Origin of the sequence: Streptomyces sp. NPDC048604, from assembly GCF_043199435.1 — a bacterium.
GTDB lineage: Bacteria > Actinomycetota > Actinomycetes > Streptomycetales > Streptomycetaceae > Streptomyces.
Genome location: NZ_JBICVX010000001.1, coordinates 1 through 230,686 on the forward strand (window position 1 = coordinate 1; position 230,686 = coordinate 230,686).

The following is a 230,686-nucleotide window of genomic DNA, read 5'->3' on the forward strand; positions in this document are numbered from 1 at the left end:
CTCGCCTCGGTCCAGGTCGTCCTCGGCATCGCCCACATACCCGAGTTCCACGTCCCGCTCGGCATCCTGATGTTCGGCCTCAGCACCCTGGCCCTCGGGCAGGTGCTCACCACCCGCCCCTGGGCGCGCACCGCCTGAGCGGTGCGCCGGTGCTCAGCCCACGGCGCCGGCCGGGAGCGGCGGGGGCGCCGCGGATCCGTCGTCCGGGGCGGGGGAGTCCTCGGACTGCGGCAGAGGGTCCGGCGGGGCCGCCGTGAGCAGGACGACGCCCCGCGCCGCGACGGCCCCCGCGGCCACGGCGGCCGGCCAGCCCCACGCGCCGCCCCGGAACGTCTCGCCCAGCAGGGCGACCCCGATGACCGCGGCGGCCGCCGGGTTCGACAGGTTCACCACGGCCAGCGGCGCGGCGAGCCCCGCCCGGTACGCCGTCTGCGAGAGCAGCAGGCCGCCCACCGCGAAGCCGGAGATCAGCACCGCGAGCAGCGCCGACTGCCACCACGGCACCGGCCCGCCGGGGAGTTCCAGCGCCAGCGCCGCCGTCAGCGTCTGCGTCAGGGCCGACGCCACGCCGGACGCGACCCCCGACGCCGTCGCGTGCCCGAGCCCCCGCCCCGACCGCCGGCCCGCGGTGACCAGCGCCACGAACGACGCCGTGGCCGCGGCGACCACCAGCGACTCGTGCAGGCTGAGCGCGTCGCCCGGCGTCGCCGGGCCCGTCACCGCGACCAGCCCGACCAGGCCCGCCAGCGTCCACAGCGCCCCGCGCCACTCGCCGCGCGTCACCCGTCGCCGCGCACCGTACGCGCCGAGCGGCAGCGCCGCCACCAGCGTCAGCGCGCCGAGCGGCTGCACCAGCGTCAGCGGCCCGTAGTGCAGCGCCGCCACATGCGCGAGCGCGCCCGCCGCGTTCAGGCCGACCGCCGCCCACCAGCCGCCGCCCCGCAGCAGCGCCCGCAGCGCACCGCGCCCGGGCTCCGTGCGGGCCGCGAGGCGCGCCTGCGCCACGGCGGCGAGCGCGTATCCGACGGCGGAGACCAGCGACAGCAGGACGGCCGTCACGGTGCCGCCGACCCCGGTCATCGGACGGCCTCCGCAGCGGCGGCCACGGCCTCGTCGTGCAGGAGCAGCTGGGCGGGGCGCGCGGCGCGGACATAGGACACGCCGGGCGTCCCGGGGGCGCCGACGGTCCCGGGTGCGCCGCGTGTTCCGGGTATGCCGGAGTCCCCGGTTCCTCCCGTGTCTCTTCCGGCACCCATGACGCGGCCCCTCGTGCGCTTGCTCGTTTGTCCGCCGAATCGGCACAAACGGAGGAAGCGTAGATCCGGATTCATCGAGACGCAAACGTCTCGATACGTTTGCGTCTCGATTGCGCGCCGCCTACCCTCGGAGGGGCAACCCCCGTCGCCCCAGGGAGGAGGCAGCGATGACCCCGCAGGCCGTGACCACGACGCGCGCCGCGTCCACCAGTGCCGCGACCGCCGCGGCGCGGCGCAGCAAGATCACCCCGGAGCGGGAGAGCGAGCTGTTCGACGCGGTGCTCGACCTCCTCCGCGAGGGCGGGTACGACGCCGTGACCATGGAGGGCGTCGCCGCCCGCACCAAGTGCGGCAAGGCCACCCTGTACCGGCAGTGGAAGAGCAAGCCGCAACTCGTCACCGCCGCCCTGGACAAGAACCGCTGCCCGTACTTCTCCGGCGTCGACACCGGCACCCTCGTCGGCGACCTGCGCGAGGTCGCCCGCCTGGCCGACGACCGGCACGGCCACGACGCCGAGCTGATGGAGGCGGTGAGCCAGGCGTACGTCCGCCATCCCGACCTCCGCGAGGCGCTCTACGAGACCGTCATCCAGCCCGAGGTCGCCGCCGTGGACGCGATGCTGGCGCGCGGTGTGGAGCGCGGCGAGCTCGCCGCCGACAACCCGGCGACCGCCTTCGTCGCGCCCTGTCTGCTGGGCATGCTGCGGGTCGAACGGCTGCTGGAGGAGCGGTTCGCGGACACGCCCGGGACCATGGCCGCGTTCCTGGAGTCCGTGATCCTCCCGGCGCTCCGGCTCGACGCACCGTAGGGCATGCCAAGGTCCGCGCTGGGCGCGTCCGCGTGCGCCCGCCCGGTACCCGCTGCACCCTGGTGCAATGCCGCGCACCCCCGCCCGTGAGCCCGCCCCCGCCCCCGACGTCCGCGTCCGCCGGATCTACGACCCTCCGGAGCCGGACGACGGCACCCGCGTCCTCGTCGACCGGCTCTGGCCGCGCGGCCTGAAGAAGACCGACGCGCGCATCGACGAATGGCCCAAGGCGCTCACCCCGTCGACGGAGCTGCGCCGCTGGTACCACGGCACGGAGGGGGAGTACGAGGAGTTCTGCCGGCGGTACGAGGAGGAACTCGCCGCCCCGGAGGCCGCCGCCGCGCTCGACCGGCTCCGCGAACTCGCCGCCGGCGGCCCGGTCACCCTCCTCACGGCCGCCAAGGACCCGTCCCGCAGCCACACCTCGGTGCTGGAACGTGCCCTGGCATGACGAGCAAGGGCCGCGCCCGGCGAGAGCGCGGTCACCGCACCGTTTCGAGCTCCCGGCCGAGCTTCTCCAGGACGCGATCACGCAGGAGTTCGTACTCCTCGCGGAGTCTGCGCCACTCGGCGACGGGAGGGCGGGGAATGACGATGCCTCCGGTGACGATCTCCTCCGGCCGGAACTGCTCTCGGGTGAGGTCGATCTCGATGTCCATGCCCAGCCGGTTCCACCAGTGGTAGTCCACGCGTTCACCGTTCACGTGGACCTCCCCGCGGATCAGCTCACCTCCCAGGAGGTCGTTCAGCACCATGGCCGTGACACCGCACTGGTCCCGGGCCGGGTTGTCCGCGGTCCAGCGGGGCCGGAACTCGGGCGTGCACGTTTCGGCACTCCAACTGCTGCGAACAGCACGTTCGATGTCGCCGAGGAGAAGTGTTGTCATGCCTCCGATGCTCTCAACCGGCTCTGACAACGCCGGCGCGGTCGACCCGGCTGTCAGGCCGTCAGGTCTGGCCGACCGCCGCGAGGATCGCGCCGCCGTGGAAGCGCCGGTAGACGGGAGTGCCCCCGGGCCACCCCGGATGGCGGCCGAACGGAACCGCGGTCGGCCCGGTCGCCCCGCGCAGGTCGGCCAGGAGCGCGCCCTCGGGCAGCCGGGAGCCGGCATCCGCGAGCACCGGATCACCCGAGGCGCGCGCTTCCCGGACGGTGACGGGTCCGGCGGTCGCGGGTTCGGCCGCGCGCGCCAGGGCCTCCGGCGCATCCTCGGGGAACTCGTCGCCGGCGTCGGCGAAGTCTCCGGAGAACCAGTTGAGGAAGGCGGTGGAGAAGTCGCCGAAGTGCTCCTCGTCCCTCGCGGCACACCGCACCAGCCCGGCCACGGACACCAGCCAGTGCGGGAGCGACGGCGCGACCAGCTCGGCGCCGTGGTTCTCCCAGAACCTGAACACCGGACCCCACGCGCCCGTCGCGGGGTCGACGTCCACGTAGTAGGTCTCCGCGCTCGCGTTGGTGTGGACGATGCGGAACGAACCCGGATCCCCGCACCGCCACGCGGCCCCCTCACCGACGCCTGGGGCGCGGTAGGAGGGGCCGAACTCGCCGTGGCCGCCGACCTGGAGCGCTCCGGCCCTGCGGCAGATCTCCCGGATCGGCTCGGGCACCGGAACGCCCCAGCCGTCCATCTCCTCGTCGCTCACTTCTTCGCCCAGGCGTACGCTCTGCTCGGCTTCCGAGGCATCCCGCAGGACCTGCACCACGTCCTGCCACGAAGGGGTTTCGCTGTTCCACATCATGCGGAGAGCCTCACATACGGACGGGCTTCAGGGAGCCGTGCGCTGGGTGGTCGCCAGGCGCGCTGCGACGCTGTCGAGGATCAGGTCGAGGCCGTACGCGAACTCGTCGGCGTAGGAGTAGTCCTGATGCATGACCTGCTCGGTGATCAGCTCGGCCAGGTGCGGGTAGGCGTCGGGGGACAGCCGGTCCTGGATCTCGCCGACGAATTCCTCGACGCCGCCGTCGGCATCGGTGCCGAAGGGCAGATTGAGTTCCGTGAGCACGAAGCCGTAGACGTAGGAGTCGATCGCGGAGAAGGTGTGCGACGCCAGCGTCATCGGGAAGCCGTTGTGGCGCAGGCAGCCGAGCACGGTGTCGTGATGGCGCAGCAGGGCCGGGCCGGGGGAGCGGCGCGACTCGACGAGGCCGAGGGCCCAGGGGTGCTGTGACAGGGCGGCGCGGGCCGACGCCGCGCGGTCGATCATCGCCTGTCGCCACGGCTGCCCGGGTTCGGGCAGCTCGATCCGGGTGAAGATCCAGTTCGCCAGGGCGTCCAGCAGTGCGTCCTTGCCGGTGAGGTGATGGTAGAGCGACATCGCCTCCACGCCGAGCTCCTTGCCGACGTTGCGCATGCTCACCTGGGCCAGGCCGCCGCGGTCGGCGACCTCCACCGCGGCTTCGATGATGCGGTCGCGGCTGAGCGCTGGACGCCGGGGCATGACAGAACCTTTCGCATCGGACTTGCTGCCTTACGGGCGTAAGGCTACCGTGGAACCCAGACTTACACCTGTAAGGAGACGGTGATGCAGGCAGCAGTCGTCGACCGTTACGGCGCGCCCGACGTCGTACAGATCCGCGAGGTTCCACGGCCGGCGCCACGTGGGGACGAGGTGCTGGTGCGCGTCGGGGCGGCGGCGGTCACCTCGGCCGACTCGCGTATCCGCGGGGCCCGTTTCCCCTCGGGGTTCGGGCCGTTCGCCCGGCTGGCCTTCGGCGTCCTCCGCCCTCGGCGGAAGATCCTGGGCAGTTCGTTCTCCGGGGAGGTCGTGGCCGTGGGCGGGCACGTCCGCGACCTGGCGCCGGGTGACGAGGTGTGCGGCATGACCGGAATGAAACTGGGCGCACATGCCGAGTACGTCGTGGTGGCGGCGAAGAAGCTCGCGCGCAAGCCGTCCACGGTGAGCCACGAGGACGCGGCAGCACTGCTCTTCGGCGGCTCGACAGCGCTGTACTTCCTGCGGGACAGGGCGTCGGTGGGCCCCGGCATGTCGGTGTGCGTCAACGGCGCGTCGGGGGCGCTCGGCACCAGTGCCGTCCAGCTGGCGAAGCACTTCGGCGCGACCGTCACCGGTGTGACCAGCACGGCGAACGCGGGCCTGGTGGCCGACCTGGGAGCCGACCGGGTCATCGACTACACGAGCGACGACCTGGACGGCGTCGCCGACCGGTTCGACGTGGTGCTGGACGTCGTCGGCAACCTCTCGATCGCGTCGGGCCGGCGCCTCCTGAACCCCGACGGGGTGCTGCTGCTGGCCGTCGCGGGGCTGGGCGACACCGTCCGCGCCCGTGGCAACGTCGTCGCGGGCCCCGCACCCGAACGCGTCGAGGACTTCGAGTACCTGCTGGGGCTGGCCGCCGATGGCGCGATCAGCGTCGTGATCGACCAGGTCTACGAGCTGCGCGGCATCGCCGAGGCCCATCGTCGGGTCGACAGCGGGCGCAAGATCGGCAACATCGTCGTTCGCCCGTAGGCTCACCGCCCGGTGCGGAATCTTCCTCCTTCGTCCCGTAGCCAGGGCCGCCTCCCCCCGGTCACGATGTCCGAGCCCGCACTGCAAGGCACCGCACCGCAAGGCACCGCACCGCACCGCAAGGCACCGCACCCTTCCCGTCCGGAGGCGAGCGTGGACGCGACAGCGCAGGAACGGTCCGACCTGACCGAACGGCAACAGCGGCTCGACGACTTGTACCGCGACCCCTATCCCCTCTACGCCCGCGCCCGCAGGGCCGAGGGCCTGACCTTCGTACCCGAACTCGACGCCTGGCTCGTCGCCCGCGACGCCGACGTGCGCGAGGTCCTGCTCCGGTCGGAGGACTTCTCCTCCGCACAGGCCCTGCGGCCCGACGTCATGCCCGCGCCCGCCGCCTTCGGCGTCCTCGCCCGCGGCTTCGCCAAGCGCCCCACCGTCGTCTCCACCGACGGCCCCGCGCACCGCCGCCACCGCGCCCCGCTCAACAGCGGCCTCTCCGCCTCCCGCGTCACGGCCCTCCTGCCGTACGCCGCCGAGCAGGCCGCCGCGCTCCTCGACGGCTTCGCCGCCGACGGCCGTACCGAGCTGATGTCCTCGTACGCCCGCCGGCTCCCCGGCGCGGTGATCGGCCGGCTCATCGGCTTCGACCCGGCGGACGTGCCGGCCGCCGTGCACGGCGGTCACCAGGCAGAACAGCTCCTCTTCCGCCCGCTCGACGAAGCCGGCCAGCTCGCCGCCGCCGAGGACGTCGTCGCCCTGCAGCACCTGCTCGACCGCTACGCCCGCGCCCGCCGCGCCGAGCCCCGCGACGACCTCTGCTCCGCGATGGTCGCCGCTCTCGCCCCCGGCGGCGGCGAGCTCACCGACGACCAGCGCGCCGAACTCGTCTCGAACCTCCAGAACCTCCTCATCGCCGGCCACCTCACCACCACCGCCCTGATCGGCAACACCCTCCACCACCTGCTCCGCGACGGCCGGGCGCAGTGGGAGCTGCTCTGCGCCCGGCCCGAGCTGATACCCGGGGCGGTGGAGGAGGCCGCGCGCTTCGACACCGCCGTCCAGGGGTTCCGCCGCACCACCACCCGTCCGGTCACCCTCGCCGGCACGAAACTGCCCGCCGGGGCCACGGTGTTCGTGGCGTACGGCTCCGCCAACCGCGACGAGGAACGCCACGACGATCCCGATGTCTTCGACATCACCCGCCCGCCGACCCGGCACGTCGCCTTCGGGCACGGCGCGCACGGCTGCCCCGGCTCCCAGCTGGCCCGCGGCCAACTCCGCCTGACCCTGGAGCTGTTCACCCGCGAACTGCCCGGGCTGCGGCTCGACGAGGACCACGTGGTCGTGATGCGGCCGACGATGATCCACCGCTCGCCCCTGGAGCTCCGTCTCACCTGGTGAAACACGCGGCTGGGGGACTCCCCGGGCGTATCCTGCGCCCATGCGTGTCGCACTCTTCGTCACCTGCGTCAACGACGCCCTGTATCCCGCCACGGGGGTGGCCACCGTCCGCATTCTGGAACGGCTGGGAGTCGAGGTCGACTTCCCGGCCGGCCAGACCTGCTGCGGCCAGCCGCAGTTCAACACGGGGTACCGGAAGGAGGCGGCGCCGCTCGCCCGGCGCCTCGCCGAGGCGTTCCACGGGTACGAGCACGTCGTCACGCCCTCCGCGTCCTGCGCCGCCATGGTCCGGACCCACTACGCCGGCCTCGGCCCCGAGGCGGCCGCACTCGCGCCCCGCGTCCTCGAGCTGACCGAGTTCCTGGTGGACGTCCTCGGGGTCACCGACGTCGGCGCGTACTTCCCGCACACCGTCACCTACCACCCCTCCTGCCACGGCCTGCGCCTGCTCGGCCTCGGCGACCGGCCGCACCGGCTGCTCCGTGCGGTCAAGGGCCTGGAGCTCGTGGAACTGCCCGGCGCGGAGGAGTGCTGCGGCTTCGGCGGCACGTTCGCCGTGAAGAACCCGGACGTGTCGGCGGCCATGGGCCGCGACAAGATCGCCCACGCCGCAGGTACCGGAGCGGACGTGCTCTGCGGGGCCGACAACTCCTGCCTGATGCACCTCGGCGGCATCCTGCGCCGCGCGGACGCCCCGCTGCGCACCCTGCACCTGGCGGAGATCCTGGCGAGCACGGAGACGGAGCCCACGCCGTGAGCGGAACCTTCCTCGGCATGCCCGCCTTCCCCGTCGCGGCGAAGGCCGCCGTCGCCGACCCGACCCTCCGCGCCAACCTGCGGCACGCCACCCACACCATCAGGGACAAGCGCGCCGCCGCCGTCGCCGAACTCGCCGACTGGGACCGCCTCCGCGAGGCGGGAAGAGAGATCAAGGACCACACCCTGCGCCATCTCGACCGCTACCTCCTGCAGTTGGAGGAAGCGGTGACGGCCGCCGGCGGCACCGTCCACTGGGCGGCGGACGCCGACGAGGCGAACCGGATCGTCACCGACCTCGTCCGGGCGACCGGCGAGACCGAGGTGGTCAAGGTCAAGTCGATGGCCACCCAGGAGATCGGCCTCAACGAGGCCCTGGAGGCCGCCGGCATCGCCGCGTACGAGACCGATCTCGCCGAACTCATCGTCCAGTTGGGCCACGACCGCCCGTCCCACATCCTCGTCCCCGCCATCCACCGCAACCGCGGCGAGATCCGGGACGTCTTCCGGGCCGAGATGGGGAAGTGGGGCCGCCCCGCCCCCGACGGCCTCACCGACACGCCCGCCGACCTCGCCGAGGCGGCCCGGCTGCACCTGCGGGAGAAGTTCCTGCGCGCCAAGGTCGCCGTCTCCGGGGCGAACTTCATGGTCGCCGAGACCGGCACGCTCGTCGTCCTGGAGTCGGAGGGCAACGGCCGGATGTGCCTGACGCTGCCGGAGACCCTGATCTCGGTCGTCGGCATCGAGAAGACGATCCCGACCTGGCGCGACCTGGAGGTGTTCCTCCAGACCCTGCCACGTTCCTCGACGGCCGAGCGGATGAACCCGTACACGACGATGTGGACGGGCATCACCGACGGGGACGGCCCGAAGGACTTCCACCTCGTGCTCCTCGACAACGGCCGCACCGCCACCCTCGCCGACGAGGTCGGGCGGCAGGCCCTGCGCTGCATCCGCTGCTCGGCCTGCCTGAACGTCTGCCCGGTGTACGAGCGCGCCGGCGGCCACGCGTACGGCTCCGTCTACCCGGGCCCGATCGGCGCGATCCTCAGCCCCCAACTGCGCGGTACCGAGAGCGAGATCGACGCCTCGCTCCCGTACGCCTCCTCGCTGTGCGGCGCGTGCTACGAGGTCTGCCCGGTGGCCATCGACATCCCCGAGGTCCTGGTGCACCTGCGCGAACGCGTCGCGGAACAGGGCGGCCACCGACTGGAGCGCGCCGCGATGAAGGCGGCCGGCGCGGTCCTGGGCAGCCCCCGGGCCCTCGCCGCCGCCGAACGCCTCGCGACGAGCACCCGCCGCCTGCACCCGAAGCGGCTGCCGGGGGCGTCGGCCTGGACGGACAGCCGCGAGCTGCCGGAGGTCCCGAAGGAGTCCTTCCGTGACTGGTGGAAAAGGAACCGCACATGAGCGCCGGAAGCACCCGTGACCGCATCCTCGCCCGGATCCGCGAGGCCGTCGCCGAGGCGCCCCACGCCCCTGAACCCGACAGGACGTACCTGGAGTCCCATGCCCCGGACGCCCCGTCGGCCCTCCTCGACCTCCTGCACCGCAACCTGACGGAGTACCGCGCGGCGGTGCACCGCACGGACGGCGCGGGGATCGCCGAGCTGCTCATGCGCCTGCTCGCCGCACGCGGATCCCGTACGGTCCTGGTCCCTCCGGCCCTCCCGCCGGAGTGGCTGGCCGCGGCCGACCCGACCCGGATCCACGACCGATCCGACACCACCCCCGCGCAACTGGACGCCGTCGACAGCGTGGTCACCGGCTGCGCGCTGGCGATCGCCGAGACGGGCACGCTGGTCCTCGACGGCGGCCCCGACCAGGGCCGACGCCGCATCACCCTCATTCCCGACCACCACATCTGCGTCGTCCGGGTCCCGTCCCAGCTGGTCGCGTCCGTCCCGCAGGCCCTGCCCCGCCTGGACCCGACCCGCCCGCTGACCTGGATCTCCGGTCCTTCGGCGACGAGCGACATCGAACTCGACCGCGTCGAGGGCGTCCACGGCCCCCGCACCCTGGAGGTGGTCCTGCTCCAGGAGGACTAGTCGACGTCGCCGTGCATCATCAGCCGCGGAGCTTCGGCGACCGGATCGACCGGATCGACCGGCGGCCCCTCTCCGGCCACCCTGTCGGCCAACTCCCGTGCCCACGCCACGAGTCCGGGCAGGTCGATGCCGTACGGATGAGACTCGGGCCACGCGGAGACACGCGCCGCGCCGCGACGGAGCAGCCGGGCGCCGCCCGTCGTGTTCCCCCGGGCGGCATGGGTCAGCCCCACGGCGAGCTGCGCCAGCCCCTGCCACAGATCGCGCTCGCCGGCGGGTCCGGTCTTCCAGGCGTCCTCGAAGACCTCGTGCGCATGGAACGGCATACCGGCGTCCAGCAGCCGCTGCGCCTCCCGTACCGTCTGCTCGGGTGTCCGCGTCACCCCTTCGGGCTGCCGCGCGACGCCCGCGGCCCCGTACGGCAACGGCCGCCCCAGCCCGTCCCGGGGCCGCGCACTGCGCGCCCGGCCCTGCTCGTCACGGTCCCGCGCCCCGCCCGTCGGCTCTTCATTCACGCCCCCATTGTCCCCCGCACCCCTGCGACGTGCCGGAACGTGAATGCGGTAGTGTTCTCCGTGCACGCCGTCACCGGGAAACCCCGGCGACCACGGGCAACGGGACGTGGCGCAGCTTGGTAGCGCACTTGACTGGGGGTCAAGGGGTCGCAGGTTCAAATCCTGTCGTCCCGACTCGTAAGAGTCGCAGTTCAGAGGCCGTTTCAGAGTGATCTGAGACGGCCTCTTGATCGTTTTCGGGCCGCGGGTTGCTGAGGGCGCGAACGCCGGTCGGTTCACACGGGGTTCACTCGTCGCGCATTGTGCCGGCTTCCGTTGACCAGGTCGTTCCAGCGGCCGACCGTCCAGATCATGCCGGGCATCTTCTTGCGGTACAGCACTAGGAGAGGTCGCTGTCCGTGGAGGGAAGGACCTGTTCGGCCCAGATGACCTTGCCCTCCGGCGTGTACCGCGTGCCCCAGTGCTCGCTGAGCTGCGCGACCAGGAACAGTCCGCGGCCTCCCTCGTCCGTGGTGGCCGCGTACCGCAGGTGCGGGGCGGTGCTGCTGCCGTCCCACACCTCGCAGGTCAGGGTGCGGTCGTGCAGCAGACGGACGCGGACGGGCTCGGCGCCGTACCGGATGGCGTTGGTGATGAGCTCGCTGAGGATCAGCTCCGTGGCGAAGGCGAGTTCCTCCAGGCCCCACTCCTCGAGCTGCTCGGCCGCGAGCCTGCGTACGGCGCCGACCTCGCTCGGGTCCGACGGCACGTCCCATTGGGCGACCCGGCCGGGGTCCAGCGTCCGGGTCCGGGCGATGAGCAGCGCGATGTCGTCGGACGGCCGGCTGGGGAGCAGGGCGTCGAGTACGGCGCGGCGGCTGGCGTCCGGGGCCCGGTCGGGGTGGGTCAGCGCCGTGCGCAGCTTTTCCACGCCCTCCGCGATGTCCCGGTGCCGCTCCTCCACCAGCCCGTCGGTGTACAGGACGAGCTGACTGCCCTCCGCCAGGTGGATGTCCGTGGTCTCGAACGGCATGCCGCCCAGCCCCAGCGGGGGGCCGGCCGGCAGTTCCGAGATCGTCGTCGTGCCGTCCGGGGCGACGACGAGCGGCGGCATGTGCCCTGCCCGCGCCATGGTGCAGTTCTGGGATACCGGGTCGTAGACGGCGTACAGGCAGGTCGCGCCCAGGACGCCGCCGTTCGGGGCGGCGCTGTCGCCTTCCTCGTCCATGCGCTGGACGAGGTTGTCGAGACGGGCGAGGAGTTCGTCGGGCGGCAGGTCCAGGGAGGAGAAGTTGTGCACGGCCGTGCGCAGCCGCCCCATGGTGGCCGCGGCGTGCAGGCCGTGCCCGACGACGTCTCCGACGACGAGTCCGACGCGACTGCCCGGCAGCGGGATCACGTCGAACCAGTCCCCGCCCACCCCGGACTGGGCGGGCTGGTAGAAGTGCGCGACGTCCACGGCGTTCTGCTCGGGCAGATCCTGCGGCAGCAGGCTGCGCTGGAGCGTCACGGAGAGGTTGTGCTCGCGGGTGTAGCGGCGGGCGTTGTCCATGGTGACCGCGGCGCGGCCGACGAGTTCCTCGGCCAGGGACAGATCGTCCTCGTCGAACGGTTCCGGCTTCTGCGACCGCCAGAAGTTGACCACCCCGAGCACGACGCCCCTGGCCTTCAGGGGAGCCGCGATGAGCGAGTGGATGCCGTAGTCGACGATCTGCGACGTCCGCAGCGGGTCCTGGGCGTGCCAGCCCGGGGCGTCATGGAGATCGGGCACGAGTTCGGCCGTGCCCGTGCCGTACCCACGGGCCTGCGGGGTGGACGGCAGGAAGTCGATCAGTGCGCCGAGCGGGTACAGCGGGTGATCGGAGCGGATGCCGCTGACCGCCGTGCGCCGCATGTCGGCGCCCGGGCCCGGTTCGTCGCCCGTCAGTACGGGATCGGCCAGGTCGACCGTGACGAAGTCCGCGAACTGGGGAACGGCGACGTCGGCGAGTTCCTCCGCGGTGCGCACCACATCGAGGGTGGTGCCGATGTCACCGCCGGCGTCGTAGAGCAGCTTGAGCCGTCTGCGGGCGGTCTCCGCGCGGCTGCTCAGCAACTGCATCTCGGTGGAGTCGCGGATGGTGACCGCCGAGCCCTGCGGGCGGCCCTGGGGGAGGGTGGGGCGCTGATTGACCACGAGCAGCCGGTCCCCGGCCTCCAGCACCTCGTCGGTGGCCACGCGGCCGGACAGCAGCAGTTCCGCCATGTGGTGGTCCATGCCGACCTCGTCGACGGGGCGTCCCTCGGCGTCGTCCGGCAGGCCGAGCAGCCGTCCGGCCTCGTCGTTCGCCAGGAGCAGCCGTCCGTCGCCGTCGGTGATCAGCACCCCTTCGCGGACGGCGTGGAGCACCGCGTCGTGGTGCTCGTACATGCGGGTCATCTCCTGCGTGCCGAGCCCGTGGGTCTGGCGGCGCAGCCTTCGGCTGATCAGCGCCGTGCCGACGGTGGCCAGAGCCAGGCCGACGGCGATGACCAGGAGGATGACCGGAAGCTGGCGGTCGGCGGCTCCGGTCACGCTCTCCACCGTCAGCCCTGCCGAGACCAGGGCGACGACCTCGCCCTCGGGCGAGGTGACGGGCACGATCGCCTGGATCTCCTTGCCGAGCGGCCCGTCCACACTCTCGGTGTGCACCTCGCCGGCGAGCGAGGGCTCGATCGTGCCGACGAAACGCTCGCCGATACGGTCGGGCTGGGGGTGGCTGTAGCGGATGCCGTTCGTGTCCATCACCACGATGAAGTCCACGCCCGCGTCCTTGCGCGTCTCCTCGGCCAGGGGCTGCAGGATCGCGGACGGGTCCGGCGAGTTCAGCGCTTCCTGCAGGCCCAGGGAGTTCGCGAAGGTCTGCGCCACGGAGACCGACCGGTTGCGCGCCTCACGCTCGATGTCGTACCGCGACTGCAGGACCAGCGCCAGCAGCGCCCCGGCCGCGAGCAGCACCACGATCGCCACCTGAAGGACGAAGACCTGTCCGGCGACGCTTCCGAATCTTCTGCCTAGGTTCGACCGCACCCGGACGCCGGGCACGAGAGACGGGACGGGCTCACATTCCCAGTTGTAGCACCTCCCCGCGACCGGGCTACCGGTGCTCACGCTCTGCGTCGGGGCCATGGCACAAGGTCGCCGTCGACCCGTCGCTGCGCGGCGGTGCTGACGACGCCATACCTATAATTCTGGGGTGAATGCTCGACTCGATCTGCTCGCGAGCACGGAGGCGGGGATCACCGAGAGTGACGTCTTCAGGCTGGCTCTCCAGCACGCGGTGGCCGAGCTGGGCGGGCTGGGCGGGGTCATCCACCTGGGTCGTAGCGGCTCGGCGCTGTTCCTGGTGTCGTCCTCCGGGCTGCCGCCGGGCCTCACCCGCCTCTGGGAGTTGATCGAGCGGACGGACCGGACGTTCCCGAGGGCCGCCCTGCGTCCCGGCCGCAGCGTGTGGGTGCCCACAGCGGCCGCCGACGCCCCCGCACCGCCTCCGGAGCGGTGGCCCGGCACCGGGTTCGCCGCCCTTCCCCTGACCGACGAGGGACGCACGCTGGGCGCCCTGACCGTGGTGACGGGCGACGAGGGCGAGCCGACCGCCGAGCAGTGGGCGTTCCTGCGGGACGTGGCCGACTGGACGGTCGAGCGCATGGGCCAGGCACCGCTCCCCGCACCCCCTCCCCGGGACGAGCTGGTCGGCGGTCGGCTACGGCAGGCGCTCAAGGAGGTCGAGGTCGGCACCTGGAACTGGGACCCGCACACCGGAGAGCTGGTGTGGGACGAAGCAGGAGCGGCCCTGTTCGGCACCGAACTCGTCACCCGCGAAGATGCCTGGATGAAGGCGCTCCACCCCGACGACCTGCCGTCCGCGCTCACCGCGATGGAGCGGGCGATGCGTGAGGGGACCGTGTACGACGCCGAGTACCGGGTACGGCTGCCGGACGGCGGCTACCGCTGGGTGCACGGGCGCGGCGCTGCGGAGTACGACGGCAGCGGGGAACCCGTGCGGATGATGGGCATGGTGTGGGACTGCACCGAGTCCCGCACCGCCCGCGACACGCTCAGCCGCGCGCTGCGCCACATGAGCGACGGCTTCCTCCTGGTGGACGGCGACTGGCGGATCGGCTTCGCCAACCTGGAGGCGGAGCGCACGCTCGGCGCCCCCGAGGCCGAACTCTTCGGCAGGGTCCTGTGGGAACTGCCCGCGGTGCACGGCATCCCGGACCTGGAATCCCGCTGCCGCAAGGCCGCCACGGCGGCCACGGCCCTCGAATTCGACGTGGAGATCGCCACCGGGCGGAGTCACCATCTGCGGCTGGTCCCGAGCTCCGACGGGCTCGCCCTCTACTTCACGGACGTCACCGAGCAGCGGCGGCGCGGGGCCGAGCGCGCCGCGGCCGAGAGCGCCGCGGCCGAGCGCTCGGCGCGCATCGCGGAGCTGACCGCGGCGCTCGCGACGGCGACGACCTCGCGCGATGTCGTGGACGCGGTCGCCGAGAGGGTGCTGCCGCCGTTCGGCGCCACCGGTCTGATCGTGGTCGCCGTCGAGGACGACCGGTCGGAGATCGTCGGCGCCGTGGGATATCCGCCCACGTTCGTCGATGAGATCGACGGCCAGAAGCTGCCGGCGAGCGATCCGATCAGGGACGTGGCGCGGAGCGAGGCGCCGCTGTTCATCGCCTCGGCCGAGGAGTTCATCCGGCGCTACCCGGGCCTCGCGTACCGCCCCCGCGTGGCCGGCAAGGAGGCGTGGGCGTTCCTGCCGCTGACCGTGTCCGGGCGCACCCGCTCGGTCTGTCTGATCTCCTTCGACCGGCCGCGCCGTCTGGCCCACGACGAACAGACGCTGCTCACCGCGATCAGCGCCCTCTTCGCGCATGCCCTGGAACGGGCACGGCTCTACGACGCCGAGCACACCCGCTCCCAGGGGCTGCAGCGCGACCTGCTTCCCCGGCGGCTGCCCGAGATCCCCGCGTGCACGGCCGCCGCACGCTATCTCCCCGCCGGACAGGGCATGGAGGTGGGAGGCGACTGGTACGACGTCATCCCGCTCTCCGCCGGCCGGGTCGCCCTCGTCGTCGGCGACGTGATGGGCCACGGCCTCGCGGAGGCGGCGACCATGGGCCGGCTGCGTACGGCCGTCAACACCCTGGCCGACCTCGAACTGCCCCCCGAAGAGATCCTGAGCCGCCTCAACGACCTCGTCGGCGAGCTCGGCGGGGACTTCTACGCCACCTGCCTGTACGCGCTCTACGACTCCACCACCCGGACCTGCACCATCGCGGGCGCCGGTCATCCGCCGCCCGCCGTGGTCCTGCCCGACGGCACCGTCCACTTCCCCGAGCTGCCCTCGGACCCCCCGCTCGGCGCCGCCGAACCACCCTTCGGAACGGTCGAGTTGGCCGTGCCCGACGGCAGTCTCCTCGTGCTGTACACCGATGGCCTGGTCGAGACCCCGGGCCGCGAGATCGACGAGGGCATGGCAGAACTCGCGCGGCTGCTGCGTGGTGCCGACCACGGGGACCTGGAACGCCTCTGCGACACGCTCACGACCGGTCTGCTGCCCGACGGGCAGCTCCCCACCAGGGACGACGCGGCCCTCCTGGTCTGCCGCGTCCACGCGCTCGCCGCCGACCGGATCGCCTCCTGGGAACTGGATCTCGACCCGCGGGCGGCCGGGCAGGCGCGCCGGCACATCCGGGAGCAGCTCGCGGTCTGGGGACTGGACGACCTCGCGCCGACGACCGAACTGATCGTCAGCGAGCTGATCGGGAACGTCGTGCGGTACGCGAGGGGCCCGGTGCACCTGCGGCTGCTGGAGAGCGCCGGCCTGACCTGCGAGGTCTACGACGGGAGCCTGGCGACTCCCCGCATCCGGCACGCCGCGGAGACGGACGAGGGCGGGCGCGGTCTACAGCTCGTCGCGGCGCTCAGCCAACGGTGGGGCGCGCGCTACACCACGGCCGGGAAGTGCATCTGGACGGAACAGGCCCTCTCCGCCGACCCGGACGATCCGGACGCCCTGGCGGCTGCTCTGCTCGCCGCCCCACCCCTGTGAGGCACACGGTGTGCCTTGTGAGGCACGCGGTGTGCTACCCGGCAGCCACGACCTCCCCGGCCGTGATCTGAGGCCGGTGGGGGAGGAGCGACGCGAGGTTGTCCCGTACGAAGTCCGCCGCCCTCGCGACCGACTCCTCGGCCCCGGCGCGGTCGTCGAAGACGCTGGTGGAGACCATCACTCCCTCCCCGGCGTCGACCCAGTAGTAGGCCACGAAGCCGGGGACCTGGCGGAGGAGGGGAACGAAGCCCTCGTCCACACGGCGTCCCGCCTCGGCGGAGTCGGTCACCCCTTCGTAGCGTCGAATCACTGCGTACACAGTTGTTCTCCTCACGGATCCCGACGTCGTACCTGCGCGAGACGACCTACCCCCCGTGGGTGTCTCTGCCTCGGGGGACGCTCGGAAGCGACCCGTTCAGCGGTCGGCCGCGCGGCCGCGGGTTCTGGGAAACCCTTGTGAACGGTCCTGAGCCTCTGCCGCCTTTCCCTCGTACTTGACGAGAAGCCGGGGCGTTTCGTGAGGCATGGGACAGGGCTCCGTCGATGTTGCGTATACCTCACTCGTGGGTCCTGTTCAGGGAGAGCTCTCGACGGTCAAGCTGAGCGGCGTGCTCCGGATCACGGTGGGCGCACTTCTGATCGAGTTGGGAACAGGCCGTTGTCGGCAAGAGCAGCGAACGGAGAACACTCGTGATTGTCGGAGTCCTCAAGGAAGCGCGGGCAGGTGAGAGTCGCGTTTCGGCCACCCCGGCCACGATCGAACAGATCCGCAAACTGGGGTACGACGTCGTCGTCGACCCGGGCGCGGGCGTCGCGGCCGGCTTCACCGACGCCGCCTACGAGGCTGCCGGTGCGACCATCGGCGACGCGACGGCCGCGGAAGTGGTGCTGGGCGTCAACGCCCCGGATCCGTCCCAGCTTGACCGGGTACGGCCGGAAGCCACGGTGATCGCGCTGTTCGCGCCGGCGTTCGACCCGGCGATGGTCGAGGACCTGGGCCGTCGCCCGTTCACCGCGCTGTCGATGGACGCCGTGCCGCGCATCAGCCGGGCCCAGTCGATGGACGTGCTGTCGTCCATGGCGAACATCGCCGGCTACCGCGCCGTCGTCGAGGCCGCGCACGAGTTCGGGCGCTTCTTCACCGGCCAGGTGACCGCGGCGGGCAAGGTCCCGCCGGCGAAGGTGCTCATCGCGGGCGCCGGCGTCGCCGGTCTGGCGGCGATCGGCGCGTCGGGCTCGCTCGGCGCGATCGTGCGGGCGACCGACCCGCGTCCCGAGGTGGCCGACCAGGTCCGCTCGCTGGGCGGGGAGTACCTGTCGATCGAGTCCGCCGAGGTCGAGGTCTCGAAGACCGGTTACGCCAAGGAGATGGGCGACGACTACAAGGCGCGCGAGGTCGAGCTGTACGCCGCGCAGTGCCGCGAGGTCGACATCGTCATCACCACCGCGCTGATCCCGGGGCGCCCCGCGCCGACGCTGATCACCGCGGAGATGGTCGCGAGCATGAAGCCGGGCTCGGTGATCGTCGACATGGCGGCCGCGAACGGCGGCAACGTCGTGGGCACCGTGAAGGGCGAGAAGGTCGTCACCGAGAACGGTGTGACGATCATCGGTTACACCGACCTCGCGGGCCGGCTGCCGGCGCAGGCCTCGCAGCTCTACGGCACCAACCTGGTGAACCTGCTGAAGCTGATGACGCCCGACAAGGACGCCCAGCTGGTCCTCGACTGGGACGACCAGGTGCAGCGCTCGATCACCGTCGTGCGCAAGGGTGAGCTGGCCTGGCCGCCCCCGCCGGTGCAGGTCTCGGCGGCCCCGGCTCCCGCGCCCGCGGCGGCCGTGGCGGCTCCGGCGCCCAAGAAGGCGCCGATGACCGCGAAGCAGAAGTTCGGCGGCGTGGCCCTGGCCGCGCTGGCGCTGTTCCTCACCGCCGGGTTCGCGCCCGCGGCGCTGCTGCCGCACGTCACGGTCTTCGTGCTCGCGATCGTGATCGGGTACTACGTCATCGGCCACGTGCACCACGCGCTGCACACGCCGCTGATGTCGGTGACCAACGCGATCTCCGGGATCATCGTCGTCGGCGCGCTGCTGCAGATCGGGCAGACGAGCACGACGGTCACGGTGCTCTCGTTCGTGGCGATTCTTCTGGCCAGTATCAACGTCTTCGGCGGCTTCGCGGTGACGCGTCGCATGCTCGCCATGTTCAACCGGAGCTGACATGACTGCGACCATCGCCGCACAGGCGGCCTACCTTGTTGCTGCGCTGCTGTTCATCCTGGCGCTGGCAGGACTTTCCAAGCACGAGTCGGCACGGCTCGGCAACGCGTTCGGCATGCTCGGCATGGGCGTCGCGCTCGTCGCGACGATCGTGCTCGCGGTGGACGGCGACGTCAGCACCGCAGGCCTCGGCCTGATGGTCGTCGCCATGCTGATCGGCGCGCTGATCGGCCTGCAGCGGGCCCGTGGCGTCGAGATGACCGGTATGCCCGAACTCATCGCGCTGCTGCACTCCTTCGTCGGTCTGGCGGCCGTGCTGGTCAGCTGGAACGGCTACCTGGAGGTCGAGAACCACCCGGGCGGCCACGAGGCCAAGGCCCTGGACGCGCTCGGCACGCTGGGCATCCACCACGCCGAGGTGTTCATCGGCCTGTTCATCGGCGCGGTGACCTTCACCGGCTCCATCGTGGCGTACCTGAAGCTCGCGGCGAAGATCAACTCCAAGCCGCTGGTGCTGCCGGGCAAGAACTTCCTGAACCTGGGCGCCCTGGGCCTGTTCGTCGCCCTGACCGTGTGGTTCGTCATCACGCCGCAGCTGTGGCTGCTGATCACCGTGACGGTCCTGGCGCTGGCCCTGGGCTGGCACCTGGTGGCCTCGATCGGCGGCGGCGACATGCCGGTCGTGGTCTCGATGCTCAACAGCTACTCCGGCTGGGCCGCGGCCGCCTCGGGCTTCCTGCTCGGCAACGACCTGCTGATCATCACCGGCGCCCTGGTCGGCTCGTCCGGCGCCTACCTGAGCTACATCATGTGCAAGGCGATGAACCGCTCGTTCTTCTCGGTCATCGCCGGCGGCTTCGGCATCGAGGCGCCGTCGAGCTCGGACGTCGACTACGGCGAGCACACCGAGATCACCGCCGAGAGCGCCGCCGAACTCCTCGGTTCGGCCCGGTCGGTGGTCATCACGCCCGGGTACGGCATGGCCGTCGCCCAGGCGCAGTACCCGGTCGCCGAGCTCACCTCGAAGCTGCGCGCCAAGGGCGTCGACGTACGGTTCGGCATCCACCCGGTCGCCGGCCGCCTGCCCGGCCACATGAACGTGCTGCTGGCCGAGGCCAAGGTGCCGTACGACATCGTGCTCGAGATGGACGAGATCAACGAGGACTTCTCCGAGACGGACGTCGTCCTGGTGATCGGCGCCAACGACACGGTCAACCCGGCCGGCGCCGAGGACCCCAGCAGCCCGATCGCCGGCATGCCGGTGCTCACCGTCTGGGAGGCCGGCAAGGTCATCGTCTTCAAGCGCTCGATGGCCTCCGGCTACGCCGGTGTGCAGAACCCGCTGTTCTTCAAGGAGAACACCTCGATGCTCTTCGGTGACGCGAAGGCTCGGGTCGAGGACATCGTCGGCGCGCTCTGAGCGACGCCATACGTCATACGCAAGGGCCTCCTGGACCGGTTCCAGGAGGCCCTTGTGCTGCACGGGGGCGGTCACCCCATGTGACGTCACCGCAAGCCACACCCTGAGTGGGTGACGCTCCGTCATGCCGCCCTGGCAAGTAGCCGCCATGGCACGTTGCCGCCACCGACCGGCAGCTCCTGAACCCGCCGCATGCCCCCCACACTTTGCGGAACGCCCGGCTCCACCCCCGTTACCGGGCGTCAAAGGAGAGGCATTCATGACCAGAGCACCCGCGAGGAGGCGGGTCCGGCTGCTGGCGGCAGGGCTGTCGCTCGTACTGCTCCCGGCCGGACAGGCCCTCGCCACGGAGACCCCGGGCGGCCCGAACGAAGCGGCTCCGAACCCAACCGCCGCGCCCGCGCGGTCGGCGCCCCGGCACACCGTCACGCTCATCACCGGCGACAAGGTCACCGTCACCGACCTCGGCGGCGGTCGGCAGGCCGTCACCGTCGAGCGGCCGAAGGGCGCCACCGGCGCCGTACGCAGCGAGACGTCCAACGGCCGGATCACCGTCATACCCGACGAAGCCCGCCCCTACCTGGCCTCCGGCGTCCTCGACCGGCGGCTGTTCGACGTCACCGGGCTCATCCAGCAGGGTCTCGGCGCGGGCGAGGCGCTGCCGCTCATCGTCACGTACTCCCAGGGCAGCCGGGCCGCCGCACCGCGCGGCGCCGACGCCGTACGGGCCCTGCCGAGCATCGGCGGCGTGGCGATGAAGGCCGATCCGGGCCTCCTCTGGGACGCGGTGGCCACCTCGCGCCGCACCTTCTCCGGCGGCATCGAGAAGATCTGGCTGGACGGGCGCGTCCAGGCCGACATGGCCCAGTCCAACGCCCAGATCGGCACCCCCGCCGCCTGGGAGGCCGGGCTCACCGGCAAGGGCGTCAAGGTCGCCGTCCTCGACACCGGCGCCGACACCGGCCACACCGACCTCGCCGGACGCATCAGCACCACCAAGAGCTTCATCGAGGGCCAGGAGGTCGCCGACCGCAACGGCCACGGCACCCACGTCGCCTCCACCGTCGGCGGCAGCGGCGCCGGCTCCGACGGCAAGGAGAAGGGCGTCGCGCCCGGCGCCGAACTCGCCGTCGGCAAGGTCCTCTCCGACGACGGCTTCGGCAGCGAGTCGCAGATCATCGCCGGTATGGAGTGGGCCGCGAAGGACGTCGACGCCAAGATCGTGTCGATGAGCCTCGGCTCGCGCGAGGGCAGCGACGGCACCGACCCGATGGCCGAGGCAGTCAACACCCTGTCCGCGCAGACCGGCGCCCTGTTCGTCATCGCCGCCGGCAACTCCGGCGCCCCCGGCACCATCGGCTCGCCCGGCGCCGCCGACTCCGCGCTGACCGTCGGCGCCGTCGACGCCGCCGACCACGCCGCGTACTTCACCAGCCAGGGCCCCCGCACCGGCGACTTCGCCCTCAAGCCGGACCTGTCCGCGCCCGGGGTCGGCATCCTCGCCGCACGCTCCCAGCTCGTCCCCGGCAGCGGCCTGTACACCTCGATGAGCGGCACCTCGATGGCCACCCCGCACATCGCGGGCGTCGCCGCGCTGCTCGCCGAGAAGCACCCCGACTGGACGGGCGCGCAGCTCAAGGACGGGCTGATGTCGTCGTCGAAGCCGCTCGATGCGTCGCCGTACGCGCTCGGCGCCGGCCGCGTCGACGTGCCGGCGGCGACGGGCGCCACGGTCACCGCCACCGGCTCCGCCGACCTCGGCTTCTACAGCTGGCCCTACCCGGCCAACCAGCCGGTCGCCAAGCCGGTGACGTACACCAACCACACCGACGCGCCCGTCACCCTGACGCTCGCCGTCGAAGGCATGCCCGCCGGCGCCGCCACCCTCGCCGACGCCACGCTCACCGTGCCCGCGCACGGCACCGCGCGGACCACCGTCACCGGCGACGGCGGCAAGGCGCCCGTCGGCAACAGCGGCGGCCGGATCACCGCCACCGCGGCCGACGGAAAGGTCGTCGCCCGCACCGCGCTCGGCCTCGTCAAGGAGGAGGAGCGCTACACCCTCACGGTCCACGTCAAGGACCGTGACGGCGCCCCGACGCCCGCCTACCTGGGCGTGCAGCGGCTCGCCGCGGGCGTGGACCCGTTCCCGGCCGCGGTCGGCGAGTCCGGAACGCTCGAACTGCGCCTGAAGCCGGGTACGTACACCGTCGACACCTTCCTCGACGTGCGCGGCTCCCACGGCAAGGACTCCCTCGGCGTCGGCCTGATCACCGCGCCGGAGATCGTCCTCGACCGCGACCGCGCAGTCACCCTCGACGCACGGAAGCTGCGCGAGATCCGGGCGGAGGTCGACAAGCGCACCGAGACCCGGCAGCTCATCATGGAGTTCGACCGCAAGGCGAACGGCGCTCACTACGGCGGCGCCGTCATGGTCCCGCCGAAGTACGACTCGGTCTTCGCCGCGCCCACCGAGAAGCCCGCCACCGGCACCTTCGACTACCGGACCGTGTGGCGGCTCGGACAGCCGATGGTCGAGGCGAAGGTCGACGGGGTCCGGCTCTCCGGCGCCACCCCGCAGGGCGGTACCACGGTGCTCGACGGCCGGTTCCGGCTCGGGCTCGTCGACGCGGGCACCGGCACGGCCGCCGAGTACGAGGGCAAGGACGTCGCCGGAAAGGCCGTCCTCGTCCGCCGCGCCGGCGACGCCGACACCGCCCAACTCGCGCAGAACGCCCAGGACGCCGGTGCCAAGGCCCTGTTCGTCACCGACGACCGGCCGGGCCGGCTGATGTCCTGGTTCGGCACGGCGCAGTACGAGGACCGGCCGCTGGCCGTCGCCACCGTCAACGCCGCCGACGGGGCTCTGCTCGCCGCCGGCGCCGCGCGCGGCGAGCGGCTCGACCTGACCGGCACGCGCTACACGCCGTTCACGTACGACCTCTCCGAGTCCCACCCGGGGCGGGTCGGCGAGGACCTGGTCTTCCACCCGTCCGACGAGGAACTGGCCACGGTGGACTCCACGTTCCACATGCCGACGGCCCGCAAGGAGACCGGCGGCGAGTTCCGCTACGCGATCACCGACGCCTTCCCGAGGGGCTGGGGCTTCAAGGAGCGGATCGCGTTCCCGACCCAGCGCACCGAGTACGTCTCCACCGGCAAGGGCCAGTACTGGCACGAGTCCGTCGACCTCGACCAGTCCCTTGAGCAGCGCGGCGGTCTCAGCACCTACCGCGGCGGCAGCAAGGCCCGCCTGACGTGGTTCGAGCCGGTCTGGCACCCGTGGCTGGGCACCGGTCTCGGCTGGGGCCAGACCCGCCGGGGCAACACCCTGCGGTTCAACACGCCCGGCTGGGGCGACTCCGGCTACGACCACACCGGCTTCGGCAACGTGTGGAACGACGACTCGATGAAGCAGTTCACCGAGGTGTACGTCAACGGGGCCCGGGTCGACCGCAAGACGGGCTCCGGCGCCTACGCCTGGACCGCGCCCGCGGAGCAGGCCGAGTACCGGGTCGTCACGGACACCGCGCTCGACCCGGAGCGGTGGCGGCTGTCGACGAAGGGCCACGCCGAGTGGACCTTCCGCTCCGCGGAGACCGCCACGGACCGGGAGACCTTCGTCCCGATGATCAACCTCGGCTTCGACGTGGACACCGACACCCTCGGCGACGTCCGCGCGGGAAGCCGGCTGCCCGTCGGGATCTCCGCGGAGTACGTCAAGGGCGCGACCGGCACCGGCACGATCGGCGCCGGCACCCTGGAGGTCTCGTTCGACGACGGCACGACCTGGACGAAGCTCGGCCTCGACCGGGTGGAGGGCAAGGACGCGGCGTGGAAGTCCGCCGTGACCGTGCCGGACGGTGCGCGGTTCGTCTCGCTGCGGGCCTCGGCGACCGACGACCGGGGCGGCGCGGTGAAGCAGGAGATCATCCGGGCGGTCGGCGTGAAGTGACCTGCTGACCCCCGGGAGACCGCAGCCCGGTACGGCGCAAAGGCGTCGTACCGGGCTGCACGACGGAGCCCCGCTCGGATCAGTCCGTCGTCAGCTCGCGCTTGAGGATCTTGCCGGTGGCGGTCATGGGCAGGGTCGGGCGGAACTCGACGATGCGCGGGTACTTGTGGCCCGCCATGTTCTTCCTGCCCCAGGCCACCAGCTCCTCCTCGGTGACGGTGGAACCCGGCGTGCGGATGACGAAGGCCTTGACCTCCTCGCCGTGGCTCGGGTGCGGCACTCCGACCACCGCGGCGAGGCTGACGTCCGGGTGGGTGTGCAGGACCTCCTCGATCTCGCGCGGGTAGACGTTGAAGCCGCCGCGGATGATCAGGTCCTTGGTGCGGTCGATGATGAAGAGGTAGCCGTCGGCGTCGCGCTTGCCGATGTCGCCCGTTCGGAACCAGCCCTGCTCGTCGATGGCTTCGGCGGTCGCCTCCGGCCGGTCGAGGTAGCCCTTCATCACGTTGTGGCCGCGGACCTGGATCTCGCCGGGCTCGTCCACGTCCGCCTCCGAGCCGTCGCGGCGGGTGACCCGGACCTCGACGCCCCAGATCGGCAGCCCGATCGAGCCGATCTTTCGCGGACGGCCCGGCCAAGAGCGCGCGAGATTCAAACTCGAATCGATTCGAGTTTAGCCATCGGAAGAGTGCCGTCAAGGTCTTGTCATCGGTGAGGTCGATTCGAGTTCGGGAGTCGAGGAGACCACGTTTCACCTGCGCATTGATCGTTGCCGTTCGGGGTCTTGACGTGGGTGCGAGACGGGTCTAGGGCGTTCGGCGCCCCTGCTCAACGCGTCCCCCGCTGGTACGATCCGGAATCATGATCGACAAGGCAGCCGGGCGGCCGGCCGTGGTGCAGCGGCGCAGGATCGAGCGGGTGAAGGCCATCCTGGACGCCGCCGAGGCCCTGCTCGGCGAGCAGGGGTACGAGGCCGCCACGCTCAAGGCGATCGGCGAGCGGGCCGGCATCCCGACCGCGTCCGTCTACCACTACTACCGCGACCGCGGCGAGGTCGAGACCGAGCTGCTGCAGCGCCACGTGACCTGGTTGCGCGAGCGGATCGCCGCCCGGCTCGGCGAGAGCGCGCCGCGGTCCGTACGCGACACCGTCGACGCCGTGATCGACCCGCTGTTCGACTACGGCCGCCGCAACCCCGCCTTCGTCCAGCTCTGGCGGGAGCGCGGCGCGACGCTCGCCGAACTGGGCCGCGCGTTCGACGAGTCGGTCGCCGAGCAGACCTGGCGCGTGCTGGTCAAGCACCGGCTGATCGACGCCGACACCCCGCTGTACGTCATGCAGTGCGCCTTCGAGGCCGGCGACCGGCTCTTCGACCTCGCGTTCGAGCGCTCCCCGGGCGGCGACGAGACCACGATGAACGAGGCCCGCAGGCTCGTCACGGCGTACCTGGAGACCTACGCGCCGCAGGAGGACTGACCCCCTACTGACCCGCTCAGGCCCGTCCGGCGGCCTTCTGGCTGCGGCGGGACAGGGAGTCCACGACCACGGCGGCCAGCAGCACCGAACCGGTGATCATGAACTGGACGGCGTTGCTCACGCCCATGATGTTCATGCCGGACTGGATCGAGCCGATCACCAGCGCGCCGAGCAGCGCCGACCACACCGAACCGCGCCCGCCGAACAGGCTCGTGCCGCCGATGACCGCGGCCGCGATCACGTTCATCAGCAGATTGCCGCCGCCGGAGGTCTGGCTCGCCGACTGGATCTGCCCGGCGAGGAAGATGCCGCCGACCGCCGCCATCGTGCCGGCGATCGTGAAGACGCTCATCCGCACGAACGGCACGCTGATGCCGGCCCGCCGCGCGCCCTCGATGTTGCCGCCCACCGCGAAGACCTGCCGCCCGTAGCGGGTGCGGCGCAGCACGAAGTCCAGTACCACCAGCAGGATCAGGAACAGCAGCAGCGCCAGCGGCAGCCCCTGGTACTGGTTCAGGATGTACGCCGTGGCGAACGCGATCGCCCCGATCACCACCGTGCGCAGCACGATCTCGGCGAGCGGCCGGTACGGCACCCGCGCCACCCGCCGCCGCCGGGAGTCGAGGAGCTGGGCGAACAGGAACAGGCCGACCCCGACGCCGGCGGCCACGTACGCCGCGGCCGGGCTCTCAAAGATCTTCGAGTACAGCTCGGCGACCACCGACTCGCTCGGGATGTTGACCGTGCCGGTGCTGCCCAGCACCTGCAGCATCAGCCCGTTCCAGGCGAGGTTTCCGGCGAGCGTCACCACGAAGGCGGGCACGCCGACCTTGGCGAAGAAGAAGCCCTGGATGAGCCCGACCGCCGCACCGCCCGCTATCGCGACCAGCAGCGCCAGCCACTGGTTCATCCCGTTCAGCACGTTGAGCACGGCGAAGATCGCCGCGCACAGGCCGCTGACCGAGCCGACCGACAGGTCGATCTCGCCGAGCAGCAGCACGAACACGATCCCGACGGCGATCATTCCGGTGCCGACGATCTGCTGGCTCAGGTCGGACAGGTTCTGCGCGGAGAGGAACGCGCTGTCCAGACTGCCGAACACCGTCCAGATGATGATCACGGCGATCACGACGGGCAGCGAGCCCAGTTCGCCGCTGCGCAGCTTGCGCCGGAATTCGGTCACGTATCCGCGGACGCCCTCCTCGCGCACGATCAGCCGGCTGTCGACGGCCGGCATCGCCTCCGGGGCGGGCTGCTGGGCGGCCGAGTCGTCGGGGATGCGGTTCGGGCCGTCGGAGTCGCCGCGCCGTCTCATCGTCCCTCCTCCCCACGGGCCTCCCCGCGGGCCTCCCGTTCCTCGCGGATCCGGGCCTGGCGGCGGGTGACCGCGCTCTCCGTGGCCCCGGTGATCGCGGAGATGATCTCCTCGGTGGTGGTGGCGCGTTTGTCGAAGACGCCGTTGTTGCGGCCGAGGCGCAGCACCGCGATCCGGTCCGCGACCGCCATCACGTCCACCATGTTGTGGCTGATGAGAATGGTCCCCAGGCCGTGGCCGCGGAGCCGCTCGACGAGGTCGAGGACCTCGGCGGTCTGCTCCACGCCCAGCGCGGCGGTCGGCTCGTCCAGGATCACGACCTTCGGGTCGCCGACCAGGGAGCGGGCGATCGCCACCGTCTGGCGCTGGCCGCCGGAGAGCGAGGCGACCGGGATGCGTACGGAGGGGATCCGGATCGACAGGGTGTCGAGCAGTTCGCGGGAGCGCTGCTCCATGCGGACCTCGTCGAGCACCCCGAAACGGCGCAGTTCCCGGCCGAGGAAGAGGTTGCCGACCACGTCCAGGTTGTCGCAGAGCGCGAGGTCCTGGTAGACGGTCGCGATGCCGAGGTTCTGGGCGTCGTGCGGCCGGTGGATGGAGACCGGCCGGCCCTGCCACTCGATGACGCCCTCGTCGGGCGGGTTCACCCCGGCGATCGCCTTGACGGCGGTGGACTTGCCGGCGCCGTTGTCGCCGACCAGCGCGACCACCTCACCGGCGTGGACGTCCAGATCGAAGTCGGACAGGGCCTGGACCGCGCCGAACCTCTTGGAGACCCCCCGCAGTGTCAGCACAGGTGCATCCGGCAACTCAACCGCCTCCTCGGCGGGAACCGCCTCGTGGGGGTCGCTCCTACTCGAGCCCGGCCTCCTTGCAGGCCGCCTCGTAGGCAGGCGTGCAGATCTCGTCGACCGTGTACAGACCGTCCTTGACGACCGTGTCCTGGATGTTGTCCTTGTGGACCACGACCGGGGTCAGCAGATTCGCCGGGACCTTGTCGCCGCTGCCGCTGGTGACGGTGATGGGGGTCAGGTCCTCCGGAATCGGCTTGCCCTCGGCGAGGTTGACGGCCATCGTGGCCGCGATGTCGGCCTCGGGCTTGTACGGCTTCTCGACGGTGATGGTCTGAGTGCCCAGCAGAATCCGTTGGATGGCGTCGAGTTGGGCGTCCTGACCGGTCAGCGGCACGTTCATGCCGGCCGACTTCAGCGCCGTGGCGATGCCGGCGGCCAGACCGTCGTTGGCGGAGTAGACGCCGACGATGTTGTCCTTGCCGAGTGCGCTGATCGCGCCGGACATCTGCTGGTTGGCGTTGTTCGGGTCCCAGTTGGGAGTGTCGTACTCCTTGCCGATCTTCACCTTGCCGTCGAGGACGGAGTGCGCGCCGGCCTTGAACTCGGCCGCGTTGGGGTCGGTCGGGGAGCCGTTGTGCATCACGATCTGCCCGTCCTCCGCCTTGTCGCCGAGCGCCTCGAGCAGCGCCCTGCCCTGCAGTTCACCGACCTTGCGGTTGTCGTACGAGACATAGGCGTCCACGGGGCCCTGGGCGAGACGGTCGTAGGCGACGATCTTCACGCCGGCCTGGTTGGCCTTCTCCACCGACGACTGGATCGACTTGGCGTCCACCGCGTCCAGGATCAGCACCTGGTCGCCCTTGGCGAGCGCCGTGTTGACCTGCTGCTGCTGGGTCGTCGCGCTCTCGGCCGCGTTGTAGTAGTCGATCTGGGCGTCCGGCGCCAGTTCCTTGATCTTCTGCTCGATGTACGGCCGGTCGAACTTCTCGTAGCGGGTCGTCTTGCTCTCCGGCAGCAGCAGTCCGATCTTGACGTCCTGCTTCGCCGCGGCGTCGTCCGACGCCAGCGCCGTTCCCGTCGTGGCCGCCAGCCCCAGGGTCAGGGCCGCGGCTCCGGCCACCGCGATCGCGCCTCGCACTGTACGGGTCATGGGAGGCTGCTCCTTTCGCGCGCCGACCGTTCCTCCCCACACCGCGGAGGGGCCGCGGGAGCGCGGGCGCGCCTCTGACCAGACACCTGGTCCATACATCGACATTAGTCCCAACGGTTCGGGGCGACCATTCGGGTGATCATCGACTACGGTCGACGCGCGGCGCATGATCATGGACTTCGCGGCTGTGATCCGGGTCACGTGTGTCACAACCTCAGGGCCTGCGGTGTCTCAAGGCCGAACCCCCTGGAACCGGAGGAGACACCATGACCGAGCACACCGCCCCCCGCACCCGGATCGTCGTCATCGGCGGCGGCTACGCCGGCGTCATGGCCGCCAACCGCATCACCGGCCGCACCGATGTCGCCGTCACCCTGATCAACCCGCGCCCGGCCTTCGTCGAGCGGATCCGGCTCCACCAGTTGGTCGGCGACACGCACGCCGCCGTCGTCGACTACCGGGACGTCCTGGCCGACGGCGTCCGCCTCCTCGTCGACACCGTGGACCGGATCGACGCCCCGCAGCGCAGCCTGACCCTGGCGAGCGGCGGCACGATCCCGTACGACTACCTGCTGTACGCGGTGGGCAGCGGCAGCGCCGACCCGAGCGTGCCCGGCGCGGCCGAGTTCGCCTACCCCATCGCGTCCCTGGAGGAGGCCGAGCGGCTTCGCCCGGTCGTCGAGCAGGCCGCCGCCGAGGCCCCCGTGACCGTCGTCGGCGCCGGCCCGTCGGGCATCGAGACGGCCGCCGAGCTGGCGGAGCAGGGCCGCCGGGTGACCCTCGTCTGCGGCGGGGTGCTCGGCCCGTACCTGCACCCGCGCGGCCGCCGCTCCGTCGCCGGCCGGCTCGCCGACCTCGGGGTGACCGTCGTCGAGGGCCACGACGCCAAGGTCACCGCGGTGACCCGCGACAGCGTGGAACTCGCCGACGGCCGCACCCTGCCGAGCGCGGTGACCATCTGGACCGTCGGGTTCGGCGTCCCGGACCTGGCCGCACACAGCGGGCTGACCACCGACGCCCTGGGCCGTCTGATCACCGACGAGACCCTGACCAGCGTCGACGACGACCGCATCCTCGCGGCCGGCGACTCGGCGGCGCCGTCCAACCTGCCGTACCGCATGAGCTGCCAGGCCGCCGGCCCGCTGGGCGCGCACGCCGCCGACACCCTGCTCAGCCGCCTCGACGGCGCCCGGCCCGCGACCCTCGCCATCGGGTTCGCCGGACTGTGCGTCAGCCTGGGCCGCCGCCACGGCATCTTCCAGTTCGCGCGCAAGGACGACAGCGCGAAGTCGGGCCACCTCGGGGGCGTGCCCGGAGCGAAGCTCAAGGAGTTCATCTGCAAGCACACGGTGAAGCAGCTGGCGGACGAGGCCCGCAGGCCCGGTACGTTCCGTCTGCACAAGAAGTCCAAGTCGGAGGGGAAGCGGCGTCAGGAGATGCTCGCGCTGCGCGCCGGGCAGTCCGGCGCGGCGCTCCCCGAGGCCGCGCCCGCGGCCCGGAGCTGAGGGAAACGACGTGAAGAGAAGGGAAGTCGCCGTGGACGAGCCCGAGGTGCCCGAGAGCCCCGACGAACTCGGCGTGAGCGACGGGGACTCGCGCGAGCGCGCCGTACGTGACCGGGACGCCGCCGACCCGGCGACCGAGGCGTTCGTCGCCCACCGGAACCTCCTCTTCACGGTCGCGTACGAGATGCTCGGCTCCGCCGCCGACGCCGAGGACGTCCTCCAGGAGACCTGGCTGCGCTGGGTCGACGTCGACCTGGACCAGGTCCGCGACCGGCGCGCGTACCTGGTCCGGATCACCACCCGCCAGTCGCTCAACCGGCTGCGCAGCCTGTCCCGCCGCAAGGAGTCCTACGTCGGCCAGTGGCTGCCCGAACCGCTGCTCACCACACCGGACGTGGCCCTGGACGTCGAGCTCGCCGAGAGCCTGTCGATGGCGCTCATGCTCGTCCTGGAGACGCTGTCCCCGACCGAACGCGCGGTCTTCGTGCTGCGCGAGGTCTTCGACGTCGGCTACGACGAGATCGCCGCCGCGGTCGACAAGAACCCCGCGACCGTACGGCAGATCGCCCACCGCGCCCGCAAGCACGTCGACGCCCGGCGGCCGCGCGAGGCCGTCTCCCCGGACGCGACCCGCGCGGCCCTGGACTCCTTCCAGCGCGCCGCGACGACCGGAGACATCCAGGGCCTCCTCGACGTCCTCGCCCCCGACGTCGTCCTGATGGCCGACGGCGGCGGCTTCAAGCAGGCCGCGCTCCGCCCCGTCATGGGCGCGGACAAGGTGGCCCGCTTCCTCCTCGGCGGCAAGGCCAAGCTCGACGCCACGCTCACCATCGAGCCCACCGTCGTCAACGGCAACCCCGGCCTGCTGTTCCGTCTGGACGACGAGCTCGACGGGGTCATGGGCATCAGCTTCGAGGGCGACCGGATCACCGGCCTGTACTACGTCCGCAACCCCGAGAAGCTCACCCGCATCGAGGAGGAGACCCCGCTCACGGCGCGCTGAACTGCCGCCGCCACTCGCACGACTCTCCGCCGGGCCGGCCCTTTCGAGGGCCGGCCCGATTTTTTTCGCGTGTCCCGGGAACCGAATGCCGGCCTCCGCGTTCATGATCCATGGAGCCCGCGGCCGACCACCGCACCGCTCCGCCGAACGAACGAGAAGAGCCGAGGAGACAACGTGCCCTTGTCACTGCACCGCCGTCTGGCCGTGAGTGTCACCGTGATCGCCGCGCTTGCCGGGGGGCTCGCGCCGGCGGCCGCCGTCGCAGCGCCCGCCCCCGCCGCGCCCACGCCCGCCAAGCCCGTACCCGCCCCGGACATGAACAGGGTCGTCGCCGCGCTGAACGACGCCCTGGCCAAGGGCGCGCCGGGCGCCATGGCGCGCTACTCCGGCCCCGACGGCGTCCGGAGCCGCACCGTCGGCGTCCGCGACAAGGCGTCCGGCGCGGCCATGGACATCCGTGCCCGCTTCCGCATCGGCAGCGTCAGCAAGACGTTCTCGTCCGTGGTGCTGCTCCAGCTGGTGCAGGAGGGCCGGGTGGAACTGGACCGGCCGGTGAACGGGTACCTGCCCGGCCTGCTGCCCGACGACCGGATCACGGTCCGTCACCTGCTCACCCACCGCAGCGGGCTGGCCGACTACACCGACAAGATGTTCGCGCAGACCGTGCCGGGCTTCGAGGCGGTACGGAACCGGGTCTTCACCTACCAGGAGCTGGTGAACCTGTCGCTCGCCGAGCCGCGCACCACCGAGCCGGGCGTCGCGTACAAGTACTCCAACACCAACTTCGTCGTCGTCGGCATGCTCATCGAGAAGCTGACGGGCCGCCCGGTCGCCGACGCGTACAAGCAGCGCATCATCAAGCCGCTGGGGCTGCGCAACACCTCGTACGTGCACCCCGACACCGCCATCAAGGGCCTGCACGTGCGCGGTCACCTGCACCCCGACGAGGCCGGGGCACCGCTCGTCGACTCGACCGAGCAGACCGTGTCCTGGGCGCAGTCCGCCGGGGCGTTCATCTCCACCCCGGCCGACCTCAACACCTTCACCAGCGCGCTGATGCGCGGCCGGCTGCTCTCCCCGGCGATGCTGGACGCGATGACGACGGTGACGCCTACGGACACCACGAACACCCGCTTCTACGGGCTCGGCCTGCGCCGCTACGACCTGTCGTGCGGGACGCAGATCTTCGGCCACACCGGCACCGTGCAGGGCTACTACACGTACGCCTTCTCGACCCGTGACGGCCGCCGCAGCCTGTCGGCCGTGGCGAACACCTCGAACCACGGCGTGGCCAACACCGCTTTGGGCGGCACCCTCGAGGCCGCGTTCTGCGGCACCCCCGCCAAGACCGGCAGGTCCGCCCTGAAGGCGGAGCCCCGTCCGGTCGCGCCCGCGGACCGTGACCTGCCTGAGCGTCACTGACGCCGCGGCTCGGACAGTGCCGGGCCGCGGTCCCGTACCGCGGCCCGGTCACACCGGTCCGGGGCGGCCGTCCAGGGCGTCGTCCAGCGTCGTCGCCGCCATGATCAGGGACAGATGGGTGAACGCCTGCGGGAAGTTGCCCAGTTGCTCGCCGCTCGGGCCGATCTCCTCGGCGAACAGGCCCACATGGTTGGCGTACGTCAGCATCTTCTCGAAGGAGAACCGGGCCTGACGCACCCGCCCCGCCCGCGCCAGCGCGTCCACGTACAGGAAGGTGCACAGGCTGAACGTGCCCTCCGAGCCCCGCAGTCCGTCGGGCGAGGCGGCCGGGTCGTACCGGTACACCAGGCTGTCCTTCACAAGGTCCCGCTCGATCGCGTCGAGCGTCGACAGCCACATCGGGTCCGTCGGGCTGAGCAGTCCGACCCGGGGGATCAGGAGCAGTGAGGCGTCGACGACGTCCGCGTCCCCGTACGACTGCACCAGCGCCGCACGGCGCTCGCTCCAGCCCCGGCTCATCAGCTGCTCGAAGATCTCGTCCCGGCTCCGCCGCCAGGTCTCCAGGTCCGCCGGGCGGCCGAACTCCTCGGCGAGCCGCAGCCCGCGGTCGAACGCCACCCACGACATCACCCGGCTGTACGTGAAGTCCTGCTGCCCGCCCCGCGTCTCCCAGATGCCCTCGTCAGGCCGGTCCCAGGACCGCGCCAGCCAGTCGAGCAGGCTCGAAACCGCCTGCCAGCTCCGGTAGTCGGGGCGCGCGTCCAGGCCGCCGCGGCGCTGTGCGAGCGCGTACAGCGCCTCGCCGTAGATGTCGAGCTGCAGCTGGTCCGCCGCGCCGTTGCCGACGCGCACCGGGTACGAGCCGCGGTAGCCCTCGAAGTGCTCCAGGATCTCCTCGGACAGCAAGGGGTCCCCGTCCACCCGGTACATGATCTGCAGCGGGCGGTCCCCGTCCGCCGACGACGCGGCCCGCTCGGTGACGCGCGCGGCGAGCCAGCCGGAGAAGGCCGCCGCCTCCTCCACGAAGCCGAGGTCGAGCAGCGCGCGGACGGCCAGCGAGCCGTCGCGGATCCAGGTGTAGCGATAGTCCCAGTTGCGCTCGCCGCCGACCTGCTCCGGCAGCCCGAGCGTCGCCGCGGCGATCGGCGCGCCGGTCGGTAGATAGGTGAGCAGCTTCAGCGTGATGGCGGAGCGGTGCACCATGTCGGGCCAGCGGCCGCGGTACCGGGTGGTCCGCACCCACGACTGCCAGTAGTCGACGGCGTCCCACAGCATCCCCTCCGCCTCCTGCGGACGGGGCAGCGGCGGTACGGGCGCGTCGGGGCCGGTCACCGTGAACGCGGCGCCCGCCAGCCCGCCCTCGGCGAGCTCCAGGCTGCCGCGCACGTCGTGCGGCCCGTCGTGCTCCAGCGGCACGCTCGTCTGCAGGAACCCGCAGATGCCCGAGGCCCGGAAAGCGGCGGTGCGTCCTTCCAGCGTCGTCTCGTGAGGATCGGCGCCGAAACCGAAGCGGGGCCGGCACTCCAGGGTGAAGCGGACCTTGCCCCGGGTGCAGCGCATCACCCGCAGTATGGCGTGCCGGTCGGAGGGGACCGCGGAGCGGATCGGCGGCATCCAGTCGATCAACTCACCCACGCCGTCGGGGGACATGAAGCGGGTCACGAGCAACGCCGTGTCCGGGTAGTACAGCTGCTTCACCGACACGTCCGGCCCGTCGACGGAGAGCCGGAAGTACCCGCCCCGATCGTGGTCGAGCAGGGCAGAGAAGATGCCGGGCGAGTCGAAGCGTGGGGCCGCGAACCAGTCGACCACGCCCTCGTCGGAGATCAGCGCGGACGTCTGGAGGTCGCCCACCAGGCCGTGGTCCGCGATCAGCGGATAGCGCTTCATGGCTCCACTATCACGGCCCCGGCGCTGCCGCGCGCTTCGGACCCGAGATGCCGGTGGGGCGCCCAGGACCAACAATGACCCTATGGACCGAGTGCACTCCTGCGGTCCACTCCTTTCGCTCGGGGACGTACGCACGCAACGGACACGCCAACCGGAACGTCAACGGATACGGCCACGACATGAACGCAGGTAGCTCTCCGCAGGGCAGCCGCGCACCGGGCAAGAGCGGGCTGTACCGCCTCGGACACTGGTGCGCACGGCATTTCGTCGTCGTCATCGTTCTCTGGCTGGCCGCCGTCGGCGGCCTGCAGGCGCTCGACCGGGCGTTCGGGGGCGAGTACTCGGACAACTTCTCGCTCCCCGGCGTGCAGTCGACGGAGGGTCTGGACGTCCTCCAGGCGCACGACCCCTCGGCCGGCGGCTACGGCTCCCAGATCGTGCTGAACCGGCCCGCCGGGCCGCTCACCGACCAGGCCGCCACGGTCGACGCGACCGTCGACGCGCTGGAGAAACTGCCCGACGTGATCAGCGTCCAGAACCCGCTGCCGCCGCCGGGCTCCACGCCGCAGCCGCCGCCTCCGGGGACGCCGAACGTCGGCCCGCTGTCCACCGACGGCAAGACCGCGTACATCTCCATCCGCTTCAGCGTGACTCCCTCCGTCCTCGGCGACGACTACCTGAACGGCGTAGACGCCGCCGTCCAGCCGCTGCGGGACGCCGGCGTCACCGTCGAGTACGGCGGCTCGCTCGGCGAACTCGCCCGGCCGGAGGCCGACGACCGCACCAGCGAGGCGATCGGCTTCGCCGTGGCGATCGTGGTGCTGCTGATCGGCTTCGGCAGCGTCATCGCGGCCGTTCTGCCGCTGATCACCGCCCTGATCGGGGCGATCTGCGGACTGGCCCTTCTCGGTCTGATTGCGGCCGCGTTCACCTTCGGCACCGTCTCGCCGACCCTGGCCACCATGATCGGTATCGGTGTCGGCATCGACTACGCGCTGTTCCTCATCACCCGGCACCGCCAGAACATCATGGACGGCCACGATCCCGCCGACTCGGCGGGCCTGGCGACCACCACGAGCGGCCGGGCCGTCCTCGTCTCCGGATGTACGGTGATCATCGCGCTGTCCGGGCTGTGGGTCTCGGGCGTCACGTTCATCGGCAAACTGGGGCTCGCGGCCGCGTTCACCGTGATCACCGCGGTCCTCGCGGCGCTCACCCTGGTCCCGGCCATGCTGGGCCTCGTGGGCAAGCGCATCGACAAGTACCACGTGCGCACCCCCGTCGCGGAGACCGAGCCCGAGGCCGGCGCGGTGGCGGGCGAGGAGTCCGGCGCCGCCGCGCACGGCACCTGGCACCGGTACGCACAGCGGGTCGAACGGCGCCCCTGGACGTTCCTGGTGTGCGGGGTGGTCGCCCTGGTGATCCTCGCCTTCCCGGTGTTCTTCATCCAGCTCGGGCACATCGGCGACGGCGCCGACCCGGAGTCCTTCACGGACCGGCGGGCCTACGACCTGATCTCCGAGTCGTTCGGACCGGGCGCGAACGGGCCGCTCACGCTCGTCGTGGACCAGACGTCCGTGCCCTCGGCGGACCGCGCCGACCTGGCCACCAAGCTCCAGCAGTCCCTGACGAACGTGCCCGACGCCCACTACATCACCCCGCTGCGCCCCACGCCCGACGGCGACGTGCTCATCGGCACCGCGTACTCGGTGGCCTCCCCGCAGGACGAGGAGACCACGCAGCTCACCGAGCACCTCGTCGACGACGTCCTGCCGCAGGCCGTCGCCGGCACCGACGCCCAGACGTACGTCACCGGCACCACGGCGGCCCAGGTCGACTTCCTGGAGATCGTCTCCAGCCGGCTGCCGCTGATCATCGCGGTCGTCGTCGGGCTCGCCTTCCTCGTCATCCTCATCGTCTTCCGCGGACTGCTGGTCGCGCTGAAGGCGGCCGTGCTCAACGTGCTGTCCATAGCGGCCTCGTACGGCGTGGTCGTCGCCGTCTTCCAGTGGGGCTGGGGCGGGCCGGCGCTGGGCGTCAACGGCGAGGTGCCGATCGAGAGTTACGTGCCGATGATGATGTTCGCGATCGTCTTCGGCCTGAGCATGGACTACGAGATCTTCCTGCTCTCCCGCGTCCACGAGGCATGGCTGCGCACCGGGGACGCCAAGGCGAGCGTCGCCCACGCCCTGGAGATCACCGCCCGGGTCATCACCTGCGCCGCGCTGATCATGGTGAGCGTGTTCGCGGCGTTCATCGTCTCGGACAACATCGTCATCAAGATGCTCGGCCTCGGGCTCGCGGTGAGCGTGCTCATCGACGCCACGATCGTCCGTCTGCTGCTCGTGCCCGCGGTCATGACCCTGCTCGGCAAGCACGCCTGGTGGACCCCACGCTGGCTGGACCGGATCCTGCCGCACCTGGACGCGGAGGGCGAGGCGGCGCTGGAGCGCGATACCGGGGTGAAGTCCTAGGGACACGTGGGGCACGATGCCCCGGTGAATCGAGTATGGGAGGGGCTCGCGGAGAATCCGTCGCTGCCCGCGGAACTGGTGGACCGGCTGATCGGCGCCGCGGTGCGGGAATCGGACGAATGGCTGGCGCGGTGGCTCGGCGACCGGGACGACCTGGACCGCGAACAGGTGCGGACGCTGGCCGAGTTCGACGACCTCACCGCGGCGGGACTCGCGCGCCGGGGGCTGCTGACCGCCGCCGACGTCGACCCGGTGACGCGGCCTCGGACGGCGCTCGCCCTGCTGGAGGAGGGCCGCGCGGGGGAGTCGACCGCGCCGTGGGCGCGGCTGCTCGTACGGGACCCCGACGTGATGCGCCGCGAGAAGCTGACGGAATGCCCGGGGCTGCCGCAGGACGTGGTGGAGACGCTGCTCGCCGACCCGGAGATCCGGGTGGTGGCGGAGGTGGCGATCTGGACCACGTCACCGGAGCGGGCGGCGGCGCTGGCACGGCATCCGCACGCCAAGGTGCGGCGCGGGGCGGCCACCAACCCGGTCACGCCGCCGGAGGCGCTGGCGGCGCTCCTCACCGGGGAGGGCCTGACGCCGGCGGACCGCTGCGAGGTCTGCGACCGGGAGCCGCCGCCGTTCGTGCACGCCGCGGACTGCCCGCGCACGGACTGCGACCTGCCGCCGGACGCGCGGTGCGACGGCACGCACGAATACACCGTGCACTACACGCGGCTGGCCGCGCTGGAGAACCCGGCGACCCCCGCGGACGCGGCGGCGGGCTACGCCGACGCCGAGTCGATGCTGCACCGAGCGGCCGTCGCCGCCCGCACCGACCTGCCGCCATGGGCGGCCGTCCGGCTGGCCGCCGACGAAACGCCGTACGTACGGGAGGAGTTGGCGGCCAACGCGGCGATCGGCGAGGAGACGATGCGCCTGCTGGCCCGTGACCCCTACGACGACGTGCGCCGCGGTCTGGCGCGCAATCCACGGATCCCCCTCGACCTCCTGTCGGAGGTGGCGGCCCGGACGAAGCCGGCCGCGGGGGTGCTCCCGCGCGTGGCGGCGGCGACGCGGGACGAGCTGGAACTCCTGGCGGCCTCGCCCCTGCCGTCCACCCGCCTGCTGGCGGCCCGCCGCCGGGATCTTCCCGCCGAGCTGCGCGACGCGCTGGCGGCGGACGCCGACGCGAAGGTGGCCGGGGCGGTGGCCCCGCACACGGGACTGACGGAAGGTCAACTCCGGGAGATCCTCCGACGATTCGGCCCACAGGCGGCCGCGGCCGTCGCGTCCAACCCGGACGCGTCCCCGGCGCTCCTGACCGACCTCGCCGCCCTGCCCGCCCCGCCGCGCAAGGCGCTCCAGGCGATCGCCGCCCACCCGCACGCCACCCCGGCCGCCCTCCGCGCCTGCCTCGGCCACCCCCGCACCCGCTCCCTCGCCGCCGCCCATCCCGCCCTGCCGCCGGACGTCCTGGTGTCCCTGCTCGTCGACCCGGACGAGTCCGTGGCGGAGGCGGCGGCCACGAACCCGTCACTGCCGGTCGGGGCCATGGCGAACCTCGTCCCCTGACCGGCGCGGTCAGCGGCGGGCGACGGAGCCGAGGAGCCGCAGGTCGTCCTCGGTCAGCCGGAGTCCGCCCGCCGCCACGTTGTCCTCGACGTGAGCCGGGTTGCCCGTACCGGGGATGGCGAGGACGTGGTCGCCCTGCGCCAGGATCCATGCGAGCCGGACCTGCGCCGCCGAGACCCCGTGCGCGCGGGCCACGCCGAGAACCTCGTCGTGCTCGGCCCGGACCGCCCCGGACTCGCGTCCCTCGCCCGCGAGGGAGAAGTACGGCACGAAGGCGATCCCCCGGTCCCCGCAGGCGCGCAGCATCGCCGCCCCGTCGGCCGCGTCGATCCCGTACCTGTTCTGCACGCACACCACCGGCGCGATCGCCTGCGCCTGGTCCAGGTGCTCCGGGCGGGCGTTGGAGATGCCGAGGTGGCGGACGAGTCCGGCGGTGCGCAGTTCGGCGAGGGCCCCGAAGTGCTCGCCGATGTCCTCCTGGCCCATGATGCGCAGGTTCACCACGTCGAGGTGGTCGCGGCCGAGCTGGCGCAGGTTCTCCTCGACCTGGCCGCGCAGTTCGCCGGGCCGGGCCGAGACGGCCCATGCGCCGGAGGCGTCGCGGGCCGGGCCGACCTTGGTGGCGATGACGAGGTCGTCGGCGTACGGCGCCAGCGCCGAGTTGATCAGCTCGTTGGCGGAGCGCAGCCGGGAGAAGTAGAACGCCGCGGTGTCGATGTGGTCGACGCCGAGTTCGACGGCGCGGCGCAGGACGGCGATCGCCCGGCCGCGGTCGCTGGGGACGCCCTCCTGGAAGGCGGCGCTGCCGGTCAGGCGCATGGCGCCGAAGCCGATCCGGCGGACCGTGAGGTCACCGAGCGGCCAGGTGCCCGAGGCTTGTGCGGTGACCGTGCGCGACATCATCAGTTCCCTCAACTCCATCCGTTCGTCGGCCCTGGAGTATGCGCAGGTCACGGCCGGGCGGGGAAGGCACGCCGGGGCGGCGGAATGTCACAGCGCGGGCGGGAACACCGGGCTCCGCGCCAGGCGTTACCCCTACTGGCGAGGTCACCGCTCGGGGGTGGGGTACGGGCCGGGGTCCGTCGTGTGGGGGGTCAGGATGCGCAGGGCCTCGGCCTGTTCCGGGTCCTGGACGGCGATGCGGGAGTACTCCGCGGCGGGGCGGAAGTTCAGGCACAGCACCGGCCGGCCGGGCCGGAAGGCGGTGAAGTCCTGGGTGTGGTCCGGGAGTTCGCGGGTGCCGACGGCCACGCGGTCCGGGATCCACAGGCCGCGGCCGCGTGCCCCGCGCAGGGCGCGCCACCAGTCCGGTTCGATGTAGGCCTGGCGGAGGGCCGAGAGCGGGACGCGGATGTCGCCGCGCCGGGCGGCGAGCCGCTCCCGCCACGTCAGCCGGACCACGATGTCGGTGTCCCGCACCGTCACGCGGGCCATCACAGGCCGTCCAGCAGGGCCGGGAGGTCGGCGAACGAGTCCACGACGTGGTGGGGCGTCCCGTCCGCCGCGCGCACCGCCTCCGGGCGGTACTTGCCGGTGCGGACCAGGACTCCGGTGATGCCGGCGCGCTGCGCCGCCAGGACGTCCGACTCCACGTCGTCCCCGATCATCACCGCCTGCGCCGGCTCGACGCCGAGGTGTTCCAGGGCCGCGCCGAAGAACGCCGCCGAGGGCTTGCCGGTGACGACCGCCTCGACCCCGGCCGCCCGCTCCAGGCCGAGCAGGAACGCCCCGGTGTCGAGGTCGAGTCCGCCGGCGGTGCGCCAGTACAGGTTCCGGTGCATGGCGACCAGCCGCGCGCCCCGGTCCAGATACCGGAAGACGCGGTTCAGCGCCGCGTACGTGAACGCCTCGCCCGCCCCGCCGAGCACGATGACGTCCGGGGCCTCGCCGCCCGGGTCGTCCTCCACCAGCCTGACGCCGTCCAGGTCGCCCCGGACGTCCCCGGTGGTCAGCAGCAGGCATCGGGCGTCCGGGTGGTGGGTCCGCAGATACGCGGCCGTGGCCGCCGGCGCGGTGAGGATGTCGTCCGTGCCGACGGGGAAGCCCAGCCCGGCCAGGCGCGCTGCGATCGAGGCACGGGTGCGGGAGGTGTTGTTGGTGACCAGCGCGAGCGGGCGCCCCGCCTCGCGCAGCGCGGTCATCGCCTCGACGGCCCCGGGCAGCGGCTCCCAGGACACCGTGAGCACGCCGTCGATGTCGATCAGGATGCCCGGGCCCCTATGACCTTCCATACGACCGACCGTTGCCCAGCGGCTGAGGACGCGCAAGCCGAACGGCGTGCGCCACGCGCTCCTGCCGGGGCCACGTCCGGGCCGCGACGCCCACCGCGGCCAGCGCCAGCACGGCGAGCACCGCTGCGGCGGCCGGCAGGCCCGCCGTCGCCCCGAGCCCGCCGGCCAGCGGGTACGTCAGCAGCCAGCAGGCGTGCGAGAGGGAGAACTGCGCGGCGAACGCGGCCGGCAGCTCCGGTTCGGCGGCCGACCGCCGGATCACCCGCCCGGCGGGCGTGAGCACGGCGGAACAGGCCGCTCCCAGCCCCGCCCAGGCGGCGAGCACCGCCGCCCATGTCCCCGCGCCGGGCGCGCTTGCCGCCAGCGCCGCGGCCCCGGCGAGCAGTGCCGGCAGCGCGGCCGCGGCCCCCAGCATCACCGTCCGGTCGCCGCGCCGCCCGAGCAGCCGGGGCAGCAGCAGGGCGGCGGCCACGGAGCCCGCGCCGTACGCGCCGAGGGCGAGCGACAGCGCCTCCGCGGGGCGCTGGAAGTGGTCCCGTACGAGCACCACCGTGTCGGCGAACACGAGCGCCCCGGCCGCCGCGACGGCGAGGTGGAGCGCGAGCAGGGCGCGCAGCGGAGGCGCGGCCAGGAACAGCCGCGCGCCGCCGGCCGCCCGCGCGTACGGGCCCGGCGGCGCCGACGCGGGCGTCCCCGGGCTGCCGGCGTCAGCGGCCTGCCCCGGGCGCGGCAGCGCGGTCGTCACCACCAGCGCGGCCGAGCCCAGGAATCCCGCCGTCGTGCCGGCGAACAGCCACGGGTACGGGACGACGGTCAGCAGCGCCGCCGCGAGGGCCGGACTGAGCAGGCTCTCCAGGTCGTACGCGAGCCGGGACAGCGACAGGGCCCGGGTGTAGTCCCGTTCGTCGGGCAGCACCCGCGGGACCGTCGCCTGGAAGGTGGGGGTGAACGCCGCCGACGCGGCCTGGAGCAGCAGGATCAGGGCGTAGACCTGCCAGAGCTCGGTGACGAACGGCAGCGCGAGCGCGGTCCCGGCCCGGATCGCGTCCGCGCCTGCCATCAGCGCCCGGGGCGGGATCCGGCCGGCCAGCGCGCCGACGGCGGGGGCGACGGTCACGTACGCGACCATCTTGATCGCCAGCGCGGTCCCGAGGACGGCGGAGGCACGCGGTCCCGCGAGGTCGTACGCCAGCAGGCTCAGCGCCACGGTGGCCAGGCCGGTGCCGGTGAGGGCCACGACCTGGGCGGCGAACAGGCGGCGGTAGACGCGGTTGCGCGGCAACGCGGACACGTCACCATCGTAATCAATATGTGCGTACCTGTGCACATGTTTGACCGGAGCCGCCCCCCCCGGCCGGGACCGCCCCCGGCCGCCCCGCGCGGGCCCCTCAGTCGTGCGGCGGCAGGGCGCCGATCTGGTGATCGGCCACGTTCAGCGCCTCGTCCACGAGCCGGCGCAGATGGCCGTGGCGCAGCGAATACACCACCCGCCGCCCGTCCTTGCGGGTGCTCACCAGGCCCGCGAGGCGCAGCTTCGCCAGATGCTGGCTGACCGACGGCCGGGCCGCCCCGCACGCCTCGGTCAGCGTGGTCACGTCCGCCTCGCCCCGTCCCAGTTCGGCCAGCAGGGCGAGCCGGGTCCGATCGGCCAGCAGGGCGAGCACGGACACGGCGACGTCCAGCCGCTGCCCGGCCACGCGCTCCTGCACACCGTGCGCACCTGCCGCATTCCCGCTCGCGCTCATCCGCCCATCGTAGGCGCGTCTCGGCCGGAACCGCCGGTCACCGCCCGTTCACCCCCACGCCTCCTGCGATGATGTCCCGAGACCGCACGCCTGAGACCCGGGGGGGCCATGGGAACCGTTGGGACCGCACTGTCCGAGCTGAGATCCGCGCAGAAGACGGCGAAGGGCGTCTCGCTCTACTCCCGCTTCGTCAACCGACCCGTCGGCCGGTACCTCGCCGCCGGCTCGTACGCACTCGGCCTGACACCCAACCAGGTCACCCTGGTCAGCGCCCTGTTCAGCTTCGCCGCGATCGCCGGCCTGGCCCTCGGAGGGCCATCCTGGGCCCTGGGCGTCCTCGTCTGGCTCGGGCTGGCCGTCGGCTTCGCCTTCGACTCCGCGGACGGCCAGCTCGCCCGGCTCCGCGACGGCGGCAGCCCCCTGGGGGAGTGGCTCGACCACGTGGTGGACTGCGCGAAGCTCACCGCGCTGCACAGCGCCGTGCTCATCGCCTTCTACCGCGACCGCGACCACTTCGGCACCACGGACGACACCTGGCTCCTGGTCCCACTGGGCTTCCAACTCGCCGCCGTCGTCACCTTCTTCGGGGGACTGCTCACCGAGAAGCTCAAGCCGAAGCCCGCCCCCGGGACGCCCGCCGCGCAGCCGTCCACGCTGCGCGCCGTCGCCCTGCTGCCCGTCGACCACGGCGTGTTCTGCCTGGTCTTCCTGCTGCTCGGCGGGGGCGGACTGTTCCGCTGGGCCTACACCGCGCTGGGCGCCGCGGCCGTACTGTTCCTGATCGCCTTCCTCACGAAGTGGGCCCGGGAACTGAACGCAGCACGTCGCTGACCCCGCCCACCGGCCCCGGCTCGGCCTCCTGCGTCAGGAGGTCGAGCGCCCGCCGCAGCTGCGTGCTCGACGTGTGCACCGTGTACGGGAAGTAGACGATCTCCACCCCGACCCCCGCGAAGTCCTTCTCCAGCCTGTCGCCCTTGGGCGTGTCCCGCCAGTCGTCGCCCTTGAACAGCACGTCGAACCGGACCTGCTTCCAGGTCTCCAGCTTGTCCGGCACCGTCTCCACGAACGCCGCGTCCACGTACTTCACGCTGCGCACGATCTCCAGCCGCTCCACCAGCGGGATCATCGGCCGGCGCCCCTTCGCCAGCTCCGCCATCTCGTCGGACACCACACCGGCCACGAGGTAGTCGCAGCGACTGCGCGCATGGCGCAGGATGTTGAGATGACCGATGTGGAACAGGTCGTACGCGCCGGGCGCGTATCCCACACGGTACGGACGGTCAGCGGTCATGAAGTACCCCCCAACTGCTCGCGCTCCCCAGCGCGATGGAGATAACGACGATAGCGTGCACATTCCGTTCAGACCGGATGAACGATTAGGGTGAGGTCCGGTTCACGTCTGGGGGAGAGGGAACGGCGCGTGACGCATGCGGCGGGGAACGAAGACACCGGGACCGCGGGGGCGGGGGCGCGCCGGCGCCTGCTGATGGTGTCCACCAACTACGCGCCGGAGCACGCCGGCATCGGCCCGTACGCCACCCAGATCGCCGAGCACTGGGCCGGCCGCGGCCACGAGACCCATGTGCTCGCCGGCATGCCGCACTACCCCTCCTGGTCCCTGGACCCCGCCTACGCGGGCGTCTGGCGGCGCACCGAGGAACGGGCCGGCGTGATCGTCCACCGGCGCCGGCACACCGTGCCGCCACGCCAGACCGCTCTTAAACGCGCCGCGTTCGAGGCCAGCGTGCTCGCCCACGGCCTCGTCGCGCCGCCCGCGATGGCCCGCCCCGACGCGATACTCGCCCAGATGCCCAGCCTCGCCGGCGGCGTCATCGGCGCCCGGCTCGCCGCCCGCTGGCGCGTCCCGTACGTGCCCGTCGTCCAGGACCTCATGGGCGCGGCCGCCGCGCAGAGCGGCATCAGCGGCGGCGACCGGGCCGCGGCCCTGGCCTCGAAGGCGGAGACGTACGCGCTGCGCCGGGCCACCCTCGTCGGCGTCATCCACCAGACGTTCGTCGACAAGGTCGCCGCGATGGGCGTCGACCGCTCCCGCATCCGCCTGGTGCCCAACTGGTCGCATGTCTCACGCCCTTCGGCGCCCCGCGAGAAGACCCGCGCCCGGCTCGGCTGGGGCGAGGAGACCGTCGTCCTGCACTCCGGCAACATGGGGCTCAAGCAGGGCCTGGAGGTCCTCGTCGAGGCCGCCCGCCGCGACCCGGCCGTCCGCGTCGTACTGCTCGGCGACGGCAACCAGCGCGAGTCTCTCGAGGCGCTCGGCGCGGGCATACCGAACCTGGACTTCCTGGAGCCCGTCGGCGACGACGAGTTCCCCGACGTCCTCGCCGCCGCCGACGTCCTCGCCGTCACCCAGCGGGCCTCCGTGCTCGACATGAGCGTCCCGTCCAAGCTCACCTCGTACTTCGCGGCCGGCCGGCCCGTCGTCGCCTCCGTCGCCGCCGGCGGCGGCACCGCGCAGGAAGTGCTCCGCTCCGGGGCCGGCGTCCTCGTCGAACCCGAGGACCCCGACGCGCTGCTCGCCGAGATCCGTACACTCGGCAAGGATCCGGACGCCGCCGACGCACTCGGCGCCCAGGGACCCCGCCACGTCGAGGCCCATCTGACCCGGGCGGCCGGACTGGCCCGGATCGACGCACTGATCGACGAGGCCATGGGGGTGCCGAGCACGTGAGCAACTTGCACGGAGCGGCGGTGGAGGACGACGAACCGGAGCTGCTGCGGGACCAGTTCAAGCAGCTGCTGCGCTATCGCGCGGTCATAGGGACCGGCATCGGCATCGGCCTGCTCGGCGGCGTCTGGTTCGGCCTCAGCAACGCCGACACGTACGTCGCCACCAGCCAGGTGGTGCTGCGCGCCCCGGTCAACGACCCCTTCAACCCGAGCATTTCGCAGGACAAGACGCTCAACGTCGGCTCCGAACGGCAGACCGCGCTCAGCAGCAGTGTCGCCCAGGGCGCGGCGAAGAAGCTCGGCTGGACCGGCACCATCGGCAAGCTGCAGAAGGACCTCCAGGTCACCAACCCGCCGCAGAGCCAGGTCCTCCAGTTCAGCTACACCGCCGACAGCCCGCAGGCCGCCGCGGATCGCGCCAACGCCATGACCGAGGCGTACCTGGAACTGCGCGAGAAGCAGTGGACGGCCATCCGGGCCAAGATGCTCGACGGTCTGCAGATCCAGCTCAACGAGGCCGCGCTCAAGCACGACAAGCAGGTGAAACTCGTCGACCGGATGCCGGCCGGCACGGCCCGGGACGAGGAGTACGGCACCAAGACCAACCTCGCCAACCGGATGATCGAGCTCGAAGGCCGGGTCAGCGCTCTCAAGGCGCTCGACATGGCCGCCGGCACGGTCATCCGCACCGCCACCGCGCCCGGCTACTCCGACGGCCCCAGCCTCACCATGAGCCTCGGCCTCGGCGCGCTCGTCGGCGTCGCCCTCGGCCTGCTCGCCGCCTGGGTCCGGCTGGTCTTCGACCCCGCGCCGCGCTCCGCCGGCGACGTCGCCCGCGCCGTGCGCGCGCCCGTGCTCGGCACCCTGCCGCGCGGCGCGACCGAGACCCTGCTGGCCTGCGAACACAGCGACGCCCGGGTGGCCGAGGAGTTCCGCTCCGTCGCCTTCCGGCTCGCCTACGACCAGCGGTTCGCCGACCGCCGCCGGCTCCTCGTCGTCGCCCCCCGCGGCAGCAGCGAGGCCGCGGCCGCCGTCGCCACCAACCTGGCCGCCTCCTTCGCCGAGACCGGCAAGGACGTGCTGCTCATCGAGGCCGACCTGCGCACCCCGGCGCTCGCCGGCCGGCTCAGCGCCGGAGCCACCGAAGCACCCCGCTGGAGCGCCCCGGCCGAGACCGACGACACCGGCTGGCCCGGCCGCCGCCGGCTCTCCGTCGACGCCGGCGAGTCGGGCTCCTTCGGCCTGGTGCCCGGCGAACGGGTCCGCAACGTGGCAAGGGCGCTCACCTCGCCCCGTACCAGCCGGCTGATCGCCGAGGCCGACTCGCCGAACGCCACCGTCGTCGTGCTCGCCCCGCCCGTCCTCGCCTACGCCGACGCGCTGGCCCTGGTCGACCGCGTCGACGGCGTGCTCATCGTCTGTGATCCGCGCAGCGTCCACCGCACCGACCTCCAGCGCATCCGCGAACTCATCGGCGGCGCGGGCGGCACGGTGCTCGGCGCGGTCATGTTCACCCCTGCCGGCCGGCGCGCCGCGAAGGCCGCCGCCCAACGGGCCAAGAAGACCGGGCAGTCCGCGCAGACCGCAGCCCCCGCCCAGTCGAGCGCCGTGGCCCCCGCCCCGCAGGGCCGGCGCGGCGGCCGCGGCAGGTCCGCCCGGCCGCAGCAGCCCGAGGCGCAGGACGAGTTCGAGCCCGAGAACGGCCCCGACCCGCGGGTCTGGGGCGGCGAGAACTCCGACACCGTGACGCTGCGTTCGCTGCGGGCCGAGGACTTCCACACGGGCGACCGGTGAGACGTTCGGTATCGGTCGCGGCCTCGGTCCTGGACCAGGCCGCGTCCAGCCTCACCAACATCGCCTGCGTGCTCATCGCGGCACGTGTCTCCACCGCCGAGGGCTTCGCCGACTTCTCCCTCGTCCAGATCACCTTCGGCGTGCTGCTCGGCCTGAACATGGCCCACGTGGGCCAGACGCTCGTCCTGGAACGCGGCGACGACACGGCCGTCGGCGCCGCCGCCCGCTCCTCCCTCGCCTTCACCGCCGCCGCCTCCGTCACCGCCGCGCTGCTGCTCGCAGCGCTCGGCGCGCTGCTCGGCGGCGGCACCGGGCGGGCCTTCCTCGCCCTCGCGGCCGTGCTGCCCGTCACGCTGCTCCAGGACGGACTGCGGTACGCGTTCTCCGCCCTGCGCCGCCCGGACAAGGCCCTCGCCGCCGACCTGCTGCGCCTGGGCTGCGTGCTGCCCGCCCTGCTCCTCCAGCCCCCGTCGTCGAGCGCCGCGCGGCTCGTACTGGTCTGGGGTCTCGCCGCGCTGCCCGCCGCGCTCCTCGGCCTGCTGCTGCTCCGCCCGTACGTCGCCGGCCACCGCACCGAACTGCGGCGGCTGCTGCGGCGCGACCACCTCGGGCGGCGGTTCGTCGTCGAGTACGCCGTCGGCAGCGGCTCCAGCCAGCTCGCCGTGCTCGGCCTCGGCCTGTTCGCCGCACCGCTCGCCGTGGGCGCGCTGCGCGGTGCGACGACGCTGTTCGGCCCGCTCAACGTGCTGTTCATCTCGGTCAACACCTTCGGGCCGCCGCTGCTCGGCCGGGCCGGCTCCCGCCGCGGCACGATCAGGTCCGCCGTCGTGCTCGGCGGGGCGCTCTGCCTCGTCGCGTCCGGCTGGGCCGCCGTACTGGCCGCCCTGCCGGACCGGTACGGGCGCGAACTCCTCGGCGCCACCTGGGAGACGGCGTCCGCGCTGCTGCCCGCGAGCGGGGCGCAGTACGCGGTGATGGCGCTCGGCACCTGCGCCCTGGTCACCCTGCGGGTGCTCAGCCCGAAGGCCACCCTGTCCGTGCAGGTCGTCTTCTCGCTGCTGTCCGTCGCCCTGATGCTCGGCGGGTACGCCCTCGGCGGCGTCCTCGGTGCGGCCTGGGGGCTCGCGGCAGGCTCCGCGCTCAAGGCGGTCGCCGCCTGGACGCGGGTGGCCCGCACCCGCCCGGAGGCGCCCGCACCGGAGCCGGCGGAGGATCAGCGCAGCAGCGCGCGCTTGTCCTGACGCCAGGTGGTGATCAGCAGGATGCAGATCAGCGCGATCGCCACCCGGCCGGAGGCCTGCAGCAGCGGCCCGCGGAGCAGGATGAACGAATAGCCCGCGACCAGCGGCACCACGACCGAGATCAGACTGCCCGGCGGTGCGCGCCGGGTGCCGCGCCGGGCGAACCGGCGGTCCACCCGTGCCGCCCCGTACCCGAGGACCGTCAGCCCGCCGGCCATCCCGACCGCGCCGAAGTCGATCCACAGCTCGGCCCAGATCGGCGACGACAGATTGGTGTTCACCGCGCCCATCCACTGGCCGACCATCACGCCCGTGTCGCGGGGCTTGCCCGGCCACACCGAACGGGGCACCACGAACAGCACCGAGCCGGCGAGCTGCCGGCCGTACCGGTGCCGGGCCCCGGACTCGACGAACGTGATCGTGTTGGCGAACATGCCGATCTGGTCGTAGTCCTTCATCGCCAGCGGCTCCAGGACCGACGTCGTCTCGACCGGCTTGTAGTTCTTCTCGTCGTACCGGAAGCGGTCCGAGAACGGGAACACGATCAGCGCCATCACCACGCCGAGGCTCAGCGCCGAGCGGTACATCGCCGCGCTCCTCGGGAACACCGTGAACAGCAGCGCGAACATCACCGTCAGGAACCAGTAACGCGGGTTCGATATCGGGTTGTTGACGACCAGGTTCAGCGCCACCAGGGCGAGGAACACCGCGATCACCGCCGGCCGCCGGCGGGCCCGCCGCGAGGTGACCAGCCAACGGACGTACACCAGCAGCGCGATCAGCGCCGGCACGGTGCCGAAACCGCGCAGGAACGCCTGACCCGCCTGCGAGTCGGCCTGCGAGACGCCGGCCTCCTCGATACCGGCGATGATCTCCTGCCGGCTGGAGAAGAACACCGCCGGGCCGCCCAGCTTCATGACGAACAGCCCGCTGCCCGCGAACGCGAGCAGCACGAGCAGCTGCAGCCGCCTCCGGTGCACCAGCGCCGGACGCTCCTCGGCGCGCGAGGCCCGGTTCGGCCGGCCGCGGGCCAGCAGTGAGCCCACGTCGAAGGCGGCGCAGCCGATGAGGACCAGCGCCACCGCCTCCGTCAGGTCCGAACGCGGCCCGACGACCGGCGTCGGCACCCGGCCGAGGACGGCCTGGGCCAGCGGCGCGACGCCCATCGCCATGTAGACGAACAGCCAGAACGAGCCCTGCAGCAGCTTGCGCCGGCTGGTCAGGATCATCGCCGACAGCCGGGCCCCGGCGTACATGGTGAGCGCGATCTGCAGGTAGTACGCGGCGTCGTGCACGCCCGCGCCCGGCTGCACCGCGACCAGCAGCGGCATGAACACCGTCAGCCCGAGGACCAGCGGGATCGACAGGGCCCGGGAGAGCAGCGTGCGCGGCTTGACCGGCGGCGCGAGGATCATCGGGACGGACGTGGGCCCACCGGGCCCGGCGGGCGCGAGGCGCGCAGGCGGGTCCGGGCTTCCGCCGTCAACGGCCCCGTCGCGCACGTCCGTCGCCATGCAGCCCCCCGAACTCCCGTGCTCCCCGCCCCCGGAGAAGTCACCCGCCCGCAGTCTACCGACGACCCCCCTGTCACCCTGCGTCAACCGATAGTCTGGACGTCTCGGCGTCTGGGGAGGCGCCGATGGGGGTGAACTCATGCGGAATCTCCCGGCCTTCACTCTGGCCGGCTATGACAAGGGCCGCTCCAAGCTGGTCCAGGCACTGTGGTTCGCGGTGATGAACACGCTGTTCATGGCGTGGTTCTGCCCGGCCCGGCTGCGCGTGGCCCTGCTGCGGGCGTTCGGCGCGACGATCGGCGAGGGGGTCCTGATCCGGCACCGCGTCCGCGTCCTGTGGCCGTGGAAACTGACCGTCGGCGACCACACGTGGATCGGAGAAGGGGCCTGGCTGCTCAACCTGGAGCCGGTCACGCTCGGCGCGCACGTCTGCGTCTCGCAGGAGGCGCTGCTCTGCACCGGCAGCCACGACCACCGGGCCGCCGACTTCCGCTACCGCAACGCGCCGATCACCGTCGAGGACGGCGCGTGGATCGCCACCCGCGCCACGGTCCTCGCCGGCGTCACGGTCGGGCGGCACGCCGTCGTCGCCGCCGGCACGACGCTCCACCGCGACCTGCCGGAACTGACCCTGCACACCGCCGACGGGCGACGCTCCCTGCCGGTGCCCGCATGAGCGCCGCCCGCCCGCTCAGGGTCCTTCACACCGTCACCCTGCACAGCCCGACGCACGCCTTCGGCGGTCCGGTCCGGGTGGCCCTCAACCTCTGCCGCGGACTCTCCGCACGCGGACACACCGCCCGGCTCGTCGCCCTCGGCGACGGCTTCGACGGACCGCTGCCGACCGAGGTCGAGGGCGTGCCCGCCCGCCTCTACCAGGCGCGTTCCCTCCTGCCGCTCGGCTTCAGCGGCATCACCTCGCCCGCCCTGCTCGCCGGGGCGCACGGCCTGGTCCGCGACGCGGACGTCGTCCACGTCCACCTCGCCCGCGACCTGGTGACGCTGCCGATCGCGCTTGCCGCGCTCCGCGCCGGCCGGCCCCTGGTCCTGCAGACCCACGGCATGGTCGACCCCAGCGAGAGGCTGCTCGCCAAGGTCCTCGACGCCGTCGCCGTACGCCGGGTGCTGCGCCGCGCCTCCGCGGTGCTGTACCTGACCGGGCACGAACGCAAGGGCCTCGACGCCGTGGTGGGCGGCATCCTGGAGCAGTCCGTGCGACTGGTGAACGGCGTGCCCGCCCAGGAGGCGCGACCGGTGCCGTCAGGTCCGCCGCGGATCCTGTACGCGGCCCGGCTCCAGGCCCGTAAACGGCCGCGGGACTTCGTGGCGGCCGTGCCGGAGATCCTGCGCCGGCACCCGGACGCGCAGTTCGTGCTCGCCGGCCCCGACGAGGGGGAGCGGGCGGGGGTGGACGCGCTGATCGCCGAGCTGGGCCTGGAGGACCGGATCAGCCGGCCGGGGGCGCTGTCGTCCGAGCGGATGCTCCAGGAGCTGCGCCGGGCGCATGTGTACGTGCTGCCGTCGGTGGACGAGCCGTTCCCGATGTCCGTCCTGGAGTCCCTGTCGGTGGGCACGCCCGCCGTGGTGACCACGTCCAACGGCCTGGCCCGGGACATCTCGGGGGCGGGCGCGGGCCGGGTGGTGGAGAACGCCGACGGGCTCGCCCCGGCCGTGCTCGACCTGCTGGACCCGGCCGTGAACGACAGCGCCTCCGCGGCGGCCCGGAAGCTCGCGGCGGAGGCGTTCTCGATGGACTCCGTCCTCGACACGCTGCTCGACGTGTACAGGACGGCTGCGCGGTACGGCCGCTAGACCGGCAGCCAGGCGTAGCAGCTCGTCGACACGAACTCGCGGGCGCCCGACGGGATCGTGGCCTTCACGGGCCCGTCGGCGCCGGTCGACGGGCCCGAGGCGAGCAGCTTGCCGTTGCTGCCGAGGGCCCGCCAGGTGCAGGACGGGTCGGTGGTCAGCGCCCGGTACGTGCCGGGCTTCGGCCGGGTGACGGTGCCGTCCGGGAAGCCGGTGGCGGCGGTGGCGAGCAGCGGCTTCTGCTGCGGGCACAGGTGCTCGATCGCGCCCTTCGCGTCCGGGACGTCGCCGGCGATGATCGCGCCGATCGCGGCGTCCTTGTCGCGCTTGGCGGTGCGGGCGATCCGCTGGCAGGACTCCTCACCGGTCTGCAGCACCGCCGCGGGGTCCATGGCCTTGGGCACCCGGCCGCTCAGGTACTCCTTCTGCCGCTTGGTGAACGAGCCGGTGACCGGCTTGAGTTCGCCGTCGGGCAGCGCCTGGTCCTTGGGCAGCGCGGAGGGTCCCGCGGCGGGCCCGGTGGGCTCGGTCTCGATCTGCCGGTCCGGGACGACGGGGCTGTTCGAGGACCGCGGGCCCTGGGCAGAGCCGGGCTTCCCGCTGTCGGACGAGCAGCCGGACACCGTCAGCAGCGCGGCGGCCAGCAGGGCCGCGACGGCCGCCGGCCGGCGGTGGAGTGGACGATGCATGGGGACTCCCGTGATACGTGGAATGCGGGGCCCGGCAGGCCGGGCCCCGCATCCTGTCAGTGCGTGTCGCGCAGCGCCCGGACTACGGGGCGCCGAAGGTGAGCACCAGCTGCGGGGTGCCCTCCGCGGCCGCGGCCTCGGTCGACCACAGCCACAGCGGATCGGTACCGGTGCTGGTCAGCGCCATGCTGTACGAGCCGCCGAGCGCCGCGGACAGCTTGGCGGTGTCCAGGTCGGCCGAGTAGACCGTCGAACCCTCCGTCGCGCCGGTCAGCGTGCCCAGCGTCCCGGAGCCGAGCGCGGGACGGTTGTTGTACGTGAGCGTGGTGTCCGTCCACGCACCGGTCACCGGGACCACCGTCTGGGTGTCCGCCGAGCCGGCCCCGGCCATCGTGGTGGTCTTCACCGCGAGCCGGGCGCTCTTCAGCACCGTGCCGGCCGGGGCCGACGGGAGCGTGAAGCGCAGGTAGCTCTCGTACGCGGAGGTGCCGCGCACCGCGAGCGAGCTGGAGGTGGCGTAGTTGGTGGACGGCGCACCCGCGTTGGCGTACGTGTCGTCCGTCGCGGTGACCACGGAGACCGTGTCGGCCGTGGCCTTGGCGAGGCTGTGGTGCTGGGCGACCTGGGCGGCGGTCAGCGCGCTCGGGTAGACCGCGGCCTCGTCGATCTGGCCGGCGAAGAAGTTGCTCGTCGGACGGAGCGGCCAGCCGCTCAGATTGTCCGCGCCGACGTGCCAGTAACCGGCGTACTGCTGGTTCCCGGTGACGGTGTTCGAGGCGATCTTCTGCCCGTCGACGTACAGCGTCATGCCGCCGGGGCCCTGGGTGCCGACGACGTGGTGCCAGGCGCCGTCCCGGTACGAGCCCAGGGTGGACAGCGTGCGCGTGGTGCCGTTGTACACGCCGAACACCAGCTGGCCGGTGTTGGTCATGTACAGGTGCTTGTCGTAGTTGCCGCTGTTGCGGGTGGTGTTGTTGCCGAAGCCGATGATCTTGCCGCCACGGGTGGTGGTCGTCTTGATCCAGGCCTCGACGGTGAACGCCCCGGTCACGTTCTGGCGCTTGTCGCTGTAGATCTGCTCGTCCGTGCCGTTGAGCGCGACAGCGGTGGACGGGCCGGTGACGGCCGCGGGGGTCTGGCGCAGCGCCGGGGCGTTGACGTACAGACCGCTGTTGTTCCCGTCGGAGGAGTCCGCCGCGTACGGCGTGGTGGACTCGTCGAAGCGCCAGTACAGGCTCGCGCCGTCGGCGACGACCCGGGAGGCGTACGGCTGCGCCGAGGTCGGGACGGTGACCGTAGCGGTCGCGGAGAGCGCGCTGGTGTTGCCGTCCGCGTCGGCGGCGGTGACCCGGTAGCTGTAGGTCTGACCCGGCGTCACATCGGTGTCCTTGAAGGAGACCTGAGGCCGAGACCAGTACAGCGAGTCGCCGTCCACGGTGTGGATCGGGGTGGCCGAGCCGTTGCGGTAGACCTTGTACGTCAGCTTGCTGTCGTCCAGGTCCAGGCTGGAGCGCCAGCGGACCTGCACCGCGTTCGGGGTGAGCGCGGAGGCGGAGGCTACCGGGACGGTCGGCGCGCCGGTGTCCGGGCCGGAGGAGAAGCGGGTCAGACCCTGCGCCGCGGAGCCGTTGACGGTGGTGAACTCGCCGCCGACCCACAGGTACTTGGTGGTGCCGGTGCCCGTGACGGCCATCACGCGCGGGCCGATGCCCTCGACCTCCGGCGGGGAGCCGCCGTCGTTGGTGTCCGGGAACCAGCCGAGCTTGCCGGTGGACGTGGTCGGCTGGGCCAGCAGGTGGTAGCGGCGCCCGTCCGGGAACTCGCCGACGCTGGAGCAGTCGTGCGCGTGCGAGGCGCTGTACAGCACGCCCTGGTAGGACTCCACGGCCTGGGTGGCGCCGAGGCACGTGTCGCGCCAGCGCTGCTCGAAGTTGCTCAGGTCGAGCGCGATGCGGCCGTCGAAGACGCCGCCGCCGGTGCCCTCGTTGCCGGTGTAGAAGCCGGTCGCGTCCGTGTCGATGTCCTTGACCACGGAGTTGCTCGGGATCCAGCCGTTCGGATACGCCTTCGTGACCGCGCCGGTGGTGGCGTTCACCACGGCCAGGGCGTGCGAGTTGGCCCCGTTCACGGCGAAGAAGTCGCCGCCGAGCAGCACGTGCTGGCCGTCCGGGGTGACCTCGATGGCGCGGCCGGGCTCGTCCGCGTTCGCGGTGAACGGCAGCAGGTCGCCGGCGGTGGACACGGCCGCGAACCGCTGGCGGGTCTGGCCCTCGACGGTGCCGAAGTCGCCGGCCGCGTAGACGGTCGTGCCGGTGACGGCCAGTCCGCGGACGGTGGCCGGGAACGAAGGCGTGAACGAGGCCTTCGGGGTGCAGGTCGCGATGTCGATCGCCGCGAGGCTGCTGACCGGCGTGCCGTTGACCGCGCCGAAGTAGCCGCCCGCGTACAGCGTCTTCTTGTCCGGCGAGACCGTCAGGGCCCGCACGGTCGCGGTGCCGCTGCCGACGGTGAAGGAGAGGGTGCAGTCGGTGGGCGCACCCGTCGCCGCGTTCATCGCGACGAAGTTGACGGCGCTCTTCGGAGTGCCGGAACCGCCCTCGGGCGGCCGCACCTCGGAGAAGGTGCCGCCGATGAAGACGGTGTCGTTCGCCTCGGCCATCGCCCAGACGATGCCATTGGTCTGCCAGGTCGGCAGATCGTCCGCGGTGAAGGCCACCGGCGGCGTCAGCGCCGCGGCCGTCGGGGCCAGGGAGCCCCCGGCTCCGGCCGCGACGGTCAGGACGAGGGCAGCTGACAGCCCCCAGGATCTACGCATGTTCCCCCCAGGCGAGTGAGCCCAGTCAATGTGGCGTGCAGCAGTGCGTGAAGCAATGCACGTGCCATGTGGTGAATGCGCACTGTACGACGAAATGACGGTGAGAAACGGCCACTTGACCAATTCCGTACCGTGCGCGGCTGGTTGTCCCGAAGCGGAACGTCCGGCTCAGCGGTCGATTCGCACGGTCACGCCGGCCAACTGGTCCTCCACCTGGCGCACATCGGCGTCCACCATGATCCGGGCCAGTTCCTCCACGTGCACGTCCGGCTTCCAGCCGAGCAGCTCGCGGGCCTTCGACGCGTCGCCGATCAGCGCGTCGACCTCGCTGGGGCGCTCGTACTTGGGGTCGTAGCGGACGTGCTCGGCCCACTCCAGGCCGGCGTGCGCGAAGGCCGTCTCCACGAACTGCCGTACCGTCGCCGGGACTCCGGTCGCCACCACGTAGTCGGTCGGCTCCTCCTGCTGGAGCATCCGCCACATCGCGTCCACGTACTCGGGGGCGTACCCCCAGTCCCGTACCGCGTCGAGGTTGCCCAGGTACAGCCTGTCCTGGAGGCCGGCCTTGATCCGGGCCACCGCGCGGGTGATCTTGCGGGTCACGAAGGTCTCGCCGCGGCGCGGCGACTCGTGGTTGAACAGGATCCCGTTCACCGCGAACATGCCGTACGCCTCACGGTAGTTGACCGTGGTCCAGTAGCCGAAGACCTTCGCCGCGCCGTACGGGCTGCGCGGGTGGAAGGGGGTCTGCTCGTTCTGCGGCGGGGGAGTGGAACCGAACATCTCCGAGGAGGAGGCCTGGTAGATCCGGGTGTCGATGCCGCTGGCCCGGATCGCCTCCAGGAGCCGCAGCGCGCCCAGGCCCGTCACGTCGCCGGTGTACAGCGGCGCGTCGAACGAGACCCGCACATGGGACTGCGCGCCGAGGTTGTACACCTCGTCGGGTCGGATGTCCCGCAGCAGGTTCACCAGCGCCACCCCGTCCGACAGGTCCGCGTGGTGCAGCACGAAAGAACGGTTCGCCTGCTGCGGGTCCTGGTAGACGTGGTCGATCCGCTCCGTGTTGAAGCTGGACGACCGGCGGACGAGGCCGTGCACCGTGTAGCCCTTGGAAAGCAGCAGTTCGGCCAGGTACGAGCCGTCCTGCCCGGTGACGCCGGTGATGAGTGCGGTCTTGCTCATGCGTGATGCCCCTCCCGTACGGACCGGCCCCCAGCCGGTCCGCATCCTGCGGATATGTGATGGTCGATGCGGAAAATCCTGGTCTGGCGTACTGCGTGCCGTCCCGGCCTGGCATGATCCGGGCCATGACTGATTCGACGAGCGCAACGACGTCGTACCTGCCCGAGCGGGCCCGGATCTTCGTCGCGGGCCACCGCGGCCTGGTCGGCTCCGCGGTCGCCCGGAGGCTCACCGCGGACGGCCACGAGGTGCTCACCCGGACCCGCGCCGAACTCGACCTGAGCGACGCCGCACGCACCGCCGACTACCTGCGTCGGACCCGGCCGGACGCGGTGGTGCTCGCCGCCGCCAAGGTCGGCGGCATCATGGCCAACAGCACGTACCCCGTGCAGTTCCTGGAGGAGAACCTCCGGATCCAGCTGAGCGTGATCGCGGGCGCGCACGCCGCCGGCGTCGGCCGGCTGCTGTTCCTCGGCTCGTCCTGCATCTACCCCAAGCTCGCCCCGCAGCCGATCACCGAGGACGCGCTGCTCACCGGCCCGCTGGAGCCGACCAACGAGGCGTACGCGCTCGCCAAGATCGCCGGCATCGTGCAGATCCAGGCGTACCGCAAGCAGTACGGCGCGGCCTACATCTCCGCGATGCCGACCAATCTTTACGGCCCCGGCGACAACTTCGACCTGGAGACCTCGCACGTCCTGCCGGCGCTGATCCGGCGCTTCCACGAGGCCCGTGAGGCCGGCCTGGACGAGCTCGCGCTCTGGGGCTCCGGCACCCCGCGCCGCGAGTTCCTGCACGTCGACGACCTGGCCGCGGCCTGCGCCGTGCTGCTGCGCGGATACGACGGCGACGAGCCGGTCAACATCGGCTGCGGCGCGGACCTGACGATCCGTGAACTCGCCGAGACCGTCGCGGAGGTGACCGGTTTCGAAGGACGGCTGGCCTGGGACACGAGCAAGCCGGACGGCACCCCGCGCAAGCTGCTCGACGTGAGCCGGCTGAACTCCCTCGGCTGGAAGCCGCAGATCGCGCTGCGGGACGGCGTCGCGGCCACCTACGCCTGGTGGCGGGAACAGAACTGACGTCATGCGGGCGGCCCGTCAGTACGCTCCGCGACCGTCGACGACGGCGCGGAACGTACGGGCCATCACGTCGACGTCGCTGGTGAAGGACCAGTTGTCGACATAGTGCAGGTCCAGCTCGACGGTCTCGTCCCAGGACAGGTCCGAGCGGCCGCTGATCTGCCACAGTCCGGTCATGCCGGGCCGCACCGAGAGCCGGCGCAGCTCCACGTCGTCGTACCGGGCGACCTCCTCCGGCAGCGGCGGACGCGGCCCCACCAGTGACATCGCACCGCACAACACGTTGATCAGCTGCGGGAGTTCGTCCATCGACGTGCGGCGCAGCAGCCGGCCCACCCGGGTCACGCGCGGGTCGCGGCGCATCTTGAACATCAGCCCGTCGTGCTCGTTCGACTGCGTCAGCTCCGCCTTGCGGGCGTCCGCGTCGGTGAACATCGTGCGGAACTTCCACATCATGAACGGCTCGCGGCCCTGACCGATGCGCACCTGCCGGTAGAACACCGGGCCCGGCGAGGTCAGCCGCACCGCCGCGCCGATCCCGAAGAACAGCGGCGACAGAAGCAGCAGCCCGAGCGCCGCGCCCGCCCGGTCGGTCACCGACTTCAGCACCTGCTGCACCCCGTTGCGGACCGGCGGCGCCACGCGCAGCAGCGCCATGCCGGCCGCCGACACGGTCTCGATGCGCTTCACGGCGCACTCCACCAGACCGGGGGCCAGGGCGAGTTCGGTGCCGGAGTCGTGCAGGCCCCAGGCCAGCCGGCGCAGCCGCGGCCCGGTCATCCGGGTGCCGGGCGCGACGAGGACCACGTCCGCGCGCAGCTGCCGGGCGGCGTCGAGGACCTCGCGGGCATCGCCGTCGACCTCCCGCGGGGCGGCCTTCGCCAGCCGGGCGGCCACCGGGGCGCCGGTGCGGACCTGCCCCTCGCCGACGGCGACGACACCGACGACGACGTACGGATGGTCCGTACGGCCGGACAGGTGCTCGGCGACCTCGCCGGCCGCGGCCGGTTCGCCCAGCACCAGGACCCGGGTGACCACCTGCGCCTCCCGGCGGGCCGCTACCAGGTGATGCCATGTCACCTTGCGGCAGAGCAGGGTGAGTACGGGCGCGGGCAGCAGCGCGAGCAGGCAGAGCAGCGGCGGGTGGTGCAGGTCGGCGGCGGCCCGCAGCACGGCGAGCACCCCGATCAGGATCAGCCAGTCGTGCAGCACCGGCAGGCTGCCGCGCGACTCGCCCAGCTCGCGGGCCGCGTACCGCCGCCGCAGGGCCCGTACCGCCAGCCAGGCCCCGGCGGCCACGGCGGCGCAAGTCGCCGCGTACGGCTGCTCGTTGAGGCCGAGGACCAGCGCCGTGGGCAGGGCGACGCCCCCCACGTCCGCGGTCAGCGCGAACGGCAGATACCAGTGCGCCTTGGCGCGCTGCTGCGGACGCACGAGTCCGCTGAGCTCTCCGGATGCTCCCCCAGCTGTGGTCTCAGCTGTACGGGCATGCCACATGTACCCCCCCGGCACGTGTCGACCGACGCGTCCCGTTCATCGACCCCCGGATCGATGAACAAGTGTCGCATCGCGGAACAGTACGACAAACGCGTGTACCTCGTCTGCTGTTCACGCGAAAGTAATGACTGGGGGAGGGTGTGTTCATGTCGTGACGTGCGGGCCCGGGCTACGTCCGACCTTCACATGATAGTTCTGTCGTGTTCACGCTTTTCGCACGTGAGACCGCACGGTGGGAGGGGACCCGAGTGCATCAGGGGGAAGAGGCGGACCGCACGGAGAACACGCCGGATGTGGCGGACGCCACGCCGCGCGCGCGACGGCGGGTGCGACCGGGACGTGTGCTCCTCGGGGCGCTCGCCCTGCTGGGCGCCGGCGTCCTGATGGCCGGCGGCGCCGGCTGGTGGGCCGTCGACCACTACACCGGCAAGGTCGAACGGATCCCCGACGCCTTCCCGACGAAGGTGCCGCCCGCCGAACAGCCCGCACCGAGCAAGGGCGGCACCACGTTCCTGCTCGTCGGCGTGGACAGCCGCTCCGACCTGCCCACCACCGGCCGCGACGCCAAGGCCCCCGCCTGGCGGTACGGAGCCCAGCGCAGCGACACGATGATGCTGATCCACCTGCCGGAGGACCACTCCAACGCCTACGTCGTCTCACTGCCGCGCGACTCCTGGGTCCCCGTCCCCGGACACGGCGACGCCAAGCTCAACGCCGCCTTCTCCTGGGGCGGTTCACCGCTGCTCATCGACACCGTGCAGCGTTTCACCGACGTCCGGATCGACCATCTGGCCGTCATCGACTGGGAGGGCTTCAAGCACCTCACCGACGCGGTCGGCGGCGTCGACCTCACCGTCGGCGGCGAGGTCCGGCACATGAACGGCGAACAGGGCCTGCGGTACGTGCGCGAGCGCAAAAACCTTGCCCGCGGCGACTTCGACCGCACCCACCGCCAGCAGAACTTCCTGCGAGCCGTCCTGAACAAGGTCATGACCCCGCGCAACCTCACCAACCCCGTCAAGGCCTCCGAACTCCTCGACGACCTCACCGCGAGCGTCAGCGTCGACGACCGGCTCAGCGACTCCGACCTGCGCGAACTGCTCTGGAACAACCGCGAGGTGCGGCCCGGCCGCATGGTCTTCATGAACGCCCCCGTGGCCGGCACCGACATGATCAAGGGCCAGTCCGTGGTGCTCGTCGACAAGAAGAAGTCGGCCGAACTGTGGGCCGCGATGCGGAACGACACCATGGCCGACTACGTCGCCGGTCACCGCCTCGACCGGCTCGGAACCGGTACGCGGTAGGGCCGCGGCGGCCGTCCGGCGCGCGCCGGACGGTTGTTGTTCCCACGCCGTCCATCGGTTCTACTACCGGCATGTCGGACTTCCGCGCCACCCCCGCAGGGGAGCGCCGCACCACCCACCGCTCGCCGCGCCGCCGCCGGCTGCTGCCCGCGCTGCTGCTCGGCGTCCTCGCGCTCGGCGCCTGGGCCGGCAGCGGCATGGCCGACGGCCTGGGCAACGACGGACCGGCCGGCCGGCCGACCCGGGAGCGGCCCGCCGAGTACAGCACCGCCCTGCCGTTCGACCTGCCGTCCACGGCCGAACTGCGCCGCTCCGGAAAGCCGGTGTTCGCCCACTACTTCACGCCGTACCCGCTCTCCCTCGACAACGAGCCGCCGGAGCGGGACTACTACGCCCGCAACTACCTCACCCCGGACGGCGAGAAGGGCAAGCACGCGGCCTACGGCGGACTCCTGCGCGACCGGCCGCTGCCCGCCCCGCGCGAGGACGGCGACTGGGAACTCGCCCATCTGCGCCAGGAAGTGCGCACCGCCCGCGACGCCGGACTCGACGGCTTCACCCTCGACCTGCTGTCGCTCTCCGGCCGCAACCGGGACCGCACCGAGAACCTGCTGCGCGCCGCCGACGCCGAGGACCCCGGCTTCCGGATCGTCCTGATGCCCGACATGACCTCCCTGGACACCACGCCCGAGGCGCTCGCCGACGCACTCGCCCAACTGGGCCGGCACCGCTCCGCGCACCGGCTGCCCGACGGACGCCTGGTGGTCTCCCCGTTCAAGGCCGAGGCGCAGAGCCCCGATTGGTGGCGGCGCGCCATGACGGCGCTTGAGCGCGAGCACGGCATCCGCACCGCGCTCGTCCCCGTGTTCCTGGATCTCGACGCGAACGCCGAACGGTTCGCCCCGATCAGCCACGGCCTGTCCGAATGGGGCAGCCGCAGCTACACCACCCAGTCCGGCAGCGCCGCGGCGACCCGGACGGCCCACCGGCTCGGCAAGATCTGGATGCAGCCGGTCTCCGTCCAGGACGCACGCCCCAACCAGGGCGTCTACGACGAGGCCGGCAACACCGAGACGCTGCGGGCCAGTTGGGGCGAGGCCATCGACAACGGCGCCGACTGGGTCCAGCTGACCACCTGGAACGACTACTCCGAGGGCACCCACTTCGCCCCCTCCGTCCACAACGGCCACGCCTACCTCGACCTCACCTCGTACTACCTGACCCGTTTCAAGACCGGCGACTGGCCGCGGATCGAACGGGACACGCTGTACCTCACCTCCCGCGTCCAGTTCGCCGCCGCCCGGCCGCCCGCCGGCGCGCAGAGCAAGGTGATAGAGCCGCGCGACGGCTCCGCCGCACCACGCGACACCGTCGAGGTGCTCGGCTTCCTGACCGCCCCGGCCACCGTCCGGACCTTCACCGGTGGGGAGAAGGCGAGCCACGAGGCTCCGGCCGGCGTGTCCGCGCGACTGCTGCCGCTGCGCAGCGGGACCAGCGGCGCCACCGTCGTACGGGACGGGCGGACCACCACCGCGGTCTCCTCGCGCTACCCCGTCCGGGACCGGGTCACCCGGCAGGACCTGCAGTACTACGCCGTCACCAGCGGGCGCAGCCAGCGGTGATCCGTGATTGTCAGTGCCGGCCCCTAACGTTTTCCGCATGACGACGAAGACCTATCTGGAGCTGTCGCAGGACGACGGCGGCGCGCACAAGTTCTACGAAGTGACGGTCTCCGGCACCACGGTGTCGGTCCGGTACGGACGGATCGGCGCGGCCGGACAGACGCAGACCTCGACCTTCCCCACGGAGGAGAAGGCACGGGCCGCGGCGGCCAAGAAGATAGGCGAGAAGGTCCGCAAGGGGTACGCCCCGGCCGTCCAGGGCGGGCGGGCCGCCCGCTCCGTCACGCGGCGTCAGGTCGCCTCGGCGCCCGCCACGGTCCGCGCCGTCGCGCCGGTGCTGTGGCGGTTCCGGACCGGCTCGGCGGCCTTCGGCATCCACGTCGACGAGGAGCGCTGCTGGGTCGGCAACCAGTCCGGAGACGTGTACACGCTCAGCCACACCGGCGAGGTGCACGCCCGGTTCAACCTGCCCGACGGCGTGAAGTGCCTGGTCGCCGACGACTTCTGGATCTACGCGGGCTGTGACGACGGCCGGGTCTACGACCTGTCCTCCAAGCTGCCGTTCGCCGCGTACGAGATCGCCGCCGACGTCGACATCTTCTGGCTGGACATCCACGAGGGCGTGCTGAACGTGGCCGACCGGGGCGGCAGGCTGACCGTCATCGACCACGAGGACGAGCACCAGTGGGCCCGCAAGAGCCGCGGCGAGCACGCCTGGATGGTCCGCGCCGACGACAAGGCGGTCTACCACGGCCACCACCTCGGCGTGACGGCCTACGCGCCCGACGGAGGCCGCGAGCTGTGGGACACCGCCACCGACGGCGCGGTCCTGTTCGGCTGGCAGGAGGACGCCGCCGTGTACGCGGGGACCGCGCACCGCAAGGTGCAGCGGCTGGCCAAGGCCGACGGGCGCGTCGAAGCCGTCTTCGCCTGCGACGCCTCGGTGTACTCCTGCGCCACCTCGCCCGGCGGCCGGTTCGTCTTCGCCGGCGACTCCGCCTCCTCGGTGTACTGCTTCGACGCGAACGGCACCCGGCTGTGGAAGCTCGGCACCGGCTGCGGCTCGGCGCTCTCCATGCAGTACCTCGACGAGCGGCTGTACATCGTGACCAGCGACGGCTCGCTGGCCTGCATCGACGCGAGCGAGGCGGCGATCGCCGCCGCCCAGGACGGCACCGTCCCCGAGGCGCGGGACGTCAAGCTGGCCGCCGCCCTGCCCACGTACGAGCCCGCGACCAGCACCTCGGCCGTCGTCAGCGTGGCCGCCGCCCCGGCGGGCACGGTCGTCGTCGAGTGCGTGCAGGAGGGCGGACGGGTCCGGGTGCGGGTGGTCTCCGAGGGCTACGAGCCCTCCTGGAACGTCCAGTTCCCGCGCGCCATACGGGAGCCGGGCACCCGGTACGCGGTGGACGCGCTGCACGCGGCGGCCGGCGGCTTCTACCGGGTGCGGGGCGACATCCGGCGGCTTCGGTGAGCACCGGCGGGTTCGAGGCCGCTGCCGGGGACGGCCCTCCGGCCGGCGGCGACGACCCCGAGCAGCGGTCCCGCGAGGTGCGGGCGGCCTTCGAGGGGCTGCTGCAGATCCGCCGCACGCTGAACAGGAACGGAGGGGACGGCAGCGGAGGGGACCGGAGCGGCGAGGACCCGGCGGCGCTGCCCGCCGAATGGGAGCGCAGACAGCCCGTACGGGCCGTCGCGCTCGCCCTGGAGGCGGCCGGGACCACGCCCTGCGCCGTGAACGCCGAGGGCGTGCCGACGGCCACCGGCTACCGGGTGCGGGCCGGCGAACGGCCCGGCACCGTCGTCGTGGAGTGGCTCGGCCCGCCGGGAAGCGGGGCCGTGCGCGAGGAGGAGGACGCGCTCCGGGCGCTCGTGCCGGTGCTCGGCCGGCTCGGCTGGGAGGCCCTGCTGTACCGCGGACCGCGCCGCAGACGCTTCCTGGAGGTCGAGGCGGTGAGCCCCGGCTCGAGGTGAGTCGGGGTGAGGTGCGGCGGGCGTCGCGTCAGAAGCCGGTCGGCAGCTCCTTGGCGCGCTTGCGCACCATGAACGCGGTGGCGATCTCCACGACGCCGACCGCCAGGGCCCAGCAGCCGCCGAGCACGGTCAGCACCGTCAGCGACTCCAGCGGGGAGACGATCAGGACGACGCCCGCGAAGAAGGTGATCACACCGAGGAAGATGTGCCAGCCCCGGGCCGGCATCGTCGGGTCGGAGGCCGCCGCCACGGTCTCCATGATCCCGCGGAACAGCCAGCCGATACCGATCCACAGCGCGAGCAGCAGGGTCGACTGCGTCGCACCGCGGAAGCAGAACAGGCCCAGCACGATCGACAGCGCGCCGCTGATGAAGGCCATCACCCGCAGCGCGGTCCTGGCGTGCGTGCCGAAGGCCCCGATCAGCTGCATCACACCGCTGAACACCAGGTACAGGCCGAACAGCACACCGATCGCGACCAGCGTCTCGTCCGGCCAGGACAGCACCAGGATGCCGATGACCAGCGACGCGATGCCGGCGAACAACAGCACCTGCCAGGCGCTGCGGGCGAGCATGCCCAACGGCCCTTCCAGAGGTGTCTCCGAGCCCGAGGAGTACGGGTCGTGTGTCTGCGTCATGGGTCGCTCACTTCCGTTCCGTGGCCACCAGCCAGGCCACCCCACTAAAGCAAGACCCGGCAAATGCCGCAAAACATGACACGAACGGAGTAGCAGTAGCCGACGCGACTCGCTGCGCACGGTCAGAGTGGGAACCCGAAGTCCGCTATCCCCGCACCTGTCCCCGCACGTATCCCCGCACCAACGGGAGACCCCTCATGGCTTCGTTCAACCGACGCGACCTGGGCCTGCTCGCGCTGCGGGTCGGCACCGGCGCCGTGCTCGCCGCGCACGGCACCCAGAAGCTGTTCGGCTGGTTCGGCGGCGGAGGACTGGAAGGCACCGCCAAGGCGATGGCGGCCATGGGGTTCTCGCCCGCCAAGGAGAGCGCCATCGCGGCCGGCCTCGGCGAGGCGGGCGGCGGCGCACTGCTCGCCCTGGGCCTCGCCACCCCGGCGGCCGGCGCGGCCGCGGCCGGCGCGATGGCCGGCGCCGTCGCCGTGCACGCCCCGGCCGGCTTCTTCGCCGGCGCCGGCGGCTTCGAGTACCCGGCGTTCCTCGGCTTCACCGCCGCCGCGATCGGCGTCGCCGGCGCCGGCCGCTACTCCCTCGACCACGTCACCGACCACGTCCTCGACCGGCCCTGGGTCGTCGCCGTCGCCTTCATCGGCACCGCGTTCGCCGCCGCGGCCGTCGTCGGCCGCCGTGCCGTCGCGCAGGAGGAGGAGCGGGCCGAGGAACAGGCCGAGGAGACCGCGCCCTAGCGTCGCGCGAACTGGCGGTGCGGGTGTGCCGAGAGATGATGGAGGGGTCTCGGCTTCCGCGAGGGTCGGTGACGGTGAGCGCACAGCCGCGTGAGGGAGGTGACGAACGAGTTGAACGGCCACCCCCTCGGCGGTGTGCCCCCGCACGACCACGGCGGACTCCTGCTGACCGATGGCGCGGTCGGGGCGCTGCTCGACGCCAACGGCGTCATCGTCGGCTGGTCGCCGGGCGCGGAACAACTGCTCGCGCTGACCGCCGCGGACGTCTGCGGCCGGCACGCCCCCGAACTCCTCGCCGACGCCGCCGCCTGGCCCACCCTCGTCGCCGGCCGCACCGCGGGCACCTGGTCGGGCGAGGCGGTGCTGCGGACCGGGGACGGCGGCAGCATGAAACTCGACTTCCAGGCCTGCCCCCTCGCCGGCCCCGAGACCAGGGACGAGACCCGGAAGGGCCTGGACGAGGCCCTCTCCCAGGGAGAGCCCGGCGGCCCCGGCCCCGGGGACCGTCCCCCCGGCCCCGGCCGCTACTTCGTGCTCGCCGCCCCCGCGGGCACCGTCGCCCGCTGGATGCAGGACCAGGCGTTCACCCGCGAGCTGTTCCTCCAGGACCGGGTCGGCCTCGCCGTCTTCGACAACGAGCTGCGGCTCGCCCGCACCAACACCCACCTCCTGCCGTACAGCGGCGTCCCACGCGACCTCACCGACGGACGCCTCGGCGACTTCCTGCAGGCCGAGGACGCGGAGGCGATCGAACGGCGGCTGCGCGACGTGCTCCTGACCGGCAATCCGCTGATCCGCGCCGAGGAGACCGCCCGCACCCTCACCACCCCCGGCCGCGGCGCGGTCATGGCCATCACCGCCTTCCGGCTCCAGGACCACTCGGGCCAGGTGCTCGGCGTCACCGCCCTGTTCACCGACACCACCGTCCCGCGCCGGGCCACCGAACGTCTCGCGCTGCTCCAGCGCGCCACCGCCGCCGTCGGCGGCTCCCTCTCCGTCGCCGCCACCGCCGACGAACTCGCCGGCGTGCTCGTACCCGGACTCGCCGATCTCGCCGTCGTCGAGATCGCCGAAGCCGTGTTCGGCGGTGAGGACCCCCTGCCCGGCGCCGACGGGCGGCTCGCCCTGCGCCGGACCGCCGTCGTCGGCAGCGACGGCACGGACCGCCCGCCCACCGGCGTCGAGGTCCTGTGCGACCCCGAGACAGTCGAGGACTCCGACGGTGCGGCCACCACGATGACCGCCGCGCTCCGGGCGCGCGGCAGCCTCCTCGGCCGGGTGACCGTGCACCGCGCACCGGGCGGGTCCCGCTTCGACCCCGCCGATCTGGACCTGCTCCGCGAGATCGCCCTACATGCGGGACTCTCCGTGGACAACGCCCGCCGCTACACCCGCGAGCACCGCTCCGCCGTCGGCCTGCAGCGCAGCCTGCTGCCGCCCTCGCAGTCCGAGACCGCCGCCGTCACCACCGCCGGCGTCTACCTGCCCGCGGACACCGGCACGGGCGTCGGCGGCGACTGGTTCGACGTCATCCCGCTCTCCTCCGCCCGCGTCGCCCTCGTCGTCGGCGACGTCGTCGGCCACGGCCTCGCCGCCACCGCCACCATGGGCCGGCTGCGCACCGCCGTCCGCACGCTCGCCGACCTCGACCTGGAACCGGACGAACTGCTGGTCCATCTCGACGACCTGGTCTCCCAGTTGCGGCTCGAGAGCGCCGACGAGTCCGGCGAGTCCGACGAGCACGATGACGGGGACCGCGTCGGGCCGGGACCGTCCGAGGAGCCCGAGCCCGTACGGCGGCCCATCGACCCGATCGGCGCCACCTGCCTGTACGCGGTGTACGACCCGGTCTCCCGCCGCTGCACCATGGCCTCGGCCGGCCATCCGCCGCCCGCCGTGCGCGCCCCGGACGCCGGCGTCTCGTACGTGCCGGTGGACCCCGGCCCCCCGCTCGGCGTCGGCGGCCTGCCGTTCGAGACGGCCGAGATCGAGGTCGAACCCGGCACCCTGCTCGCGCTCTACACCGACGGCCTGGTCGACAGCCTCGTCCACGTCTGGGGCCCGCAGGACCCGAACGCGAACACCGTCGACCAGGGCATGGCCGAGCTCGCCCGCCGCCTCGTCACCGCCGGCGGCGTGCCCGGCGCGCCGCTGCGCGAGATCGGCCGGGAGATGGTCTCCGGCCGGCCCGCGCACCGCCGCTCCGACGACGTCACCCTGCTCCTCGCCCGTACCCACGCGGTGCCGCCGGAGGACACCGCGGCCTGGCCCGTGGAGGCCGACCCGGCCGCGGTCGCCCAGGTTCGCGCGCTCGCGACCGGGCAGCTGTCCGTCTGGGGCCTGGACGAACTGGCCTTCACCACCGAACTGATCCTCAGCGAGCTGGTCACCAACGCGATCCGCTACGCCGGCGGCCCCGTCGAGGCACGGCTCATCCGCGCCGGCCGGCTGACCTGCGAGGTATCCGACCCCAGCGCCACCCAGCCGCGGATGCGCCGCGCCCGGCTCACCGACGAGGGCGGCCGTGGTCTCTACCTCGTCGCGCAGCTCTCCACCCGCTGGGGCAGCCGCTACACCCGGGGCGGCAAGACCATCTGGGCCGAGCAGGAACTCCCGGGCGGCGCAAGCCCGTTGTAACCGGAAACTACCTGAAGCCGCCATAGGCCGCATCAAGCTGTCCGAAATTCCTTCCCGCTTCGGGCAGTTTCCCTTTCGGCGCGCCAAATCGCGCTCTCGCACCTTTTGTTCACTCACTCGCCCGGTCGTGAAGGCGTGGTGTATAAACCCGCCCGGTCCATCAACTCACGTACTCATGGGAGAGGGAGATGCGCAGGATGAAGAGTCTTTCGATGCGCTCCAGGCTCAGCGCGGCCGTCACCGCGATCGCCGCCGCCGCAGGGCTGCTGGCCACCGCGACCCCCGCGCAGGCGGCCGAGTTCACGACCACCGACAACTGCGACGTTCCGTGGATCGAGTGCAGCTACGGCGACCTCTGGCTGCTGTACAACTCCAAGGAACTGGCCATCAGGGACGGCCATTACGTCACCAGCTGGTCCACCTTCTACGGGAACGTCAGCGACTACTGGGGCACCAGCCAGTACCAGGGTTCGACCCTCACGACGTACCGCTACGTCTTCAACGGAAACGGCAACGGCGCCTGGCAGTACATGAAGAACAACGCCGCTTCCGTGCAGAACTGCGCCCCGGGCGACAACTACCGCGTCTACTACAACTCGGGCTACGGCGGCACCTCGCAGTACTTCGCGCACAACGAGCCGTGGGGCGACTGCAATCTCACCAATCTCATCACGGCGCTGAAGAACGAGAACGCCTCGCAGCACTTCGCCTGAGCCGACGCCTCACGCCCCATGTAGACGGGAGTACTTCACGATGAACTGGAACAAGCGCACGTCCGCCGCCGCTGCCCTGGCCGCGGCCGCCGTCCTGCTGACCGGGTGCGGCGCCGGCACGGCGACCGAGACGGTCGGCGCCGCACCGGTGGCCGACGACAAGCCGGTGGTGGACAAGAAGAACTGGCCCAAGGCGACCCCGGAACGCGGTCTGGCCAAGGGCCTGTCGCTGCCCCTCGAGACCTACATGCAGACCTACCAGGACTCGGTGACGCTGGACCAGGCGTCACGCAGACTCCAGGAGAAGTGCATGGCCGACTTCGGCATCGCCATGGAGCTGCCGCTCGCCGGCGCCACCCCGCCGCCGAACGACAACGACGCCAACATGGAGCGCCGTTACGGTCTCACCGACCGCGAGGACGCCGCCCGGTACGGCTACGGGCTGCCCGAGGCGCTCACCCGCCAGGTGCGGCAGAAGATGCCCGACCTGACCGACGAGCAGGTCCAGGTGCTGACCGGGCACTCCAAGCCCGACCGGCCGAACAGCCCCGGCGCCGCGGCGGCCGCGAAGCGCGCCCCGGAGTCCTACCGGGGCAAGAAGATCCACCAGGGCGGCTGCGTCGGCTGGGCGAAGGGCAAGGTGAAGAAGCCCGCGCAGGACGACCTGAACTTCGTCTCGGAGCTGAACGGCAACAGCTTCCTGCAGTCGATGAAGGCCCCGGCCGTGCAACAGGCCATGTCCGCCTGGTCGCAGTGCATGAAGACCAAGGGCTACACGGCTCCCACCCCGTTCGAGGCGACGGACATCGTGCCGCACGCCGAGGGGGGCCCGGCCTCGAAGGAGGAGATCGCGGTCGCGCTCGCGGAGATCGACTGCAAGTCCGAGACCCGGCTGGTCCCGATCTGGTTCGCCGAGGAGACGAGGATCCAGCAGTCCCAGATCGCCGAGCATCAGGCCGAGCTGAACGGCGTCCGCACGCGGAACGGCTCCGCCGTCGCGGCCGCCACCGCGGAACTCGCCGGCTGAGGCCCGCCCGTACCGCAGCGACCGAGGGGGCTCCGGCAGGGCCCCCTCGGCCGTCCGGGCCGTGGACCCCTCGGCCGTCCCGGCGTTGGCCCCGAACCCCCGTGGTAACGTCGCGTACCACCCTGTCCGGCCCGTCGATTGAGCCCGTTCATGCAGCCCACCGCCCCCGCAGCGTCCGCCGAGCCCCTCGCCGCACCCCGGCAGCGGCTGCTCGACGGTCTGGCGCGGGCGCTCAGGGAGCACGGACTGCAGGGGACCAAGGTCACCGACATCGTGGCCAACGCCCGGACGTCGAAGCGGACCTTCTACCAGCTGTTCGCCGACAAGGAAGCCTGCCTGGTCGAACTCGCCGACTCCTGGGCCGCGGGTCTGCACCGCGCCGTAGAGGCGGGCGTGGACCGCGAGGCCCCCTGGGACTCCCAGGTCGACGCGGCGGTCGGCACCTTCCTCACGGCCGTCGCCCGCGATCCGGAACTGGGTGTCGTCGTCTGGCGCGACATGCCCGCCCTCGGCGGGAGGGCCGCCGAACTCCGGGAACGCGATCTGGAGCGGTACGCCGCGTTCTACCGGGAGCTCTCGCAGGGCCCGGTCATGCGCCGCGCGGGCGTCCGGCCGCTCTCGTGGGAGACGGCGATCATCCTGGCCGGAGGACTGTCGGAACTCATCGACCGCTGTGTCCGGACGGGACGGCCGCTGGAGTTCGCGGGCGAGGCGATGAAGGAAGCGGTGAAGCTGATGTTCGGCATCGGCCCGGGCCCCGGCCCAAGCCCCGGCCGCTGATGGGATCCTGAGGCCATGGAGTACTTCTGCTACCACCGTGACCGGCCCGGCTCCGCGCGCCTGCGCCGCGAACTCATCGAGGCGCACTGGTCGTACATGGACCGGTACGAGAAGGAACTCATCGCCCGCGGCCCGACCTTCGCCGCCGGCAGCGACGTGCCCACCGGCAGCGTCCACATCGTCGACCTGCCCGACCCCGCCGCCGCCCGCGCCTTCGCGTTCGACGAGCCCAACTACCAGGCCGGGGCCTACCGCGACGTTCTGCTGCGGCGGTGGCGCAACACACTGGGCCGCACCATGTGGGAGTTCCCCGGCGGCCGCGAGGGCGGCGACCGCTATCTGGTGATCGGGCTGGGCGCGGGCGAGCCCGTTGACCTGGACCCGCCGGCCGACCGCGACGCCGTGATCGCGTACGGCCCGCTGCTCTCCGACGACGGCTCCGCCTGGCTCGGCACCGCGGCGCTGCTCCGCGCCCCGGACGCGGAGTCGGCCCGGGCCGTGCTCACCGCCGGCCGGTACGCGGACATCGAGGTCCACGAGTGGGAGTTCGGCGGGCGGCGCTGACCGGGCAGGGCCGGGCACACGGCGGCGCGGCGGCCTGGGCGCCGCGCCGGTTCACTTCTCGCAGGTGACCTTGTCCCGCGGCGTGTAGTGGGTGCGGTAGGTCTCCCGCTTCACCTCGGCGCCGTCGTTCTCGAAGACCCGGTCGACCTCGATGTCGAAGCCCTCCAGCGGCTCCTGGACCTCGCAGTTCTTGCTCGTGTCCGTGCGCTCCTTCGGCGGCGTGACGTTCGTCCGCGGACCGGCGACGGCCTTCACCGCGTCGTACTTCTTCGTGCCGAGGAAGCTGACCGTCACCGACGAGTCCGTCGAGCTCGCCTTGATGTAGATCGGCGCGCCGGAGTCGTTGAGGAACCTCAGGTCGAGGCTGCCCCAGGCCACCGTCGCCTCGCGGCCGGCCGGGTAGCGCTCGATGTAGAACGAGTGGGCGCCGTGCTCCAGCGGCATGACGCCGGCGAAGAAGAGCGCGTTGTAGATGGTGGTGGCGACCGCCGAGACGCCGCCGCCCGGGGCCTTGCGGTACTGACCGTCCATGATCATCGTGCCGTCCACGAAGCCGTTGGCCTCGGTCCGCTCACCGACGGTGCGGTTGAAGCTCCACACCTCGCCGGGCTGCACCACGGACCCGTTGATCAGCTCCACCGCGCGGCCGATGTTGGTCGTGCGGTACGGGGCGGTCGGGAAGTTCACCGTGAACGTCGACATCTGCTCGGTGATCCCGAGGTCGGCGAGCGCGTCGGCGGTCAGCTTCGGCCGGGTCTCCTTGGCGGCGACCGGGCCGGTACGCGCCTCGGTGCCGGTCTTCGTCAGCAGCGGTTCGACGGCGCGGCCCAGGGCGTCGGGGGACACCTCGCGGCCGGGGCGGCCGTCCTGCTCGACGACGACCTTCCCGTCGCGGACGCCGAGGCGGGCCTCGACGGGCGCGCCGGTCAGCCGGTCCAGCGGCCGGGACACGGCGGGGTCGTGGATCAGCGTGCGGGCGTCCAGGGCCGGGGTGAGGCGGCCGGCGTCGGACTTCACGGTCAGATGGTCGCCGAGGGTGGCCGCGGAGATGAGGAGCCGGTTGTCGCCGGAGGTGAGGGTGACCGGGCCGGACATGGCGGGCGTCGCGTACTCGTTCACGAACCGGGCTACCTCTGCGGCCGGCACCTTCGGCTGCGTCACGGACACGGGGAGGGCGACAGCTGCGGAGCCCCCCGCGGAGGGGTAGGCGGCGCGCAGCGCGGCGGTGGCCTTGCCGGCGTCCAGCTTCCGGCCCTCCCGGGGCTGCGTCACGACGGCCTTGCCGTTCTTGAACGCGACGGCGGCCTCGGTGACGGTCCGGTCGTGCTGCTTCGCCACCGTGGCGACCGCCGCGCTCAGCTTCGCGTCGTCGTGCGCGACGACCGGCTCGATGTCCCGGGACCCGGACGAGAACAGCCGCCCGATCACGGTGAAGGGGTCGCGGGAGGGGTCGGCAGCCCGGTCCGCGGTGGCCTCGACATCGACGGTCATCCCGGCGGCGCCGGGGTCGACGGTGGCCGTGTCGTCACCGACCGTGACCGGCACCGGCTGCTTCCAGGCGGCAGGCCCCGCGGAGGCCAGCCGCGCGGCGGCCTCGGCGCGGCTCAGCCCGCCGATGTCCACCCCGTCGACGCGGGTCCCCGCGGAGATGTCGTCGCCCGTGGCGAGCAGCCCCGCGACGTACAGCCCGCCTGCGACGGCCGCGACGACGCCCGCCGCGATCGCCGCCGTACGTATGTGACCGCGGCGCCCGTCGGGATCCGCGGCGGCATGATCGGTCGTGGAACGGCGGCGCACGCACCCTCCCGGGGCGAAGAGACGTCAGGGGTACGTCTACGACGGTAGGCCGAACGGGTGTGAAAGATCCAGATCATCCGTTTTATTCATCCAGTGATACTCCTCTCATTGCGTTCAATAGCGGGCAAAAGGCGCAGGTCAGGTGGTATTGGACCAGCAGGGTCGCGGAGTCTTGTGGGGTTGGTCTGGACCATGGCAGGCTTCGTTGCCGTCAACCACAAGGACCGAGCGTCGGCGGTGACAACGATGTCCATACCCCCCTCTCGACGATCACGCCTCTTATTGGCCCTCGGAGCCGGGCTCGCCGCCGTGGCGACGATGGTCACCCCGGCCGGGCAGCCGGCCGCGGCCGCCCCGGCGCCCGCCCCGGCCCCCGCAGCGCCGGCCGGTGACGTCGGTATCCAGGCCACCACGTTCAGCGACGAGTTCGACGCTCCGGCGGGCGCGCCGGTCGACGGCTCCAAGTGGAACCTGGAGACCGGCGACAACGTGAACAACCACGAGCGGCAGTACTACACGAACTCGACCAGGAACGCCGTGCACGACGGCCAGGGCAACCTGGTGATCACCGCGCGACGCGAGAACCCCGGCAACTACACCTGCTGGTACGGCCGTTGCGAGTACACCTCGGCCCGGCTCAACACGTCCGGCAAGTTCACGCAGACCTACGGCGCCTTCGAGACCCGGCTGAAGATGTCGCGCGGCCAGGGCATGTGGCCGGCGTTCTGGCTCCTCGGCAGCAACATCGGCGACGTCGGCTGGCCGCAGAGCGGCGAGATCGACGTCATGGAGAACGTCGGCTTCGAGCCGAACACCGTGCACGGCACCCTCCACGGCCCCGGGTACTCGGGCTCGGGCGGCATCGGCGCCGGCCACTCGATCGGCTCGCCGTTCGCGGACGCGTTTCACACGTTCCGTCTCGAGTGGTCGCCGAACAAGATCGTCTGGAAGGTCGACGGAGTCACGTACCAGACAAGGACGCCCGCCGACCTCGGCGGCCGCCAGTGGGTGTTCGACCGCCCGTTCTTCCTCATCCTGAACCTCGCGGTCGGCGGCTACTGGCCCGGCGACCCGGACGGCAGCACCCCGATGCCGAACACCCTGACCGTCGACTACGTGCGGGTCACTGACGACCAGCCGGCCCCGCCGTCCGGCGGCGGCCGGATCACCGGCCTCGGCGGCAAGTGCGTCGATGTGGCCGGCGCGAACCCGGCGAACGGCACCCCGGTCCAGCTGTACGACTGCAACGGCACCGCCGCCCAGCAGTGGACCGTGCACGGCGACGGCTCGATCCGCGCGCTGGGCAAGTGCCTTGACGTCACAGCCGGTTCGACCGCCGACGGCGCCCAGCTCCAGCTCTACGACTGCAACGGCACCGGCGCCCAGAAATGGCGCGTGGAGGCGGCCCGCGACCTCGTGAACGTCGCCGCCGACAAATGCCTCGACGCCACCGGCAACACCTCGGCGAACGGCACCCGCCTGCAGATCTGGACCTGCACAGGCGCGCCCAACCAGAAATGGACGGTCGGCTGAGCCCGTCACCTACGGTGTTCGAAGGGGACGACCCCGTGGTCCCGCCCCCGGGCCAGGCCCCGAAGGCGGAACCCGGTCTCTTCCCGCTGCACGGGGGCAGCGGTCAGACGGTGATCACCTTGACGCCCGCCTCCACCAGGCGCGTGGACATGGCGGCGGGCAGCTTGGTGTCGGTCACGAGGACGTCGACGCGGTCGAGGCCGCAGATCCGGGCGAAGGCGCGACGCCCGAGCTTGGACGAGTCGGTCACCACGATCACGCGGTGCGCGCGCTCGGTGAACTGCCTGCTGACGCCGGCCTCGTCCTCGTGATGCGCCATGATCCCCAGCTGCGGATCGACTCCGTCGACGCCCAGGACCGCCACGTCGAGCACGACCTCGCTGAGGACGCCCATGGTGAGCGGCCCGACGAGCTCGAACGTCTGCGGGCGGGCCACGCCGCCCGTGGTCACGATCTTGATCTGGGGGCGTACGGCGAGCTCGCCGGCGATGTTCAGCGCGTTGGTCACCACGGTCAGGGCGGGTCCGGGGGCACTGCCGTGGGTGGGGCGCTGACCGCCGCCCGTCCGCAGCGCGAGGGCGCGCGCGACCTCCGTCGTGGTGGTGCCGCCGTTGATCCCCATCACCTCGCCGTCGCCGACGAGGTCGGCGGCCGCGGCGGCGATCCGCTGTTTCTCCGGCGCGTTGCGCGAGGATTTGTAGCGCAGCGGAAGTTCGTACGAGACGCCGTGGGCGATGGCCCCGCCGCGGGTACGCACGAGCATCTGCTGTTCCGCCAGCTCGTCGAGGTCCCTGCGGATGGTCGCGCTGGAGACGTCAAGGGCGGTCGCGGCCTCCTCGACCTCCAGGCGGCCCTCGGCGGCCAGCAGTTCGAGCAGTGCGCTCCAGCGCTCTTGCTTCGACATCGTCTCTCCCGGGTTGTCCGTGCGCACCGTGATCGTACGCGGACCCGATGGGCAGTCGAGGGGGTTCGACCTGCTCTGTCATCAAGCGTTTCGCTCAATTATGCTCGAAGAGTGCGCCAAATGAACAAGTCTTGACAGTCGTGGTGTGCGTGCGAGAGCGTGCGTCGTGACGGCTCGGTCAAGTAGCCCATGCCGCCCCGACGTTCGTCCCGCCACGCCCGTCAAGGAGTTCATCCCATGCCTGACCAGGACGCCTCCCGCACCTCGGCCGAGATCGCCTCCCAGCCCGACACCTGGCGGCGCGCGGCCGCGTCGGCCGCCTCCCTCGCGGACGTCCTGCCCCGCCGGGGGGAGCGCGTCGCTGTCGTCGGCTGCGGCACTTCCTGGTTCATGGCACTGGCCTACGCGCAGCTGCGCGAGCGCGGCGGACACGGCGAGACCGACGCCTACGCCGCCTCCGAGTTCCCCGTCGGCCGCTCCTACGACCGCGTCCTCGCCATCACCCGGTCCGGCACCACCACCGAGGTCCTCGACCTGCTCGCCACGGTGAAGGGCACCGTCCCCACCACCGCCGTCACGGCCGACCCCGCCACTCCCGTCAAGGACCTCGCGGACGCCGTCGCCGTCCTGGACTACGCCGACGAGGAGTCGGTGGTCCAGACCCGCTTCGCCACCACCGCGCTCGCGCTCCTGCGCGCGCACCTGGAGAGCGAGGGCGCGCTGCCCGCCGGGGTGCGTCCGATGGCCGAGGCCGTCGCCGACGCCGAGCGGGCCGTCGCCGAGCCGCCGGCCGCCGACGTCCGCGGCGCCGGGCAGTTCACCTTCCTCGGCACCGGCTGGACCTATGGCCTCGCCCTGGAGGCAGGGCTGAAGATGCGCGAGGCCGCCGGCGCGTGGACCGAGGCGTACCCCGCGATGGAGTACCGGCACGGACCCATCAGCATCACCGGACCGGGGCGCGTGGCCTGGGTGTTCGGCCCGGTGCCGAAGGGTCTGGCCGGTGACGTCGAGCGGGTCGGCGGGACCTTCGTCGCCGGCTCGGGGGACGCCCTCGGGGACCTCGATCCGCTGGCCGACCTCGTACGGGCGCAGCGGCTCGCCGTCCTGGTCGCCGAGGCCCGCGGGTACGACCCCGACCGTCCCCGCAACCTCACCCGTTCGGTGATCCTCGACGACGGCGACGCCTGAGGCGGCCGGATCCCGGCCGTGCGCGACATCGACGACGCGTTCCGCACCACCGCTGCCGTGGAGGAGACCCATGCCCCTGACGACCACTGACCTCATCGCCGGTCCCGCCCGGGAGAACAACACGGGTGTCGGCGCCTTCAACGTCGTGCAGATCGAGCACGCCCAGGCGATCGCCGCCGGAGCCGAGCGGGCCGGCCGGCCGGTGGTGCTGCAGATCAGCGAGAACACCGCCCGCTATCACGGCTCGCTCACCCCGATCGGTCTGGCCACCCTCGCGATCGCGCGGCGGGCGGCCGTTCCCGTCGCGGTCCATCTGGACCACGCGGAGTCGCTCGCGCTGGTCCACGAGGCGGTCGGACTCGGCTTCACCTCGGTGATGTTCGACGCGTCCCGGCTGCCGTACGAGGAGAACGTGGCCGCCACCCGCGACATCGCCGACCACTGCCACCGCGCCGGCGTCCGGGTCGAGGCCGAACTCGGCGAGGTCGGCGGGAAGGACGGCGCCCACGCGCCCGGGGTGCGCACCGACCCGGACGAGGCGCGGGCCTTCGTCGCGGCCACCGGGGTGGACGCCCTGGCGGTGGCGGTCGGCAGTTCCCACGCGATGCTGAGCCGGGACGCCGTCCTCGACTTCGAGCTCATCGCGCGGCTCCGGGCCGCCGTCGACGTCCCTCTGGTCCTTCACGGCTCCTCCGGCGTCTCGGACACCGACCTCGCGAGGGCCGTCGCCTCGGGCATGACGAAGGTCAACATCTCGACCCATCTGAACAAGATCTTCACCAGGACGGTGCGCGAGCGCCTCGACGCGTCGCCCGAGGTCGCCGATCCGCGCAAGTACCTCGGCCCGGCTCGCGCGGCCGTCGAGGCCGAGGTGGCCCGGCTGCTCGGACTGCTCGCCGGGGGCTGAGGCCCCGTCCTTCACCGCTCGCGCCCCGCGCCCCGCCGTGCTCGCAGTTGCAGTGTTCGGCCGGATCGACTGTTCGTTTGTGCAAGCTCCGGGCAATCTGCAATCACCTATTGACATGCAAATGTCATGCCCGTCACAGTCGTCCCGCCAGTGATGCCGACCCTGCCGAGTCTGGAGTCCCGTCATGTCTGAATTCCCCGCAGTGTCACGGCGTTCGGTTCTCGGAGGGGCGGTGGCCACGGGCGCGATCGCCGCGGGCCTCGGCGCTGCCGCGTCCGCCCCCGCGCACGCCGCCGCCGGAGAAGTCACCGCCTCCGCACCGCGCCGCCTCGCGGGCCAGACCTCGATGATCAACGTGCCGTACCAGGAACACCGGACCGTCCGGGTCGCCACCGTCGGCCTCGGCAACCGCGGCAACGGCATGACCAAGGGCTGGTCCGTCGTGCCCGGCTGCCAGGTCACCGCCGTCTGCGACATCCGCCAGGACCGCGCCAAGCGCGTCGCGGACGACCTGGTCAAGGCGGGCAAGCCGCGCCCCGCCGAGTTCGGCGGCTCCGCCGGCTCGTACGCCGAGATGCTCAAGCGGGACGACATCGACCTCGTCTACATCGCCACGCCCTGGGAGTTCCACTACCAGCAGGGCAAGGCCGCGCTGCTGGCCGGCAAGCACGTCATCGTCGAACTGCCCATCGCCACCCGGCTCGACGAGCTGTGGGACCTGGTCGACACCTGCGAGCGCACCCGACGGCACCTGATGCTCGCCGAGAACTGCTCCTACGGCCGCAACGAACTGGCCATGCTCAAGATGGCGCACGAGGGCGTCTTCGGCGACGTCACGAACGGCCACGGCGGCTACCTGCACGACCTGCGCGCGCTGCTGTTCTCCGACACGTACTACACGGACGCCTGGCGCCGTCTGTGGCACACCCGCAGCACCGCCTCCTTCTACCCGATGCACGGTCTCGCCCCCGTCGCCGCGGCGATGGACATCAACCGCGGTGACCGGATGGCCATGCTGACCGCCACCGCGACCGCCCCGAAGGGCCTCGCCGACTACCGCGAGCGCTTCGTCCCCAAGGGCCACCCGTCGTGGAACGAGACGTACATCAACGGCGACCTCGTCACCTGCATGATCGAGACCGCCGACGGCCGGATGATCCGGGCCGAGCACGACGTGAGCTCCCCCCGCCCGTACAGCCGGATCAACAGCCTCGCGGGCAGCCGCGGCATCTTCGAGGACTACGTCGGAACCTCGTCCACCGGCGCCCGGGTGTACTTCGAGCCGGACCACGGCAACCACGCCTGGCGGGACTTCGAGTCGTACCGCAAGGAGTTCGACCACTGGCTCTGGAAGAAGATCGGCGACGACGCCGCGAACAACGGCGGCCACGGCGGCATGGACTACGTCCTGCAGTGGCGCACCGTGCAGCTGATGCGCGCCGGCCTCGTGCCCGACATCGACGTCTACGACTCGGCGGCCTGGTGCGCGCCGGTGCCGCTGAGCGTCTTGTCGCTGGAGCGCAACGGCAAGCCCGTGGAGGTCCCGGACTTCACCCGCGGTGGGTGGGTGAACCTCCGCCTCGGCCTCGACTCGCGCATGACGGAGATGCCGCCCGTGTGACGTCGGCCCACGTCCCGTCACGACCTCGGAGGCCGGCCGAGCACCGCTCAGGGCAGCGCCCGATCGCGCGGCCCGAACCGCGACAGAAGGAGCAACCACTCATGCTCGTACACACGATCGCCAGGAGAGCCGCGGCGGCCTTGACGGTGGCGGTGGCGGCAGCGGCGTTCACGTCCGCTCCCGCGGCCGCCGCGCCGCAGGACGCGGTCGCGTCCGAAGCGCGCACCCAGGTGACGATCGCCCCCGTCGACCTGAACGGCCCCGCCATCTCGGAGGTGAAGGTCACGGTCACCAACGCCGGGCCCGAGCGCCTCAGCCGGCTCGAAGTCGCCTTCCAGGGCCCGGCCGGCTGGGCCGTGCAGCCCGCGGTGCGCAGCGTCGACGGGACGTACCGGCCGGGTGAAGCGGCCACGGCGGAGTTCCGCATTCAGGTGCCCGAACAGCGCGCGGGCTTCACCATGCGCACGTTCACGGCCACCGCCACCTACAAGGGAGGCGACGGCCGGGGCACCGCCACGGGCACACGGGTCGAGCGCTCCGGCCCCGTGCTGGCGCGCCTGGCCGACGCGTACAACAAGGTCGCCATCACCGACGAGAACGACACCACGGCCGGTGAGTTCGACGGCGAGGGCAACAGCTTCTCCGCGCAGAAGCTCGCCGCGGTCGGGCTGACGCCCGGAGCGTCCGTCAGCGCCCTTGGCGCCCAGCTGACCTGGCCGGCCGCGGCCCCCGGCGTCAAGAACAGCGTGTCGAGCACCGGTCAGGCCGTGAAGGTCGACGGAAAGGGCGGCAAGCTGGTCTTCCTCGGCTCCGGCGTCGGCTTCGGCGCCGCCGGCACGGCGACGGTGATCTACGCCGACGGTTCGAGCACCACCGGGTCGATCGGCTTCCCCAACTGGTCGTTCCAGGAGGCGACGGCCCACGGCGCGACGCTCGTGAAGTCTACGGACGGCCGCAACCGTCCCGACGGGTACGGCAACGCCGGCATCGCCTACCGGATCTTCGCCCACTCCGTCGCCCTCGACCCGGCCAAGCAGGTCGAACTCGTCGTCCTCCCCGCCAACGCCGCCGTCCACCTCTTCGACATCGCACTGGCCCCGTAACAACCCCGCCCGCCGACCACGGCGACGGGCCATCGGACGGCTGCGGCTCCGCGCCGAACCAGCCGTCCGGCCGACGCCGACACGCCTGCCGGATGCGGCGGATCACCGGCCCGGTCCACGAGGATCGGAGCCACCATGGCCCCCTCCCCGGACTCACCCCGCCCCCGCCGCTCCAGGACGTCTCTCCTGCCGATCCTGATCCCCCTCGCGATCCTGATCGTCGTGGCGGTGTCCGTGGGGTCGTGGCTTCAGTACCGCGAGCTGCAGGCGATCGACACGGTCCACACGGTCGGATCCGGAGCCGCCGACCGGGTGGACGTCGAGGCCACCGTCCAGCGCGTGGACGCCGCGGCCAGAGAGCTCCTGCTGCGGGTGCGGGTCACCCCGCTCGGGAACCTCGGTGAGGAGGACGGGACGGCCCCGGTGGCCGATCTCAGCCTCCAGACCTCCACGGCGACCCTCGGCGACCTGGCGTTCAAGGCGCACGAGCGGCTCCCGACCAAGGACGTGACGGTCGCGATCACGGGGGGATCGATCAGCGACTACCCGTTCGACGCCTACGAGACCGAGATCGGGTTCTGGGCGGTGCTGGGCGGTGAGGAGGTGCCGGTACGGATGCGGCTCTCCAGCAACGACACGCTCTTCTCGATCTCCCCGGCACCCACGGCACCCACGGCACCCACGGCCTCCGCGGCCTCCGCGGACGAGGCCGTCCTGGGGCTGGATGTGACCCGATCGGGCAGCCTGCTCGTCTTCGCGGTCTTCATGATGGCCGTGATGTGGGCGCTGGCGGCGTCCGTGCTCGTCGGCGCCTGGTACCTGACGACCCGGAAGAAGGGCCTCCTCTGGCCCGCCCTCGCCTGGATGGCCGCCACCCTGTTCGCGCTCTCGGCGTTCCGCAACACCGCCCCCGGCACACCCCCGATCGGCTGTGTGCTGGACTGGTTCGCCTTCCTGTGGGCCGAGACCGTCATCGCCCTCTGCCTGATCGCCGTGGTGATCACCGGCGTACGCACCGCCCTGGACGCGGACGCCGCCCAGCCCTCCCAGCCCGCTTAGTCACCGCGAGAGCCGACTGCTCCGACTGGCGCTCACCGTTGGTGGACGTCCGTCCACCGGCAGAGGCTGGCGTGTGCGGTGGCTGCCGCCCGACGCGTTCGGGGACCGGCGCAGCCGCACCTCATCGTCGTCAGTCTCGGCGCGGCCGAGGCCGTCAGAAAGACGGAAGCACATGGCGGAACAGGGCATCGGTAAAAGCTGCCTGCCGTTCGCTCGCGGGAGCGGCAGGTCCGAACGAAGTACATCGCGGCGTTCCCGGCGGTCGTCCACCGCGGTGGCGCTCGCCGCGGCCGGTCTGGCACTCCTGGGGGCGGTCGCTGCGACACCGAGCAGTGCGGTGTCGCCCCCGCCCACCGGGCCCCATCCGGGAGATCCCGCGCGGTTCACACCCGGCCCCTGCCCGGAAGCGCCCGACCCGATCCCCGGACGGTGCGGGGTCCTGGAGGTGCCCGAGAGCCGGACCCACCGTGGCAAGCGGACCATCAAGCTGACCGTCGCGATCATCCCGGCCACGTCGACGACGCCGGCCCAGGACCCGGTGGTGTTCATGGAGGGGGGTCCCGGCGGCGACGCGATCGGGGCGATCCCCTTCCTGATCGATTCCGGCGTGAACCGGGATCGCGACCTGATCGTCATGACCCAGCGCGGCGGGCCCTACTCACAGCCGTACCTGACCTGCCCGGAGATCGACCGGTTCAACGCGGCCGCCGTGGGGCTGCCCTACGACGCGCCCTCGACCGGGCGGCTCCTGGTGCGCGCCGCGAAGGAGTGCCGAGACCGTCTGACGGCCGACGGAGTCCGGCTGAGCGACTACAACACCACCGAGAACGCCGCGGACTTCGCCGACCTGCGCAAGGCGCTGGGCATCACGCAGTGGAACGTGTACGGCTACTCCTACGGCACCGACCTGGCACTCACCTACCTGCGCCGGCACCCCGAGGGGATCCGTACGGTGGCGATCGACTCGGTCGTGCCTCCGCAGATCGTGAGCCTGCCGTGGGCCTGGGACAGCGCGCAGGAGGGGATCAACGCGATCTTCGCGGCGTGCGAGGCCCAGCCGAGCTGCAAAGCCCGCTACCCGGACCTCCCGCGCACGCTGACGGAACAGGTCCGGCGACTGGAGGCGAACCCGCTGACGCTGACGGTGCCGCCGCCCGGGGGAGGGGACCCGGTGAAGGTCGTCCTCGACGGGGGCACGCTGGTGAACCTGCTGGTCGCCAACGGCAGCGCGCTACCGGCCGTCGACGTGCCCGCGGCGCTCGACGAACTCGCCCGCGGCAATCCGGAACGCCTGGCGCGGGTACAGGCCGGCGGCGCGACGCTGCCCGCCATCCCCCAGGCCCTCGGTCTGACGCATTCGGTGGTGTGCAGCGAGTGGGCGCCGGGCTATTCGGAGTCCGACCTTCTGGACGCGGGGCGCCGGGCGTTCCCCGGATGGCCGGACACGGTCCTGGCCCATGCGCCGCAGCTTCCCTTCCAGTACGACCTGTGCCGTGTCTGGAACGTCCCCGACCGCACCGCGATCCAGCGGGTGGCCACCTTCAGCGACGTGCCCACGCTCATCATCACCGGCACGTTCGACGCGAAGACCGGAGCGAGCTGGGGGCCGTACGCGGGCCGCACGCTGCCCCGCTCGACCGCCGTCCTGATTCCCGGGATCGGCCACTTCGTGGTCCCGCAGTCGCCCTGCGCGCAAAGCGTCCTGGCCTCCTTCCTCGCGCGTCCGACCGCGCCCGACACCGGGTGCGTGGCAGGACTCACGCCGAAACCGTTCACCATCACCCCTGAGCCGGAGAGCACATGATGTCCCTCAGCCCACCCCGCCCCCGGCGCGCCTCGCGCCGGCTCCCGGCCATGCTGGCCGGCGCCACGGCCGGCGCTCTCGTCGTCGGCCTGGCCGCGCTGCCCGCACACGCCGAGTCCGGCGCCGGAGCGCCGCTCGGCACGGTCGCCCGGACGGCGGGCGACGCCCGCTTCGAGCCGGGCCCCTGCCCGCGGACGGCGGACCCGATCCCCGACCTGGAGCGCGCCTACTGCGGAACGCTCACCGTTCCCGAGAAGCGTTCCGGGCACAAAGGCGGGCGAAAGAAGATCACCCTCGCCGTCGCGATCATCCCCGCGGCCAACGGCAGACCGGCGCCCGACCCGATCGTGTGGCTGGCCGGCGGGCCCGGCGACGACGCGGTCTCCGAGATCCCGATGGCACTCGCCGGCGGCCTGAACAGCGACCGCGACGTCATCTTCATGTCCCAGCGCGGGACGTACTCGGCCGACCCGGAACTCACCTGCCGGAACATCGACGAGTTCGCCGCGGACTCCCTCGACCTCGTCTTCGGCGCGCCGTCCACCGGGCGGCTGCACGTCGAGGAGACGCGGAAGTGCCGCGACCAGCTGGTGAGCCGGGGGGCCGACCTCAGCGCCTACAACGGCACCGAGAGCTCCGCCGACTACGACGCCCTGCGCAAGGCGCTGGGCATCGAGCAGTGGAACGTGTTCGGCATCTCCTACGGCACCGACCTGGCCCTCCAGTACATGCGTCTGCACCCGAAGGGCATCCGGTCGGTCGGCATCGACGGCGTCCTGCCGCCGTCCCTGGCCGGCGGGGCCGTGACCTGGCAGGCCGCGCGGGAAGGCTTCGACGGCATCTTCAAGGCGTGCGAGGACCAGCCCGCCTGCAACACCCGCTATCCGAACCTCAAGGCCACCTTCGAGCGCCTCGTGGTGGAGCTCGAAGCCGAACCGATGACCACCACCGTCACGATTCCAGGCCAGCCGGAGCCGGTGAAGGTCGTGCTGGACGGCGGACTGCTGGTGAACTGGCTGACCTTCGCCAGCCATCTCGCGGCCGGAGTACCGCGCTCCATCGACGAGTTGGCCCACGGCAACCCGCAGCGGATCGCCGAGCAGTACGCGGGCGGGAAGTACAGCCCGCAGGCCATCGGGAGGGTCTCGCACGGGCTCGTCTTCGGCGTCTTCTGCAGCGAGTGGACACCGTTCGAGAGTGAGGAGGACGTGATCCGGGCAGGGCGGCGTCTGTTCCCGTCGTTCCCCCGCTCGGTGCTGGCCAACGCTCCGCTTCTCAGCTGGATGCACGCGGACTGCCGTGCCTGGGACATCCCCGCCGCGCCGCCCTCGATCCGTGACGTGACGGTCAGCGACATCCCGACCCTCGTCCTGTCCGGCGGGTTCGACGCCCAGACCGCGCCGAGCAGCGGCCCGTACGCCGCCCGCACGCTGAGCCGGTCCACCCCCGTCACGGTCCCCTACGTCGCCCACGTGGTCTTCGCCGACTCGCCGTGCGCACAGACGATCACCCGCTCGTTCTTCAACACGCCGACCGCGCCCGACCGATCGTGTCTCGCGGGCCTTCAGCCGCCCGCGTTCGAGATCGCGCCGTAGGCAGCCCCGAAGGGCCTTCCGGTCACGCGGCATCGTCGCCCACCGGGCGAGGGGCCCCGAGCGACCGCGCTCGGGGCCTTCGCCCTGTCCGCGTCGGCGGGCGGGCCACAACCTGCGGGGCGCCGGGGTCTGATGTAATCGTCCCGGACGATCCCCCGACCCGGGATCACCAAGGCGGGACCATCGGCTGGGGGGACGTTGGAAGAGCTGGGCGCCGCAGACCCGCGGCAGGTGGGGCGCTACCGGATCCTCGCGCGCCTCGGCGCGGGCGGCATGGGCCGGGTGTATCTGGGCCGTTCCACCAGTGGCCGCATGGTCGCCGTGAAGGTGGTGCGCGCCGAACTCGCCGAGGACCCTGACTTCCGGCGCCGGTTCGCCCGCGAGGTCGAGGCGGCCCGACGGGTGACCGGGTTCTTCACCGCGGCGGTCGTCGACGCCGACCCCGAGGGTTCCCCCGCCTGGCTCGCCACCGCGTACGTCCCCGGCCTGCCGCTCGACGCGGCGATCCGTACCCACGGGGCGTGGCCCCGGAGGTCGTTACTCGTCCTGGGCGCCGGCCTGGTCGAGGCGCTGGAGGCCATTCACGCCACGGGGCTGATCCACCGGGACCTGAAGCCGTCGAACGTGCTGATCGCCGCCGACGGTCCGCGGGTCATCGACTTCGGCATCTCCATCGCCACGGAGGCGAGCGTCCTCACCCAGACCGGCATGGTGATCGGCACGCCGGGCTTCATGTCGCCGGAGCAGGTGACCGGACATCAGGTCAGCTCCGCCAGCGATGTCTTCTCGCTCGGTGCGGTCCTCGCCTTCGCCGCGACGGGCGCGCCGCCGTTCGGCATCGGATTGCCGCACTCGGTGAACTTCCGGGCCGTGTACGAGGCGCCCGACCTCCAAGGGCTGCCCGCCGACACCGACTTCGTCGCCCGGTGTCTCGACAAGGATCCCGGCGCGCGGCCCACGGTGACGGAACTCCTGGCGGAGTTCGCCCGGTTGCTCGGCGAGACCGGTGGACAGACCTACGGGGGCGGACTGCCCGAGGAGACCGCCTGGCTGCCGGAGGCGGTGGCCCGGGCGGTCACCCGCCCGGCCGGTACCGATCCCGCGCCGGCGGACGCGCCGGGCGGTGCGGACGGCGCCGAGGACGCCGGCGCGCAGGGCGGCGGCGTCGGCTCGGCCCCCACGCCGGCCGCCCCCCAGGACGCCCTGACCAAGAAGCCCGCGCCGGTGCCGAGTGCGTCGGCCCCGGCCCCGACCAGAGCCGTCACATCGGCCACGCCCCCGGCCGCGCCTGCCCCGGCCGCGCCTGCCCCGGCCGCGCCCGCCATGACGCCGGCCCCGAGCGCGCCGGCACCGACTACGCCGGCCCCGCCGCTGCCGCTGCCGCCGACGCCCCCGCAGCAGCTCGGTGGGGGGCCGGTCATCGTCTCCCCGTGGGCCACCACCCCCGGCCTTCCCGCCGCCCGTCCGGGCGGCCGGGCCCGGGCTCGCCGCATCGTCGCGATCGCCGTCGCGGTGGCGCTGGTCGGCGGCGGCATCACCCTCGCCGTCAACCTTGCGAAGGACAAAGACGACAACACCGGTACCAAAGGCGGAGGTTCGGGCTCGTCGTCCGCCGCCGGCTTCGACGCCGCCGTCGGCAAGGTGGTCAACTCCTCCTCGAAGAAGGGCGGCACGCTCCGCCTCGCGACCGCCACGGACGCCGACTCCTGGGACCCGGCCCGCGCCTACTACGGCTGGGCCTGGAACATACAGCGGCTCTACAGCCGCACGCTGCTCACCTACGACGCCAAGCCCGGCGCGAAGGGCCTCGGGCTCGTCCCGGACCTGGCCGAGGCGCAGCCCGAGGTGTCGCCCGACGGGAAGACGTACACCGTCAGGATCAAGTCCGGGCTGAAGTTCGAGGACGGCACCGCCATCACCTCCCAGGACGTCAAGTACGCGATCCAGCGGACCTTCGCGGAGGACGTCGTCACCGGCGGACCCACCTACTTCATGGAGCTCCTTGACCAGGGGCAGAACTACCGGGGCCCGTACAAGGACACCGTTGGCCCCGGTCTGAAGTCGATCAAGACGCCGGACAAGCGGACACTCGTCTTCCGTCTCGCCGCGCCCGACTCGCGGTTCCCGTACCTGCTGGCCATGGGCGCGACCGCGCCCGTGCCCAAGTACCAGGACACCGGCGCCCGTTACGGCTCGAAGCCGGTCGCGTCGGGGCCGTACCGGTTCGACTCGTACAGCCCGGGCAAGTCGCTGGTCCTGGTGCGCAACACCCACTGGGACCAGGCGACCGACCCGGTGCGCAAGGCGCTGCCCGACCGCATCGAGCTGACCGTCTCCGCCTCCTCCGAGCAGGTGGCCACGGACCTCATGGCAGGCAACGCCGACCTGGACGCGTCACAGGTCGGCCTGTCCCAGGCCGCGTCCGTCAAGTTCCTGGCCGACCCGAAGCTGAAGGCCCACGCGGACGCCCCGTTCACGGGCGTCGTCCGAGCGGTCGCGATGGTGTCCCGCACGGCGCCCTTCGACAACGCGCACTGCCGCAAGGCCGTCCTGTACGCGGCCGACACCAACGCCCTCCAGACCGCGCACGGCGGTCCGACCGCGGGCGGCCGCCGCGGCAACATGCTGCCCCCGACCATGCCGGGCAGCGATGCCTACGACCCGTTCGACCTCGCCAAGGGCAAGCCCCGGCTCGCGAAGGCCAAGGAGGAACTCGCCGCCTGCGGACGCCCGAACGGTTTCACCACCAAGCTCGTCGTACGCGACAGGCCCAAGGAGGCGGACTCTGCCGCGGCGCTCCAGCATGCCCTCAAGGCCGTGGGCATCCAGGTCGAGATCGAGCAGGTGGAGGCCAGGATGTACTCCGACACCGCCGGCAACCCCAGTCAGGCGAAGAACAAGGGCTACGGCCTCATCATGACCGGCTGGAGCTCCGACTTCCCCCACGGATCCAGCTTCCTGCAGCCGCTGGCCGACGGCCGCCAGATCCTCCCGACCGGAAACGTCAACAAGGCCCAGGTCGACGACCGGGCGATCAACGCCCTGTTCGACCAGGCGACGGCGGAGACCGACCCCGAGAAGGTGGCGAAGCTCTACCGCACCCTCAACCACCGACTCGCCGACGGCGCCCACTACCTCCCGGTCGCCGCCGTGAGATCCCTCAACTACCGCAACCCCCGCCTCACCAATGTGTACGTCAGCCAGGCCTACGGCATGATCGACATCCAGGCCCTCGGCGTCGGCGGTGGCGACACGGACTGAGCCCGGTCGGCGTGACCCGAGGCCGTCCCCACCCTGGAGCCAGAGCGCCCGGTGGGGTCCGAGGCCGCCCCTCGCCCGGCGTTTTTCATCCCGACGACCGCGTGCATGAGCGGGGTCGGCCCGTCACAGGTAGTGTCGATTTGTGTGCTGATGAGCACTCTGGGTGCCTATGGACCGGCCTATGAGCTCGGCGCCGTCCGGCGTGTGAGAGGACCGCCTATCTGCAGCCCCGCGGCTTCGCCGAGCGCCCACGGGACCGTCCCGCGCATGTCACACCCAAACCCAACCAGCCAAGGTCACCCCGGTCGACGGGGTGTCGTTCCTCTGGAGGACCCATGTCGCATCACGGCCATCGACCCGACGGCAACCGGTACGCGAAGGACTCGGGCAAGGCATCGGGCATGCCCGTACCGGGGGCTCCCGCCGCGGGCGCCGGGCCCACGTCGGGGAGGCCCGGCGAGATGCCGAACCCCGGGATGCGGAGCGCATCCGGGAGTCCCGCAGCCGGGCAGATGCCGACACCCGATACGAAGTCGGTGTCGGCGACCGGCGCACCCGGTGGTATGCCGATGCCGGGAATGGACACACCGTCCATGTCCACGCCCACCGGCGGCGGCATGCCGATGCCGCTCGCCGGCATGGCCGGCGGGTCGGACCCGGCAGGACGGTCTCCGCAGGGCGGCAGGGGCCCGTACGGCGGCGACCCCACCCCGTTCCCGAACGGCGCCGACTCCCCGGCGTCTCGTTTCGGCGGGCCCGGCGGCACCCTTCCGAGCGGTCCGTCGTACGAGCCGGGCGTCGTGGAGGTGGAGTTCCGTGAGAGCGTCACCCCGGCTGTCACGGAACCCCCGGACGGCGCGCCCCCTGAGGTACGCAGTCTCAACGAAGGGCCGCTCGACGCGTTCAACCGCATCCTGGCGGACAACAACCTCGTCAAAGCCGAGTCGACCTTCCTGATCACACCGCAGGAAGCGACCTCGCTCCAGGCGAGCGCGGCCACGCGAGGCTACGACACGCCCAACCTGGCGCGGTTCGTCACCCTGCACTTCGCCGACGAAGCGGACACGGTCGCGATCGCGCAGCGGCTGGACGGGCTGCCCGAGGTGGAGCGGGCGATCGCCGTCCCCATGGCCCTGCCGCCGAGCGTCACGGCGGAACGTCCCGCAGGCGTGTCGACGCTCGCCCCGGCGCCTCCCTTGGCGGAACCGCTGGTCGGTACGGGCGGGACCGTGGTCGTGGACACCGCCACCGGCCTGGAGAACCAGTGGTACATCTTCCGCTGTGGCGTGAACCAGGCGTGGGGTAGCGCCACCGGCGGCGGAGTGGTGATCGCCGACGTCGACTGGGGCTACCGGACCTCGCACAACGACCTCGCCGCGCGCATCGCCAAGACGTTCAACTCCTTCGACGGCAGCACCAACGTCACCGGCGGTGACGTGTCCCACGGGACCGCCGTCATGGGGCTGGCCGGTGCGGCGGTCAACCAGGCCGGCATGGCGGGCGTCGCGTACGACTCCACACTCTGGGCGGTGCGGGCGGATTCGGGGCCCGGTCCGGTCCTCGGGGGCAACCCCTGGGCCCGGGGCATCGACTGGGTGCGCACCACCGACAGCGGCGGCCGGCGCAAGGTCGTGATCCTCGAGGTCCAGACCGGGGCGTACGGGAACTACGAGTACGTGCCGTCGGTCAACGCGGCCATCAGGACGGCGATCGCCGAAGGCGTGGTCGTCTGTGTGGCGGCGGGCAACGGCGACCGGGACGCGGGCATCGGCGACGACGGCAAGCCGATCCGCGAGACGGGTTCCATCCTGGTCGGCGCCACGGCCTATGACGCTGCGGTCAACAAGCGTGCGTGGTTCAGCAACTACGGCTCCCGGATCGTCGTGTGCGCACCCGGTGACTCCGACCATGACGTGACCTGCGACAGCAGCGCCGACGCCGCGTACCGCAACGGCTTCGGCGGCACCTCCGGTGCGACTCCGAAGGTCGCCGGCGTCGCCGCGCTGATGCTGTCCGCGAACCCCGGGCTCAGCCACGCCGAGGTGCGGCAGATGCTCAACGCGACCGGGACCGCTGTCACGCCGGACCCCGGCAAGGACGTCGGCACCTTCCTCAACGCCGGTGCCGCGGTGCAGGAGGCCGCCGGGCAGGCGGCCGGACGGCTGGAGATCTTCGCCCGCGGGGCGGACCAGGCGCTGTGGCACATGTGGCAGACCGCCCCGAACAACGGCTGGTCGGGCTGGCAGTCGCTGGGCGGCTGGATCGACATGATCTCGACGGCGCGCAACGCCGACGGCCGGCTGGAGATCTTCGCGCGTGGGGCCGACGGAGCGGTGTGGCACATGTGGCAGACCGCGCCGAACAACGGCTGGTCCGGCTGGCAGTCCCTGGGCGGCTGGATCGACCACCTCAAGGTCGGCCAGAACATCGACGGCCGGCTGGAGATCTTCGCGCGTGGGGCCGACGGAGCGGTGTGGCACATGTGGCAGACCGCACCGAACGGCGGCTGGTCGGGCTGGGAGTCCCTGGGCGGTTGGATCGACGATCTGGAGGTCGGCCGCAATGCCGACGGCCGGCTGGAGGTCTTCGCCCGCGGGGGGGACCAGGCGCTGTGGCACAAGTGGCAGACCTCGCCGGGTGGTGGCTGGTCGGGCTGGGAGTCTCTGGGCGGTTGGATCGACGATCTGGAGGTCGGCCGCAATGCCGACGGTCGGCTGGAGGTCTTCGCCCGCGGGGCGGACCAGGCGCTGTGGCACATGTGGCAGACGGCGCCGAACAACGGCTGGTCGGGCTGGGAGTCCCTGGGCGGTTGGATCGACGATCTGGAGGTGAGCCGGAACGCCGACGGTCGGCTGGAGGTCTTCGCCCGCGGGGCGGATCAAGCGGTGTGGCACATGTGGCAGACGGCGCCGAACAACGGCTGGTCGGGCTGGGATTCGTTCGGAGGCTGGGTGGACCGTCTCGCCGTGGCTCAGAACGCGCCCTGAGCGACACGTCTGAGGTAGGCACCTGAGCGCTGCGCTCGTCGGTGCCCACCGTGTGTGATCGCATCCCTGTGTCCCCCGGGTGACTCGTCCGGGGGACACAGACTTGTGTTAGTGTGACCCGTTTGCGTGGTCGTCGCGGTGGGCGATTCTGTCCGTTCGGTTCAGCTGGTACGTGGACTGTTCGATCCTGCCGGGCCTTCCTCGGTACGTTCCCCCTGCGGAAGGCTGTTCATGAAGCACCCCACGACTCCGGCGCTGCCCCCGGCCGTCTCCTTCGCCGGCCTGGAACTGCCGGTCGAGGTGCTGCGGACACTGAGCGGACTCGGGGTGCGCGAACCCTTTCCGATCCAGGCCGCCACACTGCCCGATGCCCTGAAGGGCCGCGACGTCCTGGGCCGCGGGCGCACCGGGTCGGGCAAGACACTCGCCTTCGGCCTGCCGCTGCTGACACGTACGGCCGGGCGGCGCGCCGAACCGAAGCAGCCCCTCGCCCTGATCCTCGTACCCACCCGGGAGCTGGCCCAGCAGGTCGCCCAGGCGCTGGCGCCGTACGCCGAGGCCTTGCGGCTGCGGATGGCCACGGTCGTCGGCGGCATGTCGATCGGCCGGCAGGTCGCCGCGCTGCGCGAGGGAGCCGAGGTGGTCGTCGCCACCCCCGGACGCCTGCACGACCTGATCGAGCGCAACGCCTGCCGCCTGGGACGGGTCAGGATCACCGTCCTCGACGAGGCCGACCAGATGTGCGACCTGGGATTTCTGCCGCAGGTCGCCGACGCGCTCGACCAGGTGCACCCCGACGGTCAGCGGATGCTCTTCTCGGCCACCCTTGACGGCGACGTCGATCAGCTGGTCCACCGCTACCTCCACGACCCCGTCGTCCACTCGGTCGACCCGTCCGCGGGCACGGTCGCGACGATGGAGCACCACGTTCTCGTCGTCCACGGGCCCGACCGCTACGCCGTCACCACGGAGATCGCCGCCCGCGACGGCCGCGTCCTGCTGTTCCTCGACACCAAGCACGCCGTCGACCAGCTCACCCGGCATCTGCGGGCCAGTGGGGTGCACGCCGGCGCCCTGCACAGCGGCAAGTCCCAGCCCCAGCGCACACGGACCCTGGCGCAGTTCAAGCAGGGCCAGATCACCGTTCTGGTGGCGACCAACGTCGCGGCCCGCGGCCTGCACGTCGACGACCTCGATCTCGTGGTCAACGTCGACCCGCCCACCGACCCCAAGGACTACGTGCACCGGGCCGGCCGTACAGCCCGCGCCGGTGAGTCCGGCCGCGTGGTCACGCTCGTGCTCTCGGGCCAGCGCCGCGAGACGAGCCGGATGATGGCCGAGGCCGGCATCGAGCCGACCGTCACCAAGGTGCGCTCGGGCGAGGCGGAACTGAGCCGGATCACCGGCGCCAAGGCTCCCTCCGGCACCCCGCTCGACGGCGGGCCCGCCGTCCCCCGGCCCAAGAACGTCAACGCTCCTTTCCGCGGCCTCGGCACCAGCAAGGACACCTCCCGCGGCGCCGGCAAGTCGCGGAAGGCCGGCGAGGCCCGCAAGCTCGCCGAGGCCCGCAAGGCGGCCCTCGTGCGCCGCAACGGCTGAGAGCCAGACGGGCGCGGCACCACCTGGACCCTCGACCCAGAACGGCACCGCCGAGTGGGCCGCCGCATGGTGGCTCTCCAAGCCCGGGTCACGGACCAACCGTAGGTTCCGAGTGAAAGCCGGGGCCTTCCCCGAGGACAACTCGGGGAAGGCCCCGGAGCGGGCGTTGCGGCGACCACGGAGATCCGAGCGGGCCGAGCCCTTCCGCCGCTGACCGTTACGATCCTCCGGGAGGGACTGTGATCCGCATTCTGCTGGCCGAGGACATGCACATGATCCGTGGGGCGCTGGCCGCCCTGCTGGGCCTGGAGCCCGACATGGAGGTCGTGGCCGAGGTGGCCCGTGGGGACGCCGTCGTCCCCGCCGCCCTCGCCCACCACCCCACCGTCGCAGTGCTCGACCTGGACATGCCCGGCGCCGACGGACTCTCCGCCGCCCGCGACCTCGGAGCCGCGCTACCCGAATGCCGGACCCTGATCCTCACCGCGTTGGGCCGACCCGAGGCGCTGAGGTCGGCACTCGCCGCCCGGGTGGGCGGGTTCATGCTCAAGGACGCCCAGCCGGATCAGCTTGCCGCCGCGATCCGCAGCGTGGCGGCAGGGGAGCACGTCATCGATCCACGACTGGCCGCTGCGGCCCTCACCGCCAAGGTGAACCCGCTCACCCCACGCGAGACCGATGTGCTGCGGCTGGCGGCCGCCGGCACCGAACTAGACTCGATCGCCCGCGAGTTGCACCTCACGCAGGGCACCGTACGGAACTATCTCGGTGCGGCCGTCACCAAGCTCGATGCCCGCAACCGGCTCGACGCGGTGCGGATCGCCCGCGAGCACGGTTGGTTGGGGTGACACGGAGTCACCCGGTGACGGAGGCGGGAGCCGATTCCAGACGGACGGTCAGGACGTAGCCGCGGCCGTGCGGGGCCGGTCCGGCCTCCAGGACCCCGCCGAGTGCGGACGCGCGCTCACACAGATTCCTCAGTCCGTTGCCGCCCGTACCCGATCGGCCGCCTTTGCCCCGTGACAGCAGGGGAACCACACGGCCGTCGTCCGCCACCCGCAGCAGCCCGGGGCCGAGATCCACTTCGCACCGGCGCGCTCCCGCCGCGTGTCGCAGCACGTTCGTCACCGCCTCGCGCAGCACCGTGGCGAACAGTGCCTCCGCCATCCCCTCCACGTCCGCCTCGCCCCGCAACTGCACGGCGACGCCCGCTGCGGCCAGTACTTCCCGGGCGGAGGCCACTTCCTCGGCCAGAGAGATCTCCAAGCCTTCCCGCGGGATCGCCCGGAGGTCCGCAAGAGCCCGGTCCGCCAGCGCCGCCGCATCGGCGAGATGTCGATCGGCCCGCTCCCGGTCAGGGTCGCGGACCGCCAGCTCACCCTTGAGAGCGATCGCCGACAGCCCGTAGCCCAGCAGGTCGTGGACGTCCCGGGCGATGCGTCGGCGCTCCCGCGCCACGGCCAGCGCCGCCAGCGCTCCGCGGGCCTCCCGCACCTGGTGGACGAGGCCGGTGAGCAGGGCAAGGCCGTAGAAGACCGAAGCGATCACCACGATGTCCAGCAGGAGGAGCACGGTGCCATGAGCCCCGGGCCCGTCCGGCCGCAGCAGCATCACGCCCGCTGCCACCGCGGTCAGCGCCCCGGCCGCCGGCCAGGCGAGGCGCCCGGGAAGGACGATCAGCACCGAGGCGGCCGCGAAACCCACCAGCTGAGGGTACGGCCCGTCCGGAACGGCCAGCATGCCCAGGGCGAGGGTGAGCTGCACACCCAGAGTCCACGCCACGTAGGGCGGACGCACACCCGGCGGACGCGGCAGGGAGTGGAACGCCTGCAGTCCGACCACGGCCCCCAATACGGCCGCGTACCCGAAAACCCGCCCACCCGGCACCCCGGCACCGAGCAGGAACGCCAGGCCCACGATCAGATACTCGACGTGGGTGGCGACCACGATCGGCCACACGAGCCGGGGCGCCAGGGCACCCGAAGGCACGTCCGTTCCGTCGGCCGACTGTGCGGGCGGCGCGGCGCGCACGTTCTCCGATGCCGCCCGCGCGACCGTCACGAGTTCCCGCGCCGCTCGCGTACCTTGCCCGGCCAGCCGGGTGATCTCCGCCAGGGCCGCTCCCAGGGCCGCGTCCAGGTCACGCCCGGCGCGTTCCCGCTCGGCCGCGACCCGGGCCCCGGCCAGTGCGCCACGCGTGGCGCGGAGTTCGGTGTAGAGGTCGGTGAGCCGGGTCAACGCATAAATGATCAATCCGTGGGCGAGGGCGTTACCGATGCCGTTGAGAACGGAATGGACGCTGCCGTCACCAGCTGCGAGCAGCCCCGCCGCCAGCACGACGACGGTGAACAGAGCCCATCGGACCGGCCGTTCGACGACCAGCAGCACGGATGCGCCGAGGAAACCGGGCAGCCCGGACCAGGGCGTGAGCAGGATCTGCGCGGCGAGGGTCCAGGCCCCGCGCAGCCGCCGCGTCGAAGGCAGGGAGGTGGCCAACTGGAGCAGGACCATCGGCACGGCGGCCGGGCGCGGCACGACGACACCGGGCTCGAAGGCGAAGCCGAGGATGACGACGACGAGGATGACCGATACGACCGCCGGCGTCGGACCGGCGTCGGCATCCGTAGCGGTACCGGCAGCGGTCGCGGCATCGGTGAAGGGGCCGGATCCCAAGGCGCGGCCCTCCAGGGCCGGGCCGCCGGTCGCCTCGCCCGGCGGGCTCTCGGCGGCCCCGACTCCCGGCTCGGCGCTCCTGGGTCCGATTCCCCGCCCGCGCCGAAATGCCCAGCCCCACCCGTCCATGACGTCACGTTAGACGGCGGCCCGTGCACCGCACCCGCCCCACCCATGTGAAATACACATCGGGCCGATGCGCCTCGCACTGCCGCCGGCCGGCCCCGAACGAGATCGTCGACGTATGCGTACGACGTCGATACGGACCCTCGCCACGATGGCCGCCACGATCACGATCACCGTCACCTCCGCCGCGCTGCTCTCCGTCGCGGCCCCCGCTCACGCGGCCGCTCCGCCCCGTCTCGACTCGCTCGTCGACGCCGCCGTCGCCGACTACCTGGCGGACGACCGTATCCCCGGCGCGGCCGTCACCGTCGTAGCCGGCGGCCGGACCGTCCTGACCAAGGGCTATGGCGTCGCCGACGTCCGCACCCGGACGCAGGTCGACCCGCACCGCACCTGCTTCTTCCTCGGCTCGCTCGCCAAGCTGTTCACGGCACAGGCCGCCTCCCAGCTCGTCGCCGAGGGAGAGATCGACCCGAAGGCTGACGTCAACGACCACCTCCGTGCGGTCACCGTCCCCGACACGTACCCAGGACGCCCCGTCACCCTGGACCGACTGCTCACCCACACCGCGGGCTTCGACAGTGACCTCGTCGGCCGCAACAAGACCGCTGCGAAGGACGTCGAACCGCTCGCCGAAAGCCTCGTGACGCGCCGTCCGCCCCGGGTCCGCGCCCCGGGGACGGTCGCCGCCTACGACAACTACGGCTACGCGCTCGCGGGCCAACTCGTCGCCGATGTCTCCGGTCAGCCCTTCCCCACCTATGTCGCCGAGCACATTCTGCGGCCCCTGGGCATGACGCGTTCCACCTTCGCCCAGCCGCAGCCGGCCCCGATCGCCGCCGGCCTCGCCCGCGGCTACCGCCCCAGCGGTACGTCCGGCTGGACGGAGGACGAGGGCCAGTACGGCGCGTGGAGCCCGACCGGGCCCGGTGCCGTCAGCACCGCCGCCGACATGGGCCGCTGGATGACCGGGCAGCTCACCGACGACACAGCGGCGAACCGCCTCATGCAGCGGGTGCACTACCGGCAGGACCCCCGCATGCCCGGCCTCGGCTACGGATTCGAGGAGTGGCGACGCGGTGGGCGCACCGGCTGGTTCAAGGACGGCGACCTCCCCGGCTTCCACTCCAACCTACTGCTCATCCCCGGCCACGACGTGGGCGTCTTCGTCGTCTTCAACGGCGACGGCACGGACGGGCGTGCCTCCTGGGACGGCAAGGACCTGATCAACCGGATCGTGGACGCCCTCGTCCCGGACGAACCCGCATCCGCAGCCCCGGGCGCCGCGACCGATCCGTCCCTCGACGCCTACACCGGCACCTACCGCGCGGCCCGGGTCAGCCGCACCGGCCTCATGGCGGTGGAGGGCCTGGTCGCGAGTGTCACCGTCCGGAAGGACGGCGAGAGCGGCCTGCGCACCACCGGGCTCTCGCTCGACCCCGACCGGCCCGAACAGAGCTGGCTCGCACTCGGCGACGGCCTGTTCCAAGAGCGCGGCGGAGACCGCGCGACGCTGGCCTTCGCCGAGGGCGGCGTGCTCGTCTCGTCGGCGGTGCCGTCGACCGCCTACGAGAAGCTGACATGGCATCAATCTTCGGCCCTGCACTTGGGACTGATCGGTACCAGTACGGCCATTCTCGTGCTCGCCGCGATCGCCTGTCCCGCAACCGCCCTGGTACGGCGGCTCCGCGGCCGCACCCCGCACCCTCCCGCACCACGGGCCGCACGCGCTACGGCCTCGGCGACCGGGCTGATCGCCGCCGCGTTCACGGCCGTACTCGCCGCGGTCGTCTCGGACAGCAACGCGATGATGGAAGCGGTGCCGCTGGGATCACCGTTGCTCACCATCGTGACGACGCTGGGAACGGCACTCGTGGCGTTGACACTGGGCGTGACGGCGGGAGCGATCGCGGCCTGGCTCCGCAGCTGGTGGAACGTCACCGGCCGCATCCTGTTCACCCTCACAGCGGCGGCCGCGGTCACCATGGCGAGCATGCTGCTCCAGTACCACCTGGTGGGCGTCCCGTTCGCCTGACCGGCCCGATGAACTCCCGGAACGCCGCAGCACGGCCGGCCCTGAACCTAGCGCCGACCCGTACGAGTCGCATGACCATCCGATGCCCCAGCAAGCAAAGGAGCAGATCATGAGCAAGTGGACCAGGCGCGGTCTTCTGACCGCCGCAACGGCGACGGGAGTCGTCGCGCTCATCGGCGCCGGTTCGCCGCCGCGGCGGCCGAAGCCGCTCGACATCGTCACCGGCGAGGACGGGTTCACCGCGCCGGCGACCGCGGCCGCCGGTGCGGTGACCTTCCGGGTGCGGACGACCAGTACCCGTACCGGCATCGTCGGCATCGCCCGACTCCGCCGTGGCGTCGGCGAGGCCGCCTTCCGCAGGCACCTGCGCGACGTCTTCGAGAAGGAGAGCTCGGAGGAGGTCATTCAGGCGTCCAGGGATCTGATGGCCGACGCCGAGCTGTTCGGCGGTGCCATGGCGGTGCGCGGTTCGCAGTCGTCCTTCACCGTGTGGCTGCCGCCCGGCCGGTATCTCGTCCTGGAGTACAAGGACTTCGAGGGGCCGTACATCGGACGCGACCCCCTCCCCGGCGCAGAGTACGTCAGTCCGCTCCTCGTCCATGCGGCGGACGACGGAGGGGCCGGACGCCCGCGTCCGTCCGCCACCGTCACCGCCGTCGACACGGAGCGAGGCCCGCGCTTCGTCCTGGAGGGACGGATGCACCGGGACCGTCCCCTGCGCTATGTGAACGCGATGCGCGGACAGGTCGACGAGCTCGCGGTGTACCCCCTCACGGACGACTCCGTCACCGAGGCCGACATCCAGGCGTACTTCCAGGACAGGCGGACCAGGCCCGAGCCCTTCGACCTCGCCGCGCAGCTGGGCACGCCACCGCTCTCCCCGGGCCGGAGCGCGGTCGTCGGGATGCCCCTCGCCCGGGGCCGATACGCTCTCACCAGCTGGGTCGCCGCCATGAAGGACGGACAGCACCTGTCCGCCCACGGTCAGGTGCTCATCGTCACCGTTCCCTGACCCGCTCCTGGTCCGTGCTCGAACCCGCTGCGGGGTGTACCGGTTTCCGGCTCACCCCGCAGCGGTCGGAGAGGGCGGTGTTCTCTGCCGGACGGCCGCGCACGAGCCGGAGCGTCTGTCGCGCGACGCGAACCGAGCCGGTGACGCCGGACGGTCAGGCCCTCGCCAGCAACGTCGAATAGGCCCGCTCGATGCCCTGCGCGTAGCCGGTCCCCAGTTCGACGTAGGCGTGCCCACTGGCCGTACACGCTTCGCGCAGGGCCGTGCTCCGCTCCCTGACCCACCCGGCGATCTCCCGGTAGGTGGTGTCATCGGCTCCCTCGAGCCAGTCCGGGGCGGCCCGCAGGTGTTCGGGGGTCAGCTGCGTGTTTCCGAGGAAGACGGAGGTCAGTGGTATCCCGAGACGGGCGGCGGCCGTGGCCGCCGCCGGTGTGACGATGTCGCCCTCGACCACGTAGCCGTCCTGGGGATCGGAGTCGTCGAGAGCCTCTGCAGAGGCACGGATGAACTCGATGAGGAACGGCTGGGCGACCGCTGCCTTGTCGGGATGCGTACCGTGCCGCACGCCGTGCTCGGGAGCAGCCCGCTGCAGCATCGACACCAGAGCGTCGGTCGGGCATCCCGGGAGGCCCTCTCGCTCCAGCAGCATCCACGCAAGGGTGCTCTTGCCCACCCGGGGCGGCCCGCCAATCAGGTAGATCACATGAAGACCGTACCCCGGGCGGCCAGTTGGACGGCGCCGGCGGATCCCGCCCGGGCGGGCCCGGCAGGCTTCCTCGTCGGGCCGCCCGGTTCGCCATCCCTGTGCGGCAAGACGATCTGGACCGAGCAGGCGCTGCCGCCTGCCGGTGAGTCCGGCAGGGTGGTCACCCTCGTGCGTCGCAACGGCTGAGAGCCGTTGCCCCCACTGCGAAGTGATCGCCTTCGGCCGCGAGGGAACCGGGCGAAACAGAGAGCAGGATGTCGCCGGCGCCTTGCACTGCGCCCGGCATGACAAGCTGTGCTGGCCCATCCCGAACCCAGGAGGTCACCATGACTGCAGAGCCCGTAACTTCGGAAGGTTCGGAGCCGGCTGAGCCCGAGACGTCCCCTGTGGCGCCGGACCAGGACGGCAACTACGACCTCAAGCGCAAGTTCCGTGAGGCCCTGGCGCGCAAGCGCGGTGCGCAGGCGGACGCGGCCGACGTCGCCGCCAACCCGGATGCGTCGAAGGTGCGCGCGGCGCACGGCCCGGCGGCGAGCCAGCGGTCGTTCCGGCGCAAGAGCGGCGGCTGAGTCGATCGGTCCCGCGGTCCGGCCGCCGGCGTCACCGCCGGACCCGTCCGGTCACTCTCCCGCCGACGCCCGGTAGCGGTGGATGAGGGCGACCGCCATGGCGCCCTCGCCCGCACCCGACGCCACGCGTTTGATGGAGTCGGCCCGCGCGTCCCCGGCCGCGAAGACGCCGGGGACGCTGGTCTCCAGGAGGAACGGGGGCCGGTCCAGGGGCCAGGAGGCCGGGGGTTCGTCCGCGCGCAGCAGGTCGGGGCCGGTCAGGACGAAGCCGTGGCCGTCGCGCTCCACGACTCCGGCCAGCCAGTCGGTGCGGGGGCGTGCCCCGATGAACGTGAAGACGAACCGGGCCTGCTCCTCGGTGACCGCGCCGGTGCTGTCGTCCACCAGGGTCACCCGCTCCAGACCCTGGCCGCGACGCTCGGCGCCTCCGCCGTCAACGCCGGCATCGCGGCCGGCGCCGCCGTCGGCGGCTGGACCCTGACCGCTCACGGCCTGGACCACGTCCCCCTGACCGCCATGACCGCCGCCCTCCTGGCCCTCCCGGCCACCTGGGCGCCCCGCCTCCTGAAGCCCCCCGGCACCGAGCCCGGGGCGGCGTCACGCGAGGCAACCGCCAAGAGCGGAGTGACTCGCTAGCCGGCGTGCCGGTCGGGCACGGTCTCGTTCCGGGCCGCGGGCACACCGCCGGTTGCCGGCCCGGCATTCGGGGCTTCCACTTCGGTCCCGAGCTTCCGCGCGGCCCGGTCGAAGTAGCGGAGCAGCTCGACCGGGAACGGCATCACGAGTGTGGAGTTCTTCTCCGCAGCGACCTCGACGACCGTCTGCAGCAGCCGCAGTTGCATGGCCTCCGGGGTGTCGGCCATGATCCGCGACGCGTTGGCCAGCTGCTGCGCGGCCTGGAACTCGCCGTCGGCCGTGATCACCCGTGCCCGCCGTTCCCGCTCCGCCTCCGCCTGGCGGGACATCGACCGCTTGAGCGACTCCGGAAGTTGGACGTCCTTGATCTCGACCCGGTCGATGTGGACGCCCCAGCCGGCCGCCGGGCTGTCGATCATCAACGCCAGTCCCTCGTGCAGCCGTTCACGGTCGGACAGCAGGTCGTCCAGATCGCTCTTGCCGATGATCGACCGGAGCGAGGACTGTGCGACCTGGCCGACGGCGAAGACGTAGTCCTGGACCTCGATCGCGGCCCGGACGGGGTCGACGACCCGGAAGTAGACGACGGCGTCGACCTTCACCGACACGTTGTCACGTGTGATGCCCTCCTGCGTCGGGATCGGCAGCGTGACGATCTGGACGTTCACCTTGCGCATCCGGTCGGCGAACGGAATGAGGAAGGTGATCCCCGGTTGCCGGTGACCGGGCAGCGCCCTGCCGAGCCGGAAGACCACACCCCGCTCCACCTGATTGACCACACGCATCCCGCTGCGCAGCACCACGAGTACGCAGACCACGGCAACGACGAATCCTGCTACGGCGCCTTCCACGGCAACCGCCCTTCCCCGAGAGGTGAGCTGAACAACGAAGATGACACCGTCCGGAGCCCCCGCGGATCCCCGTTGAGCATCAGGGAATCGTCAAGAGCGCCGCGCCGCCCTCGCGACCTCACAAAGTGGTTCGGCGTCGCGCTGACCCATTACGAGAAGAACATGGTCAAGCCCCGGCGGGACCTGGAGATGTATGAGGAGGACGTCGTCGAGGGACGCGACGCCGACCATCCGCTTTCGCGTCGAGGCCACCCATGTCGGGGAGTTCCAGGGCGTACCCGCCACGGCCGCCGGATCGCATTCCACGCCATCCGCATCGTGAACGTGAAGGACGGCACAAGTGCAAGATCCAGCCTCGGCTCGGCATGCCTGGCATCACGCGAGCGACGGCCACCGATCAGCAGCCCACTCCAGCCATCCCGACCATCCAGGAGGCGGATCTCCGATCTCGTGCCCCCCGAGTTCGGCGGCGTCGGGCTCCTCGAAGAGCGTCCGCCAGTGCACGAGGTCCGCTTCGCTCATCGGGAAGGTCTGATCCGGGGTGGCCGACTGGCGATGGGCGATTCGAGCACGTTGGGTCTCATGGTCCACCGGAACGTACTGAAGGCGGCAGGCTGCTCCCACAGACTCCACCAGCCAGCGGATTGCGGACCTCTCGTCACGGGACCAGCATCCGAAATCCAGGACCACGTTGGTTCGAAGCTTCAGTGCCTCAAGAGCGAGCCAGAGGAGCCGCCCTTCCAGCACGTCGCGCTTCCCATCCGCCTCCGGCGCGCCGAACAGCGGAAGCATCCACTCGTCCGGCGTCAGCCGCAGGGCGCTGTGCTCCTCGGCGAGTTGCCGAGCCCTCGTGGTCTTTCCGGCCCCGGGCAGGCCGATCGTCAGGAACAACGTCGTCACATCCTGATCGTAATCAGGAGGACCAAGCGCACGGCTACTCCCTTCTGCCGGCATCGCCGGCCCCGTGCCTCCGGGGCGGTTCGGGAAGCGTCAACGTGGCCCCTCGGAGGTCGTTCACCCGGTACGTCGAACCACGGGCGGGCATCCTGAACGTCTTTGGGCGGGTCATGCCCGTACGTCGACCTTCCCTTGTGACCACAGCGCGCACGCAGACTTGATCGATCCTGGCGTCACTGGGCTACCTTGCGATCAACTTCTTGCTCGTCACCCAGCGTGAGGACGTCCATGTCTGTATCGAGCAGGGTCCCCCCATGCGCCGTCGCCATCCGGCTGCTGGACGGATTCGCAGTGCAGCACGGCGACCGCACAGTCGCCGTCCCACCCAGCGGGCAGCGGCTCGTCGCCTATCTCGCGCTACGGATAGGCGCCAGCCGGTCGGTCGCCGCGGCCGCCCTATGGCCCGGGGCTGCTGGCGAGAAGTCGCAGGCCAGCCTTCGGACAGCCGTGTGGCGGGTGAACCGGACGGTGCCCGGTCTGGTGATCGCCCGCGGGACACACGTCGCCCTGGCGCCGGACGCGGTCGTCGACCACCGCGAGCTCACCGCCCGCGTCAGGCGGATACTGCGGCCATCCGCCGAGGCGCAGTCACCCCCCGTGGAGGACGACGGATACGCCTGGTTGCTCATCGGTGGGGAGCTGCTGCCGGGGTGGTGCGACGAGTGGGTGATCCTCGAACAGGAGCACACCCGCCAGCTCCGGCTGCACGGGCTGGAGGCGGGTGCTCATCGGATGGCCGTACAGGGCCGCCACGCGGAGGCCCTGGAACTGGCCTTCGAGGCCGTACGCCTCGAACCGTTGCGGGAGAGCGCCAGCAGGGCCGTCATCGCCGTACACGTGTCCGAAGGCAACAGCGTCGACGCGGTTCGTCACTACGAGTGGTTCCGCAGACTCCTCGGCATGGAGCTGGGGCTGCGCCCCTCCGCCCAACTGACGGCGCTGGCCCGTGGTCAGGCCGCCGGCACCCCGTCACCCCCGGTGATCGGATGGTGACGCCGCGGTGACGCGCTCGGGATAAGCCATGGGCACCAGACGACTTGGCGGAGGGAAAGCAGATGCCGGTGCAATTGTCCTACCCCGGCGTGTACGTGGAAGAGCTGTCGAGCGGCGTGCGCACGATCACCGGTGTCCCTACCTCGATTGCGGCCTTCGTCGGCCGGGCCCTGCGCGGCCCGCTCCACAAACCGGTGACACTGACGTCCTTCGCCGACTTCGAGCGAGCGTTCGGCGGCCTGTGGTTGGAGAGCCATCTGGGCTACTCCGTACGTGACTTCTTCCAGCAGGGCGGCGGGACCGCCCTCGTCGTACGGGTCCACGCCGGTGCCGCCAACGACACCGCGAGCATCACTCTCGGTACGGGCAATCGGCTGCTGAAGCTCAAGGCGGCCTCGCCCGGCAGCTGGGGTGCGCAGCTCAAGGTGAAGCTGGACAAGGATGTCCGACCGAACAGCGATGGCACGACAGACCCGAACCTGTTCAACCTGACCGTCGTCGACCAGGGGACGGGCGTCACGGAGGTCTTTCGCAACGTGTCCATCACGGCGGGCGCCGCCCGCCGGGTGGACATCGTTCTCGCGGCCGAATCCACGCTCGTCAGGGTCGATGGATCACTCCCCAGTAACCCGCAGTCCGACCCCACGGTGGAAGCCGGTGCCACCAATGGAGGCGACGGCGGGGCGATCTCCGCCGCGGACATCACCACCGGCGCCAACTTCAAGGCGGACAAGAAGGGTCTGTACGCCCTGGAGCAGGCCGATCTCTTCAACCTGCTCGTCATCCCGCCCTACGCGGGCGCCGGTGAACTCGGCGATCGCGACGTCGACACCGCGGTCGTCGACGAGGCCGTCAGGTACGCCGGGACGCGCCGTGCCGTCGTGGTGCTCGACCCGCCCTCGGGCTGGAACACGGTGTCTGCGGCCACGAGCGGCGCGATCGCGGCCACGTTCACCAGCAGCCGGAACGCCTCCGTCTACTTCCCCCGGGTCATGCAGCCGGATCCGCTCCGCGACAACCAGACGATGCGTTTCGCACCCTCCGGGGCCGTCGCCGGTCTCATCGCCCGGACCGACGCGGACCGAGGCGTGTGGAAGGCGCCGGCCGGACTCGACGCCACCTTGGCCGGTGTCACCGAACTGGCCGTCTCGATGACCGACCTCGAGATCGGTCTGCTCAATCCCCTCGCCGTGAACTGCCTCCGGGTGGCACCGTCTGTCGGACATGTGGTCTGGGGCGCCCGCACCCGCAACGGCGCCGACCGGATCGCCTCGGAGTGGAAGTACCTGCCGGTGCGCCGGACCGCCCTGTTCATCGAGGAGAGCCTGTTCCGCGGCATCCAGTGGGCGGTGTTCGAGCCGAACGACGAGCCGCTGTGGGCCCAACTCCGCCTGAACATCGGTGCCTTCCTCAACAACCTGTTCCGCCAGGGCGCCTTCCAGGGCAAGACCCCTCGGGACGCGTACTTCGTCAAGTGCGATGCGACGACCACCACGCAGACCGACATCAACCTCGGTGTCGTCAACATCCTCGTCGGCTTCGCCCCGCTCAAGCCCGCCGAATTCGTCGTCCTCCGGCTGCAGCAGATCGCCGGCCAGATCCCCGCCTAGGAGTCGACCCCATGGCACAGTTCCGTGTGAACGCCCAGCGCTTCGACCCGTACAAGAACTTCAAGTTCCGGGTGAAGTGGGACGGCCGCTACGTGGCCGGCGTCAGCAAGGTGAGCCCCCTCAAGCGCACCACCGAGATCGTCGAGCACCGCGACGGCGCGGACCCGTCCACCGCCCGCAAGTCGCCGGGCCGCACGAAGTACGAGGCGATCACCCTCACCCGCGGTGTCACCCACGACCTCGAGTTCGAGCAGTGGGCCAACAAGGTGTGGAACTTCGGCTCCGGACTCGGCGCGGAGGTCTCCCTCAAGGACTTCCGCAAGGACCTGATCATCGAGCTGTACAACGAGGCGGGGCAGCTGGTGCTTGCCTACAAGGTCTTCCGCGCCTGGGTCTCGGAGTTCCAGTCCCTGCCCGAACTCGACGCCAACGCCAATGCCGTGGCGATTCAGACGCTCAAGCTCGAGAACGAAGGCTGGGAACGCGACGTCGACGTGGTCGAGCCGCAAGAGCCGTCCTTCGTGGAGCCGTAGGGGTGGCTGTGCGCGCACTGCTCTCGGGAGAGGTGTTGGGGCTGTGGGACGAGTGCCGGGACGCGTCCCGGGAGGAGCGTGCCCTCGCCCTGGCCGCCGCGGTCGACGACAGTGCCGATTCCCTCCCGCCGGCCGATCGGCCCGTCGGCCGCGTCACCGCACTTCTGTTGCGTCTTCACCAGGCACTGGCAGGCGCGCGGATGGCGGCCACGGTCAGCTGCCCGGGGTGCCGCGGGACGGTGGAGTTCGCGGCGTCGGCCGAAGCGCTGCTCGGCCTGGAGGACAAGATCGTCGACTGCCCCGCACCTCTGCTGCACGGCGGGTACGAAGTGGTCTGGCGCTGTCCCTCGTACCGGGATCTTCAGGCGGTCGCCGAGCAGCCCGGCGCGGACGACCCGGACCTGGGTGCGGCGCTGCTCCTGGAGCGCTGCGTCCTGAGCCTGCGGCACGAGGAGAGCGCCAAGGCCTCGGCCCGCGGTGCCGATCTGCCCGGTGCGGTGCGCGAGGCGTTGACCGATGCCATGGCGGCCGCCGATCCACTGGCGGACCTGCTGGTCGATCTGCGCTGTCCCGACTGCGAGCTGGAGTTCACCGCCGATCTCGACGTGGCCGCGTTCGCGTGGGCCGAGGTCGAGTGCCGGGGGCGGCAGCTGCTGCTCGACGTCGACGCGCTCGCCCGCTCGTACGGCTGGTCCGAGCGCGAGGTCCTCGCGCTGAGCGAGCCGCGAAGGGCGAGCTACGTCCGCATCCTCACGGGGGAACTGCCATGACCGATCTGCTGCACAGGCTCGCCGCCCGGGCCGCCGGACACCGCCAACTTCCCACCACCGTTCCGCTTCTGCCGCCCCGCCTCGCTGCCGAGCCGCTCTCCGGGGAACACCTCGGGCCGTCCGTCGAGGACGGCGTACCCGAGGACGCGGGGAGCGCGGCCGCTGTCCCGGCGCGGGACGGCGGAGCGTCCGGCCGGGGTACGGGGACGGCCCGGCTCGCCCAGGACCACCGCCCCGTCCCCGTCCCCGCCACACCGCAGCAGGCCCCGCCCGCGGCCGCCCGGCCCGTCGTCGAGGGCGATCCTCTCCCCTCGCCGGCCGCGGATCCCCCGGGGCGCGGAGGATCCACCGACGCGGGCCGGAGCGACGCTCGGCGGGACTCCCTGCCGCCCCGGCGGCGCCCCGACACCCCCGCCATCGCCCCCGTCGAGACCGTCGTCGCACCGATCGAGGCACCGGGCGCACTGCCGCCCCCGGTGCACAGCGGCGGCTCGCCGGCCGCCCCCGACGGGCTGGAGCGACGCGAGCCTCGGCCGCGTCCCCGTCCCGTGGCGCCCGAGCACGAGACGGCGCGGCCGACGCGGCGTCTCGTGGAGGCTCCCGCGGTGCCCGTCGCGCGTCCCGTGCCGGTGCCGACGCCCGTGCTCCCGCGTTCCGCCGAGCCCGCGTCCCTCACCGCCGGTGAGGATCCGGCCCCCGCCGTCACCATCAGCATCGGCAGGGTCGAGATCCGTGCGGTGCCCCCGGCCCCGAACGCGCCGGTAGCGCGGGAAGCCGAGGGATCCCCGTCGGCCGGGGCAGGGCGGTCCTCCGGCACGCTGACCCTCGGCGACTTCCTCCGCGGCACCGGGGACGCGCGATGACCGGGGGCGGGCCACGCGTCCGGATCGTCGTCGACGAGGTCGTCGTGCGCGGCCTGACGCCGGCTCAGGCCACCTCCGTGGTGGCAGGCCTGGAGCGGACGCTCGGCGCCCTCGCGGGCGCCGCCGACCCGGCCGCCCTCACCGGCCTCGCAGTCCACGTCGTGCGTCCCCCGGTCTCGCGCGCCCCCGCGCCCAGCCCCGCCGCGCTCGGGGCGCAGGCCGCCACGGCCCTCTGGTCGGCCCTGGGAGGTACGCGATGATCTCGCCCCGTGTCGTCAAGGGGGGCATCGTCCAGGTCGATGTGACCACCGGCCGGCCCCTGCGGACGATCGCCCTCCAGTACAACCCGGACGCTCTGACCCGCACGGTCTCCGTGCAGGCCGCGGGCGGCGACGCCGGCCAGGCGCTGCGACTGAAGGGCGTCGCCGTCGAGACGCTGCGCCTGGAGGCGGAGATCGACGCCACGGACCGGCTCGAGTTCCCGGGTGACAACCCCACAGCGGTCGAGTTCGGCATCCATCCGCAGCTCGCCGCCCTGGAGTTGCTGCTGAACCCCAGGGCCACCGCCCTCGTGGACAACGACGCCCTGGCCGCCAGGGGCGTGCTCGAGGTCCTGCCCGTGGAGACGCCGCTGACGCTGTTCGTGTGGAGCCGGCAGCGCGTCGTCCCGGTACGCGTCACCGAACTCTCGATCGCCGAGGAGGCCTTCGACGCCTCACTCAACCCGATCCGGGCCAAGGTCACCCTCGGCATGCGCGTGCTGTCCGTCGACGACCTCGGCTTCGGCCACCGCGGCGGGGCGCTGTTCATGAGCCACCTGCGCAACAAGGAGGCGCTGGCCGCGCGCGCCGGTTCGGCGGCTCTCTCCGCGCTCGGACTGGAGGTGATCTGAGTGCCCGACGTGCTCCAGGCGCTCCTCGCGGCCGGTGCCGTGCCCACGATCTCCCTGCCGCCGACCAGCCGTTACGCCGACGTCGGCGTCACGGCCCATGTCCGACCGCCCGGCCCCGGCGAGGAACCCGCGCCGCCCGTCCCGTACTTCCGCCGCCGGCTCTGCCCGCCCCAGGAACGCTTCGCGCTGCTCCACGAGTACGCGACCGAGGAGGGCGACCGCCGGGACCTGGTCGCCGCCGGCCTGCTGGGCGACCCGGAGCTGTGGTGGCGGCTGGCCGACGCCAACGGCGTGATCGACCCGGCGCGGATGATGCTTCCGCCGGGACACCGGTTGCGGATCACCCTGCCCGAGGGCGTGCCCGGATCCGCCGATGCGTGACCTGCCCCCCGGCCCCGTCCGGCTCCAGTTGTTCCTCGGCCCGGCCGTCCCCGTGCCCGCGCCCCGTTTCGTCCTCGACGCGCTGACCGGCCTGAAGGTCGAGAGCGGCACAGGCGACGCGCAGAGCGGGTTCGAGCTGACCTTCTCGGTCCCCAAGGACTCCCCGGTCCAGGCGTTCTTCCCCGTCACCGTGCCGGTGTTCCGCTGCGTCGTCGCGGTCACGGTCCGCGGTGTCACCGAGGTGCTCGTCGACGGTGTGGTCACCCATCAGGACATGTCGGCGGCCGGCCCCACGTCGGTGCTCCATGTGAAGGGCAAGGACCTCACCTACGTCATGGACCTGGTGCCTTTCGACGGTCTGCCCTACCCGGCGATGTCGCCGGCACTGCGCACCCTCACCGTGCTGGCGAAGTACGCGGCACTGGGCTGCGCGCCCGTGGTGATCCCGAGCCTGCTGGAGGACGTGCCCATCCCCGTCGACCGCATCCCCACGCACCAGGGCACCGACTACGCCTACGTCACGGCCCTCGCCAAGGAGGTCGGCCACGTCTTCTACATCGAACCCGGACCGGTGCCGGGGGTGAGCAAGGCCTACTGGGGGCCGGAGATCCGTCTGGGAGTGCCGCAGCCCGCGCTCAACGCCGGTCTCGACGCCGCCCACGACAACGTCGCCACCCTCAACTTCACCTTCGACAAGGAGAAGAGGGAGCTTCCCATCGTCGCGATCCAGGAACGCACGAGCAAGGCCCCGCTGAACCTGCCCATCCCCGACGTGGCCCCGATCCGGCCGCCCCTGGGCCTGATCCCCCCGCTGCCGCCGAAGCTGCACCGCATGACCGACACCGCCAACCTCAACCCGCTCGCCGCGGTGATGAAGGGCATCGGCTACGCCGCCCAGCACTCCGACGCCGTGTTCGGGACCGGCACCCTCGACGTCGCGAAGTACGGCCATGTCCTGCGCTCCCGCAGGCTGGTGGGGGTACGCGGGGCGGGTACCGCCTTCGACGGCCTCTACTACGTCACGCGCGTCACGCACGACATCAAGCGCGGCTCGTACACCCAGACGTTCTCGCTCGCCCGCAACGGCGTCGTGGCGACCGTCCCGGTGGTGCCCGTATGACCCAGACCCAGACCCCCGCCGTGACCGGCTACCTCGGCAAGTACCGGGGCACCGTCGTCAACAACGTCGACCCGCTGCGGCTGGGCCGGATCCAGGCCCTCGTCCCCGACGTGTCGCCGAGTGTGTCCTCGTGGGCCATGCCCTGCCTGCCCCTCGCCGGCATCAACACCGGCGTCTTCACCGTGCCGCCCCTCGGCTCCGGCGTCTGGATCGAGTACGAACACGGCGACGCCGACCACCCGGTGTGGGTGGGCGGCTACTGGGGCAGCCCGGCCGAGGTCCCGCTGCTGTCCCACACGGTGCCGCCCGGCGTCGCCGGCATCACCCTGCAGACGACGCTGAAGAACGGCCTGGTGATCAGTGACGCACCGGGTCCGACGGGAGGAATCCTGATCACCACCGCGACCGGCGCGATGATCTCGGTCAGCGACGTCGGCATCGTCATCAGCAACGGCAAGGGCGCGACGATCTCGCTCACGGGACCGACCACCGACATCAACCTCGGCGCGCTGACGGTGGTGTGACGATGCCCGGACCGATCCTCCACCTCGGCGCCACCGTCCTGTGCACCCACGCCGGACAGGCGACGCCGACCACGCCCTTCCCCCGTGTGACGGTCACCGGCCAGCCGGTCGTCACGATCGCCACCCCGTACGTGGTCGCCGCCTGCGGGCTCACCGGCAGCCCCACCCCGCCGTGTGTCACCGCCCAGTGGCTCGTCGGCTCCGTACGGGTGCTCGCGGGGGGCACACCCGTGGCACTGCAGTCCGGCACGTCGCTCTGCACCCCCACCGGCACCCCACTCAACCCGCTGACCGCCCAGACCCGGGCGATCGCCTCGTGAGGGACACCGCATGACCATCGATCACCCCTACGACATCGGCGGAAACGGCCGCACGGCGACGACCGATCCGGACGAGCACGTGCGCGACATGATCGAACAGCTGCTGCTCACCTCGCCCGGAGAACGCGTGATGCGGCCCGACTTCGGCGCCGGGCTGCTGGAGCTGGTCTTCGAACCGGGCGGCCCCGAGGCGGCGGCCACCACGCAGTACCTCGTCCAGACCGCCCTGGAGCGGCACCTCGGCCACGTGCTGACCGCCGACCGGGTCGAGGTGGCGGCCGTCGACTCCGCCCTGGTGGTCACCGTCTCGTACGTGGTGCTGCGGACCCGCACCCGTGACGTCGCCGCCTTCCGTGTCCCCGGCGGCCGCCCATGACCCGCTTCCCCTGTCGCAAGCCGCACCGCCTGCTCGCGCTCCAGCAGGCGGGCGCCCTCAGCGACCTCAACGGCATCGAGTACGTGGAGGTCCTCGACACCGCCGCCTCCTCCGAGGAGCTGCGCCAGCGCGTTCTGTACGTCCGGCTGGTACGGCCCGTCCCCGACATGCTCGACCGGGGCAACGTGGTCATCGACGGCGGCGAGAGCATCCCGACGGTGGAGGTCAACTGGGCGGCTCCGGGTGACAGTCCCATGGTTCCGCCCGATCTGCTCGTCGGCATCGCGGCGCCCGACCACGTGCTCGTCGTCAGCACCGCGGACCGCGGGGACTTCTCCACATACCGGCTGCGGCTCGTGATGAACCGTGAGTCGGACCTGCCGCCCGCCGGCTTCGACCCCCTGCTCGCCGAGGCCGAGTTCGCGTTCAAGGTGGAGTGCCCGAGCGACTTCGACTGCGCCCCCGCCGAAGCCTGCCCGCCCGCGGTGCCGAGCGCCCCCGCGATCGACTACCTCGCCAAGGACTTCCAGGGGTTCCGCCGGCTGATGCTGGACCGGATCTCGCTGCTCGCACCCGAGTGGACCGAACGCAACCCGGCGGACGTCGGCACGGCCCTCGTCGAGCTGATGGCGTACGTGGCCGACGAACTGTCCTACCGCCAGGACGCCGTGGCCACCGAGGCCTTCCTCGGCACCGCCCGCAGCCGGATCTCCCTGCGCCGGCACGCCCGGCTCGTCGACTACCGCGTCCACGAGGGGTGCAACGCCCGCGTCTGGGTGCGGATCGGCGTCAACGGCGGCACGGAGGTGACGCTGCCCGCCGGCACCCAGCTGCTCACGAGCGTGCCGGGCGTGGGACCGAAGGTGAAGCCGAAGTCGCAGGAGCACCGGACCGCGCTGGCGGCCCGGCCCGTCGTCTTCGAGACGGTGGAACCGGCCTTCGTGCACCGCGACCTGACCGAGATGCGCTTCCACACCTGGGGCGACCAGGGCTGCTGCCTGCCGAAGGGTGCCACGTCGGCGACGCTGCGCGGGGCCCACCCTTACCTGCGGGCCGGAGACGTGCTGGTCCTGGCCGAGACCGTGTCGCCCACCACAGGGAAAGCCGTCGACGCCGACCCGACCCGGCGGTGGGCGGTCCGGCTCGTCGACGTCCGGGATGCCGAGGACCCGGTGGGCGGGCTGTTCGAGGATCCGCAGACCGCCGATCCGCTGCCCGTGACCGAGATCGGCTGGCACGAGGAGGACGCCCTGCCGTTCCCGCTGTGTCTCGGTGTCGTCGAGGGCGGCCTGGAGACCGCCCGGGCCTGGGGCAACGTCGTCCTCGCGGACCACGGGCAGACCGTGCCCGATGCGCAGGAGCCCGGCGAGCCGCTCGGCGCGGTCCCGGGGCCGCGCCTGGTCAGGGTGGGCCGGCCGGGCGCCGGTGGCGCCACCCCGCCCGGCCCGGTACCGGTGCGCTACCGCCCGACGCTCGCCCGGGGACCGCTCACGCACGCCGTCGCGCGGCCCCCGGCCGTCCTCTTCCGGCAGGCCGCCACTCCCGCGCTGCTGGCCGAACTCACGTCACTCACCTACGACGGGGAGTTGCGGACCCTGCTGGGTTCCCACGGGCGGCGGCTGGAGGGGACGGTCACCGTCCGGGGCGCCGACCCGCTCTGGTCGATCAGTGACGGCGCGACCGTGCTGCGTGTCGTCCTTGCGCAGGACGAACTGCAGGTGTCGGAGCTGCCGCCGCCCGCGTCGGCCGTCCCCGCGTCGCGCCCCCGTGAGGCGCGTCCGGCGATCGAGCTGGTCGGGGAGCTGGGCGCGAACCGCCGGGACTGGGAGGTGCGCCCCGATCTGCTGGACAGCCCGGCCGCGGCGCCCGAGTTCACCGTCGAGGCCGAGCACGACGGAACGGCACGGCTGCGCTTCGGGGACGACGACCACGGGGCGCGGCCCAAGGAGGACACCCGGTTCTTCGCCCGCTACCGGGTGGGGAACGGGCGCGTGGGCAATGTGGGCGCGCAGTCGATCACCCATGTCGTGACGGACGTCGGCGCCGTCGTATGGGTGCTCAATCCGCTGCCCGCCGCGGGCGGGACCGACCCCGAGTCCGCGGAGGAGATCCGCCGCGACGCCCCCCGGGCCTTCGCCGTGCAGGAGCGTGCGGTCACCGAGGCCGACTGGACCGAGGTCACCGAACGCGTCGGCGCCGTGCAGCGCGCGGCGGCGACCTTCCGTTGGACCGGATCCTGGCACACCGTGTTCGTCACCGCGGACCGCCGGGGCGGCAGGCCCGTCGACGCGGAGTTCGAGCGGGACCTGCGCGCCCGGCTGGAGCGGTTCCGGCTGGCCGGCTACGACCTCGAGGTGGACGGCCCCGTGTTCGTACCCCTGGAGATCGGACTGCACGTGTGTGTGGAGCCTGCCCATCTGCGGTCCGACGTCGGGGCGGCGGTGCTCGCCCGGCTCGGCGACTCCACCCTGCCGGGTGGCGGGCGCGGGCTGTTCCACCCGGACCGGCTCACCTTCGGCCAGCCGGTGCACCTGTCCACGGTCCTCGCGGAGGTGCACGCCGTGCCCGGAGTGGAGTCGGTGGACGTCCACACCTTCCAGCGGCAGCGCAGACCGGAGACCAGCGGCCTCGAGAGCGGCGTCCTGGAGATGGGCCGGCTGGAGATCGCCCGGCTGGACAACGACCCCAACTTCCCCGAGCGCGGCGTGCTCGATCTCACCCTGGGAGGCGGCCGGTGAACGACACCGTCCTCGAAGCGGATGCCGGGACGTGCGGCTGCTGCTCGGGCACCTCCGCGCGCACCCCCGGCATCCTCGGCAACCGGCCCGGACTGCCCGAGATCGCCTACCGCAGCGGCGTCCACGGCGACTTCCGGTCGAGCATGGTCACCGCCCTCACGGACGCGAGCCGGCCGAGGCTGTCCCGGCTGCTCACCCGCGACCCCGGCGATCCGACGATCGCCCTGGTCGACGCCTGGGCGGTGGTCTGCGACGTCCTGACCTTCTACAACGAGCGCCTCGCCAACGAGTCGTACCTGCGCACCGCCACGGAGCGCGTCTCCCTCCAGGAACTCGGCCGGCTCGTGGCCTACCGGCTCGCACCCGGTGTCGCCGCGGAGACCCACCTCGCCTTCTCCCTGGAGAAGCCCCCGCCGACCGGGCCGCCGACCGGGCTTCCCCCCGACCCCGGCCTGACCCCGCCGCAGCCGCCCACGGTCGTCGAACTGCCCCGCGGCCTCAGGGTGCAGAGCGTGCCCGGACCCGGCGAACGGCCGCAGATGTTCGAGACGGTGGAGGAGCTCGGCGCGCGCCCCGAGTGGAACGCCCTTCCGGTCACCCGCACCAAGCCTCATCCGCCGGTCAAGGGCCGTGTCGACGCCTGGTTCGCCGGCGACCCGCTCCCCGTCCGGCGCGGCGACGCGATCCTCTTCGCGGGCGAGGATCTCGCCCGCGACAAGTGGGACGTCCGGCTGGTGACCGACGTCGTGCCGGACCCGGACCACAAGCGCACGTACGTCCACTGGGACCGGGGGCTCGGCTCGGACACCCCGTACAACGCACCGGCTGAGAAGCCGGCCTCCTTCGTACTGCGCAAGCGGGCCCGGGTGTTCGGCCACAACGCGCCGGTGTGGCTGGGCATGAACCAGGAGTTCCGCACCGGGTACGTGGAGGCCCACACAGGATCGGTGACCGACCCGGACTGGCCGGAGTTCGAGGCGGTCACCGAGTTCTCCGAGTTCGGGGAGGACTTCGTCGTCGACCTCGACGGACCGCATCCGGACGTCGTGGTCGGGTCCTGGGTGGTCCTGTCCCAGGAACACGTCGACGACGAAACCGACTTCTACCGCGAACTCTTCAAGGTGGTGGACCGGACGGAATTCTCCCGGGAGGCGTTCGCGGTCTCGGGCCCCGTCACCCGACTGACCCTCCAGGGTGAGCAGCGCTCGGACAGGAACCGGGGCGACGACCACGAGTTCAAGACGCCGCGCGACGTGACCGTCTTCGCCGTGTCCGAACCGCTCACCGTCGTCGAGGCGCCGGATGCCGATCCGTTGAGCGGTCTCGAGTTCCTCGTCGACGGCGACGCCACGGCCATGCTCCCGGGGCGCCGGCTCATCCTGTCCGGCCGGCTCGACGACGAAGCCGGGGAACAGACGGCCGAGGTCGTCGTCCTGGAGTCCGCCGAGGCCGAGGGCGCCCGGACACGGGTCACCTTGACCGAGGCTCCCGAGGCCCGCTACCGACGCGCGACCGCGGTGCTGTTCGGGAACGTCGTGAAGGCCACCCACGGTGAGACGGTGCAGCAGGTCCTCGGCGACGGCGACGCCCGTCGCGCCTTCCAGACCATGCCGTTGCTGCACAGCCCGCTCACGCACGTCCGAAACGAGACCCCGGAGGGCTTCGCCTCCACGCTCACCGTCCGGGCCGACGAGGTAGCCTGGCGCGAACTGCCCACCCTGTACGGGGCGAAGGCCGACGACCGGGTGTTCACCACCCGAGACGAACCCGACGGCTCCGTCGTGGTGGCCTTCGGGGACGGACTGCGCGGAGCCCGGCTCCCCTCGGGATCGCACAACGTCCGCGCGACCTACCGCAAGGGCGCCGGCCTCGCCGGGAACCTGCCGGCCGACCGGCTGTCCCAGCTCATGGACCGGCCGCTCGGCGTCAAGGCCGCCACCAACCCGGTCGCCGCCGAGGGCGGCGTCGACCCCGAGGACGGACGGCACGCCCGGGAGTCGACGCCGCTCGCCACCCGTACCCTCGGCCGTGCCGTGTCGCTCCGCGACTACGCCGACTTCGCCCTCGCCTTCTCCGGAATCTCACTCGCCCGGGCCGAGGTGCTGCCGCTGCGGACCGGGCGGACGATCGTCGTCAGCGTCTGCGGCCCCGACGGCGGCGCGGCCCCCGCCGTCACCGTCGCGCATCTCGCGGCGGCCATGGGCCGGTACGGGGACCCCCTGGCCCGCGTCGAGGTCCTGTCGGCCCGTCAGACGCGGTTCCGGCTGGGGCTCGGGGTGCGGGTGGATCCCGCTCGCGAGGCGAAGGCCGTGCTCGCCGCCGTCGAGACCGCGCTGCGTGCCGCGTACGCGCCGCTGGTCCGCGGAATCGCCACACCGGTGCACCGCTCGCAGGTGGTGGCCGTCGCGGCGAGCGTGCCGGGCGTCGTCGCCGTCGACCTGGACCTGCTGTACCGCGACAGACCGGGCATGGAGAGCCGTCTCATCGCCGCCGGGGCGTCCGTCGACGGACGCGGCCGGGCGGTCGCGGCCGAGTTGCTCGCCCTCGCCGAAGCCCCCTTCGACCGGCTGCAGGAGCTGCCATGACCACACCCCGTCCCAAGCCCTCCGCCGCCGCCGACCGGCTGTACGCCCTGCTGCCCGCGGTGTACCGGCTGCGCGACGCGGAGCGGGGCGGAGCGCTGCGTGAACTCGTCGACGTAATCGCCACCCAGATCGACGTCCTGGAAGAAGATCTCGAGCAGCTCTACGACGACCAGTTCATCGAGACCTGCGCCCCCTGGGTGGCGCCGTACATCGGTGATCTCATCGGCTACCGGATGCTGCACGGTGTGGCGGACAAGGTCCGCTCGCCGCGCGCCGAGGTGGCCCACACCATCGCGTACCGGCGCCGCAAGGGCACGGCCGCCGCGCTGGAGCAGCTCGCGAGGGACGTCACCGGCTGGCCGGCCCGTGCCGTCGAGTTCTTCGAACGCCTCGTGACCACCCAGTACATGAACCACACCCGGCCGCACGCGCGCGTCACCCCCAGCATGCGCGATCGGGAGGCGCTGTCCTGGGGCACCCGCATGAACGGCGCCTTCGACGACCTCCTCCACACGGCCGACGTACGCGCCATCGGCACTCCCGCACCGCGACGCCCCGGACGGTACGGCATCCCGAACGTCGGCATCTTCCTCTGGCGCACCGAGGCCGTACGCCTCGACCGGGCACCGCTCACCCCCCACGCCGAAGGCGACCGACGCCGCTACCGTTTCGACACGCTGGGCAGCGACTCCCGGCTCTTCGGCAGGCCCCGCACCGAGGAGGAGATCACCCACCTCGCCGAGCCCGAGGACGTCCCCCTGCCACTGGACCGCCGCCGGCTGAGCGACCGCCTCGACGCGTATTACGGGAGCGAAGGCAGCCTGCTGCTCTCGCGCGGCGTACGCGATACGGCCGGAGCATGGCGGTTCACCCCCGTCCCGCCCTCCGAGATCACCGTCTGCGACCTGTCGGACCTGCCCGGCGGCGCTGGGACGTGGGCGCACGAGCCCGCCGCGGGCAAGGTCGCGATCGACCCCGTCCTGGGGCGGGTGTTCTTCGGCACGGCCGTCCCGGAGACGACCAAGCCGGTCGCCACCCACCACTACGGTCTCGCCGTGCCGGTGGGTGCCCGGGGGTCGGCGCGCGGCGAGGAGGTGACTCCCCTCCCGCACCGCAGGGTCGCCGACGGCGAGGCGCAGCAGGCCGTCCTCGACGGGCTCGCCGACGGCGGGACGCTGCGCATCGCCGACTCCGACCGGTACGACGACCTGCACACGGTGCGCACCACCACGGCCGGGACCGGCCTGCCGGACACCACCGTGTGGGTACGCGCCGACGACGCCACCCGCCCCACGCTCGTGGCCCCGGACTGCCTGCGCCTCGCGATGGGCCCGCGCACCGAGGTCGTCCTCGACGGGCTCCTGGTCGCCGGCGGACCCGTCGTCCTGGAGGAGCAGGGCGACGGGGGCAACCGCACGATCGAACTGCGCGACTGCACCCTCGTCCCGGGCCAGAGCCGGACCGCCGACGGCCGGCCGGTCCACCCCGAGCGCGCCTCCCTGCTCGTCCTCGACCCCTTCGCCACGGTGCGGCTGACCCGATGCGTCCTCGGACCGATCGTCGCCGTCGAAGGCGCCGACATCACGCTCACCGACTGCGTCGTCGACGCCTCCGCCCCGACGGCGGTCGCCTACTGCGGACGTCCCGCACCCGCCGACGGCAGCATGCGCACCGTTCCCGACGCGGCCGCGCAGGCGGTGGGCGCGGGCAGCGAACCGGGCGGCGGCCTCCACCTGCACGAGTGCACCGTCATCGGAGGCATCCACGCCTCCGAACTCCACGCGTCCAACTCGCTGCTCGTCGCCGAACTCGCTCCGGGCGATGCCCGGGAGGCCGCCGTGTGGGCGCGGCGCAGGCAGAAGGGCTGCCTGCGCTTCTCCTACGTGCCGGAGGACTCGCGCACGGGACGCCGCTACCGGTGCCGCCCGGACCCCGCCGACCCGCCGGGCACGCGACGCGCCACCCGCCCGCGCTTCACCTCGCTCCGTTTCGGCGACCCCGCGTACGCCCAGCTCGGCACCACCACGCCGGACACGATCCGGCGCGGTGCCGACGACGAGAGCGAGATGGGCGCGACCCATCTGCTGTTCACCCCGCGGCGGGAGAGCGATCTCCTGCTGCGGCTCGACGAGTACCTCCGCTTCGGCCTCGAAGCGGGCTTCTTCTACGCGACCTGAGCAAGGAGGCCTCCCGATGGGAGCCGATCTGAGCCGCGTGCGGTTCGACGCGCTGCGCGACCACTCCGGCGTCGTCATGCAGCAGGGCCGACTGCTGCTCGACTCCGACTGGAACGAGTTCGCGGCGATCGTCGACCGCCGGCTGCGTGCCGCCGCCGCCGATCTCGGCAGCCCCGGGATCTCGGAGGGATTCACCGGCGTCGCCGCCGTGCCGCGAACGACACCGGACGCCTTCCGGATCACCAGCGCGGCCGGCGGCCTCACCATCGGCCGCGGCCGCATGTACGTCGACGGCCTGCCGGCGGAGAACCACGGCACGGGCGACGAGCTCGCCTTCGACCCGCTGCTCGCCGGCCCGGTACGCACGCAGGACACCCCGTACGGGAATCAGCCGTACTGGACGGCCCCGACGCCGCTGCCCGAAACCGGCACCCATGTGGTGTATCTGGACGTGTGGCAGCGCGAGGTCACCCCGCTCCAGGCGCCGGACCTGGTCGAGGAGGCCGTGGGCGTCGACACCACCGCCCGTACCCAGACCGTGTGGCGGGTGCGCGTGCACGAGCCCGACACGCCCGGCGTCCACTGCGGCACCAAGGAGGAGGACATCCCCGGCTGGGCCGAGCTCATCGCCCCCTCCGCCGGCCGGCTCACCACCGGTGCGATCCCCGTGGCCGCACCCGACAACCCGTGCGCGCTGCCGCCCACCGGTGACTACCGCGGGCTCGAGAACCAGACCTACCGGGTGCAGATCCACGACGGGGGACCCGCCGGCACCGCCACGTTCAAGTGGTCCCGCGACAACGGCTCGGTCGCCATGCGGGTCGCCGAGGTCCTGGCGCAGGACCGGCTGCGGCCCGAGCACCTGGGCCGGGACACGGTGCTCGGGCTGCGCGAGAACGACTGGGTGGAGATCCTCGACGACCAACAGGAACTCGACGAGCGGCCCGGCCACATGCGCCGGATCACCGAGGTGCACGGCGACGGAACGATCACCATCAGCCCACCGCTCCCGGCCGAGCTGACCGCGACGACCGAGGAGGAGCTGCGGCGGAACCTGGTGATCCGCCGCTGGGACAACACGGGCACGATCAGGAGCGCGGACGGCACCGTGCTCGAGGACCTCGACGCCGACGAGTCCGCCGGGGTCATCAAGGTGCAGGCCGGGGGCGTGGCCGTCGTCCTGGAACACGGCGTCACCGTGACGCTCGACGCCCCCGGCGGTGTCTTCCGCAGCGGCGACCACTGGATCTTCACCGCGCGCACCGCCACGGCCACCGTCGAGAAGCTGGACGCGGCGCCCCCGTTGGGCGTCCACCACCACTACGCCCGCCTGGCCGTCGTCACGTTCCCCGACGAGGCACACGACTGCCGCACCCTGTGGCCGGCCGACGGGCACTGCGGCGACTGCACGGTCTGTGTCACCCCCGAGTCGCACGCCAGTGGTGTCATGACCGTGCAGGCCGCGGTGGACTCCGTCTCCGAACGCGGCGGCACGGTCTGTCTCGCGCAGGGCGTCTACCACCTCGGCGAGGAGCCCGTACGCATGCGGGGGGCACGGTCGGTTCGGGTGCGCGGGCAGGGCCCCGCCACCCTGCTCATCGGCGAGCGGGGCGGCTTCGACATCAGCCTCTCGGCCTTCGTCACGCTGGAGGACTTCGCGCTGATCTCCAGCAGTCAGCGGCCGGGGATCCAGATCGCCGTCACGGCCGAGGTCGCCGTCCGGCGGCTCAGCGTGCTGATCGCCGGCGGCGGGGAGGGCAGCGGCCAGGGCCCGGCGGTCCAGCTGTCCGGCGTGTCGCTGCGGACCCGCATCCAGGACTGCGAGCTGGTGGGGCGCATCGGCATCGAGTCCCGTGAGCACCTCGACGACGAGGGCGAGGAGGGCGAGGAGGGAGGCGCGCTCAGGGCACACCTGCTGACGGCCGATCTGGAGATCAGCGGCAACCTGCTGATGTGCTGGTGGTCGGGCGTGCAGTTCGCCGGCAGCGCGGCCCACCTGCTCGGCAACACCGTCCGCGGCAACCAGGTGCTCTTCGCACAGGGCGCGGGGCTCAGGTTCGTCGGCGCCGTCGCCCCCTGGGCCTCCTTCGACATCGCCGACAACCACGTGCAGAGCAAGGGCGTCGGCGTCGCGATCGGGGCGAGCGGATACACAGTCCGGGACAACACGATCGCCGGCCACCCGGACCCGGAGACCGGCTCCGGGGACGGGATCGTCGTACGAGCCGGCGTGTCCGGCGTACTGCGCGGCACCACCCGTGTCTCGGGCAACCACATCAGCCGGATCCAGGGCGTGGGCGTGCGCGTCCGGGTGCCCACCGGCGACCTCCACGTCTCGCACAACACGATCGACGGAGCCGCCGACGGGGGAATCGTGGTCACGGAGCGCGGCAGGCTCGCCGAGGCCGTGATCGTCGGCAACACCGTGCGCGACGTCGCCTCGAACACCTGGGCCGCGGACGACGGTACCTACGGCATCCGCGTCGTCGGCGCGGCCCACGCGCTCGTCGGCTCCAACACGGTCTCCGGCCTCACCACCGAGTTCGACCAGGACGAGGAGGGGGGCAGCCCGCACCGCAGGACCGGGGTGACCCTGCTGGCATGCCGGGAGTCCCGGGTCCACGCCAACACCGTCGAGGGGATCGGGCCGGAAGAGCCTTTCGAGACCGACCGGCTCCTCGGCATCCACGTCTGCGTCTTCGCCCGCACCGCCGTCGAGGGCAACGTCTGCCGGCGGATCCCCGGGGACGTCGACCACGACGGCCACGAAGGGTGGAGCGGCCTGCTGGTGGGGAACGATCCCGGATTCGACGACGGGGACCCCGGCACCCCGGCCAACGGAGTCGGGCACATCGGCCCGTACGTCTCGGTCGTCACCGACCGGATCTCGTACCTCATCGGCCGCCACACGGCGTTCGTCCTCGCTTCGGACGATGTCAGCGCGATCGTCTCGGCCAACACCCTCACCGGCGCGGCCGAATACCCCGCGGCGCACATCGACGTGCCCGGAGACGCCGTCGTCTCCGCCAACCAGTTCCGCCAGCACGGCGACTCGGACCCGCCGGCGCTCGTCGTCAAGGCCACGTCGGCGACGGTGACCGGCAACCGCGCAAGGGGCGGCCATCCGTCCATCGACCTCGACGTCAACCCGAAATGGCTCGCCGTACTCGGCAACGTCACCACCAACGGCATCGGCCCGATGGGCCACATCGATTCCAAGTGGCTCAACCTCAATGTCATCCAGGGTCCACTCTGACGACGGTCCTTCCGCCCCGCCCATCGGTGCGGACATCCACCCCTCACGCACCCGAACCACCCCACCCCACCGCCGGAAGGACCCGCACCGATGCCGATCGTCGTCGTCGAGCAGGAGAAGACCGTCGCCGCCCTCGCCGCCCGGCTCGTGAAGGCCAGAACCTCCAAGGCGGCGAAGGAAAGGGCCGCGCAAGCGATCCGCGAGGCGAATCCAGGTCTCGACCTCGAGCATCTGCGCCCGGGGATGGTCGTGGTCGTGCCACGGCTGGCGGAGACTCGCGACGACATCCCGGACGTCGTCAAGGAAGCCCTGGAAAACCTCTTCGAGCAGATCGGCACCGAGCTCACCGAGCTCATCAACGCCGCACGGAATGCTCAGGAGGCCGACGACTCCGAACGCGAGGAGACGAAAGAGGTGTTGGACGCCGAGAAGGTGCAGGCCGCCGCCCAGAACGACACCAAGCTCCAGTACAACCTGGACAGCGTCCGCACGACGCTCGAATCCGACGGGACGACGAACCACGAGATCACCGACAGCCTGATCAACGGCACCGAACAGTGGTTCACGGACCTCGACGACCTCAGCACGCTGTGGTGGGACCGGTGAGCAACGCCCTCGCCGTGCCCGCCGTCACCGCCGCGCTCACCACCCACGTGCAGACGGCCGTGAACCGGCTCGGGATCACTCCGGGGCCGGTGGTCGCCCCCGGCTCCCTCGACGACACGGGAGACAACGCCCGCGTCGGCGTGCACCTGTACCGCGTCACGCGCAACCCCACAGTCTCCCTCGCGGATCTGCCCACCCGCTCGTCCTCCGGTCACCTGCGGCAGAAACCGAGAGCCGCCCTCGACCTGCACTACCTGTTCACCTTCCGCGGCTCCAACGAGTGGGAGACCCAGCTGCTTCTGGCCGGTACGGCGGCCGCGCTGCACACCGCCCCCGTCGTGACCGACGCTCTGCTGACCGAGGCCGCGACGGCTCACCCCGAGATCGCCGACAACGATCTGGCGGAGGCGGACGAGCCGGTCCGCTTCACGCCCGAGGCGCTGTCGACCGACGAACTGACCCGCCTGTGGGCGCTCTACCCGCCCGCCTCCTTCACGGTGACGCTGGCCGTCGTCGCCGGCCCCGTGCTCGTGGACGGCCACGGAGATCCCGGAGCGGTCCTCCCGGTCCGCACACTGCTCGCCGGCGCAGCGCCCTTCACCCCGCCCCGGCTGGACAGCGCCGCGGGACCCGAGGGCAGGGGTGCTCCCGTCCGGGCCGCCTCGCCGATGCCCGATCTCCATCTGCACGGCCACGCCCTCTCCGCCCGCGACGGCGAGACGAGCGAGGTGCTGGTCGACGGCGTCCCGGCGTCCGGTGTCGCCGCCGTGGACGACACGCACCTCGTGGTGGCCTCACCGGCACTCGCCCCCGGTCCGCGGCGGATCACCGTCCGCAGGAGCGGGGCGCCGCTGGATCCCGTGCTCTCGACGACGCGCCCGACGCAGGTCAGCGCGCCGGTGGTGGTGATGGTGGTCCCCGCCCTCGGCACGGTCACCCCCACCACCGGCGCCGGCACACAGCCGGGACTGCGCACGGGAACCGTCTCGGTCGACGTGACCCCGTCGCTCGGGCACGGCAACCGGGTGCGGCTGCTGCTCGACGCCACGACACCCGGGTCGGCGGTGTCGCTCACCCTGACCGCCGAACTGCCCGCCGGTGATCCCCCCACCGCACAGGTGGACTTCGCGGTGACCGACGCCCCCGCGGGCCGGTATCGCGTCACTCTGGAGGTCGACGGCGCACGCAGTCTCCCGACCCTGGACTCCCACGGCCTCTACGTCCTTCCGGTGGTGACCCTGTGACCCTGTCCGACACGCACCCCCGGCTCGACGCGGACGACCGCGGCCGGCTCTGGGCCCGCGACAACCAGCGGCATCTCGCGCTGGCGGCCGCCGCCGTGGCGGCCCGCCTCGACGCCCGCCCGGACGAGGCGGACGAACCCGCCCGCGCCGCCGAGCTGCTCGCCGCCGAGGTCCGGGAGACGACGGGCCTGCCCACGGCGCTCGACCGGCTCTGCGGACTGTTCGCCCTCACGGCGTTCGAGCGGGACGTGCTGGTCGCGGTCGCCGCGCCCGAGCTGGGGATGCCGACGGCGACGGGCCCCGTCACCTTCGCCCGCGCCCTGGCCGAACTGCCTGACGCGCACTGGAGCGCCCTGCTGCCCGACGCGCCGCTGCGCGGCTGGCGGCTGCTCGACCTGCCGGCCCAGCTCCCGCCGACCGAGTTCGGCGGCCTGTCCCAACTGCCCCTCGCCGTCGACGAGCGCATTCTGCACGCCCTGCTGGGGGCCGACACCACGGACGACCGGCTCGCCGGGCGCGCCCGCCTCGTCACCGGGCAGTGCCGGCTGGCTTCACGGCAGAGCGCGGTCGTGGCTTCCCTGGCCGCACTGGTCCGTCCCGCCCCCGGCACCGAGGGCTGTCTGCTCACCGGCGAGGACCGGCTCACCCGGCGGCAGGCCGTCGTCGACGCAGCCGAGCGCATCGGGCTGACCGTCCTCGCCGTCGACGGTCTGGATCTGCCCGACGCCGCACCCGCCACGGACACCCTCGCGCGCCTGCTCGCCCGCGAGGCCGGGCTCGGGCTGCGGCTGCTGCTCGTCGAAGGAGCCCCCGAGTCCCTGCCGCGCTGCGTGCGGCTGCTGACCGCCGGAGCGCCGCTCGGCGTACCCGCCGTGCTGTCGGCCGACGAGGCGCCGGCGGGCAGCGATCTGCCGGTGCTGTGGCTGCCGGCCGCGACGGCGGACGAACGCCGGGACCTGTTCGCCGTGGCCCTGAACGAGGCGGGCCTGGCCGGGGACGCGGGCGAACTCGCCGACCGGCACCCGCTCACACCGGCGGGCATCGCGCTGGCCGTCGAGCGGTCCGGCCGGCTCGCCGCCGCCCCCGGGGCCGCGGAACCGGACGCCTCCGGCCCACGAGTCACGGGGCCGGGGACCGGCGGCACCGGGACCCCCGACATCTCCACCGCCTGCCGGGCCGTCGCCGAGCGACCCTTGCACGGTCTGGCGACGGTACGCCGACCGGTGGCGGGCTTCGACGACCTGATCCTGCCCGATCAGGCGACGCGGTCCCTGCGCGCGCTGCTCGCGCACGTGCGGCGGCGCCGACGGGTGCACGGTGAGTGGGGGTACGCCGAGCGGGGCCGCGGCCTCGCGGTCACCGCGCTGTTCGCCGGCCCCAGCGGCACCGGCAAGACCACGGCCGCCGAGGCGGTCGCCCACGAGCTGGGCTTCGACGTGATCGCCGCGGACCTCAGCCAGGTCGTCAGCAAGTACATCGGCGAGACGGAGAAGCACCTCGCCCGGCTGTTCGACGCCGCCGAGACCGGATCGGTGCTGCTCTTCGACGAGGGGGACGCCCTCTTCGCCAAGCGCACCCAGGTACGCGACAGCCGGGACCGCTACGCCAACCTCGAGGTGTCGTACCTGCTCCAGCGTCTGGAGACCTTTCGCGGTGTCGCGATCCTGACCACGAACGCCCGCGAGGCCATCGACCCCGCGTTCGTCCGCCGGATGCGGTTCGTCGTGAACTTCCCGTTCCCGGACGCCGAGCAGCGGGCCCGGCTGTGGGCGGGCGCCTTCCCGCCGGGCGTGCCCACCGATGGTCTCGATCCGCGTCTGCTGGCCCAACTTGCGGTCAGCGGCGGCACCGTCGCCCAGCTCGCGATGCACGCCGCGTTCCTCGCCGCGGACGAAGGAGCGCCCGTGGGCATGCGCCATGTCCTCGACGCCGCGAGAATCGAGTGCGACAAGCTCGAACGCCCGCTGGCCGCGGGCGAGATCCGCGGCTGGGTCCCGTCATGACCGAACCCGCCCACAGCACAGCCGCTTCGGGACTCCAGGGCCAGGGCGCGCCGCTCGAACCGGGCGTGCGCGACCAGCTCTCCACGAGCTACGGGCACGACTTCTCTCCCGTACGTGTGCACGTGGGCCCCGAGGCGGCCCGCGCGGCCGGCGAACTCGGCGCCCTCGCCTACACCGTGGGCGACGACGTCGTCTTCTCGCAGGGCGCGTACGACCCCTTGTCCCGCCGCGGCCGGGCCCTCATCGCACACGAACTGGCCCATGTCGCCCAGCACGACGGCCGTCCCGCCGCACCGGGATTCCTGCGGACGCATCCGTCGGTGGCCCCGCCCGCCGCCGACGCCCGGCTGGAGCGGCAGGCGCACACCGCGGCGGCGTTCCACGCGCGCGGCGAGCCGCTTCCCGCCGCATGGCGGTGGGAGCGGGCCTCCAGTCCCTTCCTGGGCCGCGCCGACATGAGCTGGACGAAGCTCGAAGCCCCGGACCAGTACACGGTCGACTACGCGGACGAGAAGCGCACCGTCCAGGAGGAGCAGCGCTCTCCCGGTGACCCGGCCGGCATGGTCCGCGTCAACCTGGGCACGTTCGTCGTCCCGCAGAGCAAGGGCCCCTGGAAGGAGACGTACGACGCCATCGCCAAGGCCCAGGGCCTGCAGGCGGTCGTCAAGATGTCCGGGAGCCGCCCGAGTTCCGGTCTCTGGGCGAAGCGGGCGCCGACGAAGGAACTGCGCAATCTGTGGCTGCTGCGGATGCAGTGGCCCCGGGACCAGGCCGCGGCCTGGTGGAAGGACGCCGGCGGGGACGCCTCCGCCACGGGCACGGACTTCAACCCGCATGTGGACTCCGTGCAGTCCCAGATCGACCACGTCGTCGAGCTCCAGCTCGGTGGGACCAACGTGCCCGAGAACCTCGCCCCGCACGACGGGCCCGACAACGAGCACAGCGGCCGCACCATCGCCCAGCACGTACAGCAGGCCGCCGCCTCCGTCTCGGACCAGCTGAGCGCCAAGGGACGGAAGCGGCCGGATCACGTGGTCCTCTGGTTCGGCAGCGCCAAGCAGGACGAGCAGTACGGCAAGGCGGTGAAGCCGCTCGAACCGCCCTTCGCGACCCGCAAGGCCACGTCTGCACTCCAGGTGCACTTCACGGCGGAGGCCGACCTGAAGGCGGGGCGGCGGCCCACGGCGGAGGATCTGAAGAAGGCCGCCGACGCCTGGGCCGCCTACAAGCCCTACCCGCTGGTCAGCGGCCCGAGCCGGCAGACCCTGCGGGTGCCGGAGAAACCGGCGGGCGACGGCCACGACGACATCGAGACCAGCGCCGTCCCGGAGAACCGTGCCGCCCGGGAACTGATCGCGGGGGTCGTGCTCGACAAGCTGACCCGCCCGTCGTCGGGCAAGGGAGCACACACGATCACCGCCTGGATCGACCACAAGGACCACCAGGTACGAGCCGGCACCCGACTGCCCATCAGCATCCCGGACCCCGCCGACAAGAAGCTCACCCTGGACGTGAAGGACCCCTTCACGAAGGGGGCTCTGTCGCTGCACGGCGGGGATCAGAAGATCCGCTTCCTGTACCCCTACCTGTCCTCCGGCCGGCTCACGCTCTCCGCGACCGAGGCGGGGCTCGAAGGGCACGGCACCCTCACTCCCAGCGTTCCGCTGCTGTCCCGGGTGCCCCTCTCCGTGGACTGGGACCGCAATGGCTTCCGCGGCTCGGCCCAGGCGCCCGCCGACAAGCTGTCGCTGCCGCCGTTCAAGGTCACCGAGGCCGCCCTCGCGCTGAGCCTGGCACCGCAGCTTCAGGTCGGCGGCCATGTCGCCTTCGTCCTCGGCTCTGTCGTCACCGGACGCGTGGACGCCGGGGTGGACGCCCAAGGGCTGTTCGCCAAGGGCAGGCTGGTCGGGCGCATCCCCGGTCTCGACGAGGCGACCGGCGACGTGGAGTACCGCCCCACGACCGGGCTCAACGGATTCTTCGTCGCACGCGCCTCCCGGCCCTCCGGGCTGGTGCGCGGCGGTGAGGTGCGGCTCGACGTCGCCGGCAGCGCGTGGCGGGTCGGCGGGACGGTCGACCTGATGCTGCCCGGTGAGAGCAAGGCCCAGCTGACCGTCCGCAGAACCGGCGACCGGATCCTCTACGGCGGGAAGGCCCTCCTCAACGTCCCCGGCCTGCGACCGGTGAACGTCGACGTGACCTACGACGGCGAGCGCGTCTCGGGAAGCGCCCGGACGACCTTCGCCCTGCTGGGCGCCGAGGGCGAGATCGCCCTGCGCTACCGGGACGGCCTCTTCAGCGGCGACGGATCCGTCGAGCTCAGGCGAGGCAGGTTCGCCGGGCGGCTCGAGGCGCACCTCGACGACGACGGCCGGATCAGCGGCCGCGGCACCGGCAGTCTGACGATCCGCCCCGGTCTGGTCGGCACCGTCGGCGTCGAGTACGGCCGCGACCGGAAGCTTCGCGTCTCCGGTGAGCTGCGCTTCCCGCCGTACCGCTTCCTCGAACCGCGAGGCGCGCGCCACGAGCTGTTCCGGCACAGTCTGCCCGACATCCCGATCTTCGCGATCCCGCTGGGCATCGGAGCGGTCGGACTGGTCGCGCGGATCGGCGGCGGTCTGGCCGTGTTCTACCGCTTCGGCCCGGGCGAGATCCGGGACATGGTCATCCGTGGCGCCTTCAACCCCCTCGAAGAGGAGATGAACGCCGAACTCGCCGCGGAGGCACGGCTCGTGCTCCCCGCGGAAGCCGGCCTGGAGCTCTTCGTACGCGCTGGGCTCGGTGCGTCCGTGGCCATCGCGAGCGCCACCGGCGGCATCACCCTCACCGGTGGCGTCCTGCTGCGCGGCGGCCTCGAAGCCACGGCCAAGCTCGCCTACGCGAAGGGTGTTCTGGCCTTCGACACACTGGCCCGCATCAGCGTGCAGCCCGTCCTGACCCTGCGCATCGAGGCGGACATCCTCATCGAGGCGGCCGTCGGCGGTCCTTGGCGCTTCCCCTACCAACTGGCGTCCTATTCGTTCGCCACGGGCCTCGAGTTCGGCCTGGTCGCACCGTTCCACTACCGGTCGGACCAGCCGCTGCGCCTGCCCGAGGCACGCGACATCCAGTGGATCGTTCCGCAGATCGACGTCGGCGCCCTGGCGAACCGCGTGGCGGGCCAGGTCCGCTCCGGCCTGGGCTTCTAACCGCGAGAAAGGCAAGCAGCCGGCGTGCAATGTGAGCAGGGGGTCAGGCGCGCGTTCCCTGTACGACCCCGCCGCGTCCCCCGTCAGGAGGACGCGAGCTCCGGGGCGTCCGAGGCCGCGATGGCCCGGTCTACCGCTGCGGGACCGAGGGTGTGCTCGATGACCATCACCGCGGCGCCGATGACGCCGGCACGGTCGCCGATGTCCCGGCCCGCCTGGCGGATTGGCGCCAGCACAACGTCCTTGTGCGGGGCGAGAAGGTCTGGCAGACCGCCCGGCGCACCCGCCCCGTCCCGACCGTCTTCGGCTCCAGCCGGTCGTGTCGTCGGGGCCGCGCGCCTGACCGGACCGGTCGACGGCGTCGATGCCGCGTCATCGCGGCCCGTGGGTCTGCAGGAAGACCACCGGGCCGCCGTCCAGCCGGCCGGCCGCGTCGAGGTCGAGCAGGGCGGCGAACGCCTTGGCGGTGTAGGTGCGTTCCAGGGTCAGGCCGGCCTCGGCCGAGGCGCGGTCGAGGGCCCGGTCGCCGTTCGCAGTGGGGTGGGCGTAGCCGTCCCCCAGCCAGGCCGTCTCGACGCGGATCGCGTCGGCGGCGGGCACGGCGCCGTCCAGGTCGGCGCCCCGGGCTCGGAGCAGGGCCGCGGAGCGGCGGGCCATCTTGAGGAGGGAGCGGGGGTCCAGCCTCAGGGTGTCGTTCACCACGACACCGAGGACACGGGTGCGCAGCCCGGCGAGCCGCAGCCCGAGGGCCAGCCCCGCGGCGGTACCGCCGGATCCGACGGCGGTGACCAACCACGCCGGCTCCGGCAGCTCCCCGGCCTTCACCTGCGCGCCCAGCTCCAGCGCGATCTCGACGGCGCCGAGCGTGCCGAGCGGCGAGGAGCCGCCCGCCGGCAGGTAGTAGGGCAGTGCGAGGCCGTGGGTGTGCCGGGCGAAGAGCCAGGGCGCGGTCAGGATCAGCCTGGCCTTGGTGTGCAGGAAGTGCAGCGAGGCGCCGGAGGCGCGCAGCCGTTCCAGCTGGGCACACACGTGCTCGTCGACCGGCTGGTCGATCAGACCGAGGGCCACCTCCAGTCCGTGCTCCCGCGCGTACCGGGCGGCGGCGAGGCCCCAGTTGGTACCGAGGCCGCCGACCGTGAGGACGGTTCTCGTGCGACGGCGCCGGGCCTCAGGCAGCAGCCACTCCAACTTGCGGACCTTGTTCCCGCCCCAGCCGCCGTCGCCGTATCCGCTCTCGTCCTTGGTCCACAGCTCGGCCCGCGTGCCCGGTCCGGACAGTCGCCGAACCGGTGTGGGCCCTTCGCCCAGCCGGAGGAAGGGAAGGGAGCCGGCCAGCGGCGGGCAGCGTCGGTGCAGCAGCGGGGGTCGCATGCAGGGACGGTAGAGCACCGGGCCCGGAACAGGACCGCCCTCGTCGTGAATCCTGCTACTCCTGGGGGCGGCTGACCTGGCACCCGAATCGGGTCCTAGACCTCGCAGGTCAGCGAACAGCCAGCATGCGTCGTGCGGCGGACCAGGCGACAATGGACGCGGTATCGCTCGACAGGCGAGGCGTGGCATGCACGTATCCAGCACTGGTGACCGGTCGCAGGCGCTGGGGGCCGGTGCGGCGGCGGTGGTGGTCGACGGCGCGGGTGTGGTGCTGTTCAGCACGCCGCGAGCCACGAGCCTGCTCAGGTGTCCGCCGGGATCGCCCTGCCCCGCCCTCGTGGCAGCCCTGCGCAGAGCCGGCCACGGCTTGGCACGGTCCGTGCAGGAGGCGGGTGACTCGCCGGGGCTTCCCGGCTCCCTGGAGTACGTCGTCGTCCCGCTGGAGGCAGCGGGCGGCTCCGCTGCCGACCCGGGGCCGTGGCTGGTCCTCCTGCAGGACGGTGACAGGAACGCGGCTGCCGCCGCCGCACACCGCCGTACCGAACTGGCCCACACCGCCGCCTCGACCCTCGGCGAGTCGCTCGACGTGACGGAGGTCGCTCAGACGCTGGCGAACCTTCTCGTGCCGGGCTTCGCCGACCTGGCGACCGTCGACGTGGTCGAGGCCGTCCTGGTCGGCGACGAACCCGCGCCGCTCGACGTCAGCAGCGAGGTGCGGCTGCGCCGGGTCGCAGCGGCGCAGAGCCCCGGCGTGTCCGCAGAGCATCTCCTGCCGGTCGGCGACGCCGTGCCGTCGCTTCCCGAGAGCGCCGTGCTGAGCCCGATGATGGAGGGGCGAGCGGTCGTCGTCCCCGACATCGCAGTCTTGTCCTCCGGACTCGGTGCGAACCCCGGAATCCTGCGTCTGCTCATCCCCGACGGCGCGGAGTCGTCCGTCGCCGTTCCGCTGTTCGCCCGAGGACGCGTACTCGGCTGTCTCACCCTGTGGCGGGGCCCGCCCTCCGAACCCTTCAGTGACGCGGACGGCCCGGTGCTGGAGGGCATCGCCTCCCACGCCGCCCTCGGCGTCGACAACGCCCGCCGATTCGCGCGCGAGCACCGCTCCGCGGTCACCCTCCAGCGCAGCCTGCTGCCCCACGCCGCACAGCACCTTCCGGGGGCCGACACCGCAGGTGTGTACCAGCCCAGGGCGGGCGACACGGGGGCGGGCGGCGACTGGTTCGACGTGATCGCGCTGCCGTCCCTCCGCATCGGCCTGGTGGTGGGGGACGTCGTGGGCCACGGCCTGCGCGCCACCGCGGCCATGGCTCGTCTGCGCACCGCCGTCCGCGTCCTCGCCGACCTCGATCTCGACCCCGACGAACTGCTCACCCACCTCGACGATCTGGTCCTCGGCGTCGCCGACACCACCGACGGCCGTGGACCGGAGTCCGCGATGCTCGGCGCCACCTGCCTGTACGCCGTGTACGACCCGGTCTCCGGCACGTGCGCCGCCGCCAGCGCCGGCCACCCGCCCCCTGCAGTCCTGCCGCCGTCGGAGAGCGCGCCGCGGTTTGTCGGCCTGGCACCCGGCCCGCCGCTGGGGATCGGAGGACTGCCCTTCGCGACGACGCACTTCGAGACCCCGGCCGGTTCGCTCCTCGCGCTGTTCACGGACGGTCTCGTCACGACTCCGACCAGCGGTGTCGAGGAGGGGATGTCCCGGCTGGGGGAGGCGCTCGGGCGGGTGGGCGGTGCGCCGCTGGACGAGGCGAGCCAAGGGCTCGTCGCCCTTCTGGCGCCCCCGGACCCGGCCGACGATGCGGCACTCCTCCTGGCCCGGACCCGCACACTGCCCTCCCGGTACGTCGCCGCGTGGGAGCTCGAACCGGACCTCGCGAACGTCGCCCGCGCCCGCGAACTCGTCACGACCCGACTGGCCGAATGGGGCCTGGACGAAGCGGCGTTCGTCACCGAGCTCATCGTCAGCGAGCTGGTGACGAACGCGATCCGCTACGTCGGCGGCCCGGTCGGCCTCCGTCTCATCCGCGGCCCGGAAGGGCTGGTGTGCGAGGTCTCCGACACCGGCACCGCCCAACCCCGTGTACGACGGGCCCGGGAGACCGACGAAGGAGGCCGCGGACTGTTCCTCGTGTCGCAGCTGGCGGACCGCTGGGGAAGCCGCTTCACCCCGGGCGGCAAGACGATCTGGTCGGAGCAGACCGTCGAGGCACCCCCGGAACCTCACTCTGATGTTCCGTCAGATTGAGAGTCGGGATGCCACGCCGGCCCAGAAGTCGCACTGGTGGTCGGCCGCGAAGGACGTCGAGGTGCGGGTGCGCTCCGGGTTGAGCGTCAGGACGGTGTACCGGTCACGGATCGGCGGCCAGTGGGTCTCGCCGGTGGTGTGGGGACTGCCCGTACGGGCGAACGCTCCCCAGCGGCGCTTGATGTCGTCGGCGAAGGCGGTCTGTTCGGCGGTGAGCGGGCGGTCGGTCAGGCCGAAGTCGTGCACGTAGGCGAGTTCGGCACTGTGGGCGTTGGTCATGTCCACGCCCGGCGGCTGAGCTCCGAGGAGCGTGGGGGACCGAGGGTCGTCGAACTCGTAGACGTAGGTGGGCACCTGCGAGGCGAAGGTACGCGCCGTGCTGAGCGTGTGGCAGGCGAACATGGAGTCGGTGAGGACCGCCGACAGCGCGTCGAACGGAGTGGGGTGGCCCGCCACGGGATAGCGCGCCAGCACCTGCGGCGCCGCCGGTCCGTACGTCGCGTTGATCCGGTCGGTGTACTCCTGCGCCGTGAGGTACGGATGGGTACCGGCCACGAAGAACTTGGCTTCTGCCCGGGTGCTGCCGATGAGGACCGGCACCTTGTTCCACCTGCCCGAGGCGATCGCCTCGGACGGCTGGGCGGGGAGCAGGCCGTCACCGAAAGCGGGCCCCGCGGTGGGACGGGTGCGGGAGGCGGCGATCAGATCGGCCGACGGTGCGGTACGCAGGCAGGCGGCGCGGGCGGCGGCGTCGGGACAGCCCGCCGCGGCCGCGAAGTCCCCGGCCGCCTCGGCGGCCTGGGCGGAGCCGGGGGCGCGGATCAGGCTGCACGGTCCGCTCTGGAGGACGGCGCGGGAGAACATCCCGGCGGCGTGCGGAGATGTGAGCATGGCGCAGATCGAGGCGCTGCCGGCGGACTGTCCCCAGAGGGTGATGTTGGCGGGATTCCCGCCGAAGGAGGCGATGTTGTCGCGGGTCCAGTTCAGTGCCGCGATCTGGTCCATGAGTCCGTACGATCCGGAGCCGAGGGCGTTCTGCCGGGTGAGTTCGGGCGCGGCGAGGTAACCGAGCTGCCCGAGACGGTAGTTGATGCTCACGACGACGCTGTCGGTGAGGTCCGCCATGGTGCGGCCGCCGAACTGGGTTCCGGTACCCAGGAGGAAGGCGCCGCCGTGGATCCAGAACAGTACGGGCAGACGGTCACCGGGACGGGCATGGCGAGGCCGGTACACGTCCAGGTAGAGGCAGTCCTCGCTGACGTGGTCCGGGTCGCTCAGCCCGACGGGCAGGAACTGCACGCATGCGGGAGCCTGCCGGGTCGCCTCCCGGGTCCCGGTCCACCGTGCGGCCTGTCGAGGCGGACGGAACCGGAGGTCCGCCACGGGCGGTGCGGCGTACGGGACGCCCAGGAACTCCTCGGCCCGGCCGTTGACCCGGCCGGCGAGCCGGCCTTGGTCGGTGGTGACGACCGGGCGCGCTGCGGAGACGCTCTGCCGCGCCGAGGCGGCGACCGCGGGGTGCGTGAACAGGGCTGTGACGGCGAGTACCAGAGACAGCACCATCGAGGGAACGATCGAGCGCGTCATCCTTGTCAACTCTCCTAACGGGGTGTCAAGCACATGACAGTCGGCTGATGTCACATCGCCTCCGGTCGGGACGTGGAACACCTCCCTGTCCCGGCGGACGCGGGCGCCGCCGGGACAGGGAGCGGGCGAACCGGCTCCGTCTACGGACGCAGGCCGCCCAGAAGCGCCGCGACCTTGGCGAAGTCCGCGGCGCCGGTGTTCCAGTCGGGGGAGATGGGCGCGACGGACACCTTGTCCGCACTCACCGCTTCCACGTCGCCGCCCTTCTGGTCGGGCGCCCGTACCAGGCTGACGCCGACCTTCCAGGTCCCGTCGCCGGAGTCGGTGTACTCCGCCGTGAGGCCGGGCTGGGGATCCTGGGTGGTGACGGAGGCGCCCCGTGCGGTTCCCTTGCCGTCCGCACCGACCACGGGGTGGTTCACGTTCAGGCCGACGCCCTCGGGCAGCAGCCGGCCGTTCCTCGCCTGCGCGCGCAGCCGCTCGATCAGCTTGACGGTGAAGTCGTTGGTGGGCCGCATGGCGTTGAGGATCTGCTCGGGAACGGGGACCGCCAGCTCCCCGGTGCTCACCGCGATGGCGGGCACGCCGCGCTCCAGAGCGGCGATCGCGCCGCCGACCGTTCCGGAATGGGTCGCCAGGGCGGCCACGTTGGGCCCGAAGTTGGCGCCGGACACCACGAGGTCGGGGGCGCGGTCGGCGAACACCGCGGCGAGGCCGAAGGACACCGAGTCGCCGGGCGTGCCGTCCACGGCCCACACCCGCGGCTCCGGATGCTCGACCTTGAGGGTGCTGCCGCTCATCAGCTTCGTCCCGGCGCCGCTCTGGTTGGTGAGCGGGGCGACGATGGTGACGTCGTGCCCCGCGGCGGTCAGCCGCTGGAAGAGCATGCGGATGCCGGGCGCGTTGTAGCCGTCGTCGTTGGTCAGCAGGATGCGCAGCGGGCCGGCCGGGCCGGGATCCGCAGCGGCGCTCGCCGGCGCCGTGCCGGTCAGCGCGGGCGTGCACAGCAGCAGAGCGGCCAGGGGCAGAACGCGCGTGCGTCTCACGGAGTTGCTCCTTCGATGAGGGAGAAGAAGGTGGGAGAGGGGGAGGGGTGGGATCGCCGGGCGCACGCCCCCTCGACATGCGCCCGGCGAGTCTTCGTACGCGGTACGGCCGGTCAGCGCACCCCGCGGATGAGGATCACGGACAGCGCGCCCAGCAGGGACAGGACGCCGCCGATGACGAACAGCGGGGTGTAGCCGCCGAACGCGGTCACGATGGCGGAGGCGACGAACGGGGCGATGATCTGCGGCCCCGCGTTGGCGACGTTCAGGACGCCCATGTCCCGGGCGGCGTCCTCCGCACGGGGCAGGACCAGGGTGACCACCGCGGTGTCCACCGCCATGAAGCATCCGAAGCCCAGGCCGTTGAGGGCACTGAACACCAGCATGCCGGTCCAGGTCGGGCTGATCACGGGGATCGCCATCGCGAACCCGGCGAGCGCCGCGGACACGCCGACGAAGATCTTCCGCCGGTCCCAGCGGTCGGACAGCACTCCGCCCACGACCGTGGACACGGCCATGGCGGCCATCGCCACCGGAGTGAGCAGGGCGATCGCCTCGGGCGGCGTCAGTCCCTCGGGCAGGACGATGTGGTCGTCGAGGATGTACAGCTGGTATCCCACGACGGAGAAGTAGCCGAGCACCAGCAGGGCGCGTCCGATGAAGGCCCACCGGAAGTCGTGGTGGGACAGGGCGGACAGGAACGCGGCGATGCGTTCGCGCTTCGGGACGGAGGGCGCCGGTGGCCCCTGCCGGGGTACGTCGCGGCAGAAGCAGGAGAGCAGCAGCGCGGCCGCGGCTGCCACGGCCCCGAGCACCAGGTAGCCGGTCGTGAGCCGATCCGCGGTCTGCGAGGCGATCATCACGCCGGCGGTGCCGCCGACGGGCAGGGCGAGTCCGACCATGGCGGAGGCAGCGCCCCGGCGTGCGACCGGGAAGCGGTCGGGCACGATGGCGGTGACGGCGGCCTGGTAGACGTTCATGGTCGCCTGCACCAGGCACCATCCGATGCCGACCAGCAGCACGGTGTCGACACTGCCGAGGAACGCGAGGCCGACGAGGGAGGCGAGCGCGCCGCCGAGGATCCACGGGTTCCGTCGGCCGGTACGGTCCGAAAGGGCGCCGGCGATCGGGTTGAACGCGGTGGCGAAGATCGCGCTCACCCCGCCGATGACGCCGAGAACGGCGACCTTGTTCGCCGGATCGATGGCGGCGACCTGGAGCGGCAGCAGTACCGAGCCGACGCCCATGTACACGGCGAGCATCGCGGAGTTCGTGAGCAGAATGAGCAGCAGAAGGCCGCGCTGACGCGGCGCGGACGCCTCCGGTGACGCGTCCGTCTGGATTACTTCATCAGCTGTCACGGCGACCACCAGGGGATGCGGACGCGCGGTTCGCGCGGTGGGGGATCGGGGCGGGCATGGCGACTCCTCGGGAACGGAGCTGAGCGCGGAGCTGCGAGCTGGAGCGATGAGGGGATGACCGCCGGGGGGACGTGTGAGCGCGATGGCGCGGCGGGGCCGCTGAGTTACACGTGTTAGTTCCGGCTTGCAGCACTGTGTAGCACTCGTGAAGCCGCTTGGGTAGGGGGTGAAAGGATTTGAATGGCGACCGTGACCGCTCGATTCGAGTTCAGCCACTAACACGTGTAGCTACTCGTGGGTCGCCCTTGTGTCGACTGTCGCGAAGGTCCAACCTTGGCTTGAAAGTGCCGTGCGCGGCGGTCGCTGCGTGCTGTGGGGCCGCTTCGTGCGGACCTGCTCTCGCGGCCGTGCCGCCGCCCGCTCCCGCTCGTGTCTCCGTCATTGCCGCGTCGTCGGGGTCGCGGTTCCCCCAGTTCCCGGAGGTCAGCCATGTCCCTTTCGCGCGCCGTTCCCGTCCCGTCGCCGCCTCCCCGTGAGCCGGCGCGACACCCGGTCCCGGCCGCCCCGCCCCGGCGAGCCGTGCCGGCCGGATCGTTGTTGATGGCCGCCGCCCTGGCGGCCGGCCTCGCTTCTCTCGGCGAAGAGGCGTCGGTCTTCCAAGGCGTCGACGATCTCTGGATGAGCGCGATGCGCGGTTCGCCGGACGACGCGGTGACGGGGTTCGCACTCGCTCTCGACGTCCTCGGCGGCCCCCTCGGCATGGTCGTGCCGCTGGTACTGGCGGGGTGTCTCGCCGTCTACGGGCGCTGGAGATCCGGGGCGTTCGTGTTCGCCGCGTGCGTCGTGGCCAACATCGTCGTGGTTCTCCCCGTGAAGCAGTTCATCGACCGCCCGCGCCCGCCGGAGCCCTGGGTCCTGGTGGGCGGCGGCTCCTTCCCGTCCGGTCAGGTCTTCACGGTGACGACCCTCGTGCTGACGGCCGGCGTGGTGCTCTTCCCGCCGGCCGTACGGCGCTGGTGGTGGCTGTTCGCCGCCGTCCTGGTGGCCGCCACGATGTGGAGCCGCACCTGGCTGCACACCCAGTGGCTGAGTGACACCGTGGCCGGCGCCGCCATGGGGGCGGGCGTCGTCCTGTTGCTGTGGTCCGCGTTCGCCCGACTCCTGAAGGAGGAAGTAGCCCGTGCAGCGTCCGGCCGTCTCTGGGACTGAGGGTTCACACCCGAGCAAGAGCCCGTTCTCCGCGCTGGGTCGCCTGGTGGTCCTCGTCGAGGATTCCGACGCGGCCCTGGCCTTTTACCGCGACGTCCTCGGTTTCTCCGTCCTGCATGACGAGACGGGGGACGGGTTTCGCTACCTGCACGTCGGAGTGCCCGGCCAGGAACGCGTGGGCCTGTGGCTGATGACCGCCGCGGCCGAGCGCGAGCGAGAGCCGGTGGGGCGGCAGAGCGAGGGCCGGCCGCTGCTCGTCCTGTACACCGAGGATCTCGACCGGGTCCGCGAGCGCCTTCGCGAACACGGGGTGCGCGTCTGGAACGAGAGGGAGGGCGCCGGCAGCCGATCGCTCCACTTCGCCGACCTGTACGGCAACGTCATCGTCGCGGCGCAGCTGAACGGGGGAGAGGCGCCCTAGGTCGCCCCACTTGGTAGAAAAATTGACGACCGTCATGGACGCTGCATAATCTCGCTGTCCTACTCGGCGCCGGGCGGTCCCGGCGGCTCCGCTCGGCCCTGCGGTGGCGGCGCGGACGCGCCCGGCGAACCATTGACCAAGGAGGACATGCGTGGCTGATATGCAAGAGGAAGAGGCGCCCCTTGAGGTCCAGCTGCCGGCCGGTCGGCTGCGTGGCCGGATCCGGCGCGGCGTCGCGGTGTTCAAAGGCGTGCCGTACGCCGCGCCCCCGGTGGGCGACCTGCGCTGGCGCGCCGCCCGGCCGCACCCCGGCTGGAGCGGCACGCGGGACGCGACGGCGTACGGCCCGAGCTCGCCGCAGATGTTCGTCGAGGGCGGCGACCCCGTCCTCGGCGGTCACGGACGCCCGCCGTTCGACGACGACTGCCTGACGCTGAACGTGTGGACACCGGCTCCCGACGCAGCACGGCGGCCGGTGCTGGTCTGGATCCACGGAGGCGGGTTCGTCTCCGGCTCCGGATCGCTGCCCATCTACTCGGGTGAGACCTTCGCCCGCGACGGCGACCTGGTCGTCGTCACCCTCAACTACCGTGTCGGCCCCCTCGGTTACCTCTCCTTCGCCGACGAGGCCGACGAGGCCGACGAGGCCGACGAGGCCGACGAGGCCGACGAGGTCGAAGTGGACGCGCAGCCGGCCAACTTCTGGCTCACCGACCAGCTGGCCGCGCTGCGGTGGGTGCGCGACAACATCGACCGCTTCGGCGGCGATCCCGACCGCGTCACGGTCGCCGGCCAGTCGGGCGGCGCCCTGTCGGCGGCCGCCCTGGCCGGACACCCCGAGGCGCAGCAGCTGTTCCAGCGGGTCATCCTGCAGAGTCCGCCCTTCGGGCTGCACATCCCCACCGCAGTCGAGTACCGGGAGCGCGTCGAGGCGTACCTGCGGTTCGCCGGGGTGAAGGACGCCGACGAACTCCGGCGCCTGCCGTGGCCGCAGCTGATCGAGGCCGCCGGCGGGCTCTTCGCGCACACCACGCGCTGGGGGTACTGGCCCACGCCCTTCCTTCCCGTGCGGGACGACGCCACGCTCTTCCGTCATCCCGCGCGCACGCTGCTCGAAGGGCCGGCGGCGGACATCGACGTCCTCGTCGGCTGGACCCGGGAAGAGGCCAACTTCGGGTTCGCCCTGGACCCGGGATACGCGCAGGCCACCCGCGAGCAGGTCGTCGACCGCATCGCGGAGACGTTCGGCGCGGGTCCGGCGGCCGAGGTGTACGACGAGTACGCGCGGACCCGCCCCGGCGCCCGGCCGGTGGACGTGCTGATGGACCTCATCACGGACGAGCTGTTCCGCGTGCCCTGTCTGGAGCTGGCCGAGGCCAGGGCGGGATCGGGGCGGCCGGTGTGGGCGTACCAGTTCGACCTTCCGACGCCCGCCCATGAGGGGAGGCTCGCCGCCGCCCACTGTCTGGAACTCCCGTTCGTCTTCGACAACTTCGACAGCTGGGCGCACGCTCCGCTCGTCGAGGGGATCGACCCGGCGGTGGGGCGGGGGCTGGCGCAGAGCATGCACCGGGCGTGGATCGCCTTCGCCCGGACCGGCGACCCGAACCACGCCGGACTGCCGGCCTGGGACCCGTACCGGGCGGACACCCGCACCACCATGCGGTTCGACAGTGTCACCCTCCCCGTGGACGACCTCGCCGGGCATGCGCGTCGCCTGCACGGCCAGCGGCCGGCGGTATTCGAGTAGCCCCGTTATCGAAACGTCTCACAGGGGCCGTGCGTCGAGATCTGTTACACGTGTAACCTCACAGTGGGGCCGTTAGGGGGCGCGCGCCCCGGCCGGTCCCGAGCTCCTGACGGCTCGGGACCGGCCATCTGCCTCGCACTCGCGCCCCTCCCCGCGAAGCACTCGCCCCTCCACGCGAATCGGAAGAGAGCACCGATGGCCCCTCATGCGACGACTCGGCCGCGCACCCTCACCGCCCCCGACGGCACCGTCTTCCGTGACCTCAACGGCAACGGGACGATGGAGCCCTACGAGAACCCGAGCCTCCCCGTGGCCGAGCGGGTCGCCGACCTCGTCGGCCGCATGACCCTGGAGGAGAAGGCCGGCCTGCTGTTCCAGACCATGATCGCGATCAATCCGGACGGCACGCTCGTGGAGCCGGAACCCGGTGCTCCGGACGACGATCCGATGCGGGCCTCCACCTCGGCGATGGTGATCGGCAAGCTCATGAACCACTTCAACCTCTTCGGCGCCGCGGCCCCGCGCCGCATGGCCGAGTGGAACAACCGCCTCCAGGACCTGGCGGCGACGACCCGCCTGGGCATCCCGGTGACCATATCCACCGACCCCCGCCACGGCTTCATCGACAACCCGGCGGCCAGTGCGCACACCGAGGGCTTCTCGCTCTGGCCCGAGCCGCCCGGCCTGGCGGCGATCGGGGACGAGGAACTCGTCCGCCGGCACGCCGACATCGTCCGCCGCGAGTACCTCGCCGTCGGCATCCGGCTGGCCCTGCACCCCATGGCCGACCTCGCCACCGAGCCCCGCTGGGCCCGCATCCTGGGCACGTTCGGCTCCGACGCCCACGTCGCCGCCCGCATGGTCGCCGCCTACGTGCGCGGTCTCCAGGGGGAGACGCTCGGCACGCACAGCGTCGCCGCGATGACCAAGCACTTCCCCGGGGCGGGACCGCAGCTGGACGGGCACGACGCCCACTTCCCCTACGGGCGCGAACAGGTCTACCCCGGCGGCAACTTCGACTACCACCTGATCCCCTTCGAGGCCGCCTTCGCCGCGGGGACCTCCCAGGTCATGCCGTACTACGCCATGCCGGTCGGGACCGAGTACGAAGAGGTGGGCTTCGGCTTCAGCAAGGGCGTCATCACCGGCCTGCTGCGCGAGAAGTACGGCTTCGACGGCATCGTCTGCACCGACTGGGGCCTGGTCACGGACAGCCGGATCTTCGGCGCCCCCTTCCCGGCCCGGGCATGGGGCGTGGAACATCTGGACCGGCTCTCGCGCGTGGAACGCATCCTCGATGCCGGGTCCGACCAGCTCGGCGGCGAGGCCGCGCCCGAACTCGTGGTGGAACTGGTCCGTACGGCCCGGGTCGACGGCGAACGCCTCGACGCCTCGGTGGCCCGCCTCCTGCGGGAGAAGTTCGTCCTCGGTCTCTTCGACGATCCGTACGTCGACCCGGATGCCGCCGAAGTGATCTGCGGCAGAGCCGACTTCGCAGCGGAGGGCCTGGCGGCTCAGAGCCGCTCGATCACGGTTCTCAAGGACCGCCCGAGCGAGGCGGCGGAGCCGCTGCTGCCCCTGCGCCCCGGTATCCGGATCCACGTCCAGGGCGTCGACCCCGAGGTCGCCGGGCGGTACGCCACCGTGGTGGACGGCCCGGACGAGGCCGACGTCGCCGTGATCCGGATCAACACGCCGTACGACGAGCGGACCGAGGGCTTCGAGAGCTTCTTCCGCGCCGGCCGGCTCGACTTCACCGCGGAGGAGCTGCGGCCGCTGCTGGAGACCGCGGCGGCCGTGCCCACCGTCTTCGACGTCTTCCTCGACCGCCCCGCGGTCCTCCCGGAGGTCGCCGACGCGGCGGCGGCCCTCGTCGCCGACTACGGCGCCTCGGACGTCGCTCTCCTGGACGTCCTGTTCGGCCGGACGAAGGCGGAGGGCCGGCTGCCGTTCGAGCTCCCCCGCTCCATGGAGGCCGTCATGGAAGGCTGCGAGGACGTGCCCAACGACTCACGGGACCCGCTCTTCCCGTACGGCCACGGGCTGGACGTGGAGCCGCTCGCGCCCTGAACGGACTGGGCCGACGGGGGCGCTGCCGGGCGTGAGCCGCGGCAGTCGCCCCCGTCGGCATGTGCTCGTCCGCCGAAGCCCGTGCCCGCCGACGCCCCACGGGGACGGGCCCGCCGACGTCCCGCCGCGTACGTGCCCGCCGACCTGTGCAGTAACGCGTGTAACCTGGTCAGTGGCCGATCGGCCGATCGAGGAGACGAGGCAGGGGACGTCATGGGCAAGAAGCCGACCGCGGCAGCGGCCGTCACGAGCGCCGATGTGGCGCGCCTGGCGGGGGTGTCACGGGCGACGGTGTCCTTCGTCCTCAACAACACGCAGGAGCACCGGGTCAGCGAGACCACGCGTGCCCGCGTGCTGGCGGCGGCCGAGCAGCTCGGCTACGTACCGCATGCCGCCGCCCGATCGCTCAGGGCGGGCCGCAGCAATCTCGTGCTCGTCCCCTCGTCGGTCTCGGCGGCCGGCCGCCTGGTCAGCGCCTGGGTCGACGACCTGGAGAGCGAGCTGGAACGCCATGGGTACGTCCTCGTGCTGCACGCCGGGCGGTTCCCCGACCCGGTGAGCTCCGCCCGGGCCTGGGCGGAGCTCCGTCCGGCGGCGGTGGTGGCCCTGGACGGAGACAGCATGTCCGGGCAGGCCGTGGACGTCCTCAGCCGGGCGGGGGTGCGCGGCGTGCTGGCCTTCGCGTCCCGAGAGGTGGCCGGCGCCCACACCGTCGACTTCGACCAGTCGCGCATCGGCGCGCTCGCCGTCGAGCACCTGGTGGCGCAGGGACGCCGGAGGATCGGCGTGGTCATGCCGCAGGAACGCGGCCTGGGAACCTTCGCCCGGCCGCGCCTCGCGGGCGCCGAGGGCGTCGCCGCCCGCAGCACGGCGACGGTGACCCCCGTGGACCTGTCCTACACCCACGAATCCGCCGCCGAACTCGCCGGGCGCTGGCGCGAGCTGGGCCTGGACGGTGTGTTCGCCTACAACGACGAGTACGCCGCACTGCTGCTCCATGCCTTGCGCAACGAGGGCGTGTCCGTTCCGGAGGACGTCGCCGTCGTCGGCTGCGACGACCTGGTCCTGTCGGCCCTGCAGCAGCCGCCGTTGACGTCCGTACGGCTGGACCTGCCCACGCCCGCGGAGGTCGCCGACGCCCTGCACGAGCTGGTGGACCGCGGCACATCGCCGCAGGTGCGGGGCATGGAGCCGGTCCTGGTGCACCGTCAGTCCTCGTGAGCCGGCAGTCTCGTGAGCAGGCATTCTCCTGAGCCGTAAGCCTCTGTGAGCCGTCAGTCCGCCTGAGCGTCCCGGCCGCGGGCGGACCCTTCCCGGTTCAGCAGCGGAGTGAAGGCCCACCACAGCACGAGGGCCATTCCGGCTCCCGTCGTGGCGCCGGCCAGGGTGTCGCTCAGCCAGTGTGCGTGCAGCCAGGTGCGGCTCCACATCATCGCCAGCGTGAGGGCCGCGCCGGCCGCCCACCAGCCGCGCCGTCGGCCCGCGGGCACGAGCAGGGCGACGGCGATCACGACGAGGAGGGCCGTTCCGGCGACGTGCCCCGACGGGAACGAACCGTGGTCCACCCGGACCAGGGGGTCGACGGGGCGCGGCCGGTCCACCCCGAACTTCAGGGCCTGGACGACGAGGAAGTTCCCCACCAGGTAGGCCGTCAGCACGCAGAGGAGAGACGGCCAGCGTCTCCGGACCGCCAGGAAGACCAGCAGCCCCACCGGGACCACTACGCCCAGCGGCCCGCCGAACCAGTTGAGAGCGGCGGCGACCACCGCGTACGGCCCGTCGTGCGGGCCTCCCATCCAGCGCAGCCAGGTGTCGTCGAGGGGTTGGAGGACGGGGCGCTCGGGGCGGGCGAGCACCGTGGCCGCGAGCGCGGCGGTGACCAGCAGGAAGAGGACTCCGAGGGCGAGGGGGCCGGAGCGTCGGGCGGTGGGGGAGGGGCGGCGCCGTGATGCCGCCGGTGTCGGCGCCGGAGTGGGCGTCACCTGGGTCGGGGTCGGAGTGCCGGTCATGGGATACCTCTCGCGGAGCGTGTATTGCGGAGCGCGGGGCGCCGTCATGACGGCACCCCGCGCAGGGTGTTCGACGGCGGTGCTCAGACGCCCAGTCGGCGGGCGATGAAGTCGACGCTCTCGGCGACGATCGGCGTCACGTCGGGGGTGCCGAGGAAGATGTGGTCGGCGCCTTCCACCGGCCGCAGGGTGACGTCTCCGCCGGCCTTCAGGAGGGCTTCGGCGAGGACCTCGCTCTGGCTGTACGGGAGGAGGGTGTCCGCCGTCCCGTGGATCAGGAGGAACGGAGGCGGGGTCGTGCCGCCCGCGTAGGTGACCGGGCTGGCGACGCGGGCGAGCTCCGGCAGCTGCTCGGGAGTGCCGCCCAGCAGCGCACTGAACGGGTTGGGGTATGCGGAGCCGTCGGGCGCGGGCGGCATCGGCAGCGGGTGCGAGAGCAGAGCGACGAGGTCCGTGGCCGGGTACCAGCTGACGACGGCCTGCACGGCGCTGTCCTGGTCTTGGACGCCCACGCGGCCCTCAAGCTCAGCGTCGTCCTCGGTGGCGTCCGCGCGCACGAGCCCGGCGAGTGCGGCCAGGTGTCCGCCCGCCGACTCGCCCATGACCGCGATCCGGTCCTTGTCGATGCCGAGCTCGGTGGCGAACTGCCGGACGTAGCGGATGGCTGCCTTCGTGTCGTGCAGCTGCGCCGGGAACGGGGCCTCGAGGCCGTGCCGGTAGTCGATGCTGATCAGAGCGAGGCCGGCGCCCAGGACTGCGCCGTGCAGCAGCTCGACCGGCACGGTCGGCGGCGGGTAGCGGCGGTCGCCCTCCAGCCAGCCGCCGCCGTGGATCCACACGACGGCGGGCACCGGCTGCTCGGACGCCGGCACATGGACGTCGAGCAGGCAAGGCCGGTATCCCAGCGTGATCGCGTAGGTCAGTCCGTCGAAGTGGCGCACGCCGTCCTGGCCGACCAGCGGCGGAGCGGGTGCGCGGAACGGCGGCGGGGGCCACGCTCCGAGGTCGGGCTCGGCAGCCGTCTGCGCGGCCGGGGGTGCGGAGGGTGCTTGCGTCATTTCCCCTCGTTTCTGTGGGTGCGAACGTCCGTGCCGGGCGGCGCCGAGTGTGTCGGGCCGCACCCCGCAGGCTTCGGGTTTCCGGATGAATGTCCGAAATGCCTTGTGCTCTCGACGGTATCGGACCTATGGTAGTTACACGTGTAACACAATATGCGCGACGTAGTAAACGTCTCGGACGCCGAATGCATCGGATGGTGTGGCCGCTGAGGTTACACGAGGAAACGCGGCGTACGTCGCCCGTCTCCATGGAGAGTCCCCATGCGCGTCCCCGTTTCGTCCGTGAGTACTCCGCCGCGCCCCACGCGCCGCGCGACGGTCCCCCCGCCTCGAAGCCGTCGACTCGCCCGGTGGGCGGTGAAGGCGGCGGCGTCGGAGGTCTCCAGGGTGCGGGCCTCCCTGCGTCGCACGCTCGCGGCCTGGGGTGTCTCGTCCGAGCGCGCCGAGGTGCTGCTGCTCGTCGCCACGGAGCTCCTGTCCAACGCCGTCCGGCATGCGGGCGGCCCGGCGGGCCGGACCTGCCTCACCGTGGCCCTCTGTGGCGGCCGGCTGCGGCTCGACGTGGCCGACGGAGACCCCCGCCTGCCGAGCTTCGCCCAGGACGCCGGCGCGGACGTCGCCCCGGACGCCGGTCCGGGCGCTGACCTGGGCGTCGACGCGGCCGCGGAGGGCGGCCGCGGGCTCGCGATCGTGCGTTTCCTGGTCGACGAGGCCGGCGGTCGGCTGGCGGCGATCCGGGTTTCGACCGGCAAGGTCGTGCGGATTCGCATGCCCATCACCTGACGGTCCGTCATGAAAATCTATGTCGTGAAAACTTGACGATCGTCAATTTAGAGAAATACTTGCCGCACTCCCTCCGCTGCCCCCGAAACCGAGGTGTGCGCCCCATGGAGCTCTCCCCGTCCGCCCACGTGGACCCCTTCTGTCGTGACCGGCTCCCTCCCTCCGGTCTCTGGCCCCAACTGCACTTCGACCTCCCGGAGTTGACGTATCCGGACCGTCTCAACTGCGCCGCCCGGCTGCTGGACGACGCCGTCGCGCGCTGGGGCCCCGACCGGCCCTGCCTCCTCACTCCCACCGATAGCTGGACGTACGGCGACCTGCTGCGCCACGCCAACCAGGTCGCCCGGGTCCTGACCGAGGACCTCGGGCTCGTCCCCGGGAACCGCGTCCTGCTGCGCGGCCCCAACAACCCCTGGCTGGTCGCCGCCTGGTTCGGCGTGCTCAAGGCGGGCGGGGTCGCGGTCACCACCATGCCGATGCTGCGGACCGCGGAACTCGCGCAACTCCACGAGATCAGCCGACCGCTCGTCGCCCTGTGCGACCACAGGTACCTCGACGACGTCGAAGCCGTCCGCGCGCCCGGGCTGACCGTCGTCGCCTACGGCGGCGAGGGCGAGGCGGATCTGACCCGCCGGTGCGCGGCCAAGGACGGCACGTTCGACAACGTCCCGACCGCCGCCGACGACGTCGCGCTCATCGCCTTCACCTCCGGTACGACCGGGAAGCCCAAGGCGACGATGCACTTCCATCGCGACGTGCTCGCCAACGCCGACACCTTCTCCCGGCACATCCTCAAGCCCCGGCCGGACGACGTCTTCACCGGCACGCCGCCGCTCGCCTTCACGTTCGGACTCGGCGGTCTGGTCGTCTTCCCGCTCCACGCCGGGGCGGCGACGCTGCTCGTCGAGCAGGCGTCGCCGCAGCGACTGGCCGACCTCGTCGCCGAGCACGGGGTCACGGTCCTGTTCACCGCCCCCACCGCGTACCGGGCGATCATGGCCGCCGGCGCCGCGGACCGCCTCAGCGGCCTGCGCAGATGCGTATCCGCCGGCGAGGCCCTGCCCGCCCACGTGTCGGAGGACTTCCACGCGGCGACCGGGCTGCGCATCATCGACGGCATCGGCGCCACCGAGATGCTTCACGTGTTCATCTCCGCCGCCGACGACGACATACGGCCCGGGGCGACCGGGAAGCCGGTTCCCGGCTACCGCGCGATGATCGTCGACGACGCCGGTGCGCCGGTCGCGGACGGGGAGCCCGGCCTGCTCGCCGTCACCGGTCCGACGGGCTGCCGCTACCTCGACGATCCGCGCCAGACGACGTACGTCAGGAACGGCTGGAACATCACCGGCGACACCTACCGGCGGGACGCGGACGGCTACTTCTGGTACGTGGCGCGCAGCGACGACATGATCGTCTCCTCCGGCTACAACATCGCCGGCCCGGAGGTCGAGAAGGCGCTCCTCGACCACCCCCACGTGGCGGACTGCGCCGTCGTCGGCGCCCCGGACGAGCGGCGCGGCATGGTCGTCAAGGCGTACGTGGTGCTCGTCGACGGCGTCGCCGCCGACGAGGCCGCCGTCAAGGAACTCCAGGACCACGTCAAGCAGGCCATCGCGCCCTACAAGTACCCGCGCGCCGTCGAGTTCGTGACCGACCTGCCGCGCACCGACAACGGAAAGCTGCAGCGCAACGTGCTCCGCCGGCACGCCGCGAACGCGGCCGGCAGCTGAGAGAAGGCTCCTGATGGAAACCCCTGTCACCCCCCGAGCGACCCCGCCCGTCGGCAGTTGTGCCGAGGGGGCCGCCGAAGCCGAAGTGGCGAACCTGCCCAGCATCGTCATCGAGCGCCGCGTCGAATGGCCCGACACCGATGCCGCCGGCCACTACCACCATTCCACGGTCGTGCGCTGGGTGGAGGCGGCGGAGGCCGCACTGCTGCGCCGCCTGGGCCTGGCCCACCTCTTCGGCAGCACGCCGCGCGTGCACTTCGAGGCCGACTACCGGGCGCGGCTGTGGTTCGGCGACCTCGTGCGCGTCGAACTGCGCATCGCCAAGGTCGGCACCACGTCGCTGCACTACGCCTTCACCGTCCGCGCTCAGGGCGACGAGGCGGCGGCCACCGGCCGGATGACGATCGCCAACTCCCCCTCACGCGCAACGGGGTCCACGCCGTGGCCGGACGACGTGCGTGAGCTCTTCACCAAGGCGGGCGTACAGGCCCCCGAAACCTTCGGCTGAGACGCCGGTTCAAGCAGGTCACAGTCATGTGTATAGATTTCTTGACGATCGCAGGAATTACGGCATACGTTGTTCCTCGAACCATTAGGAGGACGCCGTGCGCATAGCAGTCATCGGCGGAGGGCCCGGCGGGCTGTACTTCGCGGCCCTGGCCAAGCAGCTCTCACCGCACTGGGACATCACCGTCTGGGAGCGCAACGCGGCCGACGACACCTTCGGCTTCGGAGTGGTGTTCTCGGACGAGACCCTCGACGGCATCGCCCAGGCCGATCCGGAGGTCTACGCGGCCATGTCCGCGGAGTTCGCCCGCTGGAGCGACATCGACGTGCGCTACCGGGGGCAGGTGCTCACCTCGGGCGGCCATGGTTTCGCCGCCCTGGGCCGCAAGCGTCTGCTGCAGATCCTCCAGGAGCGGTGTGCGGCACTGGGAGTGGACGTGCGCTACCGCACGCCCGCCCCGTCCGCGGCCGAACTCGCCGCCGAATACGACCTCGTGGTGGCGAGCGACGGCGTACGGTCGCAGACCCGCGGCGCCCACGCCGAGGAGTTCGGGCCGGACCTGGACCAGCGGCACTGCCGCTACATGTGGCTCGCCACCGACAAGGTCTTCGAGGCCTTCACCTTCATCGTCGCCGAGAGGGACTTCGGAACCCTGCAGGTCCACGCGTACCCGTTCGACGGCACGCGCAGCACGTTCATCGTCGAGATCGACGAGGACTCCTGGCGGCGGGCGGGATTCGACGCCTTCGCGGCGCGCGACCTCCCGCCCGGCGCGGACGACGAGGACAGCATCCGGCTGTGCGAGGAGATCCTCGCCGAACACCTCGACGGCCACCGGCTCATACCCAACGGCTCCCGGTGGATCAGCTTCACCACCGTGCGGAACAGGGCCTGGCGTCACGAGAACATCGTTCTGCTCGGAGATGCCGCCCACACCGCGCACTTCTCCATCGGCTCCGGCACCAAGCTCGCCATGGAGGACGCCCTCGCCCTGGCCGCCTGCCTCCACGAGTACCCGGACGTGCCCCGTGCCCTCGCCGCGTACGAGGCCGAGCGCAAGCCGGTCGTCGAGTCCACGCAGCGGGCCGCCCAGGCCAGCCTCGAATGGTTCGAGAACGTCGGCCGCTACACCGGGCAGGAACCGCTCCAGTTCGCGTTCAACCTGCTCACCCGCAGCCGGCGGGTCACCTACGACAATCTGCGGGTGCGCGACGAGGCGTTCACCGGGGCGGTGGACGCCTGGCACCAAGAGCACCAAGAGCACCAAGAGCACCAGGAGCATCAAGAGGACCGGGGCCGCACGGCGGTCGGCCGGCCGAGCGACTCGGCGCCCCCGATGTTCCGGCCGTTCCGGCTGGGCGGCGTGCGCCTGCGCAACCGCGTCGTCGTACCGCCGACCGCGCTGTACTCGGCGCAGGACGGTGTACCGGGGGACGTCGAACTCGTCCACCTCGCCACGCAGGCCGTGGGTGGATCGGGTCTCGTCATCGCCGGCATGACGGCCGTGAGCGCCGACGGGCGCGCCACCCCGGGCTGCCCCGGCCTGTACACCGACGAGCAGGAAGCAGCCTGGCGCCGGATCACCGACTTCGTCCGCGGGCAGTCGGACACCCGCCTCGGCATCCAGCTCACCCACGCGGGACGGCGCGCCGCGACCGGCACACCGCGGGCCGGCGGCCGGTGTGTCCCCCTCGGCGACGACGGGTGGCCGCTCGTCGCGGCCTCCGCCCTGGCCTGGGACGCGGCGAGTGCGACCCCTCGCGAGGCGACCCGTGAGGACATGGACGCCATCGCGCAGGACTTCGTCGCCGCGGCCCTCCGCGCCGACCTTGCCGGTTTCGACGTACTGGAACTCCAGTACGGCCACGGGCACCTGATGTCGGGCTTCCTGTCGCCGCTGACCAACGTCCGGACGGACGAGTACGGCGGCAGCGTCACGAACCGGATGCGCTTCCCCCTGGAAGTGCTGCGCAAGGTACGCGCGGTATGGCCCGCCTCCAAGGCCCTGATCGTCCGGATCTCGGCCACCGACTGGGCGGACGGCGGCATCGGCGAGGCCGAGGTCGTCGAGCTCTGCCGCGCCCTGGCCGAGACGGGAGCGGATGCCGTCGACGTGTCCACCGGAGAGGTCGTCTCCCATGAGCGGCCGCGCTTCGGCCGCAGCTACCAGACCCCGTACGCCGATCTGATCCGCAACACCGTCGGCGTACCCGTCATCACCGTGGGCGCGATCTCCACCTACGACGACGTCAACTCCCTGATCCTGGCGGGCCGGGCCGACCTGTGCGCCGTCGGCCGCGCACAGCTCCACGACCCGCTGTGGACGCTCCACGCCGCGGCCGCCCAGCGGTACGCCGGCCCGGCCGCGCCCTGGCCGGCGTACTGGGAGGCCGGCAGCGGCAGGCCGCCGGGCGCACGCACCGACCGGATTCCGCCCCGCCTCCAGCTGCTTCGGGACGTGCCCGCCCCCGTGCACCAGCGGTGGCTTCCCGAGCACGCGACGGCAGCGGTCTGACATGGAGGAACAGATGAAGGACCAGATGGAGAGGCTGCCTCGCTTCACGGCGGCGGCCGTGCAGTCCTCGCCGGTCTTCCTGGATCCGGCGGCCACGGTCGAGAAGGCCGTGTCCCTCATCGCGGAGGCCGCTTCCCACGGGGCCGAGCTGATCGTGTTCCCCGAGGTCTTCGTCCCGGGGTACCCCTACTGGAACTGGACGATGAACCCAGTCCAGGGCTCCCCGTGGTTCGAGCGCCTGTGGCGGGCGTCCGTCGACGTCCCCGGCCCGCACGTGGACGCGCTGCGCGCGGCGGCCCGCCGGCACGGAGTGGTCGTGGTCATCGGCGTCAACGAACGAAGCCCCCACAGCCTCGGCGTCCTCTACAACACGCTGCTCACCATCGGGCCGGACGGCGGACTTCTCGGAGTGCACCGCAAGCTCGTCCCCACCTGGGCGGAGAAGCTGACCTGGACCGGCGGGGACGGCAGCTCCCTCAAGGTCCATGCCACGCCCGTCGGCCCGCTCGGTGTGCTCGCCTGCGGCGAGAACACCAACACCCTCGCCCGCTTCACCCTGCTCGCCCAGGGCGAGTTGGTGCACGCGGCCGGCTACATCGCGCTGCCGGTCGCACCGGAGGACTACGACATGGCCGACGCCATCGCCGTCCGCACGGCCGCCCACAGCTTCGAGGGCAAGGTCTTCTCCGTCGTCGCCTGCTCCACGATCTCCCCGGAGATCGTGGACACCGTCGCCGGCGACGACGAGGACGTGCGCCGCATGCTCGCCCGCCCCCGCAGCGCCCTCTCGGGGATCTTCGGGCCCGACGGCCGCCCGGTGACCGAACCGCTCGTCGACGACGAGGGCATCGTCTACGCCGAGATCGACCTGGCCAGGTGCATCCAGCCCAAGCAGATGCACGACATCGTCGGCCACTACAACCGCTTCGACGTCTTCCGCCTGCACGTCGACGACACCCCGCGCACGCCGGTCGACTTCACCGCCGACCCCGCCCGCCGAACCACCGCCCCGCCGATGCCGGCTCCGCCCGCAGATACGGCCGGAGCCACGAAGGAGGACTCATGACCGCCGCGTACGACGACGACAGGCTGGGCCGGGCCCGCGTGTCCGACACTCCCGAACTCACCGCCTACTACGGCGAACTCGCCGAACTGGAGGCCGGCGCCCTCTGGACGGTCGCCAACGACATCGAGCCCTGGTACCCGCAGCCGAAGTCCGTACCGGTCCTGTGGCGCTACGACGCCCTGCGCCCCCTGGTCCGCAAGGCGCTCGACCTGGTCAAGGCCGACGACGCCGGACGCCGCGTCGTCATGCTCGTCAATCCCGGCCGCAAAGACGTGAGCGCCGCCGTCGGCCTCCTCTACACCGGCCTGCAGATCATGGGACCGGGGGAGGCGATGACCGCGCACCGCCACCAGGCCGCCGCCCTGCGGTTCGTCCACGAGGGGACCGGCGCCTGGACGATCGTCGACGGCCAGAAGCTGAAGGTCGGTCCCGGCGACTTCGCCATCACCCCCAACGGCACCTGGCACGAGCACGGCAACGAGGCCGACGACGCCCCCGTCATCTGGCAGGACGGCCTCGACATCCCCCTGGTCAACGCCCTGGACGCGGGATTCTACGAAGTCCACCCGGAGCTGTACCAGCAGCCCGGGAAGGTGATCAACTCCTCGGTCCTCACCTACGGCGCCAACCTGCTGCCCTACGGCGTCGAGAAGTGGACCCGCCCCTACTCGCCCCTGCTCGCCTACCCCTGGGAGCCGACCTACGAGTCCCTGCTGGGCCTCGCCAAGGCCACGGAAGGCTCCCCGTACGACGGCGTCATCGCCGAGTACACCAACCCCGTCACCGGCGGGTCCGTGATGCCCACCATGAGCGCCCACATGCAGCTGCTGCGGCCCGGCCAGGCCACGCAGGCCCACCGCCACACCGGATCGGTCGTCTACACCGCGGCCAAGGGCCGCGGCTACTCGGTCATCGCCGGGCAGCGCTACGACTGGCAGCAGGGCGACATCTTCTGCGTCCCGTCATGGGCCTGGCACGAGCACGCGAACCTCGACCAGAACGAGGACGCCTGCCTCTTCTCGTTCAACGACTTCCCCGTCATGCGCTCCCTCGGCTTCCACCGCGAAGAGGCGTACCCCGACAACGGCGGGCACCAGCCCGCCGGTTGAGCCGCCGCCGCGCCGTGACCGCCGGCCCTGACACCGGTACCGGCGCGGCGGCGCCGAACCGGAGGCGATTCGAACCTTCCCCGCATCGCCCCGGCCCCGGGGCGGCGGTACGGAAACACGGACCGTACCGCCGCCCCGAACCCTCCTGACCCCTTGCTCTCCCTCCCATACTCCCCAAGGAGCCGTCATGCGCCTCGTGACCTTCACCCTCGACGACGCCCCCGCCCGCCTCGGCGCCCAGGTCGACGACCGGGTGGTCGACCTCGCCGCCCTGGCCGCCCACCACGACACCGAGCTGCCCCAGGACCTGCTGACCTTCCTCCGCGCGGACGCCGACGTCCACGACACCGCGCGCCGGCTGCTCGCCGGCGACCCGACCGGCTGGCCGGCCGCAGCCGTCCACGACCTCGCGGCGGTGGCGCTCCAGGCCCCGCTTCGCCCCGGCAAGATCATCGGGGTCGGTCTCAACTACGTGGAACACGTCGAGGAGTCCAGCCGTAGCCTGGACACCGACAAGGACCTGCCCCCGCGCCCCGTCCTCTTCAGCAAGCCCGCCACCGCGGTCACCGGGCCCGGGCAGCCGATCCTGCACAACGGCGACCTCACCCAGCAGCTCGACTGGGAGTGCGAACTGGCCGTCGTCATCGGCCGCACCGCCTTCCGCGTCAGCGAGGAGGAGGCGTACGACCACATCTTCGGCTACAGCATCGTCAACGACATCAGCGCACGCGACCAGCGCCGCTCCGGCCAGTGGTTCTTCTCCAAGGGCCAGGACTCCTACGCGCCCTTCGGCCCCGCCGTCGTCACCGCCGACGAGATCGCCGACCCCATGGCGCTGGACCTCGAACTGCGCGTGAACGGCGTCACCAAGCAGAAGTCGAGCACCCGCCACATGCTCTTCCCCATCGCCCGCCTGATCGCGGACATCTCCTCCGGCGTGACCCTGGAACCGGGCGACGTCATCGCCACCGGCTCCCCCTCCGGCGTGGGCGCGGGCATGGTGCCGCCGGAGTTCCTGGTCCCGGGCGACACGGTGGAAGCCACCGTCGAGCACATCGGCACCCTCGCCAACCCCGTCGTCGACGCCCGCTGACAAGCAGCCACGGAGCAATATCCATGACCACTCACCGCACCTACCGCATCGGCCAGATCGTGCCGAGCTCCAACGTCACGATGGAGACCGAGATCCCGGCCATCCTGCGCGCCCGGGAGAGCGTGGCGCCGGAGCGCTTCACCTTCCACTCCAGCCGTATGCGCATGACCCACGTCACGCCCGAACAGCTCAAGGCCATGGACGCCGACTCCGACCGGTGTGCCACCGAACTGTCCGACGCCCGTGTGGACGTCCTCGGCTACGCCTGCCTGGTCGCCATCATGAGCATGGGCCTCGGCTACCACCGAACGTCCGAGGAACGCCTCCACGCACGCACCGTCGAGAACGGCGCCCCCGCCCCGGTCGTCACCAGCGCCGGCGCCCTCGTACACGGCCTGCATACCCTCGGCGCCAAGAAGATCGCGCTCGTCGCCCCGTACATGCGCCCACTGACCCGGACGGTGGTCGACTACCTGACCCACGAGGGCATCGAGGTGCTCGACTACGCGGCGCTCGAGATCCCCGACAACCTGGACGTGGCCGCCCACGACCCCGCCCGGCTGCCCGGGATCGCCCGCGCCCTCCAGCACGCCGACGCGGACGCCGTCGTCCTGTCCGCCTGCGTCCAGATGCCCTCCCTCGGAGCCGTCGAGGAGGCGGAACAACTCCTCGGAAAGCCCGTCGTCTCCGCGGCGGTGTGCACCGCACACCAGATGCTGCGCACGCTGGACCTGCCGGCCGTCGCGCCCGGAGCGGGACACCTCCTCTCCGGCGCGTACGCCGAGACGCCGCTGCCCCGGCGCGAGGCGACCGCGGAATGAGCGGTCGCCCTCGCTCGCGCTGACGGCGCGCTGCGGCAGGGAACGAGAACGGCGCGCCGCCCCGTCGTCGTACACCTGGCCGACCGTGAACGGGACCAGGACGGTGCTCCGTCCGCCCGGCTCGGTAGGATCGCGACCGCATACGACGGAAGGCGATCATGGCGGACAGTCCCCTCAGGCCCAGCTCATTGATCAACACGGTCTACGGGGCGTTCCTCCGCCGCCTCGGCGGCTGGATCTCGGTCGCCGACCTGATCGCCCTGATGTCCGAACTGGACGTCGACGGCCCGGCGGCGCGCTCGGCGATCTCCCGGCTCAAGAAGAAGGGCGTCCTCGAACCGGAACGCCGCGGCGCCACGGGCTACCGGCTGAGCGAGGCCGCACAGCCCGTCTTCGACGAGGGAGACCGGCGGATCTTCGGCAGCCTGGAGCCGGCGAAGCTGAGCGACGGCTGGGCGATGGCCGTCTTCTCCGTACCGGAGACCGAGCGCTCGTACCGCTACCAGCTGCGCACCCGGCTGACCTGGCTGGGGTTCGGGAACATCGCCCCGGGTGTGTGGCTCGCACCCGGCCGGCTCCTCGGCGACGCCCGCGAGATGCTGGTCCGGCGCGGGCTCAGCGACTACGTGCATCTGTTCGCCGCGGACTACGCCGCCTTCAGCGACCTGCCCGAGACGGTGAGTTCGTGGTGGGACTTCCCGGCGATCCAGGCGCAGTACGCCACGTTCACCCAGACGTACGGACCCATCGCCGCCGGCCTCCCGCACCCGCGCGACATCGACGGCGGCGAGGCATTCCGGCACTACGTCCCGATGCTCACCCAGTGGCGCCGACTGCCCTACCTCGACCCCGGCCTGCCCAGCGAGCTCCTGCCCGCCGACTGGAACGCGGTCGCCGCGCGCCGGATCTTCCAGCAGCTTCATGACGTGCTCGCCCCACCGAGCCTGCTGCACGTCCAACAGGTCACCGGCCTGACAGAAGGCCCCGCCTAGGGTTCGTCTCCGCCAGGAGCCGGCGGAACAGGGTGCCCTGTTCCGCCGGCGTGATCCGGTCCGGGAATCGCTCCCCGCATCGTCAGAGACCGGACTCCTCGTGCCAGATTCTGCGGGATGCCGAGAGCGGGTCCTCGACGACCGACGGCTCGACGTCCCAGAGGCGAGTCGTCGGCTGCTGCGTCGTGAAGGGGGCCCAGCCGGGATCCCCCGAGTCGGCGAAGGAGATCCAGGAGGCACGGAGCTGTTCCGAGAGGTGCGTGAAGTCCTGGGACGGGGCCTTGCCGCCGAACAGGAAGCCTGACAGAGGCCCCCGCGTGTGGCCGAAGGTCGCGGGGATGTCCATGGTGTGACAGGCGCCGAGCACCCCGCCGAACGCCGGACTGCTCCACGTGAAGTCGTACAGCCACGCTCGTCCGCCCGCTGCGGCGTGTGCCTCGGCCAGCCACGTCGCGGGCATCCGGAACAACGCGTCCGAGAACATCGTGACGTACAGCTGGGCGTCGGTGAGGCCCGGGTGGGCGGCTCGGTACTCGGCTGCTGCCTGACGGCCGATCCCCAACCCCTCGGTGACGACCGCGAGGTCGAGGTCGCGAATCCTCGCCGAGGGCTGCGCCGGCTTGCGCGATGCACGCTCGCGGAATCCCGCGCGTGCCGCCGCGAGCATCATGGGCACGGCCTTGACCATCGCGCCGAGTTTCATCTTGACGAGGCCGCGCTCCATGGCGAACAGAGTGAACTCGTCATGCGTGTACCCGGAGATGAGGTCGACGTCACGTGCGCACCCGGAACGGAGGGCCAGCCACGGCTTGTCGACCACGGTGACGCCGTCGATGACGGGCGAGAACGCGGTGATCGCCTCGGGAGTCGTCCAGTTCGCCGGCTCCGCTCGCATCGCGGGCAGGGCCACGTCCTGTACCGCCAGCAACGCCTCAGGTGACACGGAAGCCAGACCGTCGAGGCCCACGCCGACCGCTTCCCCCATCATCACGGCGATCCGCCGGGCTTCCTCCTCGGGCAGGAAGCGCCCGGCCATGCTCTGGACGATGGCGCGGCGGAACAGACCGCGCGCGGCGGGGGCGGACAGGAGGGCGGCGACGGACGCCCCTCCGCCGGACTCACCGAAGACCGTGACCTTGTCCGGGTCGCCGCCGAAGGCCGCGATGTTCTCGTGCACCCACGTGAGCGCCGCGGCCTGGTCGAGGAAGCCCCGGTTGGCGGGCGCGCCCGGCACGAATCCGAATCCTTCGAAGCCGACGCGGTAGTTGAAGGTCACCATGACCACGCCACCCTGGGCGATTACCTCGCCGTCGTAGCCGGGATCCGCGGAGTAGCCGGTCTTCCACCCTCCGCCGTAGATCCACACCATGACCGGAAGCCGGTCACCCGCGCCCCCGGGGGTCCACACGTTCACGCTGAGGCAGTCCAGGCCGTCTTCCGGTCGCCAGGCCGAGGGCATTCCGGGAAGCAGCGGCAGCTGTGGGGGCGCGGCGCTGAAGGACGTCGCGGGGCGGACGCCGTCCCACGCGGGGACCGGGGCCGGCGCCTGGAATCTCAGGGGGCCGGCCGGCGGGAGGGCGTACGGGATGCCCTTGAAGACCGACAGCCCGTTCTCCGCTGTGCCTTCGATCTTGCCGGTCAGGGTCTCGATGACAACACCCATGGGGTGGCTCCTTTCATGTGGAGAGTCTGAGGACCGCGTCGAGGAGGCATTTCCCGCCGAACATCAGGTCGGTGATCCGGGCATGTTCGTCGGGCGCGTGGATGAGCCGCATGATGTCCGCGTCACTTGAGGAGGGAAAGAACCCGATCACCCTCGTGTCGGGGAAGGCGCGGGCATCCGTGGACGCCGGATTGATGTACGGCAGGACCCGCGCACCCGGTTCGTGGGCCCCGACCGTATCGCCCAGGACCCGCAGGATCTCCGGGTCGTCGTGGACGGCGTGGCTCGCTCTGCCGTGCAGCAGTGAGACCTCGACACGGTCTCCGGCAGCCCGTTGAATCTCCTCGACCCACTGATCGGGCAGCTCGCCGGGCAGAAGACGCCCGTCGAGCACCACACTCGCCTCGACGGGCACCACGTTCTGCCGCTGCCCCGCGGACAGCATGGTGGGAGTGGCGGTGTTGTGCAGCCCGGCGACGACGAACTCCCGCAGGACGGGATCGATGGGCAGGCTGTTCGCCCGGGCCCAGGTCGGTTCCTTCAGCAGTTGCTCGATCGCCTCCGCGCCCGGTCCCGGGTGCAGGTCCGCCAAGGTGCTCAGCATGAGGTGCGAGGCCGGATGCAGCACCGACTTCGGGGCGAACGCGCGCAGGCGGAGCAGGGCCTCGGCAAGCGCGAAGACCGCAGACTCCGCACGTGGGACGGAGGCATGGCCGCCGGGCCCGCGCGCGGTGACCCGCATCCGGGCGCTGCCCTTCTCGGCCACCTGCACGGTGTACACAGGGCCGCCGGGGGTCATGAAACGCTGGCCGCCGCCTTCGTTGATGGCCAACTCGGCCTCGACGAGAGTGCGGTGGTTCTCCCAGAGCCAGTACGCCCCCAGCCGGCTGCCGGCTTCCTCGTCGGCTGTGACCACCATCAGCACATCCCGGGTCAGCCGGATCCGGTGGGCGGCCAGGAGTTGCATCGTCAGCAGGCTCGCGGCGACCTGGCTCTTCATGTCGAGCGCTCCGCGGCCCCAGACGCGGCCGTCGGCCACCTCGCCCGAGAAGGGCGGACGGCTCCACCCGTCGGGCCCCGCGCCGACCACGTCGGCGTGGCTCAGCAGCATGAGCGGCGGCTTCTGCCCCGACCCGGGCAGCCGGGCGACGAGGTTGGCCCGTCCGGGCTCGGACTCCAGAATGGTGTGCGCGATACCGAAGGGGGTCAGCTCGCGGGAGAGGTAGCGCGCGACGGCGATCTCGTTGCCCGGCGGGTTCGAGGTGTCCAGGCGGACCAGTGCCGAGAGATGGCCGACCAGACTGCGTTCCTGGTCGGCCCAGGAGAAGGGGAGCGGCATCTGCTCGGGTGAGGTGAACATCAAACGCTCCGCGATTCCTGAACGGGACAGATACGATGTGTTACACGTGTAACTGACGTTTTCTGTGTAACACATTCCAAGCGGTTCGCGCCAGATCCGGTGTCCCGCGGTGCGGAGCGCCACGGGACCTGACGGATGGGGCTACCGCGCTGTCGCCTGGTGCAGGCGCCGCCAGTAGCCCGCGAGGTCGTCGACAGCGGTGGTGACCGAGTCGAGGGCCATCGTCGTGCGGGACTCCCGGTCGTAGCGGCCCCAGCGCGGCATGGGGTCGTGGTTGGGGTCGCCGGTGCGGATGAAGGAGATCCAGGACGCGTGCATGGTCGCGGCGAGACCGTCACGGATCCGGGGGTTGAGTCCTGCCAGGAACGGGGCCTGTGACCACTTGTCGAAGTTGTTGAACACGAACGGCAGTTCCAGGCAGTGTGCGGCCGCGAGCCGACCGTCGTGCGCGGGGGTCGGGAGATCGAACTGGTACGCCCAGACCGGACGCCCGCGAGCCGCCCGCCCTTCGGCCAGCGCCAGAGCGGGCATGCGGAAGAGGTCGTCGCCGATCAGATCCATGAGTACGTCCACCGGCCTGGCACCCGGCCGGGCCTCCTCGTAAGCGGTGTACGCCTGGGCCGCCCGGTTCCCGAAGGTGTCCCGCGCCCTTGCGAGCACCTGCTCCTTGGTTGCGGCGGCGTACGGCTGGCTGAGCGCGAAGGCGAAGTTGGCCTCTTCCCGGGTCCAGCCGATCAGCACGTCGATCTCCGTCCCGGCGCCGCTGAGCAACAGGTCGGCGGGGTCGCGGTCCAGCGTGATTCCGTCGAGCACCGGCAGGAACGGGGTCGACCAGTATCCCCACCGTCCGGTGCGCCCGAACATCTCGAAGGTGGCGGCGATCAGGCGCGGCCAGGGCACGGCCCGTAGCTCCGCCACGTCCTTGGCTCCGAGGATGTCCAGGAAGGCGGCGGTGCGCTGGAGCGACTCGGCGCGCGTGGGGATCTTCAGTCCGAGCGGAGGGCTCTGCAGGATGGCGCGCCGGAACAGCGGGCGGCCCTTGGGCTGTACCCCGGCCAGAGCCGCGACCGACAGCGCGCCACCGGACTGGCCGGCGACGGTGATGTTGTCCGGGTCGCCGCCGAACGCGGCGATGTTGTCCCGTACCCAGCGCAGGGCGGCGAGCTGGTCGGTGAGCCAGAAGTTCCCGCCGGCGCCCTCCTCGCCGAAGTAGAGGTAACCCAGAGGGCCGAGCCGGTAGTTGACGGTCACGACGACGAGGTCGCCGTTGCGTGCGAAAGTCTCGCCGGAGTAGTTGGGCAGCGAGCCGGATCCCGAGATGAAGCCGCCGCCGTGGATCCACACCATCACCGGTCGCTTGGCGTTGTCGGCCCCGGGAGTCCAGACGTTGAGCGTGAGGCAGTCCTCGTCGAAGGGGGGTGAGCCGTGAGTTCCGAGCACTTGGTCGCCTCCTTCCCGGTAAGGCTGCGGTGCGCTCGGGCCGAAGGCGGTCGCGTCGCGGGTTCCCTGCCAGCCCGGGTGGGGCTGAGCCGGCCGCCATCGAAGCGCGCCGATCGGCGGGGCCGCGTACGGCACGCCCTTGAAGACGGAAAGGGCGCCTTCCGTGCTTCCGCGCAGTCCGCCGGTGGGCAGATCCACGACGGGTGTGGTGTCGTCCGTACGCGGGGTGGCCTGCGCCGCCGCGCGCCCGCCCGACAGGCCGGACAGCAGTGTGGCTCCGGCCAGCGCCCCGCTGTTCTTGAGGACTTTGCGCCGCGATGGATCGTCGGTCATGGTGCTTCAACTCCTGACTGATCACGAGCCCGCTCGCTCGATCGACATTGCGCGAAATTGGCGATGGTCAGTGTGGCGGCATACGTGAGGGCGGAGTCAAGGGGTGTGGCCCACCATCTCGCGATCTCTTGACGGTCGTCCCGATTAAGCGATAGACACGTGTCACTTTCCCGGCACTCCTCAATCGGCGGCCAGGTCGCCCCTGAGGGCTGGACCTCCCTTGCCCGGGACCCTCAAGGCAGTCCCCTCGGCAACATCCCGGCCCTTCAGGGCTGGTTGACCACGTACGGAGCATTCATGAGAAGTCGGATTCGCCCCATCGGACTCATCGCCGTGACGCTGGCCCTCTCGCTGGCCACGGCATGTGGTGGTGCCAGCCTCGGGAACGGCGGCGACACGCAGGACGGGCCCTTGAAGATCGGGCTCCTCGTCCCGCAGTCGGGGACCTACAAGGCACTGGGCGACGAGATGAAGCAGGGCTTCGAGCTCTACGTCGAACAGCACGGTGGCAGGCTCGGCGGGCGCGAGGTGGAGATCGTGGTCGCGGACGAGGGGGAGACGGCCGACTCGGGCAAGGCGGCGGCGGAGAAGCTGGTCAAGCAGGACCGTGTGCTGGCGGTGAGCGGCGTGGTGAGCTCGGCCACCATCAACGGGGTCAAGGACCTGTTCGAGACCGGCAGGGTTCCGCTCGTCGGCTCGAACGCCTCGCCCACGACACTGACGGGGACCCAGTACATCTGGCGCACCTCGTACGTCAATGACGAACCCGGCAAGGCGCTGGGCAAGCACGTGGCGGAGAAGGCCGGCGGCAGTGTGTTCCTCATCGCCGCGGGCTACCAGGCGGGCAAGGACGAGGTGGAGGGCTTCAAGTCCACCTTCCTCCCGGCGGGCGGCAAGATCGCGGGGGAGGCGGTGTACACACCGTTCCCCGGGACCAAGAACTTCCAGCCGTACCTCGCGCAGATCGAGAGATCCGGCGCGAAGGCCGTCTTCTGCTTCTACGCCGGCGGTGCGGCCGTCGACTTCGTCAAGCAGTACCGGGACTTCGGACTTGCCGGCAAGATCCCGCTCTACGCGCCCGGCTTCCTCACCGAGGGCGGCGTGCTCAAGGGTCAGGGAGAGGCAGCCACCGGCATCCTCACCGCACTCAACTACAGCGCGGACCTGGACAACGCCGCCAACAAGCGGTTCGCCCCGGCCTACACCTCCGCTTACGGGACGGCCCCGACCACCTACGCGATGGCGTCATGGGACGCGGCGCAGGTGCTCGACAAGGCGATCAAGGCGGCCGGATCCACGGTGACCTCGGAGACAGTCAACGCCGCCATCGCCAAGGTGGGGGACATCGACAGCCCTCGCGGCACCTGGCGGTTCAACAGCGGCGGTACGCCGATCCAGCCCTGGTACCTGCGTGAGGTCAAGCAGGGGGCCAACACCGTCCGTTCCGAGCTCGGCCGGCTGGGCGGCTGACATGGCCGGATGGTTGGACGGCAACTTCGTCAGCGTCATCGACGGGATCGCCTTCGGTCTGCTGCTGTTCACGATCGCGGTCGGTCTCTCCCTGGTCTTCGGCATGATGGACGTACTCAACCTGGCCCACGGCACGCTCTACCTCGCCGGGGCCTACGTCGCCTACGCACTGTCCGACGGGAGCCTGTGGGGCCTGCTCCTCGCGCTGGCGGCCGGCGCCCTGGTCGGCGTCCTGGGCGGCGCGGCGCTGACGTTCCTCACCCAGCCGCTGGCCCGGCGCGGACACCTCGACCAGGCCGTGCTGACGCTCGGCATCACCTTCATCGTCGCCGATCTCCTCGCCGCGGCCTTCGGCGGCGAGGTGCTGCCCACCGACCCGCCCACCGCCCTCCGCGGGACGGTGGACCTCTTCGGCCATGCGTATCCGGTCTACCGGCTCGTGTTCATCGGCGTCGCGACCGGCCTCGCCGCCGTCGTGTACCTCGTCTTCGAACGCAGCTCGCTCGGAGCACTGGTACGGGCCACCGTCGCGGACCGCGACATGGTCCGCGCGCTGGGCGTCGACATCCGCAAGGTGCTCTACGGGGTCTTCGCGCTCGGCGCGGCCCTGGCCGCGATCGGTGGCGTCCTCGGGGCGCCGATTCTCGGGCCCGGGCCGGGCGTCGACGAATCCGTGCTCGTCCTTTCGCTCGTCGTCGTCGTGGTGGGCGGTCTCGGATCCGTGCGCGGTGCACTCGTCGGCGCGCTTCTCATCGGCCAGGTGCAGACACTCGGAGTGGCGCTGCTCCCGGAGTACGCTCCCTTCCTGCTCTTCGGCGCCATGCTGGCCGTGCTCGTCGTCCGCCCGCACGGCCTGGTCCCGTCGGGGGTGCGCGCATGAGCCCGTCCAGACCTTCCCGATCCACCGCACGGCGGCTCTCCGCGACCGCCGTCGCCGTCGGGCTCGCGTCGGCCCCCTTCGTCCTGGGCTCGTACGCCATCGGCACCCTGTCGCGGATCCTGGTGTTCGCCCTTCTCGCCCTGAGCGTCAACCTGCTCACCGGTCTGACCGGACTGCCGACCCTCGGGCAGTCGGCGTACTTCGGCGTGGGCGCCTATACGGCGGCGATCGTGGCGACGCGGCTCACCGACACAGGGATCCTCCAACTCCTCATCGCCGCAGGGGTCTCCGCGCTCGTGGCCGTGCCGACAGGATGGCTGGCCGTGAGGGCCCGGGGTGTGGTGTTCCTGATGCTCACGCTGGCCATCGGCGAGATCGCCTACAGCGCCGCCGTCGACTGGAAGTCGTTGACCAACGGTACCGACGGCATGTCCGGCATCCCGCCCGTCGTCCCGTTGCCCGGCATGCCCGCGCTGGAGCTTGACGGGCTGGTGTACTTCTACGTCCTGGCCGTGTTCCTGCTGCTCTTCGCGGCCGTCTCCCGCCTGGGCTCGACGCCGTTCGCCCTAGCCCTGCGCGGAATCCGCGACAACGAGTCCCGGATGAGAGCGATCGGATATCCCACCCGGCGCTATGCCCTGACCGTCTACTGCGGCGCCGGAGCACTGGCCGGCGCCGCGGGAGCCCTGTGGGTGTCGGTGCAGCGGTTCGTCTCGCCCGGCGACGCCGGATTCGAGATCGCCGCCCTGGCGCTGCTCGCCGTCGTCATCGGCGGCGCCGGCTCGATGTGGGGGACTTGTACCGGCGCCGCGCTCATCTGGCTCATGCGCGAGTACCTGGGAAACCTCGAAGCCATCGCCGGGCGGGGGCCGCTGCTGCTCGGCCTGTTCTTCGTCGCCGCCGTCTACACGCTGCCTCGCGGGCTGGCCGGCGTACGGCTCCCGTCCAAAACGACCCGGAAGAGAACGGCGTGACACATCTCGATCTCCTGGAACTACGGCAGGCATCACGGCACTTCGGGTCCTTCAGAGCCGTGGACGACGTAGACCTCACGGTGCGTGCGGGCGCTCGGCACGCGATCATCGGCCCGAACGGGGCAGGAAAGTCCACCCTGTTCGGCCTGATATCCGGAACGTCGGCGGCCACCACCGGACGCATCCTCGTCGACGGGCGGGACGTGACCCGGCTGCCGGTGGACCGCCGGGTCGCGCTCGGTGTCGCCGCGACCTTCCAGCACTCCAGTCTCTTCATGCGTGAGACCGCTCTGGAGAACGTACTGCTCGCCGTGCTGCGCCGGCCCGGTACGGGACTCGGCGGCTGGCGGAAGGTGAGTGCCCGGGCCGCGGCGATCGCGCAGGCGCGCACACTCCTCGAACGAGTTGGCCTGCCCACCCGGCACGACGCCCTGGCGGCCGCCCTCTCGCACGGCGAACGACGGCAGCTGGAGGTCGCCGTCGCGCTGGCCACGGAACCCCGGCTGCTGCTGCTGGACGAGCCGGCGGCCGGCATGTCGCCGGCGGAGACGGCACGACTCACTGAACTGCTCGCCGCCCTGCCCGATGAGGTGACCGTCCTCCTGATCGAACACGATCTCGACATGGTCTTCGAGCTCGCCGACACGGTGACGGTCATGCACCTCGGCAGGCACCTCAAGACCGGATCCCCGGATGAGGTGCGGGCCTCCGCAGAGGTCCAGAGCGCCTACCTCGGAACCATGGAGGTGGCGTCGTGAAGCCGTTCCTCAGCGTGCGCGAGCTGAGTTCCGGTTACGCCGGGGGCATCGTCCTGGGCGGTGTCGATCTCGACCTCGACGCGGGCGCGACCGTCGCGGTGCTCGGGCGCAACGGAGTCGGGAAGACCACCCTCGTCTCGACCATCATGGGACTCGTCCGGCCGTACCAGGGCAGCGTCACCCTCGACGGCCGGGAGATCGCAGGGGCCCGCGTCGACGTGATAGCCCGGGCCGGCGTGGGTGTCGTTCCGCAGGGGCGCCGCGTCTTCGCGCCGCTGACCGTGGCAGAGCACCTGGCGATCGCCTCGCGGGGTCCGACACGGGGCGCGTGGACGCGGGCCCGCGTCCTCGACCTGCTGCCGCGCCTGGGGGAGCGGCTCGGGCATCGCGGTGACCAGCTCTCCGGCGGGGAACAGCAGATGCTCGCGATCGCCCGGGCCCTGCTGGGCAATCCGCGCCTGCTGCTGCTCGACGAGCCGTCCGACGGCCTCGCTCCCGCGATCGTCGCCCACGTGGGCGAAGTGATCCGGGAGGTGAGCGCGCAGGGCATGTCGGTCCTCCTCGTCGAGCAGAACCTGGGGCTGGCCTTGTCCGTCGCCCAGAACGTGGCGGTCATGCAGAAGGGCAGCATCGTCCACCAGGCGTCCTGCGCGGAATTCGCATCCCGCCCCGACGACCGGCGGCGACTGCTAGGCGTCGAATGACCGGTCGACCGGAAGCACCACCCTCACCCGGAGGCTTCACCCCATGGCTCCTTCCCCTGATCAGAACCCGCTCTTCTCCGCGCTCGGGCGCATGGTGGTGCTTGTCGCGGACACCGAAGCCGCCCTGGCCTTCTACCGGGACGTCCTGGGCTTCGAGGTCCTGCACGACCAGACGGCTGACGGCTACCGCTACCTGCACATCGGCCTGCCCGACCGGGCGCCGGCGGGCCTCTGGCTGATGCCCGCGGCCACGGAGCAGGAGCGTGAGCTGATCGGCCGTCAGTGCGGCGGTCAGCCTCTGCTCGTCCTGTATACGGCCGATGTGCAACAGACCGCCGATCACCTGCGCGCACACGGCGTGCGGGTGTGGGACGAGCGGGAGGAGGTCGACAGCCGCTCTCTGCACTTCGAAGACCTGTACGGGAACGTCATCGTGGCGGCGCAACTACCCGTCCGACAACGGTCTTCGCGTGCCGGACCTCGGACCGTTCCGGGCTGTCGGCGACCGGGGTGAACGTCTCGCTCCCACCGCGATGACCGGCAGACGATCGCGCTCCAACTCGTCTACGGCTGGGACAGGTGTACTGCCGGCACGAGGATTCTGCTGATGCCCCCCGAAGTGGCGCTGTCCCTGCCTCTTGGTCAGGTACTGCGCGGTGGCCGCGCCATCTCCGGCGAAGGCCGTCAGGCCGGCGGCGGCGCTTCGGGCGAGGACGCGCCGAAACCACGGATAGTGCTCGGGCTGGACGTGGAACCCCGGCTCGGGCGCTGGCGGGGCGTCGCCCTCGTGGGGCCGTTGGATTCCCGGGTAGATGTTCTCGTCGTCGACGGGTTGATCGAGGCGGTTGTTGGGGGTGTCCGGCGAGCCGTTCAGCCGGCCGCCGGTTCCTCGTGCCTGCAAGGCGTGCACCGTGAGGGGGCCCTCGGTCGGAAGCTCCGTGCTGAACACCAAGGCCGGCGTCTGGTTCCACGCGCCGATGTGGACTGCTTCGACATGGGCGGAGGCGGACGCCAGCTGGGTGTGCGACGTGGCGGCGTTGCTGTGGTTGCCCTTGCAGGCGATCGGGATGGCCAACGACGGCTCGCCGGGCTTCCAGACCTCGGCGAAGAACTGTGGCCGGTAGCGGTAGCCGGATCGCGGCCCGGGGTCACGGCAAGGAAGAAGCAGAACACTATGAAGGACACCGTCATTGCCGATGCCCGGGGCCGCGCGCTGTGGGCCGATGCCCTGCGACCTGGTCGGATGCACGATGCGACCGCCGCAAGCAACGAAGGCGTCGCCGTCTGCTTCCAGCATTTCCCGGAGGCGCTTCTGGACGACGGCTCCCTCGGTCTCGGACGCGACCACCCCGGACAGGCCATCACGCCACCCGGAAAACCGAACAAGATCGCTTTGCCGCACGTGCACGCAGCCAGAGAAGAGGCCCGGCACAACCACTCATCGAACGCATCACCGTCGAGCACGCGCTCGCCGACCACAAACGCTGGAGGCAGCTGACCCGCTGGACCCACCGGCGAGAGGTCCTGCCCGACACCTACCGGGCCATCCCCGGCCCCGGTCTCCGACCGCAACACCACCACCTGACAAAACCACCAGCTCAGGACCGTGCATCTCCAACGCGATCACGCACCAGCTTGCCAGCGCCGGACAGTTCCCATGCCTTGCAGTTGTTGTACGGCTCCTGATCCCTGCGCCGGCTCCGGCGTGGGTGTCACGAATCCCGGTGCCCGCCGGGTGGTGCTGCCCGGCTCTCGGCGGTGCCGGGTGGACCCGGCGAGGGCTCGCCCGCCGCGAGGTGCTCCAGCACCTCCGCCAGTTCCTGGCAGGCGCGGCGCACCGACCGGCGGGTCGCACGCTGCTCGGTGATGACGGAGGCGAGAAGCAGGGCGGTCAGGGCGGCGGAACCGTTGAACGCCTGGAGCTTGGCCATGATCTCGACGTCCGTCAGGTGGAGGAACGCGCCCCGCCCGGAGGTCGCCTCGAAGGTGGTGAGCACGGAGGCGAAGAGCGCGCACAGCATGCTTCCGGCGAGCTGGAAGCGGAGCGCTGCCCAGATCAGCAGGGGGAAGACGAGGAAGAGCATGCTCATCGGGTTGAGCACGGCCATGGGCATGAGGACCAGGGTCGTCAGCCCCAGAAAGGCCGCCTCCTTCCAGCGCCGTAACCGGAACCGTCCGGCCGGCCCCGCGAGGACGAGCAGGAGCGGGGCGACGAGCACCACCCCCATCGTGTCGCCCACCCACCAGGCCAGCCAGGCGGGCCAGAACTCGCTCTTGTCCAGGGAGCCCTTCGCCACCTGCAGTCCGACCCCCGCGGTCGCGCTGATCAGCATGGCGCCGAACCCGCCGAGGAAGACCAGGGAGAGTCCGTCCCGCAGCCGAGCCATGTCGCGCCGGAAGCCGGCCCGTCGCAGCAGCAGCAAGGCGCAGAGCGGCGCGACGGTGTTGCTCACCACGGTGACCACCGTGGTGGGCCCCGGAGCGGTGAGGGAGGCGATGACTAGGAAGGAGCCGAGGGCGATCCCAGGCCAGACCCGCGCGCCGAGCAGCAGCAGGGCGGCGACGGCGACGCCGGTGGGCGGCCAGATGGGGGTGACCACCACGCCTTCGACGACGAGGCGGCCCATCAGGCCGAGTCGTCCGGCCGCGTAGTAGCAAACCGTCACGGCCAGCGACATCAGAGCCGCCTCCGTAGAGGGCCGGAACCGCCGAGTATCCAACACGTCAGCCATCAGACACCGGCTGGGCCGCCACGACCGGGCAAGGACCCCTGCGTGTCGGGCGCCGCCTTACGGCACGGGCCGGGCCGGTGCGAGGACCGACCCGGCCCGAGGCGAGCCCCCCTCCCCTCACTCCTCGGCCGCCGACCGGGCCGGACCGCCGTCATGGCCGACGACCAGGACGGCCGCGTCGTCCTCGTGCCCCACCGTGGCCGCCAGCTTCATGACGGCGGTGGCGAGCGCGTCGACGTCCAGCCCGGCGACGGCGGTGATCCCGGCGAGCCGCGTCACCCGGTCCAGACCCTCGTCGACGTGGAGCGAGGGCCCCTCCACCACCCCGTCGGTCAGGAGGACGAAGACACCGTGGGCGGTGAGCCGGTGGCGCGTGGTCGGGTAGTCGACGTCGCGGAGCACACCGAGCGGAGGCCCGCCCTCGCTGTCGTCGATGCCGGAGCGGCCGTCGGTGGTGGCCCAGATGTGGGGGATGTGACCGGCCCGAGCGCACTCCAGGGTGCCGGCAACGGGGTCGAGCCGCAGGAAGGTGCAGGTGGCGAAGAGGTCGGCGCCCAGAGAGATCAGCAGGTCGTTGGTGCGACCGAGCAGCTCTCCCGGGTCTCCGGTGACGGAGGCCAGCGCGCGCAGTGCCACGCGGACCTGTCCCATGAAGGCGGCGGCCTCGATGTTGTGCCCCTGCACGTCACCGATGGACATGCCGATCTGCCCACCGGGCAGGGAGAAGGCGTCGTACCAGTCACCGCCGACGTTGAGCCCGTGGTTGGCGGGCTCATAGCGGACGGCCAGCCGGGCGCCCGGAAAACTGGGCAGGTCCGAGGGCAGCATGTCACGCTGCAGGGCCAAGGCGAACTCGACACGGGAACGCTGCGTCTCGGCCAACTCCCGCGCTCTGGCGGTCAGCGACCCGAGCCGGACCAGAAGGTCCTCGCTATTGGCGGTCGGCCGTCTGCGGAACATCGATCACTCCGACGCCACGACAATCCTCGCATCACTCCGTCCCGTCTCCAGCACGCGGGACCACAGGGGACCACCTGGGTACGAACAGGTCCTTACCTACTCTGCCCGGAGGGGACGGCGTCCGCATCTCATCGGCGGAGAACGCGGCGGATCCCAGCAGGGTCACCCCACACCGCCGGAAACGAAAGCGGTTCGGCGAGATCGAAGGCATCGCCCCGCCCCTGACCTCCGTCCGGACCGAGCAGGCCGACGCCGCGCGACTCGCCCGGCCCTCCGATACGCCCGGCATCCCCTTGGACAGGTTGCCGGACAGCAGCCCGAGCGGCGTGCGTAGCCGCCGTCCCACAGCGTGATGCCGGCCCCGGAGCCGATCACGGCGGCGCAGTCACCGGCGGGGCTGAAGACGGTGCGGCACGCGCAGTTCTCCAGCGCGGTGCGCTCGTGGCCGTTTCCCGTGGTGCGGACGAGGGCGCCCGTGTCCGTCAGGACCGTGCCGCCGTCGGAGGAGACGGCGGCCAGGACTCCGTCGTCCCCGTCCGTCCCGTCGCTCTTCCCCCGGTTCAGCACCCGCAGCTTTGTGCCGTCGGCGGCGTCCCGGACCGTGATCGCGCCGCCCGAGTCGTCCGTGGTCATCAGGGTCCTGCCGTCCTGGCTGAGCGCGAGACCGGTGAACGCCATGTCCTCGGACGGGACGGCGATGTCCACGAGGCTCCGGTTGTGGGTGGTGTCCCACACGTTGATCCGGGTCGGTGCGCCGAGGGACGTCGGCCGTGCCTCGGCCGAAGGCGAGGCGTTGCCCGTCGACGCTCAGCGACATCAGCACGAGGGAGTCCACCGAGGTCCTGCCCGTCGGTGCCACCGGGACGGTGGCCAGGCGCCGGCCCTTACGACCGTCGAGGAGGGAGACGTGGCCGGCGCGGACGACGGCGACGACACGGCCGTCGGCGCTGTGGACGGCCCGTGTGGCCGCCCCCTCCTGCCACGACGGGTCCAGGGCCCGGCTCACGTCGAGGCCGCGCACGGTTCGTGTGCCCCCTGGGGGCTGCCCGTGGTGTAGCGCAGCACACGCGCCTGTGTGTCGATGCGTATCTCCTCGGTGACCGGGTGCCGGAAGACCGGGTCGTGAGGGCGGTCCAGGCGCCACAGGAGGACGTCGCCCGAGCCGTGATCAGGCGGAGGACGCCGGAGGCATGGCTGGCGTCGCGTCGTCGCGGACATGGAGCCCGGCTGGCATCGGCGGCTGTGGCGCCCAACGTGCACCGGCGTGACCTCCTGAAGGAGATGGGCGTCATCCTGCCGGAGAGCCTCGACGAGGAGCGCGCTCTGTGGGCGGCCCTTGCCCAGCAGCTCTACCGCGGGCTCACCGACCGCCCCCGACTGCTGCGTTTCACAGGCGCGGAAGGACGGGTCGGGCCCACGCCGGGCGGGTAGCCGATCGAGATCGATCGGGCCGGCATCCGGAGCCTGAAGGGGCAGCCCCGGCGCATCAGCATCGCGGCGGTCCATGCCGTAGATGAGGTCGATGTCGAGGCGGGAAACTGCTCCTCCTTGAGACGGGCGAGCGCGACCTCGACCTCGTCGCGCGTCTGCGGCCGCACGGCCGCGCGGGCTTCCTCGTCTATGAAGCTCTGCACGCCGATGCTTACCCGGGTCGCTCCGAACTCGGCGAGTACGGAGATCCGCTCGGCGGTCACCGTCGCCGTCGCCGTCGTGGGCGAGGTCTCGAGTGAAACCAGGAAGCGGCCTTGAGGCCGACGCCCATGATGTTCTCGCTGATGTCGCAGAGGCGGGTGAGCTCATCCGCATCACGATCCCGGTTCCCGCGCACCTTGCCGACTGCCTGCGCACGCTGCGCATGCTCCATGTCTTCGCGGACGGGGCGTGCCGCCGAGCGCTGAGTCGACACCGGACGCCCTTCACCACCGTGAGGCGGTCAGGGACCGGCTCGCCGAGCTCCTCGATCTGATCGTCAAACGGTGAGCATGGCCTGTAGTTGGGCCGGACAGCGGCCGTGAGTGCCGTGGCCACCGGTGCGAGGCCCGGACCGGCGGGTGCACGCCTGGTCAGGAGCGCCCTTGGCCCTCAGTTCGAGACGGCCTCGGCCCAGCCGCGGTTGACGGTCTCTCTTGCCTTCTCACTCTGCACCTCCGTCGGAAACGTCGGCGTGCCCTCGACCGTCGGCAGTTTCTCGGCGGCGGCCTTGTCGAGGGTGCCGTCCTTCTCCATGGCGTCCATGAGGACGGGGCGTGCATAGGCGCCGAGCCGGAGGTTCTGGCCCTCCGGGCTGAAGACGTACTCCTGCCACAGACGTGCCGCCGCGGGGTGCGGAGCGTCTTTGTTCACCCCGTTCGCGTAGTACTGAGCGAAGCTGCCGTCGAAGGGGATGGCGGTCCGCCAGTCGACGTCCGTGCCATTCTCGCGGAATGCGTCGGCGTATCCGAGGTTGAGGAAGTCCCAGTCGATACTGATCGGGGTCTGGCCCTTCGCGATCGTGGCCGGGGTGGATTCGACCGGGATGAAGTTGCCGTTCTTGCTGAGCTCGGCGAAGAAGTCGATGCCGGGCTGGATGTCGTCGAAGGAACCCCCGTTCGCCAGGGCCGCCGCGTAGACCCCGGCGAAGGCGGAGCCGGAGTTGGTGGGGTCGCCGTTGAGCGCGACCTTGCCTTTGTACTCGGGCTTGCGCAGGTCGGCGAAGGTCGCGGGGCAGGTCTTGACGCGCTTGGCGTCACAGCCGATCGAGATGTAACCGCCGTAGTTGTTGTACCAGCGGGCCCGGTCGTCCTTCTGTTCCTTGGGGATCTCGTCGTACGCGGCGACCTTGTACGGAGCGAGCAGGCCCCGCCGTGCCGCGGAGTGCGCGAACGAGCCCCCCACGTCGATCACATCGGGGGCGCGGCCTCCGCCCCTGTGCTCCTTCAGGGCGTTGATCTCGTCCTGGCTGGTACCTTCCGGGTTCTCCACCGTGACCTTGATCCCGTACTTCTTCTCGAAGCCGTCGATCACTGCGCCGTAGTTGGCCCAGTCGCTCGGGAGCGCGATCGTGTTGAGCGAGCCCTCTTTCTTCGCCGCTGTGGTCAGTGCTGCCACGCCGCCGGCGTCCGCGGCGGAGGTGGCCACCGCGGGTGCTTTGGGCGCGGTGGTGGGCTTGTCGCCGCAGGCGCCGAGGGGCGCCGCGAGGACCAGGCAGGCGGCGACGAAGGCTGTCCGGAGACGAGGTGCGGGCACAAAGGCTCCATAACGGGCGGTCGCGTACTGATCGAGGCCAGCGTACGTTCGGCGGCCTCGGCGGCGCAGTCCCAGACGGTGGTGTCCGCTGCCTTCCCTGCGGCTGCCGTACCGGCGCGTTCTCAGAGCCCCTCGTCGTCCCACCCGGCCAGGAGCGCCTCCCCGAGATCCATCGCGGGCGGTGCGGCCCCGTCGTGGAGGGCCTGCTCGCTCCAGATGATCTTGCCGCGGGCGGTGTAGCGGGTGCCCCAGCGCTCGGCGAACTGCGCGACGAGGAACAGGCCGCGACCGCCCTCGTCGGTGGCCTCGGCCCGGCGCAGGTGCGGGGAGGTGCTGGACCCGTCGGAGACCTCGCAGATCAGGCTGCGGTCGTACAGCAGCCTCACCCGGATGGGCTCGGTGCCGTAGCGGATGGCGTTGGTTATCAGTTCGCTGAGGATGAGTTCCGTGGTAAAGGCGATCTCCTCCAGGCCCCACTCCGCCAGTCGGCGGGCGCAGGCGCTGCGCACTGGGGATACCGCCGCAGGGTCGGGGCGCACGTCCCACTCGGCGATCCGCGCGGGGTCCAGTCGGCGGGTGCGGGCGACCAGCAGCGCGACGTCGTCGCTGGGCCTGGTGGGCAGCATCGCGTCGATCACCGCGGTGCAGGTTTCCTCCGGGGTGCGGGCGGGCCCGGCCAGGGCGGCGCGCAGCGCTGCCAGGCCCGCGTCCGGATCGCGGTCGCGGCTCTCGATCAGCCCGTCGGTGAAGAGTGCCAGCCGGGAGCTTTCGGGCAGGGTGACCGTCATGGTCTCCATGGGCAGGCCCTCGCCCAGGCCCAGCGGCGGGGAGACGGGCACCTCGGGGAAGGACACGGTTCCGTCGGGGTGAACCAGAGCGGGGCCCGGATGCCCGGCGGTGGCGGCCGTTACCTGCCCCGAGACGGGATCGTAGATGGCGCACAGGCAGGTGGCTCCGGTGATCCCCTGCCACTCCTGCTCGTCGGTGTCGATGTGGGCGACCAGCTCGTCCAGGTGGCTCAGGAGTTCGTCCGGAGGCAGGTCGAGGGTGGAGAAGTTGTACACGGCGGTGCGCAGGCGGCCCATGGTCGCGGCTGCGTGGAGACCGTGGCCGACGACGTCGCCGACCACCAGGGCCACCCGGGTGCCGGGCAGCGGGATGACATCGAACCAGTCACCACCCACACCGGCCTGGGCAGCCAGATAGCGGTGCGCGACCTCGACGGCGGACTGCTCCGGTACGCCCCGGGGCAGCAGGCTGCGCTGCAGGGTGACGGCCATGGTGTGCTCGCGGGTGTAGCGGCGGGCATTGTCGACGGCCAGTGCCGCCCGGGCGGTCAGCTCCTCGGCGAAGGACACGTCCTCCTCGTCGAACGGCGGGGAGTCCTGCCCCCGCCAGTAGCCGGCCATCCCCAGCACCACGCCCCGGGCCCGCAGGGGCACGGCGATCAAGGAGTGGATGCCGCGGTCCAGGATCCGCAGGGCGTTGGCCGGGTCCTGGGTCCGCCAGCGGTGGGTGGTGCGCAGGTCCGCCTCCAGGACCGCACGGCCGTCGGCCAGCCCAGCCGCCATGGGGCTGGTGGGAACGAACCGGATCAGCCTGCCGACGGGGTAGAGCGGGTGGTCGCCCTGAAGGCCGACGGCGGCGGTGCGGCGCATCTCGGTGCTCGGCTCGGTCGGTTCCTCGCCGCGCAGCACCGGGTCGAGCAGGTCGACCGTGACCACGTCGGCGAACCGCGGGACCGCCACCTCCGCCAGTTCCTCCGCAGTGCGCTCGACGTTCAGCGTTGTTCCCACCCGCACCCCCGCGTCGTAGAGCAACTTCAGCCGCTCGCGGGCCACCTCGGCCCTGCCGGAGAGCGCCCGCAGCTCGGTGGTGTCCCGCAGCGTGACGACGGTCCCGGCCTGCCCGTAGGGGGCGGTGGGCCGGATGTTCACCGACAGCAGCCGGTCGGCTGCCATGTGCAGCTCGTCGGTCGCGGAACGGCCCGATGCGATCGGCTCGGCGATCTCCTCCTCCAGACCCAGGTCCGTGACGGGGAGGCCTTCCGCATCCACGGGCAGACGCAGCAGCCGCCGCGCCTCGTCATTGGCCAGCAGCAGCCGTCCGCCGCCGCCGACGATCAGCACGCCCTCTCGCACCGCGTGCAGCACCGCGTCGTGGTGCTCGTACATCCTCGTCATCTCGGCCGGTCCCAGGCCATGGGTCCGGCGCAGCAGCCGACGGCTCACCAGGGCGGTTCCGCCCGCGGACAGGGCGAGCACCGCGGCTGCGCTGCCGAGGACGACCGGCAGCTGCCGGTTCACCATGCTCTGCACGTTCTGGACCGTGACCGGGGAGGACACGATGGCGATGACGCGGTCGTCGGAGTCCTTGACGGGGACCACGGAGACCACGGACTGCCCCAGGGACCCTTCGAAGGTCTCGGTGAAGGACTGGCCGGCCGCCGCCTTGGAGAAGGGGCCGACGACGTGCTTCCCGATCTGCCGCGGGTCGCTGTGGGCGAGGGTGACCCCGGAGAGCGTGTACACGTTGATGCCGTCGACCCCGGCGATCTTCCGGGCCGCCTCGGCGCTCGGCTGTAGCACTGCGGTCGGATGGGGGCTGCGCAGGGCCGCGACGATTCCCGGAGATTCCGCGAACGTTCCGGCTGCGGCGAGCGTACGGTGCCGGGCGTCCTCCATGCCGGCGCTCCGGGCTTGCACCACGAGCGCCACCACCGCGGCGGCGACGAGCAGCACCACGACGGCCAGCTGCAGGAGGAACACCTCGCCGGCCACGCTGCGCACGCTCAGAAGGGAGGACAGACGCTGCGGCCGCCGCGCCCTTCCCTTGGGGGGCTGGGGGTGCTCCTGACGCTCCTGGTGGCTTTCTGAGCGGGGACGCCGAGGGGGAGAGGAAGAGCTCGTGGTCGAGCCGAGCAGCCGACGTCGGACGCGTCCAAGTAGGTCGCTCATACTTTATTTTCTAACCTCTATGGGCCGTCGGCAGCGGGGAGCGACGGTCGCTGAGCCGGCGATCCGGGTCCCCCTCCGCAGAGCGACGGTGTGGCGTTGCGCGGCGCGTGGGGGGCGCGGGCGGGATCCGGGCCGCCGCCGCGCTGATGTGGATCCCCCACGCCCACACGCCGTGCAGGAAGTGATGCTGGTTCAGGGAAGTGGAGGGGGTGGGCGGGACGAGCGCTACGACGTGCCGGCCGCCGTTTCCGCCCTGCTGCGCTGAGCCAGCCACCGGCGGCCGGGGGCGTTTCTCTCGGCTCGGTCCTCGCCACGGCGCACTTCGCGCCGCGGAATGCCTGTGGTGTCCGGATAATGGATGGAACGGCGAGTGGAAGGGGACATCTCGTGCCATCGGCTCGGCCGGGGGGCGAGGAGACCCACGGCCCGTTCTGGTCCGAGCCGGGGACGCTGCTGGAGCACGTGCCCGTGGCCGTCTTCGGCCTCGATGACGGGGACCTCGTGTGTTACTGGGGGCCCGGCGCGCGGGACCTCTTCGGATATGATGCCACCGCCGTCCTGTCGAAGCCCGGCGCCGTTCTCTTCGCCGACGGGCCCCAGGGCGCCCCCGATCCGTGCTCCCGGCTGACCGAGCGAGGCCGGACCCAGGGTTACTGGAGGGGGCGGCTGCCGGTCCGGCATCGTGACCGCACCGTCTTCGACTGCGGCTTCCGGGCCTTCTCCGTGACCGGATCCGGCGGACCTTCGGTGGTGATGGTCCTGGCGAGCCGTAGTGACGAGCTCGATCGGGTCAAGACCAACCTCGCCTTCCTCGACGCCCTCTTCGAGACTTGCCCCATCGGTCTGGTCATGCTCGACCAGGACCTCCGGTACGTCCACCTCAACCAGGCGCTCGCCGACATGGACGGTCTGCCGATCGAGGCCCACCTCGGGCGGCGCATGGACGAAATCATGATCATGTCCGACGGTGGCGAGTACCAGCGCATGCTCCGCGGCGTCGCCCTGGGCGGAGCACCGGTCGTGGGGACCCTGGTGGGCATGCGTCCGCGGGGGCATCCGGACCGTGATCAGGTGCGGTCGGTGAGTTTCTTCCCCCTGAGCCAGGCGGTCGGCTCGCGCCCCGGGGTGGGCGGGCTGATGCTGGACGTGACCGACCGGGAACAGGCCATCCTGGAAGCCGCCGCCAGCCGTCGACGGCTGGCTCTGCTGGACGGGGCCTCCACTCGCATCGGGACGACGCTGGACGTGAACGTCACGGCCCAGGAGCTGGTCGACGCTTCAATGCCGGACTTCTGCGACGGCGCCGTGGTCGAAGTCGTGGAGTGGATGGACGAGGTAGAGGACTTTGACCCGGCGCGACCGCTGTTCACCCGCAGGATCGCCTCCGGGACGATCCTGCCCCCTCCGGCCACCGAACTCGTGAGCGGGGTGGAGACGGTGCGGTATCCGCCCGGCTCCGTCATCCACGACATGCTGAGGACCGGTCGCGCCATCTCCGCCGTGGTGAACGAGGAGTTCCTGGCCCGGACCGTCCTCATCGAGTCACGCTCACGGCTCTTCGCCGAGAGCGGGTTGGCCTGCGTCCTCGTTGCCCCGCTCATCGCCAGGGGTACGGTCCAGGGAATCGCCATGTTCGGCCGGTCCACGGGCCGGCGGGCCTTCACCGTGGACGATGTCAGCCTGGCCGGTGAGCTCGCCTCACGGGCTGCGATCTGCCTGGACAACGCCCGTCTGTACAGCCGCGTCGAGGAGATCGCCCTCACCCTGCAGCGGGCGTTGTTGCCCAGCGCGTTGGCGACCAGCCCGTACGTGGACGTGGCCCACCGGTACGTACCGGGCAGTCGGATCACCGAGGTCGGCGGAGACTGGTACGACGTGATCAGCCTGTCCGACGGCCGAGTCGCTCTGGTGGTGGGCGACGTGATGGGGCACGGTGTGTCGGCCGCCGCAGCCATGGGCCGCCTTCGTATCACCACCAAGGCTCTGGCCAGGCACGACAGCGAGCCCGTCGACCTCCTCACCGAGCTCGACGCATGCGCCCAGGAGGCCGGCATCGAGCTGGCGACGTGCCTGTACATCGTCTACGACCCGAAGAGTGGAGGAGCCCGGATCGCCAGCGCCGGCCACCCCCCGCCCCTGGTACTCCGGCCGGACGGCACGGTGGAGACCATCGACGACGTCCTGGGAATCCCTCTCGGCGTCGGCGGCTGTCCTTTCCGGACGATCGAGATCGAACTCCCCGGGAACGCGAGTCTCGCCCTGTATACCGACGGCCTCATCGAGACACGAGGCGCGGACCTCGAGGTCGGCCTGAAGGCATTGCGCGCCGAACTGGGCAGGCCCCCAGGCCCGTTGGAAGCAACCGCGGACCGCATCCTCGCGAGCCTGCTTCCCGCCCAGCCGGCCGACGACGCGGTTCTGGTCCTCGCCCGCGTCCGCCGCGCCCGTTGAGGAGGCGTCGAGTCTGGTGTGTCTTGGCCGCTGCTGGTACGCGGCCGGCGGGCCGCCGCAGGTCACGGCGGACGGTGACCGCATCAGCCGGGTGGCCGGCCCGCGCGACGATCTCCCCGTACGTCCGCTCCAAGGCCCGCAGGGCCTCGCGGGCCACCTCCACAGCGTCGGCGGCCCGGCCGCTCGCCGTCAGCGCCCGCAGGGTGGTGACCGCCTTCGCCGCCTGCTGCCCGTATGCGCGGGCGTCGGCGTACTCGACGTAGCCGTAGCGGGCGAAAAGGCGGGTGTCGAGGAGGCTCAGGATGCGCTCCCGGGTAATGCCGGTGTCCTCCCCGGCGGGGCCGCACGCAGCTCGAGGTGCCGGCGCAGGTTACAGTCGCCTGCGAGCTGTTCCCGTACCAGGGCGAGCAATTCCTCGCGGGTACGGAACTCCAGCCGGGCATCCAGCAGCCGGGTACGCGACGCGGCTGCCGACTGCTGTCGAGGCACGGATTCGGCCTGCCCCAGGACAGCCAGGCCCACCGCCACACCGTGCTTGCAGAAATTGTTCTCCCGCCCGTACGGGCAGTCGCACCAGCCGGCGAACCCGTCGTCCTCGTCCTCGGTCAGCTCGACCTCGTAGGCGTCGCTTCCATCCGCGGTCGCGTTGCCACGTCCCCGATCTCCAGCCGGGACCCCGCGGACAGACAGCCGAGGCTCGCTCGAAGGAACGTTCAGGATGGTCCGACCTGGCCTGATGGTGCGTCGGAAAAGTCAGTCATTGGTCAGCGTGAGCTCTGCGACATCTGGGGCTGCTGACCGGACAAGCGAGTCGTTGTACGCTCCGAAGACCGCCCTTGACCTGCGGGAAGCAGGCAGGGAGCTGACATTTCGGGAGTATTCGCATGCTTCGTACCATGTTCAAGTCCAAGATCTGACTATTTGGCGTTGCCGCAGGTCAGGGGCATCATGTGCCCCCCTCAGGTCAGCAAACGGTCAGCATGCGTCCGCATGGTGTCCCCGCTTGCTGGCCTTCGACCTGCGATGCGGCGCCTGAGCGTGGTCCTTGGGCTGGAACGGACGGTTCATCGATGGCCCGACAGCTCGCCCGCGGCATGGGTTCCTTCTTCAGGGATTGCGACTGCGCGAAGTCCCCCGTTGCCCCCACCCCTACACGCACGTGACGCACGTTTGACGCACGAACGGAAGACTGCCTGACAGATCATCATGTGTGATGGGCGCCCGGCGCACCGCCACGGAGGCCAGGTACCCGAGGACGCTGCCGACGACCGTGGCGTACACCGCGCCCTTGAGGGCGTTGAGGAGGAGGTCGCCGAAGGTGTCGCCCTCGGCGGAGACCAGGTTGGCGACGCAGAAGACGAAGAGCGGGGAGATCAGACCGTCGTTGAAGCCGCCCTCGATATTGAGCGCGGCCCGCACTCGTAGAGGCACCCGCTCGTCGCGCAGGATCATCAGGACCGGTGCGAGGTCCATGGGCATGACGACGAGGGCCGCCACGGCGAGGAGCCACCAGCTCGTTCCGGGGAAGACCAGGGCGCCCGCCAAGGTGGCAAGCACGACAGAGGCCGGCAGGGCGATCCCCAGGAGCCTTCCCTCTCCGACGGGGCCGCGCAGCCGGGCGTAGTCACGTGCTTCGGTGGCGTCCGTGAAGAGCATGACCGCGAGGACGAGTTCGATGGCCCGCTGGAAGATGTGGGTGTCCATGTCGAGCGGTACGACCGGGTGGTCCTGACCGCTGAGGAGGATCCCGGCCAGGGCGAAGGTGATCGGGGCGGTGATGCTCCACCGCGCCAGCCGGTCGGACACGACGGTCCACAGGAACAGCAGGGACAGGAGGACGAGGAGAGCGATCACGGCGACTCGCAGAGCGGGAGCGGGTGAGACGACAGGGAAGGGCGGGGCGGTTTCCGGTCCGACGGTGCCATCCTCACAGTGAGGGGGAGAGCGCCGTCCCGGACACTCCGTGTCCGCCGCACTCGGCTTGGACGTCGGGACCCCGGAGTCGGTCCTCCGGGCGGGTGCACCCGCCGCTCCGCCCCCCCACGACGCCACGGGACGAGCCGTCGTGGGGGCCCACCCAGGGCCAAGGATCAGTGGCCCAGGCTCGACAGAACCGCCTTCGCCGCATTCTCGCCCGACGTGGCCGCGTCGGCGAGCGACGGCATGTCGAGCTGGTAGTCGCCGGCGAGATGGATCGGTCCGAGGGGGGCGCGCAGCGTCGGCAACGACTCGCGCCCTCGGGGTGCCCAGAACGGCACCACACGCTGGTGACGTCGTACGATCCCCTCCCCGAGCTTCCCTTCGAGCTGGGGGTAGACCGTGAGCAGGTCCTCGGAGAACCGAGCGACGATCTCTTCGTCGGAGAGCTTGAAGAGGGCGTCGGCCGAGGCGCCACCGGCGAAGCACGCCAGCGCGCCGCCCGGCTTCCTCTGGCCGTTCTTGCGCAGCGCGGCGGCGTGGTTGAACACCGCCTGGAAAGACAGCTGCGGAGTGGACACGCCGAGGAGCCCGTCCCAGGGCTGAGGACCCTCCTCCTCGGTGAAGAAGCCGACGATCACGTACCGCCCGTAGCGGATGTCGTCGAAGGCTTCACGGTGTCTCTGGGGAAGGTCGGGAAGGATCCGCGAGGCGATGTCGCCGGGAACCGTCACGATGGCGCGTTTGGCGCGTATCCGCGCCGGGCGGCCCGCGACGACGTGGTTCACGACGACTCCGTCTCCGCTCCTCTCCACGGACCGGACGGTCGACCCCAGCCGAAGACGCTCACCGAGGTCTGCGGCCAGGACGTCGGTCAAGGTCTGATTGCCTCCCACCGGCAGGGCGAAGTTCGGCACCTTCGCCGGGTCCGTCAGGGCGATTCCGATCGATGCCACGAGCTGCGTCGCCGCCGTCTCCTCCGGCTCACACCCCATCCACTGCCCCGACCAGGACCGGACCACGGCCCGGGTCAGCTCGGAGCGGACGCCGCGCAGGAGGTCCGACGCGGGACGCCTGTCGAGCCTGGCCCGTACCCTCCTCGCCAAGCGGCCGTCCGACTCCAGGAACGGGACCGCGGAGAGGATGCGGGCACCGACCACGGCCATGCCGACCCGGTCCATGAAGCTCATGCGGGTGCGGAACATGAGGGCGAGCACGTCGGACGCGTCGACCATCGCACCGTTGAGGACGAGCGCCACGCCCGTGTCGGCCAAGGACCCCATCTCGATGCCGTGCCGGTCGAGAGCGTCGATCAACGGCCCGGTCCCCTCCGTGAACTGGGTGCCGACGTTGATCCAATACTCGCCCTTCCGGACCGTCTCGACCCGTCCACCCGGCCGGTCCTCGGCCTCGACCACCACGACGTCGACCTTGTCCGCGAGGGTCGTGGCCGCCATCAGGCCCGACATTCCCGCGCCGATGACCACGACGTCGCAGGTCTCCTCGTCACTGTGCTGCGCTGCGGCCATGACTCGCGACTCCCTGTACCTGTGCTTCGATGTTGAATTACTGAAACTCGAATCTATTTCGAGATTACTGAGATTACCGGAGTCGGCGACTCCGGTACACCCGGACCGTGCGCGCTACGTGGCGCGGAACCGTCCCGGTTCGACCTCGGCGACCCGCCCCGCGCCGGTCAGACGGTCCAAGTGCTGCACCGCCGTCCGGCGCTCCACCGGCATCACGTGGGAACCCTCGACGTGCGGGCGGTACACCAGCCGACGGCGGGCGATCTCGTCGACGGTCCGAGGTTCCGAGAGGAACGCCAGGAGGGTCTCGTCGCGCGTCGCCATCACGCCGGCGAACGCGTCGAGGCGCTCGGAGAACGCGGCCGCGCCCTCGATGACACCCTTCTGGTGGGCCGTTCCGTACCACCGGGCGTCGACATCCCGGCAGCGGCGCATGGACGCCTCGAAGTCGGTGAGGCTGCTGCCGACGTCTCCGTAGTAGGGGCCGAACGACGTCAGGTCGATGTCCGCCACGAAGAGGAAGCCGTCCGGCTCGATCAGGAAACCGCAATGGCCCGCCGTGTGGCCGGGCAGGTGCACGACGGTCACCGTGCGACCGCCGAGGTCGAAGACCGTGCCGTCCTCGAAACCCGCTGCCTCGGGGCGGTCTTGGAGGTGGAAGCGGTCGCGCAGCATCAGGTCGGTGTGCTCGGCGGCCTCCGGAGGGAGGCCGTAGCCTTCGACCATGACCGCGAGGGATCGCACCGCTGCCAGGTCCTGTACATGCACGTGGACCGGTGTCTCGTATTCGCCCAGAGCCGCGACGTGATCCTCGTGAGCATGGCTCACGAGGACCGCGTCGGCGGGTGGTGCCGCTCCGACGAGGGACAGCGACGGGTCGATGACCAACGTCTCGGCGGTGCCGCGTACGAGGACCGAGTTGGCGTAGGGGTAGGCGCCTCGCTCCGCGCCGACCATCACGGTGACTCCGCCGCTGTACCGCGTCTCCGTGTATCCGGTGCTGAGCAAGGCCGAACTCCTTCGTGTGGGTGCAGAGTACGGAACGGGCCCCGGGCGACGGCACGTTCCGGTTCGCTGGGGGCAGGCGTCGTGCACGCCCGCCTGGCGGGGGCGGTGGCGACCAGGGCATCGCCGTACCCGGACCACTCGAGTACGCGGGCACGGCGGTGCCCTGGTCAGGGTCGAGTCGGGAAACGTCCCTAGCGCAGCGACTCGACGATCTCGTAGCGCGGGGTGCCCACACGCTCCAGGGCGTTGTAGAAGGCCTCGGGCTCGGCCCAGTCCTCCGGGGCGAACGAACCGGCGCGCTTGCCGGCCTCGTCGAGCGCCAGCACCATGAACGCCGCGCAGGCGGTGCCCGTCACCGTCGCCATGCTGGCGACGAGGTACGCCCCCGGCCCGCTGACCGGCGTACGACGGACGGCTACGGCCCGGCGCCCGTCGCGGGTACCGCTCACGCGGGCCAGCAGGCCGCCTCGCCAGGTGTAGCGACGACGGACGGCCGAGGCCCCGAGGAACTTGAGCAGCTCTCCCGCTCCGCTCTCGCCACTCCGGACCTGCGTGATCATGCCGCCGAGGGCGTGGCGCCAGCCCGCGGGAGTGCCGAAGCGGCTCTTGACGATCGCCATCATGAAATCGACCGCCTCGTCGGAGGTCATCCGGCCCGACTCGATGGCCTGGCCGAGGCCCTTGACCAGGCCGTTGACCGGTGCCGGGTCCATGCCGCCGAGGCAGCGGATGCGCTGTGCCCCGGGAAAACGGCGGGGCATGGTGACGGGCTCCGGGTGGGCCGTCTCGTACAGCAGGGTCTCGCCCAGGCCGCCGCCCATCGGCGCCGATCCGGTCTCGACGTACGACTGGTGGGTGACCGGCCCGCCGTTCTCCCACGTCAGGCAATCGCCGGCGGCGATGTGCATGAGGTGCTGGATCACGGCCCGGCCCACGTGGGGTCGCTCGTCGCCCACGGTCCAGAACATCTCTATGTCGTCGACCGTGTCCAACTCGCTCGCGGCGTCCACGGCCAGCACATTGCTCATGCCAGGTGAGGCGCCGCAGCCGATGTAGAGCGGGATGCCCGCCTCCTGGGCCTTGTCGGTGAGGCTCAGGGCGTGCTGGGTGCTCTCGACGTCGTCGTCGAAGTCGAGGTACGGCACCTTCGGCTCGATGCAGGCCGTGATCACGGGCTCGGAGGTGCGGATGTAGGGTCCCGCACCCAGGACGACGAGGGCGGCGCCGTCGACCACGTCGAGGAGGGCGTCGCGGTCGTAGAGGTCGAGCCGCCTGACCTTGACCCGGCCTGCCGGGAGCCGCTTCACCAGTGGCTGAAGCAGTTCGGGCCTGATGTCGCAGAGGGTGAGGTCGAAGTCGCCCCCCGCCCGTGCGAAGCGCTCGATGGCCACCTTGCACATCTCGCCCGCGGCGCCGATGAACACGACTCGCCGTGCCGTCATGCGACGACTCCCGTCGTGAGCACCACAACGCCGTAACAGTGGGTCATGACCCGCTCCGTTCTGCTGTCGTCGCCGGGATGTGCGGCGAGCCTCGATTCGCGGACGGCCGGGAGGGCCGACGGTGCGAGATTCATTCTCGAATCGAATTCGAGTTTAGTCGTGAGTCATGTGCCGTCAAGGTCTTGTTGTGGATGAGGTCGACTCGATACCCGCGGCCAGGCAGGGTGGAACGGCCTACGGAAGCGCCTGTTCGGCCCAGATGGTCTTGCCCTCGCGGCCGTGCCGCGTGCCCCAGCGCTCGGCGCACTGGGCGACGAGCAGCAGTCCGCGGCCGCCCTCGTCGAAGGTCCGCGCGCGGCGCATGTGCGGCGCGGTGCTGTTGGCGTCGAACACTTCGCAGGTCAGGGCCGAGTCGAGGACGAGCCGCAGGTGGACGGGGGGCTTGCCGTAGCGGATCGCGTTGGTCACCAGTTCACTGACGATGAGTTCCGTCGTGAAGGACAGCTCGTCGAGACCCCACGAGCCCAGTGTGTCGGCGGTGAAGCGACGGGCTCCGGAGACCGCAGCGGGGTCGGACGGGAGGTCGAGTGTGGCGACATGGCCGGGATCGAGTGCCCTGGTACGAACGACCAGGAGGGCCACATCGTCGGAAGGGTGTGCCGGGAGCATCGTGGCCAGCAGCTCTTCGCATACCTCGTCCGGTGCGGGCGAGGACTGCGACGCCCGTGCGAGGCTGTCGCTGAGCAGCGTCAGCGACGCGTCCAGATCGCGGGTGCGGCTTTGGACGAGGCCGTCGGTGTACAGGGCCAACAGGCTGCCCTCGGGCAGTTCCCACTGGGCGGTCTCGAACGGGAGGCCGCCGAGTCCCAGCGGTGGGCCGATGGGCAGGGCCGGGAGGTCGGCCGGCGTCGTCCCGGCCTTCTGAGCTTCTGCCGGGGCGGCGCCGGTCGTTTCCGTGTCGGCCGCAGACGTCGCCACAGCCGGGGGTACGTGCCCGGCGCTGGCGAGGGAGCAGAGGCGGGTGGCGGGGTCATAGACCGCGTACAGGCAGGTCGCGCTGATCTCCCCGTCCTCGCGGGACTCCTCCCTCTGGAGGCGGATGACCACGTCGTCCAGGTGGGTGAGCAGTTCGTCGGGCATCAGGTCGATGTCGGCGAAGGCCCGGACGGCGGTGCGCAGGCGGCCCATGGTGGCCGCGGCATGCAGTCCGCGGCCGACGACGTCGCCCACGACGAGGGCGACGCGGCCGCCGGACAGCGGGATCACGTCGTACCAGTCACCGCCCACACCTGCCCGTGAGCCGCTGGGGAGATAGCGGGCGGCGGTCTCGACGGCGGACTGCTCCACCGGACGCTGGGGCAGCAGGCTGCGCTGGAGCGCGAGTGCGGTGGTGCGCTCGTGGGTGTACCGGCGGGCGTTGTCGATGTACAGGGCGGCTCTCGCGGCGATGTCCTGCGCCAGGAGGAGGTCGTCGTCGTCGAACGGGGTGGGGGTGCGATGGCGGATGAACTGCGCCAGGCCCAGGGTGGTTCCGCGTGCGTACAAGGGCAGCAGCAGGACCGAGTGGTAGCCGAAACGGGGCGGACCCGGGGACGCGAGCCACGGCGGGGCCTCCGAGGACGTGACAGGCAGCAGCACGGGTCGCCCGGTGGCCAGCACCTCCGCCGGTACCGAATCCGGCGCGTGGACGTGCCGTTCGTCCGTGGCGACGGGGGAGTCGGGGCAGCCGTCCAGGACGGACCGCTGGGCGACGCGCCGTAGCACCGGCGCATCCGCCGGGGGGAGTTGCTCCCCGTCCTGGAGGACGGAGTCGAGGAGGTCGACGGTGGCGAGGTCGGCGAATCCGTCAGTGCCGACCTCCGCCAGCTCCTCGGCGGTGCGGACGGTGTCCAGGGTGGTCCCGATCCGCCTGCTCGCCTCGTTGGTGATCATCAGCCTGCGCTGCACCCGCCGGTCGCGCACCTCCTGATAGGTCGCGACCACCTGCTCCGAGCTCTGGTCGACGTACGCGAATCCGGTCTTGATCAGCCGGAGGTTCGCGGCGTTCGCCAGCCGCTGGTCGTCGGTGGACCGGGTGACCTCGTCCTGGAGCAGCTGGAGCAGGCCGACGTGCCCGAGGCGGTAGGTGCGGAGCAGCTTACTGAGCGGTACGCCGGCTTCGGCGAAACCGCGGGCGAGTTCCAGAGCGGCGGGAGGGGCCTGGGCCTCGGTGACATCGCGGCCGTGCTCCAGGGCGTCGAGGAAGGCGGCGATGTGGTCGGCCGTTTCGCTCAGGGCGCGCTGGGCCAGGTCCGCGCGCTGCCACAGCTCGGGAAGCTCACCGCGCATCTGCTCCATCAGGAGACCGGCCCACTGGTCCGAGCGCGGTCTCAGATCGTGCGCCAGGCGGCCGAGGAAGGCGGAGACGTCGTCCTTCTCCATGAGGGAAACGTATCCAAGGACCCGGCCGCCCGCCTGTCCGGGCGGCAGCGGGCCTGGGGGCGGTAAGCCCGGCGCCTGTGGGTGGGGCGGGGTCGCCGACCGAACGGGGTCGGATGCGGCGTCTCCAGGATCGCGACGGGTCTGCATGTACGCGAAACCTTCAATGTGAAATCGATTCGAAATCGGATTCCCTCTGCCGATCTTGCGGCCGCGACCGCGAACTGGCCGACGCCGACAGCACACGGCCTGTGCGAGGTGGACCGCCCTCCAGGCGGAGGGCGGTCGGCGGGGGTGTCACGGCGACGCTCTCGACATCGTGTTGGGTCAGAGGGCGCCGACGATGTCCTCGACCCTGGCCTTCGCGTCGCCGAAGAGCATCGAGGTGTTCTCCTTGAAGAAGAGCGGGTTCTGGACGCCCGCGTAGCCCGAGGCCATCGAACGCTTGAAGACGATGACCTTGCCGGCCTCCCAGACGGTGAGGACGGGCATTCCGGCGAGGGGGCTGGAGGGGTCTTCGGCGCCGGCCGGGTTGACGGTGTCGTTGGCGCCGATGACGAGGACGACGTCGGTCTTCGCGAAGTCCTCGTTGATCTCGTCCATCTCGAGGACGATGTCGTACGGCACCTTGGCCTCGGCGAGCAGGACGTTCATGTGGCCGGGCAGGCGGCCGGCGACCGGGTGGATGCCGAACCGGACGTCGACCCCCTTGGCGCGCAGCTTCGAGGTGAGCTCCGCGACCGGGTACTGCGCCTGGGCCACGGCCATGCCGTAGCCGGGCGTGATGACCACCGACCGGGCCGACGCCAGCAGCTCGGCCGTGCCCTCCGGGGTGATCTCCGCGTGCTCTCCGTAGTCGACGTCGGAGCCGGACGGCGCCTCGATGCCGAAGCCGCCGGCGATCACGGAGAGGAACGAGCGGTTCATGGCCTTGCACATGATGTAGGACAGGTAGGCGCCGGAGGAGCCGACGAGGGCGCCGGTGATGATCAGCAGGTCGTTGCCGAGGAGGAAGCCGGAGGCGGCCGCGGCCCAGCCGGAGTAGCTGTTGAGCATAGAGACCACGACAGGCATGTCGCCGCCGCCGATCGAGGCCACCAGGTGCCAGCCCAGGGCCAGCGCAAGGAAGGTCACGGTGATCAGCAGCCACAGCTCCGGTGTGATCACGAACCACGCGGTCAGGGCGACGAACAGGCCCAGCGCGCCGAGGTTCAGGATGTTCTTGCCCGGCAGCATCAGCGGCTTGGAGTCGATCTTCGCGGAGAGTTTGAGGTAGGCGACGATGGAGCCGGTGAAGGTCACCGCTCCGATGAACAGGCCGATGAACACCTCGGCGTGGTGGATGCCAAGGGTGCCGAGCGCGTCCAGGGCGCGGGCCTCCTCGCCGTCGGGCCGGTGCTCGACGTCGAGGTAGCCGTTCCAGCTGACCAGTACGGCGGCCAGACCGACGAAGGAGTGCAGCAGCGCGATCAGTTCGGGCATGCCGGTCATCTCGACGCCGCGGGCCCGCTGGAGGCCGATCATCGCGCCGATCAGCATCGCGAGGCCCATCAGGGCGAGGCCGGCGGTGCTGACGTCGCCGTCGACCGCGAGCACGACCGTCGCGACGAGCGCGACGCCCATGCCGAGCATGCCGAACGCGTTGCCGAGCCGGGCCGTCTCGTGCTTGGAGAGACCTGCCAGCGCGAGGATGAACAGCAGCGCGGCGACAAGGTAGGCCGCCTGGGCGGCAAGGGTCGCAGACATGTCAGCTCCGGTTGAACATGGCGAGCATGCGACGCGTCACCGCGAAGCCGCCGAAGACGTTGATACTGGCCAGGAGGATCGCGACGACCGACAGCACCGTGACTGCGGTGCTCGTGTGCCCGATCTGCAGCAGCGCGCCGACGACGATGATCCCGGAGATCGCGTTCGTCACCGACATCAGCGGTGTGTGCAGCGCGTGGTGGACGTGGCCGATCACGTAGTAGCCGATCACGATCGCGAGCACGAAGACCGTCACGTGCGGGAGCAGCGCCGCGGGGGCGAACCCGGCGGTGAGGAACAGCGCCAGGGCACCGAGGGCCACGGCGCCGAACCTCTGCTTCGCCGACCTCGGCTGCTTCTTCGGCGCCGGCTGCGCCACGGCCGCGGCAGGGGCGGCGGCGGGAGCCGCCGAGACCTGCACCGGCGGGGGCGGCCAGGCCGACTCGCCCTTGCGTACGACGGTGATCGAGCGCTGTACCGGGTCCTCCCAGTCAAGGACCAGAGAGCCGTCCTTGTCCGGCGTCATCAGCTTCAGCAGGTTCACCAGGTTCGTGCCGTACAACTGCGAGGCCTGCGCCGAGAGGCGGCCCGCCAGATCGGTGTACCCGATGATCGTCACGCCGTTGGCCGTGACGGTCTTCTCGCCCTTCACGGTGCCGACGACGTTGCCGCCGTTGGCGGCGGCCATGTCGACGATCACCGAACCCGGCTTCATGCTCGCCACCATCTCCGCGGTGATGAGCGTCGGCGCGGGACGACCCGGGATCAGAGCGGTGGTGACGACGATGTCGACCTCACGGCACTGGGCGGCGTACAGCTCCACCTCGCGCGCCTTGTAGTCGTCGCCCATCTCCTTGGCGTAGCCCGTCTTGGAGACCTCGACCTCGGGGGACGCGATCGACAGGTATTCGCCGCCCAGGGAGCGGACCTGGTCGGCCACCTCCGGTCGGGGGTCGGTCGCCCGTACGATCGCGCCGAGCGATCCCGACGCGCCGATCGCCGCCAGCCCGGCGACGCCGGCGCCCGCGACGAGGACCTTCGCCGGGGGCACCTTGCCCGCCGCCGTCACCTGGCCGGTGAAGAACCGCCCGAACTCGTGCGCGGCTTCGATGACGGCCCGGTAGCCGGCGATGTTCGCCATGGACGACAGGACGTCCATCGACTGCGCGCGGCTGATCCGCGGCACGGCGTCCATCGACAGCGCCGTGAACGGCCTCCGGCCCAGGTCCTCGACCATCGCCGGGTCGAAGGCCGGGGCGAACAGCGCGATCACCGTCGCCTCCGGCCGGATCCGGTCCAGCTGGGACGGCGTCGGGGCGTTGACGCCCAGCACCACGTCCGCGGCCGTCGCGTCGCCGACGGTCGCACCGGCGGCCTCGTAGGCGCTGTCGGTGAAGCCGGCGGCGACGCCCGCACCCGGGTCGACGACCACGTCGTACCCCAGTTTGCGGATCTGTTCGATCGTGGCCGGTGTCGCCGACGCTCGACTCTCACCTGCCCGCGCTTCCTTGAGGACTCCGACAATCACGAGCGTTCTCCGTTCCATGCTTCGGCCGTCACGGCCGCGATTGATCTCGACTCCGAAGCGAGTTCGTTCGTCCCTCGGAATCGTCCGTGGTGACCTCGTCCGGCGGCGCGTCAGGCCGGTTCTCAGGACACGGGCGTATCAAGCCAGTCGTCGTAGAACGGCGGCATCTTGGAGGCAGGCTGCGAGAAGCTCGGGGAGCGCTTCTCCCGGAAGGCGGTCACGCCCTCGCGCCCGTCTCCGACGCTGCTGTAGAACATCGCGAGGGACTCCACGCGGTGTGCGTCCTCCGGGTGTTCGAGGGTCGCGTTGCGGACCGTCATCTGCCGGGTGAGGGCGGTCGCGACGCGCGAGCGGCCCAGCGTCCAGCGGTCTGCCAGCGCTCGTGCCTGCGCGTACAACTGGTCCGGGGCGTGAACCTCTTGGGCGAGGCCGGCGGTGGCGGCCGCTTCGGCGTCGAGGATCTCCGCGGAGTACAGCAGGTCCAGGGCCTTCGGCAGGCCGACCAGGCGAGGCAGGAACCAGGTGGATGCGGCCTCGGGCGTGATGCCGAGCCGGGCGAAGACCAGACCGAAACGTGCCGTCGTCGACATCAGCCGCGCGTCCATCGCGAGTGTCATGGTGGCCCCGATGCCCACGGCGGGACCGTTGATCGCGGCGATCACGGGCTTCCGGCATCCGTGGATCGCCAGCGTGACCCTGCCTCCGGTGTCCCGAACCCGGCGGATGTCGGGGCTGTCCAGATCGGCCATGTCGGCCAGCGTGGGGGTGCGTGACTCGTCGAGGCCGAAGACGTTGCCCTCCGAGCTGAGGTCCATGCCTGCGCAGAAGGCCTTTCCTGCGCCGGTCACGATGACGGCGCGTACGTCGTCGTCCTCGTTGACCTCGGTGAACGTCTGCTCGAGCTCCGCGGCCATCGTGGGCGTGAACGCGTTGAGGTGTCCGGGCCGGTCGAGGGTGACGGTGAGGATGCCGTCGTCGACGCGGTGGTGGAGGGTCGTCCAGGTCATGGTGTGCTTCCTGTTGTCGTCAGGGGTGTACGGGCTCATCCGCGCAGTCCGGCGAGCCGGTCGATGATCTTCTCGGCGTCGGTCACGATGCTGCTGACGATCTCGTCGCAGGTGGCGACGGACTCGATGAGCCCCTGCGCCTGGCCGGCCCACCACAGACCGTCGTCCATCTGCCCGTCCTGGAGTACGCGGGTACGGCCGCGGGCGCCCGACGCCAGCTCGGCGACGTCCTCGAAGACGGCTCCGGGGCGCCGCGACCGGGTGACGATCTCCTCGGAGATCGCGTTCCGGGCGACTCGGCCGGTGTTGCCGAACTCCCGGAAGACGAGCTGCGTTGCCCGTTCGTCGTTGGCGACGATCTGCGCCTTGACGTTGGGGTGCACCGGCGCCTCCGCGCTGGCGACGAACCGGGTGCCCATGTTGATGGCGCAGGCTCCGAGCGACAGGGCGGCGGCGAGGCCGCTGCCGGTCGCGAAGCCGCCGCTGGCGATGACCGGGATGTCCAGCCGACGTACGGCGGCGGGGATGAGGACGAGGCCGGGGATGTCCTCCTCGCCGGGGTGCCCCGCGCATTCGAAGCCGTCGATGCTCACCGCGTCCACACCGAGCTTCTGCGCCTTGACGGCATGCCGTACGGCCACCGCCTTGTGGATCACCTTGACGCCCGCAGCCTTGAAGGCGGCCACGTGCTCGGCCGGATTGCTGCCGGCCGTCTCGACCACCGTGATCCCGCTCTCGATGATCGCTGCCCGGTACTCCGCGTAGGGCACAGGCTTGAGGGTGGGGAGGATGGTCAGATTGATGCCGAACGGCTTGTCGGTCATCTCGCGGCATCGCGCGATCTCCCGCGCCAGCGCCTCCGGAGTGGGCTGGGTCAGGGCCGTAAGGAATCCCAGGGCGCCGGCCTCGGCCACTGCGGAGATGAGTTCCGCCGTGCCGACGCCGGTCATCCCGCCGCAGACGACCGGGTGATCCACCCCGAATGTCTCGGTGAAGCGAGTCGCGATCATGTGAGTCCTTCTCCATCCCGGTGCCGTCGCCGATGAGCGAACAGCAGGCTTGGCTAAACTTGATATCAAATCAAAGTCGAGTTTTGACTCTAAGGGTGTCCGCCGAGAGCCTGTCAAGCTCTGTCCGGCCGGTGGAACTCGGAGGTGCGCCGGCCGGCCCGGTGGAGGGACTTACGCCTTTGCGGTGTCGGCCGGTCGGGACTCGAGCACGGCCCCTCGTGGTGGTCTCGTGCTGCCCAGCCAGCCCAGAAGGAATGCCGTAGGCACGGAGACCACGCCCGATGTGTGGAGCGGGTACCAGTCGAAGTCCGCCTGCGGCAGCAGCGCGTAGTCCGTCCCGGAAACGGTGGGAGAGAAGACCGTCAGTACGGTGCAGACGATCAGCCCCCCGTAGACGCACCACAGGAGACCCCGACGATTGAACTTCCGCCAGAAGAAGGAGTAGACGAGCGCGGGAAAGACACATGTCGCCCCCACGCCGAGCGAGAAGGTCACCAAGAACTCGACGGGATACCGGTGGAAGGCGACGGACAGTGCCATTCCCCCGACGCACAGGAGGACGACAGAGAGGCGAAGGGCCCTTATCTCTCCGGCTCCGGTGAGGGAACGGCCGGTCCGGGTGAGGACGTCGTGGGTGAGGGTGACCGAAGCGGCGAAGGTCACACTGGTCACCGCGGTCAGCACGGCGAGGAACGCGACGCACGCCACGAGGGTGATGAGCACCACGCGTGACGTCGACCCGTGCCCGATCACGTCGGAGGCGAGCAGGATCGCGGCCCCTTGACCGTTCGCGTCGACCGCGCCGATCTCCTTGCTGCCGACCACGGCTGCCGCCGCGAACCCGGTCGTGGCCAGGAGGAGATAGAACGCGCCCGTCAGTCCCACCGAGAGGCTCGTGGAGCGCCGGGCCGACCTCCCGCTTCGCGATGCGGCGATGCGGAGTACGAGGTGCGGCATCATCGCCGTGCCGAGAATCACGACGAGGTGGTCGCTGATCGTGTTCATCGGGCCGAGATTCACGGTGTGCGCCCAGAGTCCCGGGCTCAGGTACCTGTCCGGCGCCGTGCTCTGCTCCCTGGCGGCCGACAGCAGGTCGCCGGGATTCCACGAGAACGTGCTCAGGGCGAGCAGGGTGACCACGGTGAGCACCAACAGCGTCACGGGCACCTTGACGACCTGGACGAAGGTGGTGCCCCTCAGGTCCGCCACGGCGGCGAAGCAGGCGATGAGGCAGCCCATCATCACGGTGCAGGCCACCTGGGCGGCGGGGCTCGACATGCCGATCAGGAGGGCCGCGCTGATGCCTGCCGCGCGTAGCTGGACCATGAGCAGGGGCACGGTGATGACGAGCGTCACCACGACGGCTGCCGTACGCGTCCCCGGTCCGGACGCGCGCAGGGAGAAGAGCCCTCCGAGTGTGTAGCGGCCGCTGTCGCGGATCTTCTGGGCGAGGATGAGAAGAACGCCGAGCGCGATGACGCTGTCGGCGATGACGGAGGCGAATCCGTCGTAGCCGAAGAGGGCGACCGCCCCCGGCGCCGCGAACAGGGTGACGACCGTGATGTGCTCGCCTGCCAGCGCGAACCCGTTGAAGACCGGGGAGAGCGACCGATCGGCGACGTAGAGCCTCTCCGGGTGATCGTCCTGGGAGGCGAGAGTGAAGACCCACAGCAGGCAGAGGCCGATGAAGACCAGAAAGGCGCTGATCACGGGGCCCCGGGCGGCCGGGCCGACCGGGTCGACCGAGCCCCAGCTCAGGAGAAGCTGCGTCGTCACCGCCTCACCGTCCGGGCCGTCGAGGGGAGGGCATTCCCGTGGTTCCGGCTGAGGGCGGGCCGCCTGCCGTGTCCTCGTCCACGCCGGCGCACAGACGCGTGGACCGGTCCTCGTACCACCACGTACTGGTGAGGAACAGGCCGAGTTGCAGGAAGACCCATACGACGCCGAGTGTGAGTTGCCCGTACACGGTGACGCCGGCGATCACGGGGGCGCAGGACAGCATCACGCCGATGGCCAGGGGGACCGCGTTGACGACCAGGAACGCTCGCCGGACACCCCGGCCGGTGCCATCGGGGTCGGCGCCACCTGGCGAGGCGGGCGGACCGCCCGGGGGAGTGGGGACGAAGAAGGCGCGCAAGGAAACCTCCGGGCGCTGAAGAGTGACGGGCGAGGGGGCCCGTACGAGGGGGTGGGGCCTCTTCCGGCGGACGCGGGGGCAGCCGTGGATCACCGCCGTATGCCGGGTGCCGGGCTGCGGGCCGTGAGAAGAGAGGCGATCACGCCGGGAATGGGCCAGTCGAAGGCAAGTCGATCTCGAATCGACTCCGCATTTATGCACGGCCGGTCGCGCAACGTCAACCGCCACGGCCTGTGAGTGGCGCCCCGGGCCCGGTGACGCCGTCGCCGGCCCTCGATGGGCAGGAGGATCAGCTCCGGCGGACGCGCCCTTCGATGACGTAGGACTCCACGTACGCGATCACGATGCGGCGCGCTTCGTGGATGGTGGCGTCGTCGCCCTCCGGTGAGCGCCGGAAGGCCGCTTCGAAGAGCCGGTTGCCCACCTCGAAGGCGAGCTGCACGACGAGGACGGGCAGGTCGGCGGGGACGAGGTCGCGGGCGACCAGGAGCCTCCAGACGCGCTCGGCTTGGGCCTCGTCGAATGCGCGGACGTGCTCGCCGACCGTCTCGGAGCTTCCCTTGAACCACAGTTCTGCACAGCTGGGGTGGCCGCGGAAGTAGTCGAGCAGCGGATCGATCACCGCGTCGGCCACGCCGGAGAGCGTGTGAGGCCGCTTCTCCTCCAGCGTGGCGCCGATGCGGGAGTCCAGCTCGTGGGCGTGGCGCCGCAGGAGTTCGGCCTCGACCTGGTGGCGGTGGGAGAAGTAGTGGTAGACGGAGGCGACGGGTATGCCCGCTCGCTCTCCTATCGCCTTCAGTGTGGCCGCCTCGTAGCCCTGCTCGCCGAGTAGCACCTCGGCGGCGTCGAGTATGGCCCGCCTCCGTGCGATCCCGCGCCGCTGCGCCCCGGCCGGGCGCGAGGGTGTCTGCACAGTCAAGCCTTTCTCGAACACGATTCGAGATCGTATCAGCCAGGGGTGTGGACCCTTGTCGTCCTGAGGGTTGACAGCTCGAAGGTGCGCCCTAAACTCAAATTCAAGTCGATTTTGGGTTTTGTTGTGCGGGGTGAACAGCGCCGCCCGCGGGTGACTTCCTGCCGATGGCCACCTCCGCAGTCCACTCCCCGTTCGAGGAGAAGCAAGGAACCATGTCCGACAGATTCGCGGGACAGACCGCGATCATCACCGGGGCCAGCCGTGGCATCGGTCTCGCCATAGCCGGACGACTCGTCGCCGAAGGCGCGAAGGTCGTGATCACCGGGCGCAGGGCAGATGCACTGGCCGAGGCTGTCGCCGGCCTCGGCGGACCCGACCACGCACTCGGCGTCGCCGGGCACGCCGCAGACACCGCCCACCAGGAAGAGGCCGTCACCCGGGCGATCGACACGTTCGGCGGCGCCGACCTGCTGGTCAACAACACCGGCATCAACCCGGTGTACGGGCCGCTGATGGAACTCGACCCCACCGTGGCCCGGAACGTGGTCGAGGTCAACGTCCTGTCCGCGCTGTCATGGGTCCAGAAGACCTACAAGGCGTGGATGTCCGGACACGGCGGCGCGGTCGTCAACGTGGCCTCGCTCAGCGGTATCCGACCGGAGCCCGGCATCGGAATGTACGGCGCGAGCAAGGCGATGCTGATGCATCTCACCAAGGAACTGGCCGTCGAGATGAGCCCGCGTGTCCGGGTCAACGCGGTCGCGCCCGCCGTGGTGAAGACGAAGTTCGCCGCCGCGCTCTACGAGGGGAGAGAAGACGCGGTCGCGGCGGAGTACCCGCTGATGCGACTCGGAACCCCCGATGACATCGCCGGCGCGGTGGCGTTCCTGCTCTCCGGGGACGCGGCGTGGATGACGGGTCGGACCGTGGTCGTCGACGGCGGCCTCGCAGCCGCGGGCGGTGCCTGATGGGAGCGCACGCGGCAGACGCGACTCCGGGGCTCGACCTCGCCCGGCTCCGCTCCTGGTTCACCGAGACGGTGCCGACCGTGCGTGCCGGCATGCTGACGGCCACCCTGATCACCGGCGGCAAGTCCAATCTGACCTACCGCCTCAGCGACGGCGCGTCCCACTGGATCCTGCGCCGGCCGCCCCTGGGCCACATCCTCGCCACGGCCCACGACATGGGACGCGAGTACGCGGTGATGGCGGCGCTCGCCGACACCCCCGTCCCCGTGCCCGCCATGCACGGCCTGTGTCTCGACACCGGCGTCCTGGGCGCCGAGTTCTACGTCATGGAAGCAGTCCCCGGCAGGCCGTACCGCACGGCGGCCGACCTGAAGCCGCTCGGCCCGCACCGGGTCCGGCGGATCTCCGGCGCTCTCGTCGACACCCTCGCCGCCCTCCACACGGTGGACCCGGACGCCGTCGGGCTCGGCGGCTTCGGCCGCCCCGAGGGCTTTCTCACCCGGCAGGTCGCGCGCTGGCGACGCCAGTTGGGTGCCTCGTACTCCCGTGACCTGCCCGACGCCATCAGCTTGCACGCCGCGCTGGAGGAGCGGGCCCCGGCGGCGGACGCCGCGGCCCGGCCCGGAATCGTCCACGGAGACTTCCGCCTCGACAACGTCCTGGTCGACGGCGACGACCGGCTCCGCGCGGTCATCGACTGGGAGATGGCCTCCGTCGGCGATCCGGTCACCGACCTGGCGCTGATGCTGCTCTACACCCGGCTCGCCCGCCTCGTCGGTGCCGAGGTCGCCCCCGACGCCGGCCTGGCGCCCGGTTTTCTGACCGAGGCGGAGATCGTCGCCCGCTACGCCAACCGTAGTGCGCGCGACCTCGGCGACCTCGGGTTCCACCTCGGCCTCGCGGCCTTCAAGCTCGCCGCGATCCTCGAAGGCATCCACTACCGCCACCTCAAGGGGCAGACGGTCGGCCCCGGTTTCGACCGGATCGGCGACGTGGTCCACCCCCTTCTGGACGCCGGTCTTGCCGCACTCAAGGAACACTGACCATGCACTTCGCTTTCGACCGCCGCACCGAGATGCTCCGCGAGAACCTCCAGGACCTGATGTGGAGCCACATCCACCCCGCGGAAACCGTGTTCGAGCAGCAGCTCGGGGCCCTGGAGGAGCGCTGGTCCTGGGACTCGGTACCCGTGCTCGACGAGCTGCGAGCCGAGGCCCGCCGCCGCGGCCTGTGGAATCTCTTCCTTCCCGGTGAGGAGGGCGCCGGGCTCACCAACCTGCAGTACGCGCCCCTCGCCGAGATCACCGGCCATTCGCCGGAACTCGCGCCGGCCGCGCTCAACTGCGCGGCACCGGACACCGGCAACATGGAAGTGCTGTCCATGTTCGGCACCGAGGCCCAGCGCAAGGAGTGGCTGGAACCACTGCTTGCCGGTGAGATCCGCTCCGCCTTCGCGATGACGGAGCCCGACGTCGCGTCCTCCGATGCCACCAACATCGCCACGTCGATCGTCCGGGACGGCGACACGTACGTGATCAACGGGCGGAAGTGGTGGATCACCGGGGCGATGAACCCCAACGCCCGGGTGTTCATCGTGATGGGCCGGACCGACCCCGAGGCCGACCGGCACCGCCGGCAGTCGATGATCCTCGTCCCCCGCGACACCCCCGGCCTCGAGATCAGACGGTCCATGGAGGTCTTCGGGTACGACGACCACGACCACGGCGGCCACGCCGAGATGGTGTTCCACGACGTACGGGTCCCGGCCGCGAACCTCATCGGCCAGGAAGGCGACGGATTCGCGATCGCCCAGGCCCGCCTCGGCCCGGGACGGATTCATCACTGCATGCGCTTCATCGGCGTCGCCGAGCGGGCCATCGACCTGATGTGCACCCGCGCCGAGGAGCGGGTGGCCTTCGGCAAGCCTCTCGCCCGCCAGGGCGTGATCCGCGACTGGATCGCAGAGTCGAGGGTGCGGATCGAGCAGCTGCGCCTTCTCGTCCTCAAGACGGCTTGGCTGATGGACACCGTCGGCAACAAGGGCGCCCACACGGAGATCCAGGCCATCAAGATCGCCACGCCCAGGACGGTCCAGTGGATTCTCGACAAGGCGATCCAGATCCACGGAGCCGGCGGCCTGTCCCAGGACTTCCCGCTCGCCCGCGCCTACTCCGGCATCCGCTCGCTGCGCTTCGCCGACGGTCCCGACGAGGTGCACAAGAACGCCCTCGCACGCGCCGAACTCGGCCGGAGGGCCACCCGAGCGACGGGCGCCGACCCCGCGCATTCCTTCACCCCCGCGGCCAGGAGGCACCAGTGACCAGCACGACCACCAGCCGGACGCCCTCCGGGGCCACCTCTGATGACGATGTCGACGTACTGATCATCGGTGCCGGGATCTCGGGCATCGGCATGGGCAGTCACCTCCGTGCCCATCGCCCCGGCACGTCGTTCGCGATCCTGGAGGCACGGGACGAGGTCGGCGGCACGTGGAGCCTGTTCCAGTACCCCGGCATCCGCTCCGACTCGGACATGCCGACGTTCGGTTTCGGATTCAGGCCGTGGACCCATCAGAAGTCGATCGCCGACGGGCACCTGATTCTCGACTACCTGCGGCAGACGGCCGCCGAGAACGATCTGACCGGACACGTCCGCCTCGGTCACCGCGTGATCGGTGCCGACTTCTCGACGGCGACCGGTCGCTGGACCGTCACGGCCCGCTCCGCTGGCCGGACGGTACGGTTCACGGCGCGCTTCCTGTTCGTGGGCACCGGTCCGTACGACCACGACGCGGGCTTCACCCCCGAGTTCCCCGGCATCGAGGACTTCGCAGGCCGTGTCGTCCACCCCCAGCACTGGCCGCACGAGCTGGACTACGCGGGCAAGCGGGTGGTGGTGATCGGCAGCGGCGCCACCGCCGTCACCCTCATCCCCTCCATGGCCCGCACGGCGGCCCACGTCACGATGCTCCAGCGCTCGCCCAGCTACGTGTTCTCGATGCCGGCCAAGGACGCGATCGCCAACGCGCTCAGGACACTCCTCGGCCACCGACGCGCCCACGAGGTCATCCGGCGCAAGAACGTCTTCGTCGCCCGCGGGCTCTTCAAGGCCTGCCGTCGCGCCCCGAGGCTGACGCGCAGGCTGCTGATCTCGGGCGTGCGACGGCAGTTGCCCCGGCACTTCGATGTCGACACCCACTTCACGCCGCATTACGCGCCCTGGGACCAGCGGCTCTGCGTGGTACCCAACGGCGACCTCTTCAAGGCGATCTCTTCCGGACGTGCCTCGGTCGTCACGGACCACATCGAACGGTTCACCGAGACCGGTATCCGGCTGAAGTCCGGCCAGGAACTCGACGCCGACGTCGTCGTGACCGCGACCGGTCTCACCATGGCGGTCTTCGGCAAGATCCCGCTGAGCATCGACAAGCAGCAGGTACACGTGCCGGACACGACGGCGTACAAGGCCATGATGCTCTCCGGGGTGCCCAACTTCGTGTTCGCGCTGGGCTACACGAACCTCTCCTGGACGCTCAAGGTCGACCTGGTCTGCGAGCACTTCTGTCGCCTGCTCGACCACATGGACACCTACGGCTACACCACTGTCGAACCGGTCCTGAAGGACGCGACGATGGACCGCCTGCCCTACATGGACCTGACCTCGGGCTACGTCCAGCGCGGGATCGGAATGTTTCCCCGCCGCGGGACCAAGGGACCGTGGACGGTCGAGATGGCGTACGAGAAGGACATCGAGCGGCTGCGTGAGGAGCCGGTCGACGACAACGCGCTGCAGTTCACCAGAAGCGCTGCCCCCGCGGCGCCCGCACGGTCGACGTCCCGGTCGGAGGGAGCGTGATGAAGAGGGAGATCCGCTTCACCAGCCACGGCGTCACCTGCGCGGCCTGGCACGTGCCTGCCACGAACGAGGCACTGACGGGTCCGGACGGTCGACCGTGTGTCGTGATGGCCCACGGCTTCGGCGGGACCCGTGACAGCGGCCTGCTGAACTACGCCGAGCCGTTCGCCGAGGCCGGTATCGACTCGCTCGTCTTCGACTACCGCGGCTTCGGGGACTCCGGCGGCAGGCCACGCCAGGACGTCTCCGTCCGGCGCCAGCGGCAGGACTACCACGCCGCCCTCGCGGCCGTCCGCCGGCTGCCCGGCGTCGATCCGGACCGGGTCGCGCTGTGGGGCGCCTCGTACGCCGGAGGTCACGCCCTCGTGGTCGCGGCGCAGGACGGCCGGGCCGCGGCTGTCGTGTCCCTGACGCCGGTGACGGACGGCCTCGCCTCGCTGGCGCATCTCCTGCGCCACGCCGGGGTCCGCCCGCTGCGCCGCCTGGCCGGGCACGGTCTGCGGGACGCCGCTCGCGCCCTCGCAGGCCGACCGCCGCACCAGGTGCCGGTCGTGGGGGATCCCGGATCCCTCGCGATGATGACCCTCCCCGACGCCCTGAAGACCGCCGCCTCGTTCGCCGGCCCCACCTTCCGCAACGAGGTGTGTGCCCGTGCGGCGCTCAAGGTCGGACTGAACCGGCCCAGCACCTTCGTCGGACGCCTGACCTGCCCGATTCTGGTGCAGGTCGGCACGAACGATCGCATCGCGCCGCCCGAGGCGGCGCGCCGGACGGCCGACAGGGCCGGCAGTGTGGCCCAGTTGCGCGAGTACCCGGTCGACCATCTCGACGTCTACGACGGACCGGGACAGGCGCGAGCGCTCGCCGATCAGCTCGACTTCCTGACGCAGTGCCTCGATCCGCGGAGTTCACCCCGGCGCCCGGGGCGTCATCGGGCCCCTCTGACATAGCGGCGAGCCGAGGAGCGCGGGCCCTTCACCCGCATGAGCTCCACCCCTTCGTTCGTGACCACGCACTCTTCATTCAAGGGACGGGATGAATATGTACGACTACGTCATTGTCGGTGCAGGATCCGCAGGCTGTGTCCTCGCTGCGCGGCTGTCGGAGGACCCTGCGGTCCGGGTGGCCCTGATCGAGGCCGGCGGGCCCGACACCGCGCAGGAGATCCACGTTCCGGCGGCCTTCCCGCAGCTGTTCAAGTCCGGCCTCGACTGGGACCTGGACACCGACCCGGAGCCCGGCATCGGCGGGCGCCGGGCCTACCTGCCCCGGGGCAGGGTGTTCGGCGGTTCCAGCTCGATCAACGCGATGATCTACATCCGCGGCAGCCGTGCCGACTACGACGGTTGGGCCGCGGCCGGGGCGACCGGCTGGTCGTACGAAGACGTCCTGCCGTACTTCAAGCGCGCCGAGGACAACGAGCGCGGCGCGGACGACCACCACGGCGCGGGCGGGCCGCTGACCGTCAGCGACGGCCGGTCCGTGCACCGGCTCTCCTCCGCCTTCGTGCAGGCCGCTCAGCAGGCAGGGCACAAGGCCAACGACGACTTCAACGGCGAGACGCAGTTCGGCGTCGGGCGCTACCAGCTCACCCAGCGCGACGGCCTGCGCTGCAGCGCGGCTGTCGCCTATCTGCACCCCGCCCTCGAACGGCCGAACCTCACCGTGATCCCGTCGGCCCTCGCCCACCGCGTGGTGATCGAAGACGGTCGCGCCACGGGCGTCGAGGTGGAACGAGACGGCACCGTCGAGGTGATCCGCGCCGAGCGCGAGGTGATCCTGTCCGCCGGCGCGTACGAGTCCCCGAAGCTGTTGATGCTCTCCGGCGTCGGGCCCGCCACCGCCCTGGCCCCCTTCGGTATCGATGTCGTCCAGGAGCTGCCGGTCGGCCAGGGCCTGCAGGACCACTACATGACCCTGCTGAACTTCCGTACCGACACCGAGTCGCTCATCAGCGCCGCCACCGCGGAGAACGCCGCCCTGCTGCAGAGCGAGGGACGCGGCCCGCTGACCTCCAACATCGGCGAGGCCGGCGGATTCTTCCGCAGCCGACCCGAACTGGACGCCCCCGACGTGCAGTTCCACGCCGCCCCGGTGCTCTTCCACCAGGAAGGGCTCGGCGCCCCTGTGGAGCACGGCTTCTCCTTCGGCCCGTGCGTGGTCGCCCCGACCAGCCGCGGCTCGGTCACCCTGCGCTCCCCGCGCCCCGACGCGGCGCCGCGGATCGTGCACAACTACCTGACGACGTCAGAGGACCGGGATGCGATCGTCGCGGGAATCCGGATCGCCCTGGACATTGCCGCGCAGTCGGCCGTCGCCGACCTGGTCACGGAGCCGTTCGACGTGCCGGCCTCGGACTCTGACGCGGGACTCCTCGCCTGGGCCCGGCGGTCCGGCCAGACACTGTTCCACCCGACGTCGACCTGCGCCATCGGCTCGGTTGTCGACTCCGAGCTGCGTGTGTTCGGCGTGCAGGGCCTACGGGTCGTCGACGCCTCCGTCTTCCCGTCGGTGCCGCGCGGCAACACCAACGCGCCCACGATCATGGTCGCGGAGAAGGCGGCCGACCTCATCAAGGGAGCCGTCTGATGGCCACGTCGTCGCCGACCACCGAGCAGGTGTGGGAGATCGACCGGGTCGTCGACGACCTGGTCCGCGGCGAGGCCGCGTGGGCCGCCTGCGACAGGGCGAAACGGCGCGAGCTGTTGGAGCAGATGCATGCCGCCACCGCCGAGCACGCGGAGGAGTGGGTGCGCGCGGCCGTCTCGTACAAGCGCCTGCCGGAGGACAGCCCGCTGGTCGGGGAGGAGTGGATCACCGGCCCGTACCCCGTCCTCACGTCCCTGGGCTCGCTGGCCGCCAGCATCGAGGCCCTGGAGGAAGGCCGCAGCCCCGTCGACGGCTTCTCCTTCGGCCGGGCGCCCGGTGGGCGCGTGTCGGTCCGAGTGCTGCCGCACAGCATCTGGGACCAGCTGCTCCTGAACGGCTTCAGCGCAGAGGTGTGGATGCCCCCGGGTGTCACCAAGGAGGAGGTACGGACGCGCGCGGGCCTCGCCGAGCTCCGCCCGGCCGAGACGAACGGTGTCGGCGTCGTGCTCGGCGCGGGGAACATCACCTCGATCCCGATCCTGGACGTGCTGTACGAGCTGTACGCGAACAACCGGGTGGTGGCCCTCAAACTCAACCCGGTCACCGATGGCCTCCTCGACGTCTTCGGCGAGGTCCTCGCCCCGCTGATCGACCTGGGCGCGGTACGGATCCTCACCGGCGGCGCCGACGTGGGCGGGTACCTCGTGAACCACCCGAAGGTCTCCCACGTCCACATGACCGGCAGCGCCGCCACACATGACGCGATCGTCTTCGGGCCGGGAAAGGAAGGCAACGCCCGGAAGGCGGCCGGCACCCCACTGCTCGACAAGCCGGTGACCAGCGAACTGGGCGGGGTATCCCCGACGATCGTGATCCCGGGCGACTGGTCCGAGGCAGACCTGCGCTACCAGGCCGAGCACATCGCCACCCAGAAGCTGCACAACGGCGGCTACAACTGCGTCGCCAGCCAGGTCGTACTCGTCAGCTCCGACTGGACGCAGAAGGACCGCTTCCTCACCCATCTGCGGCAGGCGCTGTCCGACGCGCCGACGCGCCCTGCCTACTACCCTGGCAGCGACGACCGAGTGAACCTGGCCGTCGGCGCGTACGCCGACGCGCGGCGCCTCGCCGGGGGCCGGGTGCTCCTCACGGACCTCGACCCGGCCGATCCGGGGCCCGCTCTGACCACCGAGTACTTCGGCCCGGTCCTCGCGGTGCTGGAACTCCCCGGAGACATGGGACAGTTCCTCGACGAGGCGATCCACACCGCCAACGAGAAGCTCGCCGGAACGCTCGGGGTGAACCTGATCGCGCACCCCCGGACCATCGCCGCACTCGGAGGGGCGCTCGACAAGGTCATCGCCGAGCTCCGTTACGGGACGGTCGCCCTGAACGCGTGGACCGGCGTCGGCTACCTCACCGCGACCGCCAGCTGGGGCGCCTACCCCGGCCACACCCTCGACGACGTGCAGAGCGGCATCGGCGTCGTGCACAACGCCCTCCTCCTGGACGGGCCGGAACGCACCGTCGTCCGCGGTCCGTTCCACCCGGCGCCCCGGGCCATCCTGCACGGCAAGACGACCCTGTCCCCGAAGCCCCCGTGGTTCGTCGGCAACCGCACGGCGGCCACCACGGGCCGGCTCCTCGCCGACTTCGCCGCCTCGCCCCGCTGGACGGCCCTGCCGAAGATCTTCGCCTCCGCCCTGCGCGGCTGACCATGTGCCGGCCCGATCCGTGCCGGCAGTCCGCGCCACCAAGACGTCGAGTCGGCGCACCAGGGACGCTCCCGACTCGACTCCGACCAGGGCGTCGCCGCGACCTCGCACCGGGGAGGTCGAGTCGCTGCGACGCCCTGGTCACCCCGTACACCGTGCGTACGCCGACGGTCCACGCCCTTGCGTACGCCGACGGTCCACGCCCTTCCGAGGAGAGCCGCTGCCATGCCCCACGCCATCATTCCCCTCACGCGCGCGCGTGATCCCTTTCCCCAGGACGACCTGACAAGAGACGCGAACGGCGACCCTCACTACGCGGACGTACCCGCGACGCTCCTCGACCTGCTCCGCAAGCACGTCGAGGAACGGCCCGACGCCGAAGCCCTCGTCGAGCTCGGCGGGGATCGACTCACCTACGGGCAGCTGTGGGAGCGTGCGACGCGCGTCGCCGGCGGGCTTCGCGCCCTCGGCGTGGCACACGGGGACCGGGTGGCCGTGCGATACCCGGCCGGTACGAACTGGGTGCTCGCCTTCTGGGGCACGGTCATGGCCGGCGGCATCGCCGTCGCGGTCAACACGCGGTCCGCCCGGCCGGAGGTCGAGTTCGTCCTTGAGGACGCCGGCGTGCGGGTCGACCTGTCGGCCGACGCCCCGCTGCCCGACGGGCTTCCGTACGTGACGGCGGACCCCGACCGGGATGATGTCGTCGCGCTCTTCTACACCTCGGGGACGACCGGGCATCCCAAGGGGGTGCCGACCACCCACGAGGCATTCGTCACCAGCGCGGAGAACATGGTCCGCTGCCTCGGCATGGCGCGCGACGCGGGTCCCGACCTGCGGACGCTGATCTCCGTGCCGCTGTTCCACGTCACCGCCTGCAACGCCCAGCTCATGGTCGCCGCGTACGTCGGCGGCACGTCCGTGATCATGCCGGCGCTCGACCTGCCGGCGCTGCCGGAGGCGATCACCGCCGAGCGGATCTCCTTCCTGGTCACCGTGCCCGCGGTGTACGCCCTGCTGCTGCGCCACCCGGCTTTCGTCGGTGCCGACGTGTCGGGCGTGCGCACGGTGGCGTACGGGGGAGCGCCGATCGCCCCCGTTCTGGTGCGGTCCCTCCGAGAGGCGTTCCCGCAGGCCAGAGTCATCAACGGGTACGGCATGAGCGAGACGGCCTCGCTGATCACCGTGCTGCCGGACGGGGACGCGGTCGAACACGCGGATTCCGTGGGCTACGCGGTTCCGTCGGTGGACCTCGGCATCGTCCCCATCGGGGACGACGCGGGTTTCGGGGAGCTGGTGGTCCGCGGCGCCAACGTGACGGCCGGCTATTGGCGCAGGCCGGAGGCCACGGCAGCGGCAGTCGTGGACGGGTGGCTGCACACCGGCGACATCGTCCGGGTGGACGACGCCGGACGTGTCCACATCGTCGACCGGATCAAGGACATCATCAACCGCGGCGGCGAGAACGTCTCAAGTGTGGAGGTCGAGGCGGTCCTGCTGTCCGCCCCCGGAGTCACGGACGCCGCGGTCCTCGGTGTGTCCGACGACGTGATGGGCGAGAAGGTCGGGGCCGTCCTCTACGGCGACCGGGGCGAGATCGACCTCGCCGCCGTCCTTGCGCACTGCCGGGACCGGCTCGCCGACTTCAAGGTCCCCCAGTACGCCACCGTCGTCACCGAGGCGCTCCCGCGCAACGCCGGGGGCAAGCTCCTCAAGAACCGGATCCGGGAAGAGGTGCGGTGGGGCGCCCCCTTGCGGTGACACACCGCCAAGGGCGGGGCCGCCGACGGCCGCCCCGCCCTTGGCGTGCGGCGCCGCAGAAGGGCGCAGGCACCGGCTGGTCCCCGGAGGTGTCAGTCGGCCCGGTTGACCGCGCCCTTCTCCGCGTAGGTCTCGAGATAGGCGGTCACCATCCGCTTCGCCTCGGTCATCGTCCGCTCGTCCCCGTTCGGGTCCTGCTGGAAGGCGACGTCGAAGAGGCGTCCGCCGGCTTCGAACGCCAGCCTCATCACAAGGAGCGGCGTGTCGACGCGCAGCAGTCCACGACCGATCCCCAGTCGCCACAGCCGTTCCGCGACCTGGTCGTCGAACTTCTGGAACTGGGCACTCAGAGCCTCGTGACGACCGGAGAACCAGAGCTGGACACAGCTCGGGTGTGCCCGGAAGTACTCGACGATCGGGTCGAACACCAGGCCCACGACGTCGGAGACCGATCCGAACGCCTCGCCGTCGATGCCGTCGAGCACGCCGAGCAGTGCGTCGCTGTGACGCGTGATGATGGCCGCGTCCACCTGGTAGCGGTCCTTGAAGTAGTGGTAGACGGACGGTGTCGGGATGCCCGCCCGTTCTCCGATCGCCTTGAGGGTGGCCGCTTCGTAGCCACTCTCCGCCAGGATCTCGTCCGCGGCGTCCAGGATCGCCTTGACGCGGGCCATCCCGCGACGCTGCAGTGCAGCTTCCGGCCGGGCAGGCGCCTGGGGCACCCCCGCCGTGGCGGTTGCCGAGCGGCCGCGTTTCGGCTCGCCGGTACGTTCCTCAGCCACGCGACCCCCCGGCCGGACAAGCAAAGTCGATCATGAGTCGACAGTCTAGCAAGCAGCTCTCCGGCGGCATCGTGTCCCTGCCCTTGACATCGTCCGACCTGAATATCAAACTCGATTTGAGTTTGATATTCAGATGCTCGCACCACAGGTGCAGCGCGGGCAAGGAAGGGTGAGATGGCACGCCACGACATCGACTACAGGACGTTCACCGGATGGATCGAGGCGCCTTCCGACGTGAGTCCAGCGCTAGAGGGCGGGCTGACCTGCGAGGTGGCGGTCGTGGGTGGCGGGCTCGGCGGCATGTCGACCGCCCTGCGCCTGGCCGAACGCGGAGTCGACGTCGTTCTGCTCGAGGCGGAGTTCTGCGGCCATGGCTCGAGTTCGCGAAACGCCGGACAGCTGGCGGGCGGGCCCGGCGGCGACATCCAGTTGCTCAATCTCCTCTATCCCAAGCGTCTGCCCGCCATCGTGAGGTTCGCCGAGAACTCCGCCCACTTCATCGAGGCTCTCATCGACCGCCTCGGCATCGAGTGCGACTACGAGCCGACAGGCAATGTCGGTGTCGCGGTGTCGAAGGGCCAGATGGGCAGGGTCCGCAGAGTCGCCAAGATCCTTGCCGCAGCGGGCGCGACGGTCGAGGTCGGGGACAGCGCCGAGCTCGGTATCCCGCGGGGCTTCATCGGCGGGGTCCGTGAACCGGTCGGCGGCATGCTGGACCCGGGGAAGCTGACCATGGGTGTCCGTCGCACCCTTCTCGCCTCAAAGGTGCGCGTATGCGAACGAACTCGTGTCGAAAAGGTCCAGACGTCCGGCGCCGGCGTTCGCGTCTCGGTACCCGGTGGTCAGGTCCGGGCCGACCGGGTAGTCCTGGCCGCGAATGCGTTCGGTGGAGAGCTGGCGGTCACGCCGAAGCGACTCGCCTCGCCGATCTGGGTCACGGAGGCCGAAACCGCGCCGATCGATCCCGCCCGCCTTGCCGCTCTGGGCTGGACCAGCCGGTCCGGACTCGTCACCCAGCACGCCATCATGCAGAACTTCCGGCTGACATCGCGCAACACGATCGTCACCGGCGTGCGCAGGTTGCAGCGCGGAAGGTACCCGCTGTCGCCAGGACGCACGGCCGACGAGTCGGTCGTGGCCGGTCTCCTGGAGGGGTTCAGGACGTACTTCCCCTCCCTCGCGGACGTCGAGTTCGACCGCGCGTGGGGCGGCTGGGTGGCGGTCACGCCCAGCTGGCTGCCCGTGGCGGGCCAGGTCGCCGACAACATCCACTACTCGATCGGCTGCAACGGGCACGGCCTGGGGCAAGCCCCCTACCTCGGACAGCTGATCGCCGACCACATCGTCGGCGACACCCCGCACGAGGACCTCCTCGCCCTGTGGCGCGAGAAGCCCAGGTTCTTCCCCGCGCCGGCCATGTCCAGGTCCGGTCTCCGTGCGGTGTGGCTCGTGGACCGTATCGCCGATCGTTTCAACGGCAGTCGGCACGACGCCCGGCGGGTCTGAGGGGGCAGCTGTCCGGCGGTGAAGAGACGGAACCAGGCGTCGTCCGACCATCGCCCCGGGCACGGCCAGGCACCGATCGCGGTCCCGCTACCGCTCCGCGGCTTGCAGCGGCGGGGCGCCCCGGTGTGCAGCCGCCGAAGGGGCGGCGCCATAGAGCGTCGACATCCAGATGTTGTAGAGGACGTCGACGACCACCTGCGGATCGGTGTGCGGTTCGCGGCCGAACGCTTCGGAGAGGTACCTCTCGTCCATCCAGATGAGGGCACTGGCCGTCTGCTCGACGTCCGCCAGTTCGCCGATTCTGCCGCGGTCCTGCTCCTCCCGGATGTGCCGGACGGTCGCCTCGACGAAACGCCTGACGAGCGCCTTGTAGGCGCGCTCGACCTTCTCGTCGCTCCCGGCGGCGTCGGACAGCGCGCGCAGGACCGCGCCGTGCTCGACGTACACCTCGACCAAGCCCTCGAAGGCACGCCGAGCGTCGGCGGCCGGATCCTCGCCGCGCAGCCAGCGATCGGTCATCTCGAACAGGGTGCGGCCGGTGTTCTCGACGACGCGCAGAGCCAGGTCGTGCCGGTCGCGGAAGTGCACGTAGAAGGCGGGTCGCTTGAGCCCGGTCCGGCTCATCACCGCGTCGACGCTCATCTCGCGGAAGGGCCGCTCACGCAGCAGCGCCTCGGCGGCGTCGAGAATCTCGCGTTCGGACTCGCGCGGATCATGCTTCGGTCGTCGGGCCATGGGCCCATGGTACGGGGCCGGGAGGATTCAGTTACCTGCCGTCAGTGACGCGAAGTAACTGAGTGCTCGATAGGTGCCGAATGGTCGAGCAGAATATTTACATCGTGTCATTGACACCCTGTCATTGAGAATTGTAGCTTGCGGCTATGACCTCAAAGGCAGAGAAGAGAATCGTTTTCATCGGTGCCGCCGGTGAAATGGCCCGGGTCGCGATCGAACGCTTCGCCGGCGCGGTCCCGAACGGAAACTGGAAGCTGGAGCTGTACGACATCCGGCCCGAGAAGCTCGACGACCTGGTGCGAAAGCTGCCCCCGGGGGTGGCGACAGCCGGATCGTTCGACCTCTTCGACAAAGCCGCGCTGCGCACCGCTATCGACGGTGCCGCACTCGTCGTCCTCGCGGCAGGTCCTTACCTTCGCACCGCGGAGCCGGTGATGGAGGCGTGCATCGAGAAGAGGGTGCCCTATCTGGATCTCGGTGACGACGAGGCGAGCACCCGCGCGGCGTTGGACCTCGACGCGCAGGCGAAGGCGGCCGGCGTGCCGATCTTCGTGTGTTGCGGCACGTCGCCCGGGCTGACCAATGTGATGGCGGCTGACGCGGCCCGCGACATGGACACCGTCGAACGCATCGAGGTGTGTTGGGCGACCGGTGACGAGGGCCCTGTTCCGTACGGGCGCGCGGTGCTCGACCACGCGATCCGGGGATTCGCCGGGCCGTGCCATACCTGGGAGAACGGCCGCTCGGTCGTCCATCAGACCTTCCTGGAATCGGACGTCTTCGACTTGGGCAACTCCTTCGGCCACTTCCGGCTCTTCGAGTGCGCCCACCCGGAATCGGTGACGATGCCGCGGCGTTGGCCCGACGCCGACCGTATTCGGGTTCTCGGCGCGCTCGATCCGGCGCCGATCAACGGCGTCATGCGCGGCGTCGCCGTAGCGGTGGAGAGCGGCAAGCTGCCCATGGATGACGCCATCGACTTCATCAACGACGTCGTCTGCGACAAGACCGGTTCGCTCAAGGTTTGGCCGCACGCCCTGAAGGGCGTGTGGGGCACGGTTCGCCGGCGTGAGATCAAGGCGAGCGCGGTACTCAAGTACTTCTGGTCCGCTGCCAGGAAGAAGCATGCCGACTTCCGCGGCATCAACTACGTCCGGGTGACCGGCGAACGCGAGGGCGTGAAGGTCGTGTCGATCCGCCGGCTTCCCGTCAGCGGTCCGGGCACCGCCTGGTCGGACATGGCGGCGGGGACCGGATCGGCGACGGCCGCCTTCATGGTGCTGGCCGTCACGGACCTGGGCGGCAGAGCGGGGGTGCTCGCGCCGGAGGACTGGGCCGACCCGGAGGCGTTCTACGAGGCGCTGGCCCGCACCGGCAACTCACCGCTCACCGATGTCATTGAGGCGGTAGTGCGCCCGAGCACGGTGCTGACCTCTGGCAGGTCGAGCGCCGTTCAGCCCTAGCAGGGTCTCCTTCGCGAGTTCCGCGAAGTCCTCCCGAGTCGTCACAGAGGTAGCTATGGACTCCAAAGTAATACTGCTCTTGATTGCCGATGCCTGGATGATCTACGCAGGCTACGTTTTCGGCGTGCGGTTCATTCGGCAATACTCGAACCACTTCCTCGGTATCGAGTGGATCGTCATCGCGCTCTCCGGCACCAACGTCGTGCTCCTCGGATTGATCGGCGGCGACCACAGCAGTCCTTCCTATGGCCTGATGCTCTTCTTCGACGCGTTCTCCAGGTCGTTCGGCATCACCTTGATCCTGGTGCTGGGGATGCTGAAGGTCACGCACCGGTACAAGCCTTCGCCGGTCGTCGACGTCGGTGCCTTCGGGCTCGCGATCGTGACCGGCCTCTACCTGGCGGTGTTCGGGCAACCGATCACCACGCCTTGGGCGATCTTCTACATCGTGATGAACGCCCTGGCCACGCTGTTCATGTTCTATGTCGCCTTCCGCCTCTGGCGTGTCGACGAAAACCGACACGCGGTCTGGGTCGTCATCGCGACGATCGGCGCGGCCGCAGTCGCCGGCACCTATGACTTCATCCATATTCCGGGAGACGACGAGAACCATACGATCTTCTACACCCTCGCCATCACTCTCTGGGCCCTCCAGATGACCGTGTACTACTACGCCTACCGCGCCTTGCATCGTCACAACGCACGGGTCGACGGCGATCGGGCCGCGGTGGCCGCGGCCTGAAGCGCCTGGGTGAAGCCTCGGCGGGGCATTTCCCCTTCATAGGTGGGGTGTTGAGCGCGGTGCCGTCGTACGCGGAGACCTTCGCGGGGCTGCGTATGTCGCAATTCCAGCGGCCGACTTCGAGGGCGCCGGACAGTCGTCAACGGGTGGCAGGCATTCAGGCGTCGAGTCGGTGGTGACCGTTGCGCGCTTCAGAGTCGTTCCCACCAACCCAGTGCCAGGACGATGCCCTTCTTGGCGGAGCACCCGAACGTATGCCCGCTGAAGGAGAAGTAAAGAGAGGCGAGGCCGGCGGTTGTCGCGGTCGTCCCGATGATGGCTATCCCGGCCCACCAGGAGATGAAGAATCCGAGGAGGAGAGCGGGGACGAGCATGATCAGGCTGCCGACCGCGACTTCGCGGAGAACCCTGCTCCAGCTCGCTCTCTGCCAGGCCCGCGACCTGGGGGAGTACCCCTCCAGGGGTACGTGGCCGGTGGTGTCACAGGCCTCACTGCTCATCACCATCGCTCCCGACGGATTCTGGAGAATGTAAGATTCAATCTCGAATCGAATTTGAGTCTAAGGTGCTCCGGAGCGAGGCTCCAAATGTGGCGGATCGTCGCTGTGTCGGGGCCGCTCGGCCCCCCCTGCGCGCACCCGGGAAGGAAGCAGTCATGAACAGTGAGGATCACCGCGCGGATCAGGCGAACGAGCGCTGGAAGGTGAAGGGTGCCGCCTGGCGAGTCTTCTTCTACGTCCTCGGCGCTTATGCATTCCTCAACGTGGTGGGGTTCTTGAGCGCCCATGCGCAGGAGTGAGTGCGCGGGCCGCGAGATGTTCCGAAGGAGCGGGTGCCCGCGAGCCCGACATGCGCGCCCCTGGGCCGGTCACCGCCTTACAGGGGGCGGGCCGAGCGGTTCCGGCGGCACCTCGTCGCCAGAGGGCTCGGGAAGCCGTCCAGCCCGGTCGGAGCGATCTTCCTCACAAACAACGCACGGGGGCGTCGGTGTAGGGTCGAGCCCGCCCTTGACCTGCACAAAGCAGGCAGGGAGCCGTCTTAGAGGAGTCCACTGTGCTGCGCACTCTGTTCAAGTCCAAGATCCACCGTGCCACCGTCACGCAGGCCGACCTGCACTACGTCGGGTCTGTGACGGTCGACGCCGAGTTGATGGAGGCGGCGGATCTGCTGCCGGGGGAGCTTGTGCACATCGTCGACATCGACAATGGCGCGCGGCTGGAGACCTACGTCATCGAGGGTGAGCGCGGGTCCGGGGTGATCGGGATCAACGGGGCCGCGGCGCATCTCGTGCACCCGGGCGACCTGGTGATCCTCATCAGCTACGCGCAGGTCGACGACGCCGAGGCGCGGTCGCTCGTGCCGCGCGTGGTGCACGTGGACGCGGACAACCGGATCGTGGAGCTCGGCGCGGACGCGTCCGCGCCGGTACCGGGCAGCGACCAGGCGCGCAGCCCGCACGCGGTGCCGGCGCAGGTCTGAGGGCCGGGCCGGTGGTCCTCGCGCTGCTGCACACCTCGCCCGTCCACGTGCCCGTCTTCGACGGGCTGCGGGACGCGGACCATCCCGGGCTCGAGCTGCGGCACCTGGTTTTCGAGGAGCTGCTGGCGCGGGCCCGGGCCGAAGGGCCGGAGGCGGTCGCCGGGGACGTCGTACGCCTGCTGGAGGCCGCCGTCGCGGACGGGGCCGCCGCGGTGCTCTGCACCTGCTCCACGATCGGGGGCGTCGCCGAGGCGGCGGCCCCGTGCCTCGGCGTCCCGGTGCTCCGCGTCGACCGTCCCATGGCCGCGCGGGCCGCGGCGGCGGGGCGGGTCCTGGTGCTCGCCGCGGTCGAGAGCACCTTGGGGCCGACCGTCGAGCTGATCCGTGACGAGGCCGGAGGCGATGGCGATATGCCGCGTATCGCCACCCGACTGGTGGAAGGCGCGTGGGACCGGTTCGAGGCGGGGGACCGGGAGGGCTATCTGGTCGCCGTGGCCGCCGCCGTCGACGCCGTACCGGCTTCCGAGGCGGACGTGATCGTGCTGGCCCAGGCGTCCATGGCGGGCGCGGCCGACCGGACGGCCACCCCGCTGCCGGTCCTGGCCAGTCCCCGGACGGGCCTCGCCGCGGCCGCGGAGGCCGCGCGCGGCTGACCGCGGCACGCATGGGCTCGGCGGGCGGGGGCAGGCGCAGTCGGAGAGCCTTGTGCCGTACGGCCTGCCGAGTCGAGAGGCCCGTGATGACCAACCCGTACCCGGACCCCGTCCAGCCCCCGATGCCGCCGCCCGTGCCGGGACCGCCGCCGAGCCCGGTCCCGCCGGGGCCGACCCCGCCGCAGCCCCCTCCCGCGCCGCCGCCCCCGGACCCTCCGGTGCCCGGCCCGCCGCCGCCCCCCGGCCCGTCTCCGGACCCCGTCCCGCAGCCCCCGGGCCCGGCCCCGCTGCCCGAACCGGAGCCCACGCCTCAGCCGGGCCCCGCGGGCCCGCCGTAGCGTTCCTACGGATTCACCGCCGTCAGCAGGACCACCGAGTCCTCCAGGGCCAGCAGGCCGTGGCGGATCTTGGGGATCCTGGCGAGGCGGCCGGACGTGAGGTCCTCCGAGGCCTCGCCCGCCGTGATGCGAACCCTGCCCCGGAGGACCTGGAGGCTGGCCGCGGGTGGCGTGTTGTGTTCGTCCAGGGCACAGCCCGAGGCCAGCGCGATGACGCTCTGCCGCAGGGTGCCGTCGTGCATGATCAGCTCGGCGCTGCGGCCGTGGGGTTCGACCCTGGCCTTGGCCAGGTGCTCGTCGGCGAGTGACGCGAGGTCGTACATGGCCTTCTCCCTGGTGCGGGGTCGTCGCTTCCAGCCTTGCCGTTGTGGGGCGGGGCGCAACTCGGTCGCCCCCGCCCGGGGCCTCTCGCGTCTTGGCTGAAATGCGTCGTTCCGTCAGCACCCGGCGCACAAGCGGTATTTGGGCTTCCGTGCGCGCTCTTGTCATGGCCTGTTCTCTGCCCCTACCTTGGGCGGCTGCTACTGCGCTCAAGGGGGGCCCATGGCCGTTCGCGGACGACACCGCCGGTACCAGCCGAGCCGGATCAACCGAGCCTCGCTCACCGTCACGGCGGGCGGCGCCGGTATGGCGCTGCCGCTGATCGGCGCAGGCGACGCACACGCGGCCTCGTTGGACGTGTGGGAGAAGGTCGCGGCGTGCGAGTCCTCCCACAACTGGCGCATCAACACCGGCAACGGCTACTTCGGCGGGCTCCAGTTCAGCCAGTCGACCTGGGAGGCGTACGGAGGTACCCGCTACGCCCCGCGCGCCGATCTCGCCACCCGCGACCAGCAGATCGCCATCGCCGAGAAGGTGCTCGCGGGCCAGGGTCCCGGCGCCTGGCCGACCTGCTCCGTACGGGCCGGGCTCACCCGCGGCGGCGACGCCCCGGACATCACTTCGAACGGCGGCCGCAAGCCCGAGGCCGGGCCCACCGAGCAGTCCGCCCGGAAGCCCGTCGAACAGGTCACCCGGCAGTCCACGAAGCAGACCCCGCCGGTCACCCCGACCACCGTGCCGACCGTCCGGAAGATGTACACCGTCGAGCCCGGCGACTCCCTCTCCGGCATCGCCCGGGACGAGCGGGTCACGGGCGGCTGGCAGGGGCTGTACGAGGCCAATCGCCGTGTCGTCGGCGACGATCCCGATCTGATCTTTCCCGGTCAGCGGCTCTCGCTGGGCACCGCTCCACCGCCGGCCACCGCCCCGCCCGCCGCCAAGCCGCCCCGGGCCGAAACCCCGCCGCGAACCCAGGCCAAGGCCAAGCCCAAGCCGCAGCCCGCGCCCAAGCCGGTGTCCACACCCGCGCCCAAGCCGGTGTCCAAGCCCAAGCCCAAGGCCGAGACCCCGCGTCCGCAGGCCGCGCCCAAGGCGCGGCAGGCGTCGAAGCCCTCGACGCGCACCGGCTCCCTCCACGCGCCCGTCGGCGCGAACCCCGGCACCGCCTACGGCAAGGCCGGATCCGCCTGGTCCAGCGGCTACCACACCGGCGTGGACTTCCCCGTCCCCACCGGCACCTCCGTGAAGGCCGTGGCGGACGGCAAGGTCGTCTCGGCGGGCTGGGCCGGCGCGTACGGGTACCAGATCGTGATCCGGCACGACGACGGCCGCTACAGCCAGTACGCGCACCTCTCCGCCCTGACCGTGCGCGACGGCCAGCGGGTCGGCGCGGGGCAGCGCATCGCGCGCTCAGGGTCGACCGGCAACAGCTCGGGACCGCACCTCCACTTCGAGGTCCGCACGGGACCCGGCTACGGCTCCGACATCGACCCGCTCGCCTACCTCCGCCGGGGCGGCGTCTCCATCTGAGCGCGCGGAGCGTGCGGGAGCGGGACGGGCCTGCTCCGCCCCGTCCCGGTGGCCGGCCTGCTCCGCCCCGTCCCGGTCGCCGGTCTGCTCCGCCCCCGCCCCGTCAGGGACCAGGTCGTCCGCCGTCCGGGCCAGCGTGAGCAGCACGAGCCCGGCCGCCGCCAGGGCCCCGGCCAGCAGCGCCAGCGTCGTGCCGACCGCGCCGTACCGGAATGTCTCGCCGAACAGGGTGAGCCCGATGACCGCGGCGACGACCGGGTTCACCACGGTGACCGTCGCCAGCGGGGCGGCGAGCCCGGCGCGGTGGTACGAGGCCTGGGAGAGCAGCAGCCCGGCCACGGCGAACCCGCCCGTGGCCAGCAGCGCCGGCCACTCGGCCAGCGGCGCGTCCGCCGTCCACTCCTCCGCGACGGTCTTGGTGAACACCGAGGCCAGCCCGAAGGAGACGCCCGCCGCGCCGGCCAGCACCACACCGCGCGCGACGGGCCTGCGTATCCGCCCGGAGACGACGACCAGCACGGCGACGAGCCCGGCGGCGGCCGCCGCGAGCAGCAGCCGCTCCGCGCCGACCGGGGCCGCGGAGTCCGCCCCGCCGGTCAGGCTCAGCAGCCCCGCGAGGCCGACGGTGGCCATGAGCGCGCCCCGCCAGGCGGTCCGGCCGGCCCGCCGGCCGACGAACAGCGCCGCCATCGGCAGGGCGAAGACTATGGTCAGCGCGCCCAGCGGCTGGACGACGCTCAGCGGCCCGTACGCCAGCGCCGCGACGTGCAGCAGACCGCCCAGACAGTTCAGCGCCACCGACCCCCACCAGGCATGGCTGCGCAGGGGCGCGTACACGTGGCCGGGCGAGGAGGCGGCGACCCGCTCCTGCACGATCGCCGCGGCCGCGTAGGCGACGGCGGAGACCAGTGACAGCAGCACGGCCAGGAGGAGGGGGCTCATGTCGTCAACGATCTCTCCGAGAGACGTTCACGTCGTCCACCCTGAGCACGCGATTCCGCGTACTGCCGTAGGAGTACGGGACTACACCCTGGGACGGTGTGCGGCCCCGCGCCCAGGTGTCCGACACCGGACCGAGACCCTCCCATTGTGGGCGTCGGGCCCCCGCGCTGCACCCGGGGCGGGCCCCGCCGCCACGGCCTCCCCCCAGCGTGCGATCATCGCAACCCCCTGCCCCCGAACGGAAAGGCGCACCGTGGGCGAGCCGAGCTCGTCCGCCCTCGGCGGGTTCTTCGCGCTGGCGCGCTCCGCGCCCCCGGCCGGCGCCCACCTGCCCCTCGGGCGGCTCTACGGCGGCTCCGACGCGCCGCTCACCGCGCGGGTCGACCGGGTCGCCGCCGCACTGCGGACCTCCGAGCGGAGGGTCGCCGCGTCCACCGCGCAGCTCGGGCTCGCGGCCCGGCTGTGGTCGGTGGCCCTCGGCCGCGCGGCCCTGGACGGCGCCGTCCCGTCCCTGCGCCCCGACGAGCTGTACTGGGACGGGGCGCTCGGAGCGCCCGACGACCTCTGGTGGGCGGGGGAGGAGTTCCTGCCCGCCACCGTCGAGTCCCTGCGGCTCGTCGTCGTCGAGCGGCACCTCGTCCCCCTCCACGACGCCCTCCGCCGCGACGGCCGCGTCTCGCCCCGGCTGCTCTGGGGCAACGCCGGATCGGCGCTCGCCGGGGCCCTTCGGCAGCTCGTACGCGTCTCGCCGGGGGCCGGCCGCCGGGCCGGGGAACTCGTGGCGGGGCTGCTGCGGGAGCCCGAGCTCGCGGGGACCGTACAGGGCCCCGCGCTGCGGCGCACCACCTGCTGCCTCTACTACCGATGCCCCGGCGGCGGCCTGTGCGGCGACTGTGTCTTCGATCGCATGCCCCGAACGGGTTTGGAGACAGGGCCGTCCGCTCCGTAAAGTTTTTCTTTCGTGGGTCCGAACGGGCCACAGCAACGAGCGATCGAGGAACACGAAGGCCATGACGGTGACTGAGGAATCCTTGGCGTACGGGCCGGGCATCGACCCCGAGCGCCTGGCCGTCTGCCTGAGCGTGCTCGACGAGCTCGACAAGCTGGACGTCGACCACCCGGACGCGATCGCTGTCCGGCGCGCCACCGCCGGCATCTACCGGACCGTGAAGCAGCGCCGCCGCCAGGAGCGCCGGGCCGCGAAGACCGCCCACGACAAGTCGGTCACCGAGGCCACCGCGACCGGTTCCGCGCAGCGGATCGACGACGAGACCGAGGGCATCCTGCCCTCCTCCGTCACCGACGCCGGCCAGATCGCCGGAATACTCCAGCGCCCCCGGTCGTGCTACGTCTGCAAGGACCGGTACGTCGAGGTCGACTACTTCTACCACCAGCTCTGCCAGCCCTGCGCCGCGCTGAACCGGGCCCGGCGCGACGCCGGCGCCGACCTCACCGGCAAGCGCGCCCTGCTGACCGGCGGCCGCGCCAAGATCGGCATGTACATCGCGCTGCGGCTGCTCCGCGACGGCGCGCACACCACGATCACCACCCGCTTCCCCAAGGACGCCATCCGCCGCTTCAAGGCGATGGAGGACTCCGCGGACTGGATGCACCGCCTGGAGGTCGTCGGCATCGACCTGCGAGACCCGGGCCAGGCCGTGGCGCTCGCCGAGCAGGTCGCCGAGGCCGGCCCGCTGGACATCCTCATCAACAACGCGACCCAGACCGTGCGCCGGCTGCCGTCCGCGTACGCCGCCCTGGTCGACGGCGAGAGCGCGCCGCTGCCCGCCGGCGAACTGCCCGCCCACCACGTCATCGGCGCCTTCAACTCCGGCGCCGTCGACGGGCTCGCCGCGCTGCCCCTGGGCACCAGCGGCCTCGACGCCCAGAAGGTCGCCGACCTCGCCCTCGTCGCCGGCAACGCCAGCGTCGCCCGGCACCTCGACGGCACCGCCATCGACGCCGGCGGCCTCGTGCCCGACGTCGTCGACACCAACACCTGGGTGCAGACCATCGACCAGATCTCCCCGGTGGAGCTGCTCGAGACCCAGCTCTGCAACTACACCTCGCCGTTCATCCTCATCAGCAAGCTGCGCCCGATGATGGCCGAGGCCGCCCGCAAGGCCCGCAGCGGCCGTGCCTACATCGTCAACGTCTCCGCCATGGAGGGCGTCTTCAGCCGCGGCTACAAGGGCGCGGGGCACCCCAACACCAACGCGGCCAAGGCGGCCATGAACATGGTGACCCGGACCAGCGCCCAGGAGATGTTCCAGGCCGACGGCATCCTCATGACCTCCGTCGACACCGGCTGGATCACCGACGAGCGCCCGCACTACGACAAGCTGCGCCTCGCCGAGGAGGGCTTCCACGCCCCGCTCGACCTGGTCGACGGCGCGGCCCGCGTCTACGACCCGGTGGTGCGCGGCGAGCTCGGCGAGGACCTGTACGGCGTCTTCCTGAAGGACTACGCGCCCGCCAACTGGTGACCCCACGGGCAGCCGCCACCGCCGCCCCCCCGTGTCCCTGTAGCCGCCCGCGCTCGGCGTGTCCGGAATGCGTCACAATTCCTGGCCCCATCGAGCGCGGGCGCGCTCATTTGGTTAGTCTGATGTCCACGGTCCGCCAACGGGGCTTCACAAAACCCCCGCAGCCGGCCTGGGGACTGGCCCGCATCGAGGCCGCGGTCCCGCCCGCAACACGGCGCCACCGCGACCGACGGTCCATGTCCTTATCTGAACGCGACACAGAGGAGTGCGCGGTGACACCAGAACTGACGAAGCAGGAAGATCGACCTGTCGAACCCGCCGACCGGCCCCGCCGGTCCGGCGAACTGGGCAGTCTCGAAGTCTGGGCCCACGCGGCCCCGATCCGGCTGGCCGGCTACGAGGACGACCTCGCCGAGCCGCACATTCTGCCCGGCATCGACTGAGTCGTACTGTCGCTTCGCTCCGTGCCCCCGGTCGCTCGAAGGCCGGGGGCACGGCGCTGCCCCCGCACGCCGCTCCCCGCGCGGAGCCGCCCCCAGTGCGGCCGGCCCGTGACGTCAGCGGCGGTCCGCCGGGACGCGCAGCCGGGACGCCGGCAGGAACTCGCGCACGTACGTGCGGTGCCACCACGCGCCCGTCGCCCGCAGCTCCCGCCAGGTCGTGAACCGGTACAGATACAGCCGCGCCCTGATGTGCGTCGGCGGCGCGTCCGGGAACGGGTTGTGGCGCAGCAGCCGCAGCGTGTCACGGTCGTTCACGAGCAGCCGCTCCACGAAGCCGCCGAACCAGCCCTCGGCGTAACCGGGGGAGAGCGCCGCGAACCACATCAGCCAGTCGAGCCGCAGGTGGTACGGGGCGTACTGGCGCGGCAGCCGCCGTACGTCGCCGGGCTTGCCCTTGAAGCCGTACTCCCGCCACACCGTGCCCTCGTGCAGCACCGGCTCGTCCGTGCCCTCCACCACGATCTCCTGCCGCAGCCGGCCCACCGTGCCGAACGCCCCGTACGTGTTGACCAGGTGGAACGGGTCGTACGAGCGGTTCATCGCCTGCCGCCGGGAGAGCAGGTTGCACACCGGGCGGTAGCTGCGGACCAGGACCAGCGCGGTGACCGCGCAGACGACCACCGCGTACCAGACCGGGGCCTCGGGCTGTGTGTGGCCGTCCCCGGCCACGAGCGAGCCGTCGATCGCGGACAGCGCTAGCACGATGGTCAGCCAGTTCAGCCAGGCGAAGTTGCCGGAGAGGACCAGCCAGAGCTGTGTCGCCACCATCAGCGCGGCGGCCACCGTCGCCACCGGCTGCGGGGTGAACAGCAGCACCGGGACCCCCAGCTGCACCACGTGGTTGGCCCCGGCCTCCACACGGTGCAGCGGCCGCGGCATGCGGTGGAAGAACCAGCTCAGCGGGCCCGGCATCGGCTGGGTCTCGTGGTGGTAGTACAGGCAGGTCAGGTTCCGCCAGCAGGCGTCGCCCCGGATCTTGATCAGTCCGGCCCCGAACTCCACCCGGAACAGCAGCCAGCGCAGCAGGAACAGCATGAGCACGGGGGGCCCGACGTCGTCGTTGCCGAGGAAGACCGCGAGGAAACCGGTCTCCAGGAGCAGCGATTCCCAGCCGAAGGAGTACCAGGTCTGGCCGACGTTCACGACGGACAGGTACAGCACCCACAACACGGCCCAGAGCAGCATCGACGCCGCGAGCGGCACCGCGTCGCCCGCGCCCGCCGCCAGGGCCAGCGCGACCGCCGCGCCGCCCCAGGCGACGGTGGCGAACAGCCGGTCCGAGTAGCGCAGCCGGAACAGGGTCGGGGTGGCGCGCGCCGGCGCCCGGCGCAGGAACTCCGGCACCGGCAGCATCCCGCGTTCGCCGATCAGCGCCCGGAACTGCAGGGCGGCCGACAGGAACGCGACGAAATAGAGGACGGCCAGGCCGCGCTGGAAGACGATCCGGCTCAGCCAGTAGTCCGGTGACGTGAACCACTCCATCGCCTCCAGTATCGGCCGTGCGCCGCCCGAGCGCCTCGCCCCGCTTGCGGCGCGATCGGCCATGAGGGAGACAGGAAACGAGCAATTCCGGGCAAGAGGCTGGAGACCTTCGTGCGCGCTTCCATACGCCGACCCCGCCGTTCTCGTCGAGCCCCTGCCGTACGCCGGCCCCACACCGCCGTCCTCGCGGTCCTCGCCGCCGCGGCCCTCGTCGGCGGCTGCGCGACCGCCCGCGTCACGGACCGGCCTGCCGCCGCGGACTCCAGGGACGTGCTGCTCCAGCCGCTCGCCGCCGCGGGCCCCGACCCCTTCACCGAGTCCACCGCCTCCTCCGCCCCCACCCCGCCCCCCGGCACCCCCGAGCCCTCGCCGACCGCCCCCGCGCAGGTGCTGCACGAGATCACCGGCTCCACGCCCGGCCTCTACGGCGGTACCCGCTCGGAGTCCAGCTGCGACGTCGAGCGGCAGGTCTCCTTCCTCACCGCCGAGCCCGCCCGGGCCCGCGCCTTCGCCGAGGGCGCCGGGATCAACGAGGACAACCTCGCGGACTGGCTGCGCGAACTCACCCCCGTGGTCCTGCGCGCCGACACCCGCGTCACCAACCACGGCTACCGCGACGGCGCGCCCACCGCCTTCCAGTCCGTCCTCCAGGCCGGCACCGCCGTCCTCGTCGACCGCTACGGCGCCCCGCGCGTCCGCTGCGCCTGCGGCAACCCGCTGCGCTCCCCGCTCCACATGCCGGGCGCGAAGCCCACCGGCAGGCCCTGGGCCGCCTACCACCCCGACCGGGTCGTGGTGGTCCAGCCGACCACCACGGTGATCACCAGCCTGGTCATCGTCGACGTCGAGCAGGACACCTGGATCGAGCGGAAGACCGGCACCGACGGCGACCAGGACCGGGACCCCACCGTCGTGCCGCCCTGCGACCCCGCCGAGTGCACGCTCGTCCCCGTCCCGCCCGAGCCGCGGCCCGACGCGTCCGAGGACACCGTCAGCCCGCCCCCGAGCCCGGCCACCCCGTCCGCCCCGAGCTCGCCCGTCCCCGAGACCTCCGAGGCTCCCGCGCCGCCCGACGCACCGCCCAGCGCCCCCGAGGACCTCGTCCCGAGCGCTCCCGAAGGGCCGGACGGCGGCGCGGTCCCACCCGGGCTGCCGGAGACCTTCGAGGGCTGAGGCCGCCGTGCACACCGTCCCGCACCGTCCCCGCCGCACGGCCCGCCCCGTCGTGCGTGCGGCCCGGGCTGCGCCTAGCGTGGGCGCATGAGCGCGGGCAACGGGGGAGCTGACGCGGCCGACCGGCACTGCCGCGACGGCCGCACCGAGGGTGCGGCCTCCTGCTTCATGGCGCAGTACGGGGCCGCGTTCCGGATGGGCAGCTTCGACTGGGACCTCGACGCCGGCACGATGCTCATGGACGACTCCGCCCTCGCCGTGTTCGACCTGCGCCCCGACGAGTACGACGGCCACCCGGAGAGCCTGGGCGTACGGGTGCCCTCCGACGAGAGCCGGCGGCTCGACGCCCTGGTCTCGTACGCGCTCAAGAACGGCAACGACGACTACGGCGCGTACTTCCGGATCCGCCGCCGCGACGGGGCCCTGCGCTGGACCCACACGCAGGGCATCATCCGGCGCGACGAGACCGGCCGGCCGCGACGGATCCTCGGCATCGTCCGCGACGCCGCCAGCGAGCTCACCGAGTCCGCGGCCCGGATCGTCGTGGACGAGGGGCGGCGCCACCGCACCAGCGTCGTCGAGGGCACCACGGCCGCGCTGGCCCACGCCCGCACGGTTCAGGACATCATCGACATCCTGAACGACTCCCAGGGCCTGGAGTACTTCGGCGCGACCAGCCTCGTCATGGGGCTGCTCGAGTCGGGCCGGATCCATCTGGTGGCCGAGGGGCCGGACGGCGCGTTCGTGCCCGGCACCCGGTTCACCCGGGTGGACGAGCAGTACCCGATGAGCGAGGTCATCCGGACGCTGAAGCCCCGGTTCATCGAGGGCGCGGAGGAGTTCGCCGACGCGTACCCGATCCTGTGGCCGCACATCGACGGCCTCGGCATCACCGCCGCCGCCTATCTGCCGCTGATCGCGCAGGCGCGCCCGATCGGCGCGCTCGGGCTGCTGTACAGAGACAAGACCGACTTCACCGACGACGAGCGCAACCTGCTGGTGGCGCTCGGCAGCAGCATCGCCCAGAGCCTGCAGCGGGCCATGCTGTACGAGCAGGAGCACGACCTCGCCGAGGGGCTGCAGCAGGCGATGCTGCCCCGCCGGATCCCGGACGTGCCGGGCGCGCAGATAGCCGTCCGGTACCGCTCCGCCCGGCTCGGCCGGGACATCGGCGGCGACTGGTACGACATCATCCCGCTGCCCGGCGGTCGGGTCGGCGCGGTCATCGGCGACGTGCAGGGCCACGACACGCACGCGGCGGCCGTCATGGGCCAGCTGCGGATCGTGCTGCGGGCGTACGCGGCCGAGGGCCACACCCCGGCGACCGTGATGGCCCGCGCCTCGGTCTTCCTGCACGAGCTGGACACCGACCGGTTCGCCACCTGCACCTACGCGGAGGCGGACCTGACGACCGGGGTAATCCAGCTCGTCCGGGCCGGGCACGTCGACCCGATGGTGCAGGAGACGGACGGGGCACCGCGCCGGATCCCCGTGCAGGGCGGGCTGCCGCTCGGCCTGTCGGCCGAGTTCGGCCGGCTCGACTACCCGGTCACCGCACTCGAACTCGACCCCGGGCAGACCCTGCTGCTCTACACCGACGGCCTGGTCGAGCAGCCCGGAGCCGACCTCGACGACGGCCTGAACTGGCTGTCCGAGCTGGTGCGAGGCGGTCCCCGGGACCTCCAGCAGCTCGCCGACCACCTGTGCGACGTCGTCGACGAGCGCGGCGGCGACGACGACGTGGCGATCCTGCTGCTGCGCCGCCGGGGCGCGTACTACCCGAAGTCCGGCGGCCGGCTCCAGCAGCACGTCGGCCAGGGCGACGCGGAGGCGCTCCGCTCCGCCCGGCACATGATCCGGGCCGCGGTCCGCTCCTGGGGCGCGGAGTCGCGCGCCGACGAGATCGAGCTGGTCGCGGACGAGCTGACCACCAACGCGCTGATGCACACCGACGGCGGGGCGATCGTCACGCTGCGGATGCTCGCCGGGTCCGACCGGCGGCTGCGGGTGGAGGTCGAGGACCGCTCCAGCGCGCTGCCCCGGCGGCGGGACGCGGGGGAGTCGGGGGTGTCGGGGCGCGGGCTGCTGCTCGTCGACCGGATCTCCGACGTCTGGGGCGTCGAGTCGCGCGGCAGCGGCAAGTGTGTCTGGTGCGAGTTTCTCGTGGACGACGACGCAGATGAACAATGAGTGAAATGACCGTACTTGACCGTAACCGACCGAAGCGGGTTGACTGCGGATCCAGCAGCCCTCCGAGGACATGAGGAACCGTTGAGCAGCGAGCTTCTGGCACCTCTTGATCTGGCGTTCTGGCACCTCGAGACCACCGACCACCCCATGCATCTGGGCGCGCTCGCCCACTTCGGCCCCGCCGACGGCGACCGCGTGCCCGGCGACGAGGCCCTCCTCCAGCTCCTGACCCGCCGCGCCGCCGCCATCCCGCGGCTGCGGATGCGGGTCCGCGACGTCCTGCTCCCGGTCGGCGGCGCCGCCTGGCGGGCCGACCCCGGCTTCGACGTCCGCCGGCACGTCCACCGCATCGCCCTGCCCGGCACGGACTTCTGCGCCGAGACCGCGCGACTGGCCGGCGAGCTCATGGAACGGCCGCTGGAGCGGGGCCGGCCGCCGTGGGAGATGTACCTGCTCACCGGCGGCCCCGACGGGGCCTTCGCGGTGCTCGTCAAACTCCACCACGCGCTCGCCGACGGGATGCGCGCGGTCGCCATCGGGGCCGGGATCTTCGACGAGATCGCCGCCGCCCGCACCATGCGCACCGCGGCCGGCCGGCGGCCCCGGGCCGTGCCGCCGCGGTCCTGGATGCCCGGCCCCGCGCAGCTCGCCGGCGCCGCCCTCAGCCGCATCGAGGAACTCGGCCGGGCCGTCGGCGTCGGCGCCTCGGTGGTCCGCGCCAGCCGGCTCGACCCGCGCGGCACGCCCGCGCTGGCCGCCGCGTCCAGCGGCACCCGCGCCGTGGCCACAGCCGTCCTCGACCTGGAACGGGTGCACTCCGTACGCCGCGTCAGCGGCGGCACCGCCAACGACGTCCTGCTCGCCACCGTCGCCGGGGCGCTGCGCCGCTGGCTCACCGACCGCGGCGAACCCCTGCCCGCCGCCGACCCCCGCGCCCTGGTCCCCGTCTCCCGGCGGCGGCCCGGCGCGCCCCCGGACTCCGGCAACCGGCTCTCCGCGTACCTGCTCCCCCTGCCGGTCACCGAACCGGACGCGCGGGCCCGGCTCACGGCCGTCCGCACCGCGATGGACCGCAACAAGGCCGCGGGACCGCTGCGGGGCGCCGGAGCGGTCGCCGTGCTCGCCGACCAGCTGCCGCCGCTGGCCCACCGCTTCGGCGCGCCCCTCGCCTCCGGCGCGGCCCGGATGCTGTTCGACCTGCTGGTCACCAACGTGCCCCTGCCCCGCTCGGCGCTCTCCCTGGCCGGAGCGCCGCTGCGGGCGCTGTTCCCGATGGCCCCGCTGGCCCGCGGCCAGGCGCTGGCCGTGGCCATGTCGCCGTACGCCGGCCAGGTCCACATCGGCCTCGTCGCGGACGGCAAGGCGGTGCCGGACCTGGACGCGCTGGCGGCGGGGCTCGCGGCGGAGCTGGACGCGCTCGCCGGCGGATGAGCGGAGCGGGACGGGGCGCCCCCTGCCTCAAGGCCGGGGGAGCGCGGACCCACCGCCCGTACGGCAGGGTGGAGGTATGCCGGAACTGCCCGAGGTCGAAGCGCTCCGCGAGTTCCTCGACGCCCACCTCGTGGGCAAGGAGATCGCCCGTGTGCTGCCCGCCGCGATCAGCGTGCTCAAGACGTACGACCCTCCGCTCGGCGCCGTCGAGGGGGCGGAGGTCACCGGCGTCGCGCGGCACGGCAAGTTCCTCGACATCGAGGCCGGCGGGCTGCACCTGCTGATCCACCTCGCCCGGGCGGGCTGGCTGCAGTGGAAGGACGTCCTGCCCTCCGGGGCGCCCAAGCCCGGCAAGGGCCCGCTGGCGTTGCGGGTCGCCCTCACCGGCGGCGACGGCTTCGACCTCACCGAGGCGGGCACGCAGAAACGGCTCGCGGTCCATCTGGTCCGGGAGCCCGCCGACGTCCCCGGCGTCGCCCGCCTCGGGCCGGACCCGCTGGCGCCGGACTTCGACCTCGCCGCCTTCGCCGCGCTGCTCAAGGGCGAGCGCCGGCAGATCAAGGGCGCGCTGCGGGACCAGAGCCTGATCGCCGGCATCGGCAACGCGTACAGCGACGAGATCCTGCACGTGGCGAAGACGTCCCCGTTCAAGCCCACCCAGAACCTCACCGACGAGGAGACCGCCGCGCTGTACGAGGCCATGCGCGACACCCTCACGCAGGCCGTCGCCCGCTCGCACGGACTCGCCGCGGGCCGGCTGAAGGCGGAGAAGAAGAGCGGACTGCGGGTCCACGGCCGCACCGGCGAGCCCTGCCCCGTCTGCGGCGACACCATCCGCGAGGTCTCCTTCGCGGACTCCTCCCTCCAGTACTGCCCCACCTGCCAGACCGGCGGCAAACCGCTCGCCGACCGCCGCCTGTCCCGGCTGCTCAAGTAGCGGTCCCTCGGCGGGCGGCTGCTCAAGGAGTGCTAGCGGCGCAGCTCCGCGACCTGCACGCCCGTCGCGTCCCGCACCGTCAGGCGGTCGATCTCGGCGGGGCGGACCGGGGCCGCCGTCTCGATCAGCGGCGCCCCGGCCTCCTCGGCCCGCCAGGTGAGCAGCGGGTACGCGCGGCCGCCGCGGTCCACGGCGTACAGGGTGCACACCCGCCGGCCGCGCAGCCCGGCCACCCGCAGGCCGACCGCCGAACCCCACTCCCGGTCCTCCAGCGCGGCGGACGCCGTGACGCCGGTGGCCCGGTCGGCCGCGGAGAACCGTACGGCCTCAGGGGCCGCGTCCCCCAGCAGCACCGCCGCGACGAGCACCGCGGCCACGGACGGCCAGGCCACGGCCCGCGCCTTCCAGCGCCGGGTCCGTCCCGCCGCCCGGTCGGCCGCCTGGCCAGCTGCCCGGTCCGCGGAGGTGTCCGCCGCCGGGTCCGGCGCCGACGGCGGCACCAGTTCCGCCAGCGCCGCCGCCAGTGCGGCGAACCGTTCGTGCTCCCGGGCGCAGTCCGGGCAGCGCGTCAGATGCTCGGCGCAGCGCAGTGCCTCCAGCGGCTCCAGCACGCCCAGCGCGTACGCCGCCACGTCCCGGTGCCCCTCCGGGGTCATCCCGTTCCCTTCGCCCACCCTGGTCACACAAGGGAATACGCAGAGTTCCGCCCCGGTGCTCAACCGCACGTCCCCGGCTTAGACTCCCTCACCATGCTGCGCGTACTGGCCGTCGACGACGAGGAACCGGCCCTCGGGGAACTGCTCTACCTGCTGCGTTCCGATCCCCGGGTGCGCAGCGCGGAAGGGGCCACCGACGCCACCGAGGCGCTGCGCCGGATCGGCCGGGCGCTGGAGGCCGGGCCGGACGGCGCGGACGCCATCGACGTCGTCTTCCTCGACATCCACATGGCCGGGCTGACCGGACTCGACGTGGCCCGGCTGCTCGCCGGCTTCGCCCGGCCGCCGCTGATCGTCTTCGTCACCGCACACGAAGGCTTCGCCGTGCAGGCGTTCGACCTGGAGGCGGTGGACTACGTGCTCAAGCCGGTCCGCGGCGAACGCCTCGCGGAGGCGGTCCGCCGGGTGCACGAGCAGGTCCACGCGAGTACCGCGCCCGGCGCCCCGTCCGACCAGATACCGGTCGAGCTCGGCGGGGTCACCCGGTTCGTCCCCATCGGCGAGATCGCGTACGTCGAGGCCCAGGGCGACTACGCCCGGCTGCACACCGCCGACGCCAGCCATCTCGTCCGCATCCCGCTCTCTACGCTGGAGGAGCGGTGGGCGGCGCGCGGCTTCGTCCGCATCCACCGCAGCCATCTCGTCGCCCTCGACCGGATCGACGAGCTGCGCATGGACGGCGGGGCCACGACCGTCCGCGTCGGGACCGCCGAGCTCGCCGTCAGCCGCCGCCACGCCCGGCAGCTGCGGGAGCTGCTGACCCGTCATGTCCGCGGCTGATCGTCCGCCGCTGACCGGCGGAAACAGTCCGGTCACGGGCTCTGGTCCGGCCGGAGACCGCTGCGTAGACTCCGCTGGATGCCTGAGCCCCAGCCCCGCCGTGAGATCGTCACCGGAGTGCCGCGCGCCGCGCGCCGGCCCCCGGGGCATCCGCCCGCGCGGTCGGAGATCAACGAGCACACCACCATCGGACACACCTACGTCCGCTCGCTGATGCGCAGCCAGCTGCGTGCCGCGCTCACCGCGCTGGCCGCCCTGGCCCTGCTGGTCGGCTCGCTGCCGCTGCTGCTCGCGCTGCCCGCGCCGGAGGGCGTGGTCTGGGCGGCGCTCGGCGTCGGCGTGTACCCGGTGATCTGGGCGACGGCGCGCTGGTACGTCCGCCGGGCGGAGCGCAACGAGCGCGACTTCACCGGCCTCGTCGAGACGTGACCGCGTGAACCAGACCTACGCGGTGGTCGCGGTCACCGTCGTCACCGTGGCCACGGTGCTCATCGGCGGTCTCGGTCTGCGCATCTCCCGCACCACCTCCGACTTCTACGTGGCCTCCCGGACCGTCAAACCGGGCCTCAACGCCGCCGCGATCAGCGGCGAGTACCTCTCCGCGGCCTCCTTCCTCGGCATCGCGGGCCTGGTACTGCTCCAGGGCCCGGACATGCTCTGGTACCCGGTCGGCTACACGGCCGGCTATCTCGTCCTGCTCGTGCTCGTCGCGGCCCCGCTGCGCCGCTCCGGCGCGTACACGCTCTCCGACTTCGCCGACGCCCGCCTGGAGTCCCCGCAAGTACGGCGGCTCGCCAGCCTGTTCGTCGTCGGCATCGGCTGGCTTTATCTGCTGCCGCAGCTCCAGGGCGCGGGGCTCACCCTGGAGATCCTCACCGGCGCGCCCGACTGGGTCGGCGGACTCGTCGTCGGACTCGTCGTCACCGGCATCGTCGCCGCCGGCGGGATGCGCAGCATCACCTTCGTGCAGGCCTTCCAGTACTGGCTGAAGCTCACCGCCCTGCTGGTGCCCGCGCTCTTCCTGGCCGCGGCCTGGGCCGGCGACGACGCCCCGCGGGCCCGGTTCGACGCGCCCGCCGTGTTCCGCGAGCACACCGCCGTACGGTTCGGCGACACCGTGCGCATCGAGGTCGAGGAGCCGCTCACACTCGACGTCGCCGGACAGGTCGACGGCACCGCGTACGACGGAGGCCGCACCACCCTGCAGCCGGGCGCGCACCGCATCGAGTCCGGCACCACCCTCACCTTCCCGGAGGGCGCCGCGGTCCCCGAGAGGACGGCCAGCGGCGACGACCCCCTGGGCTGGTCGCAGCCGCTGGCCGGCGACCGCGACGGCCACCAGCTGTACGCGACGTACGGGCTGATCCTCGCGACCTTCCTCGGCACCATGGGCCTGCCGCACGTCGCCGTCCGCTTCTACACCAGCCCGCACGGCCGGGCCGCCCGGCGCACCACGCTCGTCGTGCTCGGCCTCGTCGGCGCGTTCTACCTGCTGCCGCCGGTGTACGGCGCGCTCGGCCGGATCTACGCCCCCGACCTCGCGCTCACCGGGGCCGCCGACGCGGCCGTGCTCGTCCTGCCGGACCGGATGATCGGCGGGCTCGCCGGGGACCTGCTCGGCGCGCTGCTCGCGGGCGGGGCGTTCGCCGCGTTCCTCTCGACCGCCTCCGGGCTGACGATGTCGGTCGCCGGAGTGGTCAGCCAGGACGTGCTGCCGTCCCGCGGGGTGCGCCACTTCCGGCTCGCGACCCTGCTCGCCATGGCCGTGCCGCTGACCGCGAGCGTGCTCGCCAGCAAGGTCCCGGTCGCGGACGCGGTCGGGCTCGCCTTCGCGGTGTCGGCCTCCTCCTTCTGCCCGCTGCTGGTGCTCGGCATCTGGTGGCGCCGGCTCACCCCGCCGGGCGCGGTGGCCGGGCTGCTGCTCGGCGGCGGCTCGGCGCTCACCGCCGTCATGGCCACCCGCGCCGGACTCGCCCCGGAGGGCTGGCCGCACACGCTGATGGCCTGGCCCGCGGTCTGGTCCGTGCCGCTCGGCTTCCTCACCATGATCCTGGTCTCGCTGGCCACCCCGCACCGGATCCCGCCGGGGACCCCGGCGATCCTGGCCCGCCTGCACCTCCCGGAGGACCTGCTGGACCGGCCTCCTCACGAGCGCGCCGAAAGGGCCGAGACGTGAGCGGGATCGGGTACGCGGCGCTCGCCGTCGCGGGCGTGCTGCTGCTTGCCGCCGGCTTCGCGGCCGGCCGGATCTCCGGCCGGCGCGGCGACCGCGACGGCCTGGACCTCGGCACCCCCGTGGAGCGGGCCACCTTCCACACCCTGCACACCGCCTCGCTGGCCGCGCCGCCGCTGCGCGCCGGGCTCACCGAGGAGACCGCCGGCAAGGCCGCCGGGCGGCTGCGCTCGCTGCTCGGCACCGAGGCGCTCTGTCTCACCGACCGCGGTGCCGTGCTGGCCTGGGACGGTCCCGGCGGCGACCACCACCGCCGGCAGGTGATGGACCAGGTCGCGGCGGTCCTCGCCACCGGGCGCAGCCACAGCGCGCCCTCCGGCTGCGGGGACCTCGTCTGCCCGCTGCGCTGGACGGTGATCGCCCCGCTGACCGGCGAGGAGGGCGTCCTCGGCGCGCTCGTCGCCTACGGCGCGCAGGAGTCGGCGGTGCTGGTGCGGGCCGCCACCGAGGTCGCCCGCTGGGTCTCCGTACAGCTGGAGCTTGCCGAACTCGACCGTTCGCGCACCCGGTTGATCGAGGCGGAGATCCGCGCCCTGCGCGCCCAGATCTCCCCGCACTTCATCTTCAACTCGCTCGCCGCGATCGCCTCGTTCGTCCGCACCGACCCGGAGCGGGCCCGCGAACTGCTCCTGGAGTTCGCCGACTTCACCCGCTACTCGTTCCGCAGGCACGGCGAGTTCACCCGGCTCGCCGACGAACTGCAGTCGATCGAGCAGTACCTGGCGCTGGCCGGGGCCCGGTTCGGCGACCGGCTCAAGGTGACCCTGCAGATCGCGCCCGAGGTGCTGCCGGTGGCGCTGCCGTTCCTGTGCCTCCAGCCGCTGGTGGAGAACGCGGTCAAGCACGGTCTGGAGGACACCCGGGGTGTGCGCCGGGTCACCATCGCCGCCCGCGACGAGGGGGCCGAGGCCGTGGTGACCATCGAGGACGACGGCGTCGGCATGGACCCGGCGGTGCTGCGCGGCATCCTCGCCGGGGAGCGGCCCTCGTCGGGGGTCGGCCTGTGCAACGTGGACGAGCGGCTGCGCCAGGTGTACGGGGACGCGTACGGGCTGGTCATCGAGACCGGGGTGGGCGCCGGCATGAAGATCACCGTGCGGCTCCCGAAGTACCGGGCGGGGGTCCATCCGGGGCAGCTCCAGTAGTCCCGGCTCCCGCTCGGCGGTCCTGGCGGCGCGTTGGCGTACCCGCTCCGGCGGTCCCGGTGGCCGCGCGCCGGGGTCAGTACAGGTGCAGGGCCAAGTGGCCGAGGGGCAGCCCGAGTTGCCAGGCGGGCACCCAGGTCTGCGCCGACTCGTCCACCTGGTCCAGGCCCAGGACGCCGAGACCGGCCGAGGCGGAGAGCCCGCGCAGGTCGGTCGCGAGGATCCGGGTGGCCTCCAGCTGCCGCCAGGTCTCGCGGGCCAGCGCCAGATCGGGGTCCGTCCCGCCGGCGGTCCGCGCGGCCCTCCCCCAGCCTTCGGCCGGGGGGACCCCCATCTCGCTTCGCTCGGCGAGCCGTTCGCGGACCCAGTCCGGCCAGGGATGGTCGTACGACGTACGGCTCAGCCACTCGTCGAGCCGCGCCGCGGAGAGCGCGCCGGAGCCCGCCCCGTCGCACAGGTGGATCGTGAGCGCCAGGGCCTGCCTGCCGGCCCGGTGCTCCAGCGAGCCTGGCTCCACCAGCCGCCCCGCGCGCAGCAGTTCGTCGGCCGTGTACTCGGCGCACAGCCAGGCCATGGGAACGGCCGTACCGCCCCCGCCGTGGCCGTCGGTGCTCTCGGGCAGCAACGCTCCACCTTCTCCCGGACGTCCTCGATGCGGAACCTCAGCGACGAGCCTCCACCGAAGGAGACGCGCGCGGGTCGCTCTTTACTCAACTCGCGTGTGTGGTTTCGGATACGTTCTCCCGCCGGTGCGGGACCGGTGGGACAGCGCTGACACGCGGGACGTCCGGGACTCGGGAGACCGGTCGCGGGGGCGGCCGGATCAGCCGAGGAGCGCGTAGACGGCGGTCGCGTGCGCGGCCGGCGCGTCGGTCCCCTCCGCCGTCATGGTGATGTCGGCGAACGCCATCCGCCGGCCGTCCTTGGTGAGCCGGGCCCGGACGAGGACGTCGGCGCCGAGGACCGCGCGCTGGAAGCTGATCGACTGCTGCACGGTCGTCATCGGGACGAAGCCGCCGCGGGCCGACGCCACCGC

186 protein-coding genes, 1 tRNA gene and 3 pseudogenes (1 of these 190 cut by a window edge) are annotated in these 230,686 nt (G+C 71.8%); 122 read left to right on the forward strand and 68 right to left on the reverse strand.

Annotated elements, in window-relative coordinates; all coding sequences use genetic code 11:
• Positions 1–153: 153 nt before the first annotated feature.
• Positions 154–1,080 (reverse strand): DMT family transporter, encoded by a 927-nt coding sequence (locus tag ACGFMM_RS00005; protein WP_393641547.1) that lies wholly within the window; start codon positions 1,078–1,080, stop codon positions 154–156.
• Between the two features lie 343 nt (positions 1,081–1,423).
• Between ACGFMM_RS00005 and ACGFMM_RS00010 the strand changes: the two genes are divergently transcribed.
• Both ACGFMM_RS00010 and ACGFMM_RS00015 read left to right on the forward strand, forming a co-directional pair.
• Positions 1,424–2,065: a TetR/AcrR family transcriptional regulator gene (locus ACGFMM_RS00010; protein WP_393641549.1), complete on the forward strand. Its 642-nt coding sequence runs from the start codon at positions 1,424–1,426 to the stop codon at positions 2,063–2,065.
• A 67-nt stretch (positions 2,066–2,132) separates the two neighbouring features.
• Positions 2,133–2,516 carry a DUF488 domain-containing protein gene (locus ACGFMM_RS00015; RefSeq protein ID WP_393641551.1) on the forward strand — a complete coding sequence of 128 codons (384 nt, stop codon included), beginning with the start codon at positions 2,133–2,135 and terminating at the stop codon, positions 2,514–2,516.
• 31 nt (positions 2,517–2,547) lie between these two features.
• Here the strand turns inward: ACGFMM_RS00015 and ACGFMM_RS00020 are convergent, their stop codons facing one another.
• From ACGFMM_RS00020 to ACGFMM_RS00030, 3 genes are all read right to left on the reverse strand, one after another.
• Positions 2,548–2,952 carry a hypothetical protein gene (locus tag ACGFMM_RS00020; protein ID WP_393641553.1) on the reverse strand — a complete coding sequence of 135 codons (405 nt, stop codon included), beginning with the start codon at positions 2,950–2,952 and terminating at the stop codon, positions 2,548–2,550.
• 61 nt (positions 2,953–3,013) lie between these two features.
• Entirely contained in the window at positions 3,014–3,805 is a 792-nt protein-coding gene (locus tag ACGFMM_RS00025; protein ID WP_393641555.1) for a hypothetical protein, read from the reverse strand.
• 27 nt (positions 3,806–3,832) lie between these two features.
• The gene (locus tag ACGFMM_RS00030; RefSeq protein WP_393641557.1) at positions 3,833–4,504 is read right to left on the reverse strand and encodes a TetR/AcrR family transcriptional regulator; all 672 of its coding nucleotides are present in this window, start codon (positions 4,502–4,504) and stop codon (positions 3,833–3,835) included.
• A gap of 84 nt (positions 4,505–4,588) precedes the next feature.
• Here ACGFMM_RS00030 and ACGFMM_RS00035 point away from each other — a divergent pair, with 84 nt between their 5' ends.
• The 5 genes from ACGFMM_RS00035 (at position 4,589) to ACGFMM_RS00055 (ending at position 9,741) form a co-directional block, all read left to right on the forward strand.
• Positions 4,589–5,536 (forward strand): NAD(P)-dependent alcohol dehydrogenase, encoded by a 948-nt coding sequence (locus ACGFMM_RS00035; RefSeq protein WP_393641559.1) that lies wholly within the window; start codon positions 4,589–4,591, stop codon positions 5,534–5,536.
• Positions 5,537–5,689: 153 nt separating this feature from the next.
• Complete coding sequence (locus ACGFMM_RS00040) at positions 5,690–6,937, forward strand: cytochrome P450 (RefSeq protein WP_393641561.1); 1,248 nt, start codon at positions 5,690–5,692, stop codon at positions 6,935–6,937.
• A gap of 40 nt (positions 6,938–6,977) precedes the next feature.
• Positions 6,978–7,694, forward strand: coding sequence for a (Fe-S)-binding protein (locus ACGFMM_RS00045; RefSeq protein ID WP_393641563.1), 717 nt, complete (start codon positions 6,978–6,980; stop codon positions 7,692–7,694).
• Positions 7,691–9,103, forward strand: a complete 1,413-nt coding sequence (locus tag ACGFMM_RS00050) for a lactate utilization protein B (RefSeq protein ID WP_393641565.1) — start codon at positions 7,691–7,693, stop codon at positions 9,101–9,103. The genes ACGFMM_RS00045 and ACGFMM_RS00050 overlap by 4 nt, the downstream gene beginning before the upstream one ends.
• Positions 9,100–9,741 (forward strand): lactate utilization protein C, encoded by a 642-nt coding sequence (locus ACGFMM_RS00055; RefSeq protein WP_393641567.1) that lies wholly within the window; start codon positions 9,100–9,102, stop codon positions 9,739–9,741. Before ACGFMM_RS00050 ends, ACGFMM_RS00055 begins: the two co-directional genes overlap by 4 nt.
• Here ACGFMM_RS00055 and ACGFMM_RS00060 read toward each other — a convergent pair.
• Positions 9,738–10,256: a DUF309 domain-containing protein gene (locus ACGFMM_RS00060; protein ID WP_393641569.1), complete on the reverse strand. Its 519-nt coding sequence runs from the start codon at positions 10,254–10,256 to the stop codon at positions 9,738–9,740. The genes ACGFMM_RS00055 and ACGFMM_RS00060 overlap by 4 nt on opposite strands.
• Before the next feature lie 100 nt (positions 10,257–10,356).
• Between ACGFMM_RS00060 and ACGFMM_RS00065 the strand changes: the two genes are divergently transcribed.
• Positions 10,357–10,430: transfer RNA gene (locus ACGFMM_RS00065), tRNA-Pro, on the forward strand.
• A 205-nt stretch (positions 10,431–10,635) separates the two neighbouring features.
• On the opposite strand, the gene ACGFMM_RS00070 is transcribed toward ACGFMM_RS00065, so the two are convergent.
• Positions 10,636–13,224 carry a SpoIIE family protein phosphatase gene (locus ACGFMM_RS00070; RefSeq protein ID WP_393641571.1) on the reverse strand — a complete coding sequence of 863 codons (2,589 nt, stop codon included), beginning with the start codon at positions 13,222–13,224 and terminating at the stop codon, positions 10,636–10,638.
• Positions 13,225–13,450: 226 nt separating this feature from the next.
• Between ACGFMM_RS00070 and ACGFMM_RS00075 the strand changes: the two genes are divergently transcribed.
• The gene (locus tag ACGFMM_RS00075; RefSeq protein ID WP_393641573.1) at positions 13,451–16,309 is read left to right on the forward strand and encodes a SpoIIE family protein phosphatase; all 2,859 of its coding nucleotides are present in this window, start codon (positions 13,451–13,453) and stop codon (positions 16,307–16,309) included.
• A 34-nt stretch (positions 16,310–16,343) separates the two neighbouring features.
• Here ACGFMM_RS00075 and ACGFMM_RS00080 read toward each other — a convergent pair whose 3' ends face one another.
• Positions 16,344–16,598, reverse strand: coding sequence for a hypothetical protein (locus ACGFMM_RS00080; protein ID WP_393641575.1), 255 nt, complete (start codon positions 16,596–16,598; stop codon positions 16,344–16,346).
• 401 nt (positions 16,599–16,999) lie between these two features.
• On the opposite strand from ACGFMM_RS00080, the gene ACGFMM_RS00085 reads away from it, so the two are divergent.
• The 3 genes from ACGFMM_RS00085 (at position 17,000) to ACGFMM_RS00095 (ending at position 23,901) form a co-directional block, all read left to right on the forward strand.
• Entirely contained in the window at positions 17,000–18,526 is a 1,527-nt protein-coding gene (locus ACGFMM_RS00085; protein ID WP_393641577.1) for a Re/Si-specific NAD(P)(+) transhydrogenase subunit alpha, read from the forward strand.
• Between the two features lies 1 nt (position 18,527).
• On the forward strand, positions 18,528–19,946 hold the full coding sequence (gene pntB, locus ACGFMM_RS00090; RefSeq protein WP_393641579.1) for a Re/Si-specific NAD(P)(+) transhydrogenase subunit beta: 1,419 nt from the start codon (positions 18,528–18,530) through the stop codon (positions 19,944–19,946).
• Positions 19,947–20,205: 259 nt separating this feature from the next.
• Positions 20,206–23,901 carry a S8 family serine peptidase gene (locus tag ACGFMM_RS00095; RefSeq protein WP_393641581.1) on the forward strand — a complete coding sequence of 1,232 codons (3,696 nt, stop codon included), beginning with the start codon at positions 20,206–20,208 and terminating at the stop codon, positions 23,899–23,901.
• 79 nt (positions 23,902–23,980) lie between these two features.
• On the opposite strand, the gene ACGFMM_RS00100 is transcribed toward ACGFMM_RS00095, so the two are convergent.
• The gene (locus ACGFMM_RS00100; RefSeq protein ID WP_393641583.1) at positions 23,981–24,556 is read right to left on the reverse strand and encodes an AMP-binding protein; all 576 of its coding nucleotides are present in this window, start codon (positions 24,554–24,556) and stop codon (positions 23,981–23,983) included.
• Positions 24,557–24,762: 206 nt separating this feature from the next.
• Here ACGFMM_RS00100 and ACGFMM_RS00105 point away from each other — a divergent pair, with 206 nt between their 5' ends.
• Positions 24,763–25,377, forward strand: coding sequence for a TetR/AcrR family transcriptional regulator (locus tag ACGFMM_RS00105; protein WP_393641585.1), 615 nt, complete (start codon positions 24,763–24,765; stop codon positions 25,375–25,377).
• A 16-nt stretch (positions 25,378–25,393) separates the two neighbouring features.
• On the opposite strand, the gene ACGFMM_RS00110 is transcribed toward ACGFMM_RS00105, so the two are convergent.
• From ACGFMM_RS00110 to ACGFMM_RS00120, 3 genes are read right to left on the reverse strand one after another with little or no spacing between them, the layout of a single operon-like run.
• Positions 25,394–26,692: a sugar ABC transporter permease gene (locus ACGFMM_RS00110; RefSeq protein WP_393641587.1), complete on the reverse strand. Its 1,299-nt coding sequence runs from the start codon at positions 26,690–26,692 to the stop codon at positions 25,394–25,396.
• Complete coding sequence (locus ACGFMM_RS00115) at positions 26,689–27,501, reverse strand: ATP-binding cassette domain-containing protein (RefSeq protein WP_393641589.1); 813 nt, start codon at positions 27,499–27,501, stop codon at positions 26,689–26,691. Before ACGFMM_RS00115 ends, ACGFMM_RS00110 begins: the two co-directional genes overlap by 4 nt.
• 43 nt (positions 27,502–27,544) lie before the next feature.
• Positions 27,545–28,636, reverse strand: coding sequence for a substrate-binding domain-containing protein (locus ACGFMM_RS00120; protein WP_393641591.1), 1,092 nt, complete (start codon positions 28,634–28,636; stop codon positions 27,545–27,547).
• Between the two features lie 266 nt (positions 28,637–28,902).
• Here ACGFMM_RS00120 and ACGFMM_RS00125 point away from each other — a divergent pair, with 266 nt between their 5' ends.
• The 3 genes from ACGFMM_RS00125 to ACGFMM_RS00135 all read left to right on the forward strand — a co-directional run bounded on the left by ACGFMM_RS00125 (position 28,903) and on the right by ACGFMM_RS00135 (position 32,566).
• Entirely contained in the window at positions 28,903–30,141 is a 1,239-nt protein-coding gene (locus tag ACGFMM_RS00125) for an NAD(P)/FAD-dependent oxidoreductase (RefSeq protein WP_393641593.1), read from the forward strand.
• A gap of 73 nt (positions 30,142–30,214) precedes the next feature.
• Positions 30,215–31,144: an RNA polymerase sigma-70 factor gene (locus ACGFMM_RS00130; RefSeq protein WP_393642767.1), complete on the forward strand. Its 930-nt coding sequence runs from the start codon at positions 30,215–30,217 to the stop codon at positions 31,142–31,144.
• Positions 31,145–31,318: 174 nt separating this feature from the next.
• Positions 31,319–32,566 carry a serine hydrolase domain-containing protein gene (locus tag ACGFMM_RS00135; protein ID WP_393641595.1) on the forward strand — a complete coding sequence of 416 codons (1,248 nt, stop codon included), beginning with the start codon at positions 31,319–31,321 and terminating at the stop codon, positions 32,564–32,566.
• Between the two features lie 48 nt (positions 32,567–32,614).
• Here the strand turns inward: ACGFMM_RS00135 and ACGFMM_RS00140 are convergent, their stop codons facing one another.
• Positions 32,615–34,456 (reverse strand): glycoside hydrolase family 15 protein, encoded by a 1,842-nt coding sequence (locus ACGFMM_RS00140; RefSeq protein ID WP_393641597.1) that lies wholly within the window; start codon positions 34,454–34,456, stop codon positions 32,615–32,617.
• Between the two features lie 179 nt (positions 34,457–34,635).
• Here ACGFMM_RS00140 and ACGFMM_RS00145 point away from each other — a divergent pair, with 179 nt between their 5' ends.
• Together ACGFMM_RS00145 and ACGFMM_RS00150 are read left to right on the forward strand one after the other, a co-directional pair.
• The gene (locus ACGFMM_RS00145; protein WP_393641599.1) at positions 34,636–36,930 is read left to right on the forward strand and encodes an MMPL family transporter; all 2,295 of its coding nucleotides are present in this window, start codon (positions 34,636–34,638) and stop codon (positions 36,928–36,930) included.
• Between the two features lie 24 nt (positions 36,931–36,954).
• Entirely contained in the window at positions 36,955–38,490 is a 1,536-nt protein-coding gene (locus ACGFMM_RS00150) for a hypothetical protein (RefSeq protein WP_393641601.1), read from the forward strand.
• A gap of 9 nt (positions 38,491–38,499) precedes the next feature.
• Here the strand turns inward: ACGFMM_RS00150 and ACGFMM_RS00155 are convergent, their stop codons facing one another.
• The 5 genes from ACGFMM_RS00155 to ACGFMM_RS00175 form a co-directional block, all read right to left on the reverse strand.
• On the reverse strand, positions 38,500–39,393 hold the full coding sequence (locus ACGFMM_RS00155; RefSeq protein ID WP_393641602.1) for an aldo/keto reductase: 894 nt from the start codon (positions 39,391–39,393) through the stop codon (positions 38,500–38,502).
• 144 nt (positions 39,394–39,537) lie between these two features.
• Positions 39,538–39,924 (reverse strand): hypothetical protein, encoded by a 387-nt coding sequence (locus tag ACGFMM_RS00160; protein WP_393641604.1) that lies wholly within the window; start codon positions 39,922–39,924, stop codon positions 39,538–39,540.
• Entirely contained in the window at positions 39,924–40,721 is a 798-nt protein-coding gene (locus ACGFMM_RS00165; RefSeq protein WP_393641606.1) for a TIGR01458 family HAD-type hydrolase, read from the reverse strand. The genes ACGFMM_RS00160 and ACGFMM_RS00165 overlap by 1 nt, the downstream gene beginning before the upstream one ends.
• Entirely contained in the window at positions 40,708–42,012 is a 1,305-nt protein-coding gene (locus tag ACGFMM_RS00170) for an MFS transporter (RefSeq protein ID WP_393641608.1), read from the reverse strand. The genes ACGFMM_RS00165 and ACGFMM_RS00170 overlap by 14 nt, the downstream gene beginning before the upstream one ends.
• Positions 42,013–42,109: 97 nt before the next feature.
• Positions 42,110–42,466, reverse strand: a complete 357-nt coding sequence (locus ACGFMM_RS00175; RefSeq protein ID WP_393641610.1) for an ArsR/SmtB family transcription factor — start codon at positions 42,464–42,466, stop codon at positions 42,110–42,112.
• 108 nt (positions 42,467–42,574) lie between these two features.
• Here ACGFMM_RS00175 and ACGFMM_RS00180 point away from each other — a divergent pair, with 108 nt between their 5' ends.
• Positions 42,575–43,297 carry a CDP-alcohol phosphatidyltransferase family protein gene (locus ACGFMM_RS00180; protein WP_393641612.1) on the forward strand — a complete coding sequence of 241 codons (723 nt, stop codon included), beginning with the start codon at positions 42,575–42,577 and terminating at the stop codon, positions 43,295–43,297.
• Here ACGFMM_RS00180 and ACGFMM_RS00185 read toward each other — a convergent pair.
• Positions 43,257–43,757, reverse strand: a complete 501-nt coding sequence (locus tag ACGFMM_RS00185; RefSeq protein WP_393641614.1) for an adenylyltransferase/cytidyltransferase family protein — start codon at positions 43,755–43,757, stop codon at positions 43,257–43,259. The two genes, ACGFMM_RS00180 and ACGFMM_RS00185, sit on opposite strands and share 41 nt — an antisense overlap.
• A 195-nt stretch (positions 43,758–43,952) precedes the next feature.
• On the opposite strand from ACGFMM_RS00185, the gene ACGFMM_RS00190 reads away from it, so the two are divergent.
• The 3 genes from ACGFMM_RS00190 to ACGFMM_RS00200 are packed head-to-tail and all read left to right on the forward strand — an operon-like array spanning position 43,953 to position 48,189.
• Positions 43,953–45,155, forward strand: a complete 1,203-nt coding sequence (locus ACGFMM_RS00190; RefSeq protein WP_393642769.1) for a glycosyltransferase family 4 protein — start codon at positions 43,953–43,955, stop codon at positions 45,153–45,155.
• Positions 45,152–46,948, forward strand: coding sequence for a lipopolysaccharide biosynthesis protein (locus tag ACGFMM_RS00195; protein ID WP_393641616.1), 1,797 nt, complete (start codon positions 45,152–45,154; stop codon positions 46,946–46,948). The genes ACGFMM_RS00190 and ACGFMM_RS00195 overlap by 4 nt, the downstream gene beginning before the upstream one ends.
• The gene (locus ACGFMM_RS00200) at positions 46,945–48,189 is read left to right on the forward strand and encodes a hypothetical protein (protein ID WP_393641618.1); all 1,245 of its coding nucleotides are present in this window, start codon (positions 46,945–46,947) and stop codon (positions 48,187–48,189) included. Before ACGFMM_RS00195 ends, ACGFMM_RS00200 begins: the two co-directional genes overlap by 4 nt.
• Here ACGFMM_RS00200 and ACGFMM_RS00205 read toward each other — a convergent pair.
• Positions 48,162–49,604 (reverse strand): hypothetical protein, encoded by a 1,443-nt coding sequence (locus tag ACGFMM_RS00205; protein ID WP_393642771.1) that lies wholly within the window; start codon positions 49,602–49,604, stop codon positions 48,162–48,164. The two genes, ACGFMM_RS00200 and ACGFMM_RS00205, sit on opposite strands and share 28 nt — an antisense overlap.
• 238 nt (positions 49,605–49,842) lie before the next feature.
• Here ACGFMM_RS00205 and ACGFMM_RS00210 point away from each other — a divergent pair, with 238 nt between their 5' ends.
• Together ACGFMM_RS00210 and ACGFMM_RS00215 are read left to right on the forward strand one after the other, a co-directional pair.
• Positions 49,843–50,379 (forward strand): WcaF family extracellular polysaccharide biosynthesis acetyltransferase, encoded by a 537-nt coding sequence (locus ACGFMM_RS00210; RefSeq protein WP_393641620.1) that lies wholly within the window; start codon positions 49,843–49,845, stop codon positions 50,377–50,379.
• Complete coding sequence (locus ACGFMM_RS00215; protein WP_393641622.1) at positions 50,376–51,515, forward strand: glycosyltransferase; 1,140 nt, start codon at positions 50,376–50,378, stop codon at positions 51,513–51,515. The genes ACGFMM_RS00210 and ACGFMM_RS00215 overlap by 4 nt, the downstream gene beginning before the upstream one ends.
• On the opposite strand, the gene ACGFMM_RS00220 is transcribed toward ACGFMM_RS00215, so the two are convergent.
• The 3 genes from ACGFMM_RS00220 to gmd all read right to left on the reverse strand — a co-directional run bounded on the left by ACGFMM_RS00220 (position 51,512) and on the right by gmd (position 56,198).
• Positions 51,512–52,201, reverse strand: a complete 690-nt coding sequence (locus ACGFMM_RS00220) for a hypothetical protein (protein WP_393641624.1) — start codon at positions 52,199–52,201, stop codon at positions 51,512–51,514. The genes ACGFMM_RS00215 and ACGFMM_RS00220 overlap by 4 nt on opposite strands.
• Before the next feature lie 82 nt (positions 52,202–52,283).
• A complete protein-coding gene (locus ACGFMM_RS00225) occupies positions 52,284–55,016 on the reverse strand; it encodes a LamG-like jellyroll fold domain-containing protein (protein ID WP_393641626.1) in 2,733 nt (910 codons plus the stop codon).
• Positions 55,017–55,184: 168 nt separating this feature from the next.
• Positions 55,185–56,198 carry a GDP-mannose 4,6-dehydratase gene (gene gmd / locus ACGFMM_RS00230; RefSeq protein WP_393641628.1) on the reverse strand — a complete coding sequence of 338 codons (1,014 nt, stop codon included), beginning with the start codon at positions 56,196–56,198 and terminating at the stop codon, positions 55,185–55,187.
• 113 nt (positions 56,199–56,311) lie between these two features.
• On the opposite strand from gmd, the gene ACGFMM_RS00235 reads away from it, so the two are divergent.
• Positions 56,312–57,280: a GDP-L-fucose synthase family protein gene (locus ACGFMM_RS00235; RefSeq protein WP_393642772.1), complete on the forward strand. Its 969-nt coding sequence runs from the start codon at positions 56,312–56,314 to the stop codon at positions 57,278–57,280.
• 18 nt (positions 57,281–57,298) lie between these two features.
• Here the strand turns inward: ACGFMM_RS00235 and ACGFMM_RS00240 are convergent, their stop codons facing one another.
• The gene (locus ACGFMM_RS00240; protein ID WP_393641630.1) at positions 57,299–58,792 is read right to left on the reverse strand and encodes a sugar transferase; all 1,494 of its coding nucleotides are present in this window, start codon (positions 58,790–58,792) and stop codon (positions 57,299–57,301) included.
• A 233-nt stretch (positions 58,793–59,025) separates the two neighbouring features.
• Here ACGFMM_RS00240 and ACGFMM_RS00245 point away from each other — a divergent pair, with 233 nt between their 5' ends.
• The 4 genes from ACGFMM_RS00245 (at position 59,026) to ACGFMM_RS00260 (ending at position 63,677) form a co-directional block, all read left to right on the forward strand.
• Positions 59,026–60,081, forward strand: coding sequence for an LCP family protein (locus tag ACGFMM_RS00245; RefSeq protein ID WP_393641632.1), 1,056 nt, complete (start codon positions 59,026–59,028; stop codon positions 60,079–60,081).
• A 71-nt stretch (positions 60,082–60,152) separates the two neighbouring features.
• Positions 60,153–61,703, forward strand: coding sequence for a glycoside hydrolase family 71 protein (locus tag ACGFMM_RS00250; protein WP_393641634.1), 1,551 nt, complete (start codon positions 60,153–60,155; stop codon positions 61,701–61,703).
• 37 nt (positions 61,704–61,740) lie between these two features.
• On the forward strand, positions 61,741–63,177 hold the full coding sequence (locus tag ACGFMM_RS00255; RefSeq protein WP_393641636.1) for a WGR domain-containing protein: 1,437 nt from the start codon (positions 61,741–61,743) through the stop codon (positions 63,175–63,177).
• On the forward strand, positions 63,174–63,677 hold the full coding sequence (locus ACGFMM_RS00260) for a hypothetical protein (protein ID WP_393641638.1): 504 nt from the start codon (positions 63,174–63,176) through the stop codon (positions 63,675–63,677). The genes ACGFMM_RS00255 and ACGFMM_RS00260 overlap by 4 nt, the downstream gene beginning before the upstream one ends.
• Positions 63,678–63,705: 28 nt before the next feature.
• Here ACGFMM_RS00260 and ACGFMM_RS00265 read toward each other — a convergent pair whose 3' ends face one another.
• Positions 63,706–64,314: an HdeD family acid-resistance protein gene (locus ACGFMM_RS00265; protein ID WP_393641641.1), complete on the reverse strand. Its 609-nt coding sequence runs from the start codon at positions 64,312–64,314 to the stop codon at positions 63,706–63,708.
• 197 nt (positions 64,315–64,511) lie between these two features.
• Here ACGFMM_RS00265 and ACGFMM_RS00270 point away from each other — a divergent pair, with 197 nt between their 5' ends.
• From ACGFMM_RS00270 to ACGFMM_RS00295, 6 genes are all read left to right on the forward strand, one after another.
• Positions 64,512–65,057 (forward strand): DoxX family membrane protein, encoded by a 546-nt coding sequence (locus tag ACGFMM_RS00270; RefSeq protein ID WP_393641643.1) that lies wholly within the window; start codon positions 64,512–64,514, stop codon positions 65,055–65,057.
• 99 nt (positions 65,058–65,156) lie between these two features.
• Positions 65,157–67,694, forward strand: a complete 2,538-nt coding sequence (locus ACGFMM_RS00275) for a SpoIIE family protein phosphatase (RefSeq protein ID WP_393641645.1) — start codon at positions 65,157–65,159, stop codon at positions 67,692–67,694.
• Between the two features lie 212 nt (positions 67,695–67,906).
• Positions 67,907–68,407 carry a hypothetical protein gene (locus ACGFMM_RS00280; protein ID WP_393641647.1) on the forward strand — a complete coding sequence of 167 codons (501 nt, stop codon included), beginning with the start codon at positions 67,907–67,909 and terminating at the stop codon, positions 68,405–68,407.
• A 40-nt stretch (positions 68,408–68,447) separates the two neighbouring features.
• Positions 68,448–69,434: a hypothetical protein gene (locus ACGFMM_RS00285; protein ID WP_393641649.1), complete on the forward strand. Its 987-nt coding sequence runs from the start codon at positions 68,448–68,450 to the stop codon at positions 69,432–69,434.
• A 150-nt stretch (positions 69,435–69,584) separates the two neighbouring features.
• A complete protein-coding gene (locus ACGFMM_RS00290; RefSeq protein WP_393641651.1) occupies positions 69,585–70,214 on the forward strand; it encodes a TetR/AcrR family transcriptional regulator in 630 nt (209 codons plus the stop codon).
• Between the two features lie 15 nt (positions 70,215–70,229).
• Complete coding sequence (locus ACGFMM_RS00295) at positions 70,230–70,778, forward strand: YciI family protein (protein WP_393641653.1); 549 nt, start codon at positions 70,230–70,232, stop codon at positions 70,776–70,778.
• Positions 70,779–70,829: 51 nt separating this feature from the next.
• Here ACGFMM_RS00295 and ACGFMM_RS00300 read toward each other — a convergent pair whose 3' ends face one another.
• On the reverse strand, positions 70,830–72,575 hold the full coding sequence (locus ACGFMM_RS00300; RefSeq protein WP_393641655.1) for a VanW family protein: 1,746 nt from the start codon (positions 72,573–72,575) through the stop codon (positions 70,830–70,832).
• A gap of 246 nt (positions 72,576–72,821) precedes the next feature.
• Here ACGFMM_RS00300 and ACGFMM_RS00305 point away from each other — a divergent pair, with 246 nt between their 5' ends.
• Positions 72,822–74,108, forward strand: a complete 1,287-nt coding sequence (locus tag ACGFMM_RS00305) for a ricin-type beta-trefoil lectin domain protein (protein ID WP_393642774.1) — start codon at positions 72,822–72,824, stop codon at positions 74,106–74,108.
• 103 nt (positions 74,109–74,211) lie between these two features.
• Here ACGFMM_RS00305 and ACGFMM_RS00310 read toward each other — a convergent pair whose 3' ends face one another.
• Entirely contained in the window at positions 74,212–75,012 is an 801-nt protein-coding gene (locus tag ACGFMM_RS00310) for a DeoR/GlpR family DNA-binding transcription regulator (protein ID WP_393641657.1), read from the reverse strand.
• 237 nt (positions 75,013–75,249) lie between these two features.
• On the opposite strand from ACGFMM_RS00310, the gene ACGFMM_RS00315 reads away from it, so the two are divergent.
• The 11 genes from ACGFMM_RS00315 (at position 75,250) to ACGFMM_RS00365 (ending at position 92,984) form a co-directional block, all read left to right on the forward strand.
• The gene (locus tag ACGFMM_RS00315; protein ID WP_393641658.1) at positions 75,250–76,200 is read left to right on the forward strand and encodes an SIS domain-containing protein; all 951 of its coding nucleotides are present in this window, start codon (positions 75,250–75,252) and stop codon (positions 76,198–76,200) included.
• A 70-nt stretch (positions 76,201–76,270) separates the two neighbouring features.
• Entirely contained in the window at positions 76,271–77,107 is an 837-nt protein-coding gene (locus ACGFMM_RS00320) for a ketose-bisphosphate aldolase (RefSeq protein ID WP_393641660.1), read from the forward strand.
• Positions 77,108–77,291: 184 nt separating this feature from the next.
• Positions 77,292–78,728 carry a Gfo/Idh/MocA family protein gene (locus tag ACGFMM_RS00325; RefSeq protein ID WP_393641662.1) on the forward strand — a complete coding sequence of 479 codons (1,437 nt, stop codon included), beginning with the start codon at positions 77,292–77,294 and terminating at the stop codon, positions 78,726–78,728.
• Between the two features lie 101 nt (positions 78,729–78,829).
• Positions 78,830–79,831 (forward strand): NEW3 domain-containing protein, encoded by a 1,002-nt coding sequence (locus tag ACGFMM_RS00330; RefSeq protein WP_393641664.1) that lies wholly within the window; start codon positions 78,830–78,832, stop codon positions 79,829–79,831.
• A gap of 135 nt (positions 79,832–79,966) precedes the next feature.
• Positions 79,967–80,890, forward strand: coding sequence for a DUF4436 family protein (locus tag ACGFMM_RS00335; RefSeq protein ID WP_393641666.1), 924 nt, complete (start codon positions 79,967–79,969; stop codon positions 80,888–80,890).
• 445 nt (positions 80,891–81,335) lie between these two features.
• Positions 81,336–82,694 (forward strand): alpha/beta fold hydrolase, encoded by a 1,359-nt coding sequence (locus tag ACGFMM_RS00340; protein WP_393641668.1) that lies wholly within the window; start codon positions 81,336–81,338, stop codon positions 82,692–82,694.
• Positions 82,691–84,289, forward strand: a complete 1,599-nt coding sequence (locus ACGFMM_RS00345; RefSeq protein WP_393641670.1) for an alpha/beta fold hydrolase — start codon at positions 82,691–82,693, stop codon at positions 84,287–84,289. Before ACGFMM_RS00340 ends, ACGFMM_RS00345 begins: the two co-directional genes overlap by 4 nt.
• A gap of 198 nt (positions 84,290–84,487) precedes the next feature.
• The gene (locus ACGFMM_RS00350; RefSeq protein WP_393641672.1) at positions 84,488–87,550 is read left to right on the forward strand and encodes an ABC transporter substrate-binding protein; all 3,063 of its coding nucleotides are present in this window, start codon (positions 84,488–84,490) and stop codon (positions 87,548–87,550) included.
• Between the two features lie 593 nt (positions 87,551–88,143).
• On the forward strand, positions 88,144–90,537 hold the full coding sequence (locus ACGFMM_RS00355) for a S8 family serine peptidase (protein ID WP_393641674.1): 2,394 nt from the start codon (positions 88,144–88,146) through the stop codon (positions 90,535–90,537).
• A gap of 231 nt (positions 90,538–90,768) precedes the next feature.
• The gene (locus ACGFMM_RS00360) at positions 90,769–92,136 is read left to right on the forward strand and encodes a DEAD/DEAH box helicase (RefSeq protein ID WP_393641676.1); all 1,368 of its coding nucleotides are present in this window, start codon (positions 90,769–90,771) and stop codon (positions 92,134–92,136) included.
• 239 nt (positions 92,137–92,375) lie between these two features.
• On the forward strand, positions 92,376–92,984 hold the full coding sequence (locus ACGFMM_RS00365; RefSeq protein WP_393641678.1) for a DNA-binding response regulator: 609 nt from the start codon (positions 92,376–92,378) through the stop codon (positions 92,982–92,984).
• 7 nt (positions 92,985–92,991) lie between these two features.
• On the opposite strand, the gene ACGFMM_RS00370 is transcribed toward ACGFMM_RS00365, so the two are convergent.
• Positions 92,992–94,809 (reverse strand): sensor histidine kinase, encoded by a 1,818-nt coding sequence (locus ACGFMM_RS00370; RefSeq protein ID WP_393641680.1) that lies wholly within the window; start codon positions 94,807–94,809, stop codon positions 92,992–92,994.
• 244 nt (positions 94,810–95,053) lie between these two features.
• On the opposite strand from ACGFMM_RS00370, the gene ACGFMM_RS00375 reads away from it, so the two are divergent.
• Both ACGFMM_RS00375 and ACGFMM_RS00380 read left to right on the forward strand, forming a co-directional pair.
• Complete coding sequence (locus ACGFMM_RS00375) at positions 95,054–96,970, forward strand: serine hydrolase domain-containing protein (RefSeq protein WP_393641682.1); 1,917 nt, start codon at positions 95,054–95,056, stop codon at positions 96,968–96,970.
• Between the two features lie 109 nt (positions 96,971–97,079).
• The gene (locus ACGFMM_RS00380; protein ID WP_393641684.1) at positions 97,080–97,982 is read left to right on the forward strand and encodes a twin-arginine translocation signal domain-containing protein; all 903 of its coding nucleotides are present in this window, start codon (positions 97,080–97,082) and stop codon (positions 97,980–97,982) included.
• Positions 97,983–98,136: 154 nt separating this feature from the next.
• Here the strand turns inward: ACGFMM_RS00380 and ACGFMM_RS00385 are convergent, their stop codons facing one another.
• Positions 98,137–98,685, reverse strand: coding sequence for a hypothetical protein (locus ACGFMM_RS00385; RefSeq protein ID WP_393641686.1), 549 nt, complete (start codon positions 98,683–98,685; stop codon positions 98,137–98,139).
• Here ACGFMM_RS00385 and ACGFMM_RS00390 point away from each other — a divergent pair, their 5' ends adjacent.
• The gene (locus tag ACGFMM_RS00390; RefSeq protein WP_393641688.1) at positions 98,686–98,874 is read left to right on the forward strand and encodes a hypothetical protein; all 189 of its coding nucleotides are present in this window, start codon (positions 98,686–98,688) and stop codon (positions 98,872–98,874) included.
• Between the two features lie 140 nt (positions 98,875–99,014).
• On the forward strand, positions 99,015–99,257 hold the full coding sequence (locus ACGFMM_RS00395; RefSeq protein ID WP_393641690.1) for a DUF5302 domain-containing protein: 243 nt from the start codon (positions 99,015–99,017) through the stop codon (positions 99,255–99,257).
• Positions 99,258–99,308: 51 nt separating this feature from the next.
• Here the strand turns inward: ACGFMM_RS00395 and ACGFMM_RS00400 are convergent.
• The 3 genes and pseudogenes from ACGFMM_RS00400 to ACGFMM_RS00410 all read right to left on the reverse strand — a co-directional run.
• Positions 99,309–99,677, reverse strand: a pseudogene (locus ACGFMM_RS00400) (NAD(P)/FAD-dependent oxidoreductase); the annotation flags it as partial.
• A 212-nt stretch (positions 99,678–99,889) separates the two neighbouring features.
• Positions 99,890–100,744: a slipin family protein gene (locus ACGFMM_RS00405; RefSeq protein ID WP_393641692.1), complete on the reverse strand. Its 855-nt coding sequence runs from the start codon at positions 100,742–100,744 to the stop codon at positions 99,890–99,892.
• 375 nt (positions 100,745–101,119) lie between these two features.
• Positions 101,120–101,644, reverse strand: a complete 525-nt coding sequence (locus tag ACGFMM_RS00410) for an AAA family ATPase (RefSeq protein ID WP_393641693.1) — start codon at positions 101,642–101,644, stop codon at positions 101,120–101,122.
• A 513-nt stretch (positions 101,645–102,157) separates the two neighbouring features.
• Between ACGFMM_RS00410 and ACGFMM_RS00415 the strand changes: the two genes are divergently transcribed.
• The 20 genes from ACGFMM_RS00415 (at position 102,158) to ACGFMM_RS00510 (ending at position 127,880) form a co-directional block, all read left to right on the forward strand.
• Positions 102,158–102,694 carry a bacterial transcriptional activator domain-containing protein gene (locus ACGFMM_RS00415; protein WP_393641695.1) on the forward strand — a complete coding sequence of 179 codons (537 nt, stop codon included), beginning with the start codon at positions 102,158–102,160 and terminating at the stop codon, positions 102,692–102,694.
• 62 nt (positions 102,695–102,756) lie between these two features.
• Complete coding sequence (locus tag ACGFMM_RS00420) at positions 102,757–104,304, forward strand: phage tail sheath family protein (RefSeq protein WP_393641697.1); 1,548 nt, start codon at positions 102,757–102,759, stop codon at positions 104,302–104,304.
• An 11-nt stretch (positions 104,305–104,315) separates the two neighbouring features.
• Positions 104,316–104,837 carry a phage tail protein gene (locus ACGFMM_RS00425; RefSeq protein ID WP_393641699.1) on the forward strand — a complete coding sequence of 174 codons (522 nt, stop codon included), beginning with the start codon at positions 104,316–104,318 and terminating at the stop codon, positions 104,835–104,837.
• A gap of 2 nt (positions 104,838–104,839) precedes the next feature.
• Positions 104,840–105,607 (forward strand): hypothetical protein, encoded by a 768-nt coding sequence (locus ACGFMM_RS00430; protein WP_393641701.1) that lies wholly within the window; start codon positions 104,840–104,842, stop codon positions 105,605–105,607.
• Entirely contained in the window at positions 105,604–106,470 is an 867-nt protein-coding gene (locus tag ACGFMM_RS00435) for a hypothetical protein (protein ID WP_393641703.1), read from the forward strand. Before ACGFMM_RS00430 ends, ACGFMM_RS00435 begins: the two co-directional genes overlap by 4 nt.
• Entirely contained in the window at positions 106,467–106,730 is a 264-nt protein-coding gene (locus tag ACGFMM_RS00440) for a hypothetical protein (protein WP_393641705.1), read from the forward strand. Before ACGFMM_RS00435 ends, ACGFMM_RS00440 begins: the two co-directional genes overlap by 4 nt.
• Positions 106,727–107,362: a hypothetical protein gene (locus ACGFMM_RS00445; RefSeq protein ID WP_393641707.1), complete on the forward strand. Its 636-nt coding sequence runs from the start codon at positions 106,727–106,729 to the stop codon at positions 107,360–107,362. The genes ACGFMM_RS00440 and ACGFMM_RS00445 overlap by 4 nt, the downstream gene beginning before the upstream one ends.
• Complete coding sequence (locus ACGFMM_RS00450) at positions 107,363–107,743, forward strand: LysM domain-containing protein (protein ID WP_393641709.1); 381 nt, start codon at positions 107,363–107,365, stop codon at positions 107,741–107,743.
• Positions 107,736–108,863, forward strand: a complete 1,128-nt coding sequence (locus tag ACGFMM_RS00455; protein WP_393641711.1) for a hypothetical protein — start codon at positions 107,736–107,738, stop codon at positions 108,861–108,863. Before ACGFMM_RS00450 ends, ACGFMM_RS00455 begins: the two co-directional genes overlap by 8 nt.
• Complete coding sequence (locus tag ACGFMM_RS00460) at positions 108,860–109,387, forward strand: phage baseplate assembly protein V (protein WP_393641713.1); 528 nt, start codon at positions 108,860–108,862, stop codon at positions 109,385–109,387. The genes ACGFMM_RS00455 and ACGFMM_RS00460 overlap by 4 nt, the downstream gene beginning before the upstream one ends.
• Before the next feature lie 2 nt (positions 109,388–109,389).
• Positions 109,390–109,707, forward strand: a complete 318-nt coding sequence (locus ACGFMM_RS00465) for a hypothetical protein (protein WP_393641715.1) — start codon at positions 109,390–109,392, stop codon at positions 109,705–109,707.
• A 10-nt stretch (positions 109,708–109,717) separates the two neighbouring features.
• Complete coding sequence (locus ACGFMM_RS00470) at positions 109,718–110,083, forward strand: GPW/gp25 family protein (protein WP_393641717.1); 366 nt, start codon at positions 109,718–109,720, stop codon at positions 110,081–110,083.
• Complete coding sequence (locus tag ACGFMM_RS00475; protein ID WP_393641719.1) at positions 110,080–112,821, forward strand: putative baseplate assembly protein; 2,742 nt, start codon at positions 110,080–110,082, stop codon at positions 112,819–112,821. Before ACGFMM_RS00470 ends, ACGFMM_RS00475 begins: the two co-directional genes overlap by 4 nt.
• On the forward strand, positions 112,818–115,406 hold the full coding sequence (locus tag ACGFMM_RS00480; RefSeq protein ID WP_393641721.1) for a baseplate J/gp47 family protein: 2,589 nt from the start codon (positions 112,818–112,820) through the stop codon (positions 115,404–115,406). Before ACGFMM_RS00475 ends, ACGFMM_RS00480 begins: the two co-directional genes overlap by 4 nt.
• Positions 115,403–117,583, forward strand: coding sequence for a hypothetical protein (locus ACGFMM_RS00485; protein WP_393641722.1), 2,181 nt, complete (start codon positions 115,403–115,405; stop codon positions 117,581–117,583). Before ACGFMM_RS00480 ends, ACGFMM_RS00485 begins: the two co-directional genes overlap by 4 nt.
• A gap of 16 nt (positions 117,584–117,599) precedes the next feature.
• Complete coding sequence (locus tag ACGFMM_RS00490) at positions 117,600–120,839, forward strand: DUF6519 domain-containing protein (RefSeq protein WP_393641724.1); 3,240 nt, start codon at positions 117,600–117,602, stop codon at positions 120,837–120,839.
• A 90-nt stretch (positions 120,840–120,929) separates the two neighbouring features.
• Positions 120,930–121,445, forward strand: coding sequence for a hypothetical protein (locus ACGFMM_RS00495; protein WP_393641726.1), 516 nt, complete (start codon positions 120,930–120,932; stop codon positions 121,443–121,445).
• Positions 121,442–122,689 (forward strand): Pvc16 family protein, encoded by a 1,248-nt coding sequence (locus ACGFMM_RS00500; protein WP_393641728.1) that lies wholly within the window; start codon positions 121,442–121,444, stop codon positions 122,687–122,689. Before ACGFMM_RS00495 ends, ACGFMM_RS00500 begins: the two co-directional genes overlap by 4 nt.
• Positions 122,686–124,692: an ATP-binding protein gene (locus ACGFMM_RS00505; RefSeq protein ID WP_393641730.1), complete on the forward strand. Its 2,007-nt coding sequence runs from the start codon at positions 122,686–122,688 to the stop codon at positions 124,690–124,692. The genes ACGFMM_RS00500 and ACGFMM_RS00505 overlap by 4 nt, the downstream gene beginning before the upstream one ends.
• On the forward strand, positions 124,689–127,880 hold the full coding sequence (locus ACGFMM_RS00510) for a DUF4157 domain-containing protein (protein WP_393641732.1): 3,192 nt from the start codon (positions 124,689–124,691) through the stop codon (positions 127,878–127,880). Before ACGFMM_RS00505 ends, ACGFMM_RS00510 begins: the two co-directional genes overlap by 4 nt.
• A gap of 83 nt (positions 127,881–127,963) precedes the next feature.
• Here ACGFMM_RS00510 and ACGFMM_RS00515 read toward each other — a convergent pair whose 3' ends face one another.
• Positions 127,964–128,116, reverse strand: coding sequence for a hypothetical protein (locus tag ACGFMM_RS00515; RefSeq protein WP_393641733.1), 153 nt, complete (start codon positions 128,114–128,116; stop codon positions 127,964–127,966).
• Positions 128,117–128,252: 136 nt separating this feature from the next.
• Positions 128,253–129,251, reverse strand: a complete 999-nt coding sequence (locus ACGFMM_RS00520; protein ID WP_393641735.1) for a pyridoxal-phosphate dependent enzyme — start codon at positions 129,249–129,251, stop codon at positions 128,253–128,255.
• 187 nt (positions 129,252–129,438) lie between these two features.
• Between ACGFMM_RS00520 and ACGFMM_RS00525 the strand changes: the two genes are divergently transcribed.
• Positions 129,439–131,499: a SpoIIE family protein phosphatase gene (locus ACGFMM_RS00525; RefSeq protein WP_393641737.1), complete on the forward strand. Its 2,061-nt coding sequence runs from the start codon at positions 129,439–129,441 to the stop codon at positions 131,497–131,499.
• On the opposite strand, the gene ACGFMM_RS00530 is transcribed toward ACGFMM_RS00525, so the two are convergent.
• The 3 genes from ACGFMM_RS00530 to ACGFMM_RS00540 form a co-directional block, all read right to left on the reverse strand.
• Positions 131,491–133,062, reverse strand: coding sequence for a carboxylesterase/lipase family protein (locus ACGFMM_RS00530; RefSeq protein ID WP_393641739.1), 1,572 nt, complete (start codon positions 133,060–133,062; stop codon positions 131,491–131,493). The genes ACGFMM_RS00525 and ACGFMM_RS00530 overlap by 9 nt on opposite strands.
• A gap of 164 nt (positions 133,063–133,226) precedes the next feature.
• Positions 133,227–134,132, reverse strand: a complete 906-nt coding sequence (gene surE / locus ACGFMM_RS00535) for a 5'/3'-nucleotidase SurE (RefSeq protein WP_393641741.1) — start codon at positions 134,130–134,132, stop codon at positions 133,227–133,229.
• Positions 134,133–134,245: 113 nt separating this feature from the next.
• Positions 134,246–135,493, reverse strand: coding sequence for an MFS transporter (locus ACGFMM_RS00540; RefSeq protein WP_393641743.1), 1,248 nt, complete (start codon positions 135,491–135,493; stop codon positions 134,246–134,248).
• A 600-nt stretch (positions 135,494–136,093) separates the two neighbouring features.
• Here ACGFMM_RS00540 and ACGFMM_RS00545 point away from each other — a divergent pair.
• The 5 genes from ACGFMM_RS00545 (at position 136,094) to ACGFMM_RS00565 (ending at position 142,164) form a co-directional block, all read left to right on the forward strand.
• Positions 136,094–136,702, forward strand: a complete 609-nt coding sequence (locus ACGFMM_RS00545) for a phosphatase PAP2 family protein (protein ID WP_393641745.1) — start codon at positions 136,094–136,096, stop codon at positions 136,700–136,702.
• A gap of 46 nt (positions 136,703–136,748) precedes the next feature.
• Positions 136,749–137,123, forward strand: coding sequence for a VOC family protein (locus ACGFMM_RS00550; RefSeq protein WP_393641747.1), 375 nt, complete (start codon positions 136,749–136,751; stop codon positions 137,121–137,123).
• Between the two features lie 160 nt (positions 137,124–137,283).
• Positions 137,284–138,873 (forward strand): carboxylesterase/lipase family protein, encoded by a 1,590-nt coding sequence (locus ACGFMM_RS00555; RefSeq protein WP_393642776.1) that lies wholly within the window; start codon positions 137,284–137,286, stop codon positions 138,871–138,873.
• A gap of 195 nt (positions 138,874–139,068) precedes the next feature.
• On the forward strand, positions 139,069–140,943 hold the full coding sequence (locus ACGFMM_RS00560) for a glycoside hydrolase family 3 protein (RefSeq protein WP_393641749.1): 1,875 nt from the start codon (positions 139,069–139,071) through the stop codon (positions 140,941–140,943).
• 213 nt (positions 140,944–141,156) lie between these two features.
• Positions 141,157–142,164, forward strand: coding sequence for a LacI family DNA-binding transcriptional regulator (locus tag ACGFMM_RS00565; RefSeq protein ID WP_393641751.1), 1,008 nt, complete (start codon positions 141,157–141,159; stop codon positions 142,162–142,164).
• Positions 142,165–142,217: 53 nt separating this feature from the next.
• Here ACGFMM_RS00565 and ACGFMM_RS00570 read toward each other — a convergent pair whose 3' ends face one another.
• Positions 142,218–142,952: a phosphatase PAP2 family protein gene (locus tag ACGFMM_RS00570; RefSeq protein WP_393641753.1), complete on the reverse strand. Its 735-nt coding sequence runs from the start codon at positions 142,950–142,952 to the stop codon at positions 142,218–142,220.
• A gap of 83 nt (positions 142,953–143,035) precedes the next feature.
• On the reverse strand, positions 143,036–144,010 hold the full coding sequence (locus ACGFMM_RS00575; RefSeq protein WP_393641755.1) for an alpha/beta fold hydrolase: 975 nt from the start codon (positions 144,008–144,010) through the stop codon (positions 143,036–143,038).
• A 261-nt stretch (positions 144,011–144,271) separates the two neighbouring features.
• Here ACGFMM_RS00575 and ACGFMM_RS00580 point away from each other — a divergent pair, with 261 nt between their 5' ends.
• From ACGFMM_RS00580 to ACGFMM_RS00620, 9 genes are all read left to right on the forward strand, one after another.
• The gene (locus ACGFMM_RS00580) at positions 144,272–144,793 is read left to right on the forward strand and encodes an ATP-binding protein (RefSeq protein ID WP_393641757.1); all 522 of its coding nucleotides are present in this window, start codon (positions 144,272–144,274) and stop codon (positions 144,791–144,793) included.
• A gap of 104 nt (positions 144,794–144,897) precedes the next feature.
• Positions 144,898–146,526: an AMP-binding protein gene (locus tag ACGFMM_RS00585; RefSeq protein ID WP_393641759.1), complete on the forward strand. Its 1,629-nt coding sequence runs from the start codon at positions 144,898–144,900 to the stop codon at positions 146,524–146,526.
• A 13-nt stretch (positions 146,527–146,539) separates the two neighbouring features.
• Complete coding sequence (locus tag ACGFMM_RS00590; RefSeq protein WP_393641760.1) at positions 146,540–147,034, forward strand: acyl-CoA thioesterase; 495 nt, start codon at positions 146,540–146,542, stop codon at positions 147,032–147,034.
• Positions 147,035–147,131: 97 nt separating this feature from the next.
• Complete coding sequence (locus tag ACGFMM_RS00595; protein WP_393641762.1) at positions 147,132–149,549, forward strand: bifunctional salicylyl-CoA 5-hydroxylase/oxidoreductase; 2,418 nt, start codon at positions 147,132–147,134, stop codon at positions 149,547–149,549.
• 13 nt (positions 149,550–149,562) lie between these two features.
• Complete coding sequence (locus ACGFMM_RS00600; RefSeq protein ID WP_393641764.1) at positions 149,563–150,615, forward strand: carbon-nitrogen hydrolase family protein; 1,053 nt, start codon at positions 149,563–149,565, stop codon at positions 150,613–150,615.
• Positions 150,612–151,724 (forward strand): cupin domain-containing protein, encoded by a 1,113-nt coding sequence (locus ACGFMM_RS00605; RefSeq protein WP_393641766.1) that lies wholly within the window; start codon positions 150,612–150,614, stop codon positions 151,722–151,724. The genes ACGFMM_RS00600 and ACGFMM_RS00605 overlap by 4 nt, the downstream gene beginning before the upstream one ends.
• 187 nt (positions 151,725–151,911) lie before the next feature.
• Positions 151,912–152,817 carry a fumarylacetoacetate hydrolase family protein gene (locus ACGFMM_RS00610; protein WP_393641768.1) on the forward strand — a complete coding sequence of 302 codons (906 nt, stop codon included), beginning with the start codon at positions 151,912–151,914 and terminating at the stop codon, positions 152,815–152,817.
• A gap of 23 nt (positions 152,818–152,840) precedes the next feature.
• Entirely contained in the window at positions 152,841–153,638 is a 798-nt protein-coding gene (locus tag ACGFMM_RS00615; RefSeq protein WP_393641770.1) for an Asp/Glu racemase, read from the forward strand.
• 158 nt (positions 153,639–153,796) lie between these two features.
• Entirely contained in the window at positions 153,797–154,630 is an 834-nt protein-coding gene (locus ACGFMM_RS00620) for a PaaX family transcriptional regulator C-terminal domain-containing protein (RefSeq protein WP_393641772.1), read from the forward strand.
• Positions 154,631–154,712: 82 nt separating this feature from the next.
• On the opposite strand, the gene ACGFMM_RS00625 is transcribed toward ACGFMM_RS00620, so the two are convergent.
• From ACGFMM_RS00625 to ACGFMM_RS00635, 3 genes are all read right to left on the reverse strand, one after another.
• Positions 154,713–156,293, reverse strand: coding sequence for a carboxylesterase/lipase family protein (locus tag ACGFMM_RS00625; protein ID WP_393641774.1), 1,581 nt, complete (start codon positions 156,291–156,293; stop codon positions 154,713–154,715).
• A 13-nt stretch (positions 156,294–156,306) separates the two neighbouring features.
• Positions 156,307–157,653, reverse strand: coding sequence for a M20/M25/M40 family metallo-hydrolase (locus ACGFMM_RS00630; protein WP_393641776.1), 1,347 nt, complete (start codon positions 157,651–157,653; stop codon positions 156,307–156,309).
• A 141-nt stretch (positions 157,654–157,794) separates the two neighbouring features.
• Complete coding sequence (locus ACGFMM_RS00635; RefSeq protein WP_393641777.1) at positions 157,795–159,426, reverse strand: carboxylesterase/lipase family protein; 1,632 nt, start codon at positions 159,424–159,426, stop codon at positions 157,795–157,797.
• 297 nt (positions 159,427–159,723) lie between these two features.
• Here ACGFMM_RS00635 and ACGFMM_RS00640 point away from each other — a divergent pair, with 297 nt between their 5' ends.
• From ACGFMM_RS00640 to ACGFMM_RS00670, 7 genes and pseudogenes are all read left to right on the forward strand, one after another.
• The gene (locus ACGFMM_RS00640; protein WP_393641779.1) at positions 159,724–160,896 is read left to right on the forward strand and encodes an ABC transporter substrate-binding protein; all 1,173 of its coding nucleotides are present in this window, start codon (positions 159,724–159,726) and stop codon (positions 160,894–160,896) included.
• A 1-nt stretch (position 160,897) separates the two neighbouring features.
• Positions 160,898–161,776 carry a branched-chain amino acid ABC transporter permease gene (locus ACGFMM_RS00645; RefSeq protein WP_393641781.1) on the forward strand — a complete coding sequence of 293 codons (879 nt, stop codon included), beginning with the start codon at positions 160,898–160,900 and terminating at the stop codon, positions 161,774–161,776.
• On the forward strand, positions 161,773–162,750 hold the full coding sequence (locus ACGFMM_RS00650; protein WP_393641783.1) for a branched-chain amino acid ABC transporter permease: 978 nt from the start codon (positions 161,773–161,775) through the stop codon (positions 162,748–162,750). The genes ACGFMM_RS00645 and ACGFMM_RS00650 overlap by 4 nt, the downstream gene beginning before the upstream one ends.
• 59 nt (positions 162,751–162,809) lie before the next feature.
• The gene (locus ACGFMM_RS00655; protein ID WP_393641785.1) at positions 162,810–163,508 is read left to right on the forward strand and encodes an ABC transporter ATP-binding protein; all 699 of its coding nucleotides are present in this window, start codon (positions 162,810–162,812) and stop codon (positions 163,506–163,508) included.
• Positions 163,505–164,212, forward strand: a complete 708-nt coding sequence (locus ACGFMM_RS00660; protein WP_393641787.1) for an ABC transporter ATP-binding protein — start codon at positions 163,505–163,507, stop codon at positions 164,210–164,212. Before ACGFMM_RS00655 ends, ACGFMM_RS00660 begins: the two co-directional genes overlap by 4 nt.
• Before the next feature lie 43 nt (positions 164,213–164,255).
• Entirely contained in the window at positions 164,256–164,726 is a 471-nt protein-coding gene (locus tag ACGFMM_RS00665) for a VOC family protein (protein WP_393641789.1), read from the forward strand.
• Positions 164,727–165,365: 639 nt separating this feature from the next.
• Positions 165,366–165,797 (forward strand): annotated as a pseudogene (locus ACGFMM_RS00670) (transposase family protein); the annotation flags it as partial.
• Between the two features lie 127 nt (positions 165,798–165,924).
• On the opposite strand, the gene ACGFMM_RS00675 reads toward ACGFMM_RS00670, so the two are convergent.
• The 3 genes from ACGFMM_RS00675 to ACGFMM_RS00685 all read right to left on the reverse strand — a co-directional run bounded on the left by ACGFMM_RS00675 (position 165,925) and on the right by ACGFMM_RS00685 (position 168,639).
• A complete protein-coding gene (locus ACGFMM_RS00675) occupies positions 165,925–166,944 on the reverse strand; it encodes an MASE1 domain-containing protein (protein ID WP_393641791.1) in 1,020 nt (339 codons plus the stop codon).
• A 117-nt stretch (positions 166,945–167,061) separates the two neighbouring features.
• A complete protein-coding gene (locus ACGFMM_RS00680) occupies positions 167,062–167,904 on the reverse strand; it encodes a PP2C family protein-serine/threonine phosphatase (protein ID WP_393641793.1) in 843 nt (280 codons plus the stop codon).
• A 162-nt stretch (positions 167,905–168,066) separates the two neighbouring features.
• Positions 168,067–168,639: a hypothetical protein gene (locus tag ACGFMM_RS00685; protein WP_393641795.1), complete on the reverse strand. Its 573-nt coding sequence runs from the start codon at positions 168,637–168,639 to the stop codon at positions 168,067–168,069.
• Between the two features lie 507 nt (positions 168,640–169,146).
• On the opposite strand from ACGFMM_RS00685, the gene ACGFMM_RS00690 reads away from it, so the two are divergent.
• Positions 169,147–169,335, forward strand: coding sequence for a hypothetical protein (locus ACGFMM_RS00690; RefSeq protein ID WP_393642817.1), 189 nt, complete (start codon positions 169,147–169,149; stop codon positions 169,333–169,335).
• A 69-nt stretch (positions 169,336–169,404) separates the two neighbouring features.
• Here ACGFMM_RS00690 and ACGFMM_RS00695 read toward each other — a convergent pair.
• The 3 genes and pseudogenes from ACGFMM_RS00695 to ACGFMM_RS00705 form a co-directional block, all read right to left on the reverse strand.
• Positions 169,405–169,708 (reverse strand): annotated as a pseudogene (locus ACGFMM_RS00695) (radical SAM protein); the annotation flags it as partial.
• A 278-nt stretch (positions 169,709–169,986) separates the two neighbouring features.
• Positions 169,987–171,129 (reverse strand): ABC transporter substrate-binding protein, encoded by a 1,143-nt coding sequence (locus ACGFMM_RS00700; RefSeq protein ID WP_393641797.1) that lies wholly within the window; start codon positions 171,127–171,129, stop codon positions 169,987–169,989.
• A 122-nt stretch (positions 171,130–171,251) separates the two neighbouring features.
• On the reverse strand, positions 171,252–173,918 hold the full coding sequence (locus ACGFMM_RS00705) for a SpoIIE family protein phosphatase (protein WP_393641799.1): 2,667 nt from the start codon (positions 173,916–173,918) through the stop codon (positions 171,252–171,254).
• 555 nt (positions 173,919–174,473) lie between these two features.
• On the opposite strand from ACGFMM_RS00705, the gene ACGFMM_RS00710 reads away from it, so the two are divergent.
• Both ACGFMM_RS00710 and ACGFMM_RS00715 read left to right on the forward strand, forming a co-directional pair.
• Complete coding sequence (locus tag ACGFMM_RS00710; protein ID WP_393641800.1) at positions 174,474–176,537, forward strand: SpoIIE family protein phosphatase; 2,064 nt, start codon at positions 174,474–174,476, stop codon at positions 176,535–176,537.
• A gap of 74 nt (positions 176,538–176,611) precedes the next feature.
• Positions 176,612–176,800, forward strand: coding sequence for a hypothetical protein (locus ACGFMM_RS00715; protein WP_393641802.1), 189 nt, complete (start codon positions 176,612–176,614; stop codon positions 176,798–176,800).
• Positions 176,801–177,686: 886 nt separating this feature from the next.
• Here ACGFMM_RS00715 and ACGFMM_RS00720 read toward each other — a convergent pair.
• The 12 genes from ACGFMM_RS00720 to ACGFMM_RS00775 form a co-directional block, all read right to left on the reverse strand.
• Positions 177,687–178,391, reverse strand: a complete 705-nt coding sequence (locus ACGFMM_RS00720) for a hypothetical protein (protein ID WP_393641804.1) — start codon at positions 178,389–178,391, stop codon at positions 177,687–177,689.
• Between the two features lie 236 nt (positions 178,392–178,627).
• The gene (locus tag ACGFMM_RS00725; RefSeq protein WP_393641806.1) at positions 178,628–179,983 is read right to left on the reverse strand and encodes a flavin monoamine oxidase family protein; all 1,356 of its coding nucleotides are present in this window, start codon (positions 179,981–179,983) and stop codon (positions 178,628–178,630) included.
• 114 nt (positions 179,984–180,097) lie between these two features.
• Positions 180,098–180,991, reverse strand: a complete 894-nt coding sequence (locus ACGFMM_RS00730; protein WP_393641808.1) for an MBL fold metallo-hydrolase — start codon at positions 180,989–180,991, stop codon at positions 180,098–180,100.
• Positions 180,992–181,182: 191 nt separating this feature from the next.
• On the reverse strand, positions 181,183–182,433 hold the full coding sequence (locus ACGFMM_RS00735; protein WP_393641810.1) for a saccharopine dehydrogenase family protein: 1,251 nt from the start codon (positions 182,431–182,433) through the stop codon (positions 181,183–181,185).
• A 234-nt stretch (positions 182,434–182,667) separates the two neighbouring features.
• Positions 182,668–184,854 carry a SpoIIE family protein phosphatase gene (locus tag ACGFMM_RS00740; protein ID WP_393641811.1) on the reverse strand — a complete coding sequence of 729 codons (2,187 nt, stop codon included), beginning with the start codon at positions 184,852–184,854 and terminating at the stop codon, positions 182,668–182,670.
• A 324-nt stretch (positions 184,855–185,178) separates the two neighbouring features.
• Positions 185,179–186,597 carry a Re/Si-specific NAD(P)(+) transhydrogenase subunit beta gene (gene pntB, locus ACGFMM_RS00745; RefSeq protein ID WP_393641813.1) on the reverse strand — a complete coding sequence of 473 codons (1,419 nt, stop codon included), beginning with the start codon at positions 186,595–186,597 and terminating at the stop codon, positions 185,179–185,181.
• Position 186,598: 1 nt separating this feature from the next.
• Positions 186,599–188,125 (reverse strand): Re/Si-specific NAD(P)(+) transhydrogenase subunit alpha, encoded by a 1,527-nt coding sequence (locus ACGFMM_RS00750; protein ID WP_393641815.1) that lies wholly within the window; start codon positions 188,123–188,125, stop codon positions 186,599–186,601.
• Between the two features lie 122 nt (positions 188,126–188,247).
• A complete protein-coding gene (locus ACGFMM_RS00755) occupies positions 188,248–189,132 on the reverse strand; it encodes a crotonase/enoyl-CoA hydratase family protein (protein ID WP_393641817.1) in 885 nt (294 codons plus the stop codon).
• Positions 189,133–189,167: 35 nt separating this feature from the next.
• Positions 189,168–190,142, reverse strand: a complete 975-nt coding sequence (locus ACGFMM_RS00760) for an NAD(P)H-dependent flavin oxidoreductase (protein WP_393641819.1) — start codon at positions 190,140–190,142, stop codon at positions 189,168–189,170.
• Between the two features lie 171 nt (positions 190,143–190,313).
• Positions 190,314–191,918 (reverse strand): transporter, encoded by a 1,605-nt coding sequence (locus ACGFMM_RS00765; protein ID WP_393641821.1) that lies wholly within the window; start codon positions 191,916–191,918, stop codon positions 190,314–190,316.
• Between the two features lie 4 nt (positions 191,919–191,922).
• Positions 191,923–192,279: a hypothetical protein gene (locus tag ACGFMM_RS00770; RefSeq protein WP_393641823.1), complete on the reverse strand. Its 357-nt coding sequence runs from the start codon at positions 192,277–192,279 to the stop codon at positions 191,923–191,925.
• A gap of 289 nt (positions 192,280–192,568) precedes the next feature.
• Complete coding sequence (locus ACGFMM_RS00775) at positions 192,569–193,192, reverse strand: TetR/AcrR family transcriptional regulator (RefSeq protein ID WP_393641825.1); 624 nt, start codon at positions 193,190–193,192, stop codon at positions 192,569–192,571.
• A 215-nt stretch (positions 193,193–193,407) separates the two neighbouring features.
• Here ACGFMM_RS00775 and ACGFMM_RS00780 point away from each other — a divergent pair, with 215 nt between their 5' ends.
• From ACGFMM_RS00780 to ACGFMM_RS00815, 8 genes are all read left to right on the forward strand, one after another.
• A complete protein-coding gene (locus ACGFMM_RS00780; RefSeq protein ID WP_393641827.1) occupies positions 193,408–194,163 on the forward strand; it encodes an SDR family oxidoreductase in 756 nt (251 codons plus the stop codon).
• Positions 194,163–195,206, forward strand: a complete 1,044-nt coding sequence (locus ACGFMM_RS00785) for a phosphotransferase family protein (RefSeq protein WP_393641829.1) — start codon at positions 194,163–194,165, stop codon at positions 195,204–195,206. The genes ACGFMM_RS00780 and ACGFMM_RS00785 overlap by 1 nt, the downstream gene beginning before the upstream one ends.
• A 2-nt stretch (positions 195,207–195,208) precedes the next feature.
• Positions 195,209–196,483 (forward strand): acyl-CoA dehydrogenase family protein, encoded by a 1,275-nt coding sequence (locus tag ACGFMM_RS00790; protein WP_393641831.1) that lies wholly within the window; start codon positions 195,209–195,211, stop codon positions 196,481–196,483.
• Positions 196,480–198,018: a flavin-containing monooxygenase gene (locus ACGFMM_RS00795; RefSeq protein WP_393641832.1), complete on the forward strand. Its 1,539-nt coding sequence runs from the start codon at positions 196,480–196,482 to the stop codon at positions 198,016–198,018. The genes ACGFMM_RS00790 and ACGFMM_RS00795 overlap by 4 nt, the downstream gene beginning before the upstream one ends.
• Positions 198,018–198,968 (forward strand): alpha/beta hydrolase, encoded by a 951-nt coding sequence (locus ACGFMM_RS00800; protein WP_393641834.1) that lies wholly within the window; start codon positions 198,018–198,020, stop codon positions 198,966–198,968. The genes ACGFMM_RS00795 and ACGFMM_RS00800 overlap by 1 nt, the downstream gene beginning before the upstream one ends.
• An 85-nt stretch (positions 198,969–199,053) precedes the next feature.
• On the forward strand, positions 199,054–200,607 hold the full coding sequence (locus tag ACGFMM_RS00805; protein ID WP_393641836.1) for a GMC family oxidoreductase: 1,554 nt from the start codon (positions 199,054–199,056) through the stop codon (positions 200,605–200,607).
• Positions 200,607–202,322: an aldehyde dehydrogenase family protein gene (locus ACGFMM_RS00810; RefSeq protein WP_393641838.1), complete on the forward strand. Its 1,716-nt coding sequence runs from the start codon at positions 200,607–200,609 to the stop codon at positions 202,320–202,322. The genes ACGFMM_RS00805 and ACGFMM_RS00810 overlap by 1 nt, the downstream gene beginning before the upstream one ends.
• Before the next feature lie 225 nt (positions 202,323–202,547).
• Complete coding sequence (locus ACGFMM_RS00815) at positions 202,548–204,083, forward strand: class I adenylate-forming enzyme family protein (protein ID WP_393641839.1); 1,536 nt, start codon at positions 202,548–202,550, stop codon at positions 204,081–204,083.
• Positions 204,084–204,175: 92 nt separating this feature from the next.
• On the opposite strand, the gene ACGFMM_RS00820 is transcribed toward ACGFMM_RS00815, so the two are convergent.
• A complete protein-coding gene (locus ACGFMM_RS00820; RefSeq protein WP_393641841.1) occupies positions 204,176–204,757 on the reverse strand; it encodes a TetR/AcrR family transcriptional regulator in 582 nt (193 codons plus the stop codon).
• A gap of 282 nt (positions 204,758–205,039) precedes the next feature.
• Here ACGFMM_RS00820 and ACGFMM_RS00825 point away from each other — a divergent pair, with 282 nt between their 5' ends.
• On the forward strand, positions 205,040–206,371 hold the full coding sequence (locus ACGFMM_RS00825) for an NAD(P)/FAD-dependent oxidoreductase (RefSeq protein WP_393641843.1): 1,332 nt from the start codon (positions 205,040–205,042) through the stop codon (positions 206,369–206,371).
• An 87-nt stretch (positions 206,372–206,458) separates the two neighbouring features.
• Here the strand turns inward: ACGFMM_RS00825 and ACGFMM_RS00830 are convergent, their stop codons facing one another.
• Entirely contained in the window at positions 206,459–207,106 is a 648-nt protein-coding gene (locus tag ACGFMM_RS00830; RefSeq protein WP_393641844.1) for a TetR/AcrR family transcriptional regulator, read from the reverse strand.
• Between the two features lie 146 nt (positions 207,107–207,252).
• On the opposite strand from ACGFMM_RS00830, the gene ACGFMM_RS00835 reads away from it, so the two are divergent.
• Both ACGFMM_RS00835 and ACGFMM_RS00840 read left to right on the forward strand, forming a co-directional pair.
• Positions 207,253–208,569 carry a saccharopine dehydrogenase family protein gene (locus ACGFMM_RS00835; protein ID WP_393641846.1) on the forward strand — a complete coding sequence of 439 codons (1,317 nt, stop codon included), beginning with the start codon at positions 207,253–207,255 and terminating at the stop codon, positions 208,567–208,569.
• Positions 208,570–208,624: 55 nt separating this feature from the next.
• Complete coding sequence (locus tag ACGFMM_RS00840; protein WP_393641848.1) at positions 208,625–209,311, forward strand: transporter; 687 nt, start codon at positions 208,625–208,627, stop codon at positions 209,309–209,311.
• A 191-nt stretch (positions 209,312–209,502) separates the two neighbouring features.
• Here the strand turns inward: ACGFMM_RS00840 and ACGFMM_RS00845 are convergent, their stop codons facing one another.
• Entirely contained in the window at positions 209,503–209,811 is a 309-nt protein-coding gene (locus tag ACGFMM_RS00845) for a hypothetical protein (protein WP_393641849.1), read from the reverse strand.
• Positions 209,812–209,966: 155 nt separating this feature from the next.
• Between ACGFMM_RS00845 and ACGFMM_RS00850 the strand changes: the two genes are divergently transcribed.
• From ACGFMM_RS00850 to ACGFMM_RS00860, 3 genes are all read left to right on the forward strand, one after another.
• Entirely contained in the window at positions 209,967–210,110 is a 144-nt protein-coding gene (locus ACGFMM_RS00850; protein ID WP_393641851.1) for a hypothetical protein, read from the forward strand.
• A gap of 254 nt (positions 210,111–210,364) precedes the next feature.
• Positions 210,365–210,790, forward strand: a complete 426-nt coding sequence (panD, locus tag ACGFMM_RS00855) for an aspartate 1-decarboxylase (RefSeq protein WP_393641853.1) — start codon at positions 210,365–210,367, stop codon at positions 210,788–210,790.
• 11 nt (positions 210,791–210,801) lie between these two features.
• Positions 210,802–211,443, forward strand: a complete 642-nt coding sequence (locus tag ACGFMM_RS00860; RefSeq protein WP_393641855.1) for an aspartate/glutamate racemase family protein — start codon at positions 210,802–210,804, stop codon at positions 211,441–211,443.
• Positions 211,444–211,786: 343 nt separating this feature from the next.
• On the opposite strand, the gene ACGFMM_RS00865 is transcribed toward ACGFMM_RS00860, so the two are convergent.
• Positions 211,787–212,104: a cupin gene (locus tag ACGFMM_RS00865; RefSeq protein ID WP_393641857.1), complete on the reverse strand. Its 318-nt coding sequence runs from the start codon at positions 212,102–212,104 to the stop codon at positions 211,787–211,789.
• Between the two features lie 220 nt (positions 212,105–212,324).
• Between ACGFMM_RS00865 and ACGFMM_RS00870 the strand changes: the two genes are divergently transcribed.
• Complete coding sequence (locus tag ACGFMM_RS00870; protein WP_393641858.1) at positions 212,325–213,632, forward strand: transglycosylase family protein; 1,308 nt, start codon at positions 212,325–212,327, stop codon at positions 213,630–213,632.
• Here the strand turns inward: ACGFMM_RS00870 and ACGFMM_RS00875 are convergent.
• On the reverse strand, positions 213,513–214,574 hold the full coding sequence (locus ACGFMM_RS00875; RefSeq protein WP_393641859.1) for a DMT family transporter: 1,062 nt from the start codon (positions 214,572–214,574) through the stop codon (positions 213,513–213,515). The two genes, ACGFMM_RS00870 and ACGFMM_RS00875, sit on opposite strands and share 120 nt — an antisense overlap.
• Before the next feature lie 253 nt (positions 214,575–214,827).
• On the opposite strand from ACGFMM_RS00875, the gene ACGFMM_RS00880 reads away from it, so the two are divergent.
• From ACGFMM_RS00880 to ACGFMM_RS00890, 3 genes are all read left to right on the forward strand, one after another.
• Positions 214,828–215,523: a (2Fe-2S)-binding protein gene (locus tag ACGFMM_RS00880; protein ID WP_393641860.1), complete on the forward strand. Its 696-nt coding sequence runs from the start codon at positions 214,828–214,830 to the stop codon at positions 215,521–215,523.
• A gap of 61 nt (positions 215,524–215,584) precedes the next feature.
• The gene (locus ACGFMM_RS00885; RefSeq protein WP_393641862.1) at positions 215,585–217,060 is read left to right on the forward strand and encodes an SDR family NAD(P)-dependent oxidoreductase; all 1,476 of its coding nucleotides are present in this window, start codon (positions 215,585–215,587) and stop codon (positions 217,058–217,060) included.
• 272 nt (positions 217,061–217,332) lie between these two features.
• Complete coding sequence (locus ACGFMM_RS00890) at positions 217,333–217,503, forward strand: hypothetical protein (protein WP_393641864.1); 171 nt, start codon at positions 217,333–217,335, stop codon at positions 217,501–217,503.
• 114 nt (positions 217,504–217,617) lie between these two features.
• Here the strand turns inward: ACGFMM_RS00890 and ACGFMM_RS00895 are convergent, their stop codons facing one another.
• A complete protein-coding gene (locus ACGFMM_RS00895) occupies positions 217,618–219,045 on the reverse strand; it encodes a lipase maturation factor family protein (RefSeq protein ID WP_393641866.1) in 1,428 nt (475 codons plus the stop codon).
• A 111-nt stretch (positions 219,046–219,156) separates the two neighbouring features.
• Between ACGFMM_RS00895 and ACGFMM_RS00900 the strand changes: the two genes are divergently transcribed.
• From ACGFMM_RS00900 to ACGFMM_RS00915, 4 genes are all read left to right on the forward strand, one after another.
• Positions 219,157–220,218 (forward strand): DUF6777 domain-containing protein, encoded by a 1,062-nt coding sequence (locus ACGFMM_RS00900; protein WP_393641867.1) that lies wholly within the window; start codon positions 219,157–219,159, stop codon positions 220,216–220,218.
• A 168-nt stretch (positions 220,219–220,386) separates the two neighbouring features.
• Complete coding sequence (locus ACGFMM_RS00905) at positions 220,387–222,408, forward strand: SpoIIE family protein phosphatase (protein ID WP_393642778.1); 2,022 nt, start codon at positions 220,387–220,389, stop codon at positions 222,406–222,408.
• 81 nt (positions 222,409–222,489) lie between these two features.
• Entirely contained in the window at positions 222,490–223,839 is a 1,350-nt protein-coding gene (locus ACGFMM_RS00910; protein WP_393641868.1) for a wax ester/triacylglycerol synthase family O-acyltransferase, read from the forward strand.
• Between the two features lie 76 nt (positions 223,840–223,915).
• Positions 223,916–224,776 carry an Fpg/Nei family DNA glycosylase gene (locus tag ACGFMM_RS00915; protein WP_393641870.1) on the forward strand — a complete coding sequence of 287 codons (861 nt, stop codon included), beginning with the start codon at positions 223,916–223,918 and terminating at the stop codon, positions 224,774–224,776.
• Between the two features lie 32 nt (positions 224,777–224,808).
• Here the strand turns inward: ACGFMM_RS00915 and ACGFMM_RS00920 are convergent, their stop codons facing one another.
• Complete coding sequence (locus tag ACGFMM_RS00920; RefSeq protein ID WP_393641871.1) at positions 224,809–225,432, reverse strand: hypothetical protein; 624 nt, start codon at positions 225,430–225,432, stop codon at positions 224,809–224,811.
• Positions 225,433–225,525: 93 nt separating this feature from the next.
• Between ACGFMM_RS00920 and ACGFMM_RS00925 the strand changes: the two genes are divergently transcribed.
• The 4 genes from ACGFMM_RS00925 to ACGFMM_RS00940 all read left to right on the forward strand — a co-directional run bounded on the left by ACGFMM_RS00925 (position 225,526) and on the right by ACGFMM_RS00940 (position 229,650).
• Positions 225,526–226,272: a LytR/AlgR family response regulator transcription factor gene (locus ACGFMM_RS00925; protein WP_393641872.1), complete on the forward strand. Its 747-nt coding sequence runs from the start codon at positions 225,526–225,528 to the stop codon at positions 226,270–226,272.
• A 78-nt stretch (positions 226,273–226,350) separates the two neighbouring features.
• Positions 226,351–226,701, forward strand: coding sequence for a hypothetical protein (locus ACGFMM_RS00930; RefSeq protein ID WP_393641874.1), 351 nt, complete (start codon positions 226,351–226,353; stop codon positions 226,699–226,701).
• A 4-nt stretch (positions 226,702–226,705) separates the two neighbouring features.
• Complete coding sequence (locus ACGFMM_RS00935; RefSeq protein ID WP_393641876.1) at positions 226,706–228,448, forward strand: cation acetate symporter; 1,743 nt, start codon at positions 226,706–226,708, stop codon at positions 228,446–228,448.
• Positions 228,445–229,650 carry a histidine kinase gene (locus ACGFMM_RS00940; protein WP_393641877.1) on the forward strand — a complete coding sequence of 402 codons (1,206 nt, stop codon included), beginning with the start codon at positions 228,445–228,447 and terminating at the stop codon, positions 229,648–229,650. Before ACGFMM_RS00935 ends, ACGFMM_RS00940 begins: the two co-directional genes overlap by 4 nt.
• A 76-nt stretch (positions 229,651–229,726) precedes the next feature.
• Here ACGFMM_RS00940 and ACGFMM_RS00945 read toward each other — a convergent pair whose 3' ends face one another.
• Both ACGFMM_RS00945 and ACGFMM_RS00950 read right to left on the reverse strand, forming a co-directional pair.
• Positions 229,727–230,275, reverse strand: a complete 549-nt coding sequence (locus ACGFMM_RS00945) for a hypothetical protein (RefSeq protein ID WP_393641879.1) — start codon at positions 230,273–230,275, stop codon at positions 229,727–229,729.
• A gap of 198 nt (positions 230,276–230,473) precedes the next feature.
• On the reverse strand, positions 230,474–230,686 hold the end of the coding sequence (locus ACGFMM_RS00950) for a PaaI family thioesterase (protein ID WP_393641881.1). 213 nt of this gene lie beyond the right edge of the window; only the last 213 of its 426 coding nucleotides appear in the window; the start codon falls outside the window, past its right edge — the gene reads right to left on this strand; the stop codon is at positions 230,474–230,476.

Excerpts from the sequence above, each read along its gene's own strand:
- ACGFMM_RS00005 (WP_393641547.1), bottom strand. The coding sequence starts at position 1,080 with ATGACCGGGGTCGGCGGCACCGTGACGGCCGTCCTGCTGTCGCTGGTC.
- ACGFMM_RS00010 (WP_393641549.1), top strand. The coding sequence starts at position 1,424 with ATGACCCCGCAGGCCGTGACCACGACGCGCGCCGCGTCCACCAGTGCC.
- ACGFMM_RS00015 (WP_393641551.1), top strand. The coding sequence starts at position 2,133 with ATGCCGCGCACCCCCGCCCGTGAGCCCGCCCCCGCCCCCGACGTCCGC.
- ACGFMM_RS00020 (WP_393641553.1), bottom strand. The coding sequence starts at position 2,952 with ATGACAACACTTCTCCTCGGCGACATCGAACGTGCTGTTCGCAGCAGT.
- ACGFMM_RS00025 (WP_393641555.1), bottom strand. The coding sequence starts at position 3,805 with ATGATGTGGAACAGCGAAACCCCTTCGTGGCAGGACGTGGTGCAGGTC.
- ACGFMM_RS00030 (WP_393641557.1), bottom strand. The coding sequence starts at position 4,504 with ATGCCCCGGCGTCCAGCGCTCAGCCGCGACCGCATCATCGAAGCCGCG.
- ACGFMM_RS00035 (WP_393641559.1), top strand. The coding sequence starts at position 4,589 with ATGCAGGCAGCAGTCGTCGACCGTTACGGCGCGCCCGACGTCGTACAG.
- ACGFMM_RS00045 (WP_393641563.1), top strand. The coding sequence starts at position 6,978 with ATGCGTGTCGCACTCTTCGTCACCTGCGTCAACGACGCCCTGTATCCC.
- ACGFMM_RS00055 (WP_393641567.1), top strand. The coding sequence starts at position 9,100 with ATGAGCGCCGGAAGCACCCGTGACCGCATCCTCGCCCGGATCCGCGAG.
- pntB (WP_393641579.1), top strand. The coding sequence starts at position 18,528 with ATGACTGCGACCATCGCCGCACAGGCGGCCTACCTTGTTGCTGCGCTG.
- ACGFMM_RS00095 (WP_393641581.1), top strand. The coding sequence starts at position 20,206 with ATGACCAGAGCACCCGCGAGGAGGCGGGTCCGGCTGCTGGCGGCAGGG.
- ACGFMM_RS00105 (WP_393641585.1), top strand. The coding sequence starts at position 24,763 with ATGATCGACAAGGCAGCCGGGCGGCCGGCCGTGGTGCAGCGGCGCAGG.
- ACGFMM_RS00110 (WP_393641587.1), bottom strand. The coding sequence starts at position 26,692 with ATGAGACGGCGCGGCGACTCCGACGGCCCGAACCGCATCCCCGACGAC.
- ACGFMM_RS00120 (WP_393641591.1), bottom strand. The coding sequence starts at position 28,636 with ATGACCCGTACAGTGCGAGGCGCGATCGCGGTGGCCGGAGCCGCGGCC.
- ACGFMM_RS00125 (WP_393641593.1), top strand. The coding sequence starts at position 28,903 with ATGACCGAGCACACCGCCCCCCGCACCCGGATCGTCGTCATCGGCGGC.
- ACGFMM_RS00140 (WP_393641597.1), bottom strand. The coding sequence starts at position 34,456 with ATGAAGCGCTATCCGCTGATCGCGGACCACGGCCTGGTGGGCGACCTC.
- ACGFMM_RS00145 (WP_393641599.1), top strand. The coding sequence starts at position 34,636 with ATGAACGCAGGTAGCTCTCCGCAGGGCAGCCGCGCACCGGGCAAGAGC.
- ACGFMM_RS00155 (WP_393641602.1), bottom strand. The coding sequence starts at position 39,393 with ATGATGTCGCGCACGGTCACCGCACAAGCCTCGGGCACCTGGCCGCTC.
- ACGFMM_RS00160 (WP_393641604.1), bottom strand. The coding sequence starts at position 39,924 with ATGGCCCGCGTGACGGTGCGGGACACCGACATCGTGGTCCGGCTGACG.
- ACGFMM_RS00165 (WP_393641606.1), bottom strand. The coding sequence starts at position 40,721 with ATGGAAGGTCATAGGGGCCCGGGCATCCTGATCGACATCGACGGCGTG.
- ACGFMM_RS00175 (WP_393641610.1), bottom strand. The coding sequence starts at position 42,466 with ATGAGCGCGAGCGGGAATGCGGCAGGTGCGCACGGTGTGCAGGAGCGC.
- ACGFMM_RS00180 (WP_393641612.1), top strand. The coding sequence starts at position 42,575 with ATGGGAACCGTTGGGACCGCACTGTCCGAGCTGAGATCCGCGCAGAAG.
- ACGFMM_RS00185 (WP_393641614.1), bottom strand. The coding sequence starts at position 43,757 with ATGACCGCTGACCGTCCGTACCGTGTGGGATACGCGCCCGGCGCGTAC.
- ACGFMM_RS00190 (WP_393642769.1), top strand. The coding sequence starts at position 43,953 with ATGGTGTCCACCAACTACGCGCCGGAGCACGCCGGCATCGGCCCGTAC.
- ACGFMM_RS00205 (WP_393642771.1), bottom strand. The coding sequence starts at position 49,604 with ATGATCCTCGCGCCGCCGGTCAAGCCGCGCACGCTGCTCTCCCGGGCC.
- ACGFMM_RS00210 (WP_393641620.1), top strand. The coding sequence starts at position 49,843 with ATGCGGAATCTCCCGGCCTTCACTCTGGCCGGCTATGACAAGGGCCGC.
- ACGFMM_RS00215 (WP_393641622.1), top strand. The coding sequence starts at position 50,376 with ATGAGCGCCGCCCGCCCGCTCAGGGTCCTTCACACCGTCACCCTGCAC.
- ACGFMM_RS00220 (WP_393641624.1), bottom strand. The coding sequence starts at position 52,201 with ATGCATCGTCCACTCCACCGCCGGCCGGCGGCCGTCGCGGCCCTGCTG.
- ACGFMM_RS00225 (WP_393641626.1), bottom strand. The coding sequence starts at position 55,016 with ATGCGTAGATCCTGGGGGCTGTCAGCTGCCCTCGTCCTGACCGTCGCG.
- gmd (WP_393641628.1), bottom strand. The coding sequence starts at position 56,198 with ATGAGCAAGACCGCACTCATCACCGGCGTCACCGGGCAGGACGGCTCG.
- ACGFMM_RS00235 (WP_393642772.1), top strand. The coding sequence starts at position 56,312 with ATGATCCGGGCCATGACTGATTCGACGAGCGCAACGACGTCGTACCTG.
- ACGFMM_RS00250 (WP_393641634.1), top strand. The coding sequence starts at position 60,153 with ATGTCGGACTTCCGCGCCACCCCCGCAGGGGAGCGCCGCACCACCCAC.
- ACGFMM_RS00255 (WP_393641636.1), top strand. The coding sequence starts at position 61,741 with ATGACGACGAAGACCTATCTGGAGCTGTCGCAGGACGACGGCGGCGCG.
- ACGFMM_RS00265 (WP_393641641.1), bottom strand. The coding sequence starts at position 64,314 with ATGACGCAGACACACGACCCGTACTCCTCGGGCTCGGAGACACCTCTG.
- ACGFMM_RS00270 (WP_393641643.1), top strand. The coding sequence starts at position 64,512 with ATGGCTTCGTTCAACCGACGCGACCTGGGCCTGCTCGCGCTGCGGGTC.
- ACGFMM_RS00280 (WP_393641647.1), top strand. The coding sequence starts at position 67,907 with ATGCGCTCCAGGCTCAGCGCGGCCGTCACCGCGATCGCCGCCGCCGCA.
- ACGFMM_RS00285 (WP_393641649.1), top strand. The coding sequence starts at position 68,448 with ATGAACTGGAACAAGCGCACGTCCGCCGCCGCTGCCCTGGCCGCGGCC.
- ACGFMM_RS00290 (WP_393641651.1), top strand. The coding sequence starts at position 69,585 with ATGCAGCCCACCGCCCCCGCAGCGTCCGCCGAGCCCCTCGCCGCACCC.
- ACGFMM_RS00295 (WP_393641653.1), top strand. The coding sequence starts at position 70,230 with ATGGAGTACTTCTGCTACCACCGTGACCGGCCCGGCTCCGCGCGCCTG.
- ACGFMM_RS00305 (WP_393642774.1), top strand. The coding sequence starts at position 72,822 with ATGTCCATACCCCCCTCTCGACGATCACGCCTCTTATTGGCCCTCGGA.
- ACGFMM_RS00310 (WP_393641657.1), bottom strand. The coding sequence starts at position 75,012 with ATGTCGAAGCAAGAGCGCTGGAGCGCACTGCTCGAACTGCTGGCCGCC.
- ACGFMM_RS00315 (WP_393641658.1), top strand. The coding sequence starts at position 75,250 with ATGCCTGACCAGGACGCCTCCCGCACCTCGGCCGAGATCGCCTCCCAG.
- ACGFMM_RS00320 (WP_393641660.1), top strand. The coding sequence starts at position 76,271 with ATGCCCCTGACGACCACTGACCTCATCGCCGGTCCCGCCCGGGAGAAC.
- ACGFMM_RS00325 (WP_393641662.1), top strand. The coding sequence starts at position 77,292 with ATGTCTGAATTCCCCGCAGTGTCACGGCGTTCGGTTCTCGGAGGGGCG.
- ACGFMM_RS00330 (WP_393641664.1), top strand. The coding sequence starts at position 78,830 with ATGCTCGTACACACGATCGCCAGGAGAGCCGCGGCGGCCTTGACGGTG.
- ACGFMM_RS00335 (WP_393641666.1), top strand. The coding sequence starts at position 79,967 with ATGGCCCCCTCCCCGGACTCACCCCGCCCCCGCCGCTCCAGGACGTCT.
- ACGFMM_RS00345 (WP_393641670.1), top strand. The coding sequence starts at position 82,691 with ATGATGTCCCTCAGCCCACCCCGCCCCCGGCGCGCCTCGCGCCGGCTC.
- ACGFMM_RS00355 (WP_393641674.1), top strand. The coding sequence starts at position 88,144 with ATGTCCACGCCCACCGGCGGCGGCATGCCGATGCCGCTCGCCGGCATG.
- ACGFMM_RS00360 (WP_393641676.1), top strand. The coding sequence starts at position 90,769 with ATGAAGCACCCCACGACTCCGGCGCTGCCCCCGGCCGTCTCCTTCGCC.
- ACGFMM_RS00375 (WP_393641682.1), top strand. The coding sequence starts at position 95,054 with ATGCGTACGACGTCGATACGGACCCTCGCCACGATGGCCGCCACGATC.
- ACGFMM_RS00380 (WP_393641684.1), top strand. The coding sequence starts at position 97,080 with ATGAGCAAGTGGACCAGGCGCGGTCTTCTGACCGCCGCAACGGCGACG.
- ACGFMM_RS00390 (WP_393641688.1), top strand. The coding sequence starts at position 98,686 with ATGAAGACCGTACCCCGGGCGGCCAGTTGGACGGCGCCGGCGGATCCC.
- ACGFMM_RS00395 (WP_393641690.1), top strand. The coding sequence starts at position 99,015 with ATGACTGCAGAGCCCGTAACTTCGGAAGGTTCGGAGCCGGCTGAGCCC.
- ACGFMM_RS00420 (WP_393641697.1), top strand. The coding sequence starts at position 102,757 with ATGCCGGTGCAATTGTCCTACCCCGGCGTGTACGTGGAAGAGCTGTCG.
- ACGFMM_RS00425 (WP_393641699.1), top strand. The coding sequence starts at position 104,316 with ATGGCACAGTTCCGTGTGAACGCCCAGCGCTTCGACCCGTACAAGAAC.
- ACGFMM_RS00435 (WP_393641703.1), top strand. The coding sequence starts at position 105,604 with ATGACCGATCTGCTGCACAGGCTCGCCGCCCGGGCCGCCGGACACCGC.
- ACGFMM_RS00440 (WP_393641705.1), top strand. The coding sequence starts at position 106,467 with ATGACCGGGGGCGGGCCACGCGTCCGGATCGTCGTCGACGAGGTCGTC.
- ACGFMM_RS00445 (WP_393641707.1), top strand. The coding sequence starts at position 106,727 with ATGATCTCGCCCCGTGTCGTCAAGGGGGGCATCGTCCAGGTCGATGTG.
- ACGFMM_RS00455 (WP_393641711.1), top strand. The coding sequence starts at position 107,736 with ATGCGTGACCTGCCCCCCGGCCCCGTCCGGCTCCAGTTGTTCCTCGGC.
- ACGFMM_RS00460 (WP_393641713.1), top strand. The coding sequence starts at position 108,860 with ATGACCCAGACCCAGACCCCCGCCGTGACCGGCTACCTCGGCAAGTAC.
- ACGFMM_RS00465 (WP_393641715.1), top strand. The coding sequence starts at position 109,390 with ATGCCCGGACCGATCCTCCACCTCGGCGCCACCGTCCTGTGCACCCAC.
- ACGFMM_RS00470 (WP_393641717.1), top strand. The coding sequence starts at position 109,718 with ATGACCATCGATCACCCCTACGACATCGGCGGAAACGGCCGCACGGCG.
- ACGFMM_RS00475 (WP_393641719.1), top strand. The coding sequence starts at position 110,080 with ATGACCCGCTTCCCCTGTCGCAAGCCGCACCGCCTGCTCGCGCTCCAG.
- ACGFMM_RS00485 (WP_393641722.1), top strand. The coding sequence starts at position 115,403 with ATGACCACACCCCGTCCCAAGCCCTCCGCCGCCGCCGACCGGCTGTAC.
- ACGFMM_RS00490 (WP_393641724.1), top strand. The coding sequence starts at position 117,600 with ATGGGAGCCGATCTGAGCCGCGTGCGGTTCGACGCGCTGCGCGACCAC.
- ACGFMM_RS00495 (WP_393641726.1), top strand. The coding sequence starts at position 120,930 with ATGCCGATCGTCGTCGTCGAGCAGGAGAAGACCGTCGCCGCCCTCGCC.
- ACGFMM_RS00510 (WP_393641732.1), top strand. The coding sequence starts at position 124,689 with ATGACCGAACCCGCCCACAGCACAGCCGCTTCGGGACTCCAGGGCCAG.
- ACGFMM_RS00520 (WP_393641735.1), bottom strand. The coding sequence starts at position 129,251 with ATGCGACCCCCGCTGCTGCACCGACGCTGCCCGCCGCTGGCCGGCTCC.
- ACGFMM_RS00525 (WP_393641737.1), top strand. The coding sequence starts at position 129,439 with ATGCACGTATCCAGCACTGGTGACCGGTCGCAGGCGCTGGGGGCCGGT.
- ACGFMM_RS00530 (WP_393641739.1), bottom strand. The coding sequence starts at position 133,062 with ATGGTGCTGTCTCTGGTACTCGCCGTCACAGCCCTGTTCACGCACCCC.
- ACGFMM_RS00545 (WP_393641745.1), top strand. The coding sequence starts at position 136,094 with ATGGCCGCCGCCCTGGCGGCCGGCCTCGCTTCTCTCGGCGAAGAGGCG.
- ACGFMM_RS00555 (WP_393642776.1), top strand. The coding sequence starts at position 137,284 with ATGCAAGAGGAAGAGGCGCCCCTTGAGGTCCAGCTGCCGGCCGGTCGG.
- ACGFMM_RS00560 (WP_393641749.1), top strand. The coding sequence starts at position 139,069 with ATGGCCCCTCATGCGACGACTCGGCCGCGCACCCTCACCGCCCCCGAC.
- ACGFMM_RS00565 (WP_393641751.1), top strand. The coding sequence starts at position 141,157 with ATGGGCAAGAAGCCGACCGCGGCAGCGGCCGTCACGAGCGCCGATGTG.
- ACGFMM_RS00570 (WP_393641753.1), bottom strand. The coding sequence starts at position 142,952 with ATGACCGGCACTCCGACCCCGACCCAGGTGACGCCCACTCCGGCGCCG.
- ACGFMM_RS00575 (WP_393641755.1), bottom strand. The coding sequence starts at position 144,010 with ATGACGCAAGCACCCTCCGCACCCCCGGCCGCGCAGACGGCTGCCGAG.
- ACGFMM_RS00580 (WP_393641757.1), top strand. The coding sequence starts at position 144,272 with ATGCGCGTCCCCGTTTCGTCCGTGAGTACTCCGCCGCGCCCCACGCGC.
- ACGFMM_RS00585 (WP_393641759.1), top strand. The coding sequence starts at position 144,898 with ATGGAGCTCTCCCCGTCCGCCCACGTGGACCCCTTCTGTCGTGACCGG.
- ACGFMM_RS00590 (WP_393641760.1), top strand. The coding sequence starts at position 146,540 with ATGGAAACCCCTGTCACCCCCCGAGCGACCCCGCCCGTCGGCAGTTGT.
- ACGFMM_RS00600 (WP_393641764.1), top strand. The coding sequence starts at position 149,563 with ATGAAGGACCAGATGGAGAGGCTGCCTCGCTTCACGGCGGCGGCCGTG.
- ACGFMM_RS00605 (WP_393641766.1), top strand. The coding sequence starts at position 150,612 with ATGACCGCCGCGTACGACGACGACAGGCTGGGCCGGGCCCGCGTGTCC.
- ACGFMM_RS00610 (WP_393641768.1), top strand. The coding sequence starts at position 151,912 with ATGCGCCTCGTGACCTTCACCCTCGACGACGCCCCCGCCCGCCTCGGC.
- ACGFMM_RS00615 (WP_393641770.1), top strand. The coding sequence starts at position 152,841 with ATGACCACTCACCGCACCTACCGCATCGGCCAGATCGTGCCGAGCTCC.
- ACGFMM_RS00620 (WP_393641772.1), top strand. The coding sequence starts at position 153,797 with ATGGCGGACAGTCCCCTCAGGCCCAGCTCATTGATCAACACGGTCTAC.
- ACGFMM_RS00625 (WP_393641774.1), bottom strand. The coding sequence starts at position 156,293 with ATGGGTGTTGTCATCGAGACCCTGACCGGCAAGATCGAAGGCACAGCG.
- ACGFMM_RS00630 (WP_393641776.1), bottom strand. The coding sequence starts at position 157,653 with ATGTTCACCTCACCCGAGCAGATGCCGCTCCCCTTCTCCTGGGCCGAC.
- ACGFMM_RS00635 (WP_393641777.1), bottom strand. The coding sequence starts at position 159,426 with ATGACCGACGATCCATCGCGGCGCAAAGTCCTCAAGAACAGCGGGGCG.
- ACGFMM_RS00640 (WP_393641779.1), top strand. The coding sequence starts at position 159,724 with ATGAGAAGTCGGATTCGCCCCATCGGACTCATCGCCGTGACGCTGGCC.
- ACGFMM_RS00645 (WP_393641781.1), top strand. The coding sequence starts at position 160,898 with ATGGCCGGATGGTTGGACGGCAACTTCGTCAGCGTCATCGACGGGATC.
- ACGFMM_RS00650 (WP_393641783.1), top strand. The coding sequence starts at position 161,773 with ATGAGCCCGTCCAGACCTTCCCGATCCACCGCACGGCGGCTCTCCGCG.
- ACGFMM_RS00665 (WP_393641789.1), top strand. The coding sequence starts at position 164,256 with ATGGCTCCTTCCCCTGATCAGAACCCGCTCTTCTCCGCGCTCGGGCGC.
- ACGFMM_RS00675 (WP_393641791.1), bottom strand. The coding sequence starts at position 166,944 with ATGGCTGACGTGTTGGATACTCGGCGGTTCCGGCCCTCTACGGAGGCG.
- ACGFMM_RS00680 (WP_393641793.1), bottom strand. The coding sequence starts at position 167,904 with ATGTTCCGCAGACGGCCGACCGCCAATAGCGAGGACCTTCTGGTCCGG.
- ACGFMM_RS00725 (WP_393641806.1), bottom strand. The coding sequence starts at position 179,983 with ATGGCCGCAGCGCAGCACAGTGACGAGGAGACCTGCGACGTCGTGGTC.
- ACGFMM_RS00735 (WP_393641810.1), bottom strand. The coding sequence starts at position 182,433 with ATGACGGCACGGCGAGTCGTGTTCATCGGCGCCGCGGGCGAGATGTGC.
- ACGFMM_RS00740 (WP_393641811.1), bottom strand. The coding sequence starts at position 184,854 with ATGGAGAAGGACGACGTCTCCGCCTTCCTCGGCCGCCTGGCGCACGAT.
- pntB (WP_393641813.1), bottom strand. The coding sequence starts at position 186,597 with ATGTCTGCGACCCTTGCCGCCCAGGCGGCCTACCTTGTCGCCGCGCTG.
- ACGFMM_RS00755 (WP_393641817.1), bottom strand. The coding sequence starts at position 189,132 with ATGACCTGGACGACCCTCCACCACCGCGTCGACGACGGCATCCTCACC.
- ACGFMM_RS00760 (WP_393641819.1), bottom strand. The coding sequence starts at position 190,142 with ATGATCGCGACTCGCTTCACCGAGACATTCGGGGTGGATCACCCGGTC.
- ACGFMM_RS00780 (WP_393641827.1), top strand. The coding sequence starts at position 193,408 with ATGTCCGACAGATTCGCGGGACAGACCGCGATCATCACCGGGGCCAGC.
- ACGFMM_RS00785 (WP_393641829.1), top strand. The coding sequence starts at position 194,163 with ATGGGAGCGCACGCGGCAGACGCGACTCCGGGGCTCGACCTCGCCCGG.
- ACGFMM_RS00790 (WP_393641831.1), top strand. The coding sequence starts at position 195,209 with ATGCACTTCGCTTTCGACCGCCGCACCGAGATGCTCCGCGAGAACCTC.
- ACGFMM_RS00800 (WP_393641834.1), top strand. The coding sequence starts at position 198,018 with ATGAAGAGGGAGATCCGCTTCACCAGCCACGGCGTCACCTGCGCGGCC.
- ACGFMM_RS00805 (WP_393641836.1), top strand. The coding sequence starts at position 199,054 with ATGAATATGTACGACTACGTCATTGTCGGTGCAGGATCCGCAGGCTGT.
- ACGFMM_RS00810 (WP_393641838.1), top strand. The coding sequence starts at position 200,607 with ATGGCCACGTCGTCGCCGACCACCGAGCAGGTGTGGGAGATCGACCGG.
- ACGFMM_RS00815 (WP_393641839.1), top strand. The coding sequence starts at position 202,548 with ATGCCCCACGCCATCATTCCCCTCACGCGCGCGCGTGATCCCTTTCCC.
- ACGFMM_RS00820 (WP_393641841.1), bottom strand. The coding sequence starts at position 204,757 with ATGGCCCGCGTCAAGGCGATCCTGGACGCCGCGGACGAGATCCTGGCG.
- ACGFMM_RS00825 (WP_393641843.1), top strand. The coding sequence starts at position 205,040 with ATGGCACGCCACGACATCGACTACAGGACGTTCACCGGATGGATCGAG.
- ACGFMM_RS00830 (WP_393641844.1), bottom strand. The coding sequence starts at position 207,106 with ATGGCCCGACGACCGAAGCATGATCCGCGCGAGTCCGAACGCGAGATT.
- ACGFMM_RS00835 (WP_393641846.1), top strand. The coding sequence starts at position 207,253 with ATGACCTCAAAGGCAGAGAAGAGAATCGTTTTCATCGGTGCCGCCGGT.
- ACGFMM_RS00840 (WP_393641848.1), top strand. The coding sequence starts at position 208,625 with ATGGACTCCAAAGTAATACTGCTCTTGATTGCCGATGCCTGGATGATC.
- ACGFMM_RS00845 (WP_393641849.1), bottom strand. The coding sequence starts at position 209,811 with ATGAGCAGTGAGGCCTGTGACACCACCGGCCACGTACCCCTGGAGGGG.
- ACGFMM_RS00850 (WP_393641851.1), top strand. The coding sequence starts at position 209,967 with ATGAACAGTGAGGATCACCGCGCGGATCAGGCGAACGAGCGCTGGAAG.
- ACGFMM_RS00865 (WP_393641857.1), bottom strand. The coding sequence starts at position 212,104 with ATGTACGACCTCGCGTCACTCGCCGACGAGCACCTGGCCAAGGCCAGG.
- ACGFMM_RS00870 (WP_393641858.1), top strand. The coding sequence starts at position 212,325 with ATGGCCGTTCGCGGACGACACCGCCGGTACCAGCCGAGCCGGATCAAC.
- ACGFMM_RS00875 (WP_393641859.1), bottom strand. The coding sequence starts at position 214,574 with ATGAGCCCCCTCCTCCTGGCCGTGCTGCTGTCACTGGTCTCCGCCGTC.
- ACGFMM_RS00885 (WP_393641862.1), top strand. The coding sequence starts at position 215,585 with ATGACGGTGACTGAGGAATCCTTGGCGTACGGGCCGGGCATCGACCCC.
- ACGFMM_RS00895 (WP_393641866.1), bottom strand. The coding sequence starts at position 219,045 with ATGGAGTGGTTCACGTCACCGGACTACTGGCTGAGCCGGATCGTCTTC.
- ACGFMM_RS00905 (WP_393642778.1), top strand. The coding sequence starts at position 220,387 with ATGGCGCAGTACGGGGCCGCGTTCCGGATGGGCAGCTTCGACTGGGAC.
- ACGFMM_RS00915 (WP_393641870.1), top strand. The coding sequence starts at position 223,916 with ATGCCGGAACTGCCCGAGGTCGAAGCGCTCCGCGAGTTCCTCGACGCC.
- ACGFMM_RS00920 (WP_393641871.1), bottom strand. The coding sequence starts at position 225,432 with ATGACCCCGGAGGGGCACCGGGACGTGGCGGCGTACGCGCTGGGCGTG.
- ACGFMM_RS00925 (WP_393641872.1), top strand. The coding sequence starts at position 225,526 with ATGCTGCGCGTACTGGCCGTCGACGACGAGGAACCGGCCCTCGGGGAA.
- ACGFMM_RS00930 (WP_393641874.1), top strand. The coding sequence starts at position 226,351 with ATGCCTGAGCCCCAGCCCCGCCGTGAGATCGTCACCGGAGTGCCGCGC.